Below are 225671 nucleotides of genomic sequence, written 5' to 3'. Positions count from 1 at the left end.
ACATAGCCGGATGCCGGTGTCTGCGCGCCGCCGCCCACCTGAAAAATCAGGCCGCCGGGTAATCTCTGGTAGCCGCTCGAAGACACCATTGCTGCAAAGTCGGCATTGCGCCACATCTCGGCGGTGGAGTCGATCACTTGCCATACAATATCTGACGCCGCAGTGAGCGTAAGGTATTGCCCCGGTTTAAATTCGATGAATGGGACCGTTCCTACATTGAAGCTGATGCCGGCACCCGCCCCTGGGACGATTTTTGCCGTATTGCCACCAAAGCCAAAGAAGTGAATGCACTTGCCTGAATTTGTTGATAAACCAAGATCGCTAGGCTTAGGCAATGTAAAAATCAGGTTTGGCGCCGAAAAGTACAGCGCTTTGCCGATATCATCAGGAGTTAGGCTGCGGGCCACTCCCACAACATCATGCCCAATAATATTGCCTTGCGATTGCTGCACAAACTCAGCCGTAGCCACTTTGGGACTGGCATCGAATTTTGGTGGGGTTGGCACCGTTGGAGAGACAGTGAAAGCGTTCATCATATTCAGCATCGCCACAGTGCCAGAGAATGGCGCCCCTGTCGCCTTCGCGATATTTCCGGCAGTAATTGTGGATTGCCCGTTTGCGACGGTGACGATCCACAGGCCAACATAGCCTACGTCGGCCGCCGGCGTCAATTGCGAGCCCGTCGCAGCTGCAATACCAGCCTTTGCCGACAGCGCCACCGTTCCATCGCGTACGGTGTTGTTGGTAGTGCCGGCGCCGCCCGGGCCGCTGTATGCGGTCGACGGGTTGCTGGCGTTGTAGTAAGGCAGTACGACAGCCCCACTATCCACTTCAGAATATGCGGCCTGGATCAGATAGTTGATGCTCTGGCCGGCGGTGCCCGGTGCCGCGCACGCCAGTGTCACGGGATCCAGAGATAACCCTTGTTTCATGATCGAATGGATGGTATCGGCGGCAATCGAGCTATACGCCGTGCCGTCGATGTTCTGCATACTGTATATCTCGCCCGGGGCGATCACGACGCTCAGCGCCGCCGGCGAGTTCGGCACGCAGGCCAACCCGCTGACCATCGTTGCTGTTCCAATGATTGTCGCCGTAAGCTTTGCCAGGGCAATCATCATGTTCTTATTTGTGCCGAGCAGGTCGGTTTCCAGGGGGATCTGGCCTGGATAGATAATTTGTCGTTTCAAAATTTACTCCAAAAAAAAGAGCCGCGTGTGCGGCTCGTGTAGGTGAGTTGCATATTTATCAGGAACGGATATTCATCCAGACGATGGTTCCGACCGGCTTTACACTGTCCACAGCCGCATAAAGGTCAGCGTCCGTCACTGCGCCAGTGCTTTGCGACAGCGTTGCGTAGGCTGCGCGAGACGGCGCGCTGTAACCACCTGGCGGTGAACCGTAACCGGCGATATACGGAATGCCGGAGGATGCTGGGCGGTAAGCTTGGACAAATGCCTGGAACGGCAGCAACATCGATCCGTAGGCGCCGGCCACGCCGTAGCCGCAGTTCGGCGCCCCGTAAGCGCCAGTGTCCGCCGGCCGCTGCGGCTCGATGATGATCGGCGCGCGCCCGGTCAGGTCGGTCAGCACGCGGGTGATCGCATTGCGCGTGGCGCGCTCGCGGAACAGGTTGATGATGATCCGCGCGCGAAAACTGGCGTCGGATTGGTTCGCCGAGCGCATCAGCGCGGTGCCAAAAAAGTCTGCAGCGATCATGTCGAGCCAGCCCTCGGTCGCCGTCTTGATGCGGGTTTGCAACACCGCGTACTGGTAGAGCGCATATGCGAAGGCGGATGCATTGGCGAGGCCCTGGATCAGCGCGTCGACCAGATCGCGCACCGAGCCGAACCAGGGAGGCAGTACGCTTTTGATACGCGCAACAATATCTGCTTGGTCGCCTGTCATCACGCCACGCTCACGGATCCGGTCTTGATGACCTGCAGGGCGCTGGCAGCGAGGTCGGCTGTACCGCCGTTGAGCATGATTGCGGTCACGTTGGTGACGCCTGGCGAGGCATCGTAGGCGATTTGCGTCATGCGCGAGAACGCCAATTTCTGCCCCAAAGTCAGCGAATTGACGTAGGCACCAAGCGCTGCCGCCACGTTCGCGGCCGTCGCCATGTGGTCGTAGCCAGCAGCCGTGGTAATAGTCATCGCGATATTGGCAGTGACCACTATCGGGGCAAAAACGCCAAACGTCGACGTGAACGGCCGCACAGCGTCGATCGCATTCGCCGCCGACAGCAGAAGTTGCGATGGCGGATAGCCCGTGCCATCATCGATGACGGCGAAAAAATAGCCGTTCTGCGCCACGCCGCCGTAGGTGAAATTCTCGGTCAGCGAGAACGTCACGCCCTGCGCCAGCGACGTGATGGCGTTCCCAATCGCCAGCTTGGTCGCCTTCGACAGCGAGGCGATGTAGGTGATGAAGCGTGCTCGCAGCGCGGCGTTTTTCTCTGCGTCAACGCCATTCGTAAAGCCGGTCGCGTTCGATACGGCGTCAACGCCGGGGATTGGTTGGTTGATCAATGCGATCTGGCCGGCCACTGCGTTCGCCGCTGCGCCAGGCGTCGATGCGGTCACGGTGATATTGATGCTCACCACGCCCGGCGCAAGCACGTAGCCGCCCAGCAGTGCGCTGTACGCGGAGTTCGTCGCGTCGAGCAGCGCGACATACGCCTGCGTGCCGTCGAGTGTCAAAACGGTGGCGCCGACCGGGACGACAGCCTGGGCAGTCGGAGTGAAGCGCGAGAACGAGACCAGGCCCGAGGCCGGAACGGCGCCCAAGCGCACGACACCAAAGTCGGCCATCCAGCTATCCAGATCGGCATCGTTGGACGTCGCCGCGCGCGTGGCAGCCAGCAACTGCAAGATCAGGCCCTGAAGCCACAGGATAACTGTGGCGTTGGCTTCGACCACGGCGCGCAGGATCGAGCCGACGGTCAGGTTGACCAGGCCGCTCGCGGAACCCTGGATTGCAGTGACAGCGTCGCGGACCAGCGTTACAAAGTCTTTTGTTGAAATACTCATGGTCGCCTTATTTGGTTACATCGAACGCGAGCGCCGCCGGCGTCCCGGTCTGCGCATCGTTGTAGCGGATATCAACCGACACACCGCCCTGGATCTCGGCCACCTTGATGACCGGCGCCGGACTGCGTGCGACACAGGCCTCGAGGAACATTTGCCCTTGGATGCGCCCCTTGATTTTCGGAATGTCGACGGTGTCGCCAATCATGCGGGGCAGGCCGGCGCCATAGTCGGGGTGAAAAATATAGTCGCCCTGGATCAGCGTGTTGCCGTCAGCATCGATCAGAGCCGGGTTCGTCAGCAGCCGGCGCAGCACGCGCTGCACGCCCTCCCCGGTACCGTCGACCTTGAGCAGATCACCAGTGGACGACCGCGACAGGTCGCCACCGAAATAGTGGAATAGATCCGACATTAGCCGCCCTTTACTGTGGTGGTCGCGTGGGCGGCCGTCATCGGCTGATTCGGCGCGCCCGAGACGCCGCCGTGCGGATCGTTGTGCGTGTGCCCGTTGAACAGCGAAATGAACGCGTCGGTGATGAAGCTTTTCAGCGACTGCGCCGCCGCGCCCAGCGTGATGCTCGGTGCCGTCACCGATGCTGACGTCGTCGCAGTTACGGACGCCGTTGCGGCGACGATATTGACCGCGCCCGTCGCGGTGATTTGCACGGTTGGCGCCATAGCGTCGATCTCGACCTGAGAATTGACCAACACCTTGCCATCATTTCTCAACTTGATGAATGCGCCAGCGGCATGCACTAGCCAGAACTCGCCGGATACCACCGGAAGCGGCAGGTCCTGGTCGTTGAAGGCGCGAAGGCCGGCCACGCCGGAATTGATGTCGCCATTCAAAAACGTGACCTCGACCAGGTCGCCGATGGTCGGCGGGCAGAACATGCCCCAGCCGTTGCCCACCCAGGGCGTCAGGAGCGGGATCCAGCCAGTCATGTTGCCCTGCGGCTGCAACTCCAGGCGCACTGCGTATTTCGCCGGGTCGTAGCTGCGCACGATGCCAGTGCTCGGCAGCGCCACGTCGCCGAGAGCAGCCTGTGCCTGCTGGCGCATCGCGTTGAGCATGCCCCTCATATCGCCACGACCGTTTCCGGCGAATGGTTTTTCGCGTGCACAGTCATCGAATAGCCGGTGCTAACATCCATTTCACGCATGATGCTCTCCGGATAATAGGTTTGATCAAACGCAGTACCGGTGCCGGTCACTGTGATGATGTTCGTCGTCGTCAGGATGTCGTCGGCCGGCAGGCTTGCCACCATCTTGACCTCGTGCTTCGTGATTGCGGCGTGCTCACGCTGCGCCCGATTCAGCGCGCCCTGTGGGCTGGTGCCGAGCATGGTGATGCGGTAGAGTTGCGCCGAAGCGGCGCTCTGCCCCACTTTGATATCGGCGGCCTTGCTCGGATAGCGCACACGAAACGTGCCTTTTTTGTTCGGCACGGTGTAGGTCACCTCTACTACCACGCCGCGGGCGATGCTCAGCGCGCGGCGAAAGCTGATGGCCTTGCCGTTGAAGCTGTAGGCGCCCGTTTGGTCGTTCGGCGCCTCCCATTTCAGCGCGTAGCTATCGACCGGCGCTGGCGCGATCGGCTCGAAGTGAAGTTCCTTGCCGCGCACAAAGCAGGTAAAGCCCTCGGCCGCCGCCAGCGTCGTCAAAATGTCCCACTCGCTGCGCTGCGTGTTGACCTTGATCGTGTCCGTCTCGTAGTAGCTGCCGACCATGTCCCTTGTCGCCGTGACCACTGGCGTAAAGCCATGGCGCAGGGCCAGCTTTGTGGCCACCTGGGACGCGGTCAGGTTCTGGAACGACTCCATGGTCCGCGCGTCGATCAGGATGGCCGTCAGGTCGCGCCCTGAGACAACCACAGTTCGCGCCACGGGGTCGAACTCGACGTCATCGACGCGCCCGTAGACCCAACTCCGCAACTCCTCGGCACTATAGTGCTCGGCGTCGGCCGGGAAGCCGGCGAGCACCTCGACAAACACCTCGGTCTGCGATGCCCAAAATGAATCGCCATAGACGGCCGGCAGCGCCGACAACGCGAACACCACGCGGAACGTGTCGGCCTCGCTGAAGGTGTTGTTATCGGCCTCGAACCGCACCCATCCGTCGACGCGCACGCCGTCCACATTGACGATGCCACGCGGCTGGCGCGCTGCGGATACCGCATCTGGATTAACCGGCATTGATGCCCCCTGTATCGCCCGGCACGCGCGGGATGATGATTGTTTGCACGCCGGTCAGCGCCGGGTCACTGATTTTGTTGGCCCGGGCGATACCTACCCATTGCGTGGCGTCGCCGTAGGCCTTGGATGCCATGGCGAACAGGTTGCCGCCGGCGGTCGTGATGCTGGTCCCGGCGCCGGACACCGCGCCCAGGTTCGCGCCCATGCGCCCCACCGTCGACTGCAGGTTGAGCAGCAGAGGCAGTTGCGTAAATCCCGCCACTTGGCGGGACAGCTTGGCGGCCTGCATCGCGATCGGGTTATTCGGCAGCACACCGCCGACCGTCGAGATATTCGAGATCGTGTTGCCCGTCGCGGCAATCAACGCCGAGACGCGCGACTGGACGGCCAGGACAGGCCCCAGTACGCTGGTGATCGTGCTCTGGGCCGCCCCGGCAAAGGACGACACGGATTTGATGGCCGAATTGAGCGTGCCCAGCATCGTCGACAACGTGCCATCGCCGATCTGGTCGCCCAGCGCATTCGCTGCATCCATGTCGTCGCTGATAGCGGAATCGATGGACGACGCCGTCAGCTCGAACACAGGGATCGTTAAATCCTCTATGACCGTGCACGAAATCGTGTACGGAATCTCGTAGGCGCGCCGGTAGTCCAGCAGCGCAGACCGAATGACCACCTTGTAAGCGAACTCAGCCCAAGACACGTTGACCTGCTTGCCGGCGATCCGCAGCGCGTTCAGGTAGCGAGCGCGCTCGCTGGCGTTTTCGCCGATGAACAGGCCCGACCACTCCAGAGGGCGGTCCTGGCGCCCCATCGCGTCAACAACACGCCTGCCACCGGTCAGTTCGTGCACAGCGAGTGCCTGTTCGCCACCAAAGCCGATCGATTCCGGCACCTCGTAGCGCGACAACTGCATGTCGCCGAGCTGCATGTAAGTGTCAGGCTTCATCGTGATATCCCTGGTTGTGGTGCTGCCATTGAGGAATCAAAGCGCCCAATGCCGGACTGCGGCCCGGCCGAAGCCTTGGTCTGGTAGGCGGTGACCGCTTTGCCGATTCTCACGCCATCAATATGAATATTCGTTTCGACCATGCCGGTACGCTGAGTCGTGCTTGCAATCGCGTTTTCAACAAGGGGGGAAGTAACCGTAGGACCTTGCGATATGGCAACCATAGGAGCGCCATATCGCACAGCGGGAATGCGGGGAGCCACTGGAAGAGACGGCACTGCAAGTGCCCCGTTGGCGATGCGCGCTGCAGCGGATGGGCTCAACTTTGCGCCGCCTTCGAATTTCGCGGCCTCGATTTCGGCCTTTGTGATAGGGCGAAATGCATACAGCGCGCCGGCAATAGTTCCAATGGCAAGAACTGCAATGGCAATTGGAGCTGCTAGGCCTGCTGCCGCGACTCCAAGCGCGCTTATGCTTGCAGGCAATGATAATCCTGTGCCAAGAGTCAACGCCAGGCCAAGGGTGCGAAAGCCTGCGCTAAGAAGCAAAATTGTTCCGCGAATAGCAAGACTTGCAGCAAGCCCCACGAAGGCTGAGGCAAGAAGCTTCACGGTTCTCGGGTTTTCTCGGATCCATTCTCCGAAGCCTCGAAGTTGCGGCGTCAGTACTTGTAGCGCCTTGATGGCCATGGGCAGAACGACCAACCCCAGTTCGACCATCAGGCCGTTGTATTTCGCTTGGAGATCAGCAAACTTGCTGTTCGGATCGTTTTTGTATGCCTGGATGGTTTGGTTGGCACCCATGGCATTTTTTGCCAAGTTCGCGTCGCGGATCATTTGAAGTATCTGCGTACCCATAATGGAAGCCTGGTTTGATGCCGTCCTATTTGAAATTAGGTCATTCGTACGCTTAAGAATTTGCGCTTCAGATGTAACTCCATTTGCCTGTAGTGCCGGGAGGAATACGCTCCGAATCCACTCAGGTGGATTCGCCTGGAGCAACTCGCCCCCCTTTATATCCTTCATTACCATAGCCTTCAGCGGCTTCCCGCCGACTGAACCGTGCGTCTCTGTACTCAGCTTGGCCAGCCCCATTTCCTGCAGAAGCCCCATAGTCTTCTTGGGAGTCCGACCAGCTATTAGGTTCTGATACAACGACATGAGCGAAGTACCTGCCCGAGCACCGCCTTGCTCCTGTAAGAGCAACGACATGTTCAGAATCCCTTGGTCAGACAAGCCTCGGAAGGCTGTTCCGCCTTGCTGCGAAAACTGGTCGAGGTCTCGAAATTTAACAAAACCGCCGGATCCAGTAACCATCCTTTGAGCAAGGTCAAGATTTCGCAAAAAGGTACCTTCATCATGAGTCCCCCCCCTGCGATCAATGAACTTCATTAACGCGCGCGTGCTTCCCTCGTCAATGTGATCCAATTTCCCAGAGAAAATTGCGCTGTTCGCTTTGTTCAAATTAGCCAGGTGCGGTGCCAACTTCTTCGCTACGTCAAACCCACCAAACAACCCTACGGATTCGGATAGTGTTGTCATCAAATCCTTGCTGCTGACGCCGATTAAATTGGCACCACGTGCAAACTGATCGGCCTGTTTATTGACTGATTCGCCTAAATTGAGTGTTTTAAACTTCGTGAACGCCAATTCATACTGACGGGCGGCATCCATGGGAGCCTTTAGAAGTGCCAGCATGCCCACTCCTACCCCAAGCATTAGGCCGCCTTTAAGGGCGTCTTTTTTGATACTATTAAGACGGCGCTCAAGAAGCGTCGCTTGTGCTTCGGTTTTAGCGAAATCACGGCTCATCAGCATTAATCCGGAGCTGACGCCATTCAGCAGCGACATTTTTATGCCGATTGTATAGGCTTCGAACATTTAAAATCCTTGAGGAAACATGAATCGCTCTCACCGAATCCAAGAGTGGCTCGCTGACCGGGTGTCTTGGGTGCAGTATCCCAACATCAGGCCAGCTGACGCCGTCACGCGCAGAGCGTCAAAAGGAGGGACAATCTTCGAGCATGAAATGACAATCGGCCAGCGGCTAGACCTGGTGCTTTTATCTATGGCACTTTTTCTAATCGGACTGATCGGACTAATCGGGGCTTTGTTTGCCCTCTACATCGCTATCACGTCAATCTTGCCAACGTAGCGCCTGCCCCGTACAGCAGCCCCTCCGCTGCCGCATGGCCAAGAATTTTCCCCACCAGCTTCTTGTTACGTATCGCTGCAGGGCCAAGCACGGCACGCGGTGGAATCTTGTCCGTGCCCAGCTCCTGGTAGACCATAACCTCGCTGTCGGAGCCAATAACTGCCGTTAAGCCTGAGATTTGGTGGCTCACCGACTTTTGCAGCTTGCCAGTGCGCAGCAGCGGATCGTTCTCGGAAAAGCCCTTCGCTACCCGGTCCTCTTTGGTGCTCTCAGCCAATTCCGGCCAGCCAGCGAACGGTGCCACCTCCCCCTGGTAGTGGCCAAATTCGCTCTTCGCCGTCCCCTCTATTGCCACGGCGCATTTCTTTAAGCCCCGATGAAGTGCGAGATTCTGGGCTGCCGCCAGCGTAGCGAGATAAGCAACCATCGCGCCAATGCTTGAGAATTCCTTCATTTCTGCTCCTCGTAGGCCATGGTGTGAAAATTGAATTTCGCGCCGTCCATTTCAGAAAAAATGATGCACCAGCCCGTTCGCGTAATGTCATCCAGCCCGAACGCAATATCAAATGGCACATGGTTCTTTACCAGAAACAGGCATTCGCGAATCGGGCCGGCCCGGACTACTTTTTTAATTCAGCCTTGTCAGCGTCCGGATCCGTCTTGCCATAGGTTTCCTGGACGTGCTTCATGACGGCCTCGATGCCATCCTCGTCCAGCTGCTGAATAAGCGCCTCGACGTGCATTTTCAGCTTAGGAGGGTTCACTGCCAGATCGTCGATTGCGGTGACGTAGATCAACGGCAAGACCATGCCCATATAGGTTTGGTTAGCAGCCGAGTCACCTAATGCCTCGATCAGGCGATATTGCGCGAGCACGCCTGGCTTCTTCAGTTTGATAACTCGGCCGCGCGCATCGGTGACGACCGTCTCTTCATGCGCCTTGGCGAGTACTTGCGCTGCAGGCGCTTCGCGCAAGGTCACTTTTACTTGTTCTGTGTTCATGGCATTCCTTGTTTTCCGCCAGACCTTCCCGGCAGCGGTTGAATTACGAGACTTTTACGCGGCGGGCAGCGACGAAACGCACTTTCTGATGCACAGTATCGTCGCCCTTGAAGCTACCGGCGTCTTCCAGCGTCAGCAGTACTTGCAGGAATCGATACTGCGAAACCGAGCCATCCACCTCCTGGATAGTCTCCGTGATCGTGGCAGGGTTTTCGTTCAGGCCTGCGTAGTAGTTTGCTTCCAGCGTCGAGAAATAGTCGTCAACGACGTTGTTCTGGCGCTCCAGGTCGAACGAGCCCGACCAGCCGTCAGGAAAGCGCAGATGACGGGTAATGCCATCGAGGCCCTTGATTTTCTTGTCAGTGACGTCGGGTTTAGCTGTGAAGCCGACGATCTGGTTAAGATTGATCGGCCCATTGGGGCCGATAATATCGAGCGACAAGTCGCGCCCGACTGAGTAGCCATTAAGCGGCATCTGATGCTCCTAGAAAAAGTGCGGCCCGGCAGCGCGGGCCTCGGTGGGATGAACGGCTTAGGCCAAATTGACGGATTGTCGGCTGATATTGACCGACTGGCCGCCTTCCAGATTGATGATGAATTTCTCGATCACCGACAAGTAGCGCACCTTGACGTCAGCTTGCATGTAGCCCAAGGCGACGCGCGCTTGAGGGTTGTTGGCATCATTGATCTGCACGCTGTAGGGCTGGCTACCGTCTGCGCTGCCGATCATGCCCTGGCCGCTCATACCTTCCAGCAAGGACGAAATCGATGCAGATGCAGAGCGGCGTACGCTTGGCGACTGCAGCTTGCCAATGTATTGGCCCATGCCCGCATCAAGGCTGTACGCAATGTAATTGGTCAGGCGGGTATAGTTGTCGCCGTTGGTGACCGCATTACTCGATGTGTTGTGGCCGAAGCGCGCGCCGAAACTGTTTCCGGCAGGAATCGGATTCGTAATAACATCAATGCCTGCCTGGCCCAGCAACTGCAGCTCCGCATTCGAATACACCAGGTTTTGCTGCGATTTCTGCGTGCCGACGATGCCATACATCGGCTTGTTCAAACTGGACTGCTCGGGCGACAGGTTGGCCAGCCGGCCGGCGCTGAATGCCTGCGGCGAAATCAATCGCACCTGGCTGTTGACGGTGTCGTTAAAGTAAATCCAGTCGCCGAAGAGCAGTTTTGCCGCGTACGAGTCGATGCCTGCCGAGGCCTTTGCAGTCACGGCATTGGTGATGGTATCGCCGGCCGGGCCTGTCAAAACCATATACGTGCCTTCCGACAAGCCGAACGCCACTTGGGTAGACCACTGGGTCGAATCATCGACGTCGCTCAGCATCGCGACGGACACACCCGTGTTGCGGAGCGCGTACATGCCTTTACGGGGCACGGTGTCTACGCCCACCAGCACGCCCCCCGTAATCGTCGTAGCGCCGTCTGTGCCGCCGGCAACTGCAGCGGTGGCGGCGGCCGCGCTGGCAACGCCCAGGTTGTCAAACACTTCCGGGACTTGGCCAGGCAGAGCGATCGTGACGCGACTGGTAGTCGCTTTGCTGCCGGCGCCGATTGACACCACCATGGAATTGCCGAAGGTGCCAGTATATTTGGACGTGACGGTGAGCACTGCCAAGGCGGCGGTGGCCACCGCGAGCTGGGACGGCCCGCGCAAGCCGGACTGGCCGGCATTGATCGCGGCAGCAATAGCCGTAGCATCGGCGGCTGAAGAAGTTGTGAGCGTGCCGCTGGCGGCAGTATCGGTGCCGTCGGTGACGCGCACACAGCGGAAGTTATTGGCACCCTGCAGCACTGCCGCGGCCACGGCCGTGCCCATATCGTACTTGCGCGGCATGATTGCACCGAACTGGCGCGAATAGTCGGCCATGCTGCCGATAACCGCCGGCGCATTGACCGGCCCCCAGGTCGCCGTGCCGACAATGCCGAGGATATTGGTCGGCAATCCGTTGAGCAGCGCAACGCTCGGTGGAACAATCTGGACGTACAGATCGGGCACGATAAGCGCCGTGGTATTGATGCTGCCCTGTTGAACTACAGTCATGAACGGCTCCTAGAAATGAAAAAGCCGCCCGACGGCGGCCAAAATGGCTTGATGTTGGATTACTTCGCGGCAGCGTCGCCCTTTGCCGCCGGTTTAGTAGTGGACGCCGCCGGTGCCGCACTCTTCACGAAATGGCCTTGCCAATCAGAATCGACATACTTCGCGACCTCCGCGGGGTCGCTGATCACCTCGCCTTTACTGTGGGAAAGGAAAGCTTCGATAACAGTTAAATTGAAATTCATGGCGTTCCTAAGTAGCGCTTCCCGTACTGTTCAGTGCGGTCTGCGTGATTTGGGTTGCAGTCATTGACTGCGTCGTCGAATACTCGACGCTGTACTGAAAGTCACGCCGATACAGCTTCGCCTTCTGCTGCTGGTCAGTTACGTGGCTGCTCCGATATATAAGCCGCGCGCCGTACCCATCGGCCAGCGTGAAGCGTTCAGTTCCCGCCAGCGCGGTATCGAGTGCCCTGCCGATAACGTCGCGCTGTGCCGGCGTCGCCGACCAGACCGTAATCTGGAACACGCGTTCCAGGGTGCGAAGCACGCGCACTACCGTGCCGGCCACGCCGATCAGCGCCGCCGTGATGTTCGCGGCAGCTGGCAGCGTGATGACGCCGCCGGCGGCCACTGCAGCCGGCCAATCGGCGGCAATCTGCACCGCCAGGACGAAAGCCAGCGTCGTAGGCGTGTCTTCCGGTCTTGCGGTCACCACGTAGCACTTCCGGCCGATTCGGACCGAGACGTTCTCAGGCTGGAATGACTCAAGCGGTGCGCCGCTGATCGTGATCTGTTGGCCGGTTACCACGATGGCCAGGCCTGCAGTGTTGATGCTCGCCTCCTTCCAGTCCTTCGGGTAACGGGTCTTGTTTGCCTCGATTTGGGTCTGAAAAACAGTGACGTGCGCCTTTTCCACCAGTAGATCGGCGTCGAGGCGCGAACTGGTCGGCCAGCCGGCGTAGACAACGATATCCTTGCCGGAGACAGAGGCATCGCCGGTGCCGCCCGGGTAGACCGCAGCTGCAACCATGGCCACAAGGCTGTTTTGTACGTCGCCGATATCGCTCATGTCAGTGCCTGCATTGCGGTGATGCGCCAGCCCATGTCGGTCAGCTCGGCCGAGCTGACCACAAGCCGGCGACCTAGATTGTCGGTAATGATGTCCGCCGTGTGCAACAGCAAACCTGGGAGCGCAGGCAACAGCACGGCCCACCAAGGCGATCGGACGTCGCCCGGCAGATTCGTTTCATTCTTCTCGCCCTTGGCGCCCTGCAGCACCGAGGCTGGCCAGTCGATCAGCAGCGGCGTTTCGTTCGCATCGACGTCGCCACCGTAGCCGACGGCGCCGATCCCTGTCTGCTGCTGCGGCCGCAGCACAGTGATAATGTTAGAGCACTCGACTGCTAGTATCGGCAGCAGCGCCTGCTGGGCGGCGATGAAAAACGTTCCGCTTGGCCCGACCAAGTAGTCACCCACTCGTGTCTGCGCGCCGTCAACCACTGCATACCATGTCGGCTTGCCATACTTGTTCGGCCTACCGTAGCCAAAGCTCTCGGCGTTGAAGCTGGCCGGAAGGCTCGCCAGCCTATTGCCGCTCGCCAGCGGGCTGGTCGAGCCAGTCGGCCGGTATAGGTCATGTGCGATACCGATCTTGGCTGCCGCTTTGGCGTAGCCGAGATAAACGCGGTTTTGAATGGTGACGCCGTCCATTTCAGGATCGCACCAGCGTGATCGAGCCACCAGCGCCGAGATTGCCGCCAGGCGGGAAGCCGACGAATTCGCACATCTGGCGCCGCGCTTGGTTAAAGAGTGCCGTGCGATCAGCCACCTCGCGCTTGTTGCGCGTCCAGATCGCGGCCTGGTCGGTGTCGAGATTCTCGCCGGCGCCGAAGATCGCCGCTTCGAGTGGGCAGAGGTTAGCGAGGTAGGTATTGACCAGCACAGCCTCCTCGTCGGCCGTCAACGTCGTAAGGCGCGTGTACAGCGACATCAAGGTCATGCCGAAGCGGCCATAAACCACATCTTGATTCGGCCCGATCTGCATCGTCGTGCCCACGAGCGAATAGCCCATATAGCGCCTGACGTCAGCCATTTGCGCGGTGGTGAGAGACATATTTCCCTTTTTTAGGTGCGGTGCACGTCCACCCAGGCATCACCGGCACAGGACTCGGCGTCCGGTATGCCGATGCCAGTTTCGATGACGAGCATGGGTTCCTTTGGGCGTTAAAAGCCCGCGCTGGACGAGCCGGTGCTGAAGCTGGCGCGGAATTAGGCCGCAGCGTCCAGCAGTACCTGCAGGTCTGCCTTGCTGGCGGCTGGATCAAAGGTGATGCCCTTGGATGTCAGCGCGTCGCGCAGGTCGGCGATGCCGGGCTTTTTGGCAGAAAAGACTTGTGCAGCGGCCTCGTCGATCAGGCGCTGGGCTTCGGCGGCCTGGGTTTCGGCTTGCGCTTTCAGGCGTGCGTCCTCAGCGTCGAGGTCGGCGGCGCGCTGCGCCAGCTGGTCGCGGGCTGCGAGGAGCTCGGCCATGGTCGGCACGCGCTCCGCCAGCGCGACAGTGCCCAGGTCGTCGCCAAACGGCTCGTGCTTGGCCGAGTCGAAATCGGCTCGGTTGATGATGATGAAGCCCAGCGGGTTCTCGCTGGATTCCGGGGAAACTACGCGGATGGTTTCAATGTTCATGGGGTTTCCAATTGCGGCAGAGGGCCGAAGCCCTCCGCGTGTTGATGCCGGCCGGAGCCGGGTCGATTAGCCCAGCAGCAGCGCGATGTGCTCGCTCTTGGCCGCTTTCACGCCCCACGCCAGGCCGATTTCGTACTTGATCTGACGGTACATCTTGTACATCGCGATCTGGTAGACCAGACCGGAAATCGGATCGACCATTTCGACAACGTCGTCGGCCATATCCATCGGCTTACCATCGGGACCAACAGGCATCGCGGGCGCGCGGGTGATCAGCTGGATCGCGCTGCGGTTGAAGGCCAGATTAGCGGTGTAGCTGCCGCCAATGGTCATTGCGGTAGCTGCAGCCGGAATTGCCTGCAGCAGGCCTGGCGCCGCCAGAGTGATCGGGCCGGAGGCGGTATTACCAACTGCAACGACATATTTGTTCGGGTCGCCAGCCCAGGAAACGACATCGCCAGCCAGAACGGTGCCCGTGCCGGTAATGATATTGACGACCGTAGCGCCAGCGGCATAGCCTGCCGTATTCGAGGTGTAGTTGGTGCCGGTGCCTTTGGTGAAGGACTTGATCTGACCCGATTCATGCGGGTAGAAGCCGTCGACTGGCAGCGCGATCGAGCCAGTACGCAGGAGGATTTCCGAGCCGGCTTCATTCACTTTGAACAGGCCAGCCTGTTTGCCGCGCATATTGGCGGCTGCAGCCGTGTTCATGACCATTTGCAGGTCGGTCTGTGGGGCGCCGTTGTCGATCAGGATCTTGCGCGACTGTGCGAAGTCCGACAGATCAGCCGAAACGCCAAAGGGCGTGGTGCCAGCCGTACCGTAAGCACGCGAAGCATTGATAGCCAACGAGGCCAGATCACCCTCGACGGCATTGGCCAGTGTGCGGAAACCTTGCATGAACTGGTCCAGCAACGTGCTGTTGTAGGTGCCCGCGTTCAACTGGCCACGCTGCTCCTCGCCGCCCCACAGGACCTCGTAGGCCTTCGATTTCGAGATCGTCATGGTGTTTGGCGCGACAGTCTGGCCGCCGGTGCCGGCCGCAGTAACGCCAGGCGTAATGTCGATCAGCGTGCCCTGTTGAGTAACAGGAATGGTGATGACCTGCCCGAGCGCAGCCTTCTCAGCGCTGGAGTTGCGCTTTACTGCGGGGATGAAGCCGACAGCCTCGCGCGACACGGTGTCGAGCGCCTCGAACATGGTCGGAATCAGACCGGTCAGATTGTTCACGCCGAGCATCAAGCCTTTATTGGCCATGAAATTGTTGATGTGCGCATAAGCGATCTCACCGAAGGCACGAGCGTAGAGGCTCAGCTTATCGATGCCAGCGGTGGTTGCAGACGCGACCGATGCAAAAGCCATGGCGGCCATTGCGACGGCGATGGTGTGGAATTTTTTCATGTTATTAGAGCCTTTTGGAAAATGGGAGATTTGGTTTCAAACAGGCCATCCAGCCCAAAGCGCCACTCCCCATCCAGGTCATGGCTATGTCGTTGCGGTGCTAAGGATGCAAAAAAGCCCGCGCGCGGCGGGCCAGCGATCACGAATCGGATATTGTTACTCGGTAACGGTAGCCCCGCCTTTCATCGCGGCCTGGCGTTCCATCGGGGGCATCGCATCGAACTGGGCGCGGGTGATGCTCTTGCCGCCAGTGCCGCCAGCCCCGCCGCCCTGGGCGCCACCGCCGGAGGCACCAGAGCCCTTGAGGATCATGTCCTTGTTGGCGTACTGGCCGACCATGACCTGCAGAGCCTCTTCGAATCCGGCATGGTTGCCGTGGTCGGTGGCGGAGAAGATCGGTGTGCCGTCAGCATTCATCGGGACCAGCTTGCCGCCGTCGACCTTGAAGCGATCCCCGAAGAACTTCTGCGCGATATCGGCAGGGATCGCCAACTTCTCAGCGATGAACTTCGAACTGGCGAACGAGCCGCCCACGATATGATTGTTTAAGTCGGACGTCAGCTTCGTGTTTTGATCGGTCGCTGCCTTGAGCGCCTCAGCAGCCTGACGCGTGGCAGCCGCTACTGCCTCGTTCGCCGACTTAGCCGCAGCGTCTTTGATCACCTGGACGCCGGCGGCAGTGGTCAGGTCGCCGGCCTTGATGTTTTTCATGGTTTCGAGCGCCTGGCGAGCTGCCTCACCGTCTTCGATGCCCTCAAAGCCTTTCAGCTTGCCCTCGGCGGCCTCGGCGCGCTCGCGGTGGCTCTTGGCCTCGCCGTTCAGACGGCTGATGTTGGCCACAGTGGTGTCGGCGTCGAACGGCGCTTCACGGCCATCGGCGTGGATGAAAATTGGCAGTTTCTTATCTGCGTCGATTGCAATTGTTCCGTCGGCATTCATTTTGAAAGGCATGCTGGTCTTCCTTGGGCATCCGCCCGTTATGGCCGTCAGGCCGTGCACCGCGTCGCGTCCGCTAGCGGCAATAAAAAAGCCGCCAGGTTGCCCAAGCAGCTTCGAAAACTGAAAAATTTGCTCTATTTGGTTGCCGACACCGGCAACTTCGCTGGGGTGGGCGGCAGATCTGCATTGATCCTGGCCTGTACGTCCTCCCATGCCAGATCGGGATTGATAATGCCGTAGCGCCGCATTTCACCGAATGCATCCTCTTTTGACAGCATTCCGGCTTCAACCAGATTGGCCAGGGCAAGCAGGAACGGCCCGGCGGCTTGCAGCACTGCGCCAGAGGAGAAATCGTCGAAGATATCGATGTCGCCTACATATTCACGCTTCACCCATGCGTGCATGATGCCAACGGCGTTGTCGAGCGCGTCCTCCAGGCCTTCAACCATGCGCGACAACTGGCACTTCGCCTCGTCGTCCTCAATGTTGTTCTGGGTGGCGGTGGTCGACACCTGCGTCTCAACCAGCAGCTCGGCGCCCATAGCGCGCATCTGCGCCTCCAGATCCTGCAGCGATTGCCGGCCGGCCTCGATGGCGGCACCAGTGTGCTCGACATACTTTGCGTCCCCGCCCTGCGGCAGCCGGAGCGCGGATTTCGCCCCGATGCTGACATCCCCCCCCTCGTCCAGGCCAATCAGCGCCAAAATCGGGACGCGAGCCGTATGAAGGATCGAATCCTGATCGCTGGACGACTGCCAGTGCTTGATATTCAAGTCGGCCAGGTCGCGCAGCGGCGGCACGGCGGTCATGAAGCCCGTCCGACGCGTGTAGAACGTCACCAGCGGGATGCTACCGAGCGACATCGGGCCGTTTTCGTGCAACAGCCATTCATCCTTATCGTTTTTGCGGTAAGTTTCCCACGCGCTGGGCGTCAAAACGCGGATTTGCTGGATAAATCTGGTGCCGAAGTCGCCAGCTGGCTCCTCGACACTCTCCATGATGCGCACCATCACCGCGACCTCGGCGCCATTCGCCCCCTTAGCGCTGCGCCAGCCGATGACCTGAGCCGGCTCGATGTGCACCAGATAGGGCCGCACACCAGCGGCAGCCTCGGCCGCCCTGGTCGGGTACAGCAACTTGCCATCTTTGTCCGTCGTCGTAGGACTCTCGATCAAGATATGCGTCAGGCCGTATTTCAGGCCGGCCGTCAGCACGTTGTGCGCGAAAACCGTGATGTTGTTGCCGCACAGGTCGATGTTTTCGAGCCACGTCTCGGCATCCGAATCAAAGCCGGTGTGCGTCACAGCCTCGGCGAACGGCTTGGCCGACATGTTCTCTAGCGTCCGGCCCAGTCCGTTGAACAGGGTCGATGTTTTGACCCTGTAGTCATAGCTATCGTCTGATTCGCGCGGGAATTTGGGCAAATAGACCTCGCGCGCCTTACGCATGGCCGCCGTGCCACCGACCAGCGCGTCGATCTTGCGCCAGTCGCTCTGCATCGCTGCAACTGCGTCCGACGTATCGTTGACCTTGTTCACCATGTTTTCCTTGCAATTAAATATCCAGTTCGACTACACCGGCTGTGCGCTTCATGATCGGGTAGCGCTTCACGAGGAAATACCCGTTAGCGTCACAGTTCGAGACAATTGGCGACTGCGCATCAAGCTTGAAGCAGCCGATATCAGGCACTGTCAGGCAATACACCTCGCGAACGCCTTGCGGGGAAACATCCGTCACAAAACCTCCTCGTGCTGTAACGGTTGGCAAGGAACGAGATTGCGCACTTCGTGCAGACGCGAGTAACGTCGTCAACGCCGCTCTGCCGCCTTGAATGCGCCTTACATGCCTTGGAGCAGTATTTGACATCGCCATTCTTGACGGTACTACTTGCCTCAAACTGCTTTCCACAGCATGAGCAATTCGCAGAATGTGTTGCCCGAAGCGCAGCGACGGTTTTCTCATACTGCTCTGCATGCCACTTCTTGCCGGCATCGGATCCGTGCCAAGCCTTGGTGCGAGCCTGGTAGGTCCTGCCCATTTCAGCAATTTCATCAGCCCGCTCATAGCCATGTTCGCGGTTATGCTCATCACCGGGCAAGCAAAACAAGTTTTCAGGCTGGTTGTTGCTGCGGTCGCCGTCGCAATGGTGTACGTGATGATCTTCATGAATTGGTCCGTGCCACGCAATCCAGACTGCCCGGTGGAGTCGCTTTTCGCCGTCGGACGCTGAGTCTTGGAAGTATTTCCCGCAAAGGTAGTAGCGCCTACCCTCAAATTCTTGGCAGGTTGTACTAACGACATGCACTCGTGGCCCATCAGGTCTTTCGCTTGAATCCATTCGCCGCTCCTCACAAGAAAAAGATGATCTTGCGAGCATTCTATAACGTAGCCATTCGCAATGGTGATCTTAACCGTGAGCTTTGCACCAGTCTTACCTGCGCCACGGTAAGCAACCCACTCGCCACTAGGGCCGAGCACCTCGCCAGCGAAGGGCAACTCATCGAATCGGTAGCAACCGGCACGCGTCTGCACTACCGTGTCTGCAGTGAAACATGCGTGGTCATGGCCAGATTTCTTGTCCGGCTGGCCGTCGGCGCCCCACACCTGCTGCTCCAGCGCCTCGGTGGTGGTCGGGCACTGGTCGGTGTTGATCTTCCAGCGGCGCTCGCCCTGGGCATTCAGGATCATCCCGTTATAGGCGTTGACCCGATCCTTGACCGCAGGGTTTGAGTGGTTCACTTCGAGCAGGAAGCCCGCCTGGCGCAAAATGGACAGGTCGGACTCGCTCGCGTTCTTACTGCTGGTGTTCTGGCCGGAGGCATCCGGGAAAATCTTCACCTGGTGGCCTTTGTCCTTGAAGTCTTCCTTCAAGATCTTGGCCATGGCCGGTGTATCGCGCACCTGTACGCGCTCGGCCAGCGTGCGCGGCAGCCCTTCCCGGACCACGTTGATGCAGGCAGTCATGTTCTGCACGTTGAAGTCGAGGCCCACCATTAGCGGCTCACCGGGCAGGATGATCTCGTTCGTATGGTTCAGCGCGCGGTCAAAGTCGGCGTATACGCTGCCGCTGGTCAGGTTCGTGAACTTGCCGCGTAAGTACGCATCGATCAGCGCCGGCGGGTAGCTGGCCATCAGCGATGGGATATAGTCATCTGGCAGGTTCAGCTCGTTGTCGAACGTGCTCGCCTGGATCAGGCCGTACAGGCTGGCCAGCTCAGGCTTGTCCCGGATGGCCTTCACGAACTGCTGATAGACGAACTTGAAGCCCTCGGGCGTCGTCGTCACGTCGATGCCGTTCATCAGGCCCGGCACCTTGTAGCGCATACGGGCGATGATCTTGCGCCAGGCCGTCTGCGCCTTCTTCAGCGGCATCACGTCCAGCTCATCGATCAGCGCGTGGCCGATCTTGAAGCCGACGATGGTTTCCGGCTTCTCCATCGAGCGACAGATGACCGTGCCGCGATAGCGCCGACCCTCATACACCTCGACCTCGTGGTCGCCCTGCTTCACCTTGATGCGCAGGCCCATCGCGTAGGCCACCTCCTCCATCGTGGGATAGAAGATGTCGCGGATCTGCGGATAGGTCGGCGCGAAGTAGCCCTGGTTGATGCCTGGCCACTGCCAAAAGTGGGCGCATATGCCGGCGCAGCCCACAAACGTCTTGCCGGAGCCGAACCCGGCCACGTAGGCCTTGAACTTGTGCGGCAACTGCAGGAAGCTCGATTGCGGTACGTTCAGGTCAAACTGGATTGTCGTCATGGCGCTTGGCGTCTTTCACGCCGAAGGTGATGGCGACAGGTGTGGGCGCCTGATCCGCCTGCTCGGCCTTGCCCTTGTTCACATAGATGTCGCCCACTTCCTTGGCGGCCTGCTCGTAGAGACTGGCCACCAGAGGCAAGTTGCGCATGTTCTCAGCCTTCTGCGCCAGGCGGCCCAAGCCACGCAGGCGAAACGCCTTGCTGGCAATGGGGATTTCCTCGGCAGTGGCGCGGAACTTGGTCCGCGTCTCTTCGAAGATCGTCCGCCACTTCTGGCTCAGGTTACGGCCGACGTACGTGTTCGGGTCATAGCAGGAGACCTGTTGGCGGCTCACATCGAGCCCGAATTCCTCTTTTACCGCTATCGACACCTGCGTGGGCGCGTCGAAACAGGCCAGCGCATTGACGATGAACAGCTTCACCTCGTCCTTGAGTGCGGCCATGTTTTAGTTTCCTGTAAAGCAACGTAAAGGCTACGCAGCCTTTAGAAGACACGTTCCGCACGCCCTCGCTATGTTGATTTTTGCCACTTCTGGCGCCGTCTTTGCCGCGTCGATGATGCGCTGCACGTCCTCGCTGGCGCCGTAGCGCCGGACCACGCCGACGAACTCTTCGACGTCATGAGCACGCATGCACAGCTTCGGCAGTCCGTACTTGTTGAAGGCCGGTGCGCCGAAGTCATCCATCTCCTGGGCGATGTGATAAAGCTCGTGCTCGACCAGCGCGCAGAATTCAGCGTCACAACAAGTCAGGCAATACGATGCGTCCAAGGTAATCAGGAAGTCCGGCACGGCGCCGAACCAGTCGACCATCTGCTGTTGCTGCCGCCCCTTCTGCCACGGTCCACAGCGGAACGTCACTTCCTCGCACTGGCCCAGCACGGTGCGGCCAGCCTTCACGAAGCCCATCGGCGCCCACAGGAACTGCACATCGGCATATTCCAGATGGGCGTGGTCTTCGTTGTAGAGCGCGCCGCCTTCGGTGAGGATGGTGGCGCGGACCCACTTCAGCACCTCGGGCGCGGACATGTACCGATTGTTCAGCGGGTCGGTGAATTCGGTCGGCGGCATCGGGCGCGTCGACGTGGGCGCTGCGGAATTGCGGCTTTTCTTCATCCCGACCTACTAGATGTAGTGTTTGGTAGTAATTTCAGCGGTCTCAGCCCGGCGATTTCCGACACTTTCGCTCGCGACCTACTAAATGTAGTGTTTCAAGCGATTTCGACGTCGAGCATCACAGGCGGCATCGTTGCGCCCACCACCCACAGCCGCACGGCGCCGCCGGAGTTCAGCGCAGCCAGCTCCTCGGCGTCGGGGCGCCAGTACGACACCACGGCCGGCAGGTCGCCCACATTCGTGCGCGTGATCGGGAGCGCACCGCACGGCAACTCGGCTTGATCCCAGCCTGTTGGCGCGCCGAGCACATCGTTGTTCGATGGATGTTGCACTCTATTCATAGTATTTCGAAGGTAGGAAACGATTGATGTAAATCAATTCCGATGAATTTTCTTTCGGCATGATTTAGCTTTCCATCAAGCAATGTATGCGCATGCCAAACGAATCTGAGTCTAGATACAGACCGGTGTCGATCTCCCGCCCCGACAAGGAAACTGAAGAAGTCATCGAGGACGCTGTACGTATGGCTGTGGAAGTTGGTATAGCAGCCGCAGAGGCATATCTGCAGAAACACGACGTAAGTAAATGGACTTCATTGCGTGTGCTAAGCCAAGATCCTACTGTGCGGCGAAAGCCGCGCTGACTCTTCACACGCAGCTACTTCGCAGATGCGCTAACCGAGCAGCCAACGGGATCAAATGCGCTTCGTGTGAGTCTTCAATCTGTTGCTAACAGAAACACAATAAATTATGCAGTGTGCAAGTAAAACAAAAGATGACATACAATTAATTTCAATTTATTGATCTGAGTCGCAAAAAATGAAAAATTTTGAGGCAGGTTTTACTAGCCGATTCAGAATATATGCTTCAGCAAATGATATCGAACTGCACGGCTTTCTACAGTTGGTCAACAAGCATGTCACCATATTTTGTGAGCCTATTGAAGTCTGTACCGACAAGTACTCATCTGTTCCTCTGAGGAAAATTACTTTCGCGGTCCCCTCATCGTCCAACCTTACATGCGCTATTGTCACCAAGTGGCTAATTTCCTTGAACGTAATCGGCGGACAGGTTGTTAGGGACGAACTTGAGAAATAAAAAAAGCCCGCACCCAAGAACGGGGCAGGCTTCAGTTTTACTCTCACGAGCAAAGTGATCAAGAAACTCAAGACGAGCAGATACGATGCCGGGATGGGTACTGTCGCGAGTTCCAGCTATCGGCGCTCGACGCGCGGAGTACCAGAAGAATTTTACTAAGGTTCAACTACAATCATACCACTAAAATACTGGCTGTAAACACAGCAATAAAGATTTTTCTAAGCTAGATATCCAAGACCTATCAACTGCGAAGCAACTTTTGGGGTTGCCCGGTCATCAGTCTATTTGAGTCCAAATTCAAAGTAGGCTAAACTGCATAACACGAAGTTTGACAGATGAATACAACATGAAATGCGTTACTAAAGGCCTGCCTGGCTCTCTCCGGCAAAGTCTTGAGGCACGAGGCGACATCGTAAAAATTCCGTAATCAAGAGCGCCACGTACTGGGGCACTACCAATGAAACCGTATGGCAAATTACCTTAAAAAATGATCAGATCATTGTGGGGAAAATTGTCAGTCTCGGGCATCAAGCATATAGACTGGACGGGGACATTTCTGTCTACTTTAGCGTAGACATTGTCAAATATATGGTTCCATTGATGACGGATGATAGGTAGAAGTCAAGCCAGCAGCCGGCGCGCGCGCCATTCGTGACTAGTGGCAATAGCCTTAAGCTCACTGATCATATCTTTGACACGCTCACGTTCAAATCCACCAGCACACGTTACCTCAGCTTCGCCGACGCCAGCGCAAGCCCTACATGTACGCAAGCTACGCGATGCTATGCCCGTGCCATTGCAGTCTTTACACTTCCCATCTAACCAATACGCCAATGAAGCGGCAGCAACGCGTCTGTAAAGATGATGAGCAGTATAGACGTCTCGTTCAGACTGAATTCGAACCCAACCGCGACTGCGGCCCTTCTTGGTGACCTCCACTTCCCAGATCCGAAGCAAATGCACCAGGTTACTGGAGTTTCCTTCAAAGAGCTTATTCACTGTTCCATCAGCGTACTTCACGCGACAGAGTAAAGAACCAAGATCTCCTGCCAGTGCTGCAGCAGCAATCGCGTCCAAATCATGATGGAAAGCGTCATCCATCAAATTCGATGATTGCAATGACGCTACAAATTTATCTGCGAAACCCATGGCCCACTCCTGTCAGAATTCGACAATCGTAGCATAGGATTTCAGCCGCCTGGCAGAGGCAAGCGGCAGGAGCAACGCACGCTATGCACTGATCACTTTGGCGAAAACAAAAATCTTCAATAAGTACCCGGCACCAGGTTCGCACACTCAGCGCCAAGCTGATATGCAGACAAATTCTCGAAGGTTGTTGCTGCAATTTCTCGCATCGCCTCTATCGTAAAGAAACCTTGATGTCCGGTAACAAGCACGTTCGGGAAAGTCATAAGGCGCTGGAAAATGTCATCCGTGATGATGTCGCCTGACCGATCCTCAAAGAAGAGGTTGCTTTCCTGCTCGTACACATCAATGGCCAAGGAACCAAGCTGGCGCGCCTTCAACGCTTCAATCACTGCCTGGGTATCGATGAGGGCGCCACGGGAAGTGTTGATCAGCATAGCGCCCTCCTTCATCAGATTTAGCGTATCCGCATTTATGAGATGGTGAGTATCCGTGGTAAGTGGACAATGCAATGAAACGAAGTCCGATTCAGAGAGTAGTTCCGACAACTCGACCATTTCGCCGAATGCTTCAAACGCCGCCGATGGGAACGGATCATAGCCCAACAGGCGGCAGCCGAAACCGTTAAAAATCTTTGCGGTCGCCAGGCCAATTTTTCCTGTTCCGATGATACCCACCGTCTTCCCGTGCAAATTGCTCCCTAGTAGACCGTCGAGCGCAAAATTGCCTTCGCGCACCCTCGCATAGGCCCGGTGAGTTCGGCGATTCAGCGTCAGCGTTAGGGCCAGCGCATGCTCAGCAACAGCTTCCGGTGAGTATGCGGGCACGCGAGCGACAAAAAAGTCCAAGCGCCTTGCGACATCTATATCGAGGTTATTGAAACCTGCGCAACGCAGCAAGATCGCACGAACGCCAATGTGAGCAAGAGCATGCAGTACTTCCGCGTCAAGCACATCATTTACGAATACGCATATTGCCTTACAACCTTGAGCAAGAGCTACCGACTGCAAGGACAAGGATTCAGTGTGAAAACGCATCTCCACGGCATCACTAGCATCGCGTTGATCTGCTTTCTCATTGAGAAAACGGCGATCATATGGTTGGGAGCTGAATACAGCGATTTTCATCTTAAAGATCCTTTGCACGAACGCAATTTGTAATTGTTAAAGAACGACTACATAGGAGATTACTCCTTTCCAAACTGTATGACCACCCAGTTGGGAACCTAGCGCCGAGGACTGCCGGCCGGAGAAAAAAAGAACGTACGACCTGAATCGTGCGACACTGCACGAGATTACAGGTCATTCGGGATGAGTACGATCCGTAGGGCAATTTTTCAACGTCAAGCCCGTGCCTAAGCAAGACCGTTCATCTTGCAGTGCTGCTCTTGCGACACCTTCACGCAGCCCGGCATCCATCAGCACAAGAAACGCGAACTCCAAGCCGTGTATTCTTTTCAGATATATCCCGGCAGAAATCAGTCGTAACGTTTTTACAGTGGCATCGTCGAACATAGCACCCTCCCTGTTTCAGTAGGATGCGACAGGTAGAGGTCCAGGTGTTGATCCGTATCAAGCAAGTGCCAAAAGCTCGCCGTGCTTGGCACCTCCCATAGAGGAATTGCATGCGACGCAAAGCTGCAGTAAAGGTTCCAAAGGTGCTGGCCGCGGTTGCAAAACCGACAGCTGCGGTGTACGTCCGCATGTCTACAGATAATCAAAATCATTCTATTTCACATCAGCTGCATTGCATCTCCGAGTACGCGGAGCGCCATGGCATAGATATTGTCAAGACATACACCGACGAGGGCAGGAGTGGACTCGATTTTTCCTCACGCCCTGGCCTGCGTTGCCTGATCGAGGACGTACAAAGTGGCGTGGCGCCATTTCAATCGATTCTTGCCTATGACATTAGCCGCTGGGGACGGTTCCAAGACTTGGACGAAAGCGCCTACTACGAATACATATGCCGCCGCGCCGGGGTAGCCATCGTATATTGCGCAGAAGACTTCGAGAACAATGGATCTTCGGTCTCGTCCATAATTAAGAGCGTAAAGCGCGCCATGGCTGCCGAGTACAGCAGAGAACTCTCGTCCAAGGTTTTTGCAGCGCAATGTCGGTTCGTAGAAATGGGGTTTAAACAAGGTGGGCGAGCGGGATTTGGATTGCGCCGGATTCCTATCAGCTCAAGCGGCAAAGCCAAGCAGGCACTCGGATTTGGCGAAAGAAAGAACCATCCTACAGACCGTGTGCTCCTCGTCCCTGGCCCAAGCGATGAACTTGAGATTCTTCGAGGGATCTTCGACTGGTACGTGCTGGAGAAGCTAAGTGAAAGCGAAATTGCTTTCTTGCTGAATGCAATGGAGGCGCCTCGCGAATGCGGGCGCGCTTGGACCCGCGACTGCGTTCGAGACGTGCTTACAAATGAAAAGTACATCGGCAACATCATCTACAACAGAGCTTCTTTTAAACTCCGAAAGCATCACATCGAAAATCCAACGTCGATGTGGATACAAAGAATCGGCGCCTTCCCTCCCCTTATCCCGGTTACCCTTTTCCGCAAAGCGCAGCAAGAACGCAAACATCGCCTCGCTCCGATTCCAAAAGAAGAACTCCTGGCAATGCTGCGCAATTTGCATGAAAAGCATGGAAAGGTAACAACCATGCTAATTGACCAGGATGATGCACTTCCAAACTCACAGATGTTCGCTTACTACTTTGGCACCATGCTGGAAGCCTATGCACTTGCAGGGCTGCCACCTACCAACGAACATAAATTCGTGGCCACCCGAAAAATCGTACGAACTGTTCGGGCAGAAACGCACGAACGAATTGTGGAGCTCATTGCGAATACGGGTGTTAGCCAAGTAAACGGGTCATCTCGCAATACTTTGCTGCTCGATGATCGCTTTGTCTTGAAGATCACAATAGCAAGATGCCTGTACGAAAAGCAGGCCCCTCCTCGCTGGCGTATACGACTGGATGAAGAGTCCAGATGCGACTTTGTTCTGGCAGTACTCCTTGATCTTGAAAACACAAGAGCAAGTACTTTTTATCTATTCCCGAAGGCAGACTTCCTCAAAGTGCAGATCACGCTAACTGAAGCCAACATACATAATATGGAACAGTATCGATATCCATCGCTAAAAACTATCTTTGAAGGACGTCCCACAACAAACATCCCACCTCACTGCTAAAGCAATGCTTTGGTTCCAGAGCACATATCGCAGTTAAGGAAATCGAAGAGATCACAGCCAAATCTTTAGGCAAGCATCACAACGTGATTATCAAAGTGTGCAGTCAGGAGCAAGGGCCGCCTACAAGGAGACCAAATGCAACTTGTCTAGCACGCGCCCATTGTGGTCTAGATCCATCGACCACACTTCAAGTTTCGACTTTCACGCGGGGTTTCCAGAAATGCAATTTTGCAATTGTAGCGTTTCAATCACCCAACGAATAGCAAGCAATACACGCATGGAAGGTCCAGTAGTAAAGTAGCCTTGATCTTAGGTGATGGCCTGGCGGCGGTCGAGTCAATTGCGGCGACCCGTGCATATATTGCGGCGAGTCGGTCGGAAATTGGAGTAAGGGACACGTGAGCCTATACAGCTTTTAATTCAGGTCAGTGTGATTGAGGACCACGAACGTCTGCAACTAAATTCGTAAGTGATGCAACTTCATTAAGCATATTAACTGCCCTGCTTGCGCCTTGTAAAAACCGCCCGGGCAAGCACCACAATTCCCGCAACGATACATCCGGCCACACTTACGGCGGCACCAAAAATGTACCACGCCACATCGAATCCGTGACTATAGAATGTTCCGATAAATAGCCCACTCACCAGCCAGATTAACATCGCCAATTTAAGCAAAAAGTATTTTACTTTACGGATCGGGCGACCAAGGCGCATCTGTTGAATGGCGGCCATGCCCATGACTAAACAAGCCAAGCCAGCTGCAATTATCAAGCGTGAAAACGAATACTCCATGTCGCAAACCTGACTTGTAGCTGAGCCGGCGGGCCCAGAGATTAAAAGACCGGGGGCTTCAGTGCAGCAGCCCATTATCGATTGCAACGTCGCTGCCGGCCTGAATCCGCATTATGGAACTTGTGCGGCCAGACGAATTGGCGAGCGTCCAGGCGTCCGCTACTGGCCGCTACCGGACGATAGCAATATCTCAGTAAAGGTCTTATTGCCATCCTGATAAAAATAAATTTCTCAAGCCCTTATATCACAGCGGCAAGGCGCAGATAAATTCTAAAGTGGCAAGGGGCCTGTACAAATTCTTCCCGTGCAGGACGGTGCGCCCCCATGTGCCACCCTTCACTCTTCAGCGCCATCTACCCCTATCGGCGCATTTCTGGCGATCTCGTCCAGATTTTCAAGCACCGTGTTCGTCAGGGGAACACTAAGCCCGCGCACGAGAAGGTCAAGCAATCCGATTTCCCGCATCATCGCTTTGCGCTCATCGTAATCGGGATTTTCTGAGTAGTGGAGTACATCCACAGTCTCAAGCACTTTTTCTACCGAAGCGCAAAAATCGGCAAGCTTGCCATATTGCATGTACTGAATCGCATAACTGGCTGAAATAAGCGCATTTTGTGCAAGATCGCCCTCGATGTCGCCAAACTCCTCGCTGTCAGGAATTTCCGAATCAAGGGTCGCCAGCATATCCCCCAATACCTGTTCATCTTGAAAGCAGACCACCCCATTCAATGACAGTTCGACCATGTTCAAAAAATACCGGGACCTGTTTTCACCATAGCGGACATCGAATTGCTCCATCAATGGCGCCTGGCGCTTGATGAAATTGATCAATACTGCAACATTTTCACGCTGCGAGAGCCTGGCCGCTGCATCAATGACGTGCTGACCATATTTATTTATAACCAATTGCATTTCAACCTCTTTTTTCTTTGGCGTTCCTGCCACGGAAGGCAGGGCAACGCTGCTATTCCGACGCGATCCCGCATCATATACCGGAGCCGCCCCCACCGCCCTCGATCCTGCTTTTCTTTTTGGTTTGAACCGCCCACAGCTTGAATTTATCATCCATGGCTTCGGCGAGAGCGATCGCCCTGACGAGCGCCTCGGGATTGTCTGCTTTCATGTTTTCAGGCAGCCTGTGGTAGTCATGCGGCTCGTCCGCATTGAATATCCCTGCCAAATGCGCATTCACCCTGAGAATGAGATGCAGCGCTCGCCAGCAGATGGGTCTTTCGATCCCGGATAGATCCTGGTCGCATTGAGACTTCGGAATTTCTTTTCCTCCGACCCAAAGATAAGGAACAAATGAAAATGCAATATCATCGTAGTTGGACTGCGATTTATCGTAATACGGATCAGAAAAAAGCACCCGCCACTTGGGTACTTCCGAAAAACTGAAAGATGTCATCACAGGCCGGAACAGGCGTTGACTCATATCGATATCTTCCATGCAGGCAGGCGGTATCGTATAGAACCTTGCAAAAACCTCCAGCAAATAACCCACATTCACCGGAACATTTTCAATAAATCTCGCCATCACAAAACCTTGCTCTTGCGATGGATTGAGTGCAGGGATATAAAATACATCACCCGGCTTCACGCTTTTCCCTGACAGTTTTATCATGGCTTACTCCTGATAAGAATGGAACGGGATCAGTTCCGCCATTTTCAATTTTGCAACAAACGCACGATTCCGGACAAATCGTCCTGTGCCGCAAACCACGCCGCCTGCCAGCGCTGCGTGCGCTGTGCCTGGATGGATTCCGGCGCGCACCACGGCGGATACACGCGCAGCGCGCGCTTGCCGCCCTGGGCGGCGCGCGACATCACGCCGCGCTCGATCAGCACGCTGCGCGGGAAAATGAAAAAGCCGTGCCGCGCGCCAACGTCGTCAGCCACGGCGATGATGACGATGTCGACGGGGTCCGCTTCATCCAGCGGGGCGATGTCGGCGTCGGGATGGGGGCGCTTCCAGACGGTGACGAACTGGCCGATTTTCGTCGGCGTGGTTTTCGCCACGCGCAAGACCAGGCGCTTGCCGTGCAGCTCGGCGCGGCAGGCGCCGTATTCCACGCTTTCCGCTTCCGGCACAGGGGCTTGCGGCAAGCCCAGGAAAGCCCAGGGACTGGCCTTCATTGCGCGCTGAACTCAGCTGCGGCCTTGGCCGCCCACAGCGCTTCGGCGTGGCTGGCGAACGGGCTGTCATAACCGTCGACCTTGCCATCCTCGTCGACAAAGTACAGCCACCAGCCGTCGCCCTGCTCGCGGATGGCCGTCTGGCCCGGTGCGCAATGGGATTCGATGGCTTCGCCGTCGGCCAGGGTGGCGATGCGGATGCCGCGGTGAATAAGATGCTGGGGTGTCATGGCAAAATATCTAATGCAAAATAAATAATGGCGATAGTGTAGCCGCCGCGGCCCATCCTGGCCAGTGCGCTACACTGTTCTTTCACACGGAGGACGACATGGCATCACAGCAAGGCACGGTGGATTTTTTGCTCGACCAGATGACGGGCGCGGGCGGCGTTAGCGCGAAGAAAATGTTTGGCGAGTACGGATTGTATTGCGATGGCAAGATGTTCGCCATCGTTGCCGACGATCAGCTTTTTTTCAAGCCAACGGAGGCAGGCAGAGCCTGGATCAGCCAGCTCGGCACACTACAGGAGGCACCGCCCTACCCGCAAGCCAAACCGTATTTTCTAATAAGCGGTGAACTATGGGATGAGCGCGAATGGCTAGTGCAACTTGCACAGCGCTCCGTAGCGGAACTGCCACTACCAAAACCCAAGTCGCACCCAAAGCCAAAAAAATAGTATCGGCTTAAACAAATGCCAAACCTGACGAACTCATAATGATTCAGTCTTTACTATTGGTCTTCGGGAGAGTACGGGGTACTTTTGGCGGATCCGCCTCCTTGTCGAGATCGGAAAGGGAGAGACCATACTTGCGCATAATCGACAGAATCATTATTCGGGCGTTCACTACGTCGTAGCGCCGAGCCACTTCAGCTTCCACCCGAAGGTCTACGACACTTTCCTGATATCGTTTACGTGATGTTGACATTAAAGAAATCTTTCGAATCAACAGTCAGGAAGTGAGTTGGTAAAACACTACCCTAATTGCCCTTGCCCCCGTATGAATAGATCCCCCTAGCAGCTAACTAGCGCTAGTTTCCATCCACCAAGTTCGCTAGGTATTCCCAGAGTCGCTATCTCGATCCCAGATACGGGAATGAAAGTACACCCGGCCGATAATTCCTCGGCAGCTTGCTCGGGAGATTGGTAACTGCCAAGGCTCTCATCATTAAAAACTGCATGAAATAGTCTATTTTTTGGGTTTTGGTCTATTCGAGCCACCCCTTTGAGGGTTTGAAAAGTGTATAGAGTCTGCATATCTCTCTCCTTTCGTTTTGATCTAAGTCCAATGCTTCAGATGTCGCTACGCAAAGACGTGATCAAATTTTAGCCAATATTGCCCTATAGAATCTAACGAATAATTACGGTCACAACGTGAACAAGGCGGCATTGAAAATCTGCTCGAAGCAGTCGGCGAAAGCCACAGGTAAAGCCCCTTTAGCCTAAATGTGCGCTTTGGGCGCCAAATCCAATCAGTCATTCAAATCAGCGGCCAAGATACCTCGCCGTCGCCTGCGCAGCTCAGCAGCACGGCCTAGCAGAGACTAGCGGCGGCGTGCCAAACAGAGCGCCGCCCACTTCGACAATGCTGGACCAGCCCAGCAGCTCGGCCAGGCGTTTGTTTGCTGCGATTTCGTTTTCTTGATTTTTCATTTGAAGCCTTTTAAGCCGTTTTTTCTGATGGGTACGTCACTTCGTAGCAGCCATGGCCCTTGCGCAGTGCGGCGGTGCCTCTGGCAAATCCTGAGTGGCATTCGCAGCCTGGACGCTCGGGCGTTTCCCCCTGTGCGACTGCCAATCGAAGACCACCAGCCTGCCGCCGCCCTCGCGCAATCGGTCAAATGCGCGCTCGCCCAGGAACTGCTCCAGGCCGGCCGCATCGAGGTTGCTGATGACGATGGTCGGGCGCGCCGCCTCGTAGCGACCGTTGATGATTTCGAACAGGATCAGCTTTTCTGTGTCGCTGCCGTGCTGCACGCCCACCTCGTCGAGGATCAGCAGATCCGGCTCGACCAAGTCGCGGATGGCCTGAGCCTCGGTGCGCCCGGCGCCCTTTGCGTAAGTTTCCTTGACGGACCGCACGGCGCGCATCACGGACGTGAATACCGCTTGGCGGCCGTGGCCCATGATGTGATGGGCGATTCCCACGGCCAAATGCGTCTTGCCGGTACCGACATCCCCAGCGAAGATCAGGCAGGCGCCAGTGGCCCGTGCATCTTCGAAGTTCTCGGCGTAACGGGTGGCCACGGCCAGCGCGCGCTCGGCGCCGGGGCAATCCGGCCGGTACGATTCGAGACTGCGATCGGCAAAGCGCTCGGGAATAGCGGCACGGCCGAGCTTTGCGCTCCATTCGCGCGCCTTGAGCTCCTGGCGCCAGGCGGCGCGCTGCTCGGCCTCGCGCACCTGATCCTCGACGTTCATGCAATCCGAGCAGCCAGACCAGGAGCCGCGAATCAGCATCGCGGTGTACTCGCCATGCATCGGGCAGCGCTCGATCTGCGCGCTGGCGAAGCGCTTCTTGCCTTCAAAAGGTGCCATCTGCCCCAACGCCCTTGTGGTAATCCTGCTTGCCAAAGTTTCCATGAATGACCCCTTTCTGTGTTTGCGTAGCACCGACTGCCCAATCGGCCTTGTAGTGCTCGCCTGGCCCGAAGAACGTGGCCGGCTGTTTCGTAAATTGCGGCTCAGTGCGCGACAGCAGAACGTAGTTCGCGTACCGCTGAACGCCGGCAAGGAGCGCTTGCGCCGGTACGCCCTCCTTCCGGCGGGCCGCCCAGGCCTTGTACGAATCCCTTTTGCTTGCCCCTGGACGCGGCGGGTACGCTTGCCAGGCTGTTTCGAACTCTTTGGGGTATGGATCGGGAGGCGAAGCCGACGAAGGTTTTAGGTTTACTGGTTTATGGTTATTGGTTATTGGTTCTTGGTTATTGGTTGGCAATGCGTCTGCATTGCCTTCGCTATGCGTCCGCATAGCATCCGTACTGCCCCCCTTATTCCATCGCTTGTTGGCGGCATCTGCTGCTTTCATGCTTTTGTCTTTGAACGCAGCTATCTCGGCATCGCAGCGCTTATGCACCCAGCCTGCGTCCGTTGCCTGGAAAAACTCCTGCAGGACGATGCGCACAGCATCCTTCTCTTCATCCGAGCGAGCGCGCACCAGGCGGAAGAGTCCCGTTTCGTCGTTCGACAATGGGGCTTCCGTGGTGTAGTAGCGATCCATCAGGCGACGGTATGCACCGTCCTCCAACAGAGAAAGATGTGCGGTATCGGTGGTGTAGTCGCCAATGTGGTGGCTGTAGTAGTTCAAGGTCGGGCCTCCTGCACGCGCGTTGCGCCGAACAAAGCGGCTACCAGCGGATCACCCACTGCGCCAGCCTTGCGGATCCAGTACTTGCTGCGCCAACGCGCCTTCATCGAGTCATAGCGGCCGTCCTTCTTAGCTTTGGCCTCGAAGCGCAGGCGAATCTGGCGCTTGGTCAGGTGCTGCAGTTTGCACGCCGCGTCTGGCAAGTTACCGACGGCATATACGGCCATGGCGGCGCCTGCGCGCGGGTGCGGCTTCCAGCTGGCGATGTAAATCTTGCGATCAGCGTGCAGCAAGCGAATCCAGCGCAGCACTGTCGCTTGGCTGACGCCTGACTTGATGACGATATCGGCCTTGGTCCCGGGCATGGCGCCCAGCACGAATTCACGGAAGTTAATTCGCGTCATGTGTGTTCCATATTTTGTTTTTGGTCATTGGGAACTGCAGCGAGCAGGCCCATCGACCGTAAAATTTCGTGGGTGCGGTTCACGGCCGCGCGAAAGGCAGCCTCCAGGGCGGCCAGCGACAGATCAGCCGGGCGCGGGGAGCGACCGTCGAGCACGTCGTGGCAGGCGCTGCAACCAAACGCGGCACAGGTGTCCGGCGCCTTCAGGCCCATGCCCTTCCCGTCCACCAGGAAGTTCGAATGGCAAAGCACGGTGGTGTCAGGGTCGAAGTTGCAGACGGCCAGGCGCAGTGTGCAGTCCTGGCCGCGCGCGGCGCGCCGGATCGGCGTCGAGCGCGGGCCTTTCGTCGTCATGCCGGCCTTGCGCTTCGGCGCCGTGCGCTGGTGCGACTGCACGGAGAGCATGCCGGTGCTGGGCATGGGCGAGGTGCGCTTGAGCTTTGACGCTTTGCGCGCCTCGATGCGCTCGCCGCGCGCGAAGGCTGTGCGCTTCATCGGCCTGGTGCCGGGCTCAATGGGAGACCGGCGCATCATGTTAGGATTCCCACTTTTTTAAGGGATTTCATGAGCGACCCCAGAATGCATCCGATGTGGGGCGTGTGCGACCAGATCGGTTTAGCTGAGGCCAGGCACCGCCTATTCACCGAGAACCACGTGGCCACAAGGCAAATTATTTCGGCCTGGATAGAGTCGGCCGAACGCGAGGAGCGCGCGATGGCCGAGCAACGCCAAGAGGCACTTAACGAAAGAAGTGTTCGAGCTGCGGAAGCGTCAGCCGCTTCGGCGGCCCAATCCGAAAAGACCTCAGCGGCATCAGCACGTGCTTCGATTTTCGCTGCCGTAGTATCCTTCTTCGCGCTACTGGTGGCAGCTGCTGCATATCTCAAATCGTAGGTCACAGTTCAGCCTCCGAAAAAAGCCTCGGTTGCACGGCGCCGTTCGCATAGACCGTGTCCATGATGGTCGTGGCGATCGGCTCGTCACCGTCCCAGCCCTGCGGCCATGTTTGCAGCGTGATCAGCTCGCGGATGCGCGCCTCTTCTTCCGCGTTGATCAGGTCGATTTCGGGCCGTCCAGTGGCGCGCGCCACAGCATTGACGGTGGCCTGGATGGTCAAGATGCGGTCAAGGCCCATAAGCCGCGCCTCGAACGTCAGCGGCCCCATGCGCTGCGGATTGGCCGCCACCGCGCCGGATTTGAGGACTTCGCGCCCGGCTTTGCGCAAGCGGTGCTGTGGCTCACGTAGTTCGCGCCACAGCGGCTTGATGCCCTTGAGCGGTGCCAGGTAGGACCATTGCGGGTTCAGCAGGATCGTATCGAGCGCTTTGTCTTCGGTCGCCAGCGGGCAACCGATGCAGCCGGTGCGCGCGTTGACCTCTTCGGCCTCGTCACCACCATAGGCGTCGGCAATGATCGCCGTGCTCCAGTCGCCGAATTCGGCCTCTGGCGCCCAGTGGCGCAACCACTCCCACACATGGCAGACGCGCCAGTGCAGCAGCGGCGCCAGGGTCGACAGGCGGCCGCGCAGGCCTTTGGCATTCGGCAGCACCTGCTGATACCAGCCTTGGCCGCACTCGGCGCCGTCCTTGCTGCAGCTCATTTCGATGAGGCGATCGCGGATGGCGCTTTCGCCCTGGCGCACGCCGGTGATCATCAGGATCTGGCCGTCAAGCTGATCCAGGCGGTCGCGCAGCGCCTGCTCCATCGGGTCGATTTTGATCTGGCGGGTGCACCAGCGCAGCGTGTTATTGTTCGGCGGCGGCACGCCACGGCCGAGGATATAGACCATGAAGCGCTTATTCATCGGCGCCGTAACGACCTCCACACGGATGCCGCGCTCTTCCAGCTCATCCATGATCTGGCGCGCCGCGATGGCCAGCGGCGGCAGTTCCTGGCGCGTGTCAGCGTAAAAGACCGTCAGCGACTTCGGGCGCGCGATCTTGCCAGTGTCGAGCAGGTAGGTGATCAGCGTCAGCGTGGCGCTGGAATCTTTGCCACCCGACCAGGCAATGCCCCAGTGCTCATGCGTGGCGCCGTAGGCCAGCAGCGACTGGATAGTCAGATCGATGGAATCGGTCATTTGCAGGCGCTGGGCGCCGGCTGAGAAAATGTCAGCTTGGTTCATGGCCGGCACTCCACAATCGCCGCATCATCAGCCGGCACGCCGTTGGCGATCGCCATGGCGCGGTAGCTTTCGTGCAGTGCGTGGCCGCCGTCGCCCACGGTGACACTGAATTTCTCGGTGCGCTGGCGCAGTCGCACCGCCAGGTTGTTGTCGGCGCCACGCAGTAGGAAGCCCGCGCAGATGGCCGGCTTGGCGCTACCCGACTCGTGGCAGCCGAAAGTGGTTTGCGACATGTCGTGCGCCGTGTGGGCGCTGTGGCGGAATGCCTCGGCCGGGAACTCGCCTACAGCGTCGACGCGCCATGGGCATTTGGCGCAGGGCCGGCGACGATACCCGCCGCTGCCGCCTTTGACGGTCACGACTTGGTTGTTGGCGTCGGCCGGCCGGATGTTCGTGATATGTGCGGTCATGGTCAATCCTCCATCGCGCGCTTGATGCCAGCGCCATCAAGGCCTGCAGCCTTGCATCCCAGGCGAGTGGCGTGGAAGTAGGTCATTTCGTTGGCGGCACGGCCAGCCGTAGCCAGGCCAGCGGCCACCAGGCGTTGCATTGCCTCGTACTGCTGGCCGCTGCCGGTGGCAAAGTAGTTACGCCAGCCCCACTTGGATTTCGGGTATTGCTTCACGGCGCCCAGCATGTGCTGCAGCTTGGCGAAGTCGCCAGGCATGATTGCGTCGCGAACAGCTGCCAGCGCGCAGGCAGCGCATTTGCCGTGCTGGGCCAGCTGCTTCGCGGTGCTGGCCTTGCCACAGGCGCAGATCTTGCGGATCAGCGAGAAGGCGGGCGTAGCCTGGTTCGCCAAGTGGTGGCGATCGGTTTTTGAAAGGTCCGGAATCATCATGATACGATGTCCTTTTTATAAAATTTGGATGCCAAATGAACGCTGATCACGAAAAAATGCAGGCGAAATACAGGGTCTGGAAGGATTTGACTGAAGCCTATGAGGCCCATATTTCTGCCATGTGGGCGCAAACTGCGGTGTTTGACGACGAGTTCAAAGACCTGATCAAAAGGATGGAAGTGGCACACGCGGAATTTATGGCGGCGTCCAAGCCCTTCATTAGCTAATTGCTGCATAGCGAGGTCTGCCATCATCAAGTCCCTCCCGCGCCAGCCTGTGACGCCGCGATAGCGATCGCCACCGGCTGCACCCAAATAGGCATGGCGCTGAGCATGAACGTCTCGCCAGCGGCTGCCAGGAGCAACGTGGTGCCCATGACCTCGCCGATGGCCTGAGCGGCCAGCTTCGGGACGGCATTGCCGATGCGCTCGCGATGCGCGCTATCGTTGGTGCCGTCGAGTAGCGGGAACGCGCTGGCGCCAGTCCGACACTTGTGCTCGTCAATTTCACGCTGGATTTGCGGATCGGTCGACCAGTGCTCGTCCGGATCGATCAGCGATTGCAGCGCCCCGAGTTCCAGCGTGGTGAATGGCCGGTGCCAGGTGCCGTCGAGCGCGCGTATCAGCGCGACCGTTTTCTGGTTCAGCGCAGGCAGCTGCGGCGCTTCGTCGATGCGCGGGTCTGCGATGCTCCAGCGACCATTGTCGTAGCCGGCCGAAGCGCTGACGGCGCCACTTTGCCCATCCCATGGCAACACGCCGTAATGGCCGCCGGTCAGGAATGCATCCCCTTTTTGGCGATTGATCGCACGCGGATCGGCGACGCAGAATGCACCCTGGCCGGTCGTGCTGCCGGCGATCACGGTGCCGGCCGCCTCATCGAACGGCGTGACCAGATACTTGCCCGCGCCTTCGAAGCCGGTGCTCGATCGTGGGTCGGCCACGGCGTAGGCGCCCTGGTCGTCGCCACCGATCACGGTACCGGTGCGCTTGTCCCAGCGGGTCACCGCGTATTTGCTGAACATCGGGCCGGCAGGTGGGCGCGGATCTGACACACCGCCGCCACTGGTTGGCTTGAAGTCACCGGTGACCGTGCCGGATGATTTATCCCATGCGGCGACGCGGTAGACGTTGCTGTGGCGCTCTCCAGCTGCCCGAGGATCAGCAACGGAGAACCCGCCTTGGATGGGAGACCGCTGGCCGGTGATCGTGCCGGTGGGTTTTGCCCAATCACGTACGCCGAGCTGACCATAATCGCCCTCGTTGACATATCGCGGGTCGGCGACCGAGTAGGCGCCCGTGGTCGGCGTGCCGCGTCCGGATACGGCGCCGACATGCTCGCCCCAGGCGTTGACGCCGAGGTAATCGTGACTGCGCTCGGGCAGGATCAGGTATTCGCTCAGGTGCCCGTCCTCGACGGCCAGCTTGTTCAGGCTGCGCCAGTCGCTGCCGGCCTCGACGAAAGCCAGTCTTACCCACGTTTTCCACTGCAGACGTGGGATGCGATGCATCGGCCCGCCAGCGGCATCGCCAGGGAACGGCATGCGGCCCAGCACGTCGCCGACGGCGCGCAGGCGCTTACGCTCTGGCTCATAGAGGAATGGTGGCACTTTTTCCATATGGCGCGCTACGAGCAGGAACCGCTTGCGGCTTTGCGCGAGGCCGCCCAGCTCGCCGCAGTCATGCGTTGTCTCAGCTACGGCGTAGCCGAACTGCTGGAGCAGCTGGTTGATCTGGTCCAGCAGGTGCCGGCCGCGCGTGGCCAGGCGTGGCACGTTCTCGAACACGATCAGATCGACAGGGTTGTCGGCCCAGGCCTCGCACATCAGCCAGATGCAGCGCAGCGTCAGTTCGTTCAACGCCTGGTATTTGGCCGTCTTACTCAATGTTTCGCTCAGCAGACCGCTGGCACCCTTGCATGGAGAGCTGATGAATACGATGTTCGGCGATTCATTGCCGGCCGCTCGGCGGATATCGACGGCGGCGGCCTCGCGCCAACCTGATGGCGGCTCTTTGCCATGAAAGGCCGTGTATTGGGCGCGCGTGAACAGATCCATAACGGTGCCAGGGCGGCCAGGACCGGCGCGGTCGAAATCACGGATCGCGGCAGGATCATTGTCGATGCCGCCGATGCAGCGCAACGTCGCGGCCATATTGCCCACCTGTGGCTGGGCGGCATTGAAGCCTTGCTTCCCACCGCCAAGGCCGCAGCAAAAGTGAAAGTGGCGAAATTCTTTGGTGATGGTGATGAGGTCGCGCTTCATGGACGCACCTCCGCAGCTGGCCGGCGAACGACCACGACAGGCATTGCGCCCACCGTGCCACGAAAGTGTGGCGCGGCCACCTGGCCAGCCTGTTCGGGCTCGGCGCCCAGCAGCGCCGCGCGCGCAGCGTCTTTCAGCACGTAGCGAATACCCACCAGGCGTACATTGCCCTGGATGAAGCGCGAAAAGATCATGCGCAGGCGGTGCTCCATGCCCGCCGCTTCAATATCGAAGCCAGCGCGCTCGCAGATTTGGTAGAAGGTGCCAGGCCCGGCCAGCATCGCCTGCAGCAACCCATACGAGCGGGAACCCTGTTTCGGGAGCGTGACGCCAGTTCGGCGGCGCTTCGTCTTATTTACGCTAAAAGCTGGGCGCGCGCGATTGTCAGCTTGGCCAGTCACAATGCCACCTCCGCCAGGACGGAATCGCGCCACTTCACTTGCTGAATGGGCGTGCCGCTGGAGTGCGCCTTGCCGGTGTCCGCCACGAAGGCATGAGCGCGCCCCTTCTCCGTCGGCACCCAATGGCCGGCGATGCTCTCTTGCAGGCCGGCCTGCACCAGCAGCTGGTTGAATGCCTTGCCGCTCTTAACGAAGCGGCTGCCCAGTTCGGTCGGGGTGTAGTAAATCTCCTGGCTGGGAGTGGCCAGGTGCTTGCGCTCCATCAGCTGCAGCATATTGACGCCGGTCAGGGCGGCCGTGCCCTGGTTCGCGCTGATGGCCGCGGCGTTCTTGTCGAGGCCGATCAGACGCGCGATGCCGAAGATGGCGCGGAATTCTTTGGCGGGGGAGATCACGCTGGGCTTCGGCGCAGCGACTGGCGCTTGGCCGGTGGCAACGGCATCGAAAGTGCGGATCACTTCTAGATGGAACTTGGGACTGATCCACATGGCGTAGGCGTAGACCAGCTCCTTGCAGACGTAAGTTCCGCCCGTCCGGCCTTCGGATTTAACTACAGGAATTCCCGTAGTTTCCAATTCCGTAACAAGCTCCTTGGTTTGCTGATTAATCAGCCACGCGGATGGCTCGTGACGGCGCTCGCCGCCGGCCGCTTGGTGCAAGTCGTTCAAGCGAAAACGGCCAGCCTGATCTGTCGCAATGGCTGTATTCGCAATGCTGATGCTTTTCTGTTGTACAATTTGGCTCATAAATTCTTTCGGGATTTATAGCGTTTCAAGGAAGCCAGCCTGCCAGCTGGCTTTTTTTATTGGTTGGCGTTCTGGTCTTTGAGCATTGCTTCGTAGTGCTGGCGCGTCCGGATGTGGCCAGGATCGACTGGCAGCGTGTCGTCGTTGGGCTCTTGCTGGGCGTGGCCACCCTGCTCGCCCGGCGCCGCACTGGGGCCGAGTTCCGGCCGCAATGCCGCCCAGGTCAAGCCGCCACCTCGGCGCGCGCGATGCGCTTGAGCTCGCTGATCGACACGTCGAACACCTCGTGCATGCGGATCAACAACGACGCGCCGACCGGCAGGCGGCCGTGGCGAATCTTGGAAATCACTGGTGGCGCCACTTCCAGCGCGCGGGCCAGAGCAGCGTCGTTCTTTGGGCCTTTGGCCAGCAGCATGTCGAGCAAGTCGTTGTTGCCATCGGCGTTGTTCAGCGAGCCATACGGCGTAATTGCAGTTGTTTGCGTCATGTCATATTCCATATTGATGGTGATTAAAGTGGCCGATTCCGGCCATGCGATGCTGTAGGGTGCCGGTTCGTTATGGCGGTTCGCGCCGCGGCACCTCGTATTTCTTCGCCACCCTATCGGTGGCATCGCGCCATTTCTGGCGCGCTTCCTTGTGCGCGGCCTTCGCCGCACTCTCGCCCTCCCCGTCCTTCGCGCCCTGCAGGTCTTTCTCGGCTTGGCGGTAGATCATCGAACGCTGAAAGACCAGCTCCTTCTCCTCGGCTGTCACATCGGCCCGTTTATTCAATAGCTGCCTCCATGCCGTTAAACCCGCATCCGCACGACGCGCGGGATGACGCCAAAGCACGGGCGCGGCGCCGGGATAAACTGGGCCCTGCTATTTATTGATTTGGGCCTAGCCCCGCTCGAAAACGGCGGCGTATCATTCCGTTTCGGCCTGGCATCCAGGTGATTGCGGATGATCACGATCGTGCATTCGTTCAGCACGTCACTGACGCTCTTGCGCATCGCCGTGCACGCGCTTTGCAGATCAGCCTTGTTGTCTTCGGTGATGTAGCCCTTGACGAGTGCGGTACGTTTTTGCTTCTGTTTCATGTTTTCTCCTGGTGGTCGGTGTTACAGGGTTTGGGTACTGCGAAAAATAGGCAGAAGTTGCCAACGTGTTAAATTTCTATTCCTGCATGTCAATTCACAGGAAAGGCAACCTCCATGGAAAACGAAACTTATGTGGTAAGGCTCGCTCTGGATGCGAACGCTCCGGTGCCTTGGCCTAAAGCCGTGCCAGCGCCTGCTGTTGGCGACAAAATAACTGGCTTAATCCACGGCCTCACAGTCAATGGGACGGTGGTCGAACGTGAATGGGGTGTCGACTTCGCACCTGGAAAAGCGGTGATTGCCTCTGTGCTGACGATCACTGTGGAATCTCAATCAGTAGCGCAACCAAAACCGGCAACAGGCCACCCGCCGAAACCTTGACGGCATTCGAGCGCGGCGGGGAAATGGGGATCAGGCGGATCATTGCTTGGCGCCCTGGTCTATGCCGACGGCGGCCCGCGCAGGCACGGTGTCGAAGATGGCGTTGGTAGTGGGCGGTTGGCGGCCGGCGTGGCCTGGCGCTGGAACCAGATCGGTGGCGCGGCGCGGCGCTACCTCATGGCTGGGCACCCAGATATCGGGCCGGAGATCGCATAGAGTGAGCTTCGGCTCAGCTGCGACAAGCTTCTTGCAAAGCTCGGGGCCCGCCCGGCGATGGCCGCCACCAATCAGGTAGAGGTATGCAACCGAAGTGCCCGCGACGTCGGCCAAGGTCTTGCGGTCGCAAGGAGCGGCTTGCTTGAGGTAATTTTTCATATCCATTCCGCGACTTTACCATAAAGATAAACTTTATGCGGAATTTTGTTTATCTTTTTGGTTGTTTATCTTTTTGTTAAATTAGAAGACCATCACGCGATGACCAGAGAAGAAATCAGACGAGAAAATGCCCGCAGCCTTGCCGACCTCGCAGGTGGCCAAGTGGAATTCGGCCGCGCCCTCAACATGGTTCCTTCGCAGGTAAGTCAGATAATTGGCAAGACGCCAATTAAGAACATTGGGAATTCCATCGCCAAGCGCATCGAACAAGCGTTTGAGAAACCGGCTGGCTGGCTCGACGTTCTGCACAACGATATTGAGAACGCTGACGCAGGGTCGGCTTTAGATGCCAGGCCTGTGACTGGCGACGATGATATGGCTCCCGTAATGGTGTCCATCCGCATGGTTCCTGAGCACCTTCGGGCTGGAATCACGGGCTTTGAAACCGATCATCTGTTTGAGGATGGTGGTCACTTGCATGTGCCGCGCCAGTGGCTTGAAGAGAACGACCTCACGCCCGATCAGCTTCGAGCTATCAAGGTCAAGGGTGACAGCATGGTGCCCATGTTGTATGCGGGAGACGTGGCGGTCGTCAACATCAAAGATAAAAGCCGTGTCAGTGGCGGCGTGTTCGCCTTGAATTACAAGGGCGAATCGGTGGTCAAGCGCCTACGCTATGACCGACGCGAGTGGTATTTGACTTCTGAAAATCCCGACTTTCGCGAAGAGCCGTGCAGGACTGGCGACTGCAATGTAATCGGCCGCGTCGTTCGTTTCGAGCCTCGTAATTTCAAAGACAGACTTTAGAGCTATCGGAAAGTAGTACATGTCACTTACAGCATGCAAGGAATGCAAGAAGGAAGTTTCGTCAAGAGCAAAAAACTGCCCTCACTGCGGAATTAGCAACCCAGGACTGAAAAAAACGGAAGTGGTAGCCGGGCTAGTTGTTCTAGCCACCCTTATAGGTGGGATCGCCTACGGATGTGCTCCCGACAAAGAAAAAATGGCCGCTGAATCTGCAGTGGCCACCGCAAAAAAAACTAAAGTTGATGCCGATACGAAAGCTCTAGCTGCCGCTCTAGATGCCAAATGCATGGCAGATCTTCAGTGCTGGGGCGATAAGCATATCGCGAGCGCAAGCATCTATTGCAAGCGTGAAATCGAAAAACTCGCTCACTACAGTGTTAAATGGACAGACACGATGCTTGAAATGAAATTCAGCAGATTCGCATGGCTCGACAAACCCAACGGCGCCATTACCTTTGTTGGAGATAAGATTCAGTTCCAGAATGGCTTCGGAGCCTACCAAGATTCAATTTATGAGTGCGACTTCCAACCTGATGGGAACGTTGTGCTAGGCGCGAGGGCGGAGCCAGGGAGGCTATAGTTACAATGGGTAAATTACCGTCAAACAATACAGACTTATACCCCCTTCAGGGTATGCGGCACGTGAAGTAGTGCAACAATTCGTTAGATTTCCTGTTGATATTTTTACATATAATTGGCGAGCGCAACGGCACGCCTCTATGCCGCACCAGGAATAAAAATGAAAACAATATTGGTTGCAGCACTGGCACTCTCTCTTACCCTTCCGGCCTCTGCGCGCGGTGGCCACTCAGCCGGCCATGCCAGCCCATCCGGCCATACTGCAAAAGCCGCGACTGGCACTGGCGCGAAAGCTGCCCACGAACATGTGGGCGGCTACACAAAAAAGGATGGTACTGTAGTCAAAGGTCATGATCGCTCGACCAAAGACGGCACCAAAGATAATAACTGGTCCACCAAGGGCAATTCAAATCCTGAGACCGGCAAGCCTGGTACAAAATAAGCTCGATCAGCAAGCAGCTTTGCACACCACAGCTACTACGTAGCGTGCAATAGATTTCAAATAATAAAATCACCTCGAAGGCAAAATGAAGAATTTCATCTTTATTGCCATAGTCGTTTCAGCCGCATTGACAGGCTGCGGTGGGGGCGAAGTTGATAGCGGCTCTGTCAAATGCAAGGACGGGTGGATATCACCATCAAAAGACAAGCAAGGGGCTTGCTCGTCGCATGGCGGCGTGGCCTGATTTTCATTTCCGATCACCACGAAGACCAAGCCCGCAGCGCGCGGGCTTTTTTACGCCTAGAGCCATGGTGATCACTTCCATCTTCATAGCGTTCGAAGCATAATGCACTCATGCAACTCTGTTCCGCTATTATCAATATCAAGAAAATTCAGTTTGCCGTGGTCCAGGTTGAGCCTGAGCACACTTGGCCGACGACTGGGCCCACCATGCTGGCGCGAGCGCAAAAGGTCTTCCCCACCCTCCCTATCTTGTTGTTGTCACCACGCATCGGCGGGTTTTCACGAAGCTTCGCTACCTTCGATATCGCGCCGGTAATCCATCTAATAAATGCCGACGAGATACCTTGGCGAGCCTATGGCCCGCCCTTGCCCTCTGCCCTACCCTTCTAGCAGTCGCTGAATGAGCCCCGAAGTCGGGGCTTTTTTTCGTCCATGCATTCCTCGCCACCATCCTTGAGCACAAATAATTAATCTTTTTGGTAAATAACGCTTGATACATGTTTATCTTTTTGGTAAAGTTCATTCATTGAACAGCAACCACCGGAGCAAATGATGATCAGGAAAAGTAAGCAGAACTGGGCAATAGGAGCAACGGTCAAAGTCGGCTTCTTAAATGGCTTGCTGGTAGTCGCCGCGGTACCGACTCCAGGTGATTCCGCGCCTGATGCATACGTCCTCTCCCGAAATAACCAGTTCTATTCCTTCGTGCCCCACAACGGCCTTGCAAAGATCGACTCGATCGAAGCCATCGAAATGATTGATGCCGCGAAGCTGCAAGCTGAGCGCGCAACGAGCGCTGCGATGGAAAAAGCGGCCGCCTCGGCGCGCCATATCGAAGTCATCAACAAGCTGATGTTCGCTTAAAGGAGCTGGTCATGTCACGCGCCGAACTAGCAGCACTTGAAGCAGCCCTGATCGCCGCCGGCGAACAAATCCCGGTCGTGCACGTTGCTGCTGCGCGTGCTTAACCACCTTTCACTGGAATACCTCATGCACGCCGACACCATCGCCAAAACCCGCAACTTCCGCAGCGCCGAAGCCTGCAGCGACTTTGCACTCGAACGCGCCTTCGCCCGCTGGGTGGCGGCCCTTGAAATGGCACTGGGCTTCAAGCTCGATGTGTCAGCACTGGAACTCGCCGACGAACTGTTCGCCTCGGACTGGTCTGTCGAGGACGCGGCCGGTGAATTCTCTAAGGCGGCCTGAGATGAGCGCCCGCGACCACGACACCACCCAGCTGCAGGCTGAGCTGGCCCAGGCCGCCGTCACAGCGCCGGTTCAGCGCTTTCACTTCGACGTGACGATTCGCTTTACGGACGGCACCTACCGCAACAAGGTCCGCGCCCGCAATAAAGGCGTCGCCCACGCCATGGCCCTGACGGATGCACGCATGGCCTCGCCCTGCAGCACCTTCTACGGCAAGGAGCTCGGCCACCTGGTCGAGCTGGCCAAGCCGTTGTAACCGGCGACGCGGATTGGGATATGCAAAAGATAGCGGCACCAAAGTGCTGAATCAAAGAATAAGCCGAGGTATCTGATGGACCGAATTGTCGTGAATGGAATCGAGTATATGCGCACCCTGCCACCGGCAAGCGCGGCTCCTGCGGTCAAGCGAATCCCTCAGCCAAAGATGGTTGAGCGCAAATGCAAGTGCTGCCGGTCAAAGTTTTTGGCGCGCGCAGCTGACGTAAAACGGGGCTGGGGTCTGTACTGCTCGAAGTCTTGCAAGGCCATCAGGCAAGAGGCGCGCACCGGGCAATACCAAGCACATCAAGAGCGGCGCGATGGGCATGAGGGTGGCGAATTCACCAACGCGCACCAGTTCAGCAACGAAGAGCACGACTGCAACAAGGATTAAAGCGGTCGCCCGCGCCGTAGTTCAAGGCGGGACAGGCCGGCGGGCCGGATAAATGCCCTGTGGGATCAGCATGCCCCGATTGATCTTCGTGAGGATCAGGCGCCCGGGGAAGCCCGGCGCCACAACCAACCTTGAAGGAAATACAGCATGTCGAATTTCAAAAAAGACCAGAAAGTGAATGTGAAGGGTACGAAAACCGCGCCGCTGCCGCGCCCGGGCAAGTTCGTGAAGACGCACCCCGGCGTCCGCGGCGACTTCCTGGAAGTGCTGCTGGACGGCTCAACGCAAAGCCAACGCTTCCGCCCTTCGCAGGTGACGGCGGCCTAATTTCACCCCGGCCAGTCGCCCTGGCCCGTTTCGCCGGCGTAACCGGCGGCCAACAAGAGAGGCGTTTGCACTATGCAAGCGGGGCCGAGCCGAAAGCAAATCCCGCCGTCTGACCAAACGCCTCCCTTGTTGGCGGCCCACCAGCCGCAGGACTCACACGCCCGATGGATTTTGCCGGGTCGTCAGCAACCCATTAACAAGAGGAGCAGGACATGAGCTACATGATCACCATCCGCACCGGCCCGCGCGCTGAGGATGTCGCGCACTTCGCGGCCATCGGCAACTTGGCCGCGCTGATCGATGCCGCGTACGACGGCGGCGCCCTAGGCGTGACTGCGATGGTGCGGCCATGATCGCCCTCTTCCACCGCATGCTGGCCGCGCACCGCCACTACCAGGCGCAGCACCAGCACCGCATGAACAAGATGCGCCTGGCCGGCGTGCGCCGCGAGCTGGCCGGCCTCGAAGAAATGCGCAAGGAACTGATCACCGCGCAGATCGAAGCCCTGATCGACCTTGACGCGTCCGCCGCGCGCGTGAAGCAGCTGGGCCGCGCCCACCGGGAGGCGCAGTGGACGTCGTAAGCCAAGCCGTGATGGATGTGGCCAGCCAGGCCCTGCGCAACTGGCATGCCGGCCACGCCATCGTCTACGCCGTCCGCCTGGCGCTGTTGAAGGCAGAAATCATAAAACTCACAAGGAAAAAGTCATGAACGCAGCAACTAAAGAGGGTCAAACGGCCCTGCAAACAGCGCAGTACGGACAGGGCGATCTGTCCGTGGCCAGTACCAGCAGCGCGTCCCTGATCCTCGACGTTGCAAGCATGGATAGCATCATTCGCCTGGCCGACATCATGGCCAAGGGCCGCTCAACCATCCCGGATCACCTCAAGGGAAGTTCGGCCGACTGCGCTGCTGTCGTCATGCAGGCCATGCAGTGGAAGATGAACCCCTTCGCGGTGGCGCAGAAGACCCACCTGGTGAACGGCACGCTCGGCTACGAAGGCCAGCTGGTGAACGCAGCCATCCAGTCCAGCGGCGTCACGCTCGACCGCTTCAACTATGAATGGTTCGGGCCATGGGAAAAAATCATCGGCAAAACACGTGTTTGCGAGGCAGCTGCTAAGGGAAAGCCGGGCGATAAAGACTACAAAAAGGCCTATCAATACCGCGTGCCGGATTACCCCATGCAAAGCGAAGAAGGCTGCGGTGTGCGCATTTGGGCAACGCTGCGCGGCGAAAAGGAGCCGCGCTATCTCGAACTGCTGCTTGTCCAGGCCTCCGTGCGCAATTCGCCTCTGTGGGCGACTGACCCACGCCAGCAGCTGGCCTACCTCGCCGTGAAGCGCTGGAGCCGCCTGTATGCCCCCGACGTGATCCTGGGCGTCTACACGCCCGACGAGCTCGAGGAAACGAACCGCGAAATGCGCGACATCACGCCGGCCACGCCTGCTGCAGATGACCGCACGATCGATCAGCTGCCGGAATGTACTGACGAGCTGTTCAAGCAAAAAACGCCGGAATGGCGCCAAACCATCCTGAGTAAGAAGAAAACGCCGGCGCAGCTGATCGCAATGCTCAGCACCCGCGCCACGTTCACCGAAGTGCAAAAAATGACCATCGACAGCTGGTCGCGCGAAAACGACTAATCGCCACATTCGACAATAAAACCATCGAGGACACATCATGCAACGCGAAAATTCTCTCACCCGCGAAATCCACAACCTGCTCCAGGGCAGCGACGACTGGCACGCCTTCCGCTTTGACCACCACGGCGCCAGCGAGGCGGCCGCGATGCTCGGCCTGTCGAAGAAGGTCACTCGCAGCGAACTGGTGCGCATGAAGGCCACAGGCCTGGCCAAGGAATTCAGCGATTGGGTGCAGGAAAACATCCTGGACTACGGCCATGAAGTCGAAGCACTGGCGCGCCCATTCGCCGAGCGCATCATCGACGACGATCTCTACCCGGCCACCTTGTCGCTGGGCCGCGAAAGCGCCTCTTGCGACGGCCTGAATATGGCCGAAACCATCGGCTTCGAGCACAAGCAATGGAATGCGGAGCTGGCGACGTCGGTTCGCGCTGACGTGCTGCCAGAAGTTCACCAGCCGCAGGTCCAGCAACAGTTGCTGGTGACCGGCGCCGAGAAATGGCTCTTCATGACGTCCGACGGCACTGAAAACAACATGGTCTGGATGTGGGTATATCCGGATACGGCCTGGTTTTCGCGCATTGTCACCGGCTGGGAGCAGTTCGATATCGACGTCGCCAACTACACGCAGGTGGACATTGCCGAGAAGCCAGCAGCCGAGCCGATCGCAGCCCTGCCCGCCCTGGTAGTCCAGACCGAAGGCAAGGTCGTCAGCAGCAACCTGGTGGCGTACAAGGCCGCCGCCGAGAAGTTCATTGCCAAAATCAACACCAAGCTGGAAACCGACGAAGACTTCGCCAATGCCGAAAACACCGTCAAGTATTGCAGCGAGGCGGAAGACAAGCTGGAACTGGCCAAGGCTGCTGCCCTGGCGCAGACCGCGACCATTGACGAAGTGATGCGCACGGTCGACCACATCAAAGCACAGTTCCGCGCCAAGCGCCTGGAACTGGAAAAGCTGGTCAAGACCCGCAAGGAACAGATCAAGGAAACCATCCTGAACGAAGGCCGGCACGCCTTTACCGCCCACATCGCCGCGCTCGAAACCGAAATCACGCCATTGCGCCTTCAGCAACAACAACCGGACTTCGCCGGCGCCATGAAGGGCAAGCGTACCCTGGGCAGCCTGCGCGATGCCGTCAGCACCACACTGGCCAACGCCAAGATCGCCGCCAATACCCAGGCAGCCGATTACCGCGCCAAACAGGCCTGGTGCCGCGAGCACGCCGCTACCTACGGCTTCCTGTTCATGGATATGGCCAACATCATCGGCAAGCCCATGGAAGACTTCCAGCTGGTCATTACCAGCCGCATCGCCGATCACAAACGCGCCGAGGAAGCGAAGGCCGAAACCGAACGGGCCCGGATCCGCGAAGAGGAGCGCATCAAGGCAGAAAAGGCAGCCGCCGAGACGATCCGCCTGGCCAAGGTCGAATCTGACCGCCTCGCGGCAGAGGCGGCACAGGCCGAACGCGAACGCGCGGCAGCCGACACGCAGCGCCAACTGGCGGAGCAAGCCTTGCAGATCGCTGCCGAGCGCGCCACCGAACCGGTCATCCAAGTTGCGGCGCCCAAGCATACCACCCCTACCGCCGCCCTCCGCTCGCCGGCCGCCGCCGCACCGATGCCGGCGCCGAGCCGCCCAGCGCCAGCACCTGACCTGCTCGACGCCGCTGCCGATGACCTCTACCCATCCGACAGCGACATCCTCGATGTGATGTTCGACCAGTTCGGCCTGACGGCGGCCGAGGCCATCGACCGCCTGGCCAAGTTCGACTTTGCCGCCGCGCGCGCCGGCCTGATCACCGAAGCCGCATAACCACCGCCCCAACCTTTACTAGGAGAACATTGTGAGAACCATCCCTCAAATCGTCATGCACCAGGTCGAGTCCAGCCAGTTTGCAGCCATCGGCCACGTGCCAGAACTGAACGTGCTGGCCATCCAGTTCCACCCGAAGAAGTCGACCGGCCAGAGCGACATTTACCACTACCAGAATTTCAGCGCCAATCTGTTCGCCGAATTCTTGGGCGCCGAATCGCAAGGCTCGTTTTTTATCCAGCGCATTAAGAAGTTTGCTGCTCAGTTTCCCTACTCGAAGATCGATCAGGCGGCTTTCAACCACACCGTGCCGCAGCCGGCCGTCAAACCGACCAGCTTGGCCGAAGCCGCCCCAGTCAAGCTGAGCAAGGAACTGCTGGCCGGCCTGCTGACGGGCCGCGAATACGGTAAGGAAATGGCGAAGGAAGAAGAGCAGCAGGCCAAGGCGGCTGGCCTGATCGTGATTTTCGGCGCCAGCGATGATCTGATGGAGTTCCGTGGCTTCGTGGACGACGAGCGCGGCGCACCGACCATCGCACTGCTCGATGCCAAAGGTTTGCTGCCATTCCGCGAGGATATCCAGCATGACGACGATGCGCTCAAGGACTATTTCGCCCGGGCGCCGCAGGTGCGCGCCGTGGATGCCCTGTGGGCCAAGGAAGACGGCTACAGCTGGACTTACCGCACCGACGTGCCCCACGCCACCTTCGAAATCGTGGAAGACGGCGAACCGTACTGCCGCGGCATCGTGATCGACGTGGCTGACCTGGGAGGCGCAGCGTGACCGCCCGCCCGGCCCGCAAGTCTACCGCGCAGCTGCAGGCTGCCTGCGACAAGTTCAATGCTGCGCACCAGGTCGGCGCGGCCGTCCGCGTCGAGCTCGACGGTGGTGATATCCGCGAAACGATTACGACAAGCGAGGCCCAGGTGCTCAGCGGGCACACCGCAGTCATTTGGCTCGATGGCATAAGGGGCTGCTATGACCTGGAACGCGTGACGCCGCAGGCGACGGCCAGTACGGCCGCAGGATCGCCCCCATGACGAAGCAAACCTACTTCCTTGTGCACGACGAGGCGCGGCGCCGGGCAGTTGAATTTGCCAAGACCGCGCCGCCAGGCTGGATGGTTGTGTTTTCCGAGCCGAAGAAGAAGCGCGCCCAGGAAGAAAAATATCACGCAATGATCGGCGAGATCGCCAAGCAGGTGGAGCACATCGGGCGCAAATGGGATGCGGATGACATGAAGCGGCTGCTGGTGGACGAGTTTGCCGACGAAATGCGCCTGGCCGGCACGCCGCTGCACCACGACGGGCGCGTGACGCCCAGCTTCGACGGGCGCCGCATCGTGCAGCTGGGCGTCCAGACCAGCGACTTCTACGTGAAGGAAGCCGCGCAGTTCATTGAATTTTTGTATGCCTTCGGTGCCGCGCGCGGCGTCGTGTTCTCAGAATAAGGAAGCGCCATGTTTTTCAAGAATTTGCAGATTTACCGCTTGCCCGCCGCTTGGGCCATGACAGCCGCAGTGCTCGAGCAGGCGCTGGCGCCGCAACAGTTCACGCCGGCCACCAGCATGGACCTGGTACGCCAGGGCTGGGCCGCACCGCGCGGCGCCGGCGCGCTGCTCGTACATGCCGTCAGCGGCCAGTTCCTGCTGCAGCTGAAAACCGAGAAGAAGCTGCTGCCTTCGACCGTGATCAATCAGGTGGCCGCCGCCCGCGCCCTTGAAATGGAAGAAGCTCAGGGCTTCGCGCCTGGTAAGAAGGCCATGAAGGAACTGAAAGAGCGTGTCACCGACGAGCTGCTGCCGCGCGCGTTCGCCATCCTCAGCACCACGGCCGTGTGGATCGATCCGATCAACGGCTGGCTGGTGGTGGACGCTGCCAGCCCGGCCAAGGCGGACGAGGTGATCAAACTACTGCTCAAGTCCGTCGACAAGCTGCCGCTGGAAAGCCTGCGCGTCATGCGCTCGCCGGTGGGCGCAATGACGGAATGGCTGCAAGCGGACGAATCCCCTGCTGGATTCACGGTCGACCAAGACGCGATCATGCGCGCCACCGGCGAGAGCAAGGCCCAGGTGGCATATAAGCGCCACACGCTGGAAGCGGACGATATCCGCCGCCACATCGCCGCCGGCAAGCAGTGCACGCGCCTGGCCATGACCTGGAACGACAAAATAAGCTTTGTGCTGGACGAGTCGCTGGCCATCAAGTCGGTGAAGCCGTTGGACATAATCCGGGAATGCGCGCTGGGCGAGGCGGCTGATGAAAGGTTCGACAGCGACTTCGCCCTGATGACGGGCGAGCTGGCGAAGATGCTGGCCGACCTGGTGGAGGCGCTGGGCGGTGAGGCTGATGTTGACGTGCCAGCGCCACGCCAGGCCGTCGACGCCGCGCCAGCCAATGGCCGCGAGCCCGTGCGCGAACAGCGCCCAGTGCTGCAGCTGAATGGCGAAGCGGCAGGCGCCGTGCCGCCGGGTGACGGCAGCGAGAGCGATCCGCTGTACAGCCAGGCCGTTGAGGTAGTACGCACGCAGCAGCGCGCATCGGTGTCGCTGGTGCAGCGCCACCTGCGAATCGGCTTCAACCGGGCCGGCAACCTGCTGGAAGCAATGGAGGCGCTGGGCGTGGTGAGCGGCATGGCGTCGAACGGGCATCGTGCTGTGCTGGCAGCACCTGGAGCATCAGCATGACCGATTTCCTATATTCCGCCGCGCTCAAACCGGGTGAGGGCCGCAACAGCGCCAGTAGCAATGTCATCTATTACGGAAGCCGCTTCGCGCAGTTCGGTAGCCCATTTTTCAAGGTCTCCGGCCACGCTCAGATTTCTCATCGGATAGACATACCCTTGCAAGTCTCGGTATTTTTGCTCCACTGCCACAAGCGTTCGATGCATATCGAACAGCGGCTCAATGAGGTCCGAATGGTTAATTTTCGACACCGCCATACTCAAAAGTTCTTTGGACTCTCCGATATCGTTGGAGCAGTACTTAAAGCCACCCGAACTATCAGGCCATTCACGGACTTTATCAATGAAATTCTCGGCCGCGTTAAATGCTCTCCGCGAAGCAACGGCGGCCAGTCGGGACGCCTGCATTGTTTCTCGCAATTCGGAATCTCTCTTCGCTCGACGCTGAACTACCGATTGCTGATACGCAATTCCAACTGCAGCAATGAGAGTAATCACCGAAGCGAGGCCTTGCGTCCATGCAGCAACATTGGCATTTGCAATCCGTTCATCACCTTGCAAGGCAAAAATAAGCCCTGCCATGGGAAGACTAAAAGACACGGACAGCACCAGCGTAATGCAAACAACAAGCCAAGGAAATTTTTTCATGGAGCAATATTAGCATGAGCAAAGAGCGCCCTATCCCATTCAACGCGCCCATGGTTCTCGCCGTGGTCGCAGGCACCAAGACGCAAACGCGGCGCTTAGTCACCCCGGCGCCCAAAATGGTCACGGACAAGCGTATCGAACCATGGACAGGCGCCCCGACCACCCTGCTCCAGCTGCTCCAGGCGTCAAAACGCTCGTGCCCCTACGGCAAGCCCGGCGACCGCGTCTGGGTGCGTGAAACATTCTTCGCCTACGGCCGCTGGGTGACGCGCTACAGCGAGAAGAAGCGCCGCGACGAATGGCACTTCATCGACATGACGGCCGAATGCGACCGCGCGTACCAGTACGACGCCGATTCTCCGGACCTACCGTCGGCGGCCGGGCGCGGCGCGCTGCCAGGCTGGTACAAGCGTCCTTCTATCTTCATGCCTCGCGCGGCCTGCCGGATCCTGCTGGAGATCGTGTCGGTGCGCGTCGAGCGCCTGCAGGACATCAGCGATGCCGACATTGTCGCCGAGGGCATCGATATGGAAGCGCTGGCGGAATCGCAAGATCGCTACGACATCGTGTGCAAAGGATCCGGCGCCAGTGAGCGCGCAACCGAGCGCACGGCCTGGCGCGACCTGTGGGAATCGACTGGCGGCGACTGGGATGCGAACCCGTGGTGCTGGGTCATTTCGTTCAAGCGGGTGGCGCCATGAAGCCGCTGCTTGCCTACGAGGTACGCGAGCCTGGTGAAGGCCACTGCGTTATCCGCTTTGCCGCCAGCGGGGCCGCGGCGCGGCGTGAAGGCGCCAACGAACTGGATTGCGGATTTAACGAGGTCGAGCATTGTCTCCGTAAGCCGCAGTTCGATCAGTACGCGCCCGGCCCTGTGCCGCACGCGGTCCTAATCGAGCATGGCTGGTGGTTCGAGTGCAACCACTGCAGCCGGCGCGTAACCGAAACCATGCAGCAGGAAGCCGAGGATGAAGGTGAAGAGCACGAGCCCCTGGAAGTCATCACGGACGGCGATGCCGTCTACTGCAGCCACAGTTGCGTGATGGGGGAGTTTGTCGAGCGGCGCGCCCAAAAGGCTGCACAAGCGGCACTGATCGATTTCTTCTCGCTCATGTACCCGGACTGCGCGATCGGAAGCATTTGGGTAAGCCGCGCGCCGCTGCAGGGGCCAGACAGGCTCGGACATGCCCAGGCGCTCCTCTACTTCAAGTTTCCAGGGGCGCAGCACGACGCGACCTTTACGTTCGGCGAAGACTGCATGCGTATCTCGCCTGATGACAGGCCAGCTTTCTACGCTTGGCGTGGCATCAAGATGCCCACCACGGAGGCGGCATGACCGACAACGACGAAGTGTCGAGCAACGAGCGCAGCCCCGGTGCCGCGCGCCTGGCGGCGGCGCTGATCCTGATTTACGTGGCGGCTACCCTCGCGGGCGTCCTGGCCGCGACAACCTGAAAGGTAAATGTGAAAAAGATAATTGAATGGGCGCCGGTCGTGCGCGATGCCGAGGGCTGGTACTCGCACCCGGATATGCCAGAGTTCGAAGAGGATCAAGAAGCCGAATATCGGGCCTGGTTGGCTGCGCAAGGCCTGGTCACTGCCTATGCCACCCTTGAAGCCGAGGATGATACGCATCCGGCCCATATTGCCTACTTCGACCAGGCTGGAACGGACGTGTCCGTCTGGAATCCGGCGCCACCTACCGGCGACGGCTGGTTCACGCTGTCCATTCACGACTCCGAGGATGGCCCGCACTGGGTATGGGGCCGTCGCTCTCCGGCGGCGCAATGAGCAGCCGCAGCCCTGCGCCAGCGCCGGAAACCCCAGCCGAGGCCGCCTACAAGCTGGACCGGGCCGTTCTGCGCGCGATCCACACCTGCCAGCCCGTGCTATTCGACGGCAAACACCACCACCTGCGCGCCATGGGCGCCCAAGTCCTGGGCGGTGGCGTGTCTTCCGTGATTTACCTGATGGGCGACGCGACACCGCGCCTGCCCAGCGAGATAACTTTTTTGGAGCATGCAGAATGATCAACAACGAGCAACGCAATCCACTTGTCCGTGCAACGCCCGACGATTCATTCCAGGGCCGAGTGCAGCCTTGGATGATGGCGTGCTTCGGTGCCGAACTCGCCGCCGACGGCGCTGAGCGCAATCACCGCTTCCTGGAAGAATCGCTGGAACTGATGCAGGCATGCGGCTGCACGGCCAGCGAGGCGCACCAACTGGTCGACTATGTGTACGGCCGCCCGGTCGGCGAGCGCGAGCAGGAGGTTGGTGGCGTCATGGTCACGTTGGCCGCGCTCTGCCTGGCGCAGGGCTTGGACATGCACGCCGCTGGCGAGACGGAGCTGGCTAGGATCTGGACGAAGGTCGAGACGATCCGCGCCAAGCAGGCGGCCAAGCCGAAGCATTCGCCGCTGCCAGCTGCGGCACCTCAGCCGATCATCGGGCTGCTGATGGATCAAGTCTCGGCGCTGCCTGTCTTGTGGGGCCTAAACGAGCCAGGCGCGCTGCTCCGCAACAGTGACGTGTTCCGCGTGCTGGTCGCTGCTGGCCGCGAGCAAGCTGCCATCGCAACCGTCCCGGTGCGCGGTGATGTCAAAGACACCTGCGCCGAAATGCGCGCGCTGTGCAACTCCTGCGGCGGTACGGGTGATGTGCACCGCGCAGACGGCGAATGGCTGGGCCAATGCACTTGCATTCATGGCCAGGCCCTGCGCCGGGAGCAGCAAGCACAGGGCGAACACCCGGCGCCGTGCGCGCGCAGCTGTGAAGCGCCGGCGTTCCAAAACCTGGTGCGAGAGCGCGATGCGCGCATTGCGCAGCTGGAGGCCCAGCTCGAGCGCCGTCGCACACCACTCTCGCCCGAAACGCAGCAGGCCATCGCGGCGACACCTGCCGGCCTGGTCTTCATTAACGATGGCGCCGAGCCGGGCAACGGAGAACTGGACTGCCCCGCTTGTGGTGGCAGCGGGCATGCCGGCGACGTAGTGGCAGGGAGCGCGCCATGAACATGAGCGAAGCCGAAATGCGCCACATCGCCGAAATGGTGGCGGCGCTGGACAAGGCCGCAGGCAAGAAGCCCGCCAGCACGGCCGGGGAATTGAACAGGCAGCAGATATGCGCCGCCCTCGGCGTCAGCGAATCAACAATCCGCCGCCTTGAGCAGGCAGGACTGCCATACACACCGGTCGGCGCGCGCTCCAAGCGCTACGACCTTGAAGAGTGCAAGAACTGGTTAAAGGAGAACAACCAATGTCCATCTGGGACGACAAGGACGGAAGGAAGCACATCGGCTTTATGGTCGGCGGCAAAAGATTTCACCATATCCTGCCGCAAGGCACAACTGCGCGTGATGCCAAGCGAATAGAAGCGGAAATGCGCGGCTCCGTGGCGCGCGCGCCCACGAAGCCCGTAATTATTCAGGGCGACCCTCCCATGCTTGCCATCTTGGCTATCTATGTGGAGCACTCAAAAACCCTTCGCAGTGCCGAGACGTCTGAGCATCACGCAAAGCGTCTTGAGCCATGGGCGCGTAAGTACAAAGCAAGCCAAGCGCAAGAATTTTCGGATCATGTCATCAAAGATATGAGCCAGAAGATACTGAATAAAAAAACTGAAAAAATGAAGCATGCATATGCGCCCGCCACCATCAATCGCTCGCTGGCCTGCGCAAAAAAGGGACTTGCAATTGCATGGCGGCAACGGTTAATTCCCGAAAACTTCGGATTAAGAATTGAAAATATGAAAGTGAACAACAAACGGGAGGTATTTCTTTCTGTGGATGAAGTCCAGCAGATTGCTCAGCATTGCACGGTCCAGGTACAGGCCGCCATCTGGGCTGCGCTTTTGACGGGTGCCCGTCGTGGAGAGTTGTTCCAAATCCGTGAGGAGGATATTGGCGTTGACACGATCACCTTGCCTTCCAGCCACACAAAGACCTTACGGGCGCGCGTAATTCCAATCATCCCCGCGCTGCGACCTTGGCTCGCCCACTTTCCGCTTGAAGTGAGTGTTGATGGGCTGAAATCCGCTTGGCGCCGAGCGCGCGTGAAGGCGCGTATGGAGCATGTGAACTTTCATGACCTACGGCATTCTTGTGCCAGCATCATGCTTGGCTTGGGGGTCGATCTTTATACTATTAGCAAGATTCTCGGTCACAGCAATGTGCAGACGACTCAGCGCTATGCGCACCTCCAGGTCGATGCGCAGCGTGCTGCGTTGGATAAGCTATCGGTGCTAGTACAAAACAAAAAATAAAATTACACAGGCTAATTACACAGGCACAAAAAAAGCCGATCACATAATGTGTCGGCTTTAATGTAAGTACTTGATTTTACAGCGAATTCTTGGTGGGAAGTGCAAGTTTCGAACTTGCGACCCCTGCAGTGTGAATGCAGTGCTCTACCCCTGAGCTAACCTCCCGAAGCGAGGCGAATTATCGCATAGGTGTTGCGGCATCTGCAAGGGCTGGCGAGAGGAAATTTAGCGTGCCCCGCTTTTTTCTCAGGCGGCCGGTGGCGGCGCCGTGACGGCGGTCCAGATGCACTGGCCTTTGGCAGCCTTGTCGAGGCCGGCAATGGTGGCTTCGTGGGCGGCCAGTTCGTCGGCGCTGGCACTCTGGAAGATGACTTCGGCCAAGGGCACGATTTCCAGGGCGGCGCCGTCGGCGGCCACTTCCACCTCTTCTTCCATGCTGAGGCTGTTTTGCCCGCGCGTCATGGCCAGGTAGACGTCAGCCAGCAATTCGGAGTCGAGCAGCGCGCCGTGCAGCTTGCGGTGGGCGTTCGAGACGCCGTAACGGTCGCACAATGCGTCGAGCGAGTTGCGCTTGCCCGGATGCATTTCCTTCGCCTGCACCAGGGTGTCGATCACGCCATGTACTTGCTCGTGGACTGGCGGCAAGTTCAAGCGCTTGAATTCAGCGTTCAGGAAGCCGATATCGAACGGGGCGTTGTGGATGATCAGTTCGGCGTCGGCGATGTAGGCACGAAACTCGTCGGCGATTTCCGCGAATTTCGGCTTGTCGCTGAGGAATTCCGTCGTCAATCCATGGACGGCCAGCGCGCCCTCTTCCGAGTCGCGCTCGGGATTGATGTAATGGTGGAAATTATTCCCCGTCAACATGCGGTTGTTCAGTTCGACCGCCCCGATCTCCAGGATGCGGTCGCCCGTGCGCGGGTTCAGGCCGGTGGTTTCAGTATCGAGGACAATTTGACGCATGGCAGATTCAGTCTTAAAAGCAAAAAGCGAAGGGCACAGTATAGCAAACCTGTGCCCTCCGGTTACGCCCTGCCCGCAGCTGCATGGCAGGAAATTTCAGTTCTCAGGCGCGCACGGTTTCCACGCCCAGGTTGGCCAGCTGATCGGCCCGCTCATTGCCCGGATGGCCGTTATGGCCGCGCACCCAGCGCCATTCCACCTCGTGCACGGCCTGGGCCGTATCGAGCGCCTGCCACAAGTCCACATTTTTCACGGGTGCCTTGGCGGCCGTTTTCCAGCCGCGCGCTTTCCAGCCGTGGATCCATTCGCTGATGCCCTTTTGCACGTACTGGCTATCGGTATACAACACCACCTGGCAGGGACGTTTGAGCGCCGTCAAGGCTTCGATCACGGCCTTCAATTCCATGCGGTTATTCGTCGTATTCAGTTCCCCGCCGTAAATTTCTTTCTTGGCGCCATCGGCCACCATCAGCGCGCCCCAGCCGCCCGTGCCGGGATTGCCCTTGCATGCGCCATCGGCGTAAATCTCAACCTTATCCATCTTGCTGTTCCCGCCTTTTATTCGTGACCGGTGCGCCTGCGGGCGCCGTCGCCGGTTTTTTGGTCCACGCCGGACCGATCAAACGCATCCCTTTGACGCGCTTGATCGCCTGCACTATATACACTGCACCCAGATATGGCCACCAGCGCGCACCGGCCTTGTCCATGAAGGCGTTGCGGCGCAGCCATTTTTCTGTCCTGCAAGCAGGCGCGTAGCAGCCGAAGTGGCTTTGGCTCACGCCCATATTCAGCAATTTTAACCAGTCTTTCATGCGCGGCATAGAGATCAGCTCGCCGGCCTGCGGCAAATAATGCCGGCCCGTGACCCGCCCCAGTCCCTGGCGCATACCCCACAGGCTGGCCGGATTGAAGCCGCAGACGATCACACGCCCTTCCGGGATCAGCACGCGCTCCACTTCGCGCAAGACCTGGTGCGGCTCGGCGGCAAATTCGAGGACGTGCGGCAAGACCACCAGGTCCAGGCTTTGCGAGTCGAACGGCAGCTCGTCGAAGGCCGACACGAGGGTCAAGCGGCTTTCCTGCGGCGGACGCGACGGCAGACGCGCATCGAGCAGCCATTTGTTCGGCATGCGGTTGGCCGCCAGCGCATCGAGCTGGGGCAAGCCGATCTGCACGGCATTAAAACCGAAGATATCGACAGTCAGGCTGTCGAGGCATTGCTGCTCCCAGGCACGCACATACAGACCGGCCGGTGTCTGCAGCCAGCCGTCAAGCGCTATAATGGATTTTTCGGATGCCACACTGTCCATTCAGTTTTCTCTTTTGCTCATGACACACTCCCCTGAACACGCTTTATCGGTACTTGCCGTGCCCGCCTTTGCCGACAATTACCTGTGGCTGATCCATGACGGCAGCCATGCCGCCGTGGTCGACCCCGGCGATGCGACGGCCATCCTCGATGCGCTGCAAGCCCATCAGTTGACCTTGTCCGCCATTTTACTCACGCATCACCACGCCGACCACACGGGCGGCGTACCTGAATTGTTGCAGCATTTCGCCGTCCCCGTCTTCGGCCCGCGCAATGAGGCTATCACAGCCATCACGGAACCGCTTGCCGAAGGCGATGTCGCCCACGTGCCCGAACTGGGCTTGCAACTGACCGTCATCGACGTGCCCGGCCATACGAAGGGCCATATCGCCTACGTGCGCCAGCGCGACGAGCGCAGCGGCGCACCCTGGCTGTTTTCCGGCGACACCCTGTTTGCGGGCGGCTGCGGCCGCCTGTTCGAAGGCACGCCTGGCCAGATGGCCGACTCGCTGGGCAAGCTGGCCGCCCTGCCCGACGATACCGAGGTATTTTGCGCGCATGAGTACACCTTGTCCAATCTGCGCTTCGCCAACGCCGTCGAACCGGGCAACCAGGCCTTGCAGGAACGCATCGCCATCGACACGGAAAAGCGCCAGCAAGGCTTGTCCACCGTGCCGTCGACCATTGCCCTGGAGAAGGCCACGAATCCCTTCCTGCGCTACCGCGAACCGGCGATCCTGACCAGCTTGAAGGTGGAAGGCAAGCTGGCCACCGATGCGTCGCCCGTGGAAGCATTTGCCGCCTTGCGGATGTGGAAAAACAGCTTTTAAGTCCGCCCTACCGCCATAAAAAATCCCGGCAGATGCTTGTATGCATCGCCGGGGTTTTTTTATCGATCTAGTTGATCAGGATCAGATTTCTTCGTACAGCGGCAAGGTCAGGAATTCGGCGAACGATTCCGACGTCGACATTTCCTCGAAAATTTGTCCTGCGCGCACATAGGTCGGGCCGTTGCCGCCCGGCGCATCGCGTTGCACTTTGGCCAGCTCTTCCGGAATCATGGCGCGCACCATCTCGGCCGTCACCTTGCGGCCATCTTCCAGCACGCCCTTGCTCGAACGAATCCATTGCCACACTTGCGAACGGCTGATCTCGGCCGTGGCAGCATCTTCCATCAGGTTATGGATGGGCACGCAACCGTTGCCGGCCAGCCAGCTGCCCAGGTAATGGATGCCCACGTTGATGTTGTAGCGCAAGCCCGCTTCCGTGATCGGCGCTTCCGGCTGGAAATTCAGCAAGTCCGACGCTTTCACGTCGATGTCGGGACGCTGTTTCTCGATCTGGTTCGGCTTGTCACCCAGCACTTTCGTGAACTCGCCCATGGCCAGTTCCACCAGGCCCGGATGGGCAACCCAGCCGCCGTCGTAGCCGTCGGTGGCGTCGCGCGCCTTGTCGTTGCGTACGCCGCCCATGGCGATGTCGTTCTTTTCCGGATCGTTCTTGATCGGGATCAAGGCTGCCATGCCGCCAATCGCTGGCGCACCGCGTTTGTGGCAGGTTTTCAGCAGCAGCAAGGCGTAGGCGCGCATGAACGGCGCCGTCATCGTGACTTTCGCGCGGTCGGCCAGGCAGAAGTCCTTGTCCAGCTTGAATTTCTTGATGCACGAGAAGATGTAATCCCAGCGCCCCGCGTTCAAGCCCGAACTGTGTTCTTTCAGCTCGTACAGGATTTCATCCATCTCAAAGGCGGCCAGGATGGTTTCGATCAGCACGGTCGCCTTGATCGTGCCTTGTGGCAAGCCCAATTCGTTTTGCGTCATGACGAAGATGTCGTTCCACAGGCGCGCTTCCAGGTGCGATTCCATCTTCGGCAGGTAAAAGTACGGGCCGGCGCCGCGCGCCAGTTGTTCCTTGGCGTTATGGAACATGAACAGGGCGAAATCGAAAATGCCGCCGGAAATGCGCTTGCCGTCGACCAGCACGTGCTTTTCATCGAGGTGCCAGCCGCGCGGACGCACGACGAGTGTCGCGATCTTGTCGTTCAGCTTGTAGGACTTGCCATTTTGCTCCAGCGAAATCGTCTTGCGCACGGCGTCGAACATATTGATCTGGCCCGTCAGCTGGTTATCCCAGTTCGGCGTGTTCGAATCTTCGAAGTCCGTCATGTAGCTGTCCGCGCCGGAATTGAAGGCGTTGATGACCATCTTGCGCTCGACGGGTCCTGTGATTTCCACGCGGCGGCATTCCAGCGCCTTCGGAATCGGCGCGATCTTCCAGTCGCCGTCGCGGATGTGTGCGGTTTCTGGCAAGAAGTCAGGACGCTCGCCCGCGTCGAGGCGCTTGGCCCGCTCCACGCGCACGGCCAGCAATTCCTGGCGGCGCGGCTCGAAGGCGCGCGTCAGCTTGGCCACCAAGGCCAGCGCGGCCGGCGTCAGGATCTGTTCGTAGCCGGGTGCAATGGCCCCCGTGATTTGCATGCCTTCGGGAAGTGCGATCGTGTTCTGCGTCATGAAGTTCTCCGGTTTTTAGTAAATATAAGCAAAGGTAATCTGGTGATCCAAGTATAAGCCGAACGACTGCGCAGGCAAGCTGGACAGAGGCGCAAAAACACCCTGCCGGGCGGCGCATTTGTTCTATAGTATTGCACTATAAGGCATGGAAACGAGATTAAAAATCACTTCATCTATGCGTTTTTATCACAAGTGATGGCATTGCGGGAGCACGACATGGGCCAGTTCAGACAAATATCAACGTTCGTGGAAGTAGTGGCCAAGGGCAGCCTGTCGGCCGCCGCGCGCGCGGAAGGCATCGCGCCAGCCATGATAGGCCGGCGCCTCGATGCGCTGGAGCAGCGCCTGGGCGTCAAATTACTCCAGCGCACGACGCGCAAACTGGCCTTGACGAATGAAGGCGCCGCCTTCCTGGAAGATTGCCAGCGCATCCTGGGCGAACTGGAAGAGGCGGAAGCGGCCGTGGCCGAGCGCAGCGTGAAGGCCAGCGGCCACCTGCTCATTTCCGCGCCTGCCGGCTTCGGCCGCCAGCACGTGGCGCCCCTGATCCCCTCGTTCGTGGCCGAGCACCGCGACGTAACGGTGTCGCTGAACCTGAACGACCGTCTCGTCGACCTGATCGGCGAAGGCATCGACGTGGCCATCCGCATCGCCAGCCTGTCCGATTCCTCGCTCGTGAGCACCAAGCTGGCGGACAACCAGCGCGTACTGGTCGGCTCCCCCGCCTATCTGAAACGGGCCGGCACGCCCCGCATCCCGGCCGACTTGGCGAAGCACAATTGCCTGGCGATCAGCAGCGAAGGCAGCCAGCGGGGCTGGACTTTCCGCGAAAACGGCAAGAATGTAATTTTAAAGGTGGCGGGCAATATGGTCTGCAACGATGGCGAAGTGCTGCATGACTGGGCGCTGGCCGGCAAGGGCCTGGCGTGGCGCTCGATGTGGGAAGTGGGCGCCGAGATCGCCTCGGGCCAGCTGGTGACGGTGCTGGACCAGTTCGCCGCCCCGGGCAACGATATCTACGCCGTATTCGCCCAGCGCCGCCACTTGCCGCTGCGCATACGGGCGTTCGTGGATTTTTTAAGGCACTCATACTCACAGCCAGACTACTGGCGCGAACGGGCTATTTGAGGACGCGGGACCGAACCTGCTGCGCGTCGGTTTTGTCCGGCGTCGTGACATTAATGGGAACACCGCAGAGCTCGGCTTAGAGACTTGCGCTGACCAGGCAGGCCTACCCGCCGGCAATGAGGCAAAGTAGCCGAAAGACAGCCGCGCAGAGGCCGCGTAGCCCATCAAACGCACACAAAACCCATGCTTCACGGAAATTAAGGCGAAAAAAAATCCTCGGAGACCGAGGATTTCTTTATTTCGTTTGATCCAGCGTATTAGATTGGCTGAATGTTCGAAGCTTGCTTGCCTTTAGGGCCAGCGGTCACTTCAAAAGAAACGCGTTGGTTCTCTTGCAGGGACTTGAAGCCGTTCGACTGGATAGCCGAGAAGTGAGCGAACAGATCTTCGCCGCCTTCGTCAGGGGTAATAAAGCCGAAACCCTTCGAATCATTGAACCATTTTACGATGCCAGTTGCCATTACAATTTCCTATTTCAGTTAAGTTGGGCTTGCGCCCGTTATATCGTTTGAAGCAAGAAAGAAATGACAGACAAACTGCACTACTACCTCGAATCCAACGATGCCCAATTATACCAACAAAACTGAGAAAAACCATTCTTTCGCAAAATAAACTTGCGAACACTACTTTAATAGCCAAATCCCCGTCTTGCGGCGCCCTGTACCAGCGGCATGGAGACACTATATCCTAATCTGCGACGCGGGTGCTTTGCGTTGTATCAAATGAATCATTGCAACCACATGACTATGGCGCGGTCATCTAGGCGGTGAAATGGGTGGCCGCCGCGTCGCGTCCCGCCCAGTCCAGTAGCGCCGCCACCTGCGCCCGCACGCCAGGCCAATCCGCCACCGCTTGCGCAGGGGCATTGAGCATGGCGCGCACCAGCTGTTCCAGGCGCCGGCACTCCTGCCCCAGCGCGGCAAAACCGAAGGTGGCGGCCGAGCCGGCCACCGCGTGCAGCGCGCGGTGCAACTCCGTCAGCGGATCCAGACGGGGGCCTTCGCTGTCGCAGCGGCCGCTTGCCTGCGTGATCGCCTGCATCAGGGCCGGCACGCCAGCCGCATATTTTTCATTCAGGGCGCGCAAACGCGCGCGAAAATCCGGGTCGATCAAGGTTGCCATCGCAATACTCGCCTGAACCGGTTTACTTGGTGCCGAAGATGCGGTCGCCGGCGTCGCCCAGGCCCGGCACGATGTAGGCGTGGTCGTCGAGGTGCGAATCGAGCGAAGCGCAGAACATCTTGACGTTCGGATGCGCATTCTGGAACACGGTCACGCCTTCCGGCGCGGCAACCAGGGCCAGGAAGATGATCTGCTCATCCGTCACGCCCCGTTTTTTCAACACGTCGACGGCATACACGGCCGAATTGCCGGTCGCCACCATCGGGTCGCACAAGATGAAGGTGCGCTCGTTCAGGTCCGGCAGGCGCACCAGGTATTCCACGGGCATGTGCGTAGCCGGGTCGCGGTACACGCCGATGTGGCCCACGCGCGCCGATGGCACCAGGTTCAGCAAGCCATCGCTCATGCCGATGCCGGCGCGCAGGATGGGCACGATGGCCAGTTTCTTGCCGGCGATGACGGGCGCGTCGATGGTCACCAGCGGCGTCTTGATTTCGCGCGTGGTCAGCGGCAGGTCGCGCGTGATTTCATAGCCCATCAGCAAGGTGATTTCCTTGAGCAATTCGCGGAAGGTGCGCGTCGACGTGTCGTGCTCGCGCATGTGGCTCAGTTTGTGCTGGATCAAAGGGTGATCGGTAATGAACAAATTCGGGAAGCGCGGGTCTTGTTTCATATTGTTTTTCTTTCTATGCTAGCTGGCGCGGCGGCAAGCCTGGGCCGCAAGCGCGCTGTGTATCGATAAAATGATGGATTGCAGCATTATCCCAGCCCCCAGCCCGCCTGTGGCCGGAATTTTCGAAATAATTGCGTACCCAAGCGGAGGCAAACTCAGTACTCGCGCAGCGCGCGCGCCAGGATGGCCGCGCAATCGGTGCCTGCCGGCAAGCGGCCATACGCCCCGCCCGGCGCCTGCACCAGCCGCGACTGCAGGAACGCTTGCGCGACGAACGGCGGCGCATGGCGCAGCAGCAATCCCGCCTGCACGGCCAGCACGATGCGCTCGGATAATTGCCGGGCGCCGAATTCGTCCGTTTGCGGCCCGTCCAGGTCGACCAGCAGCCGCGCGCGGTAGCCGGTGAAAATGGCATCGTCATCGCCGGCCAGCGCCAGCTCGGCCGCCAGGGCGTCGCGCGCGGCCGGCGACTTGCCGAAGGCGCGCAAGACGTCGAGGCACATGACGTTGCCCGAACCTTCCCAGATCGAATTGACGGGCAATTCGCGGTACAGGCGCGCCAGCGGCGCCTCTTCCACATAACCGGTGCCGCCCAGCACTTCCATCGCTTCAAAGCCGAAACCGGGGCCCCGCTTGCAAATCCAGTACTTGCCGGCCGGCGTGAGCACGCGCGCCAGCATGGCTTGCCCTGCATCATCCTTTTCATCGAAACAGCGGGCCAGGCGCAGCGCAAACGCCGTGGCGGCTTCCGATTCCAGCGCCAGGTCGGCCAGCACGTTCTGCATCAGCGGCTGTTCGGCCAGCGGCTTGCCGAACACGGCCCGCTGGCGCGCATGGTGCAGCGCCTGCGTCAAGGCGGCGCGCATGATGCCGGCGCTGCCCAGCACGCAGTCGAGGCGCGTGTGGCTGGCCATTTCCAGGATGGTGGGGATGCCCCGCCCCGGCTGCCCCACGAGCCAGCCGTAGGCATTCGTGAACTCCACTTCCGACGAGGCATTCGAGCGGTTGCCCAGCTTATCCTTCAAGCGCTGCACGCGGATGGCGTTGCGGCTGCCGTCGGGCAGGTAGCGGGGCAGGAAAAAGCACGACAATCCGCCCTCGTCCGCCTGCGCCAGGATCAGATGCGCGTCGCACTGGGGCGCCGAGAAAAACCACTTGTGGCCGACGATGCGCCAGGCGCCGGCGGCCTCGTCGCCGAACAGCGCTTGCGCCTCGGCCGGCGGCACCTGCGTAGCGCGCGTGGTGTTGCTGCGCACGTCGGAGCCGCCCTGCTTTTCCGTCATGCCCATGCCGACCAGGGCGCCGCGCTTCTGCTCCACGGGCAGGGAGCGGGGATCGTAGTCGCGCGACAGGATTTTCGGCAGCCAGCGCTGCGCGATTTGCGGCAGGTCAAGCGCCTGGCGCAAGGCCGGCACCGAGGCATACGTCATCGTCACGGGGCACTGCGTGCCGTTTTCCACCTGCCCCACTAATAGATAGGCCGCCGCGCGCGCCACCTGGGCGCCTGGACCGGGCGACGCCCACGGCGAAGCGTGCGCGCCGGCGCCCACGAGGATGGCCATCAGCTCATGCCAGGCCGGATGGAACAGCACCTCGTCGATGCGGCGCCCGGCCCGGTCGAACTGCTGCAGCTCGGGCGTGTGGATATTGGCCAGGCGCGCCAGCGCATAGGTCTCGGCGCGCCCCAGCCTGTCGCCCAGCGCATCGAGCTCCTGCAACGCCGCGCCGCCGCCCTCGCGCAGCAGCGCCTCGATCAGCGCCGGGTCGCAGGCGAACAGATTGACGTTTTCAAAGGGCGTGGCCTGGTTGAAAACTTCATGCGTGTCAAAGGCATTCATGGAGGTCTCCCGCGATTTGTTATCATGGCGCCCTTGCCGTCGCTGGCGCACCGTCAACACCGTCTGCCAGCCAGACTAGCGCAAAGCGCATGACGGGGCAAGCGCGCCAGTGGAAGCAAGCGCAGATAAATGTTTCCATGTGGAACGAAAATGCCTGCGTGTGTCGCGCGGCATGATTTTTTTCATGGAAGGCAGGAATATTTACAAAACCTGAAGCAATGTTGCTCTATTTCATGTAATCGGGTGCTTTTCAATGATACATTTCGTGTGGATCGCGTTCCGATAGCCGCCTTCCGGCCACTATGGCACGCGTCACGCACGATGCATTCTTTCCGTTGGCGCCCTGCCCTGCAGCGAGCGCCGGCACTGATAACAAAAAGGTAAAAGCCAGCACGATGTTTTCCAGTACCCCATCCGCCGCCCACCGCGAGGCTCGCCACGAGTTGGACAACCTCATGGAAGAGGCAGGCGACGTCGTGTTCCGGCTCGATACGGACGGCCTGATCCTGTTCGCCAGCAAGCGCGCGGCCACCCTGTTTGGCGCACCCGCGGGCCTGTCCGGCCATTTGCTGCTGCCGCTGGCCGCCGAAGCGTCGCGCGCGGCGCTGCAAGCAGCGCTGGAAGACGCCCTGGAAGAACCGGGCCGCCTGGAAGTGCGGCTGCAGACGCCGGACCAGGAAATCTGGTTCGAGCTGCGCCTGTCGTCATATATGAACGCGGCCGGCGTGGCCGAATTGCTGGTGGTCGGGCGCGACACGTCGGCCCAGCACAATACGGAAGAACGCCTGCGCCACATGGCCACGCACGATGCGCTCACGGGCTTGCCGAACCGTTTGCTGCTGTCGGACCGCATCCGCATGGTGATCGCCCAGGCCGCCCGTTCGGGCCAGGGGTTTTCCGTCGCCACGATCGGTCTCGATGGCTTTAAAAAGGTCAACGATGGCCTGGGCCACCCCGTCGGCGACGCCGTGCTGCGCCTGGCGGCGGCCCGCCTGCGCAAGACGCTGCGCGACAGCGACACCCTGGCGCGCGTGGGCGGCGACGAATTCGTCGCCGTGCTGCCCGGCAGCGCCACGGACGCGCAGATCAAGCTGGTGACGGGCCGCCTGCTGGCGACCCTGCAGGCGCCGTTCGAAGTCGATGGCCACACGATCTATGTGGGCGCCTCGGTCGGCGTATCGATCTATCCGCTGCATGCGGAAGATGAAGTGCGCCTGGTGGCGCTGGCCGATGCGGCCATGTCGCGCGCCAAGGAAACGGGCAAGGCCCGCTGCCTGGTCTACAGCCCGCGCCTGAACGGCCCTTCGGAACACGATATTTCGCTGGAAGCGGCCATGTTCCACGCCGTGCGCGAAGGCGAGTTTTTACTCTTTTACCAGCCCATCGTCGATGCGCACACGCGGCAAATCCAGGGTTTCGAAACCCTGATGCGCTGGAAGCACCCGACCCTGGGCCTGGTGCCGCCCGTACGCTTCATTCCGATTGCCGAAGCCAATGGGCTGATCAACCTGCTGGGCGCCTGGGCGCTGAAGGCGGCCTGCGTACAGCTCAAGCAGTTCCAGGAAGTGGCCAAAAGGCCGCTGTACATCTCCGTCAACATCAGCCCGCGCCAGTTCCGCAACGACAAATTCCTCGATATCCTCGACGACGCCATCGCGTTTTCGGGGCTGTCCGGCGAACACCTGGTGCTGGAAATTACGGAAGGCACCCTGATGATCGACCCCGTGCATGCGGAAACCATCCTCGTCAAGATGACGGAGCGCCGCGCGCGCATCGCCATCGACGATTTCGGCACCGGCTACTCTTCGCTCGCGTATCTGAAGCGCTTCCCCATTTCCGTGCTGAAGATCGACCGCACCTTCATCAAGGATTTGCCCGAATCGAGCAAGGATGCGGCCATCTGCAACACCATTCTCGACCTGGCCAAGCATTTGAACCTGTCCGTGGTGGCCGAGGGCGTGGAAACCGAAGAGCAGATGCACTTCATGGAATCGCGCGGCTGCCAGTATGTGCAAGGCTACCTGACGGGCAAACCGATGCCGGCCCACGCCGCGCTATCGGCCTTGAGCGACAAAACCTATGCGGCGCTGGTGCCTGCGCCGTCTGCCAATGAACCGCGCGGAGGGGTGCAATGAATCCAGGTCATTTCACGGCGCCGACACAGCTCGGCAAAAACACCCTGGACCTGCTGTGGGCGCGCACGCGCCAGCAGGGCGACATGCCCGGCTTCGCGAAGGCCATCAGCGCCATCCTCGGCGCCATGCGCGGCGAGGATGACCACGAATTCGACATCACGCAAACGGTGCTGTCCGACCCTGTCCTCACGCACAAGGTGCTGCGGCTGGCCAACAGCGGCATGTATTCCGCCTTCGGCCAGCGCGTCAACACGGTCTCGAAGGCAGTGCTGGTGCTGGGCATCGACGCCATCGGCCACCTGGCGCTGGGACTGAAACTGATCGAGGAACTGTCGCAGGCCTCGCCCGATTCCGTCAGCGCCCACGTGGAAATGGAAAAGGCCGTGCTGGCCGGGATGGTGGCGCAGCAGGTGGCCACCAGCGCCGGCAGCCTGCAGGCGGAGCAAGCCGTCGTCTGCTCGATGCTGCACACCCTGGGCCGCATGATGGTGACGTTCTACATGACGGACTTCTGGGCGCGCATGCAGGCACATGCGGGTCCCGGCAACGAGGCGGCCGCCGCGCGCGAAATCCTCGGCCTGTCGCTGCCGGAAGTGGGCTATGCCACGGCCGCCCACTGGGGCTTGCCGCAACACCTGATCAACGGCATGCGTCCGATGGACCCGTCGCCGGACAATGCCCCCGTCAGCGGCGCCGACTGGATGGCGGGCCTGTCGACGATGGCGGCGCGCTGCGCCGACTCGCTGTGGCATGACGACGCGGCCGGCGCGGCGCAGGTGCACGCACTGATCGACGATTATGCGGGCACCCTGGGCATCACCGCGACCGACCTGGTGGTGGCGGTGGACAAGGCCAAGGCGATGGCGGCGGCCGACCTGTCGATCGCGCCCCTGTCGAAACCGGCGGAACGGCGCGCACGCCAGCTGGCGTCGACGCGCATGCGCGCCGAAGGCAACCGCGTGCTGATCGGCGGCCTGGCCGACCTGCGCGGCGCCATCGGCAGCGCCAGTCCGGGCCAGATGGTCTCGATGGCGCTCGAAACGCTGCACCAGGGCTTCGATTTTTCGCGCTCGGTGGCGTTCGTGCGCAACCACAGGGATCATCTGTATTCGGCGCGCATCAGCATGGGCGAAGGCATGGCCGACCTGCAGGACCTGATGGTGTTTGGCGACGCATATGAGCCGAACGTCTTCCACGCGGCCCTCAACAGCGACCGCGTGATCTTCATCGACAATGCGCGCGACCCGAAATTTGCCGCCAAGCTGCCGCAATGGTGGAAAGCGACGCTGTCGGAAGCACGCAGCTTCGTCGTGCTGCCCCTGTCGGCCAACGGCCACCCCACGGGATTTTTATACGGCGACTGGGACGACAGCTTCCCGCCGATCCAGTTGAACCAGACGGAGTTCAACCTGATCAACGATATCCGGGCGTTGCTGGTGCAGTCGGTGGAGATGCGCCACCAATTGGAATTGGTGGCGAATAAGGTGGCATGAGAACACCTGACCAAACCTACTGCGCGTCGGCATAGGCGGCCTGCGATGCTCACCGGCTCGGCGCCCCCGTACTTAGTACGGTTGCGCTTCTTAGCCACCTCTCCCTTCCGCTCGCTACGGTTTTGTCCGGTGTCGCAAGTGTCGTTGTTAAACGAGAAAACGACCATCCAGGTCGCAGGTCGGATCAGGGCCGCAGGCCCGTCATCCGACAACATTCAGCTTACTTCAACTTCGGCGTATTCACGCTGACATCGCCGCACTGCGCGCGGTGCATCAGGGCGTGGTCGATCAGCACCAGCGCCAGCATGGCTTCGGCGATCGGCGTGGCGCGGATGCCCACGCACGGGTCGTGGCGGCCGAACGTTTCCACCATCACGGGATTGCCCTCTTTGTCGATCGAGCGGCGCGGCGTGCGGATCGACGAGGTCGGCTTGATGGCGATCGAGACGCTGATATCCTGCCCCGTTGAAATGCCGCCCAGGACGCCGCCGGCGTTATTGCCGATAAAACCTTCCGGCGTCAGTTCGTCGCCGTGCTCGGAACCCTTTTGCGCCACCGAATCGAAGCCGGCGCCGATTTCTACGCCCTTGACGGCATTGATGCCCATCATGGCGTAGGCGATGTCGGCATCCAGCTTGTCGTAGATGGGCTGGCCCAGTCCCACCGGCACGTTTTGCGCGATCACGTCGATGCGCGCGCCGATGGAATCGCCGTCGCGGCGCAACTGGTCCATGGCCTCTTCCATGCGCGCGATCAGGTCCGCGTCGCCGCTGGCGGCAAAGAACGGGTTCGCATGCACGTGCTCCCACGACTGGAACGGCACGGGAATGTCGCCCAGCTGGCTCATGCAGCCCTTGAACGTGGTGCCGTACTGCTGCAGCAGCCATTTCTTGGCGATCGCCGCCGCGCCCACGACGGGCGCCGTCAGGCGCGCCGACGAGCGTCCGCCGCCGCGCGGATCGCGCACGCCATACTTGTGCCAGTAGGTGTAGTCGGCGTGGCCGGGACGGAAGCTTTCCGCGATATTGCCGTAATCCTTGCTGCGCTGGTCTTCATTGCGGATCAGCAGGGCAATCGGCGTGCCCGTCGTCACGCCCTGGTACACGCCGGAGAGGATTTCCACCGTATCCGATTCCTGGCGCTGCGTCACATGGCGCGACGTGCCGGGCTTGCGGCGGTCCAGCTCGGGCTGGATATCGGCTTCCGACAGGATCAATCCCGGAGGACAGCCATCGATCACGCAGCCGATGGCCGGGCCATGCGATTCGCCGAAAGTGGTAACAGTAAACAGCTTGCCAAAAGAATTGCCGGACATAGTAGGAATTGTGAGGACTGGAAAACTCAATTCTACCAGCCTGCGGGGCATGCCATGCCGCTAATGCCGCAGCAAGGCCGATATTGCCCCGCCAAAATCGCCATTTTCAAATACCGTGTTTTTTTTCATATAAAAAACACCAAATATGAGTTGCAATCATGCAATTCAAGAAATATTGCCCCACAGAATAGACTTAAAAAAACATTTTGCTTATTAAATAGCTATATACTTGGATCAAAGCGCGCTACACAATACAGGTTACCAAACCGCATTTGGGCTGCGCCGAGAGCACGTCACAAAATGCCCAGGGCTAGGCGCGTTGCCGAAGACAGTACGCAAGTACGGCGAGGCAACGCAACAACGCCATGGGCTTTTTGTGACGTGCTCGTAAAAATATCGAGTCATCCTGGAGAAGCTATACATGCCCGCACCGATCATCCCCCTTGACGCCAACAAGGACGATCACGACGACCTGGTATTCCTCGATGAGCAACCAGCGGCGCCGCTGGCCGTCGCACCGCGCAGCGTCTGGCGGGTGATGATCATCGATGACGATGAAGACGTCCACTCCACCACCACTTTCGCCCTGGGCAACCTGGAAATGCAGCACCGTCCGCTGGAATTCGTGCATGCGTATTCGGCCGGCCAGGCGCGCGAACTGCTCAAGCATGAAGACGACATCGCCGTCATCCTGCTCGACGTGGTGATGGAACAGGATGACGCGGGCCTGCACCTGGTGCGCTATATCCGCGAAACCCTCAAGATGACGGACGTGCGCATCATCCTGCGCACGGGCCAGCCCGGCTATGCGCCGGAAATCGACGCCATCCGCGATTTCGACATCAACGACTACAAGACCAAGTCCGAATTGACGCGCATCAAGCTGTTTACCACGGTGACGGCAGCCATCCGCTCGTACGAGCAGATCCGCTCGATCAGCAGCAGCCGGCGCGGCCTGGACCGCATCGTCCACGCCAGCACGCAGCTGATGGCGCTGCACGGCGTGCAAAACTTCTCGGCCGGCGTGCTGGCGCAGATCGCCGACCTGCTGGGCATCCGCGCCGACGGCGTGCTGTGCGTGCAGGACTTGCAGGACAACGGTGCGCGGGAATTGCTCGTCTCGGCCTGCACGGGCAGCTTTTCCAGCTTGCCGCACAGCGCCCTGTGCGGCCTGCAAAATCCGCGCGTGATGGCCGCCGTCGAGCACACGCTGGCGCAGCGGCGCAATGTGTACGCGCACGACTACGCCACCCTGTACTTCGCGGGCAAGGCCAGCCGCGACGCGGCCGCCTACCTGGTGCTGCCGCGCCCCCTCTCGGCCATCGATGAAAGCCTGCTGGAAGTATTCTGCAGCAACGTCGCCGTGGGCCTGGACAACGTCGAACTGGTGTCGCACCTGCACAATGCCGCCTTCTACGACCAGTTGTCGAAGCTGCCCAACCGCACGCGCCTGGTGGAAATCCTCGACGCCACCCTGGCCGGTCCCGCGCGCGACGACGCCACCCTGTCGCTGGTGGACCTCGACCATTTTGCCGAGACCAACGACGCGCTGGGCCACCAGTTCGGCGACATGCTGCTCGTGGCCGTGGCGGGACGCCTGCAGACCCAGCTGGGCCCGCAGCTGACCGTGGCGCGCCTTGGCGGCGACATCTTTTGCGTGCTGGGCGACTCGTCGCAAGTCAATCCCACCAAGATCCTGGCCCTGTTTCAGGCGCCGTTCAGCATCGATGGCCAGGACGTGCAATTGTCCGCCACGCTGGGCCTGGTGCGGCTGGGCGAACATGCGGGCACGGGCGCCGATGCGCTGAAAGATGCCGATATCGCCCTGAAACGGGCGAAAAGCCAGCAGCGCGCCGGGCATTTCTATTTCTCGCGCAGCATGGGCATCGAAATCCGCGAACGGGTGCGCATGATGCACGCGCTGCGCACGGCTTTCAGCCAGGGCCAGCTGTTTGTCGTGTATCAACCGCAGATCGACCTGACCACGCGCCGCCCGGTGGGCGCAGAAGCGCTGCTGCGCTGGCAGACGCCGGACGGCAAGTTCATCTCGCCCGACCGCTTCATTCCCATCGCCGAGTATTCCGGCATCATCATCGACCTGGGCGAATGGGTGCTGCGCACGGCGTGCCGCGAACTGGTGCTGCTGCGCGAGCAGGGTCACCGCAACTTCGTCATGTCCGTCAACGTGTCGCAAGTGCAATTCCGCCACCCCCTGTTTTTGGAAATGCTGCGCGCCGCGCTGGAAGAGACGCAGGCGCCGCCCGAGTTCATCGAGCTGGAAATCACGGAATCGATGGCCATGGAAGAGCCTGATTTATTGATCAAGATGTTGTGGCAGATCAAGCAAACGGGCGTGAGCATCGCCATCGACGACTTCGGCACGGGTTTTTCCTCCCTATCCTATTTGCAGCGCCTGCAAGTAGACCGCCTGAAGATCGACCGCGCCTTCGTGACGGAAATCACGGGTTCCGCGCGCGGCAGCAGCATCGCCGAAATGGTCATCCAGCTGGGCCGCAACCTGGGCCTGGCAGTCATCGCGGAAGGCGTGGAAGACGAGCGCCAGGCGCAGATACTGCAGGCGCTGGGCTGCCCCATGGCGCAAGGTTTCCTGTTCGCCCGCCCCATGACGGCCGCGGCGCTGGGCAGTTGGCTCAACAATGAAGCGCTGCAGGGCGCCGCATAGACGCCACCCTGGATAGACAATGCAAAACGCCGGCAGATGCCGGCGTTGTTTTTACTGCATGAGTGAAGCTTAGTCGGTGGTTTCGGCCGGCCAGTCGCGGATATAGGCCTTGAGCATCTGGTTTTCAAAGCTTTGCGCTTCGAGCACGGCGCGCGCCACATCGTAGAAGGAAATGACGCCCAGCAAGGTCTTGGCATTCATGACGGGCAGGTAGCGCGCATGCTTTTCCAGCATGATGCGGCGCACTTCATTGACTTCCGTGTCAGGCGTGACGGTGATCGGGTGGTCGTCCATGTGCTTGCGCACGGTGCCGCCGCCGATCTGGCCCGCATTTTCATGCAGCGCGTTCAACACTTCGCGAAAGGTCAGCATGCCGACCAGGTCGCCAAACTCCATGACCACCAGCGAACCGATGTCCTTTTCAGCCATGGTATTGGCCGCGTCAAGCAGGGGCTGGTCAGGCGTGACCGTGTAGAGGATATTGCCCTTGACTTGGAGAATTTCAGATACTTTCATATTGGCCGTCCTGTCCGCGTGATTGGTATTTTAGTTATTCTAGCCCTTACTGCGACTGTAGCCTATGCCTGCGGAAAAATCCAGCCTTGCGCGCAATCAAATCGACGGGGATTGTCGGGCAAGAAAAACGTAGCGAGCGGATGCGCGGCGCGGCCGAGAAGCGCAGCGGTACGCGAGTGCCGTGAGCATCGCCGGCCGTGCCCCGCGACGCGCAGTAGTTTTTTTCATGCTCTACGGCGGAACCACCCTGCTATCGACAGGCGCTCGCGCGCCGTCGGCAACACTTCGTGCAGCATCTCGCCCGACATGAACATGGCCATGCGGCCCGCTTGCGGCGCGATATCGACGTGCTCGCCGCCCTGCGGGTGCAGGCGCAGCGCGCCGCCGTGCTCCGGCAGCCAGTCATCGTTGAGGTACAGCACGACGGACACCGTGCGCTTGTCGTCGTCGCGGAAACGATCCAGATGGGCCCGGTAAAAGGCGCCCGGCGCGTACAGGGCGAAGTGGCTTTCGTACTCGTCCAGCCCCAGGAACAGCTCGCGGTTGAGCATGCAGCGCAGCGCTTCCATGTGTTCCAGGTAGCGGTCGCAAGCGGCTGAGCGGCCCGTTTCCAGCCATTCGATATGGTCGCCGCGGATGTCCGGCTGCAGCAGCGGCGCATGGCCGCTGCCCACGCCGGCGCCCTTCATCTTGCCGCTGAGCATGGATTGCACGCATTCGGCGGCCAGCTGGCGGCTCAGTTCAGGGGAGATAAAATGCTCTTGCATGAGCCAGCCTGCGTGGCACAGGCCGTCGACGATAGAAGGTCCGGGTACGGCAAGGGCGCCGTCGAACGATATTGCGGGCATAAAATCTTTCCTGGTGGACATGCGATGAGAGTTCGCCTGAAGCCCAGGATTTCGCTGGCACGTAGCAGCCTTCCCTGCGGCGCGGCGCACGCGCACAGGTCAAACAGCCCGAATATCGCTGATCCGGTATCCTACCACCGCCGCACCGCAGCGGTCACTTTTTTTACACTGCAGGTTACACACGCCCCCCGCCAGCACGGCGCCATGCGCCCTGCACACGAGCCCTTTTGCTCAGATGCAAATCAGGTTACGATCTTGCCACTATAAAACTTGGCGGAGACACCATGAGCGGCCCGAAATACCCCGGTTTCGACACTTTATCCCTGCATGCGGGCGCGGCGCCCGACCCGGCCACGGGCGCGCGCGCCACGCCCATCCATTTCACGTCCTCGTTTGCCTTCAAGAGTTCGGAGCATGCGGCTTCGCTGTTCAATATGGAGCGGGCCGGCCACGTGTACTCGCGCATCTCGAACCCCACCAACGCCGTGCTGGAAGAGCGCATCGCCGCCCTCGAAGGGGGCGTGGCCGGCATCGCCACGGCCAGCGGCCAGGCCGCCATGCACCTGGGTTTATGCACCATCGCGGGCGCGGGCTCGCACATCGTCGCGTCGCGCGCCCTGTACGGCGGCTCGCAGAACCTGCTGGCCTACACCTTGAAACGCTTCGGCATAGCCACCACGTTCGTCGACCCGCGCGACGTGGACGCCTGGCGCGCCGCCATCCGCCCGAACACGAAAGTGCTGTTCGCCGAAACCCTGGGCAATCCCGGCCTCGACGTGCTCGACATCCCCCGGATTGCCGCCCTGGCGCACGAGCACCACCTGCCGCTGATGGTCGATTCGACCTTCACCACGCCGTATCTGCTGCGCCCCTTCGAGCATGGCGCCGACCTGGTCTTCCACTCGGCCACCAAGTTCCTGTGCGGCCACGGCACGGCTATCGGCGGCTTGCTCGTCGATGGCGGCACCTTCGACTGGCAGGCGGCGTATGACAAGACGGGGCGTTTCGCCGAACTGTGCGAGCCGTATGACGGTTTCCACGGCATGGTCTTCGCCGAGGAATCGACGGTGGCGCCGTTCGCCCTGCGCGCGCGGCGCGAAGGCTTGCGCGATTTCGGCGCCGTCATGAGCCCGCACAATGCCTTCGCCATCCTGCAAGGCGTCGAAACCCTGGGCTTACGCATGGATCGCCACGTGGCCAACACGCGCAAGATCATCGACTTCCTGCTGGCCAATCCGGCCGTGGATGCCGTGTCCTACCCCGAGCTGCCGTCGCATCCCGATTACGCACTGGCGAAAACCCTGCTGCCGAAAGGCGCGGGCGGCGTGTTCACCTTCCGTCTGCGCGGCGACCGCGCGGCCGGCCAGCGCTTTGTCGACAGCCTGAAGATCTTTTCGCACCTGGCCAACGTGGGCGACGCCAAGTCGCTCGTCATCCACCCCGCCTCCACCACGCATTTCCGCGTGCCCGACGATCAGCTGGCGCAGGCGGGCATCACGCAGGGCACCATGCGTTTATCGGTGGGCCTGGAAGACGCGGACGATTTGATCGAAGACCTGGCCCGTGGCCTGAAACTGTCGCAGAAAGGCGCCTGAGATGCTGCTCACCATCGACAATACCACCGCCTACTGCTACACGGGCGGCAAAGCTTTTGACCCGAATCAACCGACGGCCGTCTTCATCCACGGCGCGCAGAACGACCATTCCGTGTGGGCCCTGCAAACGCGCTACTTTGCCCACCACGGCTGGAACGTGCTGGCCGTCGACTTGCCGGGACACGGCCGCAGCGGGGGCAAGGCCAGGGATAATGTGGCCGACCTGGCGCGCTGGATCCTGGCCGTGCTGGACGCGGCCGGCGCGCCCAAGGCCATGCTGGTCGGTCACAGCATGGGTTCATTGATCGCGCTGGAAGCGGCATTCCTGGCGCCTGGGCGTATCAGCCACCTGGCCATGCTGGGGTCCACCTACCCGATGAAGGTCTCGCCGGCGCTGCTGGAAACGTCACTCAAGGACGAACAGGCGGCCATCGACATGGTCAATATCTGGTCGCACTCGTCGATCGCGCAAAAGCCGTCGTTTCCCGGCCCAGGCTTTTATGCCATGGGCGGAGCGCGGCGCCTGAAGCAGCGCATCGCCGCCCTCAACCCCGATCACGTGTTTCACACGGATTTTTTCGCCTGCAATGCCTACGCGAACGGCGAAATCGCCGCCGCTTCGGTACACTGCCCCACTTTATTCATTTTCGGCGCGCGCGACATGATGACGCCGCCCAAATCGACCCGCTTGCTGACCTCAAGCATCGCGCATGGCACCGTGGTGCAGGTCGACAGCGGGCACGAATTGATGGCCGAACAACCGGACGCCGTGCTCGACGCGCTGTTTGCGTTTGCGCAAAGCACGCCGGCATGACGCCACGCCACGCACGTGTTTTTTTAGGATAGATGCACCATGTTGTTGAATACCCTGTTTGACGAATTGACAGGCCGCGGCAGCGGCACGGAAGCGGCGCGGCGCGAACGCTATGAATGGCTGGAACAGCTGCGCTGCGCCAACCCGCAAGCGGCCGAAGGCGGCCCCATGGCCGGCATCCCGGGCCACCACTGGTACCGGCTGCCGCAGGCGCTCGGCGTGGCCGGACAAGAATCCGACCTGCTGGTCGGCACCCTGAACGCCCAGTACCTGGTGTTCGCGGGCCGCCACGCGGCGGCTTTCGCGGCCGAACTGGGCCTGCAATACGACGCCAACAACCGCATCGACCGCCCCGGCGGCATCGACGAACTGCTCGACGCCTATGAAGAACAGGCCGACGGCAGCTGGAGCACCGTGGCGGCGGGCCTGCCGGCGCCGCCGCTGGCCGGCTGGGACGACGTGTACTTCCGCGTACGCGACCTGAGCGACGGCAAGGCCATCCAGAGCGTGACCACCATCGCCTACGAGAGCAGCCGCTTTCCCGGCTACACCCTGCTGGGCACGACCCTGGTGGGCGCGGGCGCCATCGCGCACGACGACGAGACAGCGGAATATCTGCAGCAAGTCTTCGCCGACTGGGCCATCCAGCGCGATTGCGCCGATGCCTGTCCGCCGGCATCCGCGCCCTGGCCCCATGCACCGCGCCAGGCGCCGCCCGAGACGTACGACACTGCGTTCGATTTTGCCCGCAACCTGGCCTACCTCGACGCCCTGCTGGCTGCCTATGTCCGCGCGCAGGCGCAGGCACAAAACGATGGCGGCGACGACGCCTACTGGGCTTGCGCGGCCGCCAGCACGGCTTACCAGGTCTTCTCGCTGCGCTACACGGCAGGCTTGCCCTTGCCTGACGTGGAAACGGCGCTGGAAGCGGCCGTCGCCGCCTGCGAGACGGCGCGCGCGGCCCTGGCCGCGGCCTACGATGACGATGGCTTGCCCGCCTTTGATTTCGAACAATTGACGGATTACGCGCGCACCTTGCAGCTGCTGGGCGCAAGCCTGCTGTTCGGCCGCCACGACCTGGCCAGGCGCCTCGCCGCCCTGCAGACGGCCTTCGATGGCGAAGATGGCGTGTACGAAGCGCTGCTGTCCGCCATCGATCCGCAGCGTCCCGCCGTCGACGAATGGAATTTCGCCGAACCCTATACGGCCCTGTACGACTGCCTCGACGCGGACGACCGCGCGCAGCAGCTCGAGCACCTGCAACACTACCTGGCCGGCTGGCACGGCGCGCTGGTGCGCGAAGACTGGTTCAACGGCCATTTGCGCGCGCAGGGACTGGGCGGCTACTACGGCCTGTGGGCCTTCGAAGCGGCCGCCGTGGCGCAACGCCTGGGGCTGGAGCGCGGCGCCTTGGCGCACTGGATCATGCCGCCAGCGCCCTGAATACCCCGTACACTTTTAGACAAATATCAATGATCAATACCGCAGCCCTGTTCAGCACCGCCTTCCTGCCCGGCCAGGCCGGCTTCGACACCGATACGATCACGGGCCTGGCCGAATGGCGGCTCGATACCCCCATGCTGTTCAAGCTGCTCATCGGCGCTGGCACGCAAGCCGTCGCCTGGCCCATCTACGGCGATGGCGAGGACTGCCCCTGCGTACTGGCCGCGCCGATGGCGCAGGCGCAGGCCAGCTGGCAAGCCTTGTCCGCCCTGATGGACAGGCCGCGCGACGCGGCCGCCATCGTCGCGCGCGCCGGCATCAGCGCCCTGCTGGCGGGGGGCCAGGCGTGGCTGATCCTCGATTGCGTGCAGCTGATCCCGCACGATATCGACACGCCGCAATACGCGGCCGGGCTCGAAACCCTGCGCGCCGAGGCGCAAGCCCTGCACTCTGCCCTGCAGCGCGGCGACAAGGAAGCGCTGGCGCCCCTGCTGGCCGCCGGCGCCGCATCGCCCGCCACCGGCTACTGGTCGGCCACGGCCGATGCGCAGCTGGCCGATGTCGAGGAACTGGATGCGAACGCGCTGCCGTTCCTGCAAGGCCTGGAAGTGCGGGAATGGGTGGAAGACGCGCTGTGCTACGCGGTAGCTGCGGCGGGGCAGCCGGACATTCTGGGCCTCGTCACGCCGTACGGCCGCTGGATCGCGCCGCTGTCGCCGGGCCTCGTTCACCTGGACGCCAGCGACGCGGACGATGGCTGGATCACCTTTGCCACGGCGGACAAGCCCGACGCGCACGGCGTCATGGACCTGAACGGCACGGTGGTGCTGGCGCCCGCGCCCGGCGCCCTGTACGTGATCAGCCCCCACCTGGCGCAGCAGATCGCACCGGACGGCGCCAGCCGCTTGCTGCGCCTGCCCGACGGCACGCTGCTCATCGACAGGGTCGACAACATTGGCGAGCGCGAAGACGGCTATATCGACATCGAGCGCCAGACGGGCGATGATGAACGCAATGTCTGCGGCGTGATCGACAAGATGGGCAAGGTCGTGGTGCCGCCCGCCTACAGCTCCGTGCAGGATTTCGGCACCAAGAAAAAGATTGCCATCGTCAGCCAGCGCATCGATGGCCGCTTCCTGTTCGGCCTGGTCGATAGCCAGGGCGAGCTGCTGGCGCCCTGCCAGTACGAAGCCATCGATTGCGCCACGACGTCGTCGCCGCCCAGGCTGCGCAAGAACCTGATCTTCGCCATCGATGCGCAAGGGCTGGCCTGCATGCTGACCCTGGACGGCAAGCAGGCGTTTGTGCCTTTGTATCCGCCCGCCCACCATCTGCGCGGCGTGGCCGTGCAAAGCGACTTTTTATATGTCGTCAAGGATGGCATGGCCTGGAGCATGGATTTCACGGGCCAGCTGCTGGAACAGTTCGACACCGTGGAAAACTTCAAGGCGGCCATCACGGCCCAATTGAGCGAGGCCATGGGCCTGGGCAGGAAAAAACCCGTCCGGCGCCGCAGCTTTACGCCCGCGCAAATCCTGGCCAAGGCCGACCGCGCGCAGTTGCGCGCCATGGCCGCCCTGTTCTTGCAAGGCGACGCGGATCTGGCCGCGCGCTGCGTGGACATCACGCTCGACGAGCTGGCGGAGGACGACCCGGAAGAAGAATACGAAGGAGACACGCCCGCAGCGGCCTGTTTCTTCCTGCTGTGGTCCACGGCCGCCCACACGCTGGGCCACGGCACCACCCTGGACTGGAAAGCCGTCGATGAAGTGCCGCGCCTGGTCCAGCATATCGGCCTGCCCGCGCTGCGCGATTTTTCCTGGGCGGAGCGCGAGGATGGCGACGCGATGGCCGAGGGCCTGGCCGCCATCGCCGCCCACCTGGCGCCGCATCAGCTGCGCCTGATCAACATGCACGGCGGCGAAGACACGTATTATCTGGGTGTGGTGCGGGCGCAGGATGCGGCCGCGTTCAAGGCTGCGGCGCTGCTGGCGGCCTTGCGGCCCGTGGTGTATTAAGACCGCTCAGTTAAGACCGCTCAATTGCATTTGACGGCGCCGAAATGCTGCGCCAAAGTCAGGCCCAGTCCCTGCTCCACGGCGTTTTCCACCTGCGCCGCCAGGGCTGCCGCTTCTTCGGCCGCCTGGATATCGCGTTCATTGGTGGAACCGGCCGGATAGCCGGAGTTCACGCGCATGCCGCCGAAGACAAACAGCCGGTAGACGTCGGCCAGGCTGATGCGGTTGACATTGCCCAGCAAGACCCAGTGGTCGGAACTGTCGGCCACGCGCTTGCCCCACTGGACCCGCACGGCGCCCTCCACGTTGACTCGTCCCACCCAGCCCTGCTGCACCATCTTGTCGAGCAGGGTTTCCATTTCCTCGAAGCCCAGGCGCGTGCTGCGGCGGATCTCGGCCGCGCCCACCAGGGCCGAATCACCGCAGTGGCAAGCCTGGTGCAGCACTTTCAAGATGGCGACGGCGTCGACGAATTCGCTGCCCGGCGCCGCCTCGTACCACCAGCGCTCGTATTTCACGACGGGCAAGGCGGCCACCAGCAAGGCGCCCACGAGGGTGATCATCCAGCTCAGGTAAATCCACACGAGGAACAGCGGCAAGGCGGCCAGTGCGCCGTAGATGCGCGAATAGGTGGGGAATTCCTGGATGAATTCGCCGAAGCCCCGCTTGGCCACTTCGAACGCCAGCGCCGCCAGCAAGCCGCCCCAGGCCGCGTCGCGCCAATCCACGTCGCGGTTCGGCACGGCAATGTACAGCAAGGTAAACGCCAGCATGGTCAGGCCGATCGACACCAGCGTATAAAACACGGCGCCGAGGAAGGGCACGGCGCCCACCACCCCGCTGGTGGCCATGAAGAGGCGCGACGTCACCGTCAGCGACACGCCCACCAGCAGCGGCCCCAGGGTGACGATGGCCCAGTAGACAAGCAAGCGCTTGGTCCAGCGGCGTTCCTGGCGCACGCGCCAGATGCGGTTGAAGACGCGCTCGATCAAACCCATCATGCCCACCGACGTGACGATCAGGGCGCCCGCGCCGATGGCCGACAGGCGCGTGGCCTTCGAGGCGAACGTGGTCAGATAATCGAGGATGGTGTTCGATATGCCCTTGGGCATCACGCTTTGCACGAAATAATCTTCCAGCGCATGGCGGAAGGTATTGAATAGCGGGAAAGTGGTGAAGATCGCCAGGGCCAGGGTCAGCAGCGGCACCAGCGCAAACACGGTGGCGAACGTCAGGCTGCCGGCCACCTGCGGCAAGCTTTCCTCGCGCACGCGGCGGCGCGCGAATTGCAGCAGGTCGCGCGTTTCGGACCAGGTCAGGCCGCGCACGGCGGCCAACCCGATGCTTAGGGCGCGCCACAGGTATTGAAAGAACGGGAATATATATTTTGAAAACATGTGCAAAATCAGAACGGCGCCATGACAGCAGTCGTATCAGGCTGTAAAGCGCCCTATAATACCAATGATGAAGCCAACCAATCTGATTATTCTCGTATTGTTTTATTCACGCCATGGCGCCACGCGCCAGTTGGCCGAGTTGATAGCCCAGGGAGTGGAAAGCGTGCCCGGTTGCGACGCCCGCCTGCGCACCGTGCCCGCCGTCTCCACCGTCACCGAAGCGACGGCGCCCGAAGTGCCCCTTGACGGCGCGCCCTACGTGGAACTGGAAGACTTGCAGGAGTGCGCGGGCCTGGCCCTGGGCTCGCCCACGCGCTTCGGCAACATGGCCGCCGCCATGAAGTACTTCTGGGACGGCACGGCCAGCGACTGGCTGGCCGGCAGCCTGTCCGGCAAGCCCGCCTGCGTGTTCACGTCCACGGGCAGCCTGCACGGCGGCCAGGAATCGACCCTGCTGTCGATGATGATCCCCCTCTTCCACCACGGCATGCTGGTCATGGGCTTGCCCTACACGCATCCGGAACTGATGACGACGTCCACGGGCGGCTCGCCGTATGGCGCCACGCACTGGTCTGGCATAGACGGCGACAAGGCATTGAGCGACGATGAAAAGCGCCTGGCCATCGCCCTGGGCCGGCGCCTGGCGGAAAACGCCGCAAAACTGGCGGGCGCGTGATGCACGGCGCACTGCACAAATATTTTCACTGGGGCGCCATCGCCAGCCTCGTCACCCTGATCGTCTGGTGCGTACTGTGGGAAACCATCGTCGCGCCGCTGCAGCCGGGCGGCTCCTGGGTCGTCCTGAAGGCGGCGCCCCTGCTCATACCCCTGTATGGCGTCATCAAGCGCGACGTCTACACCCTGCAATGGTCGTCGATGGTCATCCTGCTGTATTTCACGGAAGGCGTGGTGCGCGGCTACAGCGACACGAACCCCGTCTCGGCCCGGATGGCCTGGGGCGAAGCGGCCATCGTCTGCATCTATTTTGCCTGCGCCGTGCTGTATCTGCGCCCATATAAAAAGGCGGCCAAGCGCATGGCCAGGGAATTGCTGGAAAAAGTGACTAAAGTGAGCATCAAGAAATGAACGACAATCCCATGACTGACCAAGCCGACTTCCTCGCCGCCTGCCGCGACCTGCTGGGCGACGCCTACGTCCTCACCCTGGACGCCGACACGGCGCCCTTCCTCACCGACTGGCGCGACCGTTTCACGGGCAAGGCTCTGGCCGTGCTGCGCCCCGCCACCGTGGAACAAGTGGCAGCAATCCTGCGCGCCTGCGCGCAATGGCGCGTCCCCGTCGTGCCGCAAGGCGGCAACACGGGCCTGGTCCTGGGCAGCATCCCGGACGCCGCCGGCACGGCCATCGTGCTGTCGCTGGCGCGCCTGAACGGCATCCGCGCGCTCGATCCCGTCAACCGCACCATCACGGTGGACGCGGGCTGCATCCTGCAAACCATCCAGGAAGCAGCCAGCGCCGCCGGTTGCCTGTTTCCCCTGTCGCTGGCGGCCGAAGGCAGTTGCACCATCGGCGGCAACCTGGCGACGAATGCGGGCGGCACGGCCGTGCTGCGCTACGGCAACACGCGCGAGCTGTGCCTGGGCCTGGAAGTGGTCACGCCGCAGGGCGAGATCTGGAGCGGCTTGCGCGGCTTGCGCAAGGACAATACGGGTTACGATTTGCGCGACCTGTACATCGGCGCCGAAGGCACCCTGGGAATTATCACCGGCGCGGTCATGAAGTTGTACCCGCAGCCGAAAGCCTGCATCACGGCGCTGGCCGCCATGCCCTCGCCCTCCCACGCACTGCGCCTGCTCTCGCTGATGCAGGACCATTGCGGCGCCAGCCTGACGGGTTTCGAGCTGATGTCGCAGTACTGTTTGCAGCTGGTGGCGGAGCAATTCCCGCAGCTGCCGCGCCCTTTCGCCGACGCGCACGGCCAATATGTGCTGCTCGAATTGTCCAGCAGCCAGTCCGAGGCGCACGCCGTGGAATTGCTGGAAGCGAGCATCGGTGCGGCCCTGGAAGTCGAATTGATCGAAGACGCCGTCGTCGCCAGTTCCGTGGCGCAGTCCGAGGGACTGTGGCAGCTGCGCGAACACATCCCGCTGGCGCAGGCGCAGGCGGGCAAGAACATCAAGCACGACATCTCGCTGCCGATTTCCCGCATCGCCGATTTCATCGCCATCACAGATGCGGCCCTGGAATCAGCCTTCCCCGGTTGCCAGCTCGTGTGCTTCGGCCACCTGGGCGACGGCAACCTGCATTACAACGTGGCGCCGCCAGCCGGCATGACGGACCAGGATTTCCTCGCCAACCAGGATGCGATCAACCGCATCGTGCATGACCAGGTGCACGCTTTTGGGGGCTCGATTTCGGCCGAACACGGCATCGGCGCGCTGAAAAAGGCGGATCTCGCCCACTACAAGTCGCCGCTGGAATTGCAGCTGATGCGCGCCGTGAAGCAGGCGCTGGATCCGCAGAACATCATGAATCCGGGGAAGATATTGTGAAGCCGTCGTCCCTCCTGCTATGCGCCATGGCCTTGCTGACCGGTTCCGCCAGTGCGCAGGACGTCTACAAGTGCGTGAAGGATGGCCAGAGCAGCTATAGCGCCACGCCATGCACGGCCGGCCAGCTGCAAATCCTGGAAATCCCCGCGCCGCCGCCCGCCGTCGACAAGGGCGCCGCCACGCGCCAGGAACGGGTGGCCAGCCAGATGGAAGCGGCGCGCAAGAAGCAGGAGCAGCTGGAAGACCAGGCGCGCGAACGGGGCGCCAGGCAGCAGGAAGTCCACGAGAAGCACTGCGCGCAGCTGCGCCTGGAACAGAAATGGGCGGCGCAGGACGCCGTCGGCGCGGGCGACAGGAACCGCGATGCGGCGCAATTGAAAGCACGGCGCGCCGGCGAACGCCTGGCCGTCGAATGCCTGCATTGAGTGCGCCGGCAGCCGATCCTGCGGGCACGCGCCTGCTGTCGCGCTGGCTGCTGCTGGGCGAATGGCGCGCGCATCCCGTGCGCGCCCTCGTCGCCATCCTGGCCATCGCCATCGGCGTATCGCTGGGATTTGCCATCCACCTGATCAACGCGGCTGCCTTCAATGAATTTTCCACGGCCGTCAAAAGCCTGTCCGGCCAGGCCGACGTGCAGGTGGCGGGGCGCGAAGCGCTGTTCGACGAAGCCATCTACCCATGGCTGGCACAGCGCGACGGCGTGGCCGTCGCTTCGCCCGTGCTGGAACTGCAGGCCACGGTGGCGGGCAAGAAGGACGGCGGCCCGCTGCACATCCTGGCGCTCGACGTCTTCCGCGCCGGCTTCATCTCGCCCGACCTGATCGGCGCACCGGCCGAAGGCCAGCCTTTCGACACCCTGGCCGACGACGCCGTCTTTTTATCGCCGGCCGCCTTGCGCTGGCTCAATGTAGCCCAAGGCGGCCAAGTCGCGCTGCAATCGGGCACGGGCACGGTGCCGCTGCGCGTGGCCGGTTCGCTGCAGCGCGCGCGCGCCGGCCAGCGCATCGCCGTGATGGATATCGGCGCGGCCCAATGGCGCTTCAACAAGCTGGGCAAGCTGTCGCGCATCGACTTGAAACTGCGCCAGGGCGTCAACCGCGACGCCTTCCAGGCCGAGTTGGCGCGGGCGCTGGAAGCGCAATATCCGGGGCGTTTCCAGGTGGGCCAGCCGAATGACGAAAACCAGAATAGCCGCAACAATAACCTCAGCCGCGCCTACCGGGTCAACCTGACGGTGCTGGCCCTCGTCGCCCTGTTTACGGGGGCGTTCCTCGTGTTTTCCACGCAGGCGCTGTCCGTCATCCGCCGCCGCGGCCAGTTCGCGCTGCTGCGCGTGCTGGGCATGGAACGGGGCCGGCTGCTGCGCCAGGTGCTGCTGGAAGGCGCCAGCCTCGGCATCGTCGGCGCCGGTCTGGGCATCGCGGGCGGCTACGCCATGGCGGCCGTGGCCCTGCGCTTCTTCGGCGGCGACCTGGGCGCCGGCTATTTCGCGGGCGTGCAGCCGCAGGTGCAGTTCACGCCCGTCGCCGCCTTCGTCTACTTTATCCTCGGCCTCGGCGTCGCCTTGCTGGGCTGCGCCGCGCCCGCGCTGGAAGCGGCGCGCGCGGCGCCCGCCATCGCCCTGAAATCGGGTAGCGAGGAAGTCGTGACGACGCGCCTGGCGAAAACCTGGCCCGCGCTGGTCTGCCTGCTGCTGGCCGGCGCCCTGACCTTCCTGCCGCCCGTGTTCGAGCTGCCCCTGTTCGGCTATCTGTCCATCGCACTGCTGCTGATCGGCGCCATCGCCCTGATGCCGCAACTGGCCGCCGTCGTCTTCCGTTTCCTGCAGCGCGCCTGGCTGCGCACGGAGACCAGCCAGCATGCGCCCGTGCGCAGCCTGACCCTGGCCCGCCTGGCGCACGCCTCGGGCCAGGCGGGCATCGCCCTCGGCGGCGTGCTGTCGAGTTTTAGCCTGATGGTGGCGATGGCCATCATGGTGTCGAGTTTCCGCGTTTCCGTCGACGACTGGCTGCTGCAGATCTTGCCGGCCGACGTGTATGCGCGCACGGCCGCTAGCGGCGGCACGGCGGGTTTGAACCCGCGCGAACAGGCCAGCATCACCGCCCTGCCCGAGGTGGCCAGGGTGGATTTCCAGCGCCTGCGCTCGCTGTCGCTGGCGCCCGACCGTCCGAATGTGGTGCTGCTGGCGCGCCCGATCCTGCTGTCCGATCCGGGCAAGAGCATGGTGCTGGTGGGTGAAACCTTACCCGTGCCGGTGGGGGTAAAACCCGTGTGGCTGTCGGAGGCGGCGGCCGACCTGTACAACGTCAAACCGGGCCAGCAGATAGCCCTGCCGCTGGCAGGCGGCTTGCACAAGTTCTTCATCGCCGGCATCTGGCGCGACTATGCGCGCTCTTCCGGCGCCATCCAGATGCCGCTGGACGACTACCGCGCGCTGACGGGCGACCTCGATGTCAGCGACGCCGCCCTGTGGCTGGCCAAGGACGCCACGGGCGACGCGCTGCAACAGCGCCTGAAAGCGCTGCCGTTCGGCGCCAGCCTGGAAGTGTCGAATCCGTCGGCCATCCGCGCCCTGAGCCTGCAGATTTTCGACCGCAGCTTCGCCGTCACGTATCTGCTGGAAGCCATCGCCATCGTCATCGGCCTGTTCGGCGTGGCCGCCACGTTTTCCGCGCAAACCCTGGCGCGCGCCCGCGAATTCGGCATGCTGCGCCACGTGGGCGTGACGCGCGGGCAGATTTTGTCCATCCTGGCGCTCGAAGGAGGCGCGCTGACGGCGCTGGGCATCGCCACCGGTTTCATCCTGGGCCTGTTGATCAGCTTTGTGCTCGTCTTCATCGTCAATCCGCAATCGTTCCACTGGACCATGCAGCTGCACTTGCCGTGGCCATTGATCGCCACCGTGGCCGGCGCCCTGCTGACGGCGGCCGCCGCCACGGCGCTGATCGCGGGCAGACAAGCCTTGTCCGCTGGCCCCATCCGCGCCGTCAGGGAGGACTGGTAATGCGCCGTGTTTTCATCTTGTCATTGGCGCTGGCGCTACCTGCGCTGGCCGCGCCGCCCGCCTTTGCCCCCGTCACGCCGCTGCCGGCCGGCCAAACCCTGCGCCTGCCGCACGACTTCGGCGCCCACCCCGCGTATAAAACGGAATGGTGGTACGCCACGGGATGGGTCAAAACGGCCGGCGGCGAGCAGCTGGGCTACCAGGTGACCTTCTTTCGCAGCGCCACGGCCACCGATACGGATAACCCCAGCGCGTTTGCGCCGAAACAGCTGATCATCGGCCATGCGGCCCTGTCCGATCCCAAGGTCGGCAAGCTGCTGCACGACGAGAAAAGCGCGCGCGAGGGTTTCGGCCTGGCCTACGCCAAGGTGGGCGACACGGACGTGAAACTCGACGACTGGCGCATGCAGCGGCAAACGGATGGCAGCTACCGGGTCAGCCTGGCCGCGCGCGAATTCAACCTGCAGCTGACCCTCGCGCCCACCCAGCCCGTGCTGCTGCAAGGCGTTGGCGGCTACTCGCGCAAGGGCGCCCGGCTCGCGCAATCGAGTTACTACTACAGCAAGCCGCAGCTGCGCACGACGGGCACCATCGCGCGCGCGGGCGGCAAGCCGGAAGCCGTGACGGGCGCCACCTGGCTCGATCACGAGTGGTCCAGCCAGGTGCTCGATGCGGACGCCAGCGGCTGGAACTGGATAGGTGCCAACCTCGACGACGGCGGCGCCCTGATGGCCTTCCAGATCCGCAGCAAGACAGGTGCTAAACTATGGGCGCACGCGACATGGCGCGACGCGTCCGGTAAGATGACGCAGTTCGCGCCCGGCGACGTCGATTTCACACCCACGCAGCTGTGGCGCTCGCCCCGCACGCAGGCCGAATACCCGGTCGCCACCGAGATCCGCACGGGCGCGACGCGCTGGCAGATCAAGCCGCTGCAAGCGGACCAGGAACTCGATTCGCGCCGCTCGACGGGCGCCGTGTACTGGGAAGGCGCCGTGACGGTGGAGCGCGACGGCCAGCCCGTGGGCCGCGCCTACCTGGAAATGACGGGCTACGTCCAGCCGATGAAGTTGTAAGCACTACCGAATATGTAAATCAAAGCGAAAAACAATGACAACCAGCACAGAAACAGGCAGTACCAGTACAGCAAGCACCGCATCGACTCCCGACACCGGCACCAGCCGCGAACTGAAAAAAGGCAGCCTGGCCGCCTTCAAGGGCTTGATGCCCTTTTTGACGCCGTACCGCAAGCAGTTCTTCCTGGCCGGTATCGCGCTGGTGGTGGCCGCCGCCTCCACCCTGGCCATTCCCGCCGCCTTCAAGCAGATGATCGACCTCGGTTTCGGCGGCGCGGCCGGCTCGAAGAGCATCCAGCACGTCGACCTGGTCTTCCTCGCCCTGTTCGGCGTGGCGTCCATCCTGGCGCTGGCCACGGCCGCGCGCTTTTACACGGTGTCGTGGCTGGGCGAGCGCGTCACGGCCGATATCCGCAGCGCCGTGTACCGCCACGTCGTCACGCAAAGCCCCGAATTCTTTGAAACCACGCAGACGGGCGAAGTCCTGTCGCGCATCACCACCGACACGACCCTGATACAGGCCGTCGTCGGCACCAGCATCTCGATGGCGCTGCGCAATGTGCTGCTGTTCCTGGGCGGCCTGGTGATGCTGTTCGTCACCAGCGCCAAGCTGGCGGGCATCATCATCGGCCTCTTGATCCTCGTCGTCGTGCCCATCATCGTGTTTGGCCGCAAGGTGCGCAAGCTGTCGCGCGACTCGCAGGACCGCATCGCCGACGCGTCGGCCATGGCCGGCGAAATCCTCAACGCCATGCCCACCGTGCAAGCGTTCACGCACGAGAAAATCGAATCGAAACGCTTCGGCGACTCCGTCGAAGGCGCCTTCATGACGGCCATGCGCCGCATCCGCGCCCGCGCCCTCTTGACCATGATCGCCATCCTGCTGGTGTTCGGCACCATCGTCTTCGTGCTGTGGCTGGGCGCGCGCGCCGTGCTGGAAGGCTCGATGACGGGCGGCGACCTGGGCCAGTTCATCCTGTACGCCTCCATCGTGGCCGGCGCCATCGGCGCCCTGTCCGAAGTCATGGGCGAAGCGCAGCGCGCCGCCGGCGCCACCGAGCGCCTGCTGGAACTGATGGCCGTCAAATCGGAAATCGCCTCGCCGGCCACGCCGCTGCCGCTGCCCGCGCGCGCCGCCACCGGCGCCGCCTTGACATTGGACAATGTCATGTTCTCCTACCCGTCGCGCCCGGACACCCACGCGCTGGACCACGTCAGCCTCGACATCCGCGCCGGCGAAACGGTGGCCGTCGTCGGCCCTTCCGGCGCCGGCAAGACCACCCTGTTCCAGCTGTTCCTGCGCTTCTATGACCCGCAAAGCGGCAGCATCCGCCTCGATGGCGTCGATATCAAGCAGCTGGACTTGCACACCCTGCGCGACGCCATCGGCATCGTGCCGCAGGATACCGTGATTTTCTCGGCCGATGCCATGGAAAACATCCGCTACGGCCGCGCCGGCGCCAGCGACGAGGAAGTGATCGCGGCCGCGAAGATGGCGGCCGCCCACGAATTCATCGAGCGCCTGCCGAACGGCTACAAATCCTTCCTCGGCGAACGGGGCGTGCGCCTGTCCGGCGGCCAGCGCCAGCGCATCGCCATCGCCCGCGCCCTGCTGAAAAACCCGCCGCTGCTGCTGCTCGATGAAGCCACCAGCGCGCTGGACGCGGAATCGGAACGCCTGGTGCAAAAGGCGCTGGAAGCGGCCATGGTAGGCCGCACCACGGTCATCATCGCCCACCGCCTGGCCACCGTGCAGCGCGCCGACCGCATCATCGTCATGGAAGACGGCAAGATCGTCGAGACGGGCACGCATGCGTCGCTGGTCGCAATGAAAGGCATCTATGCGAACCTTGCCGCACTGCAATTTCACAACGTACAGATCAACTAAGCAAAAACAGCCATGAACGCACTTTTCCACGCCAACCTGGGCATCACCGATTTCTGGACCTTTTTATTGGGGACCATCTTCATCGTCATCCTGCCCGGCCCCAATTCCATGTATGTGCTGTCGGTCGCCGCGCAGCGCGGCGTGCGTCCCGCCTACCAGGGCGCCTTCGGTATCTTCGCCGGCGACCTGATACTGATGGTGCTGTCGGCCTGCGGCGTGGCCTCGCTGCTCAAGGCCAGCCCGGCCCTGTTCTACGTGGTGAAATACATCGGCGCGGCCTACCTGGGCTGGATCGGCCTGCAGATGCTGATCGGATGCTGGCGCAAGCTGCGCGCACCAAGCGCTGCCGAAGGCGAAGCGGCGGCCGTCCCTGCCCCCGCCAAGGAAAGCGACCCGTTCCGCAAGGCCCTGATCATCAGCCTGATGAACCCGAAGGCCATTTTGTTCTTCATTTCCTTCTTCATCCAGTTCGTCGACCCGGCCTTCCCGAATCCCGTGCTGTCCTTCATCGGCCTGGGCCTGATCTGCCAGGTGATCAGCTTTACCTACCTGACGGCCATCATTTTTGTCGGCGCGCGACTGGCCGAGACCTTCCGCCGCCGTCGCCGCCTGTCGGCAGGCATGGGCGGCGGCGTGGGCGCCATGTTCATCGGCTTTGGCGCGAAACTGGCCACGGCCACCCTGTAAGGGAGAATCGCCGTGACCGAACTCGAACTGCGCCAGCGCTGCCACACCGTCCTGCCGGGCCACCGCCAGCCCGCCCCAAGCGCCACCTTCGCCGCCATGGCCGCCTGGTGCGACGCCAACGATGTGGCGCACGATACCTATGGCGAAGGCGCGCTGATCGAACAGTTCGAGAACAAGATTGCCAGCCTGCTCGGTTTCGAGGCGGCCGTGTTCTGCATCACGGGCACCATGACGCAGGTCACGGCCCTGCGCCTGGCGTGCCAGGACCGGGGCTCGCGCCTGGTGGCGCTGCATCCCACCTCGCACATCCTGCGCCACGAGCGGGGCAACCATGAATTGCTCGATCACTTCAAGGGTTTAATGATCGGCGACCCGCACCGTCCGTGGACGGTGGACGACTTGCGCGCCGTGCCCGATCATCTGGGCGCCGCGCAGCTGGAACTGCCGATGCGCGAAATCGGCGGCCAGTGCCCTTCCAGGGAAGACTTGAGCCAGATCAAACAGCACTGCCGCGAGCACAATATTCACCTGCACATGGATGGCGCGCGCCTGTGGGAAGCGCAAGCGGGTTTCGGCCAGTCCCTGCCCGCCATCTGCGACGGATTCGATTCCGTGTATGTGTCGCTGTACAAAGGCATCGGCGGCCTCGGTGGCGCCATGCTGGCCGGCAGCCGGCCGTTCGTCGAACGGGCGCGCGAATGGTTCCGCCGCCAGGGCGGCAATATCGTGCACCGCACGCCCTGGGTGGTGGCCGCCGCCATGCAGTTCGACGCGCGCCTCGCCGCCATGCCGCGGTATTTTGCGCGCACGCAGTGGCTGTACGCGCTGCTGCGCGACTTCCCGGCCATTGCCGTCAACCCCGCCAGTCCGCAAGCGAACATGCTGCACCTGCACTTGCCCGTCTCGCGCGAACGGGCCATCGCCATCCGCAACCAGGTGGCCGCCGACCACGGCATCTGGCTGTTCAGCCGCGCCAGCCACGCAGCCCTCCCCGGATACAGCGTGGTGGAATGGTATGTGGGAGACCAGTTGCTGGAACTGCCGGACGACAGCGTGCGGCTGGCCTTGACCCTGCTGGACCAGGCCATGCGCGCCAGGGATTAATTGACAATCGTGACACCCAAAAAAAAAGCGCCCGAAGGCGCTTTTTTTCTTTCATGGCGGCCGGGTTGGCCGCCACTACCTGCTTAGAACTTGTAGTTATAAGCGAGACCGATCAACTGCATGCGGGTCTTGAACAGGCCCTTGGTGGTTTCACCGTTGCCGGTGCACGCGGCCGTAATTGGCGACACCGGAGTGCAGCCGTTCTTGTAGTTCAGCGGCGCATCCTTGAAGTCGATATAGCTGTAGGCCAGGTCGATCGAGGAATTGGCGTTCAGCTTCCAGTTCGCGCCGATCGAGTACTGCATGCGGTCGCTGTCCGGCAAGGCCGGGTGGCGCAGTTCCGCGCTGCGGACCGGGGCCTGGTCGTGCGCGATACCGGCGCGCAACATCAGGCTCTCGCTGTACTTGTAGTTGGTACCCAGCGAGACACGGTAAGTATCTTTCCAGTTCTGGCGAATGCGCTCGGCGCCTTCGGGCGTCGGCGGGAACTGGATGTCCAGGTTCTGCAGGCGCGAAGTGCGGGTCCAGGTGACGTCGCCCATCAAGGCCCAGCGATCATCCATCTGGTGGAAGGCGTTGACCGACAGGGTTTCCGGCGTGCGCAGTTCGACCAGCGCCTCGGAATTGACCTTCCGCGATGCCTTGGCGATGAAGGCGTTCACGGCCGGGTTGCTTGTCACTTGCGAGAAATCCCAGATCGTGCTGCCCTTGAGCTTGTGCGAAATCGACGAGCGGTAGGAAATACCGAAACGCGTGCCTTCATTCATCTGGTACAGATAACCGAGGTTGAAGCCGAAGCCCCAGTCGTGGCCATCCATTGAGGCATGACCATCCTTGGCGCCCTGCAACGCCAGTCCCGCTGCAAGCTTGGCAGCCTGACCTTGCGTACTGCCGATGTAATTCAGGAAAGCCTCCGATGCTGCTGGCGCCTTGTCGTGCAAGTAAGCAACCGAACCGGGCACGTCCACGCCCTGGCCCAGTTCCGCCTTCATGTATTCGGCCGTGATACCGAAACCGAACGAGTGGTGCTGGTCCAGCTTGAATGCCACGGAGGGGTTGAGGGCGATGGCTTCGAGCTTGATGTTGGTGATCGCATAGCGGCCGTACCAGTCCTTGCCATAGTCGAGCTTGGCGCCATAGGGCACGAACAGACCGGCGCCGACAGTCCACTGGTCATTGATTTTCTTGCTGGCGTACAAAGCAGGGGCGACTACCGCATCCGGAGCGTAATCCTTGGTGGCGGCGAATGGGGCGCGGTTGACGGATGGATAAAACGCCTTCGAATTCGCATCCTGGTAGGTCGAATGCGGCACGACGATGGTGCCGCCGCCAACGAACTGCGTGCCTTCCAGGCGCGACAGGCCGGCCGGGTTGTAGAAAATGGTCGATGCGTCGGCCGCTTCGGCGCCGCTGGCATCGGCCGTGCCCTGGGCGGAAACGCTTTGCGAGCCGAAACGATAGCCCGATGCTTGTGCGGTGGAGGAAATGCCGGCGAATGCGGCAACGATCAGGAGGGGCAGATATTTATGTTTCAAGTTGGTCTCTCTTTATTATATGAAATTGTCTTCGGCACACTATCGCGGGCATATCCAGCTGCCCCGTCTTGCACTTTTCTTGCCGCCGTGAACTCCAATTCACTGACGGCATGAGCGAAGCATATAATATTTTTTAGAAAAAAGCGAACGTTCGCTCTTTTTATGAAACGGCGTTGTTTTTCCTGCGCATACGACCTTCTACAGTGCCAATGCAGGGGCTGGAAGCGGTATCAGAAAGCGCTGATGCATCAGCGACAGCATCTGTTCCGCCGGCACGGGACGCGAGATGAAATAGCCCTGTACTTCATTGCATTGCAGGGTGCGCAGGATGTCGAGCTGCTCGCGCGTCTCCACCCCTTCGGCCACCACGCTCATGCCCAGCGCATGCGCCATCGACAGGATGGCGCGCACGAACACTTCGCCCTGCTCCGAGCGGCCCAGTTCCATGGTGAAGGCGCGGTCGATCTTCAAGCCATCCATGGCGAACTTCTGCAGCTGCGACAGCGAGGAATAGCCGGTGCCAAAATCGTCGACCAGCAGGCGCACGCCCAGCGCGCGGATGGCGGACAACTGCTCCACGGCGCGGTTCTGTTCATCCATCATGGCCGATTCCGTGATTTCCACCTCGATCAGGCGCGCATCGATGCGGTGACGCGTCAGCGCAGACGCCAGCACCTGGTGCACGTCGCCGCGGCCGAACTGGCGCGCCGAGACGTTGATGGAGACTGGCACCAGTTCCAGTCCGCTGGCTTGCCAGCGCGCCATCTGCAGGCACACCTTTTCGATGACGACTTCGCCCAGCTGGGAAATCAGGCCGCTGCTCTCGGCCACGGGGATGAATTCCAGCGGCGGCACCATGCCGTGCTGCGGATGGTGCCAGCGCACCAGCGCCTCCATGCTGCACAGCTGCCCGCTCATGGCGTCGACCCTCGGCTGGTAGACGACGAGGAACTGATCCTGCTCCAGCGCCGCCACCAGGCTTTGCTCCAGTTCGCGCCGGTTGCGGATGGTTTCGAACAATTCCGGCTGGAAGAAGCGGTGATGGCCCTTGCCCGCCACTTTCACGGCATACATGGCGATGTCGGCGTTCTTCAGCAGCACTTCCGTCTCGGCCCCATCGCGCGGATACAGGCTGATGCCGATCGAGGCGCCCATCTTGTGGCGTTCGCTGCCCAGGTAAAACGGCTCGTCGAAGGCGATGGCGATGCGCTGCGCCACCTGCTCGGCGCGGCTGTCGTCCTCCACCGGGTCGAGCACGACGACGAATTCGTCGCCGCCCAGGCGCACCACGTGGTCGCCCGGCCGCAGCACGGCCTTCAAGCGCAAGGAGGCGGCGCGCAGCACCTTGTCGCCCTCCGCGTGGCCCTGCGTGTCGTTGATATCCTTGAAGCCGTCCAGGTCGATGAACAGCAGCGCCAGCATGTGCCGCGCGATGGCGGCGCGGCCCAGGGCGCCGGGCAGGAATTGCTGCAGCCAGTAGCGGTTGGGCAAGCCCGTCAAGCCGTCTTCATTGGCCAGGCGGCGCAAGTCGCGCTCGTGCTCCTTGGCCGTGCTGATGTCTTGCAGGGTGACGGCCAGGCGGTCGCCGCTGCGCACCAGGCGCCGGCGTATCCAGCGCAGCTTGAAGGGGTTGCCTTCCGGCAACTCGATCTCTTCCTCGGAAAAGCCGGAGACCATGGCGGCCCGGTAATTATGGATCAAGTCGCGGAAACACGGCTCGTGGGCGCGCGACTGCAGGCGCATGCCCAGCAACTGTTCGCGGCGCACGCCAAAGTAGCCGGCGCCCGGCTCGTTGCAGTCGACGATCTCGAAGTCGAGGATGCTGCCATCCGCGCCGCGCAGGGCGGCGATGATATAAAAGCCGTCGCTCGTGCCTTCGGTGGCCATGCGGTAGGCGTTGCGCACGCCTTCGGACTGGTGGTGGCGCCACGCCAGGCGCAGCGACAGCACGGTGGCGACGGCGGCAAAGGCCAGCAGCAGCACGGTGACGGCCAGGGCGATGCCGAGATAAATCGTGCGCGTTTCCTCGTAGGGATGCAGCATTTCACCGTCCGACAGTCCGACCACGGCCGTAAACGGATAGGCTTTCAGCGCCTGCCAGCCCACATAGCGATTTTGCTTGTCGGAAAAAGCTATCCTGCCGCCCGAATGCAGGGCGCCGCTCTCCGTTTCCAGGAAGCTGGTGTCGAGAAACGGCGTGCCCTGGCCGCTCGGGGTCGGCAGCACGCGCGAACCCAGGCGCGTGCTGAACAGCTCGCCCTCTTCGCCCACCATGGCCGACATGCCGAACTTGCCAAAATTGACACTATTATAGAATTCGGAAAAATAACTGGAATGGATGGAAATCAGCAGCACGCCGTCGAAGTTGCCATCCTCGTCTTCCAGCCGGCGCGTGAAATGCACGAGGCTTTCGCCGGCGCCCGGCGCTGACGGGGCGGCCTCGCTGGCCCTCCCCAGCGCGATGCGCAGCGCGCTGGAATTGCTGCGCCAGTGGCGCAACAGGAAATCGCTGCGCTCGTTGACGCGCAAACGCTGCAGCGGCGCCGTGGCCGTCACGGGATGGCCCTTGCGGTCGAGGATGGCGACGATGGCAAATTGCGGCAAGGCATACATGCCCTGCGTTTTCAATTGATCGAGGCGCAGCTGGCCGCGCGAGTTTTCCCATTCATACTTGAGCTGCAAGGTCAGCTGGTCCATCTGCTCCAGGGTGCGCAGCAGGTACTGGCCATATGCTTTCGACAAGGAAGACACGCTGTCGAGCGCCTGCTGCTGCGCCACCTTCTTTTCCGCTTCCAGCTGCAGCAAGGTGGCCGTCCACAATACCGCGCACAGGATCAGGCCCAGCAAGGGCCAGGCCAGGATCAGGCGCAGGTTAGCCTTGAGAAAATCGGCCCTGCTCATCTCCACCACGGCGGCGTTATTATTATTTACAAATTGTCGCAAGAACATGGTGCAGCATCTGCCGTTTCTATGTATTTCTTCAAGGACACACAAATTACCACAGAGTCATGTTTGCAGGTAAGACGGCAGCGTAATTATGTGCGTGGGCCGCGGCCCGCCTGTCGCGCCTGCGTTACAATCACCATCCTTACCGTTGGAGAAATACATGCAGCAATATCAAGATTTGATCAAGACCGTGCTCGAAACGGGCAGCTGGCAAGACAACCGCACGGGCATCCGCACCCTGAGCGTGCCGGGCGCCATGATGCGTTTCGACTTGGCCAACGGCAACTTCCCTGCCGTGACAACCAAGAAACTGGCTTTCAAATCCGTGATCGGCGAATTGTGCGCCTTCCTGCGCGCCTCGCGCAACGCGGCCGAATTCCGCGCCCTGGGCTGCAAGGTATGGGACCAGAACGCCAATGAAAACGCGCAATGGCTGGCCAACCCCTACCGCGAAGGCGAGGATGACCTGGGCCCCGTGTACGGCGTGCAATGGCGCCAATGGCCCGCATATAAGCTGCTCGACGCCGACCAGCCCGCACAGATCGCCGATGCGCAAGCGAACGGCTTTACCTTGGTCGCCCCCATCGTCGAGAACGGCGTGCAAAAAGTGCTGCTGTACAAGGCCGTCGACCAGTTGCGCGAGTGCCTGGACACCATCATGAGCAACCCGGGCAGCCGGCGCATCCTGTTCCACGGCTGGAACCCGGCCGTGCTGGACGCCGTCGCCCTGCCCGCCTGCCATTTGCTGTACCAGTTCATCCCAAACGCCAGCACGCGCGAAATTTCGCTGTGTTTATATGTACGCAGCAACGATATCGGCCTGGGCACGCCGTTCAACATCGCCGAAGGCGCCGCCCTGCTGCACCTGGTGGCGCGCCTGACGGGCTACACGCCGCGCTGGTTCACCTACTTCATCGGCGACGCGCACATCTATGAAAACCACCTCGACATGGTGGAAGAACAATTGAAGCGCACGCCGTTCCCGGCGCCCCGTTTCGTCATTTCCGAGCGCGTGCCCGACTACGCGAAGACGGGCAAGTACGAGCCGGAATGGCTGGAAAAGATCGAGCCGTCGGATTTCTCGCTGGAAGGCTATGAACACCATGCGCCCATCAAGGCGGCGATGGCCGTCTGATGGCGGTCACACCGCTGGCAGCCCTGCACCGCAAGCTGTTTGACGAAACGGATGGCAGCAAGTTCGCCAGGCTGAAAGAGCGGCTGCTGAAAAAGCATGCCGCGCACGACAGGCTGGCCGTGCTCGACATCCTGACGGCGTATGCGCGCGATGGACAACTGCTGCACTGGCGCACCTTTTTGATGACGGATATCGTGCATCTGGTGGAAGGCAGTCAACATGCGGCCTTTTTCGCCTGGGCACTGGAGCAGCCCGCACTGGCGTACTGGGGCGTCGATGGCTTGCTGAAAAGTATAGGCGTGGACGCGTATGCGCCCCTGGTGGCGCTGGCAGCGTCCGGCGCCACCAGGCTGGAAGTGCGCGCCAAGGCGATCAAGAGCCTGGCCGTGTTCAGCCGCCAGCCGTTTGACCAGGACTTGCCGTCCGATCCCGGCCACTGGAAGGCAGAGCAGCTGCGACTAAGCGCCGTGCTGGACTGGCAAGCGGACGGCTACCCTGACGGTGCAGGCTACAAGGCGCCCGCCAAGCATGAGACGCTGGCCAAGCCGCGGTCGCGCCTGCAAGTAGCAGCCGCCTTCCTGGAGCGGAAACTGGCGCTGCGGCGCCAGCGCGAGCAAGACCTTGCGCAACCGTCGAACTGGCTGACCATGGCCAGCGCCAAGGACATGGCCGAAATCGACGCGCAATGGGTCTTGCCGGAAATCTACCGCCATTTCCTGCAATTCTATTCGCCGCTGCGCGTGCATGTCGACGGCAAGCGCTTCCCGCAGGGCCTGCATCTGTACGGCGCGGCGGAGCTGGTGGAGGCCCAGCACGGCTACGCCGTCCATGCCGTGCATAATCACAACATCGCGAGCTGGCAGTCGAAGCTCGTGGTGATTGCCGATGCGGGCGGCGACCCGTACTGCGTACACCTGGAAGAAAGAAGCATCGACGGTGACTTGCCCGTGTACCGCGCCAGACATGGCGCAGGCGAATGGCGCTTCGAGCTCCATATGGACGATTTCATCGACTTCCTGCACGAAATCGCTTGGGCGGCCTAGCCTGCTTCGCCGCCCGGGCCGGGACCGGGACCGCCTGGCCCCCGTCCGCCCGGCGGACCGAAGCGCGGCTCCCGTTCGCCCTCCTTGGCCGCCGACGTGGCGCCGCCCAGGCGGTACGACAAGCCCACATAAATCATGCGCCCGTCAAAGCGGCGCGTGCTCGTTTCGCGCAGCGAGGCGCTGTTGATGACGGTTTCCATCTTGTTGCTGCTGAACACATCGGTCACATTCATGACCAGGCTCAATTGCGGTGTCACGGTGTGGCGTAAACTGAGGTTCAGCGTGTTGTTCGGCGAGCGGTAGCCCTGTCCCGACAACATCTTGCCCTGCATTTGCAGGGCCAGTTGCAGCTGGTTATCCGCATTGATCTGGTAATTGAGGCGCGCGCGACCGCTCAGTGCGTTGGCCGTGCGCGTGCTGCGGTTGCCCAGGTCGTCGGAACTCGTCTGCTGGCTGCGCGCCAGGTTGCCGCTCGTGTTCAGGGTCAGGGATGGCGTCAGCTTGCCGCTGACGCTGAATTCCAGGCCGCTCGAATGGCTGCCTTCGCCGTTTTCCCGCGTCGTCAGCAGCACATTGTCGCTGATAAAATAGCGATAATCGACGATGGCGTCCGTGTCGCGGCGGTGGTAGGCGCGCAAGCTGCTTTCCAGGCCCGCGATCTTCGTTTCATAGCCGATTTCGAAGGAATCCGTCTGCGTGGGCTTCAGCTTGGGATTGCCGGCCGACACATTGAACTCGTCACGGTACACCACGTAGGGGTTCAAATCGCCCGCATTCGGGCGGCGGATGCGGTGCGCGTAGCTGAAGCGCAAATTGCTCTCGTCGCTGACCTTATAGGTGGCGAACAGGCTGGGAATATAGTTGACGTAATTGTTGCCAGCCTCAACGCCACCGGTGATCTGGCGCACGTTCAAGTCCGTGTATTCGGCGCGCAAGCCGGCCAGCGCGCCCCAGCGTTCGCTCAAGCGCATCTGGTAAGAGCCGTACAGCGCGATGGTGCGCTCGTCGAGCTCGAAACGGTTGCTGCGCATGGGATTGACGGTCTCGGCCAGGCTGGCCGGATTGATGTCCGTATATAAAGTGTCGAAGCTGCTCTTGTTATCGGCCACCTTGTAGCCCAGCTTGGCCGTGCCGCCCGCCAGCGGACGCTCGTAGTCGCCGCTGAAGTCGACGATGCGGTTGCCCGTCTCGCTATGCTGGCGTGCGCGGCTGTCAAACGCGTTGACGGGGGCGATCGCATAGGCATTCGCGTAATCGCTGTCGCTCTCGTTAGTGGACGACGACACGCGCAAGTCGATTTTCAGGGTTTCGCCAGGCAACTCGCCCTTGTGGTCGTAGCGCCCGCCCCAGCTGTAGTTGCGGCTGTCGCCGTTGCGCACGGTGCTGCGCACATAGTCGCCGATGGTGCTGCCCGTGCTGTCGCCGTTGATGTAACGGTCCAGCGAGCGCTGGTCGTTGCTGCGCCCGTTGTACGACACGCTGGCGGCCAGGGTGTCATTCGCGTTCAGGTTGTAATTGACGGTGCCGTGCAAGCCCAGCGAATCGTTCAAGCCATTGTTGGTGGAGCTCTGGCTGCTGGGGGCAAAGGCGCCCGTGCCGCGGTCCAGACGCTCGCGGCTGACCTCGCCCACGGAATTGCGGCCGTCATGGCGCACGTTGATGCCGCCCTGGTAGCCCCACGGCCCTTCATTGTATGTGCCGGAGACGGAGCTGTTGTAGCGCCCGGCGATGCCCGCATTCGCGTTGACGGTGGCAAAGCCGCCCGGCTTGCGGTTGCGCCGCATCACCAGGTTCAGGATCGGGCCGCCACCGGCTTCGTTGCCGAACTGGGCGCCGGGATTGTTGATCACTTCCACGGATTCGATATCGTCGGCCGCCATGGCGTTCAACGTGGCGCCGCGTGAATCGCCCTGCAGCATGGCCGACGGTTTGCCATCGATCAATATCTGCACATTGCTGCTGCCGCGCAAGGACACCGAACCATCGGGGTCGACGGCCACCGAAGGCACATTGTTCAAGGCATCGGCCGCCGTGCCGTTGGTGCTGCCCACGTCGGACTTGACGTCGTAGACTTGCCGGTCGATGCGGCCCGTGGGGCGTTCGGCCGTCACGCTGACGGTAGCGGGAGCATCGGCGGCGGGCGCCTTGGCCGGTGCGGGCTTGACGACGGTATCGCCGGTGACGGTTTGCGCCTGGACAGCGGCGCCGGACACGAGCAGGCTACCGCCCGCCAGACAGTGAAAGAGAATTTTATGCATTTGCTTAAAAAATAATCGAGACGCTACGGATGAGGCACTACGCCGCAGCGTGAGAGCACATTCTCAAAGCATGCCACGATTGCAAGGAGCAAAGCAAATGCGAACCATTGTTATTTACTTCAATTTACAAATCTCTCGCACTTGTGGTCGCATAGCCTCATCCGATGACCTTTGCGCTACCTTTGCGCTACCTCAGCAAGCCCTTGCCGCGCGTCAGTTTCAGCCAGCCCGGATATTCCGTCATCAATAAGTCATACAGTTCCGCATCGCTGTGCTCGTCGGGCGAGCTGACGGAAAAGTAATTGGCATTGTCGACCAGGCGGCCCTGCAATTCGTCGAGCTTTTCCAGGAAGGGGAAGTCGGAATCGGCAAAGGCGGCGAGGAACTTGCTTTTCGATTTACGCCCCTTGCCGATGCCCATGAATTGCCAAAAGATCGGTTCATGGCTGGCCCAGCGTAATTGTTTCTCCGTCGTCGCCTGGTCGCTCGTGCCGCCATCCGTGACGAACATCACGTACACGGGCAATTCCGCGGCGACGGGCCGCGTGCGCTCGCCGCCGGCGCCATCGGGGAAATAAAATGCGCGTATCGCCTGCATGGCGGCGCCATAGCGCGTGTCGCCTTCCAGCGGATGACGCTGTATGGCCTGGCCCACGTAGGTATTGCAGTTGCTCAAGGCCATGGGCGCCGGATGGTGGACATTCTTGCCGAACAGGAAAACATCGATCTCGCCATCGTCGTCGAACTTGCAGCCCAGGGCCAGGATGCGTTCGGCAAAGCGCTGCACCAGCCCCTCTTTATATAGTCGGCCCATGGAGCCGGAAATATCCAGGCACAAACACACCTTGGCGCGGTGGTCAAGCAAACCCACTTTCTGCAGCGACACGCCCGCCTGCTTGACGAGGCTGACCAGTTGCGGCGCTTCCCGTTCGACCCGTTTTTCCAGGTTGATCTTTGCCTGCATGACGGCCGAAACCGCCGCAGGGGCAGCAGAAGCGGCCTGGTCGACTTCGCCGCCGAAGTGGCGCACCAGCGCATCCAGTCCGCCATTAAAACCTTGCCCCACGGCCATGCAGCGCCAGCCGCCATCCTTGCGGTAGATTTCCGCCAGCATGACGGCTTTTTCCTGTGCGAAATCACTACCCGCGAAGGCGAAGCGGGCCAGCTCGCGTCCGCCCGCCTCCAGACGCACGTGGCCGGCTTGCAGCTGCGACATCACGCCGCCGCCATCGATGGACGCCGTCACGACGAGGCGGTCTATGCCGGCCGGCAAGCGCGCCAGTTGCAAGGCAAACTCGGCCATGTCGCCGCCGCTGCCGGGGCGCGCTTCCACGCCGCCGCACGGCGTGCGCGGCTGGTTGAAAAAGGTCATGTAGCGCTCGTCGGACAGTTTGCCGCTGGCGTCGAGGCCGAAACAGGCCACGTCGAGCGCCAGCCCCTGCGCGGCGACGCCCACCTGCAGCACGCCGTCGGGAACGAGATTGGCCAGCGGCAAGCGCTGTCCCTTGGACAAGGTTTCCATCAGTGCCTCCTAGGCGATATAGCGGCGCGGATTGTCCGCGTTGAAATCATCTTCGTCTTCCTTGTCCTCGCCCTTGAAGACGACGGGACCGTTGAAGGCCAGTTGCAGATTCTCGCCCTGCCAGCTCAGCCACGGCGTCGCTTCGCTGCCCGGTTCCGACGTCTTGCCGGACGGTTCGAGGATGATGCTGTCGGGCGTGATGCGCGCCATGCCGATCACATAGGTGTAGACGGAATCGTCCTCGGCCGCCTTGGACAGGCGGAAGTCGAACGCGCACTCGACGATCTGCTCGCCATATTGCATGACCATCTTCGGCCGCATGGAAGCGACCGACACGGCGCCATTGGCCAGCGCCGAATACACGCTGAAGACGAGGCCCACCGTGCCGCCGTACTGTTGCGCCAGCGCGGGATTGACTTCCACCGTTTCCGTGGCCGGTTCCTTGCCCGATGCGCCCGCCACGTCGCCCAGGTGGCGCACATACGGCATGACGTCGAAGCTGCCCGGCGTATCGGGCGCCTGGATGAAGCGCATCTGGCCGTTCGGCAAGAGGATGCCGACTCTTAAATCGAGGTCGTCGTTATCGTCGTCGCCATCGCCGTTATCGACCCAGCTGGCCTTGACGGTGAGCTTGCCCGGCGCGCCCGCGCCCTTTTGCAGCGACACCTTGTGCGTCTGGCCCGCCTTGGTCAGCGAGATTTTCGACAGGGAAATTTTTGGCGGCGGCTCCGCTGCCGCCTGCGCCACTTCACCGCCGAAATGGGCGACCAGAGCGTCCAGGCCGCCATTGAAGCCCTGGCCCACGGCCATGAAGCGCCAGCCGCCGTCCTTGCGGTAGAACTCGCCCAGCATGACGGCTTTTTCTTGCGCAAAATCAGATCCCGCATACGTATAGCGGGCCAGCTCGCGCCCGCCGTCCTGCAAGCGCAGGTAGCCGCTGCCCAGCTGCGCCATGGTGGCCGCGCCATCGATGGCGGCCGTGACGACGAGGCGCTCGATGGTGGCAGGCAAGCGGTCCAGCTGATAGCTGAAACCGGCCGCATCGCCGGACGGCGCCGCCGCTTCGACGCCGCCGCACGGCGTGCGCGGCTGGTTAAAGAAAGTCATGTAGCGGTCGTCGGACAGTTTGCCGTTGGCATCGAGGCCGAAACAGGCAAAGTCCAGCGGCACGCCAGCGCTGGCGAGCCCCAGTTGCACGACGTTGCCCGTGACGAGGCCGGACAGCGCCAGGCGCTGCCCCTTGATCAGGTTTTCCATGCGATTATTTATTCAGGTGTGGGAGCTTCGGACAACGGCTCAAGGCAAGGCGCGTCGTCCGAAGACAGTACGAATGTACAGTCAGTCCATGGCGGCGCAACGCCGCCATGGACTGCCGTTTTGGGTTCTATACAAAGCTAAAAGAGCTTCGGACAACGGTTCAGGGCAAGGCGCGTCACCGAAGACAGTACGAATAGTACGGCGAGGTGACGCAACGCCGCCATGGGCCGTTTTCCGGAGCTCTTAGGCGTTGATGCCGAACGAGCGTGCCAGTGGTCCCAGGCCGCCTTTGAAACCCTGGCCGATGGCCTTGAATTTCCATTCGCTGCCGGCGCGGTAGATTTCGCCGAAGATCATGGCCGCTTCCGTCGAGCCGTCTTCCGACAGGTCGTAGCGGGCGATTTCCGCGCCGTTGTCGCCGTTCAGGCAGCGGATGTAGGCCTTGCCGACCATGCCGAAGTTCTGCTTGCGGTTTTCCGCGTCGTGGATAGTCACGGCGATGGCGATCTTGTCGATGTCGGCAGGCACGCTGGCCAGGTCGACGGCCACTTTCTCGTCGTCGCCATCGCCGCCGCCGGTCGTGTTGTCGCCCGCGTGGACGATGGAGCCGTCAGCCGACTTCAGGTTGTTATAAAAAATAAAATCGGCATCGGAACGGGCCTTGCCATCCGTTTTCAGCAGGAAGGCGCTGCCGTCCAGGTCAAAAGCGGCGCCATCGGTGGCGCGCGGGTCCCAGCCCAGGCCAATCACGATTTTCTTCAAGCCGGGAGCTTCCTTGCTCAGGTTGACATTGCCGCCTTTTTGCAAACTGATCGCCATGGTAATTCCTCTTTAATGTGGGGGTTGCATTCGGTGTTTCAGGTCACGTCGCCGGCACGCCGGCTTGATGAGCCATGAGCCTACCATAAAGTTCCGGCTTGCCAGCCGCGCACTATTGAAAATAATGCCATACGGAAAAATCGTGCCGCTGTCCCCATGCGCAAAATGACGGATAATGCCGCTCGACAAAAATTTTTCACACTAGGTTTGTCCTTGATCAATATACGACTCGACTGCATTCCTGGCACCCTGTGCGACGCACGCCTGTGGTCGCGCCTGGCGCCTGCCCTGGGCGACGCCTTTGAGCTGCGGCACGTACCCCTGCACCAGGCGCGCACGCGCCCGCAGATGCAGCAGATGATCGCCAGCCACAGCGCTCCGCAAGCCCATCTGGTGGGCTTTTCGCTGGGCGCCTACCTGGCGCTCGAACACGCGCTGGCGCACCCGCAGCGTGTGAAATCCCTCACTTTGATCGCCAATTCGGCCAAAGGTTTGCTGCCGGCGGAGGTCGAAGCGCGCCAGCGCATCGTCGCCATGCTCGAGCGCAATGCCTATACGGGCATCACGCGTCAGCGCCTGCGCGAATTGCTGCACCCGTCGCACTTGCAGGACGACGGCATCACGGGCCTGATCCAGCAGATGGGGCTGGACCTGGGCAAGGAAGTGCTGCTGGCGCAATTTCTCACCACGATAGACCGCCCCGACCTGATGGCGCGCTTGCCGGAACTCGATTTCCCCGTGCTGATCGTGGGCGCCGAAGACGACAAGCTCGTCAATCCCGACGACCTGCGCACCATGGCCGCCCGCCTGCCGCAAGCCACCTTGCACATACTCAAAGACGACACCGGCCACATGATTCCGCTGGAAGCGCCAGGCGCGCTGGCGCAAGCCATGCGTGCGCATCTGGAGGCTGCCGGCAATTTCAACGATAATGACGGGCATCGGGCATCGCCCCCACCTTTTTCACAGAACCAATGAGCTTACTGACCATCATCGTCGCCACCGACCAGCAAGGCGGCATCGGCATCGACAACACCCTGCCGTGGAAATTGCCGGAAGACCTGGCGCATTTCAAGCGCTTGACGACGGGCCACCCCATCCTGATGGGCCGCAAGACCTTCGATTCCATCGGCCGCCCGCTGCCGAACCGCCGCAACATCGTCATCACGCGCAATCCGGACTGGCGCCATGAAGGCGTGGAAGCGGCGCCGTCGCTGGAAGCGGCCATCGCCCTGCTGGATGGCGCCGAAGGCTATGTGATCGGCGGCGCCGACATCTATAAGCAGTCGCTGGCCCTGGCGCAGCGCCTGATCGTCACGGAAATCGGCCAGACGTTCGATTGCGATGCGTTTTTCCCCGCCGTGGATCATGCCGTGTGGCAAGAAACCGCGCGCGAAGCGCATGTTTCGGAGAAATCCGGCCTGCCTTACGCCTTTGTCACCTTGCAACGCAAAGCCTGATAAGGTTGATGTTGATTAACAGAATGTTGCTGTAATACCCCTGTCACACCGTTGCGTCACGCTAGCGCAAGCTTGTGGCGCTTTGGTGCGATATTTTTTTCCCGCAGAGGCCGCATTTCTGCGAGAATCCCGTTCTTATTTTTTTTATGTGGCTGCCGGGTTGCACTACCGCCTGACCGTCGCGCCCTAGTCCGCCCCTTCACATCTGTCAGGGGCGGCTTGCTTTTTTGGAGACATGCATGAAATTTCGTTTCCCCATCGTCATCATTGACGAGGATTTCCGTTCTGAAAATACGTCCGGCCTGGGCATTCGCGCCCTTGCCGCCGCAATGGAAAAAGAAGGCATGGAAGTGCTGGGCGTGACCAGCTACGGCGATTTGTCGCAATTTGCCCAGCAGCAATCGCGCGCGTCAGCCTTCGTGCTGTCGATCGACGATGAAGAATTCGGCGCCGGTTCCATCGAGGAAACCGATCACGCCTTGAAGTCGCTGCGCGCCTTCGTCGAGGAAATCCGCTACAAGAACGCCGACATCCCTATTTACCTGTACGGCGAAACGCGCACCTCGCGCCATATTCCCAACGATATCCTGCGCGAACTGCATGGTTTCATCCACATGTTCGAAGATACGCCGGAATTCGTCGCGCGCCACATCATCCGCGAAGCGAAATCCTACCTGGACGGCCTGTCGCCGCCGTTCTTCCGCGCCCTGGTGCACTACGCCAACGACGGTTCCTACTCGTGGCACTGCCCCGGCCACTCGGGCGGCGTGGCCTTCCTAAAGTCGCCGATCGGCCAGATGTTCCACCAGTTCTTCGGTGAAAACATGCTGCGCGCCGACGTCTGCAACGCCGTCGAGGAACTGGGCCAGCTGCTCGACCATACGGGCCCCGTCGCCGCGTCCGAACGCAATGCGGCGCGCATCTTCAATGCCGACCATTGCTATTTCGTCACGAACGGCACCTCGACCTCGAACAAGATGGTGTGGCATTCGACCGTGGCGCCAGGCGACATCGTCGTCGTCGACCGCAATTGCCACAAGTCAATCTTGCATTCGATCATCATGTGCGGCGCCATTCCCGTGTTCCTGATGCCGACGCGCAATCACCTGGGCATCATCGGCCCTATCCCGCTGCATGAATTCACGCCGGAAAGCATTGCCCGCAAGATCGAAGCGAATCCATTCGCGCGCGAAGCGAAGAACAAGAAGCCGCGCATCCTGACCATCACGCAATCGACCTACGATGGCGTGATCTACAACGTGGAAACCCTGCGCGAAATGCTGGACGGCAAGATCGACACCCTGCACTTCGACGAAGCATGGCTGCCGCATGCCACCTTCCACGATTTCTACAAGAATATGCACGCCATCGGCAAGGACCGTCCGCGCGCCAAGGAATCGATGATCTTCTCGACCCAGTCCACGCACAAATTGCTGGCCGGCCTGTCGCAGGCCTCGCAAATCCTCGTGCGCGAATCGGACACGGTCAAGCTGGACCAGGACGCCTTCAACGAGGCTTACCTGATGCATACCTCGACCTCGCCCCAGTATTCCATCATCGCCTCGTGCGACGTGGCCGCGGCCATGATGGAAGCGCCGGGCGGCACGGCCCTGGTGGAAGAATCGATCATGGAAGCGCTCGATTTCCGCCGCGCCATGAAGAAGATCGACCAGGAATGGGGCCAGGACTGGTGGTTCCAGGTGTGGGGTCCGGCCAGCTTCAACGACGAAGGCATGGGCCAGCAGGAAGACTGGATGATACGCGCCGAGGATGACTGGCACGGTTTCGGCGACCTCGCTCCCGGCTTCAACATGCTCGACCCGATCAAGGCGACCATCGTCAACCCGGGCCTGTCGCTGGACGGCCAGTTCGGCGACACGGGCATCCCCGCGTCCATCGTCACCAAGTACCTGGCCGAGCACGGCGTCATCATTGAAAAATGCGGCCTGTACTCGTTCTTCATCATGTTTACCATCGGCATCACCAAGGGCCGCTGGAATACCCTGTTGACGGCCTTGCAACAATTCAAGGACGACTACGACAAGAACCAGCCGATGTGGCGCATCCTGCCGGAATTTGCGGCGGCCAACCCACGCTACGAAAAAATGGGCTTGCGCGACCTGTGCCAGCAGATCCACGATTTCTACAAGGCCTACGACGTGGCCCGTTTGACGACGGAAATGTATCTGTCGGACATGATCCCAGCCATGAAGCCGTCGGACGCGTTCGCCAAGATGGCGCACCGCGAAATCGAGCGCGTGGCCATCGACGAACTGGAAGGCCGCATCACGTCCATCCTGCTGACGCCGTACCCGCCGGGCATTCCGCTCTTGATCCCGGGCGAGCGCTTCAACAAGACCATCGTTGACTACCTGCGCTTCGCGCGCGACTTCAACGAGCGCTTCCCCGGCTTCGAGACGGATGTGCATGGCCTCGTGAAACGCGAAGTCGATGGCAAACGCGGCTATTTTGTGGACTGTGTGAAATTGGACGACTAGTTACGGCTCATCCAATCTCGCTTGGCGCGCTTTGCGGCCGGCGATGCTCACCGTACCAGAGTACGGTTGCGCTTCTCGGCCACAAATCATTGCCGCTCGCTACGATTGGATGAACCGTCGTGACGTTCGTTAAAGAACGCTGCTTACATGGCGCCGCCTGATGCAGATCAGGCGGCGTTTTTCATTGTGGGCCAGCGCGCACGCTTGCGCCAGATCAAACGACCGGGGTATCGGGCTTCTAAGATGGGCGACTCGTGCCCTCGTGACGGCAGGCCTATGACGCTCAAGGTGTGGCTGGAAATCATGCAGCAGGCGGCGGCTGGCAGTGGCGCCTTGCTGGCGGCGGCCTTGAAGCAGGCTCAGGTAACTATAGCCCGGCGGCACGATGGCGAAGCAGATGGAACGGGCATCGTGCTGTTCGCCGAAGCCAATACGGCGCTGCTGCAGGCGCTGCCGGCGCTGTGCAGCCATGCCCGCGTGCTGGCCATCGCCGCCTGCGGCCAGGCCGTCAGCTGCGCGCAACAGCGGGCCCTGCTGGCGGCCGGCGCCCTCGATGTGCTGCTATGGCCTGGCGGCGCCGTCGATGCGGGCCAGGTGCTGGCGCGCCTGCAGCGCTGGCAAGCCGTGGCGCAGCTGCTGGCGTCCAGCGCCGTGCGCCAGCAACTGGTGGGCGGCAGCGCTGTCTGGACCGCCTTGCTGCACCAGGTGGTGGAAATGGCCGCCTTCAGCCAGGCGCCGATGCTGATCACGGGCGAAACGGGCACGGGCAAGGATTTACTGGCGCAACTGGTCCACCGCCTGGGCAACTGCCGGGGCGACTTCACCATCCTCGACTGCACCACCCTGTCGCCGGAACTGGCGGGCAGCGAACTGTTCGGCCATGAACGGGGCGCGTTTACGGGCGCGGCGGCGCCGCGCGACGGCGCTTTCGCCCTGGCCGACGGCGGCGTGCTCTTCCTCGACGAAGTGGGCGAACTGCAACTGCCCCTGCAGGCGCAGCTGCTGCGCGCCATCCAGGAACGCAAATACAAGCGCGTGGGCGGCAATACCTGGCAACCGACGCAATTTCGCCTCGTCTGCGCCACCAACCGCGCACTGGAAGACGAGGTGGCGCGCGGCGCCTTCCGCGCCGACCTGTATTACCGCATCGCCGGCTGGCGTTGCCAGACGCCGCCGTTGCGCGAGCGCCAGGACGACATCTTGCCGCTGGCCCGGCATTTTCTCGCCGAACTGGCCCAGCAGCAGCCGCCCCCGCTGGACGCCGCCGTGCGCGAATACCTGCTGCTGCGCGACTATCCGGGCAATGTGCGCGAGCTGCGCCAGACCGTCACGCGCATCTGGCACCGCCATTGCGGCCCCGGCCCCATCACCATCGGCGCCCTGCCACCCGAAGAACGGCTGCTGGCGCCGCCCTGGCCCGACCAGCACTTCGAAGCGGCCGTGCGGCGGGCCCTGGCCCAGGGCTGCAAGCTGTCGCACATCGCGCGCTGCGCCACCGACATGGCCATCCGCCTCGTGCTGGCCGAGGAACACGGCAACAACCAGCGCGCCGCCGCCCGCCTTGGGGTGACCGACCGCGCCCTGCAGATACGCCGCAAGGCGGCCGCGCCTTGATCTGCCTCAAGCCAGCCGCGCCAGCCGCAAGAAATTGCCGCCAGTGATCAAAGCCGCATCCAGCGGCGGCAAGCCCAGCAGGTGAATCTTGTGCAATTCCAGCCCCGGATGCAGCCAGGGGCCATCCGAGCCGAACAAGACCTTGTGCGGCCCCGCGCGGCGCACGGCCTGCTGCAGCAAGTCGAAGCGGCGCACGCCCGAGCTGTCCGCATGGATGTTGCGGTGGCGGGCCAGATGGTCGACCAGCGCCAGCTGCGCCGCCCAGTCGTCGCCGAAGCTGCCCAGATGGGGCAGGATGAAATCGACATCGGGATACTGCTGCGCCAGCAGCTCGGCCACGGCCACCTCGCCGGCCGGGTCGTACAGCACGGGCAAGCCGAAGAAGCGCGCCGCGTCGCACACTTCGCCGCTGATGCGCGCATCCAGGCGGTGCGCCTTGATGCCGACAAAACCGTAGCGTTCGACGGCCGTGCGCACCAGATCCTGGATGCGGCCCCGGTCGCGCCGCGCATGCACGAAGGCAAAGCCGTAGAAACGCTGCGGATCAGACGCGACCAGGCGCGCCACACCATGGTTGGCGATGGCGTAATCGGAGTGGAAGGCGGCGAACAGCACGCTGCGGGCGATACCGGCCGCCTGCGCGCGGCGCAGATAGGCGTGCAGCGGCGCATCGCTGTCCCACGGCCCGCTCAAGCCGTCGCCAGGTCCCGCATGGCAATGACAGTCGATGATCATCTTGCCGCGCTATTGCCAGTCGCCCATGACGACGATGCGGTTGCCGCGCCGGCGCCAGCGCCCGCTCTCCTCCTCGCCCTGCGGCGCGGCCGAACGGAAATGCGGCAGTTGCTGGTGCAGGGCCCGCGTCAGCGCGCTTTCCACGGCGCGCGCGCTGCCGTCGCCGTCGGCCGCCAGGCGCGCCGCCTGCCCCGCGATGCGCACGAAGCGGCGCGCCAGCTCCAGTTCGCGGTCGACCGGCGCTGCGGCCTCCAGCTCCAGTTCCAGCGCATTGCTGGCGGCGCGCCCCAGGGCCGAACCGAGCGCCGTGCCCACGCCCGGTATCGGTATCATCGAACCGAGGGCGCCGCCGACAAAGGGCAAGGCCGTCTTGGCCACGGCCTTCAAGGCGCCGCCCAGGGGCTTGGCCACCTTGGCGATGGTAGCACCCACCTTCTTGACGCCCTTCCACACGCTCTTGAAGACATTGCCGAGAAACTGTTCCAGCTCCTCCTCGCTGGACACTTCCAGCAATTCCATGGCCAGCTGCAACTCTTCCTCTTCGCTGAACAGGGCCGGGGCGCTCCCCTTGCCGGGCCAGTCCTGGCCGAATTCCAGCACTTCAAACGCGGCGCCGGCCCGCTGGCGGCATTGCGCGCATTCACATTCAAGTTGATGCATGATGTACTCCTTCTCAGTCGTCAAGGCGCTGTCGTCAATTCCACATTTCACCCAGCACGGCCAGTTCCAGTTCGCGCCGCTGGTTGGTCAGCACGCCGCGCTGGTTGGCGAACATGTCGTCATGGATGCGCTGCTCGATGCGGCGCCGCTGCGCCGCCGAGGACAGGGCCGCCACGTACACCTGGTGCGCGCTGACGTCGACGGCCAACATCTGGCCGCACAGCCGGTGCTGCAGCAAACGGCGGTGCAGATCATCGGTCTGGCCGCTGTAGGCGCGGCGCCTTCCACCCGCATCGAACTCGATCACGTACAGGCCCGGGCCGCGGCCATTCGGGTCGCGCAAGGCATTGGCCAGCGTCCCCAGCGCCTGGTAGGTCAAGGCGGCCGCTTCCGGCACCCGGCCCATGGTGCCGGCCAGGGTGGGCGGGACTTCACCTTGCTGCTGGTCATCGTCCTGCCCCTGGTCCTGCCCTTGATCCTGGCCCTGTCCCGTATCCATGCCCGGCTCCGGCTGGTCGCCAAAGGTCGGCTCCGCCACGGGATAGGCCTGCGGATAGAGGGTCGGGTAGAGGGGCACGTAGCCGGCCCAGCCCCGGTAGCGCGGCGGCAGATAGGGCAAGGGCGGCGGCGCGGGACGCAGCGGCCTGCGCGCCGGATTCGCCTGGTAGCGCGGCGGCGCGGGACGGCGCTGTCCGCGCAGGGGCGGCCGCGCGCGCAGCCCGACGCCGCGCATGCCGCCGCGCGCGCCACCGGGGGGCCAGCGCCCGCCCTCCCATTCGGCCTCGCCCTCTTCCTCCCCTTGCCACTCCTGCGACCACTCTAGAGACCATTCCCCCTGCCATTCCTGCTCGCCGGCCGCTCCCGGCTGCCCCGCAAAGGGCAGCATTTCAAACGCTTCGTTCATATCGCCTCCTGATGTGATGTTCAAGCAAGCCCATCGCCTGCTCCAGTTGCCGCGACGAATGATCGGCCCGCAGCAGAAAAGTCAGCGCGCCGGGACCTTCCCCCGCTTGCGCCAGCGACAGCACGCCCGCTGCGCGCAAGACCTGTTGCAAATGGGCGCGGCCGGGCAGGCGCTGCACGGGAAAGCTGCCACCCTGGCAGGCGATGCCAGCCGCCGCCATCCCCGCCCTCCATTGCGCCACCCTGTCCGCCAGCCTGGCGCGCAGGGCGTCGCCATGGCGCGCATTGAGCGCCAGCGCGCGCCGCGCCGCCGCCAGCACGGCTGCCGAAGGCGGACTGGCATGCACGCGCGTCTGGCTGTGCGCCGCGAAGCGCCGCAGCAAGTTGCCGCTGCCGGCCAGCACGGCCAGCGGCACGCCAAAGCCCTTGGCCAGCGAGGCGCCGACGATCAGGTGGCCGCCCCCCTTGTCGCAGCCGCCCGGCAAGCCATGCAGCCGCGCCGAGCCGCCACCAGCCGTGCCCATCACGCCTAGCACCTGCGTGTCGTCCAGCAGCAGATAGCCGCCTCCCTGGCGCGCCAGGGCCGCGTAGCCGGTCAGCGGCAAGACCTGTTCGCTGCCCGGCACATAGCCGTCGGCCAGGATCAGCGGGCGCCGCCCCTGCCGGCCCCAGTCCGCCGCCAGGCGCCGCAGCACCGCCATCTCGCCGCTGGGAAACATGCGCAGGGGCAAGCCCAGCGCCTGCGCCCGCTCGGCGCCCCAGCGCGCGATGGCGTAGCTGCCGCCATCGACGAGGATCACCAGCCGCTCGGCAGCGAGCATGCCGAACAGGTCCCAGAACAGGTGCAGGGTCGACGGCAGCACGCAAGCGGCCTCGCAGCCTTGCAGCGCAGCCAGGCTTGCTGCAAGGGCTTGCGCGCCGGGCGGCTCCTGCAGCGCGGCCGGCTGGCCCAGGGTCAGGCTGTTCCACGGCGCCAGCGAAGCCGCCGGATGGCGCATGCCCAGGTACAGCGCACTGGTAAAATCGAGCATGCACGCGCCTCGCTCCCGTCCTAGACGCTGCGCAGCTGCTGGCTCAGGCGCTGGCGCAGCAATACCGAGGGCATCGTCGCTTCGATCGCCGGGTCGCTGCTGTCGACGGACAGGTCGACCCCGGTGGCGGCGCGGTAACCGTGGATATAGCCCTGCACTTGCGGGCGCCAGAAGCGCGCCCAGTTGAACGCCTGCGTGGGTTCGTAGATGTCGCTCCAGTTGCCATAGCGTACGGAAAGCAGCAATTGCTCGCCAAAGATGGCCAGGTTACGGAAGTGCATCACGCTCGTATCCGTCCAACCCTGCAGTTTCTTCATGGCATCGACCCGGTCCATCCACGGTTCCGGATACGCCACCATCACGCGCGTCGGCAAGAATTCGCGGAATTCGGGGCGCGCCAGCATCCATTGCTGCATCAGCATCTCGATGCGCGCCGTCGACGGCAAGTCGCCGAACTGGTTGTGCGCGCCCTGCGACAGGATCAAATGGATTTCCTTCAAGGCATTCAGTACGGGGAAGGCATCCGCCTTCACGGTGGTGTCGTCATCCTGCTTGTAGAAGGAAGTGAGCAGGCGCAACAGGTGGTGGAATGCTTCCAGGAATTTCGAGCGGCTGTCGGCCGGCCGGAAGTGCTGCACTGCCTTGCCGTCCAGGCGCACGCCGTAGTGATGGTCATATTCGTAGTTGCGGCGCACCACGGTCAACCGGTGCTGCTCATCCTGGGTGTAGCCCCAGAGCAAGTTATTCAGGGGCCGCAGCATGTCGATTTCCGTGTTCGACAAGGGGTCGAGGCCGCCGCCGGGGGCGCGCAGGTTCTGGAAGCGTTGCGCGATGGCGTTCATGGTCTGCACCAGCATGCCCTCTTCGTGCCAGTACGACCAGATCAGTTCCAGCAGGCAAGGGTTCGCCAGCTTTTCCTGGATGATGCCGAAGCACAGGTCCACTTCCCCCTCCTGGCCGCGCGGGATGCTGATGGGGATGTCGGGCAATTTGCGCCGGATCACGGCCAGGTAGGGCAAGGTCTGGAAGCCGTCGATGTTTTCCAGGTAATCGTTGCGCAGCACGGTTTCCAGGTCGCGCCCCTGGGGGATGTCGCGCCGGTCCAGATAGGCGTTGTCTTCGGCCGGATTGAAAGCCAGCGGCTGGTTCAACACGCCGCAATTGACCATCACGAACGCTTCCGTCGCCACTTTCAGCACGCGGTAGGAGTCCGAATCGGAGAACGGCAGCGCGCGGCGCTGCTTGAGCTGCTGGAACATGTCGGCCTTCTTGACGAAGCGCTCCTGCTCGAAGCCGCGCACGGCGGCCAGATCGCCGCAAAACAGGCTGTCCATGAAATGCAGGTAATTTGTAAACGACATCGCCTCGGTGCTGTTGCGTATCAAGGTCCACAGGGGCAAGTCTTCCGTCGGTTCCGTTTCCGTGCGCGTCAGCGACACGCCCACATTGCCCGAGATGGGCTGCGGCTGGCGCTCTTCCGTCTCGTATTCCGCATCCACGGCCAGCATGGCGTTCGGACTCAGCCCTTCCGGCACGGGCAAGGCGCTGCGCAGGTCGGGCCGCTGCGAAAGCATCATCTGCGCCATGAAACGGTGCATGCCGGCGCGCCGCACGGGTGTGGAAAAGGCGTTCGGCGTGCCGCGCATGGGCACCCATGGCGCGACGGCCAGCACCTGCACCTGGTCGCGCCCGTCGGCGCTTTGATCGCCGTCAAACGACACGGTGGCCACGGCGCGGTCGCCCACCCTGCCAAAATTGCAGTCGCTGGGATGGCAGTCCGGCGTTTCGAAGGCCAGCCCCACCTGCGGGTTGAGCTGCGGCTTGAAGCACAGCACGGCGCTGCAGCCGGCCTGCACCGTCACGCAGTGGGGCGCCGTGGCGGGGAAATTGCCATACACGCCCACGTAGCTGCCCGTCGCCAGGTCGGCAAACACGGTGCCGCCACGGCCATCCGTCCAGCGCACGCCCACCAGCATGGCAGGGTCGGCTTGCCAGGCGGCGGCATTGAAATCATGGCAGTCGGCCTCGGCGCCCCGGTACAGGCTGATCGCGGCATTGACGACCATGGCCCCGCTGTCCTGCTCGTGCACGGTGACGACGATGCTGCCGCCCTGCTGTTTCGGCCCCGCCTGGCCCGCCGCCCCGCTCCTGCTGCCCATCTTGCCACCCATATTGCTGCTCATCTTGCTGCTCATGTCATTCTCCTCAATGGATAATCAAACGGCCTGCCGGACCGGCGGCCATGCCGCACGACATCCGCGCACAGCTCCGACGTGTCCAGGGTGCTGCGCAGGGCCCAGTGGGTCAGCAAACGCCCCAGCAGCTCGCTTTCGTCTTCCGGGCTCAAGGTGGCGCTGGCGCGCGCCTGGCCCAGCACGGCGAACACCAGGGTAGGCGTCGCCTGGTACATCTGCGCCGGCGCCAGGGTCCAGCTGCGAAACAGCTGCGCCAGCATGGCCGGCTGGCGCGTGTGCACGGCCATGGCTTCGACCAGCGAGCCGCCGCGCAAGGCCGGCGGCCGGTGCTGCACCAGCAAGCCCACCAGGGCGTCCATGCTGGCCTGCAACTGTTCCAGCAGCCGCTGCCGGGCCGGCGGCAAGCCGGCCAGCGGGTAGTACGATAGCCACAGCTGCTCCAGGCGGTCCCACTGCGGATGCGGATACAAGGCCCGTCCCATGGCGCAGCTCAGGCGCACCCGCAGCCATGGCACCGGATGGGGATCGTCGATATTCAGGCGGAAGACAAACACGCGCGGCAGGCTGACCACGCCGATCAGGCCCAGGGTGGCGGCCACGCCGACCCGCGCCAGCGACCAGAAGTCGGCCACGATCTCGGAAATCCACCGCTCCCACAACTGCCACACGTGAACCAGACCGCTGCCGCCGTGCTGCATGGCTTGCAGCACTGGCCGCAAGGATGCCACCAGGTCCAGCAGCGCCGCGCCCTGGTGGCCGATCTCGTGCACCAGCGACGAGGCGATGCCGCTGCCGATCATGCGTTCGCGCGGCAGGCGGATGATGGCGACGGGATTGTCGCCGCCGCCCGGCAGGCGCGTGCGCGCGCGGCGGATGGCCGCGCCCGGTCCCCGGTCCAGGTAGCAGATCACGGGCGGCGCCTGGTAGACATCGCTGGGCAGCGCCAGCGCATCGGCGGCAACAATATCGAGGCCGGCCAGCCACACGCCCGTCTTGTGCTCGCTGCGCTGGGTGATGACTTCGTTGAACAGGTCGAACTGGGTCAGCGCGGCATTGAACTTCAGGCGCAGGAAAGTGAAGCGGCGCTGGGCCTCGGCAGCCGTGGCCATGCTGGCGCCATCGGCGTGCTCGCGCCGCAGCCACCACTGGAACTGGGCCACCATGCGCCGCAAGGCGCGCCGGCCCTGCACCAGCTGGCTTTCGATGGCCGACTGGGCGCTGGGCATCAGGGACGCCGCCAGCACCGTCGGCTCGATCAGCGCAAACGGTTCCAGCCGCGCCAGCCGCGTCAGCAGCGAGCGCGCCTCCTGCTCCAGCATCCAGGCTGCATAAGCGCCGATGGCCATGATGTCACACGCCGTACAGGACGATCTTGTGGCCCTGGCGCGCCCAGCGGCCGCTGGATGGCCGCATGCCGGCGCCGCTGCGCACGCCGGCCGGCGCCACGCCCCCCGCAGCTGGGCCGCTGCCGTTCTGCGTGGCGACCTGGCCGCCCGGCCGGCCCAGCAGGCCTGGCGCGAACTGGCGCGCCGCCGCGCTGGCCGCCGCCTGGGCGATGGCGCGCGGGTCGCCATTGCCGCGCGCTTGCGCGGCGCGGTTGACGGTATCGGCCGCCAGGCGCACGAACTGCTTGGCGCCCTCGAATTCGCGGTCTTCGTTCGACGACGCTTCCGCTTCCAGCCCCAGGGCGCTGCCGGCGGCCGAGGCCAGGCCGCTGCCGATCTTGGCGCCCAGCGGACCGCCGAAATAGCCGCCGATGGCGCCGCCCGCCAGGGGAATGGCCTTCTTCGCCACGCCCTTGAGCACGCCGCCGATCGCTTGTCCCACGGGCGACTTGATGATGCCGCCCGCCACGGAGGCGGCCTTGCGCAGGAAATTGCCGAGAAACTGTTCCAGTTCGGCTTCATTGCTGACAGACAACAGTTCATTCGCCAGTTCCATCTCCTCGGCCTCGGAAAACATGGCGCTCGCGCCGCCCTCGCCGCTCCACTCGCCCTGGCCAAACTCGAACTGTTCCGCTTCAAAGCCGGACATTTCCTGTCCGTATTCCAGGGTAGTACGATCCAAGTCATGCATGATGAACTCCTCAAAGTTAGCACCTCGGTTGACATAACAGTGCCGGACGCAGCAGCCGCCCGGCTAACAATCGAGCACGACGATGTGCCCGCCCTCGCGGCGCCAATGGCCAGCATCCCGTCCCGGCGTTTGCGCCGCCTGCCTGAGCAAGCCTGGCGCCACGCGGCGTGCCACTTGCAGCAGGGCCGCGTCCACCCACGTCCTGGGGTCGCGCGCGCCCAGGACGCCGTCCTGCACCAGCGCCGTGTTGACGGCATCGATCAGGTGCACGACCTGGCGCGCCAGTTCGAATTCCTTGTCTTCCGGGCTCAATCCTTCCAGTTCCATGCCGAAGATGGCCGCAGCGCGCCGCTTGAGCGCCTGCGGCGAGCCACCATGCAGGGGCAGCAAGGGCGCCACCACCTTGCCCAGCAACTGGCGCAGTGGCCCTTCCAGCGGCGTGCCGCGCACTTGCTGGCCCGCCGCGGTGGCGCCCAGCTGGTGCGCCAGGAAAGCATCGAATTGGGCCGGCCTCTGCAATTCCAGCAACTGCGCCGCCAGCGCCAGCGCATCTTCCTGGAGCGGCAGCATGCCCGGCGCTTCAGGCAATTCCATTTCGGGACGATAGGCGAGCAGGCGGCTGGTCATGACAGGCTCCGGTGGAAGGCGGGCGGGTGGCCCATGCCTCCCTGACGCAAGGGCCATGCCAGTCCGGCGCAGGGGAAGAATGGGACAGGATGGCGAACGGCGTTTCGCCGATAGCGTAAAAACCATGGTTTCCGGCGAAGCGGGTTTCGTTGTCAAGATGAGCTTTCAAACAAGCTTAATTGGCAGGAATGATTACGTCGCCTATCCGCCACAGTGCTCGCTATCGGCAAAAAATATTTTTCATTTTCAAAAAGAAAACTTCGCTCTACCCCGCCAAAAACACCGTCAACACCACGCCAACGGACGATAAAAGTAAACGTGGCCAACACGTAAATAGTTAATTGGAAACAGGATTTTGGTAGGCAAGCCCTACAATTAACGGGCCAGAATTTGATTGCCTGAAAGAAACTAAATGATAGACCCTACCTTGCGCCGTTTGTTGGCCATCACATTACTCAGCCTGCTTGCCGCCTGCGGCGGTGGCGGCGACAGCAAGACCGGCGCCAGCCATAACCCGGACATATCGGTCGTGCCGCCGACCACCACGGTCCCCGGCGATCCGGCCAACCCCGGCACCAAGCCGGGCGACACCATCCCGCCACCGCCCCTGACCACGCCCCCGGCCAACCAGACCGCCACCTTCACGCGCGCGGAAGCGTCGCGCTTCCTGGGCCGCGCCACGTTCGGGCCGGACATGGCGGCCATCGACGCCCTCGCCGCCAGCGACAGCGACGCCTGGTTCCGCGCGCAGTTTTCCAAGCCGCAAACCTTGCACCGCAAATATATCGACGCCAAGTATCCCGTTGCGGGCGCGGCGGCCACCAAGGCCGTGCCGAACGACTTTTACGAGTCGTTCTGGCAGCAAGCCGTGCGCGGCGACGACCAGTTGCGCCAGCGCGTGGCCTTTGCCCTGTCGGAAATCTTCGTCGTGTCCACGCAAAACGAGAGCGTATGGACGCAAACGCGGGGCGTCGCCAGCTATTACGATATGCTGGGGCAACATGCGTTCGGCAACTTCCGCACCCTGCTGCAGGGCGTGGCCACCCATCCGATGATGGGGCTGTACCTGTCGCACCTGCGCAACCAGAAGGAATCGGCCACGCGTACACCCGACGAGAATTTCGCGCGCGAAGTGATGCAGCTGTTTACCATCGGCCTGTACCAGCTGAATGCGGATGGTTCATTGAAATTGTCCGGCGGCAAGCCCATCGACACCTACACGCGCGACGATGTGGGCGGCCTGGCGAAAGTGTTTACGGGCTGGAGCTGGGCCGGCCCGGACCAGGGCGCGAACCGTTTCTTTGGCAGCGTGGCCGATCCGGACCGCGACTGGAAACCGATGCAGAACTATGCGGCGTACCACTCCACCAGCGAAAAGCGTTTCCTGGGCGTGAGCGCGGCGGGCGCCGCCGGCGGTGAAGCGGACATGGCGCTGGCCCTCGACACCCTGTTCAACCATCCGAATGCCGGCCCCTTCTTCGGCCGCCAGCTGATCCAGCGCCTGGTGACCAGCAACCCCAGCCCGGCCTATGTGGGCAGGGTTGCGGCCGCCTTCGCCAACAATGGTTCGGGCGTGCGCGGCGACATGCAGGCCGTGATCCGCGCCGTGCTGCTCGACCCCGACGCGCTGGCGCCAGCCGGCAGCAGCCTGCGCACGGGCAAATTGCGCGAACCGCTTGTGCGTCTGGGCAACTGGATGCGCGCCTTTCACGCCAAGGATGCGGCCTTGCAGTACCGCATCTATTACCTGAGCGATCCGCTGTCGGGACTGGGGCAGAATCCCATGAACGCGCCATCCGTCTTCAACTACTTCCGCCCCTCGTACGTGCCGCCCAATTCGGCGCTGGCGACGGCGGGCCTGGTGGCGCCGGAAATGCAGATCACATCGGAGCCATCCGTCACCGGTTACCTGAACTTCATGCAGGACGCCATCCGCGGCGGCGTGGCGGAAAACAGCGCCGTGCAAGCCGACTACTCGGCCGAAGTGGCCCTGGCCGACCAGCCCGCCGCCTTGCTGGACCGGGTCAACTTACTGTTAATGTCCGGCAATATGTCGTCCCGGCTGCGCGGCAAGATCCTGGCGGCCGTCACGAGCATCGCGATTCCCGCCGCCAACGGCAGCAATGCCGCGCAAGTGACGACGGCAAAAACCTACCGCGTGCACCTGGCCATTTTCCTGGCCATGGCCTCGCCTGAATACCTGGTTCAAAAATAAGGAAGCAGCATGACCATCACCTCTCACTTCTCGCGCCGCCGCTTCCTCGGCTCCATGCTGGGCCTGGCCGGCAGCGCGGCCACGCCATTCGCCCTCAACCTGGCCGCCATGGGCCAGGCTGCGGCCCAGTCCGCCGACGACTACAAGGCCCTCGTCTGCCTGTTCATGACCGGCGGCAACGATTCCTTCAACACGGTGCTGGCCACGGACACGCCATCGTGGAGCGAATACCTGCGCCTGCGCAACACGGGCAGCAACGATTCGATCCACCTGCCCGGCGTCGGCGAAACGGGCGGCGTGCTGCCGATCACGCCCGCCACGGCGCAAACGGGCCGCAGCTTTGCCCTGCACCCCGCCCTCGCTCCCGTGAAAGACCTGTTCGACGGCGGCCGCGCCGCCATCGTTGCCAATGTGGGCACCCTGATCCAGCCCCTGACCCTGGCGCAATACAAGGCGGGCAATGTGGCGCTGCCGCCGAAACTGTTTTCGCATAACGACCAGCAATCGACCTGGCAATCGGGCTTGCCGGAAGGCGCCAGCATCGGCTGGGGCGGACGCCTGGGCGACCTGCTCGGCACGGGCAACGCGAATGCGACGTTTACGGCCATCTCGGCCGCGTCAAACGCGCTGTTCCTCAGCGGGCGCCAGGTGCGCCAGTTCCAGGTGGGCCAGGCAGGCGCCGTGCCGATCCGCAATATCGGCGGCGGCTACCTGTTCGGCACCACCGAGGGCGAGACCGCCTTGCGCGACATCATCAGCACGGCGGGCGACGACATGATGGAGCAAGAACACGTGGCGACGGTGCAGCGCGCCATTTCCAGCCAGAGCGTGCTGAGCGGCGCCATGCTGGCGGCCGGCGCGGGCGGCGTGCCCAATCCGCCGCCCTACATCAATCCGAACACGGGCGCGTCCAGCGTCAACCAGCTGGCCGTGCAATTGCAGACGGTGGCGCGCATCATCGGCGGGCGCGGTCCCCTGGGGGCGAAACGGCAAGTGTTCTATGTGACCCTGGGCAGCTTCGACACGCATGACCGCCAGAAGGAATTGCACGGCGACCTGATGGCGCGCCTGGCGCACGCGCTCGCGTATTTCGACGCGACCCTGGCCACCCTGCAAGGCGCCGACGTGCGGCGCCAGGTGACGACGTTTACGGCGTCGGACTTCGGCCGCACCTTCAGCAGCAACGGCGACGGCACGGATCACGGCTGGGGCGCGCACCACTTTGTCGTGGGCGGCGCCGTGAAGGGCCGCGACATCTACGGCGCCTTCCCCGCCACGGGCCTGGGCCATGAGCTGGACGTGGGTTCCGGCTCCCTGCTGCCGACCATCTCCGTCGACCAGTATGGCGCCACCCTGGCCAAATGGTTCGGCGTGGCAGACGGCCAGCTGGCCGACGTGTTCCCGAACATCGGCAACTTCAGCCGGCGCGACCTGGGTTTCATGACGGCAACTTAACCGTTCACGGCCACCGTCAGGGTGACGACATAACCATCGGTGGCATTGCCCGTCACCGTCGCCATCTGCAAGCTGGTGCCGTCGGCAAAGACATTGTCGGTGGCATAGCTGATCTGCGCCAGGTTGCGCACGCTGGCCGTGTAGCCGCTGGCCGTGTAAGCCTCGTTCAGCGTTGCCATCGGGAACGTGAACTGCGACGTCTTGATGCGGTTCGCGGCGCTGGCCGCCTTGGCCAGGCTGGGATACACCTCGAAATGCACGTGCGGCATGCGTCCCGCGTAGCAGCCGGGAAAGATGGTCGTGAACGCCAGCTTGCCCGCGCTGTCCGTTTCCTGCACGCCGCGCAAATAATTTTGCGCCGTCACGCCGCTCGAATACAGCGAATACAGACCGTCGCGGTCGCAATGCCATAAATACACGGCGTAGCCGGCCAGGCTGGCGCAGCCGCCGCTGGCGTTGAGCAACTGCAAATTGATGGTCAAGGGCACGCCTGCCGCCACGCCCGTGGCGCCATTGAAACTGGCGCGGATATCGCTGCGCACCACGCCCGACTGGTTCAGCACGTTGATGATGCTGCCGCCATTCGTGTTCGTGCCATCGGCCGGATACGGCCCGCCCGTTTCCTCGGGAATCACCGTGCAGGCGCCCGCGGCCGGTATCGTGACGCTGCCGGCGCCGCCGGACGTGCCCGTGACGGCGCCGCTCGCGGCCGTGCCGCCGGCGTCCGAACCGCCGCCGCAGCTCATCAACGGCAAGGTGGCGGCGCCCGCCAGCAGCCAGCGCAGGACTTGGCGCCGTTCGGCCGCCTGTTGCCGCATCATTTCGAGGTCGGATGCCAGACCGTGATCATGTAAGTCCATATATATTCCATCAAGTAGGGCAAGCTCGCCAAGGCAGGGCTCAGGCTGGCGCACAGGAACAGCGCCTGCGTGGCCCGTTGCGCGAGCGCCTTCCTGGCAGCGATGGCGAGCTTGCGTTCCATGGCTCAAGCCGTTGTATCGACCAGGTTGCCGCTGGCGGACAGGCTGCCGCCCGCGCTCGCCGCGCCCAGGCTGCCCGACAATGCCTGCAGGAAACTGCTCAGTTTGCTGCTGCTCGTGCCGCCCTCATCGCCGCCCAGCGCGCTGAGCAGGCTGGCAAAGCTGGACTGCAAGTCCGTCACGCTGCTGTCCGCGCTCTGCGCGCTGTCGCTGCCATCGCTGCCGGATGACGAGAGTTTTTGCAGCAGGCTTTGCAAATCCGACTCGATATTGCCGGGGCCGCCGCGCGCGCCACCGCCGGGTGGCGGCCCCGAAGGCGGCTCTGCCCCCTCTTCTTGCCCGCCGGCACTGCCACCGCTCTGCGCATGCAGGCTGCCCATCAGCTGGTGCAGGAAGGCGCCCAGCGCCTGGCCCGCGTCGCCGCTGCCGGCGGCGCTGGCGCCGTCCGTCGCGCTATCGCCATCGCTGGCATCGACCGTCACGCCGATCGATGACAAGGCGCTGGAAATAGCGTCGAGAAATGCGCCATCGTCGGGTTTGGACGGCCGCGTGCCGCCCGCGCCGCTGGTACTGCCGGTATTGCTGCCGCCGCCCAGGCGGCTGAACGCGCTCAGCTGGCTGGCGGCGCTGGTCGAACTCAAGGCACTGATGCTCATCTCACTCTCCTGTGCTTATTGGGGACGGCGCGGGCCGGGGCGGCTGTCGCCCCGCTGCTGCGCCTGCTTGCGCTGTTCCGGCGTCAGCACGGCCAGCAATTGCTGCTCCAGCCGTGCCTGCTGCAAGCTGATCTGCGCCATGGCTTGCGCCGCCGTGCTGGCCAGCGCGCTGGCCTTCGCATCGTCGTAGGCGCTGGAGGCGGCCAGCGCGCGCAGCTGCGCATGGGCCTTGAAGGCGATCTTTTCCTGTTCCCGCAGCAAGGGCGCCTGGGCGTAGGTGGCGGCGAAAATCTTGTCTTGCTGCGCTTCGCTCAAGTCGATGCCGCGCAGGAATGGCGGCAAGCCTGGCGCACCGGGTCCGCCAGGTCCGCCGGGTCCGTGAAGCAGGCCGGGCGGCGGCCCTTCCAGGGCGCGCGCTGGCGGGCCGTCCGGCGCAGCTTCTTGCTGAGCCAGCGCCAGCAGCGGCATGCTGCAGGCGGACAGCAGCAACAGGGATACGGCAATACTCAGGTATTTCATCGGGCTTTCCTTTCGTGGCGATCAGCCCTGATTGTGGGCGTCTGGCATGTAAAGCAACGTTAGGGCGGCGTAAAAGCGTGTAAAGGAAGGTGCGCAAATGTAAGCGGACGTATGTAAAAGCGGGTAAAACCGCCCTGAACGGCCCCCTTTGACTGCTATCATCGGGCGATATTCACCCGAAAAAAGCACAGGCATGAGCAAGGTTTTGTTAATCGATGACGACGTGGAACTGGTCGGCATGTTCCAGGAATACCTGACGCAGGAAGGTTTTGACGCCCGCGCCGTGCATGATGGCGAAAGCGGCGCGGCCGAGGCGCTGACGGGCCTGTACGCCATCGCCATCCTCGACGTCATGATGCCGCGCATGAATGGCCTGGAAACCCTGCGCCGCATCCGCGCCGGCAGCAACCTGCCCATCCTGATGCTGACGGCGCGCGGCGACGATACGGACCGCATCGTGGGCCTGGAGCTGGGCGCCGACGATTACGTGACAAAACCGTGCACGCCGCGCGAGCTGACGGCGCGCATCCGCGCCATCCTGCGCCGTGCGCAAGCGGCACCGCAGGACACGTCGGGCCTGGCGCCGCTGAGCGTGGGACAACTGACGATGTGGCCGGAGCAGCGCCGCGTTGCCTGGGCCGGCGCGCACCTGGAGCTGACGAGCACGGAATTCAACCTGCTGGAAGTGCTGGTGCGCCATGCAGGCAAGCCCGTGAGCAAGAATCAGCTGTCCGAACTGGGCCTGGGCCGGCCCATGGCCCGCTTCGACCGCAATATCGACGTGCACTTGAGCAGCCTGCGCCGCAAGCTGGGCAGCCTGGCCGATGGCCGTTCCTGCCTGCAAACCGTGTACCGTCTCGGCTACCAGCTGATCAAGGAGTAAGCGTGGGCCGTCTGTTCTGGAAGTTTTTTCTGTGCATCATGCTGGCGCAAGTGACGGCCACCATCGGCATCGGCGGCACCTTCTGGCTGAAAAACCGGGCCGCGCAGCAGGAACGGGCCCTCGACATCGACACCAGCCCGCCCGCGCAAATGATCATCGAGGCCGCCAGCGCCACCGTGGAAGCGGGCGGCAGCCAGGCCTTGCGGCAATTCCTGGGCAAACTCGAACGCATGCGCGTGTTTGCCGTCGATACCAAAGGGCAAGAATTGATGGGCCGCGCGGTGCATCCCGCCATGCTGGCCAAGGCACGCGCCATGCTGCAACAAAGCCAGGCCCATCCCGTCGTGCGCGACGTGGCCGGCAGCGACGGCAAGCGCTACCTGCTGTTCCTGCCCTCGTCCGAACGCTTCCGCAATGCCGAGGCGGGCGCCGCGCGCGACACGCTCAACGCCGTCACCCTGAGCGGCCCGCGCGCCATGGGACCCGGTCCACGCCCCAGCGAAGCGGGCGCCCCGCCGCCACGCGGCGAATTCGGCCGCGGCATGCCGCCCGGCCCGCGCATGGACAGCCCCTACCGCACCTTCATTCCCCTGGCCGCCGCCATCGCCGCCAGCCTGCTGTTCGCCTTTTTGCTGGCCTGGTATTTTGCGCGCCCCATCCGCGACCTGCGCCAGGCGTTCGAGGCCGCCTCGCACGGCAACCTGGCGCCGCGCTTTCACGCCAGCGGCAAGCGCGGCGATGAATTGACGGACCTGGGACGCGATTTCGACCGCATGACGGGCCGTTTGCGCAGCCTCATGGACAGCCAGAGGCGCTTGCTGCATGATGTCTCGCATGAACTGCGCTCGCCGCTGGCGCGCTTGCAGGCCGCCATCGGCCTGGCGCACCAGCAGCCGGAAAAGATGGCCGCCTCGATGCAGCGCATCGAACGCGAAAGCGAGCGCATGGATAAACTGATCGGTGAACTGCTGACCCTGTCGCGGCTGGAAGCGGGCGCCGTGCAAGCGGGCGCGGGGCACGCACACAGCGAAGACGTCGGCATCGCCGACCTCGTGCACGACATCGTGGACGACGCCCGCTATGAAGCCAGGGCGCGCCTGATGGGCATCGACCTGACGGTCGACGCGGCCATGGCCGACGCCAGCGTCACGGGCCAGCCCGAGCTGCTGGCGCGCGCCGTGGAAAACGTGGTGCGCAATGCTGTCAAGCACAGCCCCGACGGCGGCACGGTCGATGTCGAGCTGTCGCGCCAGCATGATTGCTTGCGCATCGCCGTGCTGGACCGGGGACCCGGCGTGGCCAGCGCCGACCTGGCCCGCATTTTTGAACCGTTCTTCCGCGCCGCCAATACCCAGCACAGCACGGACGGCCATGGCCTGGGCCTGGCCATCGCCCAACACGTCATCAACGCCCATGGCGGCCGCATCGGGGCCAGCTTGCGCAGCGGTGGCGGACTGTGCGTGGAAATGTTGTTGCCCGTCAAAACGCCAGGCTGACCTGTCGGCGAGCCTGGCGTCTTTTACGCGCGGAGAATGCTGTTACGCCTGCGTATCGATGATGCTGCCCAGGGTGGACGAGGTCGATTTGGCCGGGCTCGTCGCCGTATCGGCGCTGCTGACCGGCTGAGCATCTTGCTGCGCCGCCTTCTGCGCGGCGGCAGCTTGCAACTGGGCAATTTGCGCCTGCAAGGCCTGGATTTGCTGCGCCAGTTGCTGTTGCAGCTTTTGCGACGCCTCCGTCTGCTCGCCCTTCTGCGACTCCGTCAACTGCTTTTGCGCCGCCGTGATCTGCTTTTGCAGCGCCGCGATCTGCGAACTGCTGCCCGAACTGGCGCTACCGGCCGCGCTGACCGCGCTGCCTGAACCGATTGCCGCTACCATGATGCCTCCTCAGTGTTTCGATACCAAGGTTAACGGCAGGCATGGGCGCGGATGTAGTGCCGCAGGTGTAAAGACAGGTAAAGACAGGTAAAGACGGCTGGCGCCCCTCCCTTCACCGCAATCAGGTCTTGGGTAAGGTTACGCCGACCTGGCCCTGGTACTTGCCGCCGCGGTCCTTGTACGACGTTTCGCACACTTCATCTGACTCGAAGAACAGCACTTGCGCCACGCCTTCGTTGGCATAGATTTTCGCCGGCAGCGGTGTCGTGTTGGAAAACTCCAGGGTCACATAGCCTTCCCACTCCGGTTCGAACGGGGTGACGTTGACGATGATGCCGCAGCGCGCATAGGTGCTCTTGCCCAGGCAAATCGTCAGCACGTTGCGGGGAATGCGGAAATACTCGACGGTACGGGCCAGCGCGAACGAGTTCGGCGGGATGATGCAATAGCCCTTGCCGGACACGTCGACGAAATTGTTCGCGTCGAAATCCTTCGGATCGACGATGGTGGTATTGATGTTGGTGAACAACTTGAACTCGTCGGCGCAACGGATGTCATAGCCATAGCTGGACGTGCCGTAGGAAACGATGCGGTTGCCGTCGCGTTCCTTGACCTGGCCCGGTTCGAACGGCTCGATCATGCCCGTTGTTTCCGCCATGCGGCGTATCCATTTATCGCTTTTAATCGTCATCGCAGGGGTATCTTTCTAGAATATCGGAATGGCTGGGGCCGCACGCCTGCTGCAGGCGTGGCCCGGATGGCAGGATTTTACGCGAAAATCCGCCACTTTTGGCCCTTGCCCGCTGAAAATCCTTGCCAGTCGGCTAGTGTTTAGCCAACAGCGAGGTGATCATCTCGCGCACCACTTGCGCCGTCAGTTCCGGGTTTTCCATGGGAAACAGATGCCCGCCCGGCACCTGGCGGAAAAATTTGCCGACCAGCTTGCGCGTGGCCGTCAAGCCCGCCTGGCGGCATTCCACCGATTCCGTGCCGCCGATAAAACCGATGGGCACTGGAAATCCGTCCTTAACGAGACCGCCGATGTGGTGCGGCAAGCTGCGGTAGACCTGCGTCTCCACTTCGCGCGTAAAGCGCAGCTGCACCCCGTCCGGATGCGGCGCCAGGCCGCTGTCGATGTAATCGCGCAAGACTTGCGGCGCCCAGATGGCGAACATGTCCTTGGCGGCAAAATGCTCATACGCAGCTTGCGCATCGGGCCACAGCTTGCGCCGCCGGGCGGAAAAACGGGCGGGAGAGTAACGCTCGCCCAGTGCCGTGTTGCGCGCCAGCCGCACCAGCAAGGCGCGCCAGCCCGCCACCACGGGCGAATCGAGCAAGACCACGCAGCGCACCAGGTCGGGACGCTGCTTGGCCACCATGACGCTGAGCATGCCGCCCAACGAATGGCCGACGAGGATCACGGGCGCGCTGTAGCGGCGCTCCAGGTCGTCGATATACTCGCGCACCAGCTCGGGCCAGCCCGTGCTGACGGGGTATTCGGGATCGTGCGCATGCATGTCGAGCGCCTGCACGGTGTAATGCTGTCCCAGCAAGCCAAACAGCTTGCGGTAAGTGCCGGCTGGATAACTGTTGGCATGGGCAAAGTGCAGTTGCGGGAGGGTCATCGTGGGTCGGTGCCGGTGAATGCGATAAACAATTGTAATGGCATGCCGGCAAGACGTATCAGAGGAAGGACTCTAATTGCCGGGGCGCATGGGCCATGCCGGGCACGAACGCCGCCAGCACTTCGCCCAGCTCGGCGTTGGAATCCACGACGCAAAAAGCATCGTCGAACGCGTGGTGACGGTTCATGGGATTGCGCACGACGATGCATTCCAGTCCGGCCGCATTGGCGGCGCGCAAGCCGCGCGGCGAGTCTTCCACGGCCACGCAGTCGGCGGCGGCCAGGCCCAGGCGCTGCAAGCCCAGCTGGTAGCCGTCGGGCGCCGGCTTGCTTTCCCCATACATTTCACGCGTGAGCACGAAATCGAAGTGGCGCAACAAGCCCGTGGCCGCATGGCTGATCCGGAAATGCTGCTCGTAGGCACTGGTGACCACGCCCATGGCCACGTGCGGGCGCAGCGCCGCCAGCACTTGCCCGATGCCGGGCATGGCCAGCTGGCGCGCCTGGCGCAGGCGCTGCGCGAACAGCGCGGTGCGCTCGGCCCGCAAGCGCTCGACCAGCTCGATCTCATGGCCCTGCCCCAGCAGCACATGCCAGGCGCCATAGTTATTGTCCAGGAACCAGTCAAAGAATTGCTTCGGCGTCAGGTCTATGCCGTAGGGCAAGAGCAAGTCGCGGTTGCTTTCGTAAAACAGCTGCTCGGTGTTGACCAGCACGCCATCGTTGTCCCACAGCACGCCCTGGATGGTTTTCATGGCTTGTTGTCGTTCAGAAACTTACTTGAAGAAAATGTCGTAGGACAATTTAACGATCAGCAGCACCAGCAGCACGAGGAATAGGATGCGCACGAAGGCGGCGCCGCGGCGCACGGCGATCCAGGTGCCCGTCAGGGCGCCCAGGATGTTGCACACAGCCATCGGTGCAGCCACGGCATACACCACGTGACCGGCGGGAATGAAGAAGGCCAGCGCAGCCACGTTGGTGGCGATATTCACCAGTTTCGAGCAGGCCGAAGCGAGGATGAAGTCGAAGCCGAAGACGCGGATGAACAGGAAAATCAGGAAACTGCCCGTGCCCGGCCCGAACAGGCCGTCATAGAAGCCGATGGCGCCGCCGATGACGATGGCGAGAATGCGTTCGCGCGGCCCGATGGGGCGCGCTTCGCGCGTCGTGCCGAAATCCTTCTTGATGAAGGTGTAGATGGCCATGATGATGATCAACACCAGCACCATGGGGCGCACCACCTGCTGCGGCACATACGACACGGCGGCCGCGCCGATGAAGGACATGACAAAGGCGCTGGCTACGGCCGGCAGCACCAGCAGCCAAGGGATGTGCACCTTGCCGACAAACGAGCGGGCGGCAAACGTGGTGCCGCAGGCGGACGCCAGCTTGTTCGTGCCCAGCAAGGAGGTCGAGGCCATGTTCGGCATCAGGTTGAACAGGGCCGGCAGCTGTATCAGCCCGCCCCCGCCCACGGCGGCATCGATCAGGCCGGCAAAGAAGGCAAATAAACACAGCAGCGAGATGGTCAGCATGATAGGCAGTAAGGAATGGGCGACAGCGGCAGTATAGGCGCCGTGGATTTTTCCGGATGCAACTTCATATTGCGGAAAACGCAATCAGGCGTAACGCTTGACGGAATGCGCCCCGTGCGGTCTACTGGCCTCTTTTGCCGGGAGTCACGCGATGTCGATGAAACTGATGTGGGAGATCCGCGCCTTTTGCACCGTGGTGGAAAAGCGCAGCTTCATCCACGCGGCGCGCATGCTGGGGCGCTCGCCGTCGGCCGTCACGCGCGCCATCCAGTTCCTCGAAGACGCCATCGGCGCCGAGCTGATCCTGCGCACGCAAAAGCAGTTCACCCTGACGACGGCTGGCGAAACGTATTACGCGTCGGCCAAGCACTTGCTGGAAACGCAGGCCGAGGCGGAAGACCAATTGGCGGAATTGAGCAATTCGCCGCAAGGCTGGGTACGACTGTCGGCGCCGGAAATCCTCTCGCTGGGCTTTCTGCCGAAAGTAGTGGCGCAATTCTCGCGCGACTACCCGAACGTGTCGGTGGACATCCATTTCTCCGATAAATCCATCGATCCTATCCAGGAAAAGCTGGACTTCGCCATCCGCGGCGCCTTTCCCCAGTCCAGCGAGCTGATCGGCTACCCACTGTGGAATTACCGCCGCTACATGTACGCCTCGCCCGACTATATAGAACGCATGGGTGCGCCCGGGGAACCGGAAGAGCTGGCCGGCCACGACATCATCATGCATTCGGCCCCCCGCATCCTGCGCGACTGGCATTTCGTTTCCGGCGAACGCAACGTGCGCTACCAGGTGCAGCCCCGTTTCCGCTTCACTTCCGGCATCGCCACCTTCCAGGCGGCCTTGGAAGGCGCCGGCATCGTGCGCCTGGCCAGCTGGCTGGCGGAACCGGCCGTGGCCAACGGCACCCTGCGCAGGGTCTGCACGGCGTACCGGCTGACGTCATCGAAGGAGCTGGACCCCAGCATTCATGCCGTGTACGGCACCTCGCGCATGGCCAAGGGGGCGCGTTTGTTTCTCGAATATGTAAAGAAAAGGGGGATGGAGATACCGGATGAGCGCGTAACGTGATGTCTATTTTCAAAATAGGCGTGCAAAAAAAACTCTTCACTTCATATGCTATCGCACGCTTCGTCGGCTGCATGCAGATATAGCGACATTTCACCACTATTGCTTTTTAATAGCAGTCAGTTCTTCGTGAAATACGTGTACCGCATGTACAACCATTAAGTTCCCCATAAAAAATCTTGCAGAAAATCAACAATATTGATAGCATTAATATTTAAATAAATAATAAATCTTATGCCGTCAATGAAAAAATACAGTTCGGATATTATCAATGCGATGATAGCCCAGGCCACGTCACCTCAAAAAGATGACTACCTGAACAATGTTTTATATGAGATGTGCAAAAAATCCCCGAAACATACTGATATTGGTGTTATCTATGCAAAGCTATCCATTATTGGACGCACTTATGCTGCAGCACTAGAACGGACCTCGAAAAAAGAAAAGAAGAGCAATATCATATTTTCAACGGCCATTTCAAAAATAATCAAGGATGGCGAACTTGATGCTCTCATCAATGAAGCCAGGATGGTAAAACTTCCAATCTCTCTGGAATTTTCCAGCGTCGATCTGAATGCCATCTCTAAAATATTGGCCCCGCACGCCTATCTTTCACGCGTACTCAGCCAAGCAGCGGAGATAGGAAAGGTTTCGCTTTCGTCAAAATACCTGCATTTTCATCTACCCGATCTCTACCCCATATATGACAAATATTCACGAAAAAATATAAGTAAATTTACCTCGAGCACCGGGAGAAAGTTTGAATACAAAAATTGCGAAGAAAGCTATGCAAAATTTTTCATTAGATGCCTCATATTGAAAAATTCACTGATGAAGAACCATAAAAAGAAATTAAGCATGCGACAGATAGATAATTTATTGTTAGGGAAAAATCCAACTTTTTGACAAGGGCAACATAAATCTCCCTATGTGTATTCAATAGCGCGCAGGGATGAGAATTATCAAAAAATATTGCAAAAATACACCTACCAACAATGCCCGCCCAAGCATTCCGACGAAAAAATAACTCCTAAAACTGTGAATTTATACAAGCCATACAGTACGTTTTAGAAGACTCCAGTCATTAATTCCACTCACATACCATGCCAGTACCGCGGCCGGCTGGCGCGGTACTGCGTCACATCAATATTGTCCCCAAACGCCAGCACCACCGCCCCCTCCACATCCGTGCGCAAGCGGGTAATGCCCATGTCGCCATAGCGCGCATACACCTGCGCCTTCGGATGTTTATAGCGGTTTCTGTGCCCCACCTGGAAAATGGCCAGGGTCGGATGCACGGCGCTCAAAAACGCCGGAGTGGAAGACGTGCCGCTACCGTGGTGCGGCGCCAGCAGCACGTCGGCCGCCAGTTCGCCCTCCATCGAGCGCGCCAGCAATTGCGCTTCCTGCGCCGCTTCGATGTCGCCGGCCAGCAGAATCGAGTGCTTGCCCGCCGTGATTTTCACGGTGCAGCTGCGGGCGTTCGGCGTCAAGCTGATGTCCATGTGACTGGCGGGCAGCGGGTGCAGCATGGCGAAATGCACGCCTTCCCAGGTCCAGCTCTGGCCCGCCACGCAATGCAGATGCGGGAGCCGGGCTTGGCGCCGTGCCTCGACGGCCGGGTGGCCGTCGAACAGGGACGAGGCCAGCCAGCCGACTTGCACGTTTTCCAGCAAGGATACGGCGCCGCCCGCGTGATCGAGGTCGCTGTGGGAAATGATCACGCCGTCCAGCCTGGCGATGCCGCGCGCGCGCAAGTAAGGCACGATGACCCGGCTGGCGCCATCGGCATCGAGACTGTAGGCGGGACCCGTGTCGTACAGCAGGCGGTGGCCGTGGGTTTCCACCAGCACGGCCATGCCTTGTCCCACGTCAAAGGCCGTGACCCACATCTGGCCAGGTGGCGGGCTGGACGGCAAGGCCGTCAGCAGCGGCAGCCAGCCCAGCATGCCCGCCCAGCGGTGCGGCCATCCGCGTGGTGCCAGCAGCCATGCCGTGCCAAACAATGCCCAGAAAAAACTCCACATTGGCGGCGCGGGCGCCGTCCACACGGCAAAGCGGCGCGCACCCAGCCAGTCCAGCACCTGTGCCAGCATCTGCACGATGGCGTGCGCCAGCAGCAACAGTCCATCGGACAGGGGCGCGGGCAGCAGGCTGCCAGCCAGAGACAGGGGCGTGACGACCAGGCTGATGACGGGAATAGCCAGCGCATTGGCGACGGGAGAAACCAGTGAGACTTGCGAAAACAGCAGCATCGTCAACGGTACCAGCCCCACCGTCACCACATACTGCGTGTGCGCACCCAGCGCCACGGCCGCGCGCAGGCGGCGCCAGCGTCCCGCCTGCTGCGGCAAGGGCACCGTGGTGCGGCCTGCCGTCGCATACAGCATGGTGGCGACGGCGCCGAACGACAGCCAGAAACCAGGCCATAGCACGGCCCACGGGTCGAGCAGCACCACCACGCCCAGCGCCAGGCACAGGATATGGCCGATGCTGGTAATGCGCCCCAGCCACAGGGCCAGCGCCACCACCAGCAACATATACAAGGTGCGCTGCGCGGGCACGCCGAAGCCTGCCAGCAGCACATAGGCAAATGCCGCCAGCGCACCGGCCAGCGCCGCCACCTTTTGCGCCGGCAGCCGCAAGGGCAGTTGCCAGTCGGTAAAAAACGAGCGCCGCCACAACGTGCCCGCACCCAGGGCGAACAGTCCCGCGATCATGGTGATGTGCAAACCCGAGATAGAGACCAAGTGGCTCACGCCCGTGCGGTTGAATACTTGCCAGTCCGACTGGGGAATGGCGCGCTGGTCGCCCACCACCAGCGCCACGATCACGCCCGCATACTGCCTATCTTCCAGGCTGCGCAGTATGCGCGCGCGCAAGGCCGCGCGGCTCGCTTCCACCACGTTGCCGAAGCCGGGCACGAAGCCCGCCAGGCGCACGTTCGGCGTATCGGCGCGCGGCTGCGGCCGCACATAGCCCGTGGCGCGCACGCCCTGCTCCAGCATCCACGCCTCGTAGTCGAAGCCCATGGGATTCGCATTGCCGTGCGGACGCTGCAGCCGCACGGTGAGGCGCCAGCGCTCGCCCGGCTGCACGTCGCCCACCTCGTTCGTCACCTCATCGCGAAAACCCGCGTACCAGGACAAGGCGATCAAGGGAGGAACCTGCACGCCAACCGCCTTTTCCACGGCAAAGTTAAAACGCACGCCCTGCTCGAAGCGATACGGCAGGCTGGCAACGGTGCCCGTGACAACAATATCCTGCCCTTCATCGGCCAGCGCCAGTTGCGGTGCCATGGCGGCCTGGGCCAGCCAGGCCGCCCAATAAAAGCCCAGTCCTACGCCAGCGGCGAGCGCAACAGCAGAACGCCAACGCACGTGACGGCGCAGCGTCACACTCGCCGCCCACCCTGCGCCCGCGATCCCCCACAGCAGCACGCCCGCATGCGGCGGCAAGCTTGCCTGCGTCTGCAACCAGGCGGCGCCAGCGGCAAAGCCGAGTATCAGGGTGCGCATGGGAACTCGACGCGAAAGGGATTCAGCTACTGTGCCCCTTTCCCACTATTTGCCATCTGATCTGGCGCAATGGTGGCGCGGATAAACGCGGCCCTGCACGCCATCCGCCGCCACCGCTGGCGACACTTTCCGCATGCTAAGATGACCATCCGGCGTTCAGGCGCCATGACTTGCGAACCTTGCATGACACCACTGACTGCGGCCGAAACCTATTTGCAGGACTTTCATCAAAGGCAAGTGGGCGTCACCAGCGCCGCGTTTGCCCATCTGCCGGCCAGTTCCCGCACCGGCGGCTGGGCCTCGTCCTACGACGTGCTGACCAGCCTGATACCAAGCGCGGACATGCCATTGAGCGTGCTCGACCTGGCCTGCGGCGATGGCCATCTGCTGGGTTTGCTGGCAGCCAGGCGGCAGCCCCGGCTACAATTGCTCGGCGCCGACATGAGCGAAGCGGAACTGGCCGCCGCGGGCGCAGCCCTGCCCGCTTCCGTGCGGCTGCTGCTGGGACGCGCCCAGGCGCTGGACCTGCCATCGGCCAGCGTCGATTATCTCGTCTCGCACATGGCGCTGATGCTGATGGACGACATCGAACAAGTCGTGCGCGAAATGCGCCGCGTGCTGCGTCCCGCTGGCCAGTTTGCGGCTATCGTCGGCCGGACATTCTTGCTGGGAGAAGTCAACGACGTTTTCATGCGCGTGTTCAAGCCGATCGCCAGCGACGCGCTGCCAAGCATGCGCTTCGGCGACCGGCGGGCTGGATCGGAAGCGGGCTGGCGCGAACTTCTCGATACCGGTTTCGCAGACGTCGCGTTTGACGATATCGACGTGCCATGGACGCCCACGCCGGGCGAATTGTGGACCGCCCTGCTTGACACCTACGATATCGACCGCCTGGACGACGGCGCCAGGCGGCGCCTGCGCAGTGTGCTCATGGAGGCCATGGCGCCGCTGCAAGACGGCGATGGCAAGATCGCCACCGGCTGGGGCCTGCGCCTGGTACGCGCGCGTGCCGCCTGAACTGCCATCGACGCCATGGCTTGCTGGCGTCGATGGCAACAGGCTACGCTGGCGGGCTGCGCTCTCCTGTCAATTGCAGCCTTGCTGGCAGGCGGACCGCTCGGCGCCGCACTCGGCTTGAGACGTACCGCTGGCAATGCAAGCCCGCCATTCGGCGGCGCAGGCGCTATAGCAGCTGGCAAAGGCTGGCGTCGCAGTCACGGCTAAACCGAGACCAGTCGCAAAAAGAAACGCAGCGAGCTTTTTATTCATGGTGTTCTCCTCAAGTCGGATGGCTGATGAATCCCTGCGCGCGCCATCCTCCGGCGCAGGGCCACATACACAGGTATGTCCTGGTTCATCGCTAGCTGGCTGTGCGTCAGCGCGAAGTGGAAATCCTGGAGATAGGCGCGCCCTTTCGCGCAATAAGGACAGGTCTGCGTGCCATACACAACAGCCTTGGTGGCGGTGCCGGCAAAATACGCGCTGCGATTCCTTTCGCCATACGCACGCTGCAGCCGTTCATATAAATTCGGCACGCCCCAGCCGATAGCAAGACCGCCAGCGAAAATAATGCCGCATATCGCCGTCGATTTCAGATGTCTTTGAAAATATGCCAAAATTTCCTCGAAAAATCTGAGGCCATGATCAGCTCACCATTATTAATTGTCAAGATAATTCAATTCATTTCACCCCGCTGCACAATTGCTCATGCAATCAACATTGCAGGCGCGGTTCGCTCACTGTGCGCCAGGTTGAATTTCAAATCTGCAGTCTCGGTGGCCGTCATCGGCGCGCCGGCTGCCGCTGGCGCCATTGGAACAACGCGGCGTTTATTTATTGCCGATGCACGCAAGCGAATATGTGCAAGCCTGCCCCGCAAAAAACAATCTGCACACCATGTAAATATCGTCGCCATGCGTTAATAGAAACAGACTCTCTGTCACTGTCAATGTTAAGATAATTTAGATTCCACAATTAAATTAAAAAATTAAACATTATTAATAAAAATATATTTTATAATTTTCAGCCGGACATAAGCGCAATAGGCAAAAACCGGCAAGCGCAAACCGTCAGATATCGCCTGCCCATTTCGCATCCAGGCAACCTGATTCGCGATACCGTGGAAGCGCTGTTTTCCACGCTTGCCGGAAGCTTATCCAGCCCAGGTATCACCGCTTTCAAGATCAGCGCTGCTGCAGCGGCCACACCGCGCGCCGGACAAAATCTTTACCCTGCGCACGGTATAATCGGCCTCGCTTACTTCAACACCCAGGCATGACATGACTTCCTCCGCACTTCCTCCCGATACTTCCACCGACATTTCCGACAGCAGCGAAGACAATAACGACGCCACCCTGGTCGCGGAACTGGGGGAACTGGCTGAGCATATCCGCCTCATCAAGATGGAAGGCCGCGTCTTCGTGCGCTTTTCCGGCGTCGTCAAGGCGGGCCACCTGGTGGTGCCGTATGCGCTGGTACCAAGCCAGGGCGTGCTGGCGCGGCCGGCCAAGTGGCGCAAGATGGACCGCGAGACCAAGCTGGCCCTGGTGCGCGAACGGGCCAGCGCGGCCGTCTTCGAGGAGCTGCGCCAGCATGTGATCGATTTCGTCGCCGATATCGCGGGCTTGAGCGAGGACGTGGACACGGACCCGATGGTCTTCCTGCACACCCTGGCCGACATGCAGACGTCGGAGCCGGCCGGCATGGTGTTCGACCGCATCCGCCAGCGTTTCAATCACGCCATCGAGCGCCAGCAGGAAGAACAGCATGCTGCGCGCACGCGCCAGAGCATCAACCTGGCCGAATATCCCGCCTCGTTCGAGATGGCGCGCCGCCTGCCGCGCCGCTTTGTCGCCCTGCTCGGGCCCACGAATTCCGGCAAGACGCACCGCGCCATGGAAGCGCTGGTCAAGGCCAAGAGCGGCATCTATCTGGCGCCCTTGCGCCTGCTGGCCCTGGAAAACTATGAACGCCTGCAGGAAGCCGCGCCGCACGGCAAGCCGCTGGCCGTGAGCCTGATCACGGGCGAGGAACGCAGGGTCGTCGACGGCGCCACGCACGTGGCCAGCACGGTGGAAATGCTGGACACGAAAACCGTCGTCGAAGTGGCCGTCATCGATGAAATCCAGATGCTGGCCGACCCGGACCGGGGCGCCGCATGGACGGCGGCCGTCTGCGGCGCACCCGCCCACACCGTCTACCTGGTAGGGGCGCCCGAAGCCCGGCGCGCCATCGAAGCGCTGGCCGAGCGCCTGGACTGCCCGCTGGAGGTGCATGTTTTGAAACGCATGGCGCCCCTGTCGATGGAGCCGACGGCCGTGCGCAAGGTGCGCAACCTGCGCCGCGGCGACGCCGTCATCGCCTTTTCGCGCCGCGAAGTGCTGATGTGGCGCGACATGATCACGGAAACGGGGTTGTCGGTGGCGACTGTGTACGGCAACCTGTCGCCGGAAGTGCGGCGCGCGCAGGCGCAGCGCTTCCGCGACGGCACGGCCGATATCGTCGTCGGCACGGACGCGCTGGCGATGGGCCTGAACATGCCGATCGCGCGCATCGTCATGACCACCTGCGTCAAATACAATGGCCGCGAGGAGGAAGAGATTTCGGCCGCGCTGGCGCGCCAGATCGCCGGACGCGCAGGCCGCTACGGCGTGCATGAAGAGGGACTGGTGGCCGGCTACGACAACGAGACGCATGAAGTGATGCGCGCCCTGCTGAAGGAAAAACTGCATCCGCTGAACACCAGCGGCTTTGCCGTGGCGCCGTCGCTGGAACACCTGCACCGCATTTCGTCGGTGACGGGCGAACTGTCGCTGTCGAAACTGCTGCGCCGCTTCATTCACAATATCGACGTGCCGGACGGCTTTTTCTTCCCCCGCATCACGGAAGACCAGAAGGAGCGCGCCATCTGGCTCGACACCCTGCCCCTGTCCGTGGCCGACAAGTTCACCCTGTCGCTGGTGCCGATATCGAGCAAGGTGCCGTCCCTGCAAACGGCGTGGGAACACTGGGCGAAGAATCTGTCGCAGGGCAAGACGTCTACCTTGCGGCAGCACGCGTACGGCGGCGACACGCAGAATCTGCAGCAGGTGGAAGACACGTGCCGCTACTATTCCGCGTATGCGTGGCTCAGCTACCGCCTGCCCGAATTCTTCCCCGATATCGCCGTGGCGCAAAACCTGTCGCGCGATGCGTCCGAGCGCGTCGACTCCATCCTGCGCGCACACAATGCGGCTTCGCGCGGACGGTCGAAGAAGTTCAAATAAGCCTCAACCGAGCGGCCAGAACCAGACCTCGCCACAATCCCAGTAGCATTCGGTGCCGCACACCTTCACGCCGATGGACGGCAGCAGGATATCGATATGGCCGCCCGCGCCGCCCAGGTAGCCGGGAATGCGGAAGAAGGCGACCAGGCCCTGGCGCTGGCCGATGCCGGCCATGGCGGCATCCCGGCTGAATTTTTCGGGCGCGCCGAACATCGACGGGCTGGCCAGCATGTGCGCCAGCTTGGCCTGACCCGGTTCGATCAGCGCGCCCTTGAACGGCCCCTTGCGGATGGCCATGCGGCCCCGGACCTGGACGCCGGCCTTGATCAGGGCCAGGCTGACGCGGATGGCGCAGGTATTGGCAAAGCTGTCCTTGCCGATCAAGTCTTCCCAGCCGATTTCGCCGAACAAGGCCGCCTGGTCGACGGCCGCCACGCTCGAGTAATTTTCACGCAGATTGATGAATGCGGGTTTCACGCCGGCCTCCCGTTGCCCCTGGACGATAGGGAACCTCAGGCCGATTGTAGAAGGATGCGGCAGGCCCCGCACTGAGCGAGGTCAAGCGATATGCATTACGGTTTGCCCGCCTCGTAATGCAGTTTCAACACCAGCCCATTATGGTCATCGGCCATATAGATATCGCCATCCTGCCCCTGCTTCACGTCGACGGGCGCGCCCCTGCCCTGCTTGCCCTTGCGCTCCCAGTTGCCGATCAACTCGACGGACTTGCCCAGTGGCGCGCCAGCCTTGTCGGGCAGCAGGGCCACCAGGCGGTGGCCATTGCTGCGGTAGCCGTGGTAGCCGATGATCAGGCTATTCTTGTACAACGCCGGGTAGCGGCTGGCCGTGTAAAAGGTCATGCCCAGCGGCGCGGCGTGGCCGGGCAGCAGGCGCTGCGGCGCCGCATACTGGGCGTCGCAAGCCGTCTTCGGATACTCGGGACTGGCCACATTGTCGTCGTAGCAGTACGGCCAGCCATAGTGCCGGTCGGCCTTGATCAAATTGAGTTCTTCATGCGGCAGGTTTTCGTCGCTTTTCAGCTGCGGCATGGCGGCCTGGATGGCGTCGCGCGAATTTTCCGCCTGCCACAGCTCGCCCGTGGCCGGATGGAAGGCCAGCGCCATCGAATTGCGCAAGCCGCGCGCATGCGTGCGCCAGCTCGTCACCGTGCCGGCCGGCCACGCCATCGTGTATTCGCGGATGGCGCCCAGCGCGTCAAGGCCTTCCGCCGAGGGGCAAGCCTTGGCCGGATCGGGCGCCTTGCCATCGTTCTCGCAATGGTCGGTACTCGACCCCACGTTCACATACAGGTCGCCCTTGGGGCTGAAACGCATGTTCGTCAGCAGGTGCAAACCGAGGCCCGGCAGGCGCGGCGTCTTGGCCGTGCCGCCGATCACGTCGGTGATGGCGCGGGCCGGATCGCGCAAATCGAAGCGGAAGATGCGCCCCACCTCGCCCACGTAGACCATGCCGTCCGGTCCCTGCACGATGCCGTTCGGGCGATCGAGCTTGTCGAGCAGCAGCTTGCGTTCGTAGCCGCCACCGGCCGCCTTGGGCTGCAACAGCCACAATTTACCCTGTTTCGGCGCCCATCCCGCCATGTCCGTGACGACGATGTCGCCATTCGTCAGCGGCAGCACGCCGCGCGGGAATTTCAGGCCGTCGGCCAGCACGGCCACGCAAAAGCCGGCCGGCGTGGTGACGTCGAGGCGCGGCATGCCGTCGCACTGGGCGGCGGTCGCCGCCTGGGCGGGCGCCAACACGGTGGACATACAGGCTGCCAGGGCGCCCGCAAGCATTTTCTTGTTCATGGTCTCACTCCATCAGGGGTAATCGGGGCATCACGGCGCGCGCGTTGGCGCTGGTGGCATGCGCCACTTGCGCGATATCAAGGCCGCGCAGCTCGGCCAGCACGGCGCCGATGCGCGGCAATTCTTCGGGGCTGTTGCGGCCAGGGTGGCTCCAGCTGGGGGAAATGTCGGGCGCGTCCGTCTCCAGGACGATGGCTTCCAAAGGCAGGTCGGCCGCCATGCGGCGTATCTGCAGCGCGCGCGTAAACGTCATGGCGCCGCCAAACCCCAGCTTGAAACCGAGGTCGATATAACCTTGCGCCTGCTGGAAGCTGCCGTTGAACGCATGGGCGATGCCGCCGTTCGGGCGGATCTGGCGCGCATGTTTGAGGACGATATCCTGCGAGCGGCGCACGTGGGTCAGCACGGGCAAGTCGAAGTCGCGGGCAATCTTCAGCTGCTCGCGCAAAAAATGCTCCTGCTTGACTCTCATGGCCGGTTCGCACAGCATGGGGATGAAGAAATCGAGGCCGATTTCGCCGATGGCGACGAAATTCGGGTCGGCCATGGCGGCTTGCACGGCCTCGCGCAGAGCGATCAAATCGTCGTCCGTGGCGTGCGGCACGTAGATCGGGTGTATACCAAGGGCATAGCAGGCGTTGGGCGCCGTTGCCGCCAGATCGCGCACGATGCTGAAATTGGCCCGTTCGACGGCGGGAATGACGATCATGCCCACGCCCTGCTGCTGCGCGCGCGCCGCCACCTGCAGCGATTCGCTGCCGAATTCATGCGCGTCGAGGTGGCAGTGCGTGTCGATCCACATGGCGAATTCCTAGTATTGGTACGGCTGCAGCCCTTCGTCCGTCAGGCGCAGCACGCGGTCGCAGCGCTTGGCCAGCTCGATATCGTGCGTGACGATGACGAAGGCCGTACCCAGGGTGCGCGACAATTCCAGCATCAGGTCGAAAATCTGTTCGGCCGTGGCGTGATCGAGGTTGCCCGTCGGTTCATCGGCCAGCACGCAGGCCGGCTGCGTGACGAGGGCGCGGGCCAGGGCCACGCGCTGGCGCTCGCCGCCCGACAATTCGCCCGGCGTGTGCGTGACGCGCTTGGCCAGGTTCACGCGCGTGAGGATTTGCTGCGCCAGCTCGGTGGCGGGCGCGCGCTTCATGCGCCGTATCATCAGCGGCATGGCGACGTTGTCCAGCGCGGAAAACTCGGGCAGCAAGTGATGGAACTGGTAGACGAAGCCCAGCGAGGCGTTGCGCAAGTCGCCGCGCGCCTTTTCGCTGAGGGTGGCGAAATCCTTGCCCAGCAGGGTCACCTTGCCGCTGGTGGGCGTATCGAGCCCGCCCAGCAGGTGCAGCAGGGTCGATTTGCCGGAGCCGGAAGCGCCGACGATGGCGACCCGCTCTCCGCGGTGGACGTCGATGTCGATGCCGGCCAGGACCTGCACCTTGTAGCTGCCCTGCGTGAAAGTCTTGCCCAGGCCGCGGCAGCTGAGGACGGCGGAATCGGCGGAAGCGCCATTGGAGGCAGGTTTGTTCAGATCGGTCATGGTCATAGTCAGTGGTTTATTCATAGCGCAGGGCTTCCGCAGGTTTCACGCGGGCGGCCCACCAGCTTGGGTACAGGGTCGCCAGGAAGGCGAGGATCACGGCCAGCACGCCGATCTTGGTGACGTCGGGCCAGCGCAGGTCGGACGGCACGGTGCTGATGAAGTAAATGTCCTTGGAGAGGAACTGCACGCCCAGCAGATGCTCGATGAAGGGCACGATGACGTCGATGTTCATGGCGACCAGCACGCCGCCGCCCACGCCCAGGATGGTGCCCAGGATGCCCACCAGCGCGCCCTGGATCATGAAAATCTTCATGATGGAACGGGGCGATGCGCCCAGGGTGCGCAAAATCGCGATATCGGCCTGCTTGTCCGTCACCGTCATCACCAGGGTCGAGACGAGGTTGAAGGCGGCCACCGCGATGATCAGGGTCAGGATGATGAACATCATGCGCTTTTCCGTCTGCACGGCGGCGAACCAGTTGGCGTTCAGCTTGGACCAGTCGCGCAGCCACAGGTCGCCCGGCATGGATTTTTTCAGCTCCGCCGCCACTTGCGGCGCCTGGTTCATGTCGGCCAGGCGCAAACGCAGGCCGGACGGGCCGTCCAGGCGCAGCAAGCGCTGGCCGTCTTCGATATTGATGAAGGCCAAACCCGCGTCGAATTCATTGTGACCCGCCTGGAAGATGCCGCTGACGGTGAAGCTGCGCATGCGCGGCAGCACGCCGGCCGGCGTGACCTGGCCTTGCGCCAGCATCAGCGTGACTTTTTCGCCCAGGTTGACGCGCAGGGCGCGCGCAAGTTCGATGCCCAGCACGATATTGAAGGTGCCCGGCTGCAGGGCCTTGAAGCTGCCCATGCGCGTCTGGCCGGCCACGTCGGAGACGTTCGGCTCTTCCTCGGGCAGCACGCCGCGCACGATGGCGGGGCGCAGCGCATCGTCGCGCAGCAGCATGCCTTGCGTTTCCACAAACGGCGCGGCGCCTTTCACGGCAGGATTCTTGAACGCCTGCGCCGCTTCGGCGCGCCAGTCGGGCATGCTGCCGCTGTTGTCGAACACTTCCACGTGGGCCAGCACGGACAGCATGCGGTCCGTCACTTCCTTCTGGAAGCCGTTCATCACGGACAGCACGACGATCAGCGCCGCCACGCCCAGGCCGATGCCGGCCATGGAAATGAGCGAGATGAAGGAGATAAAACTGTTACGGCCACTGCGCTTGCCGGCCCGCGTGTAGCGCAGGCCGACCAGCCATTCAAAGGGCAAATTCTTGAAAATACTCATTATTCAGGCGGTCTTTATCGTTTCTTGGAGTGTTATTCGTAGCGCAGCGCCTCGGCCGGCTTGACGCGCGCGGCGCGCCAGCTCGGGTAGATGGTCGCCACCAGCGCCAGGCCAAAGGCGATCAGGCCGATCTGCGCCACGTCCAGCCAGTGCACGTCCGACGGCACGGCGCTGATCTGGTAGATTTCCTTCGAGATGAAGTGCAGGCCGAAGATGCCTTCGATGAAGGGCACGATGACGCCCACGTTCAGCGCCAGCACGACGCCGCCGATCACGCCCAGCGCGCTGCCCAGCAAGCCGACCAGCGCGCCCTGGATCATGAATATCTTCATGATCGAGAACGGCGAAGCGCCCAGGGTGCGCAAAATGGCGATATCGGCCTGCTTGTCGGTGACCGACATGACCAGCGTCGAGACGAGGTTGAACGCGGCCACGGCGATGATCATGCTGAGGATGATGAACATCATGTTCTTCTGGCTTTGCACCAGCGCATACCAGCTGGCGCTGGCGCGCGACCAGTCGCGCATCCACAGCTGGCCCGGCATCGAGGCCTTCAATTCGCGCGCCACCTGCGGCGCCTGGTTCATGTCGTGCAGGCGCAGGCGCAGGCCGGACGGGCCGTCGAGCTGCAGCAGCTGCTGCGCATCCTGCATGTTCACAAACGCCAGGCTGCCATCGAGTTCATTGTGGCCTGCCTCGAAGATGCCGGCGACTTTGAGCGCGCGCATGCGCGGCATGACGATGCCAGTGGCCGGGTCGCCCGCCTTCGGCTCGCGTTCCAGCATCAGGGTGACGTTCTGCCCCACCTGCACGCCCAGCGCCTTGGCCAGGTCGATGCCCAGCACGATGTTGTACGAGCCTGGCGTGAGATCCTTGAAACTGCCCTGCTTCATCTGGGAAGCCACGCTGGAGACGGTGGCTTCCTGCTGCGGCAGCACGCCGCGCACGACGGACGGGCGCATGGTTTCGTCATTGAGCAGCATGCCCTGGGTTTCCACGAACGGCGACACGGCTTTTACTTGCGGGTTGGCGTAGGCGGCGCGCTCCTGCGCCTGCCAATTCGGCATCGAGCCGCTGGTATCGAACACCTCGACATGGGCCAGCACCGACATCAGCCGGTCGGTGACTTCCTTCTGGAAGCCGTTCATGACGGAGAGGACGACGATCAGGGCGGCCACGCCCAGGCCGATGCCGGCCACGGAAATGAGGGAGATGAAGGAAATGAAGCTGTTGCGGCCGCTGCGCTTCCCGGCACGCGTATAGCGCACGCCAACCTGCCACTCAAAAGGAAATTGTTTGATGATGCTCATGCGCTCCCGCGACAACGTAATATGCGAGCGCGCAGTGTGCCACACAAATGACACTCATGCGTGAAACACATCACCGTGGCGCGACTTTTCCCGCGCCCGCCGTCAAGGGAAAAAGCGCAGGAACTACTCCCCCACCGCCACAATCGCCTACAATCTCGGGATGAATCAACTTACCCTCGTCCTGCCCTTCGCCTTGCCCAACGCCGAACTGGCTGCCGACCTGCTCAAGGTCTTGCAGGCACCCGCCCTGGCGGCCCTGCTGTCGCGCACCTCGACTTGCAATTTGGAAACTTTTGACAACGCCAACCGCCTGCTGCCGCACGAAGCGTGGCTGGCGCATGCCTTGACCCTGTCGCCCGCGCCCAACGGCGCGGCGGCGCAGGCGGCCTTTGCGGCCCAGGCCATGCGCGGCTACGGTCTGGCGCCGGAACCGGGCGCGCGCTACTTCCTGCTGCATCCGGCCCACCTGGCCATCGCCCGCAGCCATATCAGCCTGGAAGACTTGCGCCAGCTCAAGCTGAGCGAGGCCGATGGCCGCACGCTGTTCGAGACGGCGCGTCCGTATTTCGACGAAATCGGCCAGCCCCTGGCGTATGGCGACGCGGGCACCTGGTTCATGCGCGCCGATGGCTGGAGCGACTTGCAGTGCGCCACGCCGGACGCCGCCACCACGCAAGACCTGTCCGTGTGGATGCCGGAAGGCGAGCATGCGCGCGCCGCGCGCCGCCTGCAGAACGAAGTGCAGATGCTGTGGCATGAACATCCCGTCAACGCGGCACGCGAAGAACGGGGCTTGAAAGCCATCAATTCCTTCTGGATCTGGGGCGGCAGCCTGGCTGCATCTGCACCTGCGCGCTGCGCGGCCAGCCTGCATACGAAGGACGCGCCCGACTGGCTGGCCGCGCTGGCGGAACCGGCGCGGCGCGATGCCAGTCCAAGCAGTGTGCTGGCGGACCAGACCGACGCCATCGTCGTGCTGGGCGGATTGACCGAAGCGGCGCAGGCGCAGGAATGGGGCATGTGGCTGCAACAGTTGCAAGCGCTGGAGGCGGACTGGTTCGCGCCCCTGCTGGCGGCCGTCAAGGATGGCCGCCTGGGCCAGTTGCGCCTGGTGCTGAGCCACCGCGACGCCTGGCTGGACTGCACCACCAGCAAGCATGCGCAGCGCAAATTCTGGCGCGCGATTACCCTGAACAAGTTGAAAGCATCATGACCCGTACCCGCATCGCCACCCGTCCCTGCCCTTACCGCGAATCCGAATTGCTGCGCCAGGGCGGCATCCACCCCGTGCTGGCCCGCTTGTATGCGTCGCGCGGCCTGTCCGACGCGAAAGAGCTCTCGATCGAGCCGAAGGACTTGATACCGCCGTCCGGCTTGCTGCACATCGGCGCGGCCGGCGTCTTCCTGGCCGACGCCATTGCCGCCAAGAAACGCATGGTCATCGTGGCCGACTACGACTGCGACGGCGCCACCGCCTGCGCCGTCGCCATCCGCGGCTTGCGCGCCATGGGCGCCGACGTCGACTTCATCGTGCCCAACCGTTTTGAATACGGTTACGGCCTGACGCCGGAAATCGTCGAACTCACCGCGCGCGAAAAATCGCCCGACATCATCATCACCGTCGACAACGGCATCGCCAGCATCGACGGCGTGGCCGAGGCGAACCGGCGCGGCATCCAGGTGGTTGTCACCGACCACCATTTGCCGGCCGACACCCTGCCCGACGCAGCCGTCATCGTCAACCCGAACCAGCCCGCCTGCGGCTTCCCTAGTAAACATCTGGCGGGCGTGGGCGTCGTGTTCTACGTCTTGCTGGCCTTGCGCGCCGAACTGCGCCGGCGCGGCATCTTCGATGCGCAAACGCAACCCAAGCTCGATAACCTGCTCGACCTGGTGGCGCTGGGCACGGTGGCCGACGTGGTGCGCCTCGATACGAACAACCGCATCCTCGTCGCGCAAGGCTTGAAACGCATGCGCAAGGGCAATATGCATGCAGGCGTGGCCGCCCTGTTCCGCGTGGCGGGCCGCGAAGCGCGCAGCGCCACGCCGTTCGACCTCGGTTTTGCGCTGGGACCGCGCCTGAATGCGGCCGGCCGCCTGCAAGACATGTCCCTGGGCATCGAATGCCTGGTCACGGACGACGAAGGCCGCGCCTGGGCGCTGGCCCAGCAACTGAACGACATCAACCTGAAGCGCCGCGAAATCGAAGCGGAAATGCAGGATACGGCCCTGCTGCACCTCGATGCTTTCGAGCCGGCCAACAGCAGCACCATCAGTGTCTTCGATGAATCCTGGCACCAGGGCGTGATCGGCATCGTGGCCTCGCGCCTGAAGGAAAAGTTTTATCGTCCGACCATCACGTTCGCACCGGGCGCCGATGGCTGGATCAAGGGTTCCGGCCGCTCGATCCCCGGTTTTCACTTGCGCGACGCACTCGACCTCGTGTCGAAACGGGCGCCCAGCCTGATCGACAAGTTCGGCGGCCACGCCATGGCGGCCGGCTTGACCATCCGCGCCGACGCCTTCGACACCTTTTCCCAGGCCTTCGAAGCCGTGGGCCAGGCCTGGCTCAGCCAGCAACAGCTGGAACGGGTGGTGGAAACGGACGGCCCGCTGGAAGACGCGTATTACACGACGGCCTTCATCGAGCTGATGGATGAGCAAGTGTGGGGCCAGGGCTTCGCCCCGCCCGTCTTTTGCGACGAATTCCGCGTCGTCAGCCAGCGCATATTAAAAGAGCGCCATTTGAAACTGTTGCTGGAAAAGAACGGCGTGCGCTTCGACGCCATCTGGTTCGGCCACACGGACGCCCTGGGCGAGCGCACGCGGGTCGCCTTCCGGCTCGACGCAAATGAATACAATGGCACGACGAAAGTGCAGTTGATGGTGGAGCATGCTGAACCTGCCTGAGCACGCGGCATGCAGCTGTTGCCCTGCCTCAAACATGCGCCAGATAGTCAACATTCCCCCTAAGTAATAGCGTATCTAGTCATACAGGCAGCCGCCGGTTGCCATGACTGGGAGGAAATCGCATGGAATACGGGGGATTCTGGCGCCGCGTGGGCGCGTTTTTTATCGATACGGCCATCATGCTACCGCTGGTCCTGCCGATCGTTTATCTGGGGCTGCCCTGGAGCCAGTCATTCCTGCTGTACTGGTTTTTGCCCGGTCTGGCGCTCAACCTTGCCTACAATGTTTACCTCGTCAGCCGTTTTGGCGGCACACCCGGACAGTTGCTGTGCAAATTGCGGGTGCGCATGCTCGACGGTGCGCCAGTGACGCGTCAGGCGGCGCTGCTGCGCTATTCCATAATGCTCACGCTGACAACACTGACTGCCATCGCGGGCATTATTATTACCTTGCGCATCGATGAAGGCGCCTACGCTGCCATGACCTTCACGCAAATATCCGCCCACATAGCCCGTCTTAAACCCGGCTGGTCTGTGATGCTCGATACGCTGACGCAACTATGGATCTACAGCGAATTCGTGGTGCTATTATTTAACAAGAAACGCCGCGCCCTGCAGGATTTCATGGCTGGCACGGTCGTCGTCAAGCTGCCTGCCCGCGCCGCGCAGCCGCTGCCCTCCCCCTCCACCTGAAAGAAAGCCAAACCGTCGTGTTGACCGGCCTGAACCACCTCACCCTGTCCGTGGGCGACCTGGCGCGCAGCGTGGCCTTTTACCGCGACACCTTGGGCCTGCGCCTGCATGCGCGCTGGGACAGGGGCGCGTATCTGTCGGCCGGGGATTTGTGGCTGTGCCTGTCGCTGGATGGACAGGGCACGGCCGCGCTGGCCAGCCCGGCTTACACGCACTACGCGTTTTCCATTTCCACGGAAGACTTCGCCGCCTTTGCCGCCCGCCTGCGCGCCGCCGGCGTGCCCGAATGGCAGCAAAACCGCAGCGCCGGCGATTCCCTGTATTTTCTCGACCCGGACGGCCACCGACTGGAAGCCCATGCTGGCAGCCTGGCGCAGCGGCTGGCGGCCTGCCGCGCAGCGCCGTATCAGGGCATGGTGTTCGAGGATTGAGACCGGCAAGATCGCATATTTATTAAATTCGTTAGATTCATTAGAAAACGAAAAATGCAAGCGCCGTTGCCGTGAAAAAACACTGTCACGCCTCGGTACACCCTTGATAACCTTGCTTTTAAGACTTAATCAGGCTGACAAGATTCCATCCATCAATAGGCAAATTTGCCACATTTTATTGCATAAATAAAAATATTGATTGAAAATAGTTAACACTTATTTGGCAAATTCACTAAAATCGATGACGCATCAGGAAATTCCCAATGATGCATGATCAGTTTTGAGGGCAAACCCGTCGAAAGGCGGGGACGCAAAGCCACCGGCCTACCGCGCGCAAGCGCCACGGCAGCGGGGCTGCCAATGCAGGGCCGGGACCGCCAGCGCGCGGCGCCAGCCTGGAAGCATTGTCGAGATGTGGCCCTCGCCCAACTCGGAGAGTTTCGCCATGAAAAAAATCATTCCCCCGCATCACCGTCACGGGCGCCTGCTGCTGGGCGCCACAGCCGCCCTCCTGCTGGCCGCTTGCGGCCCCGGCCAGGAGACTTCCACGCCGCCCGCCGCCATCGCCACGGCAGCGACACAGTTCACTGTCGAGGTGCCCGTCGTCCCCGCCGCCGTCGGCGCGCTGGTGGTGCAACCGATGTTCCATGCGGCCCCGGCCCTGCTCGATGCGCCTGACGGGCGCGACAGCGCCAACAGCAGCGGCTCGGCCCACTGGCGGCCGCACTTGCAAAACGTGCCCGGCGCCATGCGGGAAATGACCACGCGCCGCCTGACGGCGCAAAAAATCGCCGCCTCGGAACAGGCGGCACAGGATATCGCCCCCTTGCTGGACGGCGGCGCGGGCGACATCGCCGCGCCCATGGCCGGCAGCAGCGTGGTGGCGACCTATTCTCCCGCGCAAATCCGCGCCGCCTACGACTTGCCCGCCCTGCCGGCGGCCGGCACGGCGCTGACGCCAGCCCAGGCGGCCCAGCTGGGCGCGGGACAGACGATCTACATCGTCGACGCCATGCACAACCCGAACGCAGCGGCCGAACTGGCCATCTTCAACCAGAAATTCGGCTTGCCCGGCTGCACCACCAAGGCTATCGCCACGAATGCCACCCTGCCCCTGCCGCCCGCCCCGGCCAGCGGCTGTGAATTTTCTGTTGTCTACAACACGCCATCGAGCACCATGACGGCCACGGCGCCCGCCTACAACTCGGGCTGGGCCATGGAAATCGCACTCGACGTGCAGTGGGCGCATGCCACGGCGCCGCTGGCGCGCATCGTGCTGATCGAGGCGCCCGACGCTTCCATCAACAGCCTGCTGGGCGCCGTGCGCCTGGCCAACCAGATGGGGCCTGGCGTCGTGTCGATGAGCTTTGGCGCCGCCGAAGGCAACTGGACAGCATCCGTCGACAGCGCCTTCACGGGCAAGAACATGAGCTACCTGGCTGCCACGGGCGATTCGGGCAGCGGCGTGTCCTGGCCGTCCGTGTCGTCCAACGTGCTGGCCGTGGGCGGCACCACGCTCAGCTACAGCGGCAGCGGCGTGCGCAGCGAAACGGCCTGGTCCGGCACGGGCGGCGGCATCAGCGCCTATACGGCACTGCCCGCCTACCAGACGGCCAGCGTGCCCGGCCTGACCAACTTGCTGCGCCGCAACGTCGCCGACGTGGCCTTCAATGCCGACCCCGCCACCGGCCAGTACACGGCCGTGATGACACCCGGCAGCAGCACCGCCAGCTGGCTCAGCATTGGCGGCACCAGCCTGTCCACGCCGCAATGGGCCGGCCTGGTCGCCATCGCCAACGCCAGTCGCGCGCTGCAAGCGAAGGCGGCGCTCGGCTTGCCGCACAACATCTTGTACGGCCAGATCGCCAGCGTGCCCGGCACCTTCGCCAGCAGCTTTGCCGACATCACGCGCGGCAGCAACGGCACGTGCAGCGTGTGCACGGCCAGGGTCGGCTATGACCCGCTGGGCGGCCTGGGCACGCCGAACGTGAAAAGCCTGCTGGCCGGCCTGTCGGGCACGCAGATTGCACCGACCGCGCCCGTGGTGGCGCCGGCCAGCATCAGCGGCGCGGCCGGCAAGCCGCTGTCGTTCACCGTCTCGGCCACCGCTGCCAATCCCCTCAGCTACACCATGCTGGGCGCGCCGGCCGGCATGAGCATCGCCGCCACGGGCGTGGTCAGCTGGGCCGCCCCCGTCGCGGGCACGTATGCCGTGACCATGGTGGCCAAGGATACCGTCAGCGGCCTCAGTGGCCAGGGCGTGTACGCCATCGTCATCACCCCCGTCGCGCCGCCCGTCGTCGGCGCCGGCGCCATCACGGGCAAGGTTGGCACGGCCCTGGCGTTCAATGTCAGCGTCTCCGCCCCCAATCCCGTCAGCTACACGCTCGCCGGCGCGCCGGCCGGCATGACCATCAGCAGCGCCGGACTGGTGAGCTGGGCCGCGCCCGTAGCCGGCACCTATGCCGTCACCGTGACAGCCACGGACAGCAAGACTGGCCTGAGCGGCAAAGGCATCTATACGGTGGCCATCGCCGCCCCGCTGCCCCCCGTCGTGACCGTGGCCAGCGTGAGCGGCAAGCCGGGCGTGTCCCTGTCGTTCGCCGCCACGACGGTGGCGCCCAACCCCGTCACCTACAGCCTGTCGGGCGCGCCATCCGGCATGGCCGTCAGCGCCGCCGGCGTCGTCAGCTGGGCCAGCCCCGTGCTGGGCAGCTACAGCGTGACCGTCATCGCCAAAGATAGCAAGACGGGCTTGACGGGCCAGGCCGTGGCCACGGTGAAAATCGCCGCCGCCGGCCCCACGATCAGCGCCGCCGCCATGACGGGCGTGGCCGGCAAGGCCATGAGCGGCAGCATCGTGCTGACGGCGCCGGGCGCGAACGCCCTGTGGATCTCCATCCTCGGCGCGCCGCTGGGTATGCAGTTTTCCATGAGCGGCATGACCATCACGGCCACCTGGCCGCAACCGGTGGCCGGCAGCTATGCGCTGAAGGTCGTGGCAGTGGACAGTAACGGCTTGACGGCGCAACTCACCGTGCCCGTCACCGTCACGGCCAGATAAGCGAACGGGGCCCGCCAACGGGGCGCACCGGGACACCCGTCCTGGCGCGCCCCGTTTTGCATGCGCGCGGCCGTTGCAACGAATCCAGAAAAGGAGTATAAATAGTCCATATACAGAGTTTTAATGAAGGACATGCCATGAATCTCGCCTACGCCTACCCCAAGAGCCGCTTCGAGCCGGCCGTGCTCGTCGACCTGAATGCCAAAGCCGAGCGCGAGCGATTGTCGCAAGCGGCCTTGAAAGGGTTTTTCAAGCTGGCCGCCGCCTGGAAGCTGCGCGACGACGATGCGCGCGAATTGCTGGGCGGCCTGTCCAGCAGCGCCTGGTACGAGTGGAAGAAGCACCCGGACCGCGTGCTGGAAGTGGACCGCATCACGCGCATTTCCTATTTGCTGGGCATCTACAAGGCCTTGCACATCCTGTACGGCGACAAGCTGGCCGACGAATGGGTGAGTTTGCCCAACAAGAATCCCATCTTCGGCGGCCGCACGCCCCTGTCGCAGATGCTGGCCGGCGGCTTGCTGGCCATGCAGACGGTGCGCAAGCTGCTCGACGCGCGCCGCGGAGGGCTGTGATCGTGCCTGCCGCCCCGAATGAGCACCTGCCGCCGCTGGCCGCCTTGCGCCAGATCGACACTTGCCGCCTGATTCCCTCGCGCTTCGCCGACATGGAAGACTCCGTGCTGGCGCCCCTGGCCGAGAACGACGATCACCTGCGCGAGCTGTTCGAGCTCGATAATGCGACCAACGCGCGCCTGGTGGCCGAGTACGGCGGCGCGCCAGGAATTGGCGTGGACGAGCTGGTTTTTGGCGTGCCGCACTTTCGCATCATCAACGCCGCCTACACGTATGCCCGCCCGGAAGGAGCGCGTTTCAACGATGGCGAACGGGGCGCCTGGTATTGCGCCTTCGACATGCCAACGGCGCTGGCCGAGATCATTTTCCATAAAACCGTGGAATACCAGGAAATCGACTATTTCGACGACAGCGTCAACTACCAGTCGCTGCTGGCCGATTTTTCCGCCAGTTTCCACGACTTGCGCGGCCAGCAGCGCTACCAGGCTTGCCTGGACCCGGCCAGCTACATCGCCTCGCAAGACCTGGCCGCCACCCTGCTCGAAGCCGGCTCCATGGGCGTGATCTTCCCCAGCGTGCGGCACGCCAGCGGCACCAACCTGGCCTGCTTCCGTCCTGCCCTGGTGGGCAATGTTCGCAAAGGCGCCGCCTATCGGTTAACATGGCGGGGTACGCCGACGCCGCAGGTGGAAGCCTTGCCAGGCAAATAAACCGCGCGCACCGGCACCCGACTCACCGCAACCTGATATTTCGCATGCAAACCAATCCTGAAAAAGACACCGAACTGCGCCTCAAAGTGAACAGCGAAACGGCCCGCCTGGCCTGGAGCGAGCTGGAAAAGCATTTCGCCCAGGGCAACGTCGTCTGGGTCGCCAATGAACTGGACCTGGTCGAAGTGGCCGTGCGCATCTCGCACGACGACAAGGCCACCATCACGCAATGGATGGTCGATGGCAAGGTCGCCAAGGTGTCGGACCAGCAGGCGCTGGACTGGCAGGCGGCCGACGCCGCGCTGTGGGCCGTCGTCGTCAGCCCGTTCATTCTGGTGCAGCAGGAAAAGCCGACGAAACATTAGAGATTACGTTCGAACATCAGTCGTAACGGTGCCTAGCCAAGCAAGGTAGCCGTAATTACTCGCATCTATATGTACTAATAATTACGGCAGCTGGCGCACTTACATTAAATTATATTACTAACAAAGAAGGCTAAAAAGGAATCTCCTCACCTAAATCTTCCTTTGTGGCACGGTGAAGTACAAATAACGATTCATTTGCCTCAATCCATTCCCAAGCTTGCGGAGTTAGCTCAAGACCTGGATAGCGCTCGCTGCTGTAGTCCTCCTGCATCATAGTTTCTTCAATGAATTTCTTGGTCAACAAACGCTTCATCCCAAGATTGAATCCAAGACTCGTTACTCCAGCACGTTCTGCGTCCTGTTTTGCGGAATATAGCCCGGTTGGACTATGCGGACTAAGCCCGCCTGCCAAAATTGCCATTACTCTTAATTCTGGTGGAGATAAACCTGCTACAGGAGCAACAGCCTCTGCGTCAGATATAAACTGCAATGCTGCATCTTTTTTCACATAGGCCTTTATCTTTTCCGTTATATCCGCTTTGAGTTTATTGAAATCGCTGATCGATTCTGACTTGTATATTATGATTGTACGATGTTGGATATCGAACGGAAATTTCTTGCCAAGTCGCTCCGCGTTACAAATCATTACTACTGGTCGTCCAGATGCAAATGCATATCCGAGTTCATACCAAACATTCGGGTTATCCACTGTAATATCTGCAAGGCAAACAATAGCCGAACGAATGCCATTCTCGATTGATTCAATTGGAACCGACACGCTCGGATCTTGATCGACACGATAGGCATCATATCCCGCTGCCTTAATGGCGGGTTCGTAAACGTCGCTATATCTCTTATCGTATGCACCGCCATCAAATGGCTGAATTACAAAACATGTTGGCATGTATTTTTCACAATAAAATAGAGTGCTAACTTAATATTTATCAACCAAAAAATCTGATCAATCCAAGTTTTAAATAATTAAATACCATAAAACTGAGCAAAAATACTCACCCTACGACATTCAGCTTATCGCAATTTTTTAGAATAAAAACTAAAACTGATGCTAGAAGAAGATTACAGCAAATTTAATCGCACAGCTCGGGCGGCTAAGTAATACGAAGCAAGCGCCCTCTCAGTGCCCGCCACCCAGGTAAGCCGCAATCACCTTCGGATCATTTTTCAGGCTTTCCGCCGGCCCGTGCACGGAAATGCTGCCGTTTTCCAGCACATAGCCGTAATCGGCCACGTTCAGGGCGGCGGCGGCGAATTGTTCGACCAGCAGCATGGTCACGCCTTCCGCCTTCAAGCGCGTGATGATGCGGAAGACTTCTTCCACCAGAATCGGCGCCAGGCCCATCGACGGCTCGTCCAGCAGGATCACTTCCGGGTTCAGCATCACGGCGCGGGCCATGGCCAGCATTTGCTGCTCGCCGCCCGACAAGGTGCCGGCCAGCTGGTCGCGCCGCTCCTTCAGGCGGGGGAACAGTTCCAACGCCTTGTCCAGGTCGCCCTTGATGTCGCCTTTCGGGCGCGCCCGCGTAAAACGGGGGAAGGCGCCCAGCAGCAGGTTGTCCGTCACCGACATCGAGGCGAACACCCTCCTGCCTTCCGGCGAATGGGCCAGTCCCGCGCGCGCGATGCGGTGCGAATCGAGCCCCGTGACATCCTTGCCGCCCAGGGTGACAGTGCCGGATTTCGGTTTGAGCATGCCGGAAATGGCGCGCATGGTGGTGGTCTTGCCGGCCCCGTTCGAACCGATCAGGGTCACCAGCTTGCCCTTCGGGACGTCGAGCGAAATGCCGTGCAAGACTTCGACTTTGCCGTAGGCGGCGTGCAGATTGTTAATGGTCAGCATGGTCTTCCTCTCAATGCGCCGCTGGCGCCAGGGTTTCGGCGCTGCCGCCCAGGTAGGCTTCGATCACTTTCGGGTCGCTCTGGACAAGCGCGGGCACGCCTTCGGCGATCTTCTGGCCGAAGTCCAGCACCGTCACCACGTCCGACAGGGCCATCACCACGTCCATGTGATGCTCGATCAGGATGATGGTGATGCCGTGCTCGCGGATCTTGCGGATGATGGCCATCAGTTCCTTGATGTCGGGCGCCGTCAGGCCCGCCGCCGGCTCGTCGAGCAGCAGCAGGCGCGGGTTCAGGCCCAGCGCGCGGCCGATTTCCAGCAGCCGCTGCTTGCCATACGGCAGATTGCGCGCCTCTTCGTTGGCCAGGTCGGCCAGGCCGACGAATTCGAGGATGCTGGCGGCCCGCTCGCGCGCCGCCTTCTCTTCGCGCTTGTAGCGGGGCGTATGCAGCATCACGTCCAGCACGTTCGATTTAAACGTGTTGTGCAAGCCCACCAGCACGTTTTCCGTCGCCGTCATCTCGCCGAACAGCTGCACGTTCTGGAAGGTGCGCGCCACGCCGCCCAGGGCGATTTCGGACGGCGTGCGGCCGGAGATCACCACGCCGGCAAATTCCACCTTGCCCGCCGTCGGCTTGTAGATCCCAGTCAGCACGTTCATCATCGTGCTCTTACCCGAGCCGTTCGGCCCGATCAAGCCGTGCACGGAACCCTGCGTGACGTTCAAGTCCACCTGGTTCAGCGCTTTCAGGCCGCCGAACTGCATCAGGGCATGTTCCACGCGCAGCAGGGTCGCGCCCTGCTGCCCGCCCTGGGCGTGGTCGAACGGCGCCACGCCGTGCGAGGCGACGGCTTCCACATGGCGCCGGCCCTTGCCGATAAAGCTCATCAGGAAGCCGACGATGCCGTCCTGCAGGTAGTACACGACAAATAAGGTCATCAGGCCGAAGATGGTCAGACGCCAGTCGACCATGTTTTCCAGCTTGTACGAATACGCGGCCAGGCCGATGGTGGCCACCAGGGGCACGAGCACGCCGCGCACGGTGGAGCGCTTCTTCGCCAGCATGACGATGGAACCGATCACGCCCAGCACGGCGGCGCCGACGGCAATCTTGCGGAACAATTCGATGTCCGACAGCAGGCTGGGCAGCATGACGACGATCAGGGCGCCGATCAGCGCGCCGGAACGCGTCTTGCGTCCGCCCATGATGACGGCCAGCAAGAACAATATCGTCAGCTCGAAGTTGTAGGTATTGGGCGAAATGTACTCTTCCGAATACGCATACAGGCTACCGGCCAGGCCCGCGAAACCGGCGCTGATGACGAAGGCGTAGACCTTGTAGCGATACACGGAGACGCCCATGCAATCCGAGGCGATGGGGCTGTCGCGCAAGGCTTCGAAGGCGCGGCCCAGGTTCGACTTCAGAATGCGGTGCACCACCACCAGCGAGATCACCAGCAGCGCGGCGACCATGTAGTAGTACTCGACCTCGGAAAGCTTGTGGCCGAACAGGACGGGCTTGTGGATCTTGATGCCCATCGGCCCTTCCGTCAGGAAGCTCATTTCATTGATCAGGATTTGCACAATGGTGCCGAAGGCCAGGGTCACCATCGCCAGGTAGGGCCCCGTCACGCGCAGGGCCGGCAAGGCCAGAATGGCGCCGAAGACGGCCGCGCCCAGGATGCTGGCGGGGATGGCCAGCCAGAACGGCGCGCCCAGCTTGAACACCAGCACGCCCGTGGCGTAGGAGCCGATGCCGAACAGGCCCGCGTGGCCCAGCGACACCTGCCCCGTGTAGCCGACGACGATATCGAGACCGAACAGCAGGATGGCATAGATCAATATGGTCTCGGCCAGGTGGATGTAATATGGGTTCGGGATGACGATGGGGAACAGCGCGAGCACGGCCAGTCCCGCCGCGCTCAACGCCAGCATGGTGATTTTCTTGTTCATGTCGTCCTCAGACTTTCTTGATCGCGGCTTTGCCGAACAGGCCGGACGGCTTGATGGCCAGCACCAGCAGCAGGAGCAGCAGGCCAGGCACTTCCTTGTAGCCGGTGGAGATGTAGTAGCCGGTGGTCGTCTCGGCGATGCCCAGGATCAGCCCGCCGACGATGGCGCCCACGCCCGACGTCAGGCCGCCGATGATGGCCACGGCAAACGCTTTCAAGCCCAGCGAAGCGCCCATGGTCGCTCCCGTCAGGGTCAGCGGCGCCACCAGCACGCCCGCGAAGGCGGCCGTGGCCGATGACAGCGCGTAGGAAAAGGTGATGACCATGCCCGTGTTGATGCCCATCAAACCGGCCGCGTCGCGGTCGTTGGCCGTCGCCACGACGGCCTTGCCATAGATCGACTTGCGGTTGAAGACTTCCACGGCCAGCATGATGGCCAGCGCGCCGACGATGACGGCCACCTGCATCTGCTGCACATTGGCGCCGAATACCTGGAACGGCGCGGCCGACAGCGGCGACGGGAACATCAGGTCATCCTTGCCCCAGATGTTTTCCGCCACGTTCTTGAAAATGATGGCCAGCGCGATGGTCGACATGATCCAGCCGAATTCGGACTTGATCTTGATGGCGGGCCGCACGCCTATCCATTCGACGAACACGCCCTGCAAGGCGCCGAAGACGATGACGATGGGGATCATCAGCAGATAGCTCATGTACGGCCCGCCATGGATGGTGCCCACCAGGGAGAGGCCCACGAGCGCGCCCAGCATCAGGGATTCGCCCTGGCCGAAATTGAGGGTGCCGGAAGTGGCAAAGGTCAGCTGGTAGCCGAAAGCGATGACGGCATAGATCATGCCCAGCGCGATGCCGCTGAAGACGAGCTGCAGGAAGATTTCCATGGTATTCCCCGGAAGACGAAAGATGAAAAAATGGCCAGTCCTGATTCCTCAAGGCTGGCCACTGCGCGGCGACTGTCCGCCAGGCTTATTTCGCGAGGACGACCTTGCCGTCCTTGACTTCGCCAAACACGGTCAGGTCGGCCGTGATCGCTTCATGGTTGGTCTTGCTGAACGGTTTGTTGTAGGTCGTGACGGCGCCTTCCACCTTCTCGTTCAGGTTTTCCAGCGCGGCGCGCACTTTCGGGCCGTCCGTGCCGCCCGCCTGCGTGATGGCCGCGGCCAGCAGGTAGATGGAATCGTAGCCTTGCGCGGCCGAGACGGCCGACGGCATGCGTCCGCCCGATGGCTTGTAGGCGGCCACGTAGGCGTCGATGAAGGCCTTGCGCTTCGGCGTGCTGGCGTCCTGGATGAAGGTTTGCGGCATGCGCGTGCCGTTGCCGTTCTTGCCCGCGTTGTCGATGAAGTTACCCATGGCCAGGGTCCAGCTGCCGATCAGCGGCACTTTCCAGCCCAGTTTTTCCATGCCGTTGGCGATCTGCGCCAGTTCCGGGCCGATGCCGTAGGTCAGCACGACTTCCGCCCCCGCCTGCTTGGCTTTCAGCAGCTGGGCCGTCATGTCGACGTCCTTGATGTTGTATTTTTCCACGACGACGGGCTTGATGCCCTTCTTGTCGAGCGCTTTTTCCAGGTCTTCACGGCCCAGCTGGCCATAGTTGGTGGAGTCGGCCAGGATCGCCACTTTCTTGAACTTGCGGTTTTCGATCGCCTCATGCACGATCATGCCGGACTGGATGGTGTCATTGGCCGCATTGCGGAAGATGTAGTTTTCCGGCTGGTCGGCGAATTGCTTGGTGACGATGGAACCCGTCGCCACATTGTTCATGACGGGAATCTTCGCTTCCTGGTAGAAGCGCTGCGAAGCGAGGGCCACGCCCGTGTTGATGTAGCCGACGGTGGCGGCGACCTTTTCCTTGTTGATCAGTTCCTGGGCGATCTGCACGCCGCGTTCGTTCTTCGCTTCGTCATCGCGCTCGATGAGCAGCAGGGAACGGCCCAGCACGCCGCCTTTGGCATTGATTTCAGCGACGGCCAGCTTGACGCCGTCGCGCATCGACACGCCCATCGGCGCGGAACCGCCCGTAAACGGTCCGGACACGCCGATCTTGATGGGGTCGGCTGCGACTGCCGCCTGCGAGAAACCCAAAACCAAACTTGCCACGAGCAATTTCTGTTTCAAATTCATTGTCATCTCCTCTGATACAACGTTTTTAATGCCACTTATTTTTATAGTCGTACGCTGGATAACCGCCCCATCGATAAATCATTGTAGGTGAGTAAACATGCACCAGCAACAACTACATATGACGCGTCGCAACATGCGGAAAAGCCGCAATTGCAGGCCTGTTGTCAGTCTTTTGTAAGGAAAATATGGCGCAAATTGACACAGGTGCTACACCATGACACACGATGCATATGTCTGATCTGCGTCAAAAGTATGGTGATGTAATGGTGATATGGTCATTGAACCAGGGTCAACCGTCCATGGCGGCAATCCCTTCCCTACCATGGAGACCCTATGCGCCAGCCCATGACAAGCATCTGCGCCTGCCTGCTGATCGCCGGCATGAGTAGCGCCTGCAAGAACTTCACGCCGGTCGACAAGTTCGCGGGACAGACGGTGGCGATAACGGAAGTATTCAAACCCATGCTGACCCACTCCATGAGCAGTTGCACCAATAATGTAAGGCGCAACAGCATCATCACCGACCGCCCCTACGTTGCGCAGGAAACGGAACAGGACCTGCTCCGGCGCTGCAAGGACTATGCGGCGCAATTGGCGGGCACAGCCGAACTAAACGATGTATTGAAACGCTACGCGGAAGTACTTGCCGCGCTGGCCAACGACAAGCTGGCGAACTACAAGGAGGAGATCGGCGCCCTTGGCGGTTCGCTGGGCGCCTTGCAGCAGTCTGGCGGCACGGCGCCGGTGCTCGACGCCGACCAGCTGGACAAAGTCACGCGCCTGAGCGCACTGATCAGCCAGATTGTCACGCAGCAAAGACAGCAGTCGGGAATCAACGAATTGCTGGCGCGCGAAGACGATATTTATATCATCAGCAATGCGCTGAAAAAATATGCGCAGCAAAACTACCAGGCCAATCTGCACGACGAGAGCCTGACGCTGGCATCCCTGAATCGCTCGCTCGACAACGCTGCCGCCAGGGAACCCGTGACCAGCAACTATCTGAAGGCCAAGCTCTACCTTGACGGGCGGCATCTGCAGGAGCGTGGCAAGGTCATCGACGCCTATCTTGCCGCCATGACGGAATTGCAAAACAGTCTCAGCACCTTGCGTGCCAAGTCCATGCAAGACCCGGCATTGGAGCGTCAACTGGACACTTTTGCCAAGCAAGTCGATACCCTGCAAAAGCAGGCCGCCAATTATTCACCATCCCCTTGGTAGGAGTCGGACATGGGCAACGTTATCGCACTCGATGAAAAACAAACCACGGAAATCGCCGACAAGCTGGCACAGGCCTCGAACCAGGTACTGGAGCTGCGCATCGCGCTGACCGACCGCACGCCGCCGACGCCGTCAGCCGTGCTGCATGATCTCAAGCAATATGAAAGCCACCTGGATCAGATGGTGTCCTTTTTCCGCGCCCACGGCATCTACCTGATCAACCAGAGTGCGCAGCAGGCATTGGCCAATGTGAACACGGCCATCGACCAAGGCAGGAAAACCGTGGCCGACATCGGGCACACGCACGCGGCCATCAAGGCAGCGGCAGGCCTGCTGGACCTGGCCGCCGCCCTGCTGTCGCGCAACCCGCTGGCCATTGCCGAGGCTGCAAATAGCCTGCGAACCTGACCTGGCGGACAATCACGGCTCTTCGGCCCTGTGCCCCATCGCATGCGTCGCCATCTTCAAGTACAGGTTTGCCTGTTCCTCGCTGTGCGCATAGCCCATGCGCCCTTCGGCCAGGGCGACGGATTTCTGCTGCAGCGCTTCCGGGTAATCCAGGTCGCAGGCGGCATCCAGCCAGTGACGTGCCTGTTCCTGATCAGTCTCCTGCAGCATGTTTGCCACGATGAACATGGCGGGCGCCACGCCGCGTTGCGCGGCCAGTTCCAGCCAGCGCAACGCGGCGGCGCTGTCCTGCGGGCCGCCCATGCCGTTCTTGTGCATCAAGCCCAGGTAGTAGGCGGCAGGACCGCCGCCCTGCCCCGCCGCGTGCTCGAACAGGGCGCGCGCCTGCGGCTGGGTCGCCTCGCCCGCGCGCATCAAGACCTTGGCCTGGGCCGTGACATCCGGCCCTGCCGATGCCAGCGGCGACACGGCCAGGGCGATGGCAAACACCCATGCCTTCATTTCGACAGGTCGAGCTGGTACAGCGCAAAGCCCTTGCCGGCACCGTCATCAAGCTTCAACTGCGTGACGTTATCGATGCCGGCCGCTTTCGCCAGCTCGATCACGTTCGGCGCGGAATGAAAGACCACGGGGCCTTTGGTGGCAATCCTGGCGAAGGTCCAGCTGCGCGCCGAGCCGTTTTTTGCGCGCGTCAGGTTTTTCTGCTGCGTGACGTAGGCGATCAGCAGTTCGCGGTTGTTGTCGGGCGAGGCCACCACCGTCTTGCTGCCATCGAGGCCAGGGAAATTGCCGCCGCCGCTGGCGCGGTAGTTATTTGTCGCGATGAGGAATTCCTGGCCCGCGTCCACCGGCTTGCCCTTGAACGTCAAGCCCTGGATGCGACGGCCCGGCGGCTGCGTAACGTCGATCTGGTAGCGCACGTCGGCGCTGGTGAGCGTATCGAAGTTGTAGCTCGGATGGGCCGTGTTGACCAGTTCCTGCGGCTCCGCCTTGTGCGGATCGATGGTATTGAAGCGCCGCGCCGACTGCTCCAGCCAGGCCTTCAATTCGACGCCATTCATCTTCACGCCGTACAGCGCGTTCGGATACAGATACAAATCGGCCGCGTTGTTCAGCGCCACATTGCCCGCCTTGACGTCCGTGTAGTCGGACACGCCGGCCGAGCCGCTCTTGAACGGGGACGACATCGACAGCACGGGCAGACTGGCATATTGCGGCAGGTTCGCCTTCACGTAGGCGGCCAGGTAGCCCGATTGCGCCTGGTTCACCACTTCGATGGCGCTCACATCGCCCACGTCGGCGAAATACGTCGACATGCGGAAATCCGTGGCGCCGACCGGTGTCTGCACGTAAGCGATCGTCGCTGCGTGCTCCTCGGCCACCAGTGCGGCGATGGCTGCGTCGGGCTGGACGTAACTCTTGTCCGCATTCTGGATGCCGCGCGCTTCCACCGTCGTGGCGCTCTTGTCGACCACCCATTGCTTGCCGTCGTGGCGCAGGCGCAAACCGATCACGCCCAGGTGCTTGCCCCACAAATTGGCCATCACCGTGGGCACGCCATTGACCAGCCCTTTGACCTTGTCGACGCCGGGCAAATTAAACTGCGGCACCGTGCTGGCCGCGTTCGGGAACAGCTGGTGCGAGTGGCCGATCAGCATGGCGTCCACGCCCGGCACTTGCGACAGGTAGTAATTACCGTTTTCCATAGTCGGCGAGTACGGGCTGTCATCGAGCCCGCCGTGCGAAATGGCCACCACCAGCTCGGCGCCCCTGGCGCGCATCTCGGGGATGAATTTTTCCGCTGTCTCGCGCACGCCCTGCGTGTAGACGCGGCCTTCCAGCCAGCGCTTGTCCCAGGCCATGATGGTGGGCGGCGCAAAGCTGATGATGCCCACCTTCACGGTGGCTGTAATGGCCTTGCCATCGGGGCCGGTGGCTGTGATCTGCTTGTCGATGATGTGATATGGCGCAAACAGGGGCTGGCCCGTCTTGACGCTGTAGACGTTGGCCAGCACTTGCGGGAATGCGGGACCGGCGCAGCGCGGTTTGCTGGCGTCGACGCTGTCGACGTCGAAGCGGTTGCCCGTCACCTGGCTCAAAAACGCCAGGCCGTAGTTGAATTCGTGGTTGCCGATGCCGCCGCCGTCCACTTTCAGCAAATTCATGGCCTTGTAGATGGCCAGGGTCTGGTCGCAAGCCAGCGGTTTCACGAGGGCCTGGTAGTCGGCCAGGGCCGTGCCCTGGATGGTGTCGCCGTTGTCGAGCAAGAGATTGTTCGGGAACTGCGCGCGCGCCTGGGCGATCAGTGCCGCCGTGCGTTCCAGGCCGATCGACGGTTCCGCCTGCAGCTTGTAGTAATCATAACTGAGCACATTCGCGTGCAAGTCCGTCGTCTCCAGCAGGGCCAGGGTGGCGCTGCTGCCGGCCGGCGCGGCCGATGGCGACCGGACGGGTCCCGTGGCGGCGGGCGGCAAGGCGCCGCAGCCGGCCAGCAGCAGCGGTAACAGGGCGAGACGGGGAAGTTGAAGCATGATGTATTCCTGTGGAAAGACAATATCGCCAGCATCATACGCAGCACGGCAGCCCCTATCAAGGCAAAAATATTGTCGTAAATACAGCAAAATCGTCATTTTATTGCCCCGTGCGGCAGCAATTGCGCCGCGGCGGCAGCGGAAACGCGCCGCGCTCGCGTATAATTCAGGGTTTGATTTCACCATAGAAGACCAGAACATTATGGAAGCCGAACGCATCAATATCATCTCCGCCCTGCTCAACGACCTGACGGTCCGCGAAGCCGAACTTCGGAGGTATCTTTGACTTCACTGTCAAGTCGGAGAAACTAGAGCAAGTCAACGAAGAGCTGGAAGATCCGACCGTCTGGAACGATCCCAAGCGCGCCCAGGACCTCGGTAAAGAGAAGAAGGCGCTGGAAGCCATCGTCTTCACGCTCGCCAAGGCCGATGCCGACCTGCGCGACACCCGCGACCTGTTCGACATGGCCCGCGAAGAAGGCGACGACGAGACGCTCGAAGCGATCGAGCAGGACGTGCAGGAAATCCGCAAGGTCATCGAAAGCATGGAATTCCGCCGGATGTTCAACAATCCGATGGACCCGAACAACTGCTTCATCGACATCCAGGCCGGCGCCGGCGGTACGGAAGCCCAGGACTGGGCCTCGATGCTGCTGCGCCAGTACCTGCGCTATTGCGAACGCAAGGGCTTCAAGGTCGAAATCCTGGAGCAGTCGGACGGCGAGGTCGCCGGCATCAAGACGGCCACTCTGAAGGTCGAGGGCGATCACGCCTACGGCTTCCTGCGCACGGAAACGGGCGTGCACCGCCTGGTGCGCAAGTCGCCATTCGACTCGGCCAACGGCCGCCACACCTCGTTTACGTCGCTGTTCGTGTATCCGGAAGTCGACGATTCGATCGAGATCGACGTCAACCCGGCCGATATCCGCGTCGATACCTACCGCGCGTCGGGCGCCGGCGGTCAGCACATCAACAAGACCGACTCCGCCGTCCGCATGACCCACGCGCCGACCGGCATCGTGGTGCAGTGCCAGAACGACCGTTCGCAGCACCGCAACCGCGCCGAAGCGATGGAAATGCTGAAAGCGAAGCTGTACGAGCATGAACTGCGCAAGCGCATGAGCGAGCAGCAGAAGCTGGAAGACTCGAAGACGGACGTGGGCTGGGGTCACCAGATCCGCTCCTACGTGCTGGACCAGTCCCGCATCAAGGACTTGCGCACCGGTTTCGAGACGGGCAATACCAAGGGCGTGCTCGATGGCGACATCGACGACTTCATCTCCGCCTCGCTCAAGCAAGGCGTATAAGGATGAACGCATCCGCTCCGGCGCAGCGCGCCTTCCTGTTCGACATGGATGGCACGATCGTCGATAACATGGCCTTCCACACGACGTCGTGGCTGGCGTTCTTTGAACGCCACGGCCATGCGCTGGACGCGGATGCCTTCTTCCGCGACACGGCGGGACGGCAGGGACACGAAATCATCGCCAAGTACCTGGGCGCGGATGCCGACCATGTCACCCTGCTGGCGGAAAAGGAAGTCGTCTACCGCGAACTGTATGGCCCGCACCTGGCCACGGTGCTTGGCTTCGACCGCCTGATCGCCAGCGCGCGCCAGGCTGGCGTCGGGCTGGTGGTGGGCACGGCCGCGCCGGACGAGAACATCGCGTTCACGCTCGATGGCCTGGACCTGCGCCACCGCTTCGACGCCATCGTCGGCGCCGCCGACGTGGAACGGGGCAAGCCGCACCCGGACGTTTTCCTGAAAGGCGCGCTGCTGGCCGGCGCGCTGCCGCAAGACTGCATCGTCTTCGAAGACGCGCCCCTGGGCGTGGAAGCGGCGCGCCGCGCCGGCATGCGCGTCGTGGTGCTCACCACCACCCTGCCGGCCGAGGCGTTTGCCGCCTTCGACAACGTCATTGCCATCGTACCGGATTTCTCCGCACTCGACGTCGACGCACTGTTTGCCAGCGTGGCGCCAGCGCTGGCGCCACATCATCAATAATCACCAACGAAGAACACCATGACTACGGATATCCAAGAACAAGCCGCCGCCCCCGATGAAAACAAGATCATCGCCGAGCGCCGCGTCAAGCTGGCAGCACTGCGCGAACAAGGCGTCGCCTTCCCGAACGATTTCCGCCCCGAGCACAAGGCGGCCGACCTGCACGCGCAATACGGCGGCAAGACGCGCGAAGAGCTGGAAGCCGAACCTGTCACCGTGGTGCTGGCCGGCCGCATGATGCTCAAGCGCGAAGCCGGCAAGAAAGCCGCTTTCGCCACCCTGCAAGACGCCTCCGGCCCGAAGGCCGACGGCCGCATCCAGATCTACGCCACCCTGGACCTGACCGGCGAAGCGGCCATGGCCGCCCTGCACCACTATGACCTGGGCGATATCCTGGGCGTGACGGGCACCCTGTTCAAGACCAAGACGGACGAACTGACCATCAAGGTCACGGAACTGCGCCTGATCACCAAGTCGCTGCGCCCGCTGCCGGACAAATTCCACGGCCTGGCCGATCAGGAAACGAAGTACCGCCAGCGCTACGTCGACCTGATCATGAACGAAGAGACGCGCCGCACCTTCAAGGCGCGTACCGCCGCCATCTCGTCGATCCGCCGCTTCATGGAAAAGAACGAGTTCATGGAAGTGGAAACGCCGATGCTGCACACGATCCCGGGCGGCGCCGCGGCAAAACCGTTCATCACGCACCACAATGCGCTCGACATGCAGATGTTCCTGCGCATCGCGCCCGAGCTGTACCTGAAGCGCCTGGTCGTGGGCGGCTTCGACCGCGTGTTCGAGATCAACCGCAACTTCCGCAACGAAGGCGTGTCGATCCGTCACAACCCTGAATTCACGATGATGGAATTCTACGCGGCCTACACCGACTACAAATGGCTGATGGACTTCACGGAAGCCGTCATCCGCCAGGCCGCCATCGATGCGCACGGCACCGCCACCCTGACCTACGGCGGCCGCGAACTGGATCTGGCAAAACCGTTCCACCGCCTGACCATCGTCGAAGCGATCAACAAATATGCTCCAGGCTACACCGCCGAGCAGTTGAACGATGCCGAATTCATCAAGGAAGAGCTGAAAAAATTCGGCGTCAAGCCGTTCGCCACGGCCGGCCTGGGCGCGCTGCAACTGGCGCTGTTCGAAGAAACGGCTGAAGCGCAGCTGTGGGAACCGACCTACATCATCGATTACCCGGTCGAAGTGTCGCCACTGGCGCGCGCTTCCGACACGGTGGCCGGCATCACGGAACGCTTCGAGCTGTTCATGGTGGGCCGCGAAATCGCCAACGGCTTCTCCGAGTTGAACGACGCGGAAGACCAGTCGGCCCGCTTCCTGGCGCAAGTCGCCGCCAAGGACGCCGGCGATGAAGAGGCGATGTTCTACGACGCCGACTACATCCGCGCGCTGGAATACGGCATGCCGCCAGCCGGTGGCTGCGGCATCGGTATCGACCGCCTGATGATGATCATCACGGATTCGCCGAACATCCGCGACGTCCTCCTGTTCCCTCATCTGCGCCGCGAAGAGTAATCACGGACGCAAGCCGATAAAAAGCCGCCTGGTCTTGCGATCAGGCGGCTTTTTTACTTCTACGGCCAGCCGTCAGCCGGCCAGGGTCACGCGCTGGTGGCTGCGGCTGGCCTGCTGCGCCGCCAATGCGGTGGCCAGCGCGCGCATGCCGTCGTCGCCGGTGGCGGCCGGCTGCCCCTCGCCGCGCATGGCGCGCTGGAAGGCGCGCACCGAGCGCACGTACAGGTTTTCATGCTCGACGGGGATGTCGATGCTGCCGCCGTCGCGCGTCAGGGTAATGCTGCCGACGGGGCGCTGCGTCATCACGCCGGTGGCGAAGATGGTGCCCTTGGTGCCGATGATTTCCACGCCGGACAGCGAATGGGGCGCATTGAACGCGTCGTGCACCTGCACCAGGGTGCCGTTGTCGAACTCGATGACGGCCATCAGGCCCTCTTCCAGCCCGGCCACCGTCATGCCGCCGCTGGTGGCGCAGGCGGTGACGTGGCGCGGTTCCGAGTCGAGCAGGAAGCGCAGGGTGTCGACGTCGTGCACGAACATGTCGAGCGTGACACCGCCCGACTCCGGCGCGTCCAGGCGCCAGCCGCGCAGGTGCTGCGGCAGGTTGTTCGCGTGCAGCACGCGGCAATACAGGGGCTGGCCGATCTCGCCGGCGCGTATCAGCTCGCGCACCTTGCCGTGACTGGCGGCGTTGCGCAGGTGGTGGTTAATCCCCAGCACCACGCCCGCTTCGGCGCAGCCGTCGACCATGCGGCGGGCGTCGTCCAGGTTCAGCGCCAGCGGCTTTTCGCACAGCACGTGCTTGCCGGCGCGCGCCGCCTGCAAGGTCTGCGCCATGTGCCATTCATTGGTGGTGCTGATGTACACGGCGTCCGCGCCCGGATGCGCCAGCGCCGCTTCGAGGTCCGTATAGCTGGCGGCGATGCCGAACTGCGCGGCAAAAGCGGCGCCGCGCGCGGCGTCCTTGCTGACCACGGCCAGCACTTCCGCGTCGCCCTGCTGGCGGATCGCGTCGACCATCCATTCGCGCGCCACGGTGCTGGCGCCGACCAGTATCCATCCGATTTTCTTCATTCGATTCTCCCGTTAAAAAGTGTGACGCAGGCCGAGGTTCCAGGCCTGGTTGCCGGTGCCGTTGTCGGTGGCGTTGCCCACCACGTAGGCGGCGCCGTTGCGGTTGTCGATATGCGCGTAAGCCGCGTACAAGGTGCTGCGCTTCGACAGCGCATAGGTGTAGCCGATGCCGACCTGGGAAGCGTCGCCGTTGGCGGCGCGCCGGTCGTCGCGCCGCACGTACGAGAACAGGACGCGGTGCGGGCCAAAAGGCACGGTGGCGCCCAGCATCAGGTCCGCGCTGTCGACCGTGGTGGCGGCGCCCGCAGTGCTCTTGCTGACGGCCACGGCGCCATGCGCCTTGACCACGCCGAAATCCCAGGTGGCGCCCAGCACCGTGTTGCGCGCCCTGCCCGCCACCAGCGCGCTTGACATGGTGTTGGCATCCTGGTGCGCCAGGCGCACATACAGCGGCCCGCTGGCATAGGTGGCCGCCGCGCCCGTGTAGCGCCTGGCCGCCGCGTCGCCGGGCACTTCGCCGAAACCGTACGCCAGTTCGCCGGAAAGCCCGCCGCGCACGGGCGAGCTGTAGGTGATGCTGTTGTCGACGCGGCTGATGTAGCCGGCCGTGAAGACGTTGCTCATCCTGCCCGCAAAACCCAGGTAGAACGGGTCCAGCGCCCCCAGGCTGCTGTCGATGAACGTGTACTGGCGGCCCAACCGCAAGGTGCCCGCCGCGCCGCCCAGGCCGACGAAGGCCTGGCGCCCGAACAGCAGGCCGCCCTGGGCCGAAGCGCCCGTGTCGGCCAGGATGCCCGCATCCATCGTGAACATCGCCGTCATGCCGCCGCCCAGGTCTTCGCTGCCCTTGAAACCGAGCCGCGAACCGTTGGCGATGCCGCTCGTCAGCTTGAGCACCCTGCCGCCGGCGCCGCCGCTCTCGGACACCACGCCCATGTCCATGATGCCGTACACGGCCACGTTCGACTGCGCGCAGCACAAGCCGCTGCCGGCGCCGATGATCATTGCCCCTACTACCTTCTTCTTCATGTCTTGCCCTGTCTATCTTCTTGTGAAAACTGTCCCTGGCTCACCAGGTGGCGCGGACGCTCGCCGCGCAGGCCTGCCAGCAGGTTGTCCACGGCCTGCTGCGCCATGGCGTAGCGCGTTTCGTGCGTGGCCGAACCGATGTGCGGCAGCGCCACCACGTTTGCCATGTGCGGCAGCGGATTGTCCGGCGCCAGCGGTTCGCGCTCGAACACGTCGAGACCGGCGCCGTGGATGGTGCCCTGCTGCAGCGCCTCGATCAGCGCCGCCTCGTCGACGATGCGCCCGCGCGAACCATTGATGAAGATGGCGCCGGGGCGCATCAGCGCGAACTCGCGCCGGCCCATCATGCGTTCCGTCTGCGCCGTCAGCGGCAGCACCACGCAGACGAAATCGGACCCTGCCAGCAAGTCGTCGAGCGCCACCTGGCGCGCGCCCAGCGCCGCCTCCACCTCGGGCACGGCTTCGCCGTTCACGTACAGCACCTGCATGCCGAAGCCCAGCGCGGCGCGGCGGGCGACGGCGCGGCCGATGCGGCCCATGCCCAGCATGCCGATGGTCTTGCCGTGCACGTTGACGCCGTACTGGCTTTCGCCCACGCTGCGCGTCCAGCGTCCCGCCTTGACGAATTCGGCCAGTTCGACGACGCGCCGCGCGCTGGCGAGGATCAGCGCAAAGATCGTGTCGGCCGTCGTTTCCGTCAGCACGTCCGGCGTATTGGCCAGCAAGATGCCCCGTTCGCGCAGGTAATCGACGTCGAACTGGTCGACGCCCACCGAAATGGTGGAAATGATGCGCAGCTCTTCCGCCGGGTCCAGCAATTCGCGCTCCAGGCGCACGCTGGCGCCCAGCAAGCCGTGCGCGCCGCGGATGGCGGCGGCGAAGGCGGCGCGGTTGCCCGCATCGATCGCCTCGAAATACGTCACCTCGCATTCGGCGCGCAGGCGCGCCAGCAGCGGCTCGGCCAGTTTTTTGTACACAACCACATGTTTTTTCACGAGTATTTCCCCTGTATGGTTCAAGATGGGACCAGCGCGTCGAGCTGGGCGCGGGTCGGCAAGCCTTCCATGTCGCCGGCCACCTGGATGGCGAAGGCGCCGACCCGGTTGCCGCGCCCCACCGCCTGCGCCAGCGGCAAGCCTTCCAGCAAGGCGCTGACCAGGCCGGCCGCGAAGCCGTCGCCGGCGCCCACCGTGTCGACCACGTTGGCCACGCGCTCGCCCGGCACCATGCCGCTGTCGCCCTCGGCCGTGCGGAAATAGGCGCCGTCGGCGCCCAGCTTGACGACCACCAGCCGCGCGCCCCGCTGCAGGTAAAAGCCGGCGACGTCGTGCGGCAGGTCGTGGCCGGTGAGGATTTTTCCCTCCCCCAAGCCGGGCAGCACCCAGTCCGCCTTGGCGGCCAGGCGGTTGATCTGTTCGACCATGACGGCTTGCGACGGCCACAGCGAGGGCCGCAGGTTCGGGTCGAACGACACGCTCCGGCCATGAGCGCGCATGAAGTCGAGCGCCTGGCCGGCGAACGCCAGGCTGGTCTCGGACAGCGCCGCGGCCACGCCCGTGGCGTGCAGGTGGCGCGCGGACAGGAAATAGGCGGGATCGAAGTGCTCGGGCGCCAGCCGGCTGGCGGCGGAACCCTTGCGGAAGTATTCGACCAGCGGATCGGCGCCATTCTCGGCCTTTTCCTTGAGCAGGAAGGCGCTGGACTGGCCGGCGACGGTGACGACCCGGCTGCAATCGACGCCTTCGGCCTGCACGCTGGCGCGGATGAAGCGGCCGAAGGAATCGTCGCCCACCCGGCTCAGCCAGCCGACCTTCAACCCCAGGCGCGCCAGGCCGATGGCGACATTCGTCTCGGCGCCGGCCAGGCGGCGCGTGAAGTGCGCCACGGCCGCCAGGTCGCCCGTTTGCTCGGCAACGAACATCGCCATCGCCTCGCCATACGTGACAACGTCGAGCGCGTGCGCCCCTTGATTCGATTCCTGCGCCATCATGCGGCCTCCAGCATCTGAATGTAGCGGCCCGTTTCGGCCACCAGGTCGGCGCCCTCGAGCGGGAATTCGATGGCCCGCTGCACGCCCGGCGCAAAATGCGCGAAGACGGCGCGCCAGGCCGGATCGGCGTCGGAAACGGCGCAGGCGGACAGCCTTCCGCCGTCGTCAAGGACAGCCTTGCAATGCACATAGCGCACGTACGGCGCCAGCAGGCGCGCCGCCTGCTGCGCATCCTCGCCCACCCAGCGCCAGTTGCCGATGTCGAAGGTCAGCCCCACCGGCAGCCCCGCTTCGTCCGCCGCCGCCAGGAAGCGCGCCATCGTCGCCAGCTTGCCGCCGTGGGCCGTCTGGTCGTTTTCCACCAGCAGCGCCACGGGCGCGGCCGCCAGTTGGGCGTGCAAGGCCGCCAGCTCCGGCGCGGCCGTGTAATGGCCGAGCGACACCTTCAGGTAGCGCGCGCCCAGACGCGCCGCCTCGTCCAGCATCTGCTGCAGCAGCTCGTGCTGCGGCAATCCGTCCGCGCCCCACAATTCGATGGGCGTGGAATACACGCAGTACAGGCCGCGCGCGGCCACGGCCGCGCCCATGCGCGCCAGGTCTGGCAAGTCGGAAGTAAACAGTTCGCGGCGGATCTCGATGCCGGCGCCGCCCGCATCGGCCACCACGTCGATGAACTGGCTTTGCCCCAGCTGCCTTACCCTGCTTGCGCCGTAGGCCGACGCGGCCACCAGGACGGGGCTCACTTGATCGCTCCCGCGCCGACGAACTGGCGCGCTTCGGGCGTTTGCGGGTTGCTGAAAAAGGCTTCCGACGGCCCGCTCTCCCACACCAATCCCTGGTGCATGAAGACGGTCACGTCGGCCATGCGCCGCGCGAACTCCATCTCGTGCGTCACCAGCAGCATCGTCATGCCCGCCTGCGCCAGCTCTTCCATCACCTTCAGCACTTCCTGTGTCAGTTCCGGATCGAGCGCCGACGTCACTTCGTCGAACAGCATCACCTGCGGCTCCATCGCCAGCGAGCGGGCGATCGCCACGCGCTGCTGCTGGCCGCCCGACAGCTGCTCGGGATAGGCCTCGCGCTTGTGGTCCAGGCCCACCTGCTTGAGCACGCGCAGCGCCGTGGCGCGGCCCTGGGCGTCGGGAACCTTCTTGACGATGCGCGGCGCCAGCATGACGTTTTCTTCCACGGTCAGGTGGGGGAACAGGTTGTAGCTCTGGAAGACCATGCCGACATCCTTGCGCAAGTCGAGCAGATGCTCCTGGCGCGCCGTCAGCGTGTGGCCGGCCACGACGATGCTGCCGCTGTCGATGGTTTCCAGGCCATTGATACAGCGCAACATGGTGCTCTTGCCGGAGCCGCTGCGGCCGATCACGGCGATCACCTGGCCCCGCTCGACGGCGAACGACACGCCCTTGAGCACGTGGTTGGCGCCGAAGCTCTTGCTGATATGGTCGATTTCAACGATGGGCATGGAATTTCCTTTCCAGTGAATGGCTGTAGCGCGACAGCGGATAGCACAGCGCGAAGTAGATCAGGGCGACGATGGGGAAGACGATGAAAGGCAGGAAAGTCGCATTGCTGACCAGTTGCCCTGCCCGCGTCAGTTCCACCACGCCGATGATCGAGGTGATCGAGGTGTTCTTGATGATCTGCACCATGAAGCCCACCGTCGGCGGCAGCGAATGGCGCAGCGCCTGCGGCAGGATGACGTAGCGCAGCTGCTGGTAGCGGTTCAGCGCCAGCGCGGCGGACGCCTCCCACTGCTGCCGCTGCACGCCTTCGATGCAGCCGCGCCAGATCTCGCCCAGGTAGGCGCTGGCAAAGATCGTCATCGCCGCGCCGGCCGCGATGACCGGCGACAGCTTGTAGCCGAACAGAGCCAGCCCGTAATAGGTCAAAAACAGCACGATCAGCACGGGCGTGCCCTGGACCAGCTGGATGTACAGGGCGCTGATGCAGCGCAGGAATCGGCTGCGCGCCGTGCGCAGCAGCGCCACCGCGAAGCCGGCGATGCCGCCCGTGATAAAGACGATCAGCGACAGGCCGATGGTCCAGCGCGTGGCCTCGAGCAGGAATTGCAGGTTATCCCAGGAAAAGTCACTGATCATGTCATGCTCCCATGCGCACCGCGCCCAGACGGCGGCGGCGTTTGAAGACGATCTGGCCCAGCACCCAGAAGCCGAAGCGGAACAGCAGGGCCAGCAGGATGTACAGCACCATCACGACGATGTAGATCTCGAAGCTGCGGAAGGTTTCCGCGTCGAGCAGGTGGGCGGCGGCGGTCAGCTCTTCGGCGGAAATGGCCGACACGACGCTCGATGCGAGCATCATCAGCGTGAACTGGCTGGCCAGCGCCGGATACACCTTTTCCAGCGCCGGCAGCAGCACCACGTGGCGCATCACTTGCCAGCGCGTCATGCCCAGCGCCTGCGCCGCCTCCAGCTGCGACGGATGCACGGCGCCGATGCCGGCGCGCACGATTTCCGCCGCGTAGGCGCCCAGGTTGACCGTCATGGCGACCAGCGCGGCGCCGTTCGCGTCGAGCTGCAGGCCCAGCGACGGCAAGCCAAAGTAGATGATGAACAGCTGCACCAGGAACGGCGTGCTGCGGATCACCTCGACATACGCGCGCACCGCCGTGCGGGCATAGGCGGGACCGTTCTTCAGGATGACGGCGGCGCACACGCCCACCGCCAGCCCCAGCACCATGGACAGGGCGCTCAGGCGTATCGTCAGCGCCGCGCCCCACAGCAGGCGGTCCAGCGATTGCATGACGAGTTCGAAATGAAATTCATACGGCATACTCAACTCCTTGTCTACGTGCGCATCCCCGGCCGCGCCACCATGGCGGCGCGCCGTGCGGACGAACACTCTCCCTGTGCGGGTCGCGGTATCAGAAGGTCGGCAGCGCCGGCAGCGGCGCGCCGCTCCACTTGCGCGCGATGGCGTCGAGTTCGCCGTTCAGCTTGACGTAGTAGATGAAGTTGTTGAGCCACTGGTGCAGCTCGAAGTCGCCGCGGCGCACGGCCATCGAGTTCGGCTGCAGCGAGTAGGCGAAGCGGACTTCGATCTTGCCCGCGCCGCGCGTCTTGATGATGTCGAGCGCCATCGTGCTGGGGATCGAAACGGCGTCAACCTGCTTGCTGAGCAAGGCCTGGGTGACGGTGGCGTCATCCTCGAAACGCACGATGCTGGTGCCGGCCGGGGCCATGCGGCTCAGCGCCGTGTCATTCGTGGTGCCGCGCGTCACGCCCACCTTCTTGCCCTTCAAGTCGGCGAGGGCCTTGAGCTTGCCGCCGACCGGCGCGACGATGGCCAGTTCGAACGCGCTGTAGGGCATGGTGAACATCAGGGTCTTGGCCCGTTCCGGCGTGGGTGCCAAAGTTGCCACGAGGAAGTCGACCTTGCCCGATTCCAGCGACGGCACGCGCGACGGCGCTGTCAACGGCACCACCTCCACGGGCAGGTTCAGGTATTTGCCGATCAGGTTGGCGACGTCGACGTCATAGCCGACGGGCGCGCCCTTGGCGTCGATGCTGCCAAACGGCGGCGTGCCGCTGACCACGCCAATGGTCAGCTTGCCTTTCTTGATCAGGTCGCCAAGCGTCTGCGCGCCGGCGTCGGCCGCCGCACCGAGGGCGCACGTGGCTGCCAGTGCGCAAGCCAGTATTTTCGAATAGAACAGTGTGGTCATCTTCATGTTTCCGTCTCCTGTGATCCCGGTACCGGCCTCGTCGAGGCGCTTCCGGGAATATTGTCAAATGGACGATTCAGATCGTCTCTTGCCGTGTCGTACCAACCTCCTGCCATTGCCCTGCCTGACTATCCACGCCCCTTTCCAGTGTGAATACAATTCATGAAACCGGTTCCATCACCTTCCCAAAAAAAAGGGCGTACGCCCTCTTCCGTCAATCGCCGTCCTTGCGCACTTCCCCGCTCCGGGTGGAATTGCGCACAATCAACTTGCCTGGCAACAGCACCTCGCGCGGCGGGCACTGATCGCCCTGCAGGCGCGACAGCATGCACGTCATCGCCGAAAAGCCGATCTCGTACGTCTGCTGCTCGATCGTGCTCAGGCCCGCCAGCGGCGACCACGGCAATTCGTCAAAGCCCAGCAAGCCCACGTCCTGCGGCATGCGCAAGGCCAGGCGCTGCAGCATCAGCGCCAGTTCCAGCGCCACCATGCCGTTCGACGCCAGCAGCGCCACGCGGCGGCCGCGCCACTGCGCCAGGCATAGACGCACCTGCGCGTCGATGGAGGGCCGGTCATCTAGGTCCACCGCCAGCACTTCGCCCACGCAACCGGGATGCTCGGCCATCACGGCCTGGAAACCCTCGGCGCGCATCAGGCGCGAACTGACCCCCGTCAAGGGCGGCGCGACGAAGGCGATGGCGTCGAAACCCTGTTCGATCAGATGCGCGGTGGCCAGCCGGCCAGCCTGTACATTGTCCAGGCCCACCAGGTCGAAATCGACGCCCTCGATGCGGCGGTCGACCAGCACGATGGGCATGCCCGCCTGCTGCAAGTCGGACGACTGGATGTTGCGCCCCTGCGTGTTGACGATCAGCCCTTCCACGCTGTACGAGCGCAGCGCGGCAAGCGACTGGCGTTCGCGCTGTTCGTCATTGCCGGTATTACACAAGATCAAGGTATAGCCATGTTGCTGGCAAGCCGCTTCCACGCCTTGCAGCACAGCCACCGTGTAGGGGTTCAGCATGTCCGCCACGACCATGCCGATCAGGCGCGTGCGGCCACGCTTGAGGCCGCGCGCCATCTGGTTCGGCTGGTAGCCGAGGCGCGCGATGGTGCTGGTGATCTGCTGGCGGATGTTTTCGGATAGGGCGTCCAGTTCGCCGCCGAGAAAGCGCGACACGCTCGTCTTCGACACGCCCGCCTCGCGCGCCACCTGGGCAATGGTCACGGGTCGTGCCGGCTCGCCGGAGACTGTCTTTTTATTGCCGCGTACTGAATCCAAGGTTGCTCTCCACTACCTGTTGATATGCATATTTTTATTTTGGAACCGGTTCCAAAGATAGCACCCACGAATCGATGACGCAAGCGATTTGATTGCCTGTGGCGGCGAAGGAACACGATGGGGGCATGGCTGGGAACGCGGATGAAAAGGCGCCGCCCTCCCCCCGCAAACGCAGGGGGCGGGCGGCGCTGCTTGAAAAACGACTTACTGGATCACGGTATAGCAAGGCACGTACGCCGTGCCCGCCAATTTCATGCGGTGCTGCGCCACGAAGGAAGCGAGCAGCGCGTCCATCGGGCCAGCGATGGATTTGTCGCCGTGGATCTCGAAGTTGCCGTGCTTTTCGATCGAGCGGATGCCGTCATCCTTGACGTTGCCCGCCACCACGCCCGAAAACGCGCGGCGCAGCTGGGCCGCCAGCAAGTGCGTCGGCTGGTTCTTGTGCAGGCTCAGGTTGCGCATGTTTTCATGCGTGGGCTGGAACGGCTTCTGGAACTCGTGATCGATCTTCAGCAGCCAATTGAAGTAATACGCGTCGCTGTGCGCCTTGCGGAATTCGCGCACCTGGCGTATGCCTTCGAGCATTTCGCGCGCCACCAGTTCCGGGTCGTCGATGATGATTTTATAGCGCTGCTGCGCTTCCGGGCCCAGGGTATCGCTGATGAACTGGTTGATCTGCACGAAGTACTCGCGCGACGTTTCCGGACCCGTGAAGATCAGCGGGAATGGAATCTCGGCATTGTCTGGGTGCAACAAAATACCGAGGATGTACAGAATCTCTTCGGCCGTGCCGGCGCCGCCGGGGAAGACGACGATACCGTGGCCCGCGCGCACGAACGCTTCCAGGCGTTTTTCGATGTCCGGCATGATGACGAGGTCGTTGACGATGGGGTTCGGCGACTCGGCCGCGATGATGCCCGGCTCGGTGATGCCGAGATACCGTCCATTGTGCAGGCGCTGCTTGGCGTGGCCGATGGTGGCGCCCTTCATGGGGCCCTTCATGGCGCCAGGGCCGCAACCGGTGCAGATGTCGAGGCCACGCAAGCCCAGCTGGTAGCCCACTTCCTTCGAATAATTGTATTCGGCGCGGTTGATCGAGTGGCCGCCCCAGCACACGACCAGGTTCGGGTTGAGCTGGGTTTGCAGCACGTTGGCGTTGCGCAGGATGTGGAAGACGGCGTCCGTCACGCCTTCCGTGCTCTGCAAGTCGAATTTCGGGTTGCCCGTGACTTCATCGCTGACGAAGATGATGTCGCGCAGCACGGCAAACAGGTGCTCGTGGATGCCCTTGATCATCTTGCCGTCGACAAAGGCGATGGCTGGCGCGCCCTTGATGTCGAGCTTGATGCCGCGCTCGCGCTGGATGATGGAGATTTCAAACGACTGGTAGCGCTCCAGCAGGGCGCGGCCATCGTCGATGGTGCTGCCGCAATTCAGGACCGCCAGCGCGCAGCGGCGGAAAGTGTTGTACAGGCCGCCCTGGCTGGTGTCGAGCAGTTTGTTGACTTCAGTCTTGGAGAGCACGTCCAGGCGGCCTTCCGGTGAAACCAGAGTATCGATAACGTCGTGTTCCATAATGCGAAAAATCCCTTTAAAAATCGATGCTCGAAGGTCTTGCAGCCTCAATATACGACAAGTCAGGCAAGTTGTGCTGTGCCGCCGCAAAATCGCCGGGGCCGCCCTTGCCTGCAAACCGGTTTGACCAATATGAAACAGTCATTCTTGCTAATGCGAATCGAAATCTTCGCTCAGCGCAATTTGTAGATTAGAATGCCAGCCTATTGGAATTCCCGTGCGTGAGGTTCTTCATGAGAGTCCCCGCCGCCCGCAGGCTTCCATAAGTTCGTTGTATCGATTGACTATAATAATTTTTCAGGAGGAACCGCATGAGCGGTGCGACTACGCCCAACAAGGAAGCCGTTATTCCCGAGTTCAAGCAGATTATGGGCCATCCAAGCCCATTGTGGATGTTGTTCATGACTGAATTCTGGGAACGCTTCGCGTTCTACGGAGTTCGCTGGGCGCTGGTACTGTACATCGTGGCCCAGTTCCACGGCGGCGACGGTTCGGGACAGGCAGCGGCCAACCTTACCTACGGTTCCTTCCTCGCGCTGGTGTACGCCGGCGCCCTGTTCGGCGGTTACATCGCCGACCGGGTCATCGGTTACCAGCGCTCCATCCTGCTGGGCGCCGTCTTCATGGCTGCCGGCCTGTTCTGCATCTCGGTACCGAACCAAGACATCTTCAACCTGGGCCTGGCCACCATGATCGTCGGTAACGGCATGTTCAAGCCGAACATCTCGACCATGGTCGGCAAGCTGTACACGACGGCCGATCCGCGCCGCGACAGCGGTTTCACGATCTTCTACATGGGTATCAACATGGGCGCCATGGTCGCCCCTGTCTTTACGCAATGGCTGGCCGGGTCGATCTTCGGCACCAGCGACATGCCTGCGTACAAGATGGTCTTCATGGCGTCCGGTTTCGGCATGCTGATCAGCCTGGTATGGTTCGCCATCGGCCGCCGCGCCCTGAAGGGCATCGGCGCACCGGAAGCCGGTGCCGGCAGCCCGATGCGCGTCGTCTGGGTGGCCGTCGGCTCCCTGTGCGTGATCCCGCTGATGTACTTCCTGCTGACCGTCGGCGCTGAAAAGCTGCAAATCGTCCTGACCGTGCTGTTCGTCGGCCTGGCCGTGATGCTGATGATCGAAGGCATACGCAACGGTAAAGTGGCGCGCGACCGCGTCATCGCCATGCTGCTGATCTTCGTCTTCAACATCCTGTTCTGGATGTTCTTCGAACAGGCAGGCAGCTCGTTTACCTTCCTGGCCGACAAGATCGTCAACCGCGACCTGGGCTTCGCCATCTTCCCGACCGCCTACTTCCAGACCGTCAATTCGGTCGCCATCATCGTCTTTGCGCCGATCATCGCCGCCGTCTGGGTCTTCCTGGCGCGCCACAACGTCAATCCATCGATCCCGCGCAAATTCGGCCTGGGCTTGCTGGGCAATGCGCTGGCCTTCGGCCTGCTGATCTTCGCACTGTCGAGCCTGGTTGGCGCCGACAACAAGATCCCGTTCTGGACCCTGGCGACCGTGTACATGCTGCAATCGATCGGCGAGCTGTGCCTGTCGCCTATCGGCCTGTCGATGGTCACCAAGCTGGCGCCAGTACGCCTGGTCGGCCTGGGCATGGGCGGCTGGTTCCTGTCGACCGGTATCGGCAACAACCTGTCCGGCATCTTCGCCAGCCACGTCAGCGGCGAAAGCGGCATGTCGGTACAGTCGGCCCTGTCCGGCTACACCTTCGGCTTCTGGTCCCTGCTGGGCGCCGGCGTGATCCTGTTCCTGATCGCACCGCTGATCAACAAACTGATGCACGGCGTGAAGTAAGCGTCTTGCTGTAGATCAAAACGGCGGCCTGCGGGCCGCCGTTTTTCATTCGGCAGCCGTTTCCCCCTTGCCGGACGGTACAATACAGCCAGGGCCAGCGGCCATCCACCCACATTACTGAAAAATTCCATGTCCAGCATCTCCACCACCACGCCCCTCTCCGACGACGAATACGCCGAACTCGACACCCTGCTGGCCGCGCCCGCGCTGGACAGCCGCGCCATGGACGTGTCGATGCTGGAAGGTTTTCTCACGGCCGTCGCCCTGAGCCCGAAACAGATCGCGCCGGAACAATGGCTGCCCTGGGTCTGGGACAAGGCAGCCGGCAGCGCCGCGCCCGCGCCGGACGCGGCCAGCGAACGGGCGGCCAGCCTGGCGCAACGCCACCACGCCTACATGGTCGAATGGCTGGCGAAGGACCCCGACAGCTTCGAGCCCATCTATGTGTGCGGCCCCGAATGGAGCGTGCCCGCCTGGTGCGCCGGTTTTGTACTTGGCACGAGCCTGGACAAGCCCCAGTGGGCGGCCCTGGCCGTCAGCCACCCGGAATACCTGGCGCCGTTCCAGCACCTGGCCACGGCCGGCGAGCTCGACGACGATGCGGCCGAAACGGCCATGGATGGCGTGATTCCGTCCGTGATCGCCATCAACGCGGCCTGGGCGCGCCAGCGCCACCTGAAAAGCCAGGCCCAAAGCCAGCCCGGCGCCACCGTGCTGCGCGAAGTGCCGAAGACGGGCCGCAACGACCCGTGCCACTGCGGCAGCGGCAAGAAATACAAAAAATGCTGCGCCGACGCCGATAGCGCGGCGAACTAAGGCGATTCCTCCTTGCGCCAGCTGCTGACGGCCATCCTGCGCTTCCTGCTGCGCCACGCGCTGCAGTTTGCGCTGTTCATCGTCATCCTGCTGGCCGGACGCCTGCTGCTGGCGGAATGGCGCGCCTACAGTGCCGGCAGCGAGGCCGTGGCCGTGCTCAGGCTGGCCGCCGAGGGCGCCGACAGCCACGGCGCCGGCCTGGCCGCTGCCGCCACTGCGCGGGTCAACGCCCTGCAAACGGCCTCGCACGCGGCCATCGCCACCCGCCTGGCGCAAGTGCAGGCGCAATTGACGGCCTTGCGCGCGCGGCAGCAAGCGTCGCTGTTCACCCTTCCCCTGCCCGACGCGAACACCCTGGCCCTGCACGCGCAGGAGGAAGCGGCGCGCCGCGTGGAGATCGAAGTGCTGGCGCAGGAAGCCCGCTATCTGACCGCCCTGCAAGCGGCGATCAGCGGCGAGGATGCGCGGCACACGCTGGCGCGCCTGCACGCGGAACACGTGGGCGCATATGCTGCACTGCAAAATAATCTGCGCCAGCGCCGGCAGCTGGAAGCACAGCACCCGCTGGCGGCGCGCCTGCCCGGCAGCGACGCCTACGCGCGGCTGTCGCAGCTGGAAGCGCAGGGGCAGCGTTTGCGCGAGATCAACCTGCAAGCGTATCAGGCCTGGGCGGCGCAGCGCGCACGCACCGGCAACGCCGCCCGTCCGGCGCCATTTGCCATCGACGAGCAAGCCTTGAGGGGCGTCCTGGCGCCCGTGCAAACGGCCATCGCGGCCGGTGAAGGACAACTGGCGCGCAACTGGATCGGGCGCTGGCGCGCGCCCGTCATGGACGTGGCGCCCACGGCCGCCCTGCTGGTACTGTCGGCCATCCTGCTGCCCACCGCCATCAAGGCCTTCTTTTACTTCGTGCTGGCGCCCGTCGCTTCCCGTTTGCCGCCGCTGTCGATCGCGCGCGAACTGCAGGTCGCGGGCAGCTCCCTGCCACCGCCGCCACAGGGCGAATCGCGCATTTCCGCCGTCTCGCAAGGTTTGCTGCTGCAGCCCGGCCAGCAGATGCTGATCCATCCCGAATACCTGCAATCGTCGCCCGTCAGCAGCACCAAGCGCACGCAATGGCTGCTGGACTGGCGCTTCCCGTTCACCAGCCTGGCCGCCGGCATGGTGGCGCTGACCCGCCTGCACAGCGACAAGATTGCATCCGTGACGATTTCCGCCAGCGACGACCCGCTGCTGGAAGTGGCCGTCGTCCACCTGCCGGCCGGCAGCGCATTGGTCTTCCAGCCGCGGGGACTCGTGGGCCTGGTCTGCGACTCGAATCAGCCGCTGGCGATATCGAGCCACTGGCGCCTGGGCAGCCTGCATGCCTGGCTTACCCTGCAGCTGCGCTTCATCGTCTTTCGCGGCCCCGTCACCCTGCTCGTGCGCGGCTGCCGCGGCGTGCGCCTGGAACGGGCCGGCCAGGGACGCTCCATCAGCCAGTCCGCCACCCTGGGTTTCACCACCGACGTGCTGTACTCGACCCTGCGCAGCGAAACCTTCATCCCCTACCTGCGCGGCCAGCAAGCGCTGCTCAACGACCGCTTCGACGGCGACAACGGCGTCTACCTGTACGAAGAAACCCCGCGCCACGGCAAGCAGCCGGGCAAGGCGGGCAGCTGGTTCGAGGGGTTCACGGACGCGATATTGAAAGTATTCGGCATCTAGCCGAGGAAAGCAAAATGAACGACTTCCTGTTTGCCGATTTTCTCGAGGACCATGCCGCGTATGCGGCGGCAGAGGCCTGGTGGCAGGCGCGCCTGGCCTTCCTCGACGGCCAATGCACGCCGTATCTGCGCACCGCGTTCGCCAATGGCCAGCCGTTCTATGACGGCAACCCCATCGTCAACCTGGCGGACCGGCACGCGGGCAAGGCGGCACGCATCGTGCAGCAATGCCCGCATGAATGCGGCCACGGCTACACGAGCTTCGAACAAGCCATCGAGCTGGCCGGCGGCGACGGGCACCGCCCGGCGCAGGAAAAAATCATCGTGCTGACCCTGACGCAGGCAACGGCGCAGAGGGCCGAGGCGGAATTGCGCGCCTGGTTTGCGCCTGCGTAAGGCTGCGCGCTACCAGAGGTAGGCCACGCGCACGCCGACATTGCGCTGTTCGCCGTAATTGCAGGCCCGCGCCGAGAAACACGAGGCGACATGGTATTTGTCGAACAGGTTCTTCACCGTCATGCTCACGCTCAGGCCGCGCCAGTCGCTGCGCGCCTGCCCCAGGTCATAGCGCAGCGACAGGTCGGCCAGGGTGAACGCCGGCACCTGGAAGGTGTTCTCCGCGTCGCCCCAGCTGGCGCCCACGTGGCGCACGCCTGCGCCGGCCGACAGGCCGCGCAAGCCGCCAACGAAGGCGTAATCGGCCCACGCGGAAGCCATCTGCCGGGGCACTTCATACGGCGACTTGCCCTGCACGTTCGTGCCCCACATGTCCGGATTCGCCTTCGTCACCTTCAGGGGGTTGTAGGTGAGGGATGCCAGCAGTTTCAGCTGGCTGCCCGGCTGCGCCGCCACTTCCAGTTCGATGCCGCGCGAGCGCACCTCTCCCTGCTGGATGGAGAAATTCGGGTCGTCCGGGTCCGTCGTCAGCACGTTCTGGCGGCGCAGTTCGAATGCGGCGGCCGTCACGGACAGATGCGCACCAGGCGCGTATTTCACGCCAACCTCCACTTGCCGGGCCGTTTCCGGCTCGAACGGACGCTCAAAGCGGTCGGCGCCGGAGACGGGCGAGAACGATTCGCTGTAGCTGGCGTAAGGCGCCAGGCCGTTCGCCGCCAGGTAGGTGATGCCGGCGCGGCCCGTGAATGCCGTGGGTTTGCGCACCGTCGTGGCCGACGGCGATACCAGCAGATTGCGCTGTTCCTGGCGCGTCCAGTCCTGGCGCCCGCCCACGGTGAAGACCCATTGACGGTATTGCATGCGGTCTTGCAGGTAGGCGCCCAGCTGCCGGTTATGCTCGCGGCGCAGGGCATCGGGCGCCAGCGCCGCCAGGTCCAGCGCGCCGCCGTAGACGGGGCGGTAGATATCGATCTGCGGACCGTCGGCGATATACGAGCTGAACGAAGTACTGCTGCGGCTGTAATCGATGCCGGCAACCACCTCATGGCGCAGCGCGCCCGTCGCCACCTGACCCGTCACGCTGGTATCGAGCGAGTACACGCTGCCCTTGCCGTCGCGCGTATCGATCTCGCGGTTGGTGACTGCATGGTCGATTAAGTTGCCGTAACGAAACATATACTGTTCATGGTTATTCGCGTGCAGGAAGCGGAAGTTCTGCCGGAGCGTCCATCCGCTGTCGAACGTGTGGCGCGCCGCGTAGCCCGCCGACGCGACGCGCGTTTCCTCGTGGTCGAAGCCGGGCTCGCCCAGGAATCGCGTCAGCGGCAGGCGGCCGTTAGGATTACTGCCGTTCAAGGCTTCCCACTGCACGTTCGACGATTGCATGGCGCGATTCTGCTGAAAAAAGCCCAATAAGGTGATGCTGGTGCGGGCGCTCGGCGCCCACGTCAGGCTGGGCGCCAGATAGTAGCGGTCGTCCTGCATGTAATCGATCTGCTGGTCCGCCTGGCGCGCCAGCCCCACCAGCCGGTACTGCAGGCTGCCGTCGTCGGCCAGCTTGCCGCCCACGTCGAGGGCCAGCTGCTTGCGCGCATAGCTGCCGAGCGACAGTTCGACCTGGTTCACCTGGTCCGCCGCGGGGCGCTTGGGCACGAAATTGACGATGCCGCCCGGCGCGTTCTGGCCGTACAGCACGGACGAAGGTCCCTTCAGCACTTCCACGCGCTCGGCGCCGTACGGCTCCACGCCGAAAAAGCCCAGCGTCCCCATCGGCATCAGGCGCATGCCGTCCAGGTAGAACGCGCCCGAAAACTGGCTGAAGCCCCGTACCGACAGGCTGTCGTCGGCAGGATTGGCGCCTGCCGTGTTGCTGCGCAAGCCGGCCGTGTACTGGATGGCATCGTTCAGGGTGCGCACGCCCTGGTCATCCATGCGGTCGCGCGTGATGACGGAGACCGATTGCGGCACTTCCAGCAGGGAAGCATCGGTCTTGGTGGCCGTGCTGGCCCGCCGCGCCACATAGCCGCTGGCCTTGCCCCACGGGTTTTCCTCTTCCGCCTGCGCGCTGACGGTCACGGGCGCCATCGTCTGCACGCCGTCCGCCGCCGCGCCGGCAGCGGATGCGGAGGCGGCACGCAGCGCGTAGCCGCCGCCGGCCGTGCGCACGGCAGCGAGCCCGGTGCCGGCCAGCGCCCGCGCCAGCGCGTCGTCCACCGTGTAGCTGCCGCTGACGCCGCCGCTGCGCAGCCCTTCCGTCGCGGCCGAGCCAAAGGCGATCAGCAAGCCCGCTTCACGCCCCAGCCGGTTCAACGTCGCTTCCAGCGGCCCCGCCGGGATAGCGTAATGGCGCAAGGACGCGGGCTGTCCGGCCGTTTGCGCGTGCGCCGGCGCGCCGGCCAGGCTGGCCAGTGCGCCCAGGCACAGGGCGTGCACCAGGCGGGCCAGCGGTGTCATGGCCAGCAAGCGCGTGGATGGGGGGAATGTACTGCGGTTGTTCATGGCATGCCTTCGTATCATGGGATGGGTGGAACGGGCCAATACCTGCGCCCTCACTTTCCTTGACAAGGCAGCGTGCAAAAACAGTCCATGTATTTTCAGTTTATTTTTTCGCCGCGCGCGGCCGCAAGGTGACCCAGTAGCGCGTCAGGTAGTGCAGCTCGACGGGCAAGGCTTCCACCAGCGCCAACAGCACCCTGTCGGTATCGGCCAGCGGATAGGCGCCCGACACCAGCATGTGCGCGAGCGCAGGATCGCATCCCAGGTGGCCGCGCCGGTAGCGCGACAACTCCAGCAGGAAATCGTCCAGGCGCATGTGCGCGGCGACCAGCATGCCGTCGGCCCAGGCACCGGCGCCGGCATCGAGCGCATGCGCCGCGCCCACGCCGTCGCGCGTAAAACTGCCCTCCTCGCCCGCCCGCAGCACGCGTGGCTGGCCATCGGCCGCCGCAGGCCGCAGCTCGACGGCCCCCTCCAGCACGCCCACCTGCACGAAGCCGTCGTGCTGGCGCACGATGAATCGCGTGCCCAGCGCGCGCGCCGTGCCGTCGGCGGTGTACACGCGGAAGGGCCGCCGCTGCGCATCGGGCGCCGTCTGCAGCAGCACCTCGCCGCGCAGCAGCTGCACCGCGCGCTCGCTGGCGTCATAGCGCAGCTGGATGGCGCTATCGGTATTGAGCACCAGCGTGCCGCCGTCCGGCAGGCGCACCGTGCGCCGCTCGCCCGTGGCCGTGCTGGCATCGGCGTTCCACGACTGCCACGCCGGTGTCTGGCGCAGCATGGCGGCGCTGCCGCCCGCGACCACCAGCGCCGTGAGCAGGCGCACCGCGCGGCGCCGCTGCGCGCCTGCGGGTGCGGCCAGGGCGGCGCTGGCCAGCGGCGGCGGAATGCCGGCCAGCTGGCCGCTGACCGCTTCGATGCGCTGCCAGGCCCGCTCATGTTCGGCTTCCTCGGCGCGCCAGCGCTGCCACGCCTGCAGCTGCGCGGCTGTGGCGTCGCCGCCCTGCAGCGCCAGCCACCACTGCACGGCCCGCCGCGCCACGGCGGGCGCCACGCTTGCGGCGACACCCGTTCCGTCCAGGGCGAGGCTTGCCTCTTCATCCATCATGCTGCTCCGGGAAAAAGCAGCGCAGGGCCGCCCGGGCCAGATGGCGCTTGACGGTGGACAGGGAAATGCCCAGTTCAGCGGCGACCTCCTGCTGCCCCATGTCGTCGAGCTGCACCAGCAAAAAGGCTTGCCGCGCCTGCGCCGGCAGCCCGGCCAGGCGCCGGTCCAGCTCCACCAGCCGTTCGAGGAACATCAGGCGCACTTCGGGCGGCGGCGCCACCGGCTCCGGCATCAGGGCAAGGGCGTCGAGGTAGGCTTGCTCGATGGCGCGCCGGCGCACATGGTTGATCAGCAGGTTGCGGGCGATCGTCGTCAGGTAGGCGCGCGGCTCCTGCACGCCCTGCATGCCCTGCGGCGCGAGCACGCGCAGGAAGGTGGCCTGCGCCAGGTCGGCCGCGTCGAAGGCGTTGCCCACCTTGCGCTGCAGCCAGCCGCGCAGCCAGCCATGGTGCTGGCGATACAGGATGGCGATGTCATCGAAATCATGCAGGGAGACGTGGTCGGCGGACATGGAGCGGCGGGTCTGGCGGGCAGCACAAACTTAATGAGAATTATTCTCAATTATAGGCAGAAGTGCGCACCCAGGCAAGATCCGCGGCCGCCGCAGCCATGGCAGGAAGCTCAATCCGGCCTGCAGTCAGCCTGCAGCAAACCGAAGACATGCAGGTCGACAAACACGCCGTTTAACAGTTCCGCCTGCCGCAGCACGCCTTCGTGCGCAAACCCCAGCCGTTCGGCCAGCGCCATGCTGGCCCCGTTGCCGGCCGCGCACTGCAATTCGATGCGGTGCAATTGCAGCGCGCCAAACGCATGCGCGAGAACGGCGCGCACCGCCGCGCTGGCGATGCCCCTGCCCTGGAATTGGCGTCCGAGGTAATAGCCGATTTTCGCCTTGCGGTCCTCTGTATCGATGTCTTTCAGGCGGATGCTGCCGCACAAGGCCGTGCCGGAGAAGACATGCCACTCCAGCACTTCGCCGCTGGCTGCGCGCGCGCAAGCGGCCTGCAGATACGCCTGCGCCTCGCCGAACGAGTCCAGCTGCACCACGGCGGGCAGGTAGGCTTGCAGGTGTTCGCGGTTTTCCGCCACCAGCGTGGCGAGCGCCTGGGCGTGTTCAGGCAAGGTTGGAACAATGGAAATATCAGGAAATGCTGAAAGAGTCAGGTGCATATGTCCCTGGCGGGCCGGTAAAGTTAGAGTAGAAACACGCGGGCGTATCGCTACGCCGCAATCGAATGCGACACGCTCAGCCACTCGCCCGGCTGCAAATTCGCCGCCGCCTCGCGCGTGGCCAGCACGCTGTCCGGGTCCAGGTCGGAGCGTTTCAGCTTGTAGGAGTAGGCGAAATCATCGGCATCGAATGCCTGCCCCGCCTTCACGTAATACTTGAAGCCGACGAACGCGTCGGGATTGGTGACGACTGTGTATTCAAGCGTGACGCTGTTCATGGCGGGCCTCGTCGACAACGGTGAAGTGTCTATTATGCGTCAATTCCGGCGGCAGCGATGCGACGGCCAATCCTTGCGGCAAGTCAATAACCCTACCGCCTGCCGGCGCTACAGTAGCCTGTGCCAACCAGCACGCCACTGCTGCCATTACGACCGTTACTGCCATTACTGCCATGCGCACCTTGCTCACGAAGATCAGGAACACGCTGTCGCCGCAGGCGAGCCTGCCGGCGGCGGCGCGCATCGAGCGGCTGTCGGACCGGCGCGGCCTGCCCGCCTTCGACCCCGGCCCGCAAGCCGTCGTCAAGGCCTGCACGGCCTGGCTATGCGCGGCGCAGGACCATTCCAGCTCAAACGACGGCGGCGTCGCGCGCGACTACAGCCTGCTCACAGGGTGGTCGAGTTCCTACCCGGAGACCACCGGCTACATCATCCCCACCCTCATCGCCCTGGCGCAGCGCACGGGCGATGAGGGTGGGGATGAGGCGCTGCACGGGCGCGCGCGGCGCATGCTCGACTGGTGCCTGGCCATCCAGTTCGCACAAGGCGGATTCCAGGGCGGGAAGATCGATTCGACGCCGCGCGTGCCCGTCACTTTCAATACGGGCCAGATCCTGCTCGGCCTGGCCGCCGGCGTGGCGGCGTACGGCGCAGCCTACGCAGACGCCATGCACCGCGCGGCAAGCTGGCTGCGCGACAGCCAGGATGCGGACGGCTGCTGGCGCCGCCATCCGACGCCGTTCGCCAGCGCCGGCGACAAGGCCTACGAAACGCACGTCGCATGGGGCCTGTTCGAAGCAGACCGCGTCGCGCCGGGCCACGGCTATGGCGCGGCCGGCTTGCGCCAGGTCGACTGGGCGCTGACAAAACAGCGGCCCAATGGCTGGTTCGCGTCGAACTGCCTGGACAACCCGCTCCTGCCCCTGACCCATACCATCGGCTACGCCTTGCGCGGCCTGCTCGAAGCGCACCGCTTTTCGGCGCGCGCCGACCTGCTCGACGCCGCCGCGCGCACGGGAACGAGCGTCGCCAGGGCCGTGGCGGCCGACGGCTACCTGGCCGGCCGCCTCGGTCCGGACTTCCAGCCGGGAGCGAACTACGCCTGCCTCACGGGTTCCGCCCAAAACGCGCATTGTCTGTTCCTGCTGTATCGGCTCACGGGCGAGCGGCCCTACCTCGACGCGGGGCGCCGCCTGAACCGCTACGTGCGGCGCGCGGTCAGCATCGACGGTCCCGCGCACGCGCGCGGCGGCGTCAAGGGCTCGTTTCCCGTCGATGGCGACTACGGCACCTGGGCTTACCTGAACTGGGCCGCCAAGTTCTGCATCGATGCCAACCTGCTGGAATTGGAGTTAGGCCATGCTTGACGGGGCCAGACGCGCCGCCAGGGCCGCGCTGCAAGCGTGGCGCCGCGCCGCCGGCGCCCGGCACGTGCGCCAGAATGCCCCCCACGTGACGCGCGCCGGGCTGACTGCCGGCCTGGCGCGGCTGGGCATCGCGCCAGGCGATACGCTGTTCGTGCATTCCTCGCTGAAAAGCCTGGGCTATGTGGAAGGCGGCGCGCCAGCCGTGATAGCCGCCCTGCAGGACGCCGTCGGCCCGCAAGGCGCCCTGCTGCTGCCCGCCTACTATCTGCCGGGCGGCACCGTGCGCGCCGCCTGCGCCATGCCCGATTATGTATTCGACCCGCGCCGCCACGGCACGCACATGGGACGCCTGCCGGAAGCCTTCCTTGCCAGCCCCGGTGTCCGGCGCAGCATCCACCCGACGCACTCCGTCTGCGCGTGGGGCCGCCATGCCGCCGACCTCACCGAAGCGCACCACCGCGCGCCCTCGATCTTCGGCATGGGCTCTCCCTGGCAGCGCTTCATCGGCTGCGACCATGCGAAGGTGCTGGGCCTGGGCATTTCCATGGGGCCGGTGACGTTCTATCACGCGCTGGAAGACGCCATGGGCGAGGCCTTTCCCGTGCCCGTGTGGGAGGAAGAGACAAGGCTGCTCGCTTGCCTGGACCACGCGGGCCGTCGCTGGGACGTGCCCGTGCGCCCTTTCGATCCGGCCATCGCACAGCGCCGCATCGACCATCCCGGCCGGGAGGATCTGCGCACGTACTTTCAGCGGGAATTCGATGCCGCCGGCCTGCGCGTCAACGGGCAAGTAGGCGACGCGGCGTCGTGGTGCATACCCGCGCAGGCGTTTTATGACCACCTGCGCCAACTGGCGTCCGAGCACGTAACGATCTACGCGAGCGCGGCGCAGCTGGCGGCGCGGCCCATCGGGCGCGCATAAAAAAACCGCCCGGTGCGACCCGGGCGGTTTTCCTTGGAGTGGCTATGACATCAAGCCTGCGAACTGCCCGCTTTCTTCTCGCGCGCCACGATATACAGCAGCACGATGATGAGCGCATACGGCAACAGGGACAGCGCATCCGAATGCAAGCCCGCGTAGAACGGGTTGCCGTGCTCGGCCCAGTCGGCCATCATCTGGTCGAAGTGCGTCAGCACGCCGGCCGTGATCGCGATGATGATGCCGGCCAGCGCACCGCCGGCGATGTAGCCGGACGCCAGCAGCACGCCCGAGCTGCGGTCGCCCGCCAGCTGGCGCTCTTCTTCATTGAGCTTGGCGTTGTGTTCCAGCTTGTTGTTGCGGCGGTCCGCCAGCCAGCGCACCAGGCCACCGACGAAGATCGGCAAGGTGGACGACAGGGGCAAATACACGCCCACGGAGAACGCCAGCGACGGGATGCCGGCCATTTCCAGCACCACGGCGATCATCACGCCGAACAGCACCAGGGTCCACGGCAGCTGCTGGTCGAGGATGCCCTTGATGATGTAGGACATCAGCACGGCCTTCGGCGCATCGTATTTCTTCACTTCCGAACCGTCGGGACGCTTGCTGTAATGGCCATTGATGCCCGGATCGACCAGGTAAGCCAGCTGGCCATCATCCTTGACAAAATACTTGCCGGCCGGGCCGCCCACGGTATCCGTCTTTTGCCAGACTTTATACGTGTTGTGGTCCGTCTCGGCTTGCGGGCCATGCAGCTCGCCCGTCACCGTCAGCTTCGACGCATCGACCGTCAGGCCGGGCGCCACTTGCGCGGCCGGCACGTAGACGGTGCTCGCCTCGTTCAGTTTCAGCAGAATCGGACCGAGGATCAGGGCGGACGACAAGGCGCCCGCCAGGATCGCATACTGCTGCAGGCGCGGCGTGGCGCCCACCAGGTAGCCCGTTTTCAAGTCTTGCGACGTGGTGCCCGCATTGCTGGCGGCGATGCAGACGATGGCGCCCACCGACAGGGCCGTCACATAGTAACGTCCGCCCGTCCAGCCCATGATGAGGAAGATCAGGCAAGTGAACAGCAAGGTGGCCACGGCCATGCCGGAGATCGGGTTCGACGAGGAGCCGATTTCGCCCGTCAGGCGCGACGACACGGTGGCGAACAGGAAGCCGAAGACGAGGATCAGCAGCGCGCCGAGGAAATTCATGTGCAGCGGCGTGGCGAAGGTGATCACGGCGATGATGGACAGGCAGCCGATGACGACCCATTTCAGGGGGATGTCCTGGTCCGTGCGCAGGGTGGAATTGCTCTTGACGCCCTTGCCGATGCCTTTCAGGCCGGCCGACAGGCTGCGCCAGATCATGGGCATGGCGCGCACCAGGGAAATCAGGCCGCCGGCGGCCACGGCGCCCGCGCCGATGTACAGCACGTAGGCGCTGCGCACGTCGTCCGCGCCCATTTCGCTGATCAACTTGGTGCCCGGCGAAAGCACGGTGGTCAGGCTGTCGCCGAAGAACTTGATCATCGGGATCAACAGCAGGTACGACAGCACGCCGCCGGCCGCCATGGTGGCGGCGATGCGCGGGCCGATGATGTAGCCCACGCCCAGCAATTCAGGAGAGATTTCGGCGCCGATGGAGCCGCCCTTGAGCGGCGCGGCGAATTCCACGCCCGGCGTATCCTTCCAGCCCTTGAACGAGATATTGAACACTTTATACAGCAAGCCGACGGCAAAACCGCCGAAGATGATCTTCGCGCGGCGCTTGGCGTCCAGCGCGGCAGCCGAATCCTTCTCGATGCTTTCGCCCGCGGCGATGCGCGATTCTTCCGTGGCGGCCGCCTTGAGCACTTCGGCGCACGCCGTGCCTTCGGGGAATTTGAGTTCCTTGTGCTGGTCGACGATCATGGTGCGGCGCATGGGGATCATCATCAGGATGCCCAGCAGGCCGCCGAGGACGCCGACCAGCATGACTCTAGAGATTTCCAGGTCGAAGCCGAGAATCAGGATGGCGGGCATGGTGACGCCCAGGCCGAAGGCCAGCGATTCGCCGGCCGAACCGGCCGTTTGCGTGATGCTGTTTTCCAGGATCGACGAATCCTTGCCGCCCACCTTCTTGGCCAGGCCGAACAGGGTGATGGCGATCACGGCGACGGGAATCGAGGCGCTGACGGTCAGGCCCACTTTCAGCACCAGGTAGAGCGAGGAAGCGCCGAAGACCATCCCCAGGATGACGCCCATGAACAGGGCGCGGAAGGTCATCTCGGGCAGCTTCGCATCGGCCGGGATGTAGGGCCTCACGACGCTCGGTGTTGCATCTTTTGCCATGGATATTTCCTTAATTTTAAAAAATAAACAGCCCGGATTGACGCCCGGGCTATTTTCTTGAAGCCGAGACTATCGCACAGCCGCGTTTCGATGAAAAGGTTTTTTGCTCCCGGTCCCCGAGGCCCGCCCGCCGCCCTGCCCGCGCGGGAAGCGCCGGCGCATTGGTCTATAATCGCTGCCACCGTGCCTTGCACGCTCACGTGAGACTGCCTTGACTGCCAAACGAACCGGATTCCCCTGGCCTTCCCGCCGCGCCACCGTGCGCGGTTTCATCATCGCCGGCTGCGCCGCGCTGGCCGCCGCCCTGCTGCTGGCCGCCTACCTGTTCCTGTATGTGCGCCCGCGCCTGCCCGAGCTGGACGTCATTACGGACTACCAGCCAAAGATCCCGCTGCGCGTCTACACGGCCGACAATGTGCTGATCGGCGAATTCGGCGAGGAACACCGCGACTTCGTGCCGATTGCGCAAGTGCCGGAAATGATGAAGAAGGCCCTGCTGGCCATCGAGGATGGCCGCTTCTACGAACACCACGGCATCGACTTCGTGCGCGCCGGCGGCGCCGTGCTGTCGAATCTGCGCCACGGCTTCGGCCACGGCGGCGGCTCCACCATCACCATGCAGGTGGCGCGCAACTTCTTCCTGACGCGCGAAAAAGTCGCCTCGCGCAAGCTCAATGAAATCATGCTGGCCCTGAAGATCGAGTCGGCCCTGTCGAAAGACCAGATTCTCGAGCTGTACATGAACCAGATGTACCTGGGCCAGCGCTCGTTCGGCTTCGGCAGCGCGGCGCAGACGTATTTCGGCAAGCCCTTGTCCGAACTGTCGATCGCGGAAATGGCCATGCTGGCGGGCCTGCCGCAAAACCCCTCGCGCCACAACCCGATCAGCAATCCGAAAAAGGCGCACGCGCGCCAGCAACTGGTCTTGAAACGCATGCGCGACCTCGATTACATCAGCGAAGGCCAGTACCAGCAGGCGCTGGCGCAGCCGCTGCATATCAACAGCCGCGGCAAGCAGGGTTTCGACACGCACGCCGAATACGTGGCCGAACTGGCGCGCCAGGCCGTGTATGCGCAGTACAAGGAAGACAGCTATACCAGAGGCATCAGCGTCTACACGACGATTTTGAAGGCGGACCAGGATGCGGCCTACGCCTCGACGCGCCGCAACGTCATCGCCTACGACCAGCGCCACGGCTACCGCGGCCCGGAAACCTTCATCGACATGCCGGTCGACCCCGAGCAGCGCGACGACGCCATCGATGCTGCGCTGCAAAAACGCCCGGACAGCGACGGCCTGATCGCCGCCGTCGTCACGGAAGTGGCCAGCGGCAAGGTAGTGGCCGACATCGGCGACGGCGATGCCAAGGCCATCACGGGCGAAGGCTTGCGCTTTGCCGCCCCGGCGCTGTCCGCCAAGGCGGGCGCCGGCATCAAGCTGCGCCCGGGCGCCGTGATCCGCATCACCCAGGACGCCAAGGGCAACTGGGCCATCACGCAAGTGCCGCTGGTGGCCGCCGCCTTCGTCTCGCTGGACGCGGAAACGGGCGCCTACCACGCCATGGTGGGCGGCTTCGACTACAACCTGCAAAAATTCAACCACGTGACGCAAGCCTGGCGCCAGCCCGGTTCGGCCATGAAGCCCTTCGTGTATTCGGCGGCGCTGGAAAAAGGCTTTTCGCCGGCCACCCTGATCAACGACGTGCCACTGGAAATGCAGGCGGGCGGCAAGGTATGGGCGCCGCAGAATGACGACTTCAAGTTCGACGGCCCCATCACCATGCGCTATGCGCTGGCGCAATCGAAGAACGTGGCCTCGGTGCGCATCCTGCGCGCGCTGGGCGTGTCGTACACGCACGACTTCATGGAAAAATTCGGCTTCGACCCGGCCCGCCAGCCCAGCAATCTGACCATGGCGCTGGGCACGGGTTCCGTCACGCCCGTGCAGATGGCGGGCGCCTACGCCCTGTTCGCCAATGGCGGCCACCAGGTGGAACCGTATTTGATCGACCGCATCGTCGACGCCAAGGGCGCGGTGCTGATGCAGGCCAAGCCGCCTGCGCCGAACGACGAGAAGACCCTGGCGCTGGACCCGCGCAACGCCTTCGTGATGGACAGCATGCTGCGCGAAGTCACGCGCACCGGCACGGGTGCTGCGGCGACGAAAAAACTGGGCCGCAGCGACATCGCCGGCAAGACCGGCACCACCAGCGACGCCGTCGACGGCTGGTTCGCCGGCTATGGCGGCGGCATCGTGGCGGTGGCGTGGATGGGCTATGACGAGCCCAAGTCCCTGGGCGGACGCGAATTCGGTTCCTCGCTTGCCATGCCGATCTGGATCGACTACATGCGCACGGCCCTGTCGACGCGCCCGCAAGTCACGCGCGCCGTGCCGGCGGGCCTGAGCCAGGTCGACGGCGAGTGGCTGTACGACGAATTCATCGACATGAACGGGATCAGGACGCTGGATATGGAGGCGGAGACGCCGACGGATCCGGCAGCCGTGCCGGAGACGGTGCCGGTGGAAACGAACTAGTGAAAAAGCCAGGAGCGATCCTGGCTTTTTTTCGGCGGCCTTCTTACGGCGCCTTGACCATGCTCAGGTAGCCGCGCACCGTACTGACGACGCTATCGGCAAAATCGTCGACATTGACCTTCGCTGCGCGGTACTTCCAGCGCTTCACGTACCAGTCCTGGAACAGGGCCAGGCAGTGAGCGGCCAGCAAGGTGGGATCGCCCTGCGGCTTCGGTTCGATTTCCCCGATGGTGGCGGCGATCAGGGTCTGCACGTACAGTTCCGAATTCTTCGCCATGCTGCGCTGCTCCACCTGCAGCACGCGCGAATCCATGAAGACAAAATAAAACCATGGCTGCAGCACTTCGGACAGGTAGATCGACGAGCGTATCATCGCTTCCAGGCGGTCCAGCGGCGACTTCACGTCGGCAAACAGCAAGGGCAAGGCTTGCGTGGCGTGGCGCACCACGTCCTCGATCATTTCGGCCAGTTGATCCTTGCTGGTGATGTAGCCATACAGGCCGCCCATCGACAAGCCGGTCTCGCGGCATAAATCGCGCAAGCTCATGGCGCGGAAACCCACGTCATTGGCCAGGCGGAAGGTGGCGACGAAGATGCGTTCAAGATTTTCCAGCGCCGGCTTGCGGCGCTTGACGCCGATGCGCTCCGCGTGGCGGTCAAGAATATATTCCCAGATGTTTTCGCCATTTAAAGGCGTCATCTGCTGAAACTGTTCAAAATTAAAATGGGTCGACAAGTGCATTCCCAAGTAACGGTGTAGGAGCGATATCCATGCCATGCCGGTACGCGGCATTGCAAGATGGCGGGACGGCTGATGCCGGGCCGATTATAGCTCAGGAAAACAACTATTTGACTTTTCAACTATGCAATGGGCACATAAGCAACGCCAAATTCCCACAGTTATTGCGCTGCATCATGCAATTCAAATGCAATTTAAATCCAGCGGTGCTACATTCAAAAAACCGAGCGCTCGCTATTTTTAATGCATCGAGAATGTACAGGAGTGCACGGTTCATCGCTACAGCATCGACATTTCCACTCATTTCCACTATTAATAATACATAACGGAGACAAAATGAAGACTCGCTTCTGGCAACTGCTTTCCACCCTGCTGTTTTCCCTCGCCATCCTGCCCGGCAGCGCCAGCGCCGCCGGCTACACGCAAACGAAGTACCCGATCGTGCTCGTGCACGGCCTGTTCGGCTTCGACAAGCTCGGTCCCGTCGAATATTTTTATGGCGTTCCCGCCGCCCTGCGCAGCGGCGGCGCGCAAGTGTATGTGACCACCGTGTCGGCCGCAAACAGCACGGAAGTGCGCGGCGAGCAGCTGCTGTCGCAGGTGCGCCAAATCCTCGCCGCCACGGGCGCAAGCAAAGTCAATTTGATCGGCCATAGCCATGGCGGCCCCACGGCCCGCTATGTCGCTTCCGTGCGCCCCGACCTGGTGGCGTCCGTCACCAGCGTGGCCGGCGTCAACAAGGGCTCAAAGGTGGCCGATATCCTTAGCGGCGCCATTCCCAACACCAGCGGCGCGCTGGGCAACGCGCTCGCCTCCCTGATCGGCATTTTGTCGGGCAACAAGGGCTTGCCGCAAAACGCGGGCGCGTCGCTCACCTCCCTGTCCACGGCCGGCTCGCTGGCCTTCAACAGCCGCCACCCGCAAGGCATCCCGACCAGCGCCTGCGGCGAAGGCGCCTACCAGGTGCTAGGCGTGTACTACTTCTCGTGGAGCGGCGCGCAACCGTACACGAACGTGCTCGACGTGGGCGACCCTGCCCTGGCGGCCATCAGCCTGGCCTTCGGCGGCGTCAAGAACGATGGCCTGGTAAGCAGCTGCTCCAGCCACCTGGGCAAGGTGATCCGCGACGATTACGCCATGAACCACCTCGATGAAGTCAACCAGTTCGTCGGCATCGTCAACCTGTTCGAGACGAACCCCGTCACCGTCTTCCGCCAGCAAGCCAACCGCCTGCAAGGCCTGGGACTGTAAGGAGAAGCGCATGCACGCGAAATGGATCATCGGCGGCAGCCTGGCAGCCCTGGCCCTGTACCTGGTGCTGCGCCCGGGCGAGCCGCCCGCCCCGCCGCCGGAAAAAGCGGAACCGGACCTGTTCGCGTTCGTGCGCTCGATGCAAGGCACGCGGCCCGACGGCGACGTGACGGTGGCCGCCGGCGACAAGCTGGTGGTCGACGCGGAACTGGGCCACCTGTTCGACTACTACCTGGCGGGCCTCGGCGAAAAGCCGCTGGCCGCCATCCGCAGCCAGATCGAGGCGGAGCTGGACAAGCGCCTGGCGCCCGTGCCCGCCCGCGAAGCGAAGCGCCTGCTGGGCGCCTATCTGGCCTACAAGCAGGCGCTGGCCGGCGCGGAACAGGCCTTGCCGGCGCAAGCCGATCCCGCCGTGGCGGCGCGCGCGCGCCTGCAAGCCATGCGCGCCCTGCGCGGCAATTATTTTACGCCAGGGGAAAGCGCGGGCCTGTTCGGCGCCAGCGACGCGTATGACGACGACGCCGTGGCGCGCATGGATATCCTCGGCAACACGACGCTCGATGAGGCCCAGCGCCAGGCGCAGCTGACGGCGCTGGACCAGAAGATGTCGCCGGCCCAGCGCGCCGCGCGCGATGCGCCGCTGCAGGTGGCCAGGCTGGATGAATCGGTCAAGGCCTTGCGGGCACAGGGCGGCGGCGACAATGAAGTCTACCGCCTGCGCGCCAGCACCTTCACGCCGGCGGCGGCGGCCCGTCTGGCGGAGCTGGACCGCGAGGAATCGCAATGGCAGCAGCGCATCATCGCCTACCAGGCGCGAAAACACAGCCTGCCCGGCGGCGCGCAGGATGCGGCGGCCCTGCAGCAGTTGCGCGACGCCAGTTTCACGCCGGAGGAACAGCGCCGGCTGGGCGCCTACGAATAGCGCTCAGGCCAGCTGCGCCAGCAACGCTGCCGCCGCCATCACGTCCGTCGTGTCGCGCCCCTGGCTATAGAGCGCATGCACAGGGGCCAGCACGGCATGCGCGGCGGCGCCGCGGCCTTGCGCCCGCAGCACGGCCGCCAGGCTGGTGGCGCAGCGCAGTTCCCAGCCCGGCGCCTGCTGGCCCCTGGCCAGCTGCAGCGCTTCTTCCAGCTGCGCCCGCACCGCTTCCAGGCCGGCCGCATCGTCGTGCGCCAGCGCCCGCCAGCGGTGGTGCGCGTCGCGGCGCAGCACTTCCGGCGCGCTCCACGGCGCCAGGCCCGTGCGCGCGCGCCGCAGCGCCTGGCTATCGGCGGCCGCGTCGTGCAGGGTGGCCATCAAATCGACCTGTATCGGCCAGCTGCGCACCGAAGGCCAGGGGAATGGCGTCATCGCCTCGCCCCCGTCGAGCAGGCGCTGGTAGGCGGCGCCCCAAGCTCTCCAGTACAGCAAGCCATAGCGGGCCGCGTGCTCGCACAACAGGCAAGTCCACGCCTGCGCCAGTTCCCGCCGCCCGCACCACAGGGCGACGGGAATGGCATGGATGGCCAGCGCCACGCACAGCGTGACGCCATTGTGCTCGAAGCCCACCGTCACCGCCTCGCGCGCCAGCGCCAGGGCGTCGTCGGGGCGGCCCTGCATCCACAGGCAGCGCGCCAGCGTGCCGCGCAGGCACACCTGGTGATCGGCCAGCAAGACATTGTTGAAACCCAGCTGCGCCGCGCCCCCGGGATGCGCGAGCACCATGCGCGCCAGCGCCGCCGACTGCGCGTAGCGTCCCTGCACATACTCGCCCACGGAACGCATGCGCGCCAGCACCAGGTGCATCGCCGTGTCGTCGCGCGTTGCGCACAGGACGGCCAGCTGCGTGACGTAACTGTCGGCGCGCTGGAAATCGGCCAGCTTCAGGCAGCAGATCCACATGCCGCAAATCGCCTCGGCCCGGCGGCTGCCATCGTCCGTGCGCATGGCCAGCGCATAGCCGCGCTGGAAGGAACGCAGCATGGTGCCGGTGATGCCCTGCGTATGCAGCAGCAGGTGCGCCTGCGAGGCATGCAGCTGCATTTCGCTGTCGGGGTCGTCCACCGCGTGCGTGGCCATGCGCTCGAGCGCCCGCTCGACGCGCACGCGGTATTCATCCATCAGCGACAGCTGATAGAACAGGGTTTGCCCGGCCAGGGTCAGCGCCACGCCCAGCGCCACGTCGCCCTCCTCGCCGAAGGCCCAGTCGATCGCGGCCCGCAAGTCGTCGACATGGCGGCCGTAGCGCGCGCTCCAGTGGGCCGGCGGCATGCTGCCCCAGTCGGCGGAGATGCGTGCGGCCAGTCCCAGGCAATGGCGCGCATGGCGCAGCAGCACGGCGCCCGCGCCACCACCCGCCGACAGCTGCGCGCCAGCATAGGCGCGCGTGGTGTCGAGCAGCCGGTAATACACGTGCTGGCGGCAAAACTCGATGCTGACGAGGGACTTGGCCGCCAGGTCGGCCAGCGTGTCGAACACGTCGCATCCCGCCACGGCGCTGGCCGACTCCAGGCGGAAGCGGCTCCTGAACACGCTCAGCGCCTGCAGCGCCTGGCGCTCGCGCGCGTCGAGCAAGCCGTAGCTCCAGTCCAGCGTGGCGCGCAGGGTCTGGTGGCGCAAGGGCATGTTGCGCGCGCCGCGCGTGAGCAGGCGAAAGCGGTCGTCGAGCTGGCGGCGCAATTCGTGCAGGCCGAAATGGCCGATGCGCCCGGCCGCCAGTTCCAGCGCCAGCGGGATGCCGTCGAGGCGCCGGCAGATGTCCACCACCACGGGCACGTCGGCGTCGGCCAGCACGAAGGCATCGTCGACGGCCGCGCAGCGTTCGCAAAACAGCTGCACCGCGGAGAAATGCCGGGCCGCCGCCGCATCGGGCACGGCATCGGCAGGCGGCAATTCCAGCGCGGGCAGGCGCTGCAGCTGTTCGCTGGTGAGGCGCAGCGGCTCGCGGCTGGTGGCCAGCACGTGCAGCAGCGGCGCGCCCTTGAGCAAGGCGTCGGCCAGCGTGGCGGCCGCGCCGATCACGTGTTCGCAGTTATCCAGCACGAGCAGCATGTGGCGCGGGCGCAGGTAGGCCAGCAGGACCGGCATGGCGTCGCCGGCCGGCACCGCCACCCCCAGCGCCGTGGCCAGCGCCAGCGGCACCAGGCGGCCCTCGTCCAGCGGCGACAGGTCGACGAAACACACGCCGTCGGCATAGCGGCGCAGCACGCGCGTGGCCAGGCCGACGGCCAGGGTGGTCTTGCCGATGCCGCCCGGGCCGGCAATGCACAGCAGGCGCAATTGCAGCAGCTGGTTGGCCATCGTTTGCAGCACCTCGGCGCGGCCCAGCATGCGCGTCAGCATGACGGGCAGGTTATGCCGCGGCTCGGCGCCCGCCGCACCGGACGCCGGCCGGCCCGTGTGCGCCAGCGGCGCCAGGAAGCCGTAGCCGCGCCCGGGAATGGTGGTGATGTAGCGCTGGCCGTCGCGGCCGTCGCCGAGCGCCTTGCGCAACGCCGCCAGGTGCACGCGCAAGGTCGCGTCGTCGACCACGGCATTGGGCCAGACGATGGCCACCAGTTCATGCTTGTCGACGATGTCGCCGGCGCGCTCCAGCAGGGCCAGCAGCAAGTCCATGGCCCTGCTGCCCAGGCGCAGCGCGCGGTCGCCCTCGAACAGCAGGCGTTCTAGCGGCAAAAGGCGAAACGGGCCGAAGACATAGGCCGGGACGGGACTGTTTATCATTCTTGCGTGGGGGTGTAGGTGTTAAAGCACGCGGCTTGCAGTGGCCATATTCTACTGAGCATCCGCGCCATGCCGCATGGCGCCATGTTGCGGCACCGTTACAAGGCCGGTGGACAGCAGCGCGGCCACCTCGGCCGCGGGCGCCGGGCGGTGCAGATAGAAGCCCTGTACCTGCGGGCAGCCCAGCCGCCGCAACTGCGCCAGCTGCGCACCGTTTTCCACGCCCTCGGCCAGCGCCAGCAAGCCCAGGCCGCGCGCCAGCGCAAGGGTCGAGGCGACGATCACGGCGTCGCTGCCGCAGTTGTCCACGTCGCGGATGAAGGAGCGGTCGATCTTGATGGTCTGAATCGGCAGCATCCGGACATGGCTCAAGCCTGAATAACCGGTGCCGTAATCGTCGAGCGAAAGGGCCAGCCCCAGCGCGCGCAGGCGGCGCAAGCCCTGCGCCGCCTGCGCCATGTCGTCGATGCGGCAGCTTTCCGTCACTTCCAGCTCCAGCAGGCGGGCAGGAATGGCGTGGCGCCGCAGGCAGTCCAGCACGAAGTCGGGCAACTGCGGCTGGCACAGCTGGCGCGCCGAGACATTCACCGCGACCGGCACCAGAGGCAAGCCCGCCGCGCGCCACTGCGCCAGCTGGCGGCAGGCCGCGTCGATGCCCCAGTTGCCCAGCGCGGCGATGGCCTGCGTCTGCTCGGCCAGGCCGATGAATTCGTTCGGGTAGACCAGACCGTGGCGCGGATGGTCCCAGCGCAGCAGCGCTTCCAGGCCGACCAGGCGCAGCTGCGCCGTATCGAACTTGCCCTGGTAGTGAAAGCGGAATTCGCCGTCGACGATGGCGCCGTCCAGGCGCGCCTGCAACTCCCGGCTGCGCGCCGACGCCCCCGGCTTGCCGCCCTGCCCCTCCCGCGCCCGGCGCCGCGCCCGCCACAGCGCGACGCAGCCGCGCCAGAACCTTGCCAGGGGCGCCACTAGGCCAGCAGGCGCGGCACGGCCGGCGCGCTGCGGCGCGGCAAGGTGTGCGCCGGCCCCTGCTGCAGGCGGAACACGCTGACCACCTGCAGCAGCTTCGCCGCCTCGCCTTCCAGCGATTGCGACGCGGCCGCAGCCTCTTCCACCAAGGCGGCGTTCTGCTGCGTCACTTCATCCATCTGCACGACGGCCTGGCTGACCTGGCCGATGCCCGTGCTTTGCTCGGCGCTGGCGGCCGTGATGTCGGCCACCATCTGGCTCACGCGTCCCACGGCCGCCACCACGTCCCGCATCGTGGCGCCGGCCTGCGCGACGAGGGCCGCGCCCGCGTCCACCTGCTGCGTGGAATTGGCGATCAGGGCGCGGATATCGCGCGCCGCCGCCGCGCTGCGCTGCGCCAGGTTGCGCACTTCCGTCGCCACGACGGCAAAGCCGCGCCCCTGCTCGCCCGCGCGCGCCGCTTCCACGGCCGCGTTCAGGGCCAGGATATTCGTCTGGAATGCCAGCATGTCGATCACGCCGATGATGTCGGCGATCTGCGCCGACGACGCGCTGATGGCGTCCATCGTATGGATCACCTGTCCCACGGCTTGCCCGCCGGCGCCGGCGATGTTCGCCGCCTCGACGGCCAGCACGCTGGCATGGCGGGCATTGTCCGCGTTCTGCTGCACCGTCGAACTGAGCTCCTCCATGGCCGACGCGGTCTGTTCGAGCGAGCTGGCCTGCTCCTCCGTGCGCGACGACAGGTCGATATTGCCGGCCGCGATCTGCGACGACGCCGTGGCGATGGTATCGGTGCCGCTGCGCACCCGCTGCACGATGTCGAGCAGGTTGCCGTTCATGATGCACAGCGCATCGAGCAGCTTGCCCGTTTCATCGCCCGCATGGCGGCCGAAGGTCGACGTCAGGTCGCCGGCGGCCACGGTCTGCGCCACCGTCAAGGCATGGCGCAGCGGGTTGACGATGCTGCGCGTGACCAGCCAGGCGGTGACGAGCGAAAACAGCACGGCCAGCGCGCTCAGCGCCAGCATCATGTTGCGCGCCGTCGCGTATTCGTGGCTGACCTGGGCGCCCGCCTCCGCCATCAGGTCATGCTGGAGCGCGATCAGGCTTTCCAGCGCCGCCATGTAGCGCAGCTGGTCGCCGCGCACCGTGCCGAGCAGCAAACTGGTCGCTTCCTCGCGCGCGCCCTCTTCCAGCAGGGCCAGCACCTTGTCGCGCCCGCCGTTGAAGGTGGCGCGCGCCTGCGTCACGGCCGCCATCTGCTGGCGTCCCTGCGGCGACAGCACCACCTTGTCCAGCTGCGCCAGGCCCTTTTCCGTTTCGCCGCCCGCCCTGGCGATGGTGGCCCGTTCCTGCGCCAGCTGCTGCGGCTCCGTCATCAGCAGCAGATTGCGCGAGGAGCGCGCGATGATGTTGACATTCTTGATGATGTCGTTGGCCAGCACGGTTTTCGGATATTTGTCGTCGATCACGTCGCGCATGCGCAGTTCCAGGCTGGACAGGCGCAGCATGCCCAGCATGGCGGTCGCCAGCAGCAGCAAGGTCAACAACGCAAAGGAGCAGCGCAGGCGCGTGCCGATTTTCATATTTGCCATCTTCATTCGCATCCTTCAGTGTGGTGCATCGGTCATTGCGCCGGGCCCGCATGCAAGGCTGACGGCAATGGCTGCCGCCTGCCACGAATGGCTGGACGCAGCAGGCGGAGGGGTCAGCCGGGATGTGGCCGAGGCGGGAACAAGGGTGGTACGGCAGGCAGTGTGAGTTATCTCACAAGCAATGTCGCGTTAAGTTTTGAAAAGATTTGCTTAGATGGCAAAACAGCTATTTTTATAACGCTGTTTTTTTAGTAAGTAGTAACCGCAGTGCGAACCTGTGCGCGCATGTAGAAACGGCCGCGCAAGGCGGCCGTCCGTTAGCGCATGCCGGCGCCGTCAAGCCATCAGAACACTTCCCACTCGTCGTCGCGCGGCGCGCTCTGGCGCTGGGACGGCACCGCGTGCAAGGCCGGGCGGCCCGCGGCGGGACGGGAAGCCGGACGCGGTGCGGGACGCTTCAGCGCCGCGCTGGCCACCGCGGCGCGCGGCGCGGCTGGCTTTGCGTTCACGTTTGCGCGCGCGGCAGGCGCCTGGGCGCCATCGAGCTTGAAGACGCTGACCACCTCGGCCAGCTGGCCCGATTGCTCCTGCAGCGATTCGGCCGCGGCGGCCGCCTCTTCCACCAGGGCCGCGTTTTGCTGCGTCACCTGGTCCATCTGGCCGATGGCCTGGTTAATCTGGTCGATGCCCGAGCTTTGCTCCTGCGTCGCCAGGCTGATTTCGGCCATGATGTCCGTCACGCGCTGCACGCTGGAGACGATTTCGGCCATCGTGCTGCCCGCCTCGGCCACCAGCTTGCTGCCTGCGTCGACGGCCACCACGGAGTCGCCGATCAGGGTCTTGATTTCTTTCGCTGCGCCAGCCGATCTTTGGGCCAGATTGCGCACTTCCGTCGCCACCACGGCGAAACCGCGTCCCTGCTCGCCCGCGCGCGCCGCCTCCACGGCAGCGTTCAGCGCCAGGATATTCGTCTGGAAGGCGATGCCGTCGATGACGGAAATGATGTCGACGATCTTGCGCGACGAATCGTTGATGGCGTCCATGGTCTCGACCACCTTGCCCACCACTTCGCCGCCTTTGACGGCCACGCCCGAGGCGCTCAGCGCCAGCTGGTTGGCTTGCTGGGCATTGTCGGCGTTCTGCCGCACGGTGGACGTCAGCTCTTCCATCGACGACGCCGTCTCTTCCAGCGAGCTGGCTTGCTCTTCCGTGCGCGAGGACAGGTCCAGGTTGCCGCTGGCAATCTGCGACGACGCCGTGGCGATGGTCTCCGTGCCGCTGCGCACCTGGCCGACGATGCTGACCAGGCTGGAATTCATGTCCTTCAGCGCCTGCAGCAGCTGGCCCGTTTCTTCCGTCGTGTGCACCTCGATCTGGCTCGTCAGGTCGCCCGAGGCCACCGTCTGCGCCACTTTCACGGCCGAATTGATCGGCTGCGTGATGGCGCGCGTGATGTAGGCGGCGCAGCCGATGCCCAGTGCGGAGGCCAGCAAGCCGAGGATGACCATCAGGCTTTCCGAGCGGATCACGGCCGCGCTGCCGTCCTTGACGCTGGCGTCGGCCACGCCATTATTGAGCTTGATGATGTCGTTGAGCGTGCCTTCGGCCTTGCCGAACAGCGCGCGCGAATCCTGGTACTGCTTGTAAAAGCCCACGAACAGCTCTTTCTGCCGCGCTTCGTCGCGGTTGTCGGCCAGCTGGCGCAGGATGGCGCGCACCTTGTCGTCGTCCGCCTTCCAGGCCGTCCACTCGCCCTGGAAGCGCTGCCACAGCACGGCTTCCTCGGGCGTTTGCGGCAGCGGTTCGTACAGCTTGCGGCCGGCCTCGATGTTGTTCCAGGCGCGCGTGCGCAGCTGCAGCGCTTCCGCGAACTTGTCCTGTGCCTGATAATTGTTTTCATAGATGGCCGCCGTCAGGGTGGCGGCGGCGACGGCCGTCTGGCCTTCGCTGATCATCATCAAACCCTGGATCGACGGCAGGCGCACGACGCCGATTTCATTGACGGCGCGGCCGACGGTGGCGATGCCCGTGTAACCGCTGATGCCCACCACCAGCAAGGCCGCCATCATCACGGCGACAAGCGTCGCCAACTTCCATTTGATCAGTAAATTCTTAAACATGGCTAGGCCCTTTATAAAATCACGATTTTTGCTGGCGAGGTTGAGGCTGGCATGTTCGAGTAAAACAGCTGACACTTGTATAAAGGTGGCGGGGATGGGGCGTACGCTTCGTTACAATTGGCGAGATTTGATAATAGGAGCATAGTGGAAAACGGGGACGCTGACTGCTACATACTTGATACAAATCAATATTTATTTCCTGACTGTGGCGCGCCTTGCACAGTGGCATCGAAAAGCCATTCGATGCCCTGCTTTGGTGCAAAAAATCCCCGCGCGCCGCTATTGGCTACGCAGTTAATAGTCGTATAAGATGGTCAACACGCACACCACAGGTACAGCATGGCTTATCCTATCGAACACAAACTGGTGATCGGGGTCGCTTCCAGCGCCCTGTTCGACCTGGCCGAATCGCACCAGATCTACCTCGACAACGGCCCCGAGGAATACCGCAAGTACCAGGAGACGCACATCGACACGGTCTTGCCGCGCGGCGTGGCCTTCCCCTTCATCCGCCGCTTCCTGAACATCAACAAGCACTACCCGCGCCAGTCGCCCGTGGAAGTGGTGCTGTTTTCGCGCAATTCGCCGGAAACGGGCTTGCGCGTCATGCACAGCATCGCTCACTACGGCCTGGACATTTCGCGTGCCGCCTTCATGACGGGCAAGTCGCCGTATCCCTACCTGCCCGCCTTCAATGCCTCGCTGTTCCTCAGCGCGAACGAAGGCGACGTGCGCAGCGCCCTGGCCTGCGACTATCCGGCCGGCCTGGTGCTGCCGTCGCGCACGGAAGACGACGAAAACGACGAAGAACTGCGCGTGGCCTTCGATTTCGATGGCGTGATCGCCGACGACGAAGCGGAAACCGTCTTCAAGCGCAACAATGACGTCGACGAATTCCACGCCCATGAAACGCTGAACGTGGGCACGCCGCACCGCCCCGGCCCGCTGGCCGGCCTGTTCCAGAAGCTGGCCACCATGCAACGCCTGGAGGAAAGGGCCCAGCGGCGCGACCCCGGCTATAAAAAGATCCTGCGCATCGCCATCATCACGGCGCGCAACGCGCCCTCGCACGAGCGCGTCGTGACGACCCTGAAAAGCTGGGGCGTGGCGGCCGACGAGACGTTTTTCCTCGGCGGCATGGACAAATCGCGCGTGCTGGCTGTGTTCAAGCCGCATATCTTCTTCGACGATCAATTGAGCCACCTCAAATCGGCGGGCGGCACGATCCCCATGGTGCATGTCCCGTTCGGCATCGCCAATGTCCGCGCAGGATAAAACCTGCTGCGCGTCGTGCTTTGCGGCCTGCGATGCTCACCGTACTAAAGTACGGTTGCGCTTCTTAGCCACAAATCACTGCCGCTCGCGACGGTTTTCTCAAGCGCGGAGATATAAGTGATGGTCTATAATCTCGCCTGTCAGCGCCGTCACTGGCGGCGCTGCGCGCACCACAGCTGTCCCACTCAACTGCCTCTGCCACTAGTGTCATCGCCTGCATGTCCTTAGACTTAACAAAAGCCCTCCCCAAGCCCGGCAACCGCTACGCGCTGCCCGCCCTGTATGGTTCATCCGACGCCTATGCCCTGGCGCTGGCCGCGCTGGAATTAAAAGCGCGGGGCCAGATGCTGGCCGTGGTGGTGGCGCAGGCCAGCGACGGCCAGCGCCTGCTCGATGAAATCCCGTGGTTTGGCGGCAAGGACTTGCGCTGCCACCTGCTGCCGGACTGGGAAACCCTGCCCTACGACGCTTTTTCGCCGCACCAGGACCTGGTCTCCGAGCGCCTGGCCACCCTGCACGAAATCCAGACGCGCCAGTGCGACGTGCTGATCGTGCCGGCCACCACGGCGCTGGTGCGCCTGGCGCCGCCATCCTTCCTGGCCGCCTACACCTTCTTCTTCAAGAAGGGCGAAAAGCTCGACGAGGCGCGATTGAAGTCGCAGCTGACCCTGGCCGGCTACAGCCATGTGTCGCAAGTGATGTCGCCCGGCGAATACTCGGTGCGCGGCGGCCTGCTCGACCTGTTCCCCATGGGTTCCGCCCTGCCCTACCGCCTGGACCTGTTCGGCGACACCATCGAAACCATCCGCACGTTTGACGCCGACACCCAGCGCTCGCTGTACCCCGTGCACGAGGTACGCTTGCTGCCGGGGCGCGAATTCCCCATGGATGAAGCGGCGCGCACCACCTTCCGCAACCGCTGGCGCGAACAGTTCGAAGGCGACCCATCGCGCTCGGTCGTCTACAAGGACATCAGCAGCGGCATCGCCTCGGCCGGCATCGAATACTACCTGCCCCTGTTCTTCGAACAGACGGCCACCCTGTTCGACTACCTGCCGCCCGACGCCTCGCTGGCCCTGGTGGGCGAGATCGATGCGGCCATCGGCCGCTTCTGGACCGATACGCAGTCGCGCTACCGCTTCTTAAAAGCCGACCGCGAACGGCCGATTTTGCCGCCCGAATCGCTGTTCCTGTCCGACGAACAGTTCTTCGGCCTGGCCAAGCCGTATCCGCGCCTGGCGATCGCTAAATCGAACGATGCGCTGGCGTCCGAACTGTCGGCCCCCGTGCCGAACATCGCCGTCAACCGCCGCGCCGACGACCCGCTGGCCAACCTGCGCAGCTATGTGCTGCAAGCGGGCCGCCGCGTGATGATCTGCGCCGAATCGAACGGCCGCCGCGAAACCCTGCAGCAGTACTTCACCGAATACGACCTGCACCTGACGCCCGTGGAAGGCAGCGACGGCTTTTTGCAGTCCGACGCCAAGCTGATGCTGGGCGTGGCGCCGCTGCACGCGGGCTTCGAACTGTTCACGCCGGAAGGCAACCTGGCTTTCATCACCGAGACGGAACTGTACGCCGGTTCCGGCCGCCGCGTCGGCACCAAGAAGCAGGAAGGCGTGACGCAGGTCGAATCGATGGTGCGCGACCTGTCGGAGCTGAAGATCGGCGACCCCGTCGTGCACATCAACCACGGCATCGGGCGCTACATGGGCCTGACCAGCATGGACCTGGGCGAAGGCGAGACGGAATTCCTGCACCTCGAATACGCGAAGGACACCAAGCTGTACGTGCCCGTATCGCAGCTGCACGTCATTTCCCGCTATTCGGGCGCGTCGCCGGAAGACGCGCCCTTGCACTCGCTCGGTTCGGGCCAGTGGGAAAAGGCGAAAAAACGCGCGGCCGAACAGGTGCGCGACACGGCCGCCGAGCTGCTCAACCTGTACGCCCGGCGCGCGCTGCGCCAGGGCCATTCGTTCGAATTCTCGTCGCACGACTACCAGCGCTTCGCCGACAGCTTCGGCTTCGATGAAACGCCGGACCAGGCCGAAGCCATCCACAACGTCATCAAGGACATGACCTCCGGCAAACCGATGGACCGCCTCGTGTGCGGCGACGTCGGCTTCGGCAAGACGGAAGTGGCGCTGCGCGCCGCCTTCATCGCCGTCATGGGCGGCAAGCAGGTGGCCATCCTGGCGCCCACCACCCTGCTGGCCGAGCAGCATGCGCAAACCTTCGCCGACCGCTTCGCCGACTGGCCCGTGCGCATCGCGGAATTGTCGCGCTTCCGCAGCGGCAAGGAGATCACGCAAGCGTTCAAGGGCATGGCCGACGGCACCATCGACATCGTCATCGGCACGCACAAGCTGTTGTCCGACGACGTGAAGTTTACCCGTTTGGGCCTGGTCATCATTGACGAAGAACACAGGTTCGGCGTGCGCCAGAAGGAAGCCTTGAAAGCCCTGCGCGCGGAAGTGGACGTGCTGACCCTGACGGCCACGCCGATCCCGCGCACCTTGGGCATGGCGCTGGAAGGCTTGCGCGACTTTTCCATCATCGCCACGGCGCCGCAAAAGCGCCTGGCCATCAAGACGTTCGTGCGCAGCGAAGGCGAAGCCATCATCCGCGAAGCGTGTTTGCGCGAACTCAAACGGGGCGGCCAGATCTACTTCCTGCACAACGAGGTGGAAACCATCCAGAACCGCCTGGCCATGCTGACGGAATTGCTGCCCGAGGCGCGCATCGCCGTGGCGCACGGCCAGATGCACGAGCGCGACCTGGAAAAAGTCATGCGCGACTTCGTCGCCCAGCGTTTCAACATCCTGCTGTGCACGACGATCATCGAAACGGGCATCGACGTGCCGACGGCGAACACCATCATCATGCACCGCGCCGACAAGTTCGGCCTGGCGCAGCTGCACCAGCTGCGCGGCCGGGTCGGACGCTCGCATCACCAGGCCTACGCCTACCTGCTGGTGCACGACGTGCAGGGTCTGACCAAGCTGGCGCAGCGCCGCCTGGACGCCATCCAGCAGATGGAAGAACTGGGCAGCGGCTTTTACCTGGCCATGCACGACCTGGAAATCCGCGGCGCCGGCGAAGTGCTGGGCGAGAGCCAGTCCGGCGAGATGACGGAAATCGGCTTCCAGCTGTATTCCGACATGCTGAACGAAGCCGTGCGCTCGCTGAAAGCGGGCAAGGAACCGGACCTGGCCGCGCCGCTGGCGTCGACGACCGAAATCAACCTGCACGTGCCGGCCCTGCTGCCGGCCGATTTCTGCGGCGACGTGCACGAGCGCCTGTCGATCTACAAGCGCCTGGCCAACTGCGCCACGCAGGACAAGATCGACGATATCCAGGAAGAGCTGATCGACCGCTTCGGCAAGCTGCCCGACGCCGTCAAGGCCCTGGTCGAGACGCACCGCCTGCGCATCGCCGCGAAAACCGTGGGCATCGTCAAGATCGACGTGCATGGCGAGGCGGCCACCCTGCAATTCATGGCCAAGCCGCCCATCGACCCGATGCGCATCATCGACTTGATCCAGAAGAACCGCCATATCAAGCTGCATGGCCAGGACAAGCTGAAAATCACGGCCGCCATGCCGGACCTGGCCGCGCGCGTGACGCAGATCAAGACCACCATCAAGCAATTGACGGTTTAGACTATTCCTATCATTTATGCAGGGCTGACCCATGACCAATACCAAGACCATCACCATGAATCTGATCCTGCAGGGCCTGGACGGCGACAGCGCCCGCCTCGAGCGCATCGCCGCGCTGGCCGCGCCCACGTCCATCACGCGCCTGGGCCCGAACGCCGTGCGCTGCGAACAGATCGCCTACTCGCCCGCGCTGCGCCCCACCATCGAAGTGGCGGCCCAGGCGGCGCAGCTGGACGCCACCTACATGATGGGCCAGCGCGAGCTCGGCGAATTCAAGCTGGTGGCGATGGACATGGATTCGACCCTGATCACCATCGAATGCATCGATGAAATCGCCGACATGCAGGGCTTGAAACCGCAGGTGGCGGCCATCACGGAAGCGGCCATGCGGGGCGAACTCGATTTCAGCTCCAGCCTGAAACAGCGCGTGGCCCTGCTCGAGGGTCTCGACGCGTCGGCCCTGCAGCGCGTCTACGATGAACGCTTAAAACTGTCGCCGGGCGCGGAAGCCATGCTGGCTGCCGTGCAGAAGGCGGGCCTGAAAACCCTGCTGGTGTCGGGCGGCTTCACCTTCTTCACGGAGCGCCTGAAGGAGCGCCTGGGCCTCGATTACACGCATGCGAACGAACTGGAAATCGTCGACGGCAAGCTGACGGGCAAGGTGTTAGGCGGCATCGTCGACGCCGAGGAAAAGCAGCGCACGGTGGAAAGAGTCTGCGCGGAGCTGGGCATTTCCCCGTCCGAGGCCATCGTCATGGGCGACGGCGCCAACGACTTGAAAATGATGGGCATCGCCGGCCTGTCCGTGGCCTTCCGCGCCAAGCCCGTGGTGCGCTCGCAGGCCGACGTGGCGCTGAACTTCGTGGGACTCGATGGCTTGCTCAACGTATTGACCTGAGTCGGCGCCATCTGGCGGACGGTGCGCGCACGATGGCATAAGTTTGCTATATTGCAAACTTATGCGCATCCTGCCAACCCATCGTGAAAGAACACCGCATGCCGCCACCGTTGCCAGAAGAGATACAACGCCACCTGGACGTGTTTGTCGCCGCCGCGCAAAGCACCTTTGGTGACGACCTTGCCGCCGCCGTGCTGTTTGGCTCGGCCGCCGATGGCCAGGTGCGCGCCACCTCCGACGTCAACCTGCTGTTGCTGCTCAAGCGCTTTGCGCCGCAGACGGCCGATGCGCTGCGCGGGCCCTTGCGCCTGGCGCACGCCGCCATCGATTTGCAGGTGATGTTCCTGCTCGAGGGCGAATTGACGCAGGCCGCCGACGCCTTTGCCGTCAAGTTCGCCGACATCATCGCGCGCCACCAGGTGCTGCATGGCGTCGACCCTTTCGCCAGCCTGCGCACGAACCGCGACGCCGTGCTGCGGCGCTTGCGGCAAGTGCTGCTGAACCAGCAGGTGCGCATGCGCGAACGGTATCTGCTATTGAGCCTGAATGAAGAACAGCTGGCCGGCGCCATCGCCGACGCAGCCGGCCCCCTGCGCTCGTCCGCGGCGTCGCTGGCGCAGCTGGAGGGCAAGTCCGGGCTGTCAGGCAAGCAGGCGCTCGAAGCGTTTGTCGACCAGCTGGGCGAGCCAGCCCTGCACGCGGCCCTGCAAGCCATGTCGGCGGCGCGCGAAACGGCGCGCCTGGCGCCGGGGCAGGCCTTGCCCGCCTTTGCGGGCTTGATGACGATTACCGAACACTTGCGCGAACACGCGGAGCAGATGCGGTGAACGGCGCCAATCCGTTCGACTGGAGCGGGCCCTGGTTCCTGCTCGCCTACCTGGTCTTTGGCATGCTCGTGTACTACCTGGCGCGCGAGCTGCTGATACGCATGGAATTGCGCAATCCGCACGCCCAGCTGTCGCTGGCCGATGACCCATACCGCATCGCCTTCCTGCGCGGCGGCGCCCTCGAAGCCGTGAAAGTCGCCACCATCGTGCTGGTCGACCGCGGCTTGCTGCGCGCCGACGGCCCGCTGCTGGAAACGGCCAGCGCCGACAGCCTGCGCTTCGCCAGCCATGACATCGAACGCGACGTGCTGCAGCTGTACCTGGGCCGCCAGGGCCACAGCAAGGAACTGGCAGTACAAGCCGAGATGCTGCCCTCGTGCCGCGCCTACCTGGAGACCTTGACGCAGCAGCAATTGCTGGTCGGCCCGCCGCTGCTGCGCCGGCGCGAACGCATCACCTGGACGGCGCACTGGCTGCTGCTGACGGTGGCCGCCGTCAAGGCCGTCATCGCCATCAGCCGCCAGCACTACAACCTGCTGTTCCTGGCGCTGCTGCTGGCGATCTTCCTGCTCATGCTGCGCGGCTTGCGCACCCAGCCGACCAGCTGGAGCGCGCAGCGGCTACTGACCGACCTGCGCATGCTGTTTGGCCGGCTGAACATGCGTTCATCGCGCCTGCAGGCGGGCAGCAGCAGCGCCGACATGGCCCTGCTGGCGGCCATCTTCGGCCTCGGCGCCCTGCCGCCGTCGGTGTACGCGTATGTCACCCAGCTGTACCCGGTGCCGCGGCAAAACGGCGGCGGCGACTCCTCGTCCGGCAGCTCGGGCGACTCCGGCGGCGGCTCGTCGGGCGGCGGCGACGGTTCTTCCTGCGGCAGCGGCTGCGGCGGTTGCGGCGGTGGCGGCGGCTGTGGCAGCTAGCCAGGGGACCACGCGCGACCGCGTCGGCCTGGGCTGGCGCGGCGAACTGGCAGCCGGCATCCTGTCCAACCTGGCGCACATCGACGTGCTGGAAGTAATCGCCGACGATTATTACCACGCCGCGCGCGCCGGCATCGCCGCCTTGCGCAGCCTGGCGCGCCAGGTGCCCGTCAGCCTGCACGGCGTGGGCATGGGGCTGGCGTCGACGATACCCGCCGATCCGCGCCGCCTGCATGCGATGGCGCGCCTGATGAAGGAGGTGCAAGCGGAATCGTGGTCCGAGCACCTGAGTTTCGTGCGCGCCGGCGGCGTGGAAATCGGCCACCTGGCGGCGCCGCCGCGCACGCCGCACAGCGCTGCCGGCGCCATCGCCAATATCGCGCTGGCCACGCGCATCGTCGGCAGCGCGCCGCTGATGGAAAACATCGCCACCCTGGTCCAGCCGCCCGCCAGCACGCTGGACGAAGCCGAGTGGCTGACGCACATCCTTGACGGCGCGCAAGTGCCGCTGCTGCTGGACCTGCATAATCTGTATGCGAACGCCGTCAATTTCGGGCATGACCCGGAGCAACTGCTGCTGCGCCTGCCCCTGGACAGGGTCGGCGCCGTGCACCTGAGCGGCGGCCACTGGATCGACGCGCCCGGCGGCGGCCAGCGCCTGCTGGACGACCATCTGCACGACGTGCCGCCCGCCGTCTTCGCCCTGTTGACCGTGCTGGCGCGCCAGGCGCCGCAACCGTTGACAGTGATCGTCGAACGCGACGGCAATTACCCGTCGTTCGAGCATGTGCTGGACCAGCTGGAGCTGGCGCGCGCGGCCTTGCGCGCGGGGCGAAACGCATGAGTTCCCCCGCACTGGAAACCTATCTGGCAAGGCTGTACACGGACGACGCCCTGCGTGCCGCCTTCCTGCTGGAACCCCGTGCACACGCGTTGCGGCATGGCTTGTCGCCGCAGGAGGCGGACGCGATGGCGGCGATGGACCGCATCGGCCTGCACATGGCGGCGGCCAGCTATCGCGCCAAGCGGGCCGGGCATGGCAGCCAGCCCAGGCCAGCGCAACGCTGGTGGCGCCGGCTGCTGCACGCCTGGCGCTGAGCGCCGGCTACAGGTGCCACAGGCGCAGCGGCAGCAATCCCCACCAGGCCAGCACCAGCAGCAGTTGCAAGGCCGCCAGCAAGGCCACCCAATCCCATTTTGCCCACGAACCCGCCTCGGCCGCCGTGCCGCGGCTGCGCCAGCAGCGCGCCAGACCGAACGCCGTCGCCAGCGGCAGCGCGCCCGTCGCCAGCGCCTGCAGCACGCTGGCGATGGTGACGTCGCCCAGGCGCAGGTAGGACTGGAAATAAAAGAACGGCAGCGGCAGGAGCAGCGCCAGCAGCGACAGCAAGGGCGCGAACAGGTGGTCGCCCCGCCCCAGGCTGCGCAGCGCGGCGCGCCAGACGCCGACCACCAGCACATACAACAAGCCCGCCGCGCCCAGGGCCAGGCTGCCCCACAGCACCAGCATGCGCAGCATCGACGCGCGCTCATAGCTGCGCAAGCCGTCGCTGAGCACATGCTTGCCATCCTCCTGCATCAGCACGTGCGACGGCGTGCTGCGGTCGCTGGCGCGGAACAGCAAGCCGCCCACCGGTTCCAGCTCCTTCGGCTCGCCCTGAAACGGGATCAGGAACAGCGATTCGCCATCCCATTTCAGGCGCGTAAAGCCGAAGACGGCGTCGACCCAGGCCATGCTGGCCATGGGACTGGGCGACGGCACGTAGACGCCCTGCCAGTTTTCCACCGTGGGCGCGGGCGTGCCGCGCGGGGCCGGCGCGCGCAGCGGCAGTTCCAGGTCGCGCAGCAGCAAGCGGTTGAAGCGTTCATAGTCGGCCTGCTCCGCATCCGTATTGAAGGCCACGAAGAAGGCGCTGTCCTGCTCCGGATACAGGCACAGCATGGCGCGGAAACCCACGGCCGTGCCCGGATGGCAGGCGCCCACCACATTGTGGCGGTCGCGCACGGCCAGCACCAGGCCGTGGCCCGTGGCCAGGCCCGCCTGCGCCGCATCCGTGCCGGCCGGCTCGGACAAGGCGCCCATCAGCGCCAGGTCGATGAAGCGCTTGCCCTGCAGCTTGCCGTCGCCCATCAGGAATTGCGCCAGCTTGCCCATGTCGGCCGCCGTGGTGGTAAATTGCGCGGCCGGACGCAAATACTGGGGCACGGCCGGCTGCGCCACGCCATGCTCGAAGTAGCCCATGGCCAGGCGCGGATCAGCCTGCGCACCCGCCTGCGTACTCATTTGAGTGCTCACTTGCGTAACGAAGGCGAACGTGCTGTCCGCCATGCCCAGCGGCTGCAGCAGCTGCGCATCGAGATAGCGCTCATACGGCTGGCCCGTGATTTTCTCGATCACCATGCCCAGCAAGCCATAGCCCATGTTCGAATACGCATAGCGGCTGCCGGGCCGGGCGCGCACGCGCAGCAGGTTGCGGTCGCCGTCAAAAGCGTCGACCAGCGGCGTCTGCGGCGCCGGGTTCAGGCTGAACGCCTGCCAGAAGCGCACATTGTCGAGGCCGGACGTATGTGCCAGCAGGTGGCGGATGCGCACGGGGTCGCTGGCTTGCCACGGGTTTTTCAGCGCCAGTTCCGGCAGCACCTGCTGCAGGGGCGTGTCGAGCGTGAGCCGGTCTTCGCTGACCAGGCGCAAGACGCCCAGCGCCAGCGCCACCTTGCCCACGGAACCCACCTGCATGCGCGTGTCCGCCTGCATGGGCATGCGCCTGGCGGTATCGCGCAGGCCGGACGCGCCGACTTTGACTGTTCCGTCAGGCAAGACTTCACTCCAGACGGCGCCCGCCAGGCCCTCTTCCTTCAAGCCGGCGGCAAACTCCGTCTCCAGCGGGGCGCCGGCGGCGTGGGCCGCCGAGGCGCACAGCAGCAAGGCCGGCAAAGCCTGGCGCAGCCATGACCTGGCGCGCGCGGCCAGGGTGGGATAGCGATTTCGTTTCAACAATGTATTCTGCCTTTTTCCATGGACTGCGCTCCTGCTCCGCTTTGCTTGTTACAATTAAAAATTGAGCAACGACGGGAGCCTTCATGTCACAAGATATTATTTTGGATACCCAACTCCAGCAGACCAAGAACCTGGCCTGGTGGTTGTACCTGATACATGGCGCCAGCTTCGTGTTTTCGCTGGGCGCGTTTTCCTTCATTCCGCTCATCATCAATTATGTGAAGCGGGACGAGGCGGCCGGGACCTTCGTGTACAGCCATCACAGCTGGATGATCCGTTCCTTCTGGTGGTACGTGGCCTGGATCGTCGTCGGCGCCATCCTGTGGATCACGCTGATCGGCATCCCGCTGGCCTTCCTCGTATGGGGCGTGGCCTGGCTGTGGAAAGCCTACCGCCTGCTGCGCGGCTTCCTCGACTTGAACAACAACAAGCCCGTGCCCCTGTAAATTACTTGTGGGCAAGCCATCGTGCTTGCCCGCTTGCCGCTACATCGCCGCGAACGCCCGTTCGATATCGGCGATCAGATCCTGCGGATCTTCCAGTCCCACGTTCAGGCGCACCAACTGGCCCGGCAATTGCCAGCCCTTGCGCATGGCGGCGATGCGGTACGGCATCACCAGGCTGTTCGCGCCGCCCCAGCTGTAGCCAATCTTGAACAACTGCAAGGCATCGACGAAGCGGTCCGTCTGCGCCTCCGTGTAGCGGGCATCGAACAGCACGGAAAACAGGCCGCCCGCGCCCGTGAAATCGCGCTGCCAGATGGCGTGGCCCGGGCAATCTTCGAAGGCCGGATGCAGCACCGTGGCGATCTCGCTGCGCCCCTTGAGCCAGGCGGCCACAGTGCGCGCGCCCTGGTCGTGGGCGTCGAAGCGCAATTTCATCGTGGGCAAGCCGCGCAGCACCAGGTAGGCATCGTCCGCCCCCACGCCCATGCCCAGACGCATGTGCGCCTGCGCCAGGCGGTCGTGCAGCGCCCGCTCGCGCGTGATCAGCGCGCCCATCAGCACGTCCGAGCCGCCCGACTGGTATTTCGTCAGCGCCTGCATGATGATGTCCACGCCCAGGTCAAAGCCGCGCAGGGCCAGGCCGGCCGACCAGGTATTGTCCAGGGCGACGAGCACGCCGCGCGCATGGGCGGCCGCGCAAATGGCAGGCAAGTCCGGCACTTCCATCGTCACGGAGCCAGGCGCTTCCGTCCAGATCAGCTTGGTATTGTGCTGGATCAAGCCCGCGATGCCGGCGCCGATGAGCGGATCGTAATAGCGGGCCGTGATGCCGAAATCCTGCGCCAGCCAGCGGCCCAGTTCGCGGTTCGGGTTGTAGATGTTTTCCGGCAATAAAACGTCATCGCCCGTTTTCAGCAGGGCAAAGTCCGCCATGGCGATGGCCGCCAGGCCGGACGGCGCCAGCAGGCAGTATTTGCCCCCTTCGATCTCGGCCAGCCGCGCTTCCAGGGTGAAGGTGGTGGGCGTGCCGTGCAAGCCGTAGGTGTAGGCGTTCTTTTCTTTCCAGTCGCCCGAGCGCATGGCCGCCACGTCCTTGAACAGCACGGTCGAAGCATGATGGATGGCGTTGGGAAACGCCGCAAAGCCTTGCGGCGCCTGGTAATCGCTGTGGATCAGCGCCGTCTGGGGGGATTTGGGTGTGGTCATGGCGTCGTCGGCAAATAAAAAAGGCGGGCCAGTCTGTGCTGGTCCGCCTTGATTGTAAGGGCTTTACGCCCTGTACGCCGTACGTATGACAGAGTGTTACACCTTGTCAGATATCATCTTCACCGCGTAAAAACGTTCAGGCCAAGGCGCGCTGCCGCAGGCAGTACCTTACTGTACGGCAAGGCAGCGCAACGCCGGCATGGACGTTTTTTACTCGGCAGCGCCCCACAGGTCGTGCGCGTCGGCCGAGGTGATGGTCACGTCGACGAACTGGCCGACAGCCAGCTTGCGGTGCGGCTCGAATGGCGGCTTCACATACACGACGCCGTCGATTTCCGGCGCGTCGGCGGACGAGCGGCCCACGCCGCCGGAGCGGGTGACTTCATCGATCAGCACGCGCACGGTCTTGCCGACCTTGGCTTGCAGGCGTTTCTTGGAAATTTCTTCCTGCAGCAGCATGACGCGGCCGCGGCGCTCTTCGCGCAGCTCTTCCGGCACGGGATTGGCGATTTCGTTGGCGGTCGCGCCTTCGACAGGCGAATACGCGAAGCAGCCGAGGCGGTCGATCTGCGCTTCCTTGAGGAAGTCCAGCAAGTACTCGAATTCCGCTTCCGTTTCGCCAGGGAAACCGGCGATAAAGGTCGAGCGGATGGTCAGGTCCGGGTTGATGGCGCGCCAAGCCTGGATGCGGTCCAGGTTTTTCTCGCCGCTGGCCGGACGCTTCATGCGTTTGAGCACGTCAGGGTGCGCATGCTGCATCGGAATGTCCAGATATGGCAGGATGTGGCCGCCGCTCATCATCGGGATGATCTGGTCCACGTGCGGGTATGGATACACGTAATGCAAGCGCACCCAGGCGCCGTAGGACTTGGCCAGTTCGCCCAGCGCTTCCGTCAGTTGCGTCATGTGGGTCTTCACGGGACGGCCATTCCAGAAGCCGGAACGGAATTTCACGTCCACGCCATACGCCGAGGTATCTTGCGAAATGACCAGCAATTCCTTGACGCCGGCCTTGAACAGGTTTTCCGCTTCGATCATCAATTCGCCGATCGGACGCGAAACGAGGTCGCCGCGCATGGACGGGATGATGCAGAAGCTGCAGCGGTGGTTGCAGCCTTCGGAAATTTTCAGGTAGGCGTAATGCTTGGGTGTCAGCTTGACGCCTTGCGGCGGCACCAGGTCGAGGAAAGGCGCATGCGGTTTCGGCAGGTGGAAGTGGACGGAGTCCATCACTTCGGCCAGCGCGTGCGGGCCCGTGACGGACAGCACTTTCGGGTGCACCTTCATGATGATGTCGTCGCCGGCAGCATCTTTCTTGGCGCCCAGGCAGCCGGTCACGATCACTTTGCCGTTTTCAGCCAGCGCTTCGCCGATGGCGTCGAGCGACTCTTGCACGGCAGCATCGATAAAACCGCAGGTATTGACGATCACCAGATCGGCGCCAGCGTAGGATTTCGCCGTTTCGTAGCCTTCGGCGCGCAGTTGGGTCAGGATTTGTTCGGAGTCGACCAGCGCTTTCGGGCAGCCGAGCGAGACAAAGCCCACTTTCGGCGCCGCACCTGGCATGGCCAGCATGGCCTCGGGCTGGGCGGAAGGAACGGGAATACGGTGAATTTCAGACATAGTTGGCAGCTAGTAAAATGGTGAGGCGAATCGGCTATTGTACCCCGAGCCGCCCCTTGCTGGCAGAACTATGCTGTTTTGATGACGCCAATACAACTCCCGGGCAAGCGAATCGCCCGGTGAGTGTGTCGGATCGATTACTTTTTGTCGGTTGGAGGTACCGGCGGCACGAACGGGAAGGTGCCGAACAGATTCTTGCTCTGGCTCTGCATCTGTTCCTGCATCTGCACGAACAGGCTCTTGCTCTGGTCGATGTAGTTGTTCATCATGCCTTGCATCATCGGGCCCTGGACATTCATGAACTGGGTCCACATTTCAGGGCTGAAGGGCTTGCCTTCGAAACTGCCGGCCGACGTGCCCGTGAATTTGTGCTGGATATCGGTGAACGCTTGCACGTTCTTTTCCAGGTAGGATCCCATCATGCCCTGCATGGCGTGGCCATAGTAGCGGATGATCTGCGACAACACGCTGCTCGAGAACATGGGCGCGCCATTCGCTTCCTCTTCCAAAATGATTTGCAGCAAGATGCTGCGCGTCAAATCTTCATTGGATTTGGCATCGACGACGGTAAACACCTCATTGTCCAACACCAACTGCTTGACGTCCGTCAAGGTGATGTAGGAACTGGTTTGCGTGTCATACAGACGGCGGTTGGGATATTTTTTAATCAGGCGGTCTATACTTTTTTTTGCACTACTCATCACAAGTTCCACTTATTGCGCCGCAGCGCATACTGAGTTAATCCGAAAAAAAAGCGAACGTGGGTCCGCTTTCGCACCTGCCTACGTTTTCCATTATAGAGTGGAAAACGGCTCCATTGCACATCAGGGTAGTAGATTCCCGCATTTATTGCAACGCAACTAAAAGTAGATTCCTGACAAGACCGGAGATTACGCCGGTCTTGCCAGGCCAGAAGCTTTTGTAAACTAGTCCGCCCTGACTTTAACATACCGCCCCGGCGCCGGCTCGATTGCCGCGTGGCGTTTGTTGCCCGGCTTGCCCGGCGCCTTCACCTGCGCGCCGCCGTGTTCGGCCAGGAAAGCCGCCCATTCGGGCCACCAGCTGCCCACGTGCTCGGTCGCGCCTTCCATCCACTGTTCGGCCGTCAAGGGCTTGGCTTTCGCCGCGCGTGCGCCTTTGCCCGCGTCATTGCTCCAGTAGCTGCGCTTTTTCTTCGAGGCAGGATTGATCACGCCGGCGATATGGCCCGAGGCGCCGAGGATGAAGCGGTTGGCTTTCGGCTTTTTCGGATTCAGCACGGCCGTGCTGGCGTACGCCGCGCCCCAGGGCACGATATGGTCTTCGCGCGAACCGTAGATGAAGGCGGGCGCGTCGATGCTGCTCAAGTCGACCTTTTCGCCGGCCACCGTCAGCTTGCCCGGCACTTTCAGGCTGTTTTCCAGGTAGGTGTTGCGCAGATACCAGCAAAACATGGGGCCCGGCAAGCCCGTGCCGTCGCCATTCCAGTACAGCAAGTCGAACGCGGGCGGTTCCTTGCCCTTCAGGTAATTCGACTGCACGTAGTTCCACACGAGGTCGTTCGGTCGCAGGCTCGAAAAAGTGCTGCCCAGGTCGCGGCCCGACATCAGGCCGCCCTTGGCCAGCGTCTGCTCGCGCAGCGCCACTTGCGGCTCGTCGATAAAGACGTCGAGCGCGCCCGTGTCGCAGAAATCGAGGAAGGTGGTCAGCAAGGTCAGGCTGGCGGCCGGATTCTCGCCCCGCGCCTTGAGCACGGCCAGCGCCGTCGAGACGATGGTGCCGCCCACGCAAAAGCCGAACATATTGAGCTTGTCCTGGCCGGAAATGTCCTGCGTGACCTGAATCGCTTCGATCACGCCTTGCTCGACGTAATCGTCCCACGTCAGGTGCTGCATGCTCAGGTCCGGATTGCGCCAGGACATCAGGAACACGGTATTGCCCTGCTCCACCGCATAGCGCACGAGCGAGTTTTCTGGCTGCAAGTCAAGGATATAGAATTTATTGATGCACGGCGGCACCATTAGCAGCGGCCGCTGGTGTACCGTGGCCGTCGTCGGCGTGTACTGGATCAGCTGGAACAGCGCGTTCTCGAACACCACCGTGCCCGGCGTGGTGGCCACGTTGCGGCCCACTTCGAAGGCCGATTCGTCGGACTGCGAAATGCGGCCCTTGCCCATGTCGGCCAGCATGTTGCTCAAGCCCTTGGCCAGGCTTTCACCCTTGGTCTCGATCAGGGTTTGCTGCGCGTCGGGATTGGTGGCAAGAAAATTGGCGGGCGACATGGCGTCGACGATTTGCTGTACGGCAAACGCAATCTTTTGCTTCTGGTGCGGCGTCGCTTCCACGGCGTCGGCCATGGCGCTGAGAAATTCGGCGTTCAGCAGGTAGGCCGCCGCATTGAAGGCAGACAGGGGGCTGGCGTGCCAGGCGGGCGCGGAGAAACGGCGGTCTTTCAATTCCGGCGCCTTGCCGGCCATAAAGTCTGCCCACAAGCCCGTCAGCTTGGCCACGTAGGCATTTTTCAGTTGCTCGATCGCTTCCGGCTTGATGCTGGCACCCGCATCCTGCAAAATGCCGGCAATCGGATTGCCGGCGGGCTGCGGTACCATGTTGAACCACGTCTTCCACTGTTCAGGATTGCTGATCTGCGCCATCCATTCCTTGGTCATCATTTGAGGATCGGGCATGTTCATAGCTATATAAATCCATTCAAGAATTGATAAATAATTACTTCCGGGCCACCTGCATGCAAACTCTTACTGACTGCCAATACCAATGATGCTCATGACCGCTGTTGCCTGGATCTATGTCGTCGGCCTCATGGCGCTGACGGAACCGTCCATCGTCGCCGGGGTGATGACCTTCGTGCTGTACTGCGTCATCCCGCTGTCCATCCTATTCTATCTGACGGGCTCAAGGAGACGCAAACGCAAGGCGGCGCGCATCGCGGAACTGCAGGCCCGCGCGCTGGCCTCAGCAGACGATAAAACAAAAACGGCAGACACATAAGTGTCTGCCGTGCAGATTATTTGCGCCAGATCAAGCTGGCCTGTCTTCCCGTGACGCCATCGCGCCGGTACGAGTAAAACTGCGCCGCATCGCTGACGGTGCAATATTCCCCGCCCGCCACTTGCGCCACGCCATCGCGCAGCAGCATGGTGCGCGCCAGCGCATAGATGTCGGCCAGGTACTTGCCCGGCTTGCCAGCGATGGCGACGAAGGAAGCGCTCAACACTTGCCGCTCGACATCATCGCGCGCGCCGTCTTGAAACGCTTGCAGCACGTCGTGTCCCACTTCGAATTGCTGTGGACCAATTGCCGGCCCCAGCCAGGCGAGGATGTCCGTCGCGCCCTGCGCGCGCATGCTGTCCACCGTGCGCTGCAAGACGCCGTTGGCCAGGCCGCGCCAGCCCGCGTGGGCCGCGCCGACGACGCGGCCATCCGTCGAACAAAACAATACTGGCAGGCAATCGGCCGTCATCACCACGCACACGGCGCCCGCCTGCGTGGCGATGCTGGCGTCGGCGTCCGGCACGCAGCCGTCCAGCTTGCCGGCATCGGCGACGGCCACGCCGTGCACCTGCGACAGCCAGGCGGGCTCGGCAGGCAAGACGCCAGCCAGCCGCGCGCGGTTGGCCGCCACGTGCGCGGCCTCGTCGCCCACGTGCGTACCCAGGTTCAAGCCACCGCAGCCCTGCCCGTCACCATACGGGCCCTGGCTGACGCCGCCCGCGCGCACGGTCGCCAGCGCGCCCACGTTCGCGGGCAGGCCGGGCCAATGGGGAGTGATATAAGGCAAGGCAGCCGTCATCAGACCTGTTCCGGCTCGGGAATGCCGGCCGTGGCGATCAGTTGGGCGAAATCATCGGCCAGCGGCACGATCCACTCGCACGCTTCCAGGGTGCCCGGATGCACGAGGCCCAGGCGGCGCGCCTGCAGCGCCTGGCGCGAGAAGACGGACACCAGATGCTGCTTGCCGTACACATAATCACCGACCAGCGCAAAACCCAGATGCTGCATGTGCACGCGGATCTGGTGCGTGCGGCCAGTTTCCAGGCGGCATTGCATCAGGCTCACGGGACGGCGGTCGAGTTCGCCGCTGCCGATCAATTCATAGTGCGTGATGGCGGGCTTGGCCGTAAAGTTTTCCGAGACGGCCATCTTGACGCGGTCGCGCGGGTGGCGCGCGATGGATGCATCGATGGTGCCTGCAGCCTTTGGCGTACCCCACACGAGCGCGAAATATTCGCGCTTGACGGTGCGTGCCTGCAATTGGCGCACCAGGTCCGTTTGCGAAGCGAGGGTCTTGCCGACCACCATCAGGCCGCTCGTATCCTTGTCCAGGCGGTGCACGATGCCGGCGCGCGGCACGCCCGCCAGCTGCGGGCAGTGGTGCAGCAGGCCGTTGAGCAGGGTACCCGACCAGTTGCCGGGACCCGGATGCACGACCAGTCCGGCCGGTTTGTTGATGACGATGATATGCTCATCTTCGTGCACGATGTTCAATTCCATCGCTTCCGGCTTAAAAGCCTCGTCTTCCGGCGCGCTTTGCGGCAGAATGACGATCTTCTCGTCGCCGTAGGCGGTCATGTTGCGTTTGGCAACTTTTCCATCGACGGTCACGAAACCGGCTTCCAGCCACAATTGCAAGCGGCTGCGCGAGTATTGCGGCACCAGCTGGGCGATGACTTTATCGAGGCGGTGGCCGCAGGCGTCCGGCGTCAGTTCCAATGTAATCGGGGCCATTTCCTCGAAGACGTCGTCGGCGGCAAAATCGCCGTCAAACGCCTCTTCGGCAACATGGTCAGAAAGGGAGTCAAACGCGGGGTCAGCCAAATTAGGCTTCGGAGTTAATATCACAGCATTCCCATCGGCTATAATCAGCCTATTGTAAAATCTTGGTTAAAACCTTCTTGCAAAACGTCATGCAAAAAAAATTATCGTTGGTAGTCGCTTCAGTCGTTCTGCTCGGCATGTCCGCTTGCAGCTTGTTGCCTGAAAAAGTGGATGAGACCAAAAACTGGTCCGTTACGAAATTATACTCGGAGGCGCGTGAAGAAATGGCCGGGCAGCACTATGAAGCTGCAATCGGCCTGTTCCAGAAGCTGGAGGCTAACTATCCTTTCGGCAACTATGCTCTGCAAGCGCAGATGGAGATCGCTTACGCGTATTATAAGTCGGGAGACCAGGCTCAGGCACTGGCTGCCGTCGAACGCTTCATCAAGTTGCATCCGAACCACGCCAATGTGGACTATATGTACTACTTGCGGGGCCTGATCAGCTTTAACGACCAGATCAGCTTCCTGAACTTCCTGTACGAGCAAGATCCGACCGAGCGCGATCCGAAAGCCACGCGCGAAGCGTTTGCCGCCTTCAAGCAACTGGTCGACAAGTTTCCAAATAGCAAATACGCGCCCGATTCGCTGGCCCGCATGAACTATTTGATCGATGCCATGGCGAAATACGAAGTGCACGTGGCGCGCTATTACTACCGCCGCGGCGCCTATCTGGCCGCCGCCAACCGCGCGCAAACGACGGTCAGCGACTTTGCCGCTTCGCCGGCCATCGAAGAAGCGCTGTTCATCATGTACCGCTCGTATGACAAGCTGGGCTTGACCGACTTGCGCGACGATGCCTTGCGCGTGCTGACCAAGAA

General features: G+C 62.8%; 223 protein-coding genes, 1 tRNA gene, 3 pseudogenes and 1 riboswitch (2 of these 228 cut by a window edge). Of the genes and pseudogenes, 96 read left to right on the top strand and 131 right to left on the bottom strand.

All coding sequences use genetic code 11. The annotated features are described in order from the left end of the window. The 28 genes and pseudogenes from O3298_RS10720 to O3298_RS10590 all read right to left on the bottom strand — a co-directional run. Nucleotides 1–1190, bottom strand: the 5' portion of a protein-coding gene (locus O3298_RS10720) for a hypothetical protein (RefSeq protein WP_305059295.1). The gene continues 202 nt to the left of window position 1, outside the view; the window shows 1190 of its 1392 coding nt (coding positions 1–1190); its start codon is at nucleotides 1188–1190; its stop codon lies off the left edge, out of view. Nucleotides 1191–1248: 58 nt separating this feature from the next. Next, entirely contained in the window at nucleotides 1249–1908 is a 660-nt protein-coding gene (locus tag O3298_RS10715) for a hypothetical protein (protein ID WP_305059866.1), read from the bottom strand. Next, a complete protein-coding gene (locus O3298_RS10710; protein ID WP_305059294.1) occupies nucleotides 1908–3032 on the bottom strand; it encodes a baseplate J/gp47 family protein in 1125 nt (374 codons plus the stop codon). Before O3298_RS10710 ends, O3298_RS10715 begins: the two co-directional genes overlap by 1 nt. 7 nt (nucleotides 3033–3039) lie before the next feature. Beyond that, nucleotides 3040–3441 (bottom strand): phage tail protein, encoded by a 402-nt coding sequence (locus tag O3298_RS10705; RefSeq protein WP_305059293.1) that lies wholly within the window; start codon nucleotides 3439–3441, stop codon nucleotides 3040–3042. Then, complete coding sequence (locus tag O3298_RS10700; RefSeq protein WP_305059292.1) at nucleotides 3441–4103, bottom strand: phage baseplate assembly protein V; 663 nt, start codon at nucleotides 4101–4103, stop codon at nucleotides 3441–3443. Before O3298_RS10700 ends, O3298_RS10705 begins: the two co-directional genes overlap by 1 nt. Before the next feature lie 5 nt (nucleotides 4104–4108). Beyond that, nucleotides 4109–5224: a hypothetical protein gene (locus O3298_RS10695; RefSeq protein WP_305059290.1), complete on the bottom strand. Its 1116-nt coding sequence runs from the start codon at nucleotides 5222–5224 to the stop codon at nucleotides 4109–4111. After that, complete coding sequence (locus O3298_RS10690; RefSeq protein WP_305059289.1) at nucleotides 5214–6173, bottom strand: hypothetical protein; 960 nt, start codon at nucleotides 6171–6173, stop codon at nucleotides 5214–5216. Before O3298_RS10690 ends, O3298_RS10695 begins: the two co-directional genes overlap by 11 nt. Further along, a complete protein-coding gene (locus O3298_RS10685) occupies nucleotides 6170–8053 on the bottom strand; it encodes a hypothetical protein (RefSeq protein ID WP_305059288.1) in 1884 nt (627 codons plus the stop codon). Before O3298_RS10685 ends, O3298_RS10690 begins: the two co-directional genes overlap by 4 nt. Nucleotides 8054–8304: 251 nt before the next feature. Next, the gene (locus O3298_RS10680) at nucleotides 8305–8781 is read right to left on the bottom strand and encodes a hypothetical protein (RefSeq protein ID WP_305059287.1); all 477 of its coding nucleotides are present in this window, start codon (nucleotides 8779–8781) and stop codon (nucleotides 8305–8307) included. Between the two features lie 166 nt (nucleotides 8782–8947). Next, on the bottom strand, nucleotides 8948–9328 hold the full coding sequence (locus O3298_RS10675) for a hypothetical protein (protein ID WP_305059286.1): 381 nt from the start codon (nucleotides 9326–9328) through the stop codon (nucleotides 8948–8950). A gap of 43 nt (nucleotides 9329–9371) precedes the next feature. Beyond that, nucleotides 9372–9803, bottom strand: coding sequence for a hypothetical protein (locus O3298_RS10670; RefSeq protein WP_289898262.1), 432 nt, complete (start codon nucleotides 9801–9803; stop codon nucleotides 9372–9374). A 57-nt stretch (nucleotides 9804–9860) separates the two neighbouring features. Beyond that, nucleotides 9861–11384, bottom strand: coding sequence for a phage tail protein (locus O3298_RS10665; RefSeq protein ID WP_305059285.1), 1524 nt, complete (start codon nucleotides 11382–11384; stop codon nucleotides 9861–9863). Between the two features lie 59 nt (nucleotides 11385–11443). Beyond that, entirely contained in the window at nucleotides 11444–11626 is a 183-nt protein-coding gene (locus O3298_RS10660; RefSeq protein ID WP_305059284.1) for a hypothetical protein, read from the bottom strand. A 7-nt stretch (nucleotides 11627–11633) separates the two neighbouring features. Then, on the bottom strand, nucleotides 11634–12452 hold the full coding sequence (locus tag O3298_RS10655) for a hypothetical protein (RefSeq protein WP_305059283.1): 819 nt from the start codon (nucleotides 12450–12452) through the stop codon (nucleotides 11634–11636). Next, on the bottom strand, nucleotides 12449–13093 hold the full coding sequence (locus tag O3298_RS10650; RefSeq protein ID WP_305059282.1) for a hypothetical protein: 645 nt from the start codon (nucleotides 13091–13093) through the stop codon (nucleotides 12449–12451). The genes O3298_RS10655 and O3298_RS10650 overlap by 4 nt, the downstream gene beginning before the upstream one ends. 1 nt (nucleotide 13094) lies before the next feature. After that, nucleotides 13095–13496, bottom strand: a complete 402-nt coding sequence (locus O3298_RS10645; RefSeq protein ID WP_305059281.1) for a hypothetical protein — start codon at nucleotides 13494–13496, stop codon at nucleotides 13095–13097. A gap of 155 nt (nucleotides 13497–13651) precedes the next feature. Further along, entirely contained in the window at nucleotides 13652–14065 is a 414-nt protein-coding gene (locus O3298_RS10640) for a hypothetical protein (protein WP_305059280.1), read from the bottom strand. 66 nt (nucleotides 14066–14131) lie between these two features. Further along, entirely contained in the window at nucleotides 14132–15466 is a 1335-nt protein-coding gene (locus O3298_RS10635; protein ID WP_305059279.1) for a P22 phage major capsid protein family protein, read from the bottom strand. A gap of 156 nt (nucleotides 15467–15622) precedes the next feature. Further along, nucleotides 15623–16417, bottom strand: a complete 795-nt coding sequence (locus tag O3298_RS10630; protein ID WP_305059278.1) for a DUF6651 domain-containing protein — start codon at nucleotides 16415–16417, stop codon at nucleotides 15623–15625. A gap of 122 nt (nucleotides 16418–16539) precedes the next feature. Next, nucleotides 16540–17946 carry a DUF4055 domain-containing protein gene (locus O3298_RS10625; RefSeq protein ID WP_305059277.1) on the bottom strand — a complete coding sequence of 469 codons (1407 nt, stop codon included), beginning with the start codon at nucleotides 17944–17946 and terminating at the stop codon, nucleotides 16540–16542. A gap of 140 nt (nucleotides 17947–18086) precedes the next feature. Then, a complete protein-coding gene (locus O3298_RS29160) occupies nucleotides 18087–18743 on the bottom strand; it encodes an HNH endonuclease signature motif containing protein (protein WP_369811583.1) in 657 nt (218 codons plus the stop codon). Between the two features lie 227 nt (nucleotides 18744–18970). Continuing rightward, nucleotides 18971–20164 (bottom strand): annotated as a pseudogene (locus O3298_RS29155) (terminase large subunit domain-containing protein); the annotation flags it as partial. Next, nucleotides 20145–20606: a DUF2280 domain-containing protein gene (locus O3298_RS10615; protein ID WP_305059275.1), complete on the bottom strand. Its 462-nt coding sequence runs from the start codon at nucleotides 20604–20606 to the stop codon at nucleotides 20145–20147. The gene O3298_RS10615 and the pseudogene O3298_RS29155, both read right to left, overlap by 20 nt. Before the next feature lie 30 nt (nucleotides 20607–20636). After that, nucleotides 20637–21278 carry a putative metallopeptidase gene (locus O3298_RS10610; protein WP_369811542.1) on the bottom strand — a complete coding sequence of 214 codons (642 nt, stop codon included), beginning with the start codon at nucleotides 21276–21278 and terminating at the stop codon, nucleotides 20637–20639. A 95-nt stretch (nucleotides 21279–21373) separates the two neighbouring features. Continuing rightward, entirely contained in the window at nucleotides 21374–21619 is a 246-nt protein-coding gene (locus tag O3298_RS10605; RefSeq protein ID WP_305059274.1) for a hypothetical protein, read from the bottom strand. Nucleotides 21620–22996: 1377 nt separating this feature from the next. Continuing rightward, the gene (locus O3298_RS10600; RefSeq protein WP_305059273.1) at nucleotides 22997–23524 is read right to left on the bottom strand and encodes a hypothetical protein; all 528 of its coding nucleotides are present in this window, start codon (nucleotides 23522–23524) and stop codon (nucleotides 22997–22999) included. A 116-nt stretch (nucleotides 23525–23640) separates the two neighbouring features. Continuing rightward, on the bottom strand, nucleotides 23641–24648 hold the full coding sequence (locus O3298_RS10595) for a 2-hydroxyacid dehydrogenase (protein WP_305059272.1): 1008 nt from the start codon (nucleotides 24646–24648) through the stop codon (nucleotides 23641–23643). A gap of 174 nt (nucleotides 24649–24822) precedes the next feature. Then, nucleotides 24823–25035, bottom strand: coding sequence for a hypothetical protein (locus O3298_RS10590; RefSeq protein WP_305059271.1), 213 nt, complete (start codon nucleotides 25033–25035; stop codon nucleotides 24823–24825). Between the two features lie 110 nt (nucleotides 25036–25145). Between O3298_RS10590 and O3298_RS10585 the strand changes: the two genes are divergently transcribed. Continuing rightward, nucleotides 25146–26717 (top strand): recombinase family protein, encoded by a 1572-nt coding sequence (locus O3298_RS10585; protein WP_305059270.1) that lies wholly within the window; start codon nucleotides 25146–25148, stop codon nucleotides 26715–26717. 492 nt (nucleotides 26718–27209) lie between these two features. On the opposite strand, the gene O3298_RS10580 is transcribed toward O3298_RS10585, so the two are convergent. The 5 genes from O3298_RS10580 to O3298_RS10560 all read right to left on the bottom strand — a co-directional run bounded on the left by O3298_RS10580 (nucleotide 27210) and on the right by O3298_RS10560 (nucleotide 29875). Next, the gene (locus tag O3298_RS10580) at nucleotides 27210–27509 is read right to left on the bottom strand and encodes a hypothetical protein (protein WP_305059269.1); all 300 of its coding nucleotides are present in this window, start codon (nucleotides 27507–27509) and stop codon (nucleotides 27210–27212) included. A 336-nt stretch (nucleotides 27510–27845) separates the two neighbouring features. Next, complete coding sequence (locus tag O3298_RS10575; RefSeq protein WP_305059268.1) at nucleotides 27846–28421, bottom strand: hypothetical protein; 576 nt, start codon at nucleotides 28419–28421, stop codon at nucleotides 27846–27848. A gap of 73 nt (nucleotides 28422–28494) precedes the next feature. Then, on the bottom strand, nucleotides 28495–29133 hold the full coding sequence (locus tag O3298_RS10570; protein WP_305059267.1) for an Imm26 family immunity protein: 639 nt from the start codon (nucleotides 29131–29133) through the stop codon (nucleotides 28495–28497). Between the two features lie 44 nt (nucleotides 29134–29177). Further along, on the bottom strand, nucleotides 29178–29645 hold the full coding sequence (locus tag O3298_RS10565) for a MepB family protein (protein ID WP_305059266.1): 468 nt from the start codon (nucleotides 29643–29645) through the stop codon (nucleotides 29178–29180). Beyond that, nucleotides 29642–29875: a hypothetical protein gene (locus tag O3298_RS10560; RefSeq protein WP_305059265.1), complete on the bottom strand. Its 234-nt coding sequence runs from the start codon at nucleotides 29873–29875 to the stop codon at nucleotides 29642–29644. The genes O3298_RS10565 and O3298_RS10560 overlap by 4 nt, the downstream gene beginning before the upstream one ends. Nucleotides 29876–29973: 98 nt before the next feature. Between O3298_RS10560 and O3298_RS10555 the strand changes: the two genes are divergently transcribed. Then, nucleotides 29974–30321 carry a TfoX/Sxy family protein gene (locus O3298_RS10555; RefSeq protein ID WP_305059264.1) on the top strand — a complete coding sequence of 116 codons (348 nt, stop codon included), beginning with the start codon at nucleotides 29974–29976 and terminating at the stop codon, nucleotides 30319–30321. An 843-nt stretch (nucleotides 30322–31164) separates the two neighbouring features. On the opposite strand, the gene O3298_RS10550 is transcribed toward O3298_RS10555, so the two are convergent. Genes O3298_RS10550 through O3298_RS10530 form a run of 5 tightly spaced genes read right to left on the bottom strand, consistent with a single transcriptional unit; the run spans nucleotide 31165 to nucleotide 33848 of the window. Further along, entirely contained in the window at nucleotides 31165–31296 is a 132-nt protein-coding gene (locus O3298_RS10550; protein ID WP_305059263.1) for a hypothetical protein, read from the bottom strand. A 36-nt stretch (nucleotides 31297–31332) separates the two neighbouring features. After that, on the bottom strand, nucleotides 31333–32226 hold the full coding sequence (locus tag O3298_RS10545; RefSeq protein ID WP_305059262.1) for an ATP-binding protein: 894 nt from the start codon (nucleotides 32224–32226) through the stop codon (nucleotides 31333–31335). After that, nucleotides 32168–32950 (bottom strand): YdaU family protein, encoded by a 783-nt coding sequence (locus tag O3298_RS10540; protein ID WP_305059261.1) that lies wholly within the window; start codon nucleotides 32948–32950, stop codon nucleotides 32168–32170. Before O3298_RS10540 ends, O3298_RS10545 begins: the two co-directional genes overlap by 59 nt. Next, complete coding sequence (locus O3298_RS10535; RefSeq protein ID WP_305059260.1) at nucleotides 32947–33354, bottom strand: hypothetical protein; 408 nt, start codon at nucleotides 33352–33354, stop codon at nucleotides 32947–32949. Before O3298_RS10535 ends, O3298_RS10540 begins: the two co-directional genes overlap by 4 nt. Further along, the gene (locus tag O3298_RS10530) at nucleotides 33351–33848 is read right to left on the bottom strand and encodes a nuclease domain-containing protein (protein WP_305059259.1); all 498 of its coding nucleotides are present in this window, start codon (nucleotides 33846–33848) and stop codon (nucleotides 33351–33353) included. Before O3298_RS10530 ends, O3298_RS10535 begins: the two co-directional genes overlap by 4 nt. 69 nt (nucleotides 33849–33917) lie before the next feature. Between O3298_RS10530 and O3298_RS10525 the strand changes: the two genes are divergently transcribed. Next, nucleotides 33918–34247: a hypothetical protein gene (locus O3298_RS10525; protein ID WP_305059258.1), complete on the top strand. Its 330-nt coding sequence runs from the start codon at nucleotides 33918–33920 to the stop codon at nucleotides 34245–34247. Nucleotide 34248: 1 nt separating this feature from the next. Here O3298_RS10525 and O3298_RS10520 read toward each other — a convergent pair whose 3' ends face one another. The 3 genes from O3298_RS10520 to O3298_RS10510 are packed head-to-tail and all read right to left on the bottom strand — an operon-like array spanning nucleotide 34249 to nucleotide 36319. Then, nucleotides 34249–35478 (bottom strand): phosphoadenosine phosphosulfate reductase family protein, encoded by a 1230-nt coding sequence (locus tag O3298_RS10520; RefSeq protein ID WP_305059257.1) that lies wholly within the window; start codon nucleotides 35476–35478, stop codon nucleotides 34249–34251. Next, complete coding sequence (locus tag O3298_RS10515; protein ID WP_305059256.1) at nucleotides 35475–35888, bottom strand: DUF6283 family protein; 414 nt, start codon at nucleotides 35886–35888, stop codon at nucleotides 35475–35477. The genes O3298_RS10520 and O3298_RS10515 overlap by 4 nt, the downstream gene beginning before the upstream one ends. Nucleotides 35889–35890: 2 nt before the next feature. Next, complete coding sequence (locus tag O3298_RS10510; RefSeq protein WP_305059255.1) at nucleotides 35891–36319, bottom strand: hypothetical protein; 429 nt, start codon at nucleotides 36317–36319, stop codon at nucleotides 35891–35893. Between the two features lie 35 nt (nucleotides 36320–36354). On the opposite strand from O3298_RS10510, the gene O3298_RS10505 reads away from it, so the two are divergent. Then, nucleotides 36355–36546 carry a hypothetical protein gene (locus O3298_RS10505; RefSeq protein WP_305059254.1) on the top strand — a complete coding sequence of 64 codons (192 nt, stop codon included), beginning with the start codon at nucleotides 36355–36357 and terminating at the stop codon, nucleotides 36544–36546. 26 nt (nucleotides 36547–36572) lie between these two features. Here the strand turns inward: O3298_RS10505 and O3298_RS10500 are convergent, their stop codons facing one another. The 7 genes and pseudogenes from O3298_RS10500 to O3298_RS10470 all read right to left on the bottom strand — a co-directional run bounded on the left by O3298_RS10500 (nucleotide 36573) and on the right by O3298_RS10470 (nucleotide 40810). After that, nucleotides 36573–38582, bottom strand: a complete 2010-nt coding sequence (locus O3298_RS10500; RefSeq protein ID WP_305059253.1) for a DNA cytosine methyltransferase — start codon at nucleotides 38580–38582, stop codon at nucleotides 36573–36575. Continuing rightward, the gene (locus O3298_RS10495) at nucleotides 38579–38875 is read right to left on the bottom strand and encodes a hypothetical protein (protein ID WP_305059252.1); all 297 of its coding nucleotides are present in this window, start codon (nucleotides 38873–38875) and stop codon (nucleotides 38579–38581) included. Before O3298_RS10495 ends, O3298_RS10500 begins: the two co-directional genes overlap by 4 nt. 104 nt (nucleotides 38876–38979) lie before the next feature. Then, nucleotides 38980–39729, bottom strand: a complete 750-nt coding sequence (locus tag O3298_RS10490) for a KilA-N domain-containing protein (protein ID WP_305059251.1) — start codon at nucleotides 39727–39729, stop codon at nucleotides 38980–38982. Nucleotides 39730–39785: 56 nt separating this feature from the next. Further along, complete coding sequence (locus O3298_RS10485; protein ID WP_305059250.1) at nucleotides 39786–39956, bottom strand: hypothetical protein; 171 nt, start codon at nucleotides 39954–39956, stop codon at nucleotides 39786–39788. Nucleotides 39957–39976: 20 nt separating this feature from the next. Continuing rightward, a pseudogene (locus tag O3298_RS10480) lies at nucleotides 39977–40216 on the bottom strand (helix-turn-helix domain-containing protein); the annotation flags it as partial. 70 nt (nucleotides 40217–40286) lie between these two features. Beyond that, nucleotides 40287–40502, bottom strand: coding sequence for a hypothetical protein (locus tag O3298_RS10475; protein WP_305059248.1), 216 nt, complete (start codon nucleotides 40500–40502; stop codon nucleotides 40287–40289). A gap of 17 nt (nucleotides 40503–40519) precedes the next feature. Continuing rightward, nucleotides 40520–40810 (bottom strand): hypothetical protein, encoded by a 291-nt coding sequence (locus O3298_RS10470; RefSeq protein WP_305059246.1) that lies wholly within the window; start codon nucleotides 40808–40810, stop codon nucleotides 40520–40522. A 114-nt stretch (nucleotides 40811–40924) separates the two neighbouring features. Here O3298_RS10470 and O3298_RS10465 point away from each other — a divergent pair, with 114 nt between their 5' ends. Then, nucleotides 40925–41191 (top strand): hypothetical protein, encoded by a 267-nt coding sequence (locus O3298_RS10465; RefSeq protein WP_305059245.1) that lies wholly within the window; start codon nucleotides 40925–40927, stop codon nucleotides 41189–41191. 39 nt (nucleotides 41192–41230) lie between these two features. On the opposite strand, the gene O3298_RS10460 is transcribed toward O3298_RS10465, so the two are convergent. Further along, nucleotides 41231–41566, bottom strand: coding sequence for a hypothetical protein (locus O3298_RS10460; protein ID WP_305059244.1), 336 nt, complete (start codon nucleotides 41564–41566; stop codon nucleotides 41231–41233). A 45-nt stretch (nucleotides 41567–41611) separates the two neighbouring features. Here O3298_RS10460 and O3298_RS10455 point away from each other — a divergent pair, with 45 nt between their 5' ends. The 16 genes and pseudogenes from O3298_RS10455 to O3298_RS10380 all read left to right on the top strand — a co-directional run bounded on the left by O3298_RS10455 (nucleotide 41612) and on the right by O3298_RS10380 (nucleotide 51974). Continuing rightward, on the top strand, nucleotides 41612–42373 hold the full coding sequence (locus O3298_RS10455; protein WP_305059243.1) for a S24 family peptidase: 762 nt from the start codon (nucleotides 41612–41614) through the stop codon (nucleotides 42371–42373). A 19-nt stretch (nucleotides 42374–42392) separates the two neighbouring features. After that, complete coding sequence (locus tag O3298_RS10450) at nucleotides 42393–42953, top strand: zinc ribbon domain-containing protein (RefSeq protein WP_305059242.1); 561 nt, start codon at nucleotides 42393–42395, stop codon at nucleotides 42951–42953. Nucleotides 42954–43112: 159 nt separating this feature from the next. Then, nucleotides 43113–43394 (top strand): hypothetical protein, encoded by a 282-nt coding sequence (locus O3298_RS10445; protein WP_305059241.1) that lies wholly within the window; start codon nucleotides 43113–43115, stop codon nucleotides 43392–43394. A gap of 792 nt (nucleotides 43395–44186) precedes the next feature. Beyond that, the gene (locus tag O3298_RS10440; protein WP_305059240.1) at nucleotides 44187–44501 is read left to right on the top strand and encodes a hypothetical protein; all 315 of its coding nucleotides are present in this window, start codon (nucleotides 44187–44189) and stop codon (nucleotides 44499–44501) included. Nucleotides 44502–44627: 126 nt separating this feature from the next. Further along, nucleotides 44628–44843 (top strand): hypothetical protein, encoded by a 216-nt coding sequence (locus O3298_RS10435; protein ID WP_305059239.1) that lies wholly within the window; start codon nucleotides 44628–44630, stop codon nucleotides 44841–44843. A gap of 1 nt (nucleotide 44844) precedes the next feature. Continuing rightward, on the top strand, nucleotides 44845–45099 hold the full coding sequence (locus O3298_RS10430) for a hypothetical protein (RefSeq protein WP_305059238.1): 255 nt from the start codon (nucleotides 44845–44847) through the stop codon (nucleotides 45097–45099). Between the two features lie 543 nt (nucleotides 45100–45642). Further along, a complete protein-coding gene (locus O3298_RS10425; protein ID WP_305059236.1) occupies nucleotides 45643–45822 on the top strand; it encodes a hypothetical protein in 180 nt (59 codons plus the stop codon). 212 nt (nucleotides 45823–46034) lie between these two features. Continuing rightward, a complete protein-coding gene (locus tag O3298_RS10420) occupies nucleotides 46035–46175 on the top strand; it encodes a hypothetical protein (RefSeq protein ID WP_175445030.1) in 141 nt (46 codons plus the stop codon). Next, complete coding sequence (locus O3298_RS10415; RefSeq protein ID WP_305059235.1) at nucleotides 46172–46405, top strand: hypothetical protein; 234 nt, start codon at nucleotides 46172–46174, stop codon at nucleotides 46403–46405. The genes O3298_RS10420 and O3298_RS10415 overlap by 4 nt, the downstream gene beginning before the upstream one ends. 124 nt (nucleotides 46406–46529) lie before the next feature. Continuing rightward, nucleotides 46530–47468 (top strand): RecT family recombinase, encoded by a 939-nt coding sequence (locus tag O3298_RS10410; RefSeq protein ID WP_305059234.1) that lies wholly within the window; start codon nucleotides 46530–46532, stop codon nucleotides 47466–47468. A gap of 37 nt (nucleotides 47469–47505) precedes the next feature. After that, nucleotides 47506–49287, top strand: coding sequence for a YqaJ viral recombinase family protein (locus O3298_RS10405; protein ID WP_305059233.1), 1782 nt, complete (start codon nucleotides 47506–47508; stop codon nucleotides 49285–49287). Nucleotides 49288–49318: 31 nt separating this feature from the next. Further along, nucleotides 49319–50071, top strand: a complete 753-nt coding sequence (locus O3298_RS10400; RefSeq protein WP_305059232.1) for a KTSC domain-containing protein — start codon at nucleotides 49319–49321, stop codon at nucleotides 50069–50071. Beyond that, entirely contained in the window at nucleotides 50068–50328 is a 261-nt protein-coding gene (locus O3298_RS10395) for a hypothetical protein (protein WP_305059231.1), read from the top strand. The genes O3298_RS10400 and O3298_RS10395 overlap by 4 nt, the downstream gene beginning before the upstream one ends. After that, entirely contained in the window at nucleotides 50325–50738 is a 414-nt protein-coding gene (locus tag O3298_RS10390; protein WP_099376061.1) for a recombination protein NinB, read from the top strand. Before O3298_RS10395 ends, O3298_RS10390 begins: the two co-directional genes overlap by 4 nt. A gap of 9 nt (nucleotides 50739–50747) precedes the next feature. Further along, nucleotides 50748–51644 (top strand): annotated as a pseudogene (locus O3298_RS10385) (recombination-associated protein RdgC); the annotation flags it as partial. Further along, nucleotides 51645–51974 (top strand): DNA translocase FtsK, encoded by a 330-nt coding sequence (locus O3298_RS10380; protein WP_305059864.1) that lies wholly within the window; start codon nucleotides 51645–51647, stop codon nucleotides 51972–51974. Nucleotides 51975–51982: 8 nt separating this feature from the next. On the opposite strand, the gene O3298_RS10375 is transcribed toward O3298_RS10380, so the two are convergent. Continuing rightward, a complete protein-coding gene (locus tag O3298_RS10375) occupies nucleotides 51983–52618 on the bottom strand; it encodes a hypothetical protein (protein ID WP_305059230.1) in 636 nt (211 codons plus the stop codon). A gap of 14 nt (nucleotides 52619–52632) precedes the next feature. Here O3298_RS10375 and O3298_RS10370 point away from each other — a divergent pair, with 14 nt between their 5' ends. Genes O3298_RS10370 through O3298_RS10335 form a run of 8 tightly spaced genes read left to right on the top strand, consistent with a single transcriptional unit; the run spans nucleotide 52633 to nucleotide 56880 of the window. Beyond that, nucleotides 52633–53319: a hypothetical protein gene (locus O3298_RS10370; RefSeq protein ID WP_305059229.1), complete on the top strand. Its 687-nt coding sequence runs from the start codon at nucleotides 52633–52635 to the stop codon at nucleotides 53317–53319. After that, complete coding sequence (locus tag O3298_RS10365; RefSeq protein WP_305059227.1) at nucleotides 53316–53954, top strand: hypothetical protein; 639 nt, start codon at nucleotides 53316–53318, stop codon at nucleotides 53952–53954. The genes O3298_RS10370 and O3298_RS10365 overlap by 4 nt, the downstream gene beginning before the upstream one ends. After that, on the top strand, nucleotides 53951–54073 hold the full coding sequence (locus O3298_RS10360; protein WP_305059226.1) for a hypothetical protein: 123 nt from the start codon (nucleotides 53951–53953) through the stop codon (nucleotides 54071–54073). Before O3298_RS10365 ends, O3298_RS10360 begins: the two co-directional genes overlap by 4 nt. 9 nt (nucleotides 54074–54082) lie before the next feature. Next, entirely contained in the window at nucleotides 54083–54409 is a 327-nt protein-coding gene (locus O3298_RS10355; RefSeq protein ID WP_305059224.1) for a hypothetical protein, read from the top strand. Continuing rightward, complete coding sequence (locus tag O3298_RS10350; RefSeq protein ID WP_305059223.1) at nucleotides 54406–54648, top strand: hypothetical protein; 243 nt, start codon at nucleotides 54406–54408, stop codon at nucleotides 54646–54648. Before O3298_RS10355 ends, O3298_RS10350 begins: the two co-directional genes overlap by 4 nt. Next, entirely contained in the window at nucleotides 54645–55631 is a 987-nt protein-coding gene (locus tag O3298_RS10345; protein WP_305059222.1) for a hypothetical protein, read from the top strand. Before O3298_RS10350 ends, O3298_RS10345 begins: the two co-directional genes overlap by 4 nt. Beyond that, entirely contained in the window at nucleotides 55628–55990 is a 363-nt protein-coding gene (locus O3298_RS10340; protein WP_305059221.1) for an AlpA family transcriptional regulator, read from the top strand. The genes O3298_RS10345 and O3298_RS10340 overlap by 4 nt, the downstream gene beginning before the upstream one ends. After that, nucleotides 55876–56880, top strand: a complete 1005-nt coding sequence (locus O3298_RS10335; RefSeq protein WP_305059220.1) for a site-specific integrase — start codon at nucleotides 55876–55878, stop codon at nucleotides 56878–56880. The genes O3298_RS10340 and O3298_RS10335 overlap by 115 nt, the downstream gene beginning before the upstream one ends. A gap of 90 nt (nucleotides 56881–56970) precedes the next feature. Here the strand turns inward: O3298_RS10335 and O3298_RS10330 are convergent. From O3298_RS10330 to O3298_RS10315, 4 genes are all read right to left on the bottom strand, one after another. Then, nucleotides 56971–57045 (bottom strand) — tRNA-Val (locus O3298_RS10330). A gap of 81 nt (nucleotides 57046–57126) precedes the next feature. Next, nucleotides 57127–57843 carry a DNA polymerase III subunit epsilon gene (dnaQ, locus tag O3298_RS10325; RefSeq protein WP_305059219.1) on the bottom strand — a complete coding sequence of 239 codons (717 nt, stop codon included), beginning with the start codon at nucleotides 57841–57843 and terminating at the stop codon, nucleotides 57127–57129. A gap of 103 nt (nucleotides 57844–57946) precedes the next feature. Beyond that, nucleotides 57947–58384: a ribonuclease HI gene (rnhA, locus tag O3298_RS10320; RefSeq protein WP_034784447.1), complete on the bottom strand. Its 438-nt coding sequence runs from the start codon at nucleotides 58382–58384 to the stop codon at nucleotides 57947–57949. Beyond that, nucleotides 58377–59153 (bottom strand): class I SAM-dependent methyltransferase, encoded by a 777-nt coding sequence (locus O3298_RS10315; protein WP_289897638.1) that lies wholly within the window; start codon nucleotides 59151–59153, stop codon nucleotides 58377–58379. The genes rnhA and O3298_RS10315 overlap by 8 nt, the downstream gene beginning before the upstream one ends. 19 nt (nucleotides 59154–59172) lie before the next feature. On the opposite strand from O3298_RS10315, the gene gloB reads away from it, so the two are divergent. Further along, on the top strand, nucleotides 59173–59982 hold the full coding sequence (gloB, locus tag O3298_RS10310) for a hydroxyacylglutathione hydrolase (RefSeq protein ID WP_305052215.1): 810 nt from the start codon (nucleotides 59173–59175) through the stop codon (nucleotides 59980–59982). An 81-nt stretch (nucleotides 59983–60063) separates the two neighbouring features. Here the strand turns inward: gloB and aceB are convergent, their stop codons facing one another. Then, a complete protein-coding gene (gene aceB / locus O3298_RS10305) occupies nucleotides 60064–61662 on the bottom strand; it encodes a malate synthase A (RefSeq protein WP_289910360.1) in 1599 nt (532 codons plus the stop codon). Nucleotides 61663–61878: 216 nt separating this feature from the next. On the opposite strand from aceB, the gene O3298_RS10300 reads away from it, so the two are divergent. Next, the gene (locus O3298_RS10300) at nucleotides 61879–62790 is read left to right on the top strand and encodes a LysR family transcriptional regulator (RefSeq protein ID WP_035819455.1); all 912 of its coding nucleotides are present in this window, start codon (nucleotides 61879–61881) and stop codon (nucleotides 62788–62790) included. 257 nt (nucleotides 62791–63047) lie between these two features. On the opposite strand, the gene O3298_RS10295 is transcribed toward O3298_RS10300, so the two are convergent. The 4 genes from O3298_RS10295 to O3298_RS10280 form a co-directional block, all read right to left on the bottom strand. Then, nucleotides 63048–63251: a cold-shock protein gene (locus tag O3298_RS10295; protein WP_010398811.1), complete on the bottom strand. Its 204-nt coding sequence runs from the start codon at nucleotides 63249–63251 to the stop codon at nucleotides 63048–63050. Between the two features lie 298 nt (nucleotides 63252–63549). Further along, complete coding sequence (locus O3298_RS10290; protein ID WP_305059218.1) at nucleotides 63550–63912, bottom strand: Hpt domain-containing protein; 363 nt, start codon at nucleotides 63910–63912, stop codon at nucleotides 63550–63552. Nucleotides 63913–63934: 22 nt separating this feature from the next. Further along, nucleotides 63935–64585, bottom strand: coding sequence for a uracil phosphoribosyltransferase (gene upp, locus O3298_RS10285; RefSeq protein WP_010398816.1), 651 nt, complete (start codon nucleotides 64583–64585; stop codon nucleotides 63935–63937). Between the two features lie 155 nt (nucleotides 64586–64740). Continuing rightward, nucleotides 64741–66423 (bottom strand): isovaleryl-CoA dehydrogenase, encoded by a 1683-nt coding sequence (locus O3298_RS10280; RefSeq protein WP_305059217.1) that lies wholly within the window; start codon nucleotides 66421–66423, stop codon nucleotides 64741–64743. A gap of 395 nt (nucleotides 66424–66818) precedes the next feature. Between O3298_RS10280 and O3298_RS10275 the strand changes: the two genes are divergently transcribed. Both O3298_RS10275 and O3298_RS10270 read left to right on the top strand, forming a co-directional pair. Further along, the gene (locus O3298_RS10275; protein WP_099668486.1) at nucleotides 66819–68558 is read left to right on the top strand and encodes a bifunctional diguanylate cyclase/phosphodiesterase; all 1740 of its coding nucleotides are present in this window, start codon (nucleotides 66819–66821) and stop codon (nucleotides 68556–68558) included. Then, on the top strand, nucleotides 68555–70051 hold the full coding sequence (locus O3298_RS10270) for an HDOD domain-containing protein (RefSeq protein WP_251348431.1): 1497 nt from the start codon (nucleotides 68555–68557) through the stop codon (nucleotides 70049–70051). The genes O3298_RS10275 and O3298_RS10270 overlap by 4 nt, the downstream gene beginning before the upstream one ends. Before the next feature lie 220 nt (nucleotides 70052–70271). Here the strand turns inward: O3298_RS10270 and aroC are convergent, their stop codons facing one another. Further along, nucleotides 70272–71366: a chorismate synthase gene (gene aroC, locus O3298_RS10265; protein WP_099667641.1), complete on the bottom strand. Its 1095-nt coding sequence runs from the start codon at nucleotides 71364–71366 to the stop codon at nucleotides 70272–70274. 421 nt (nucleotides 71367–71787) lie between these two features. Here aroC and O3298_RS10260 point away from each other — a divergent pair, with 421 nt between their 5' ends. Then, complete coding sequence (locus O3298_RS10260; protein WP_305059216.1) at nucleotides 71788–74049, top strand: bifunctional diguanylate cyclase/phosphodiesterase; 2262 nt, start codon at nucleotides 71788–71790, stop codon at nucleotides 74047–74049. A gap of 69 nt (nucleotides 74050–74118) precedes the next feature. Here O3298_RS10260 and O3298_RS10255 read toward each other — a convergent pair whose 3' ends face one another. Further along, nucleotides 74119–74565, bottom strand: coding sequence for a CBS domain-containing protein (locus O3298_RS10255; protein ID WP_010398828.1), 447 nt, complete (start codon nucleotides 74563–74565; stop codon nucleotides 74119–74121). A 224-nt stretch (nucleotides 74566–74789) separates the two neighbouring features. Then, the gene (locus tag O3298_RS10250) at nucleotides 74790–75413 is read right to left on the bottom strand and encodes a 2OG-Fe(II) oxygenase (RefSeq protein WP_305059215.1); all 624 of its coding nucleotides are present in this window, start codon (nucleotides 75411–75413) and stop codon (nucleotides 74790–74792) included. A gap of 284 nt (nucleotides 75414–75697) precedes the next feature. Here O3298_RS10250 and O3298_RS10245 point away from each other — a divergent pair, with 284 nt between their 5' ends. From O3298_RS10245 to O3298_RS10230, 4 genes are read left to right on the top strand one after another with little or no spacing between them, the layout of a single operon-like run. Next, nucleotides 75698–77008: an O-acetylhomoserine aminocarboxypropyltransferase gene (locus O3298_RS10245; RefSeq protein ID WP_305059214.1), complete on the top strand. Its 1311-nt coding sequence runs from the start codon at nucleotides 75698–75700 to the stop codon at nucleotides 77006–77008. Between the two features lies 1 nt (nucleotide 77009). Then, a complete protein-coding gene (locus tag O3298_RS10240; protein ID WP_305059213.1) occupies nucleotides 77010–77822 on the top strand; it encodes an alpha/beta fold hydrolase in 813 nt (270 codons plus the stop codon). A 39-nt stretch (nucleotides 77823–77861) separates the two neighbouring features. Next, on the top strand, nucleotides 77862–79265 hold the full coding sequence (locus O3298_RS10235) for a PoNe immunity protein domain-containing protein (RefSeq protein WP_305059212.1): 1404 nt from the start codon (nucleotides 77862–77864) through the stop codon (nucleotides 79263–79265). 29 nt (nucleotides 79266–79294) lie between these two features. Then, nucleotides 79295–81283, top strand: a complete 1989-nt coding sequence (locus tag O3298_RS10230) for a WG repeat-containing protein (protein ID WP_305059211.1) — start codon at nucleotides 79295–79297, stop codon at nucleotides 81281–81283. A 20-nt stretch (nucleotides 81284–81303) separates the two neighbouring features. Here O3298_RS10230 and O3298_RS10225 read toward each other — a convergent pair whose 3' ends face one another. Beyond that, nucleotides 81304–82680, bottom strand: coding sequence for a YihY family inner membrane protein (locus tag O3298_RS10225; RefSeq protein ID WP_289904780.1), 1377 nt, complete (start codon nucleotides 82678–82680; stop codon nucleotides 81304–81306). 67 nt (nucleotides 82681–82747) lie between these two features. On the opposite strand from O3298_RS10225, the gene wrbA reads away from it, so the two are divergent. The 9 genes from wrbA to O3298_RS10180 are packed head-to-tail and all read left to right on the top strand — an operon-like array spanning nucleotide 82748 to nucleotide 92952. After that, a complete protein-coding gene (wrbA, locus tag O3298_RS10220; RefSeq protein ID WP_099668485.1) occupies nucleotides 82748–83356 on the top strand; it encodes an NAD(P)H:quinone oxidoreductase in 609 nt (202 codons plus the stop codon). Beyond that, entirely contained in the window at nucleotides 83356–83766 is a 411-nt protein-coding gene (locus O3298_RS10215) for a DUF2069 domain-containing protein (protein WP_289914475.1), read from the top strand. Before wrbA ends, O3298_RS10215 begins: the two co-directional genes overlap by 1 nt. Before the next feature lie 11 nt (nucleotides 83767–83777). Next, a complete protein-coding gene (locus O3298_RS10210; protein WP_305059210.1) occupies nucleotides 83778–85193 on the top strand; it encodes an FAD-binding oxidoreductase in 1416 nt (471 codons plus the stop codon). Further along, entirely contained in the window at nucleotides 85190–85618 is a 429-nt protein-coding gene (locus tag O3298_RS10205) for a DUF4124 domain-containing protein (protein ID WP_305059209.1), read from the top strand. Before O3298_RS10210 ends, O3298_RS10205 begins: the two co-directional genes overlap by 4 nt. After that, entirely contained in the window at nucleotides 85606–88197 is a 2592-nt protein-coding gene (locus tag O3298_RS10200; RefSeq protein ID WP_305059208.1) for an FtsX-like permease family protein, read from the top strand. Before O3298_RS10205 ends, O3298_RS10200 begins: the two co-directional genes overlap by 13 nt. Then, on the top strand, nucleotides 88197–89273 hold the full coding sequence (locus O3298_RS10195; protein ID WP_289914471.1) for a carotenoid 1,2-hydratase: 1077 nt from the start codon (nucleotides 88197–88199) through the stop codon (nucleotides 89271–89273). Before O3298_RS10200 ends, O3298_RS10195 begins: the two co-directional genes overlap by 1 nt. 34 nt (nucleotides 89274–89307) lie before the next feature. Next, nucleotides 89308–91161: an ABC transporter transmembrane domain-containing protein gene (locus O3298_RS10190; protein ID WP_251348417.1), complete on the top strand. Its 1854-nt coding sequence runs from the start codon at nucleotides 89308–89310 to the stop codon at nucleotides 91159–91161. Between the two features lie 12 nt (nucleotides 91162–91173). Continuing rightward, nucleotides 91174–91848, top strand: a complete 675-nt coding sequence (gene leuE / locus O3298_RS10185) for a leucine efflux protein LeuE (protein ID WP_305059207.1) — start codon at nucleotides 91174–91176, stop codon at nucleotides 91846–91848. A 12-nt stretch (nucleotides 91849–91860) separates the two neighbouring features. Continuing rightward, on the top strand, nucleotides 91861–92952 hold the full coding sequence (locus O3298_RS10180) for a low specificity L-threonine aldolase (protein ID WP_305059206.1): 1092 nt from the start codon (nucleotides 91861–91863) through the stop codon (nucleotides 92950–92952). An 83-nt stretch (nucleotides 92953–93035) separates the two neighbouring features. On the opposite strand, the gene O3298_RS10175 is transcribed toward O3298_RS10180, so the two are convergent. Continuing rightward, a complete protein-coding gene (locus O3298_RS10175) occupies nucleotides 93036–94487 on the bottom strand; it encodes an OmpP1/FadL family transporter (RefSeq protein ID WP_305059205.1) in 1452 nt (483 codons plus the stop codon). Between the two features lie 198 nt (nucleotides 94488–94685). Beyond that, nucleotides 94686–97436, bottom strand: a complete 2751-nt coding sequence (locus tag O3298_RS10170) for an EAL domain-containing protein (protein WP_305059204.1) — start codon at nucleotides 97434–97436, stop codon at nucleotides 94686–94688. A gap of 157 nt (nucleotides 97437–97593) precedes the next feature. Here O3298_RS10170 and O3298_RS10165 point away from each other — a divergent pair, with 157 nt between their 5' ends. Both O3298_RS10165 and O3298_RS10160 read left to right on the top strand, forming a co-directional pair. Next, a complete protein-coding gene (locus O3298_RS10165; RefSeq protein WP_305059203.1) occupies nucleotides 97594–98568 on the top strand; it encodes a thymidylate synthase in 975 nt (324 codons plus the stop codon). After that, a complete protein-coding gene (locus O3298_RS10160; protein ID WP_305059202.1) occupies nucleotides 98568–99611 on the top strand; it encodes an SMI1/KNR4 family protein in 1044 nt (347 codons plus the stop codon). The genes O3298_RS10165 and O3298_RS10160 overlap by 1 nt, the downstream gene beginning before the upstream one ends. On the opposite strand, the gene O3298_RS10155 is transcribed toward O3298_RS10160, so the two are convergent. The 4 genes from O3298_RS10155 to O3298_RS10140 form a co-directional block, all read right to left on the bottom strand. Next, nucleotides 99608–101869, bottom strand: a complete 2262-nt coding sequence (locus O3298_RS10155; RefSeq protein ID WP_305059201.1) for an outer membrane beta-barrel family protein — start codon at nucleotides 101867–101869, stop codon at nucleotides 99608–99610. The genes O3298_RS10160 and O3298_RS10155 overlap by 4 nt on opposite strands. Before the next feature lie 187 nt (nucleotides 101870–102056). After that, nucleotides 102057–103391 (bottom strand): VWA domain-containing protein, encoded by a 1335-nt coding sequence (locus O3298_RS10150; RefSeq protein ID WP_305059200.1) that lies wholly within the window; start codon nucleotides 103389–103391, stop codon nucleotides 102057–102059. A 9-nt stretch (nucleotides 103392–103400) separates the two neighbouring features. Further along, nucleotides 103401–104648: a TerD family protein gene (locus O3298_RS10145; RefSeq protein ID WP_305059199.1), complete on the bottom strand. Its 1248-nt coding sequence runs from the start codon at nucleotides 104646–104648 to the stop codon at nucleotides 103401–103403. 243 nt (nucleotides 104649–104891) lie between these two features. Then, nucleotides 104892–105467 (bottom strand): TerD family protein, encoded by a 576-nt coding sequence (locus tag O3298_RS10140; protein ID WP_099667617.1) that lies wholly within the window; start codon nucleotides 105465–105467, stop codon nucleotides 104892–104894. A 213-nt stretch (nucleotides 105468–105680) separates the two neighbouring features. Here O3298_RS10140 and O3298_RS10135 point away from each other — a divergent pair, with 213 nt between their 5' ends. From O3298_RS10135 to O3298_RS10120, 4 genes are all read left to right on the top strand, one after another. Beyond that, entirely contained in the window at nucleotides 105681–106445 is a 765-nt protein-coding gene (locus O3298_RS10135) for an alpha/beta fold hydrolase (RefSeq protein WP_305059197.1), read from the top strand. Then, the gene (locus O3298_RS10130) at nucleotides 106442–106927 is read left to right on the top strand and encodes a dihydrofolate reductase (protein ID WP_099667616.1); all 486 of its coding nucleotides are present in this window, start codon (nucleotides 106442–106444) and stop codon (nucleotides 106925–106927) included. The genes O3298_RS10135 and O3298_RS10130 overlap by 4 nt, the downstream gene beginning before the upstream one ends. 239 nt (nucleotides 106928–107166) lie before the next feature. Continuing rightward, nucleotides 107167–109425, top strand: coding sequence for an arginine/lysine/ornithine decarboxylase (locus O3298_RS10125; protein WP_034784421.1), 2259 nt, complete (start codon nucleotides 107167–107169; stop codon nucleotides 109423–109425). A gap of 276 nt (nucleotides 109426–109701) precedes the next feature. Beyond that, on the top strand, nucleotides 109702–111039 hold the full coding sequence (locus O3298_RS10120; protein WP_305059196.1) for a sigma-54 dependent transcriptional regulator: 1338 nt from the start codon (nucleotides 109702–109704) through the stop codon (nucleotides 111037–111039). A 6-nt stretch (nucleotides 111040–111045) separates the two neighbouring features. Here the strand turns inward: O3298_RS10120 and O3298_RS10115 are convergent, their stop codons facing one another. From O3298_RS10115 to O3298_RS10080, 8 genes are all read right to left on the bottom strand, one after another. Continuing rightward, a complete protein-coding gene (locus tag O3298_RS10115) occupies nucleotides 111046–111774 on the bottom strand; it encodes an amidohydrolase family protein (RefSeq protein WP_305059195.1) in 729 nt (242 codons plus the stop codon). Between the two features lie 9 nt (nucleotides 111775–111783). Further along, complete coding sequence (locus O3298_RS10110; RefSeq protein ID WP_305059194.1) at nucleotides 111784–112434, bottom strand: hypothetical protein; 651 nt, start codon at nucleotides 112432–112434, stop codon at nucleotides 111784–111786. Between the two features lie 34 nt (nucleotides 112435–112468). Then, nucleotides 112469–113338, bottom strand: coding sequence for a hypothetical protein (locus O3298_RS10105; RefSeq protein ID WP_305059193.1), 870 nt, complete (start codon nucleotides 113336–113338; stop codon nucleotides 112469–112471). Beyond that, on the bottom strand, nucleotides 113322–114368 hold the full coding sequence (locus O3298_RS10100) for an aminotransferase class I/II-fold pyridoxal phosphate-dependent enzyme (RefSeq protein WP_305059192.1): 1047 nt from the start codon (nucleotides 114366–114368) through the stop codon (nucleotides 113322–113324). Before O3298_RS10100 ends, O3298_RS10105 begins: the two co-directional genes overlap by 17 nt. 20 nt (nucleotides 114369–114388) lie before the next feature. After that, nucleotides 114389–116563, bottom strand: a complete 2175-nt coding sequence (locus O3298_RS10095) for a hypothetical protein (RefSeq protein ID WP_305059191.1) — start codon at nucleotides 116561–116563, stop codon at nucleotides 114389–114391. Beyond that, nucleotides 116560–117909, bottom strand: a complete 1350-nt coding sequence (locus tag O3298_RS10090) for a hypothetical protein (protein WP_305059190.1) — start codon at nucleotides 117907–117909, stop codon at nucleotides 116560–116562. Before O3298_RS10090 ends, O3298_RS10095 begins: the two co-directional genes overlap by 4 nt. 4 nt (nucleotides 117910–117913) lie before the next feature. Next, entirely contained in the window at nucleotides 117914–118639 is a 726-nt protein-coding gene (locus tag O3298_RS10085; RefSeq protein ID WP_305059189.1) for a hypothetical protein, read from the bottom strand. Between the two features lie 63 nt (nucleotides 118640–118702). Continuing rightward, nucleotides 118703–119266 (bottom strand): hypothetical protein, encoded by a 564-nt coding sequence (locus O3298_RS10080; protein WP_305059188.1) that lies wholly within the window; start codon nucleotides 119264–119266, stop codon nucleotides 118703–118705. A gap of 79 nt (nucleotides 119267–119345) precedes the next feature. Between O3298_RS10080 and O3298_RS10075 the strand changes: the two genes are divergently transcribed. The 3 genes from O3298_RS10075 (at nucleotide 119346) to O3298_RS10065 (ending at nucleotide 122936) form a co-directional block, all read left to right on the top strand. Further along, a complete protein-coding gene (locus O3298_RS10075; RefSeq protein ID WP_305059187.1) occupies nucleotides 119346–119576 on the top strand; it encodes a hypothetical protein in 231 nt (76 codons plus the stop codon). A 102-nt stretch (nucleotides 119577–119678) separates the two neighbouring features. Next, nucleotides 119679–121481 (top strand): DUF1800 family protein, encoded by a 1803-nt coding sequence (locus O3298_RS10070; protein WP_305059186.1) that lies wholly within the window; start codon nucleotides 119679–119681, stop codon nucleotides 121479–121481. 9 nt (nucleotides 121482–121490) lie between these two features. After that, nucleotides 121491–122936 (top strand): DUF1501 domain-containing protein, encoded by a 1446-nt coding sequence (locus O3298_RS10065; RefSeq protein ID WP_305059185.1) that lies wholly within the window; start codon nucleotides 121491–121493, stop codon nucleotides 122934–122936. Here O3298_RS10065 and O3298_RS10060 read toward each other — a convergent pair. The 4 genes from O3298_RS10060 to O3298_RS10045 are packed head-to-tail and all read right to left on the bottom strand — an operon-like array spanning nucleotide 122933 to nucleotide 125091. Then, nucleotides 122933–123796: an intradiol ring-cleavage dioxygenase gene (locus tag O3298_RS10060; RefSeq protein WP_305059184.1), complete on the bottom strand. Its 864-nt coding sequence runs from the start codon at nucleotides 123794–123796 to the stop codon at nucleotides 122933–122935. The two genes, O3298_RS10065 and O3298_RS10060, sit on opposite strands and share 4 nt — an antisense overlap. After that, a complete protein-coding gene (locus tag O3298_RS10055; RefSeq protein ID WP_171985041.1) occupies nucleotides 123754–123918 on the bottom strand; it encodes a hypothetical protein in 165 nt (54 codons plus the stop codon). Before O3298_RS10055 ends, O3298_RS10060 begins: the two co-directional genes overlap by 43 nt. 3 nt (nucleotides 123919–123921) lie before the next feature. Further along, the gene (locus O3298_RS10050) at nucleotides 123922–124572 is read right to left on the bottom strand and encodes a hypothetical protein (protein ID WP_305059183.1); all 651 of its coding nucleotides are present in this window, start codon (nucleotides 124570–124572) and stop codon (nucleotides 123922–123924) included. Nucleotides 124573–124587: 15 nt separating this feature from the next. Then, nucleotides 124588–125091 carry a Spy/CpxP family protein refolding chaperone gene (locus O3298_RS10045; RefSeq protein ID WP_305059182.1) on the bottom strand — a complete coding sequence of 168 codons (504 nt, stop codon included), beginning with the start codon at nucleotides 125089–125091 and terminating at the stop codon, nucleotides 124588–124590. A 193-nt stretch (nucleotides 125092–125284) separates the two neighbouring features. Here O3298_RS10045 and O3298_RS10040 point away from each other — a divergent pair, with 193 nt between their 5' ends. Both O3298_RS10040 and O3298_RS10035 read left to right on the top strand, forming a co-directional pair. Continuing rightward, complete coding sequence (locus tag O3298_RS10040; RefSeq protein WP_305059181.1) at nucleotides 125285–125974, top strand: response regulator transcription factor; 690 nt, start codon at nucleotides 125285–125287, stop codon at nucleotides 125972–125974. A 2-nt stretch (nucleotides 125975–125976) separates the two neighbouring features. Next, complete coding sequence (locus O3298_RS10035) at nucleotides 125977–127470, top strand: ATP-binding protein (protein WP_305059180.1); 1494 nt, start codon at nucleotides 125977–125979, stop codon at nucleotides 127468–127470. A gap of 42 nt (nucleotides 127471–127512) precedes the next feature. Here the strand turns inward: O3298_RS10035 and O3298_RS10030 are convergent, their stop codons facing one another. The 5 genes from O3298_RS10030 to O3298_RS10010 form a co-directional block, all read right to left on the bottom strand. After that, nucleotides 127513–127854 (bottom strand): FlxA-like family protein, encoded by a 342-nt coding sequence (locus O3298_RS10030; protein WP_251348391.1) that lies wholly within the window; start codon nucleotides 127852–127854, stop codon nucleotides 127513–127515. Between the two features lie 121 nt (nucleotides 127855–127975). Further along, nucleotides 127976–128545, bottom strand: coding sequence for a dCTP deaminase (gene dcd / locus O3298_RS10025; RefSeq protein ID WP_034755486.1), 570 nt, complete (start codon nucleotides 128543–128545; stop codon nucleotides 127976–127978). A gap of 133 nt (nucleotides 128546–128678) precedes the next feature. Beyond that, nucleotides 128679–129479 (bottom strand): alpha/beta fold hydrolase, encoded by an 801-nt coding sequence (locus O3298_RS10020; protein ID WP_099667598.1) that lies wholly within the window; start codon nucleotides 129477–129479, stop codon nucleotides 128679–128681. A 58-nt stretch (nucleotides 129480–129537) separates the two neighbouring features. Beyond that, nucleotides 129538–130233 (bottom strand): HAD family phosphatase, encoded by a 696-nt coding sequence (locus tag O3298_RS10015; protein ID WP_251348389.1) that lies wholly within the window; start codon nucleotides 130231–130233, stop codon nucleotides 129538–129540. 21 nt (nucleotides 130234–130254) lie between these two features. Continuing rightward, nucleotides 130255–131016 carry a TSUP family transporter gene (locus O3298_RS10010; RefSeq protein WP_034756294.1) on the bottom strand — a complete coding sequence of 254 codons (762 nt, stop codon included), beginning with the start codon at nucleotides 131014–131016 and terminating at the stop codon, nucleotides 130255–130257. Between the two features lie 151 nt (nucleotides 131017–131167). On the opposite strand from O3298_RS10010, the gene O3298_RS10005 reads away from it, so the two are divergent. Together O3298_RS10005 and O3298_RS10000 are read left to right on the top strand one after the other, a co-directional pair. Continuing rightward, complete coding sequence (locus O3298_RS10005) at nucleotides 131168–132091, top strand: LysR family transcriptional regulator (protein WP_305059179.1); 924 nt, start codon at nucleotides 131168–131170, stop codon at nucleotides 132089–132091. A gap of 231 nt (nucleotides 132092–132322) precedes the next feature. Then, nucleotides 132323–132994 (top strand): hypothetical protein, encoded by a 672-nt coding sequence (locus O3298_RS10000; protein ID WP_289914443.1) that lies wholly within the window; start codon nucleotides 132323–132325, stop codon nucleotides 132992–132994. Nucleotides 132995–133182: 188 nt separating this feature from the next. Here O3298_RS10000 and O3298_RS09995 read toward each other — a convergent pair whose 3' ends face one another. Further along, complete coding sequence (locus O3298_RS09995) at nucleotides 133183–135606, bottom strand: DNA internalization-related competence protein ComEC/Rec2 (protein ID WP_305059178.1); 2424 nt, start codon at nucleotides 135604–135606, stop codon at nucleotides 133183–133185. A gap of 183 nt (nucleotides 135607–135789) precedes the next feature. On the opposite strand from O3298_RS09995, the gene O3298_RS09990 reads away from it, so the two are divergent. Beyond that, nucleotides 135790–136623, top strand: coding sequence for a class I SAM-dependent methyltransferase (locus tag O3298_RS09990; RefSeq protein WP_305059177.1), 834 nt, complete (start codon nucleotides 135790–135792; stop codon nucleotides 136621–136623). Between the two features lie 69 nt (nucleotides 136624–136692). On the opposite strand, the gene O3298_RS09985 is transcribed toward O3298_RS09990, so the two are convergent. Both O3298_RS09985 and O3298_RS09980 read right to left on the bottom strand, forming a co-directional pair. Beyond that, nucleotides 136693–136875: a hypothetical protein gene (locus O3298_RS09985; protein WP_143451532.1), complete on the bottom strand. Its 183-nt coding sequence runs from the start codon at nucleotides 136873–136875 to the stop codon at nucleotides 136693–136695. Then, the gene (locus O3298_RS09980) at nucleotides 136872–137222 is read right to left on the bottom strand and encodes a hypothetical protein (RefSeq protein WP_305059176.1); all 351 of its coding nucleotides are present in this window, start codon (nucleotides 137220–137222) and stop codon (nucleotides 136872–136874) included. Before O3298_RS09980 ends, O3298_RS09985 begins: the two co-directional genes overlap by 4 nt. Before the next feature lie 24 nt (nucleotides 137223–137246). On the opposite strand from O3298_RS09980, the gene O3298_RS09975 reads away from it, so the two are divergent. After that, complete coding sequence (locus tag O3298_RS09975) at nucleotides 137247–137528, top strand: hypothetical protein (RefSeq protein ID WP_305059175.1); 282 nt, start codon at nucleotides 137247–137249, stop codon at nucleotides 137526–137528. Between the two features lie 357 nt (nucleotides 137529–137885). Then, nucleotides 137886–139871, top strand: a complete 1986-nt coding sequence (locus O3298_RS09970; RefSeq protein WP_305059174.1) for a helicase-related protein — start codon at nucleotides 137886–137888, stop codon at nucleotides 139869–139871. Between the two features lie 3 nt (nucleotides 139872–139874). On the opposite strand, the gene O3298_RS09965 is transcribed toward O3298_RS09970, so the two are convergent. From O3298_RS09965 to O3298_RS09940, 6 genes are all read right to left on the bottom strand, one after another. Next, nucleotides 139875–140348 (bottom strand): T6SS effector amidase Tae4 family protein, encoded by a 474-nt coding sequence (locus O3298_RS09965; protein ID WP_305059173.1) that lies wholly within the window; start codon nucleotides 140346–140348, stop codon nucleotides 139875–139877. 95 nt (nucleotides 140349–140443) lie between these two features. Next, nucleotides 140444–141682, bottom strand: a complete 1239-nt coding sequence (locus O3298_RS09960; protein ID WP_305059172.1) for a sorbosone dehydrogenase family protein — start codon at nucleotides 141680–141682, stop codon at nucleotides 140444–140446. A 4-nt stretch (nucleotides 141683–141686) separates the two neighbouring features. Then, nucleotides 141687–142484: a TatD family hydrolase gene (locus O3298_RS09955; protein WP_305059171.1), complete on the bottom strand. Its 798-nt coding sequence runs from the start codon at nucleotides 142482–142484 to the stop codon at nucleotides 141687–141689. Nucleotides 142485–142493: 9 nt separating this feature from the next. Beyond that, nucleotides 142494–143219 carry a lipoprotein-releasing ABC transporter ATP-binding protein LolD gene (lolD, locus tag O3298_RS09950; RefSeq protein WP_035819561.1) on the bottom strand — a complete coding sequence of 242 codons (726 nt, stop codon included), beginning with the start codon at nucleotides 143217–143219 and terminating at the stop codon, nucleotides 142494–142496. 16 nt (nucleotides 143220–143235) lie between these two features. Continuing rightward, the gene (locus tag O3298_RS09945; RefSeq protein WP_071076820.1) at nucleotides 143236–144501 is read right to left on the bottom strand and encodes a lipoprotein-releasing ABC transporter permease subunit; all 1266 of its coding nucleotides are present in this window, start codon (nucleotides 144499–144501) and stop codon (nucleotides 143236–143238) included. Between the two features lie 32 nt (nucleotides 144502–144533). Further along, nucleotides 144534–145811: a lipoprotein-releasing ABC transporter permease subunit gene (locus O3298_RS09940; RefSeq protein WP_289914375.1), complete on the bottom strand. Its 1278-nt coding sequence runs from the start codon at nucleotides 145809–145811 to the stop codon at nucleotides 144534–144536. A gap of 160 nt (nucleotides 145812–145971) precedes the next feature. Here O3298_RS09940 and O3298_RS09935 point away from each other — a divergent pair, with 160 nt between their 5' ends. The 8 genes from O3298_RS09935 to O3298_RS09900 all read left to right on the top strand — a co-directional run bounded on the left by O3298_RS09935 (nucleotide 145972) and on the right by O3298_RS09900 (nucleotide 154558). Continuing rightward, nucleotides 145972–147024: a hypothetical protein gene (locus O3298_RS09935; RefSeq protein WP_289914374.1), complete on the top strand. Its 1053-nt coding sequence runs from the start codon at nucleotides 145972–145974 to the stop codon at nucleotides 147022–147024. Next, a complete protein-coding gene (gene recJ / locus O3298_RS09930; RefSeq protein ID WP_305059170.1) occupies nucleotides 147021–148721 on the top strand; it encodes a single-stranded-DNA-specific exonuclease RecJ in 1701 nt (566 codons plus the stop codon). The genes O3298_RS09935 and recJ overlap by 4 nt, the downstream gene beginning before the upstream one ends. A gap of 122 nt (nucleotides 148722–148843) precedes the next feature. After that, nucleotides 148844–149413, top strand: a complete 570-nt coding sequence (locus O3298_RS09925; RefSeq protein WP_305059169.1) for an RDD family protein — start codon at nucleotides 148844–148846, stop codon at nucleotides 149411–149413. Between the two features lie 17 nt (nucleotides 149414–149430). Then, the gene (fos, locus tag O3298_RS09920; protein ID WP_305059168.1) at nucleotides 149431–149844 is read left to right on the top strand and encodes a fosfomycin resistance glutathione transferase; all 414 of its coding nucleotides are present in this window, start codon (nucleotides 149431–149433) and stop codon (nucleotides 149842–149844) included. 275 nt (nucleotides 149845–150119) lie between these two features. Further along, a riboswitch (cyclic di-GMP riboswitch) is annotated at nucleotides 150120–150206 on the top strand. Between the two features lie 83 nt (nucleotides 150207–150289). Then, complete coding sequence (locus O3298_RS09915) at nucleotides 150290–152908, top strand: S53 family peptidase (RefSeq protein WP_305059167.1); 2619 nt, start codon at nucleotides 150290–150292, stop codon at nucleotides 152906–152908. A gap of 137 nt (nucleotides 152909–153045) precedes the next feature. Then, complete coding sequence (locus tag O3298_RS09910) at nucleotides 153046–153483, top strand: MbcA/ParS/Xre antitoxin family protein (protein WP_071076812.1); 438 nt, start codon at nucleotides 153046–153048, stop codon at nucleotides 153481–153483. A gap of 2 nt (nucleotides 153484–153485) precedes the next feature. Beyond that, nucleotides 153486–154193 (top strand): RES family NAD+ phosphorylase, encoded by a 708-nt coding sequence (locus tag O3298_RS09905; protein ID WP_305059166.1) that lies wholly within the window; start codon nucleotides 153486–153488, stop codon nucleotides 154191–154193. Between the two features lie 44 nt (nucleotides 154194–154237). Next, nucleotides 154238–154558 (top strand): DUF2288 domain-containing protein, encoded by a 321-nt coding sequence (locus O3298_RS09900; RefSeq protein ID WP_251348370.1) that lies wholly within the window; start codon nucleotides 154238–154240, stop codon nucleotides 154556–154558. Between the two features lie 130 nt (nucleotides 154559–154688). Here O3298_RS09900 and O3298_RS09895 read toward each other — a convergent pair whose 3' ends face one another. The 5 genes from O3298_RS09895 to O3298_RS09875 form a co-directional block, all read right to left on the bottom strand. Then, nucleotides 154689–155462 (bottom strand): hypothetical protein, encoded by a 774-nt coding sequence (locus O3298_RS09895; RefSeq protein ID WP_305059165.1) that lies wholly within the window; start codon nucleotides 155460–155462, stop codon nucleotides 154689–154691. A 231-nt stretch (nucleotides 155463–155693) separates the two neighbouring features. Next, nucleotides 155694–156416 (bottom strand): ABC transporter ATP-binding protein, encoded by a 723-nt coding sequence (locus O3298_RS09890; protein WP_099667581.1) that lies wholly within the window; start codon nucleotides 156414–156416, stop codon nucleotides 155694–155696. Between the two features lie 10 nt (nucleotides 156417–156426). After that, on the bottom strand, nucleotides 156427–158370 hold the full coding sequence (locus O3298_RS09885; protein ID WP_305059164.1) for an ATP-binding cassette domain-containing protein: 1944 nt from the start codon (nucleotides 158368–158370) through the stop codon (nucleotides 156427–156429). Between the two features lie 7 nt (nucleotides 158371–158377). After that, a complete protein-coding gene (locus tag O3298_RS09880) occupies nucleotides 158378–159268 on the bottom strand; it encodes a branched-chain amino acid ABC transporter permease (protein ID WP_034782923.1) in 891 nt (296 codons plus the stop codon). An 85-nt stretch (nucleotides 159269–159353) separates the two neighbouring features. Further along, nucleotides 159354–160511 (bottom strand): ABC transporter substrate-binding protein, encoded by a 1158-nt coding sequence (locus O3298_RS09875; protein ID WP_046682990.1) that lies wholly within the window; start codon nucleotides 160509–160511, stop codon nucleotides 159354–159356. Between the two features lie 345 nt (nucleotides 160512–160856). Between O3298_RS09875 and O3298_RS09870 the strand changes: the two genes are divergently transcribed. Continuing rightward, nucleotides 160857–161732 (top strand): hypothetical protein, encoded by an 876-nt coding sequence (locus O3298_RS09870; protein WP_305059163.1) that lies wholly within the window; start codon nucleotides 160857–160859, stop codon nucleotides 161730–161732. A 9-nt stretch (nucleotides 161733–161741) separates the two neighbouring features. Next, nucleotides 161742–162140, top strand: a complete 399-nt coding sequence (locus tag O3298_RS09865; RefSeq protein ID WP_251348366.1) for a hypothetical protein — start codon at nucleotides 161742–161744, stop codon at nucleotides 162138–162140. A 12-nt stretch (nucleotides 162141–162152) separates the two neighbouring features. Here O3298_RS09865 and O3298_RS09860 read toward each other — a convergent pair whose 3' ends face one another. Next, nucleotides 162153–162641: a tetratricopeptide repeat protein gene (locus tag O3298_RS09860; RefSeq protein WP_305059162.1), complete on the bottom strand. Its 489-nt coding sequence runs from the start codon at nucleotides 162639–162641 to the stop codon at nucleotides 162153–162155. Then, on the bottom strand, nucleotides 162638–164671 hold the full coding sequence (locus tag O3298_RS09855) for a bifunctional 2',3'-cyclic-nucleotide 2'-phosphodiesterase/3'-nucleotidase (protein ID WP_305059161.1): 2034 nt from the start codon (nucleotides 164669–164671) through the stop codon (nucleotides 162638–162640). The genes O3298_RS09860 and O3298_RS09855 overlap by 4 nt, the downstream gene beginning before the upstream one ends. On the opposite strand from O3298_RS09855, the gene O3298_RS09850 reads away from it, so the two are divergent. The 4 genes from O3298_RS09850 (at nucleotide 164670) to lysS (ending at nucleotide 168224) form a co-directional block, all read left to right on the top strand. Continuing rightward, the gene (locus O3298_RS09850; RefSeq protein ID WP_171984906.1) at nucleotides 164670–164957 is read left to right on the top strand and encodes a hypothetical protein; all 288 of its coding nucleotides are present in this window, start codon (nucleotides 164670–164672) and stop codon (nucleotides 164955–164957) included. The genes O3298_RS09855 and O3298_RS09850 overlap by 2 nt on opposite strands. Further along, a protein-coding gene (gene prfB / locus O3298_RS09845) for a peptide chain release factor 2 (protein WP_139143151.1) occupies nucleotides 164874–165978 on the top strand; the annotation gives its coding sequence in 2 pieces (ribosomal slippage) (nucleotides 164874–164954 and nucleotides 164956–165978; 1104 coding nt in all). The genes O3298_RS09850 and prfB overlap by 84 nt, the downstream gene beginning before the upstream one ends. A gap of 2 nt (nucleotides 165979–165980) precedes the next feature. Further along, nucleotides 165981–166676, top strand: coding sequence for an HAD family phosphatase (locus O3298_RS09840; RefSeq protein ID WP_305059160.1), 696 nt, complete (start codon nucleotides 165981–165983; stop codon nucleotides 166674–166676). Between the two features lie 18 nt (nucleotides 166677–166694). After that, the gene (gene lysS / locus O3298_RS09835) at nucleotides 166695–168224 is read left to right on the top strand and encodes a lysine--tRNA ligase (RefSeq protein ID WP_099667574.1); all 1530 of its coding nucleotides are present in this window, start codon (nucleotides 166695–166697) and stop codon (nucleotides 168222–168224) included. Between the two features lie 72 nt (nucleotides 168225–168296). Here the strand turns inward: lysS and O3298_RS09830 are convergent, their stop codons facing one another. The 11 genes from O3298_RS09830 to ppnN form a co-directional block, all read right to left on the bottom strand. Beyond that, complete coding sequence (locus O3298_RS09830; protein WP_305059159.1) at nucleotides 168297–169298, bottom strand: Gfo/Idh/MocA family protein; 1002 nt, start codon at nucleotides 169296–169298, stop codon at nucleotides 168297–168299. Between the two features lie 12 nt (nucleotides 169299–169310). Then, nucleotides 169311–170327, bottom strand: coding sequence for a porin (locus tag O3298_RS09825; protein ID WP_305059158.1), 1017 nt, complete (start codon nucleotides 170325–170327; stop codon nucleotides 169311–169313). Next, nucleotides 170324–171322: a D-glycerate dehydrogenase gene (locus O3298_RS09820; protein ID WP_305059157.1), complete on the bottom strand. Its 999-nt coding sequence runs from the start codon at nucleotides 171320–171322 to the stop codon at nucleotides 170324–170326. Before O3298_RS09820 ends, O3298_RS09825 begins: the two co-directional genes overlap by 4 nt. A gap of 20 nt (nucleotides 171323–171342) precedes the next feature. Continuing rightward, nucleotides 171343–172317 carry a sugar kinase gene (locus tag O3298_RS09815; RefSeq protein ID WP_305059156.1) on the bottom strand — a complete coding sequence of 325 codons (975 nt, stop codon included), beginning with the start codon at nucleotides 172315–172317 and terminating at the stop codon, nucleotides 171343–171345. Continuing rightward, nucleotides 172314–173060: a sugar phosphate isomerase/epimerase gene (locus O3298_RS09810; RefSeq protein ID WP_305059155.1), complete on the bottom strand. Its 747-nt coding sequence runs from the start codon at nucleotides 173058–173060 to the stop codon at nucleotides 172314–172316. Before O3298_RS09810 ends, O3298_RS09815 begins: the two co-directional genes overlap by 4 nt. Beyond that, nucleotides 173057–173791: an amino acid ABC transporter ATP-binding protein gene (locus O3298_RS09805; protein ID WP_099667569.1), complete on the bottom strand. Its 735-nt coding sequence runs from the start codon at nucleotides 173789–173791 to the stop codon at nucleotides 173057–173059. Before O3298_RS09805 ends, O3298_RS09810 begins: the two co-directional genes overlap by 4 nt. Next, nucleotides 173778–174428, bottom strand: a complete 651-nt coding sequence (locus tag O3298_RS09800; protein WP_099667568.1) for an amino acid ABC transporter permease — start codon at nucleotides 174426–174428, stop codon at nucleotides 173778–173780. The genes O3298_RS09805 and O3298_RS09800 overlap by 14 nt, the downstream gene beginning before the upstream one ends. A gap of 1 nt (nucleotide 174429) precedes the next feature. Next, on the bottom strand, nucleotides 174430–175122 hold the full coding sequence (locus O3298_RS09795) for an amino acid ABC transporter permease (RefSeq protein ID WP_305059154.1): 693 nt from the start codon (nucleotides 175120–175122) through the stop codon (nucleotides 174430–174432). A gap of 91 nt (nucleotides 175123–175213) precedes the next feature. After that, nucleotides 175214–176020, bottom strand: coding sequence for a transporter substrate-binding domain-containing protein (locus tag O3298_RS09790; protein ID WP_289897570.1), 807 nt, complete (start codon nucleotides 176018–176020; stop codon nucleotides 175214–175216). A 208-nt stretch (nucleotides 176021–176228) separates the two neighbouring features. After that, the gene (locus O3298_RS09785; RefSeq protein WP_305059153.1) at nucleotides 176229–177296 is read right to left on the bottom strand and encodes a LacI family DNA-binding transcriptional regulator; all 1068 of its coding nucleotides are present in this window, start codon (nucleotides 177294–177296) and stop codon (nucleotides 176229–176231) included. Between the two features lie 204 nt (nucleotides 177297–177500). Next, on the bottom strand, nucleotides 177501–178871 hold the full coding sequence (gene ppnN / locus O3298_RS09780; protein WP_305059152.1) for a nucleotide 5'-monophosphate nucleosidase PpnN: 1371 nt from the start codon (nucleotides 178869–178871) through the stop codon (nucleotides 177501–177503). 311 nt (nucleotides 178872–179182) lie between these two features. Between ppnN and O3298_RS09775 the strand changes: the two genes are divergently transcribed. The 4 genes from O3298_RS09775 to O3298_RS09760 all read left to right on the top strand — a co-directional run bounded on the left by O3298_RS09775 (nucleotide 179183) and on the right by O3298_RS09760 (nucleotide 183606). Continuing rightward, complete coding sequence (locus tag O3298_RS09775) at nucleotides 179183–180688, top strand: peptide MFS transporter (protein WP_099667564.1); 1506 nt, start codon at nucleotides 179183–179185, stop codon at nucleotides 180686–180688. A gap of 129 nt (nucleotides 180689–180817) precedes the next feature. Then, complete coding sequence (locus O3298_RS09770) at nucleotides 180818–181504, top strand: UPF0149 family protein (protein ID WP_305059151.1); 687 nt, start codon at nucleotides 180818–180820, stop codon at nucleotides 181502–181504. Nucleotides 181505–181516: 12 nt separating this feature from the next. Further along, nucleotides 181517–183211, top strand: a complete 1695-nt coding sequence (locus O3298_RS09765) for a hypothetical protein (RefSeq protein WP_305059149.1) — start codon at nucleotides 181517–181519, stop codon at nucleotides 183209–183211. A gap of 14 nt (nucleotides 183212–183225) precedes the next feature. Next, entirely contained in the window at nucleotides 183226–183606 is a 381-nt protein-coding gene (locus tag O3298_RS09760) for a hypothetical protein (RefSeq protein WP_305059148.1), read from the top strand. 9 nt (nucleotides 183607–183615) lie between these two features. Here the strand turns inward: O3298_RS09760 and O3298_RS09755 are convergent, their stop codons facing one another. The 5 genes from O3298_RS09755 to O3298_RS09735 all read right to left on the bottom strand — a co-directional run bounded on the left by O3298_RS09755 (nucleotide 183616) and on the right by O3298_RS09735 (nucleotide 188658). Beyond that, complete coding sequence (locus O3298_RS09755; RefSeq protein WP_305059147.1) at nucleotides 183616–186105, bottom strand: TonB-dependent siderophore receptor; 2490 nt, start codon at nucleotides 186103–186105, stop codon at nucleotides 183616–183618. Between the two features lie 100 nt (nucleotides 186106–186205). Beyond that, nucleotides 186206–187210, bottom strand: coding sequence for a FecR domain-containing protein (locus O3298_RS09750; RefSeq protein WP_369811528.1), 1005 nt, complete (start codon nucleotides 187208–187210; stop codon nucleotides 186206–186208). Then, on the bottom strand, nucleotides 187200–187721 hold the full coding sequence (locus O3298_RS09745) for a sigma-70 family RNA polymerase sigma factor (protein WP_305059146.1): 522 nt from the start codon (nucleotides 187719–187721) through the stop codon (nucleotides 187200–187202). Before O3298_RS09745 ends, O3298_RS09750 begins: the two co-directional genes overlap by 11 nt. Nucleotides 187722–187831: 110 nt before the next feature. Next, entirely contained in the window at nucleotides 187832–188332 is a 501-nt protein-coding gene (locus O3298_RS09740; RefSeq protein ID WP_305059145.1) for a GNAT family N-acetyltransferase, read from the bottom strand. Nucleotides 188333–188430: 98 nt separating this feature from the next. Beyond that, the gene (locus O3298_RS09735) at nucleotides 188431–188658 is read right to left on the bottom strand and encodes a hypothetical protein (protein WP_077405728.1); all 228 of its coding nucleotides are present in this window, start codon (nucleotides 188656–188658) and stop codon (nucleotides 188431–188433) included. 173 nt (nucleotides 188659–188831) lie between these two features. On the opposite strand from O3298_RS09735, the gene O3298_RS09730 reads away from it, so the two are divergent. Continuing rightward, on the top strand, nucleotides 188832–190025 hold the full coding sequence (locus O3298_RS09730; protein ID WP_305059144.1) for a hypothetical protein: 1194 nt from the start codon (nucleotides 188832–188834) through the stop codon (nucleotides 190023–190025). Further along, entirely contained in the window at nucleotides 190018–190947 is a 930-nt protein-coding gene (locus O3298_RS09725) for an AAC(3) family N-acetyltransferase (RefSeq protein ID WP_305059143.1), read from the top strand. Before O3298_RS09730 ends, O3298_RS09725 begins: the two co-directional genes overlap by 8 nt. 50 nt (nucleotides 190948–190997) lie before the next feature. Here O3298_RS09725 and O3298_RS09720 read toward each other — a convergent pair whose 3' ends face one another. After that, nucleotides 190998–193265 (bottom strand): OPT family oligopeptide transporter, encoded by a 2268-nt coding sequence (locus O3298_RS09720; protein ID WP_305059142.1) that lies wholly within the window; start codon nucleotides 193263–193265, stop codon nucleotides 190998–191000. 211 nt (nucleotides 193266–193476) lie between these two features. Between O3298_RS09720 and O3298_RS09715 the strand changes: the two genes are divergently transcribed. After that, nucleotides 193477–195801, top strand: a complete 2325-nt coding sequence (locus tag O3298_RS09715) for a penicillin-binding protein 1A (RefSeq protein WP_305059141.1) — start codon at nucleotides 193477–193479, stop codon at nucleotides 195799–195801. Between the two features lie 43 nt (nucleotides 195802–195844). Here O3298_RS09715 and O3298_RS09710 read toward each other — a convergent pair whose 3' ends face one another. Beyond that, complete coding sequence (locus O3298_RS09710) at nucleotides 195845–196501, bottom strand: TetR/AcrR family transcriptional regulator (RefSeq protein WP_052140174.1); 657 nt, start codon at nucleotides 196499–196501, stop codon at nucleotides 195845–195847. 375 nt (nucleotides 196502–196876) lie between these two features. Here O3298_RS09710 and O3298_RS09705 point away from each other — a divergent pair, with 375 nt between their 5' ends. Continuing rightward, nucleotides 196877–197791, top strand: coding sequence for a triacylglycerol lipase (locus tag O3298_RS09705; RefSeq protein ID WP_305059140.1), 915 nt, complete (start codon nucleotides 196877–196879; stop codon nucleotides 197789–197791). A 10-nt stretch (nucleotides 197792–197801) separates the two neighbouring features. Beyond that, nucleotides 197802–198713: a lipase secretion chaperone gene (locus O3298_RS09700; RefSeq protein ID WP_305059139.1), complete on the top strand. Its 912-nt coding sequence runs from the start codon at nucleotides 197802–197804 to the stop codon at nucleotides 198711–198713. A gap of 3 nt (nucleotides 198714–198716) precedes the next feature. Here the strand turns inward: O3298_RS09700 and O3298_RS09695 are convergent, their stop codons facing one another. From O3298_RS09695 to O3298_RS09680, 4 genes are all read right to left on the bottom strand, one after another. Then, nucleotides 198717–201446, bottom strand: coding sequence for a winged helix-turn-helix domain-containing protein (locus O3298_RS09695; protein WP_305059138.1), 2730 nt, complete (start codon nucleotides 201444–201446; stop codon nucleotides 198717–198719). Nucleotides 201447–201545: 99 nt separating this feature from the next. Beyond that, complete coding sequence (locus O3298_RS09690) at nucleotides 201546–202463, bottom strand: EAL domain-containing protein (RefSeq protein WP_305059137.1); 918 nt, start codon at nucleotides 202461–202463, stop codon at nucleotides 201546–201548. Continuing rightward, nucleotides 202463–204061, bottom strand: coding sequence for a methyl-accepting chemotaxis protein (locus O3298_RS09685; protein ID WP_305059136.1), 1599 nt, complete (start codon nucleotides 204059–204061; stop codon nucleotides 202463–202465). The genes O3298_RS09690 and O3298_RS09685 overlap by 1 nt, the downstream gene beginning before the upstream one ends. A 344-nt stretch (nucleotides 204062–204405) precedes the next feature. Beyond that, nucleotides 204406–206181, bottom strand: a complete 1776-nt coding sequence (locus O3298_RS09680; protein ID WP_305059135.1) for a methyl-accepting chemotaxis protein — start codon at nucleotides 206179–206181, stop codon at nucleotides 204406–204408. A gap of 339 nt (nucleotides 206182–206520) precedes the next feature. Between O3298_RS09680 and O3298_RS09675 the strand changes: the two genes are divergently transcribed. The 7 genes from O3298_RS09675 to O3298_RS09645 all read left to right on the top strand — a co-directional run bounded on the left by O3298_RS09675 (nucleotide 206521) and on the right by O3298_RS09645 (nucleotide 214861). Next, nucleotides 206521–207456, top strand: coding sequence for a 5'-nucleotidase (locus tag O3298_RS09675; RefSeq protein WP_077405756.1), 936 nt, complete (start codon nucleotides 206521–206523; stop codon nucleotides 207454–207456). Nucleotides 207457–207674: 218 nt separating this feature from the next. Next, a complete protein-coding gene (gene mfd, locus O3298_RS09670) occupies nucleotides 207675–211118 on the top strand; it encodes a transcription-repair coupling factor (RefSeq protein ID WP_305059134.1) in 3444 nt (1147 codons plus the stop codon). Between the two features lie 55 nt (nucleotides 211119–211173). Beyond that, nucleotides 211174–212016 (top strand): phosphoserine phosphatase SerB, encoded by an 843-nt coding sequence (serB, locus tag O3298_RS09665; RefSeq protein WP_289911456.1) that lies wholly within the window; start codon nucleotides 211174–211176, stop codon nucleotides 212014–212016. Between the two features lie 98 nt (nucleotides 212017–212114). Continuing rightward, nucleotides 212115–212843 (top strand): nucleotidyltransferase domain-containing protein, encoded by a 729-nt coding sequence (locus O3298_RS09660; protein WP_305059133.1) that lies wholly within the window; start codon nucleotides 212115–212117, stop codon nucleotides 212841–212843. Next, entirely contained in the window at nucleotides 212840–213763 is a 924-nt protein-coding gene (locus O3298_RS09655) for a TIGR04222 domain-containing membrane protein (RefSeq protein WP_305059132.1), read from the top strand. Before O3298_RS09660 ends, O3298_RS09655 begins: the two co-directional genes overlap by 4 nt. Further along, entirely contained in the window at nucleotides 213753–214607 is an 855-nt protein-coding gene (locus O3298_RS09650; protein WP_305059131.1) for a DUF692 family multinuclear iron-containing protein, read from the top strand. The genes O3298_RS09655 and O3298_RS09650 overlap by 11 nt, the downstream gene beginning before the upstream one ends. Next, nucleotides 214604–214861 carry a hypothetical protein gene (locus tag O3298_RS09645; RefSeq protein WP_305059130.1) on the top strand — a complete coding sequence of 86 codons (258 nt, stop codon included), beginning with the start codon at nucleotides 214604–214606 and terminating at the stop codon, nucleotides 214859–214861. The genes O3298_RS09650 and O3298_RS09645 overlap by 4 nt, the downstream gene beginning before the upstream one ends. 7 nt (nucleotides 214862–214868) lie before the next feature. On the opposite strand, the gene O3298_RS09640 is transcribed toward O3298_RS09645, so the two are convergent. Next, nucleotides 214869–216758, bottom strand: coding sequence for a serine hydrolase (locus O3298_RS09640; protein WP_305059129.1), 1890 nt, complete (start codon nucleotides 216756–216758; stop codon nucleotides 214869–214871). A gap of 86 nt (nucleotides 216759–216844) precedes the next feature. Between O3298_RS09640 and O3298_RS09635 the strand changes: the two genes are divergently transcribed. Beyond that, a complete protein-coding gene (locus O3298_RS09635; protein WP_289897546.1) occupies nucleotides 216845–217207 on the top strand; it encodes a hypothetical protein in 363 nt (120 codons plus the stop codon). Nucleotides 217208–217246: 39 nt separating this feature from the next. On the opposite strand, the gene O3298_RS09630 is transcribed toward O3298_RS09635, so the two are convergent. The 4 genes from O3298_RS09630 to phaC form a co-directional block, all read right to left on the bottom strand. Continuing rightward, on the bottom strand, nucleotides 217247–218413 hold the full coding sequence (locus tag O3298_RS09630; protein WP_289904700.1) for a cystathionine beta-lyase: 1167 nt from the start codon (nucleotides 218411–218413) through the stop codon (nucleotides 217247–217249). A 210-nt stretch (nucleotides 218414–218623) separates the two neighbouring features. Then, on the bottom strand, nucleotides 218624–219979 hold the full coding sequence (gene rimO, locus O3298_RS09625) for a 30S ribosomal protein S12 methylthiotransferase RimO (RefSeq protein WP_176389289.1): 1356 nt from the start codon (nucleotides 219977–219979) through the stop codon (nucleotides 218624–218626). 194 nt (nucleotides 219980–220173) lie between these two features. Continuing rightward, a complete protein-coding gene (gene phaR / locus O3298_RS09620) occupies nucleotides 220174–220737 on the bottom strand; it encodes a polyhydroxyalkanoate synthesis repressor PhaR (protein ID WP_010399000.1) in 564 nt (187 codons plus the stop codon). Between the two features lie 225 nt (nucleotides 220738–220962). Then, nucleotides 220963–222708: a class I poly(R)-hydroxyalkanoic acid synthase gene (gene phaC / locus O3298_RS09615; protein ID WP_305059128.1), complete on the bottom strand. Its 1746-nt coding sequence runs from the start codon at nucleotides 222706–222708 to the stop codon at nucleotides 220963–220965. 82 nt (nucleotides 222709–222790) lie between these two features. On the opposite strand from phaC, the gene O3298_RS09610 reads away from it, so the two are divergent. Next, nucleotides 222791–223024 carry a hypothetical protein gene (locus O3298_RS09610; protein WP_306558479.1) on the top strand — a complete coding sequence of 78 codons (234 nt, stop codon included), beginning with the start codon at nucleotides 222791–222793 and terminating at the stop codon, nucleotides 223022–223024. Between the two features lie 16 nt (nucleotides 223025–223040). Here O3298_RS09610 and pgeF read toward each other — a convergent pair whose 3' ends face one another. Next, nucleotides 223041–223826, bottom strand: coding sequence for a peptidoglycan editing factor PgeF (gene pgeF, locus O3298_RS09605; RefSeq protein WP_305059127.1), 786 nt, complete (start codon nucleotides 223824–223826; stop codon nucleotides 223041–223043). Then, entirely contained in the window at nucleotides 223826–224851 is a 1026-nt protein-coding gene (locus O3298_RS09600) for an RluA family pseudouridine synthase (RefSeq protein ID WP_099667537.1), read from the bottom strand. Before O3298_RS09600 ends, pgeF begins: the two co-directional genes overlap by 1 nt. An 89-nt stretch (nucleotides 224852–224940) precedes the next feature. On the opposite strand from O3298_RS09600, the gene O3298_RS09595 reads away from it, so the two are divergent. Continuing rightward, a protein-coding gene (locus O3298_RS09595) for an outer membrane protein assembly factor BamD (protein WP_289904697.1) crosses the window boundary here: on the top strand, nucleotides 224941–225671 show its 5' portion. It continues 73 nt past the right edge of the window; the window shows 731 of its 804 coding nt (coding positions 1–731); its start codon is at nucleotides 224941–224943; the stop codon falls past the right edge of the window.

The sequence above is a fragment of the Janthinobacterium sp. SUN137 genome, from assembly GCF_030587265.1.
In the GTDB taxonomy this organism is placed as follows: domain Bacteria; phylum Pseudomonadota; class Gammaproteobacteria; order Burkholderiales; family Burkholderiaceae_D; genus Janthinobacterium; species Janthinobacterium kumbetense.
The sequence above is the reverse complement of the archived record's forward strand: the minus strand, read 5'-3'. Positions and strand labels throughout refer to the sequence as shown.

Excerpts from the sequence above, each read along its gene's own strand:
- O3298_RS10715 (WP_305059866.1), bottom strand. The coding sequence starts at position 1,908 with ATGACAGGCGACCAAGCAGATATTGTTGCGCGTATCAAAAGCGTACTG.
- O3298_RS10710 (WP_305059294.1), bottom strand. The coding sequence starts at position 3,032 with ATGAGTATTTCAACAAAAGACTTTGTAACGCTGGTCCGCGACGCTGTC.
- O3298_RS10705 (WP_305059293.1), bottom strand. The coding sequence starts at position 3,441 with ATGTCGGATCTATTCCACTATTTCGGTGGCGACCTGTCGCGGTCGTCC.
- O3298_RS10700 (WP_305059292.1), bottom strand. The coding sequence starts at position 4,103 with ATGCTCAACGCGATGCGCCAGCAGGCACAGGCTGCTCTCGGCGACGTG.
- O3298_RS10695 (WP_305059290.1), bottom strand. The coding sequence starts at position 5,224 with ATGCCGGTTAATCCAGATGCGGTATCCGCAGCGCGCCAGCCGCGTGGC.
- O3298_RS10690 (WP_305059289.1), bottom strand. The coding sequence starts at position 6,173 with ATGAAGCCTGACACTTACATGCAGCTCGGCGACATGCAGTTGTCGCGC.
- O3298_RS10685 (WP_305059288.1), bottom strand. The coding sequence starts at position 8,053 with ATGTTCGAAGCCTATACAATCGGCATAAAAATGTCGCTGCTGAATGGC.
- O3298_RS10680 (WP_305059287.1), bottom strand. The coding sequence starts at position 8,781 with ATGAAGGAATTCTCAAGCATTGGCGCGATGGTTGCTTATCTCGCTACG.
- O3298_RS10675 (WP_305059286.1), bottom strand. The coding sequence starts at position 9,328 with ATGAACACAGAACAAGTAAAAGTGACCTTGCGCGAAGCGCCTGCAGCG.
- O3298_RS10670 (WP_289898262.1), bottom strand. The coding sequence starts at position 9,803 with ATGCCGCTTAATGGCTACTCAGTCGGGCGCGACTTGTCGCTCGATATT.
- O3298_RS10665 (WP_305059285.1), bottom strand. The coding sequence starts at position 11,384 with ATGACTGTAGTTCAACAGGGCAGCATCAATACCACGGCGCTTATCGTG.
- O3298_RS10660 (WP_305059284.1), bottom strand. The coding sequence starts at position 11,626 with ATGAATTTCAATTTAACTGTTATCGAAGCTTTCCTTTCCCACAGTAAA.
- O3298_RS10655 (WP_305059283.1), bottom strand. The coding sequence starts at position 12,452 with ATGAGCGATATCGGCGACGTACAAAACAGCCTTGTGGCCATGGTTGCA.
- O3298_RS10650 (WP_305059282.1), bottom strand. The coding sequence starts at position 13,093 with ATGGACGGCGTCACCATTCAAAACCGCGTTTATCTCGGCTACGCCAAA.
- O3298_RS10645 (WP_305059281.1), bottom strand. The coding sequence starts at position 13,496 with ATGTCTCTCACCACCGCGCAAATGGCTGACGTCAGGCGCTATATGGGC.
- O3298_RS10640 (WP_305059280.1), bottom strand. The coding sequence starts at position 14,065 with ATGAACATTGAAACCATCCGCGTAGTTTCCCCGGAATCCAGCGAGAAC.
- O3298_RS10635 (WP_305059279.1), bottom strand. The coding sequence starts at position 15,466 with ATGAAAAAATTCCACACCATCGCCGTCGCAATGGCCGCCATGGCTTTT.
- O3298_RS10630 (WP_305059278.1), bottom strand. The coding sequence starts at position 16,417 with ATGCCTTTCAAAATGAATGCCGACGGAACAATTGCAATCGACGCAGAT.
- O3298_RS10625 (WP_305059277.1), bottom strand. The coding sequence starts at position 17,946 with ATGGTGAACAAGGTCAACGATACGTCGGACGCAGTTGCAGCGATGCAG.
- O3298_RS29160 (WP_369811583.1), bottom strand. The coding sequence starts at position 18,743 with ATGGATTCAAGCGAAAGACCTGATGGGCCACGAGTGCATGTCGTTAGT.
- O3298_RS10615 (WP_305059275.1), bottom strand. The coding sequence starts at position 20,606 with ATGGCCGCACTCAAGGACGAGGTGAAGCTGTTCATCGTCAATGCGCTG.
- O3298_RS10610 (WP_369811542.1), bottom strand. The coding sequence starts at position 21,278 with ATGAAGAAAAGCCGCAATTCCGCAGCGCCCACGTCGACGCGCCCGATG.
- O3298_RS10605 (WP_305059274.1), bottom strand. The coding sequence starts at position 21,619 with ATGAATAGAGTGCAACATCCATCGAACAACGATGTGCTCGGCGCGCCA.
- O3298_RS10600 (WP_305059273.1), bottom strand. The coding sequence starts at position 23,524 with ATGGGTTTCGCAGATAAATTTGTAGCGTCATTGCAATCATCGAATTTG.
- O3298_RS10595 (WP_305059272.1), bottom strand. The coding sequence starts at position 24,648 with ATGAAAATCGCTGTATTCAGCTCCCAACCATATGATCGCCGTTTTCTC.
- O3298_RS10590 (WP_305059271.1), bottom strand. The coding sequence starts at position 25,035 with ATGTTCGACGATGCCACTGTAAAAACGTTACGACTGATTTCTGCCGGG.
- O3298_RS10585 (WP_305059270.1), top strand. The coding sequence starts at position 25,146 with ATGCGACGCAAAGCTGCAGTAAAGGTTCCAAAGGTGCTGGCCGCGGTT.
- O3298_RS10580 (WP_305059269.1), bottom strand. The coding sequence starts at position 27,509 with ATGGAGTATTCGTTTTCACGCTTGATAATTGCAGCTGGCTTGGCTTGT.
- O3298_RS10575 (WP_305059268.1), bottom strand. The coding sequence starts at position 28,421 with ATGCAATTGGTTATAAATAAATATGGTCAGCACGTCATTGATGCAGCG.
- O3298_RS10570 (WP_305059267.1), bottom strand. The coding sequence starts at position 29,133 with ATGATAAAACTGTCAGGGAAAAGCGTGAAGCCGGGTGATGTATTTTAT.
- O3298_RS10565 (WP_305059266.1), bottom strand. The coding sequence starts at position 29,645 with ATGAAGGCCAGTCCCTGGGCTTTCCTGGGCTTGCCGCAAGCCCCTGTG.
- O3298_RS10560 (WP_305059265.1), bottom strand. The coding sequence starts at position 29,875 with ATGACACCCCAGCATCTTATTCACCGCGGCATCCGCATCGCCACCCTG.
- O3298_RS10555 (WP_305059264.1), top strand. The coding sequence starts at position 29,974 with ATGGCATCACAGCAAGGCACGGTGGATTTTTTGCTCGACCAGATGACG.
- O3298_RS10550 (WP_305059263.1), bottom strand. The coding sequence starts at position 31,296 with ATGAAAAATCAAGAAAACGAAATCGCAGCAAACAAACGCCTGGCCGAG.
- O3298_RS10545 (WP_305059262.1), bottom strand. The coding sequence starts at position 32,226 with ATGGAAACTTTGGCAAGCAGGATTACCACAAGGGCGTTGGGGCAGATG.
- O3298_RS10535 (WP_305059260.1), bottom strand. The coding sequence starts at position 33,354 with ATGACGCGAATTAACTTCCGTGAATTCGTGCTGGGCGCCATGCCCGGG.
- O3298_RS10530 (WP_305059259.1), bottom strand. The coding sequence starts at position 33,848 with ATGAAGCGCACAGCCTTCGCGCGCGGCGAGCGCATCGAGGCGCGCAAA.
- O3298_RS10525 (WP_305059258.1), top strand. The coding sequence starts at position 33,918 with ATGAGCGACCCCAGAATGCATCCGATGTGGGGCGTGTGCGACCAGATC.
- O3298_RS10520 (WP_305059257.1), bottom strand. The coding sequence starts at position 35,478 with ATGAACCAAGCTGACATTTTCTCAGCCGGCGCCCAGCGCCTGCAAATG.
- O3298_RS10515 (WP_305059256.1), bottom strand. The coding sequence starts at position 35,888 with ATGACCGCACATATCACGAACATCCGGCCGGCCGACGCCAACAACCAA.
- O3298_RS10510 (WP_305059255.1), bottom strand. The coding sequence starts at position 36,319 with ATGATGATTCCGGACCTTTCAAAAACCGATCGCCACCACTTGGCGAAC.
- O3298_RS10505 (WP_305059254.1), top strand. The coding sequence starts at position 36,355 with ATGAACGCTGATCACGAAAAAATGCAGGCGAAATACAGGGTCTGGAAG.
- O3298_RS10500 (WP_305059253.1), bottom strand. The coding sequence starts at position 38,582 with ATGAAGCGCGACCTCATCACCATCACCAAAGAATTTCGCCACTTTCAC.
- O3298_RS10490 (WP_305059251.1), bottom strand. The coding sequence starts at position 39,729 with ATGAGCCAAATTGTACAACAGAAAAGCATCAGCATTGCGAATACAGCC.
- O3298_RS10470 (WP_305059246.1), bottom strand. The coding sequence starts at position 40,810 with ATGAAACAGAAGCAAAAACGTACCGCACTCGTCAAGGGCTACATCACC.
- O3298_RS10465 (WP_305059245.1), top strand. The coding sequence starts at position 40,925 with ATGGAAAACGAAACTTATGTGGTAAGGCTCGCTCTGGATGCGAACGCT.
- O3298_RS10460 (WP_305059244.1), bottom strand. The coding sequence starts at position 41,566 with ATGAAAAATTACCTCAAGCAAGCCGCTCCTTGCGACCGCAAGACCTTG.
- O3298_RS10450 (WP_305059242.1), top strand. The coding sequence starts at position 42,393 with ATGTCACTTACAGCATGCAAGGAATGCAAGAAGGAAGTTTCGTCAAGA.
- O3298_RS10445 (WP_305059241.1), top strand. The coding sequence starts at position 43,113 with ATGAAAACAATATTGGTTGCAGCACTGGCACTCTCTCTTACCCTTCCG.
- O3298_RS10440 (WP_305059240.1), top strand. The coding sequence starts at position 44,187 with ATGATGATCAGGAAAAGTAAGCAGAACTGGGCAATAGGAGCAACGGTC.
- O3298_RS10435 (WP_305059239.1), top strand. The coding sequence starts at position 44,628 with ATGCACGCCGACACCATCGCCAAAACCCGCAACTTCCGCAGCGCCGAA.
- O3298_RS10430 (WP_305059238.1), top strand. The coding sequence starts at position 44,845 with ATGAGCGCCCGCGACCACGACACCACCCAGCTGCAGGCTGAGCTGGCC.
- O3298_RS10425 (WP_305059236.1), top strand. The coding sequence starts at position 45,643 with ATGTCGAATTTCAAAAAAGACCAGAAAGTGAATGTGAAGGGTACGAAA.
- O3298_RS10420 (WP_175445030.1), top strand. The coding sequence starts at position 46,035 with ATGAGCTACATGATCACCATCCGCACCGGCCCGCGCGCTGAGGATGTC.
- O3298_RS10415 (WP_305059235.1), top strand. The coding sequence starts at position 46,172 with ATGATCGCCCTCTTCCACCGCATGCTGGCCGCGCACCGCCACTACCAG.
- O3298_RS10410 (WP_305059234.1), top strand. The coding sequence starts at position 46,530 with ATGAACGCAGCAACTAAAGAGGGTCAAACGGCCCTGCAAACAGCGCAG.
- O3298_RS10405 (WP_305059233.1), top strand. The coding sequence starts at position 47,506 with ATGCAACGCGAAAATTCTCTCACCCGCGAAATCCACAACCTGCTCCAG.
- O3298_RS10390 (WP_099376061.1), top strand. The coding sequence starts at position 50,325 with ATGACGAAGCAAACCTACTTCCTTGTGCACGACGAGGCGCGGCGCCGG.
- O3298_RS10375 (WP_305059230.1), bottom strand. The coding sequence starts at position 52,618 with ATGAAAAAATTTCCTTGGCTTGTTGTTTGCATTACGCTGGTGCTGTCC.
- O3298_RS10370 (WP_305059229.1), top strand. The coding sequence starts at position 52,633 with ATGAGCAAAGAGCGCCCTATCCCATTCAACGCGCCCATGGTTCTCGCC.
- O3298_RS10365 (WP_305059227.1), top strand. The coding sequence starts at position 53,316 with ATGAAGCCGCTGCTTGCCTACGAGGTACGCGAGCCTGGTGAAGGCCAC.
- O3298_RS10360 (WP_305059226.1), top strand. The coding sequence starts at position 53,951 with ATGACCGACAACGACGAAGTGTCGAGCAACGAGCGCAGCCCCGGTGCC.
- O3298_RS10350 (WP_305059223.1), top strand. The coding sequence starts at position 54,406 with ATGAGCAGCCGCAGCCCTGCGCCAGCGCCGGAAACCCCAGCCGAGGCC.
- O3298_RS10345 (WP_305059222.1), top strand. The coding sequence starts at position 54,645 with ATGATCAACAACGAGCAACGCAATCCACTTGTCCGTGCAACGCCCGAC.
- O3298_RS10340 (WP_305059221.1), top strand. The coding sequence starts at position 55,628 with ATGAACATGAGCGAAGCCGAAATGCGCCACATCGCCGAAATGGTGGCG.
- O3298_RS10335 (WP_305059220.1), top strand. The coding sequence starts at position 55,876 with ATGTCCATCTGGGACGACAAGGACGGAAGGAAGCACATCGGCTTTATG.
- dnaQ (WP_305059219.1), bottom strand. The coding sequence starts at position 57,843 with ATGCGTCAAATTGTCCTCGATACTGAAACCACCGGCCTGAACCCGCGC.
- rnhA (WP_034784447.1), bottom strand. The coding sequence starts at position 58,384 with ATGGATAAGGTTGAGATTTACGCCGATGGCGCATGCAAGGGCAATCCC.
- O3298_RS10315 (WP_289897638.1), bottom strand. The coding sequence starts at position 59,153 with ATGGACAGTGTGGCATCCGAAAAATCCATTATAGCGCTTGACGGCTGG.
- gloB (WP_305052215.1), top strand. The coding sequence starts at position 59,173 with ATGACACACTCCCCTGAACACGCTTTATCGGTACTTGCCGTGCCCGCC.
- aceB (WP_289910360.1), bottom strand. The coding sequence starts at position 61,662 with ATGACGCAGAACACGATCGCACTTCCCGAAGGCATGCAAATCACGGGG.
- O3298_RS10300 (WP_035819455.1), top strand. The coding sequence starts at position 61,879 with ATGGGCCAGTTCAGACAAATATCAACGTTCGTGGAAGTAGTGGCCAAG.
- O3298_RS10295 (WP_010398811.1), bottom strand. The coding sequence starts at position 63,251 with ATGGCAACTGGCATCGTAAAATGGTTCAATGATTCGAAGGGTTTCGGC.
- O3298_RS10290 (WP_305059218.1), bottom strand. The coding sequence starts at position 63,912 with ATGGCAACCTTGATCGACCCGGATTTTCGCGCGCGTTTGCGCGCCCTG.
- upp (WP_010398816.1), bottom strand. The coding sequence starts at position 64,585 with ATGAAACAAGACCCGCGCTTCCCGAATTTGTTCATTACCGATCACCCT.
- O3298_RS10280 (WP_305059217.1), bottom strand. The coding sequence starts at position 66,423 with ATGAATGCCTTTGACACGCATGAAGTTTTCAACCAGGCCACGCCCTTT.
- O3298_RS10275 (WP_099668486.1), top strand. The coding sequence starts at position 66,819 with ATGTTTTCCAGTACCCCATCCGCCGCCCACCGCGAGGCTCGCCACGAG.
- O3298_RS10270 (WP_251348431.1), top strand. The coding sequence starts at position 68,555 with ATGAATCCAGGTCATTTCACGGCGCCGACACAGCTCGGCAAAAACACC.
- aroC (WP_099667641.1), bottom strand. The coding sequence starts at position 71,366 with ATGTCCGGCAATTCTTTTGGCAAGCTGTTTACTGTTACCACTTTCGGC.
- O3298_RS10260 (WP_305059216.1), top strand. The coding sequence starts at position 71,788 with ATGCCCGCACCGATCATCCCCCTTGACGCCAACAAGGACGATCACGAC.
- O3298_RS10255 (WP_010398828.1), bottom strand. The coding sequence starts at position 74,565 with ATGAAAGTATCTGAAATTCTCCAAGTCAAGGGCAATATCCTCTACACG.
- O3298_RS10250 (WP_305059215.1), bottom strand. The coding sequence starts at position 75,413 with ATGCCCGCAATATCGTTCGACGGCGCCCTTGCCGTACCCGGACCTTCT.
- O3298_RS10245 (WP_305059214.1), top strand. The coding sequence starts at position 75,698 with ATGAGCGGCCCGAAATACCCCGGTTTCGACACTTTATCCCTGCATGCG.
- O3298_RS10240 (WP_305059213.1), top strand. The coding sequence starts at position 77,010 with ATGCTGCTCACCATCGACAATACCACCGCCTACTGCTACACGGGCGGC.
- O3298_RS10235 (WP_305059212.1), top strand. The coding sequence starts at position 77,862 with ATGTTGTTGAATACCCTGTTTGACGAATTGACAGGCCGCGGCAGCGGC.
- O3298_RS10230 (WP_305059211.1), top strand. The coding sequence starts at position 79,295 with ATGATCAATACCGCAGCCCTGTTCAGCACCGCCTTCCTGCCCGGCCAG.
- O3298_RS10225 (WP_289904780.1), bottom strand. The coding sequence starts at position 82,680 with ATGTTTTCAAAATATATATTCCCGTTCTTTCAATACCTGTGGCGCGCC.
- wrbA (WP_099668485.1), top strand. The coding sequence starts at position 82,748 with ATGAAGCCAACCAATCTGATTATTCTCGTATTGTTTTATTCACGCCAT.
- O3298_RS10215 (WP_289914475.1), top strand. The coding sequence starts at position 83,356 with ATGCACGGCGCACTGCACAAATATTTTCACTGGGGCGCCATCGCCAGC.
- O3298_RS10210 (WP_305059210.1), top strand. The coding sequence starts at position 83,778 with ATGACTGACCAAGCCGACTTCCTCGCCGCCTGCCGCGACCTGCTGGGC.
- O3298_RS10200 (WP_305059208.1), top strand. The coding sequence starts at position 85,606 with ATGCCTGCATTGAGTGCGCCGGCAGCCGATCCTGCGGGCACGCGCCTG.
- O3298_RS10195 (WP_289914471.1), top strand. The coding sequence starts at position 88,197 with ATGCGCCGTGTTTTCATCTTGTCATTGGCGCTGGCGCTACCTGCGCTG.
- O3298_RS10190 (WP_251348417.1), top strand. The coding sequence starts at position 89,308 with ATGACAACCAGCACAGAAACAGGCAGTACCAGTACAGCAAGCACCGCA.
- leuE (WP_305059207.1), top strand. The coding sequence starts at position 91,174 with ATGAACGCACTTTTCCACGCCAACCTGGGCATCACCGATTTCTGGACC.
- O3298_RS10170 (WP_305059204.1), bottom strand. The coding sequence starts at position 97,436 with ATGTTCTTGCGACAATTTGTAAATAATAATAACGCCGCCGTGGTGGAG.
- O3298_RS10165 (WP_305059203.1), top strand. The coding sequence starts at position 97,594 with ATGCAGCAATATCAAGATTTGATCAAGACCGTGCTCGAAACGGGCAGC.
- O3298_RS10160 (WP_305059202.1), top strand. The coding sequence starts at position 98,568 with ATGGCGGTCACACCGCTGGCAGCCCTGCACCGCAAGCTGTTTGACGAA.
- O3298_RS10155 (WP_305059201.1), bottom strand. The coding sequence starts at position 101,869 with ATGCATAAAATTCTCTTTCACTGTCTGGCGGGCGGTAGCCTGCTCGTG.
- O3298_RS10150 (WP_305059200.1), bottom strand. The coding sequence starts at position 103,391 with ATGGAAACCTTGTCCAAGGGACAGCGCTTGCCGCTGGCCAATCTCGTT.
- O3298_RS10145 (WP_305059199.1), bottom strand. The coding sequence starts at position 104,648 with ATGGAAAACCTGATCAAGGGGCAGCGCCTGGCGCTGTCCGGCCTCGTC.
- O3298_RS10140 (WP_099667617.1), bottom strand. The coding sequence starts at position 105,467 with ATGGCGATCAGTTTGCAAAAAGGCGGCAATGTCAACCTGAGCAAGGAA.
- O3298_RS10130 (WP_099667616.1), top strand. The coding sequence starts at position 106,442 with ATGAGCTTACTGACCATCATCGTCGCCACCGACCAGCAAGGCGGCATC.
- O3298_RS10125 (WP_034784421.1), top strand. The coding sequence starts at position 107,167 with ATGAAATTTCGTTTCCCCATCGTCATCATTGACGAGGATTTCCGTTCT.
- O3298_RS10120 (WP_305059196.1), top strand. The coding sequence starts at position 109,702 with ATGACGCTCAAGGTGTGGCTGGAAATCATGCAGCAGGCGGCGGCTGGC.
- O3298_RS10115 (WP_305059195.1), bottom strand. The coding sequence starts at position 111,774 with ATGATCATCGACTGTCATTGCCATGCGGGACCTGGCGACGGCTTGAGC.
- O3298_RS10110 (WP_305059194.1), bottom strand. The coding sequence starts at position 112,434 with ATGCATCAACTTGAATGTGAATGCGCGCAATGCCGCCAGCGGGCCGGC.
- O3298_RS10105 (WP_305059193.1), bottom strand. The coding sequence starts at position 113,338 with ATGAACGAAGCGTTTGAAATGCTGCCCTTTGCGGGGCAGCCGGGAGCG.
- O3298_RS10100 (WP_305059192.1), bottom strand. The coding sequence starts at position 114,368 with ATGCTCGATTTTACCAGTGCGCTGTACCTGGGCATGCGCCATCCGGCG.
- O3298_RS10095 (WP_305059191.1), bottom strand. The coding sequence starts at position 116,563 with ATGAGCAGCAAGATGAGCAGCAATATGGGTGGCAAGATGGGCAGCAGG.
- O3298_RS10090 (WP_305059190.1), bottom strand. The coding sequence starts at position 117,909 with ATGGCCATCGGCGCTTATGCAGCCTGGATGCTGGAGCAGGAGGCGCGC.
- O3298_RS10085 (WP_305059189.1), bottom strand. The coding sequence starts at position 118,639 with ATGCATGACTTGGATCGTACTACCCTGGAATACGGACAGGAAATGTCC.
- O3298_RS10080 (WP_305059188.1), bottom strand. The coding sequence starts at position 119,266 with ATGACCAGCCGCCTGCTCGCCTATCGTCCCGAAATGGAATTGCCTGAA.
- O3298_RS10075 (WP_305059187.1), top strand. The coding sequence starts at position 119,346 with ATGGGACAGGATGGCGAACGGCGTTTCGCCGATAGCGTAAAAACCATG.
- O3298_RS10070 (WP_305059186.1), top strand. The coding sequence starts at position 119,679 with ATGATAGACCCTACCTTGCGCCGTTTGTTGGCCATCACATTACTCAGC.
- O3298_RS10065 (WP_305059185.1), top strand. The coding sequence starts at position 121,491 with ATGACCATCACCTCTCACTTCTCGCGCCGCCGCTTCCTCGGCTCCATG.
- O3298_RS10060 (WP_305059184.1), bottom strand. The coding sequence starts at position 123,796 with ATGGACTTACATGATCACGGTCTGGCATCCGACCTCGAAATGATGCGG.
- O3298_RS10055 (WP_171985041.1), bottom strand. The coding sequence starts at position 123,918 with ATGGAACGCAAGCTCGCCATCGCTGCCAGGAAGGCGCTCGCGCAACGG.
- O3298_RS10050 (WP_305059183.1), bottom strand. The coding sequence starts at position 124,572 with ATGAGCATCAGTGCCTTGAGTTCGACCAGCGCCGCCAGCCAGCTGAGC.
- O3298_RS10045 (WP_305059182.1), bottom strand. The coding sequence starts at position 125,091 with ATGAAATACCTGAGTATTGCCGTATCCCTGTTGCTGCTGTCCGCCTGC.
- O3298_RS10040 (WP_305059181.1), top strand. The coding sequence starts at position 125,285 with ATGAGCAAGGTTTTGTTAATCGATGACGACGTGGAACTGGTCGGCATG.
- O3298_RS10030 (WP_251348391.1), bottom strand. The coding sequence starts at position 127,854 with ATGGTAGCGGCAATCGGTTCAGGCAGCGCGGTCAGCGCGGCCGGTAGC.
- dcd (WP_034755486.1), bottom strand. The coding sequence starts at position 128,545 with ATGACGATTAAAAGCGATAAATGGATACGCCGCATGGCGGAAACAACG.
- O3298_RS10020 (WP_099667598.1), bottom strand. The coding sequence starts at position 129,479 with ATGACCCTCCCGCAACTGCACTTTGCCCATGCCAACAGTTATCCAGCC.
- O3298_RS10015 (WP_251348389.1), bottom strand. The coding sequence starts at position 130,233 with ATGAAAACCATCCAGGGCGTGCTGTGGGACAACGATGGCGTGCTGGTC.
- O3298_RS10010 (WP_034756294.1), bottom strand. The coding sequence starts at position 131,016 with ATGCTGACCATCTCGCTGCTGTGTTTATTTGCCTTCTTTGCCGGCCTG.
- O3298_RS10005 (WP_305059179.1), top strand. The coding sequence starts at position 131,168 with ATGTCGATGAAACTGATGTGGGAGATCCGCGCCTTTTGCACCGTGGTG.
- O3298_RS10000 (WP_289914443.1), top strand. The coding sequence starts at position 132,323 with ATGCCGTCAATGAAAAAATACAGTTCGGATATTATCAATGCGATGATA.
- O3298_RS09995 (WP_305059178.1), bottom strand. The coding sequence starts at position 135,606 with ATGCGCACCCTGATACTCGGCTTTGCCGCTGGCGCCGCCTGGTTGCAG.
- O3298_RS09990 (WP_305059177.1), top strand. The coding sequence starts at position 135,790 with ATGACACCACTGACTGCGGCCGAAACCTATTTGCAGGACTTTCATCAA.
- O3298_RS09985 (WP_143451532.1), bottom strand. The coding sequence starts at position 136,875 with ATGAATAAAAAGCTCGCTGCGTTTCTTTTTGCGACTGGTCTCGGTTTA.
- O3298_RS09975 (WP_305059175.1), top strand. The coding sequence starts at position 137,247 with ATGATCAGCTCACCATTATTAATTGTCAAGATAATTCAATTCATTTCA.
- O3298_RS09970 (WP_305059174.1), top strand. The coding sequence starts at position 137,886 with ATGACTTCCTCCGCACTTCCTCCCGATACTTCCACCGACATTTCCGAC.
- O3298_RS09960 (WP_305059172.1), bottom strand. The coding sequence starts at position 141,682 with ATGAACAAGAAAATGCTTGCGGGCGCCCTGGCAGCCTGTATGTCCACC.
- O3298_RS09955 (WP_305059171.1), bottom strand. The coding sequence starts at position 142,484 with ATGTGGATCGACACGCACTGCCACCTCGACGCGCATGAATTCGGCAGC.
- lolD (WP_035819561.1), bottom strand. The coding sequence starts at position 143,219 with ATGACCGATCTGAACAAACCTGCCTCCAATGGCGCTTCCGCCGATTCC.
- O3298_RS09945 (WP_071076820.1), bottom strand. The coding sequence starts at position 144,501 with ATGAGTATTTTCAAGAATTTGCCCTTTGAATGGCTGGTCGGCCTGCGC.
- O3298_RS09940 (WP_289914375.1), bottom strand. The coding sequence starts at position 145,811 with ATGAGCATCATCAAACAATTTCCTTTTGAGTGGCAGGTTGGCGTGCGC.
- O3298_RS09935 (WP_289914374.1), top strand. The coding sequence starts at position 145,972 with ATGAATCAACTTACCCTCGTCCTGCCCTTCGCCTTGCCCAACGCCGAA.
- recJ (WP_305059170.1), top strand. The coding sequence starts at position 147,021 with ATGACCCGTACCCGCATCGCCACCCGTCCCTGCCCTTACCGCGAATCC.
- O3298_RS09925 (WP_305059169.1), top strand. The coding sequence starts at position 148,844 with ATGGAATACGGGGGATTCTGGCGCCGCGTGGGCGCGTTTTTTATCGAT.
- O3298_RS09915 (WP_305059167.1), top strand. The coding sequence starts at position 150,290 with ATGAAAAAAATCATTCCCCCGCATCACCGTCACGGGCGCCTGCTGCTG.
- O3298_RS09910 (WP_071076812.1), top strand. The coding sequence starts at position 153,046 with ATGAATCTCGCCTACGCCTACCCCAAGAGCCGCTTCGAGCCGGCCGTG.
- O3298_RS09900 (WP_251348370.1), top strand. The coding sequence starts at position 154,238 with ATGCAAACCAATCCTGAAAAAGACACCGAACTGCGCCTCAAAGTGAAC.
- O3298_RS09895 (WP_305059165.1), bottom strand. The coding sequence starts at position 155,462 with ATGCCAACATGTTTTGTAATTCAGCCATTTGATGGCGGTGCATACGAT.
- O3298_RS09890 (WP_099667581.1), bottom strand. The coding sequence starts at position 156,416 with ATGCTGACCATTAACAATCTGCACGCCGCCTACGGCAAAGTCGAAGTC.
- O3298_RS09885 (WP_305059164.1), bottom strand. The coding sequence starts at position 158,370 with ATGAACAAGAAAATCACCATGCTGGCGTTGAGCGCGGCGGGACTGGCC.
- O3298_RS09880 (WP_034782923.1), bottom strand. The coding sequence starts at position 159,268 with ATGGAAATCTTCCTGCAGCTCGTCTTCAGCGGCATCGCGCTGGGCATG.
- O3298_RS09875 (WP_046682990.1), bottom strand. The coding sequence starts at position 160,511 with ATGAATTTGAAACAGAAATTGCTCGTGGCAAGTTTGGTTTTGGGTTTC.
- O3298_RS09870 (WP_305059163.1), top strand. The coding sequence starts at position 160,857 with ATGACAAGCATCTGCGCCTGCCTGCTGATCGCCGGCATGAGTAGCGCC.
- O3298_RS09865 (WP_251348366.1), top strand. The coding sequence starts at position 161,742 with ATGGGCAACGTTATCGCACTCGATGAAAAACAAACCACGGAAATCGCC.
- O3298_RS09860 (WP_305059162.1), bottom strand. The coding sequence starts at position 162,641 with ATGAAGGCATGGGTGTTTGCCATCGCCCTGGCCGTGTCGCCGCTGGCA.
- O3298_RS09850 (WP_171984906.1), top strand. The coding sequence starts at position 164,670 with ATGATGTATTCCTGTGGAAAGACAATATCGCCAGCATCATACGCAGCA.
- O3298_RS09855 (WP_305059161.1), bottom strand. The coding sequence starts at position 164,671 with ATGCTTCAACTTCCCCGTCTCGCCCTGTTACCGCTGCTGCTGGCCGGC.
- O3298_RS09840 (WP_305059160.1), top strand. The coding sequence starts at position 165,981 with ATGAACGCATCCGCTCCGGCGCAGCGCGCCTTCCTGTTCGACATGGAT.
- lysS (WP_099667574.1), top strand. The coding sequence starts at position 166,695 with ATGACTACGGATATCCAAGAACAAGCCGCCGCCCCCGATGAAAACAAG.
- O3298_RS09830 (WP_305059159.1), bottom strand. The coding sequence starts at position 169,298 with ATGAAGAAAATCGGATGGATACTGGTCGGCGCCAGCACCGTGGCGCGC.
- O3298_RS09825 (WP_305059158.1), bottom strand. The coding sequence starts at position 170,327 with ATGAAGAAGAAGGTAGTAGGGGCAATGATCATCGGCGCCGGCAGCGGC.
- O3298_RS09815 (WP_305059156.1), bottom strand. The coding sequence starts at position 172,317 with ATGATGGCGCAGGAATCGAATCAAGGGGCGCACGCGCTCGACGTTGTC.
- O3298_RS09805 (WP_099667569.1), bottom strand. The coding sequence starts at position 173,791 with ATGCCCATCGTTGAAATCGACCATATCAGCAAGAGCTTCGGCGCCAAC.
- O3298_RS09800 (WP_099667568.1), bottom strand. The coding sequence starts at position 174,428 with ATGATCAGTGACTTTTCCTGGGATAACCTGCAATTCCTGCTCGAGGCC.
- O3298_RS09795 (WP_305059154.1), bottom strand. The coding sequence starts at position 175,122 with ATGCCGTATGAATTTCATTTCGAACTCGTCATGCAATCGCTGGACCGC.
- O3298_RS09790 (WP_289897570.1), bottom strand. The coding sequence starts at position 176,020 with ATGAAGATGACCACACTGTTCTATTCGAAAATACTGGCTTGCGCACTG.
- ppnN (WP_305059152.1), bottom strand. The coding sequence starts at position 178,871 with ATGGAACACGACGTTATCGATACTCTGGTTTCACCGGAAGGCCGCCTG.
- O3298_RS09775 (WP_099667564.1), top strand. The coding sequence starts at position 179,183 with ATGAGCGGTGCGACTACGCCCAACAAGGAAGCCGTTATTCCCGAGTTC.
- O3298_RS09770 (WP_305059151.1), top strand. The coding sequence starts at position 180,818 with ATGTCCAGCATCTCCACCACCACGCCCCTCTCCGACGACGAATACGCC.
- O3298_RS09760 (WP_305059148.1), top strand. The coding sequence starts at position 183,226 with ATGAACGACTTCCTGTTTGCCGATTTTCTCGAGGACCATGCCGCGTAT.
- O3298_RS09755 (WP_305059147.1), bottom strand. The coding sequence starts at position 186,105 with ATGAACAACCGCAGTACATTCCCCCCATCCACGCGCTTGCTGGCCATG.
- O3298_RS09750 (WP_369811528.1), bottom strand. The coding sequence starts at position 187,210 with ATGATGGATGAAGAGGCAAGCCTCGCCCTGGACGGAACGGGTGTCGCC.
- O3298_RS09745 (WP_305059146.1), bottom strand. The coding sequence starts at position 187,721 with ATGTCCGCCGACCACGTCTCCCTGCATGATTTCGATGACATCGCCATC.
- O3298_RS09735 (WP_077405728.1), bottom strand. The coding sequence starts at position 188,658 with ATGAACAGCGTCACGCTTGAATACACAGTCGTCACCAATCCCGACGCG.
- O3298_RS09730 (WP_305059144.1), top strand. The coding sequence starts at position 188,832 with ATGCGCACCTTGCTCACGAAGATCAGGAACACGCTGTCGCCGCAGGCG.
- O3298_RS09725 (WP_305059143.1), top strand. The coding sequence starts at position 190,018 with ATGCTTGACGGGGCCAGACGCGCCGCCAGGGCCGCGCTGCAAGCGTGG.
- O3298_RS09720 (WP_305059142.1), bottom strand. The coding sequence starts at position 193,265 with ATGGCAAAAGATGCAACACCGAGCGTCGTGAGGCCCTACATCCCGGCC.
- O3298_RS09710 (WP_052140174.1), bottom strand. The coding sequence starts at position 196,501 with ATGACGCCTTTAAATGGCGAAAACATCTGGGAATATATTCTTGACCGC.
- O3298_RS09705 (WP_305059140.1), top strand. The coding sequence starts at position 196,877 with ATGAAGACTCGCTTCTGGCAACTGCTTTCCACCCTGCTGTTTTCCCTC.
- O3298_RS09700 (WP_305059139.1), top strand. The coding sequence starts at position 197,802 with ATGCACGCGAAATGGATCATCGGCGGCAGCCTGGCAGCCCTGGCCCTG.
- O3298_RS09685 (WP_305059136.1), bottom strand. The coding sequence starts at position 204,061 with ATGGCAAATATGAAAATCGGCACGCGCCTGCGCTGCTCCTTTGCGTTG.
- O3298_RS09680 (WP_305059135.1), bottom strand. The coding sequence starts at position 206,181 with ATGTTTAAGAATTTACTGATCAAATGGAAGTTGGCGACGCTTGTCGCC.
- O3298_RS09675 (WP_077405756.1), top strand. The coding sequence starts at position 206,521 with ATGGCTTATCCTATCGAACACAAACTGGTGATCGGGGTCGCTTCCAGC.
- mfd (WP_305059134.1), top strand. The coding sequence starts at position 207,675 with ATGTCCTTAGACTTAACAAAAGCCCTCCCCAAGCCCGGCAACCGCTAC.
- serB (WP_289911456.1), top strand. The coding sequence starts at position 211,174 with ATGAATCTGATCCTGCAGGGCCTGGACGGCGACAGCGCCCGCCTCGAG.
- O3298_RS09660 (WP_305059133.1), top strand. The coding sequence starts at position 212,115 with ATGCCGCCACCGTTGCCAGAAGAGATACAACGCCACCTGGACGTGTTT.
- O3298_RS09645 (WP_305059130.1), top strand. The coding sequence starts at position 214,604 with ATGAGTTCCCCCGCACTGGAAACCTATCTGGCAAGGCTGTACACGGAC.
- O3298_RS09635 (WP_289897546.1), top strand. The coding sequence starts at position 216,845 with ATGTCACAAGATATTATTTTGGATACCCAACTCCAGCAGACCAAGAAC.
- O3298_RS09630 (WP_289904700.1), bottom strand. The coding sequence starts at position 218,413 with ATGACCACACCCAAATCCCCCCAGACGGCGCTGATCCACAGCGATTAC.
- rimO (WP_176389289.1), bottom strand. The coding sequence starts at position 219,979 with ATGCCAGGTGCGGCGCCGAAAGTGGGCTTTGTCTCGCTCGGCTGCCCG.
- phaR (WP_010399000.1), bottom strand. The coding sequence starts at position 220,737 with ATGAGTAGTGCAAAAAAAAGTATAGACCGCCTGATTAAAAAATATCCC.
- phaC (WP_305059128.1), bottom strand. The coding sequence starts at position 222,708 with ATGAACATGCCCGATCCTCAAATGATGACCAAGGAATGGATGGCGCAG.
- O3298_RS09610 (WP_306558479.1), top strand. The coding sequence starts at position 222,791 with ATGATGCTCATGACCGCTGTTGCCTGGATCTATGTCGTCGGCCTCATG.
- pgeF (WP_305059127.1), bottom strand. The coding sequence starts at position 223,826 with ATGACGGCTGCCTTGCCTTATATCACTCCCCATTGGCCCGGCCTGCCC.